This is a genomic window from Oceaniradius stylonematis, from assembly GCF_965223445.1.
GTDB lineage: Bacteria > Pseudomonadota > Alphaproteobacteria > Rhizobiales > Rhizobiaceae > Roseitalea > Roseitalea stylonematis.
The window spans coordinates 2231966-2457081 of sequence record NZ_OZ244994.1 but is presented as its reverse complement, the minus strand read 5'-3'; the positions used below and the strand labels follow the sequence as shown (position 1 = coordinate 2457081).

Here is a 225116-nt window from a genome sequence, read left to right as displayed (position 1 = left end):
GGTGATGTAGACCTCGGCTTCCGGCAGGAAGCGTTCGACCGTGCCGCGCAGCAGCGTCGCATAGTGCCCCGACATGGGCGCGACCAGCAGAACGCGCGGGTCGGACGGGCGCGGCTTGGCGAGATCGCGCTGGAAATGCACCAGATTGCAGAACGGCTTGGACCAGACGGTGTTTTCCACCACCGGCACCTGCTTGGCGTCGATCACGGTCTCGTCGAGATCGAAGGCCGGCTTGCCGTAGCGGCGCGTGGTGCGCTCGAAAACCTCGGCCCAGGCGGCGACGGTGCGGCCGTAGCGCGTGCGGGAAACCGGGTTGAGCGGGTTCTGGTAGAACAGCCGGGTCGCGTCGGCGGCGGCGCGCCATGGCTGCATCACGGCATGATTCAGTTCATACAAATGATAGAACACCTGTCGTCCTCTCCTCATGGGCCGTGCGGCGGCTTCTCATAGGGTCTTTATGCAGGCCGCTTCTTGTGCATGGCAACATTAAATCGATTGCACGCTAGCACTGGCTTCGCGGTTGCGAAATCGTGCTAACGTCTAGGTAGTGCCCAATCCCCTGCATTTCACGCACCATCGGGCCATTAGGCGGCGCATGTGTTAATGCGGCGTTAACTTCGGTTAACGAAAGGTGGCGGCGGGCCGCCGGCGCGGGCGCCATCAGGCGTCGTGGCCCTCGACGACGATGACTTCGCCCTCGGAAATCTCCTGCCGGATGGCCCGCGCCCCGGCGTAGGTGTCCGAATTGTAGCAGGCGAGCGCCGCCTCATAGGTGGGGAATTCGATGACGACGTTGCGTTGCCGGCTGGCGCCTTCGGACGCCCCAATCGCGCCGCCGCGCACCAAGAATTTCGCGCCATGCTCCTGATAGGCGGGCGTGGCCGCCGACACATAGTCCTTGTAGCGTTCGGGGTCGTGCACGGTGATCCGCGCGACCCAATATCCCTTCGGCATGGTTTGTCTCCCCTGATGACGCCACTGTTGCGCAACGGCCAGCAAATTCGGTCAAGCGGCCAAAAGCAAGCCCGCTCTGGATCTGTTCAGACCACCTAGCCTTCCGCGGCCGCGGCCATCTCGTCGAGGATCGCGGCGGCCGCCCCGGCGGGGTCGGGCGCGGCGATGATCGGCCGGGCCACGACCAGATGGGTCGCGCCGGCGGCCATCGCTTGGGCCGGTGTGACGACGCGCTTCTGGTCGCCTGCCGCGCTGCCGGCGGGCCGGATGCCGGGCGTGACGATCGCCATGCCCGGTCCGACCACATCGCGCACCGGTTCCGCCTCAGCCGCCGAACAGACGATGCCGCCCATGCCCGCGTCGCGCGCCTGGCGCGCCCGCTTCAGGACGAGACCGGCGGCATTGTCATGATAGCCGGCATCGGACAGGTCGTGATCGTCCATCGAGGTCAGGACGGTAACGGCGAGCAGCGTCAGATGGCTGCCCTGCGCCGCTGCGGCGGCGGCGGCCATCGCCTTGGGGTAGGCATGGACGGTCAGCATGTCGACGCCCATCGCCGCCACGCTCTGGACGCCCTGCGCGACCGTGTTGTCGATGTCGAGCAGCTTCATGTCGAGGAACACGGACTTGCCCGCCGCCTTCAGGCGGCGTGCCAGATCGAGCCCGCCCGCAAAGACGAGCCGGTAGCCGATCTTGTAGAAGGAGACGGTGTCCCCGAGCGTGTCGACCATGGCCTCGGCATCGGCAACGGCCGGCAGATCGAGCCCGACGATCAGGCGATCACGCACCGCCGCGATCATGACCGTGCCCTGCCCTCGGTCAGGTTTTCCAGAAGCGACCGGCAGGTGTTTTGCAGCATTTTGAGCTGGCGCTCGTCGGCCGGCAGCCCGTCCTCGCCAAAGGCGGTTGCGGCGCGGCTGATACCGGCCTGTTCGGTGACGATCTGCGCGCCGACATTCATCAGCACCGAGCGGAGGTGATAAAGCCCGCGAATGCCGCCGAGCGCACCGTTGGATGCGGCGCCCAGCGCCACGGTCAGGCCCGCATAGGCCTTGATGTCCTTCGGCGCGAGACTGACCCAGTCGATCGCGTTCTTCAAAAGGGGCGGGATCGAGGAATTGTATTCGGGCGAGGCGATGAACAGTCCGTCATGGGCCGCAAACAGGCGTGCCAGCCGGACGGCGTTTTCCGGCACGCCCTTTTCGCTCTTCAGATCCTCATAAACCAGCGGCAACGGATAATCGCCCAGCGAGATCATCGTCGTCTCGGCGCCCATCTCGGCCAGCACCTTGTTGGCGGCCTGGGCGAGCGACACGTTGAACGAGCCGGATCGCACCGATCCGGCAAGCAGGAGGACTTTGGCGGGCATGGCGATCCTTCGAGGCGGTGAAAGACGGTGGGACGGTGCAGTGCAATAGACCGCAATCGGGGCCGGCGATCAATCCGGGCGCGAATAAAGCCAAACACTGGCCGGCGGCAGGTTCCTGACGACCCTGGCGCTGCGGTGCATGCGCACGCGCGGATCGCTCGGCTGCAGCGGCGCCTTGGCCGAATAGGTGATCTGCACCATCGGGCGGCCGGGCGGCACGCGTCCGATCGCGCTCATCAGCAGCGCGTCGCTGCGCTCCGGGCCGAAGCTGAGCAGGGGAATGCCGGAAATCACGCAATCGAACAGCGACACGCCCGTAGCGGCGAGCGTCGTGTCGAGATCGAAGGCATCGCCGTGGATGACATTGACGCCCGGAAAGGCCTTCTCCAGATGCCGGCACAAGTCGGCCGATTGCTCGATCGCGTAAAGATCGCCAGGGGCGACGCCACGATCCAGTATCGCGCGCGTGACGGGTCCGGTGCCCGGACCGAGCTCGAGGACCGGAAGGCCGGATCGGCAATCGATGGGGCGGGCCATTTCGACCGCGGTCTGGCGCGATGTCGGCGTCACCGACGAAACCCGGCGCGGCGACCGGAACATGGCGGCGAGAAATTTCAGCCGGTCAGACAGTTCGCTGCGCTTGCGCCGGGACCGATCGGCGGCGTCGACGTCATCGTCGCCATCGCGGCGGGATGCGAAGTGGGGATCAGTCTCCAAGGTCGAAAAAGTCCTTCATGCGGGTGAAGAAGCCGCTCGACTGGGGGCTGTTCTCCTTGGCCGAAATGTCCTCGAACTCGGTGAGCAGTTCGCGCTGGCGCTTTGAAAGGTTCTGCGGCGTCTCGACGGCGATCTGGATGTAGAGATCGCCCATCTGGGCCTGCCGCATCACCGGCATGCCCTTGCCCTTCAACCGGAACTGGCGGCCCGACTGGGTGCCCTCGGGCACCTTCACGCGGGTTTGCGAGCCATCGAGCGTGCCCACTTCAAACTGGCCGCCGAGCGCGGCCGTGGTCATCGAAATGGGCACCTTGCAGTAAAGGTCGGCACCGTCGCGCTGGAAGAATTCGTGCGGCCGCACCGAGATGAAGATGTAGAGGTCGCCGGCAGGGCCGCCGCGGAAGCCGGCTTCGCCTTCGCCGGCGAGGCGAATGCGCGTGCCGTCCTCGATGCCGGCGGGAATGTTGACCGAAAGCGAGCGTTCCTGGGTGACGCGCCCGTGGCCCGAGCAGGTCTCGCACGGATCGGTGATGATTTCGCCGCGGCCATTGCAGGCCGGACATGTGCGCTCGACCGAAAAGAACCCTTGCGCGGCGCGGACCCGGCCGGCGCCGTTGCAGGTCGTGCACGTCGCCGGACTGGTGCCCGGCTTGGCGCCCGATCCCGAACAGGTCTCGCAGGTGGCCGAAGTCGGCACGCGGATCTGCGCGGTCTTGCCGGCAAAGGCCTCCTCCAGCGTGATTTCGAGATTGTAGCGCAGATCGGCGCCGCGCTCGCGGCCGCCCGGACCGCGCCGGGCGCGCCCGCCGCCCATCATCTCCCCGAAAATGTCCTCGAATATGTCGGCAAAGCCGCCGGCGCCGGCACCGCCGAAGCCGCCTGCGCCGCCCATTCCGCCGTTTTCGAACGCGGCATGGCCGAACCGGTCATAGGCGGCGCGCTTCTGCGGGTCCTTGAGCGTCTCGTAGGCTTCGTTGGCTTCCTTGAATTTTACCTCGGCTGCGCTGTCGCCGGGATTGCGGTCGGGATGATATTTCATCGCCAGCTTCCGGTAGGCGCTTTTGAGCGCCTTTTCGTCGGCATCGCGCGATACGCCCAATGTCTCGTAGAAATCGGCCTTCATCTTGGTCCAGTTCACATCTGCGCGCGGCTGTGCAGGCGTCCGCATGGCGGACGCGCCCTCTCGTGCACAGCAGATAGTCGGTGCCGCGGGAAAATTCCAGCCGTTGCCGCAATTCCGTTTCAGGCGCGGGCCGGCTGCACTGCTTTCCGCTGCCTGTCGCCCAGCGCCATGATCGCGCGGGCGGCCGGCGTTTCGAAAAAGCGCAGCGACAGGGCGGCCACGACGAAGGTGGCGACGACCGGGACGGCTGCGAACAGGTAGAACAAACTCGTCTCGGGAGCGCCGAACGCCAGCTTCCACACGCCCGAGAAGAACAGCGTCTCCATGACCGGATGCCACATGTAGATGCCGTAGGAGAGAATGGTGACCGGCGCGAGCCCCGTCAGGAGGGAGCTGGCGCTGTCCGGCTGGCGCTCGACCAGCGCAACGCAGACGATGGCGCACCCGATCAGCGCCAGCGCCACATAGGTGCCCATGCCGGCGAACATGGTGACGATAGACAGGCCGAGAAACATCCAGCCGGCCGGACGCGAACCCAACCGGGCCGGGAGGCGTCCGACGATGCGGAACAGGATCGCGCCGAAGGTGAAATCGGCGAAGATGCGCCCGGCGCCCCAGCTTTTGGCATCATACCAGGTCTGGGAATAGTCGGTGGCGTCGCGGCTTGCCCATTCGAGCCCGGCGAGCGTGAGGGCGAGCACGGCGACCAGACCGGCAATGCCCATGCGCAGACCCGCAAATGCCAGCACCGGCAGCATCAGATAGGCGAACCATTCGCCCGACAGCGACCAGGACACATAGTTGAAGGTCAGCGTGTCGTGCACGCCCCATGCCTGCAGCAGGAACAGGTTGGTCAAAAGCTGGCTCATGTCGTAGCGGCTGTCGATGCCGCCCGCCTCGATCAGCCCGGCATGGGCGGCCATGCCGACGGCGACGAAGAAGCCCAGCGTTGCCAGATGCAGCGGGTAGAGCCGCGAAAGGCGCCGCAGGACGAAGCGGCCGTAGGCGCCGCGAGTCAAAACGCGATCATGATAGCGCTCATAGATCAGGAAGCCGGACAGGACGAAGAACATGTCGAGCAGCGGGTTCATGTGCTCGAACCAGGTGGTCAGCGCATCGTCATGGGGCGCCGAGAACGAGAAGTGATAGCCCATCACCAGCATGGCGGCCAAAAGCCGCCATACCGCGAATGTGCCGTAGTCGGGATATCGTCGCGCCGCACTTGCCGTCATCGGCCGTCCTGTAGCGCAAACGGACGCCGAAATCGCCGGGAACCGCGCGCTACGGTTAACCGGGCGCGGCCCGTTTTCCGTCACGAAGCAACGGCATAGGCGATGGCGCGGCGCAGATCGTCCAGACCCAGCGCCTTGTCGGACGACGTCGCGATCACGCCCGGGAACGCGGCCGGCCGGCGCCGGATGCGCTGTTCGGTCTCGGCGGTCAGACGGGCGACCGCGGGCGGCTTGATCTTGTCGATCTTGGTCAGCACGAGCTGGTAGGAAATGGCGGCCCGGTCGAACAGGTCGAACACCTCTTCATCGTTTGTCTTGATGCCGTGACGCGCGTCGATCAGCACGAAGACGCGCTTGAGCGTGGTCCGCCCGCGCAGATAGTCGAACACCAGATCGGTCCAGCGGTCGACGGTTTCCTTCGGCGCCTTGGCGTAGCCGTAGCCGGGCATGTCGACGATGGCGAGCGGCGGCAGATCGTCGAGCGTGCCGGAAAAACCCTCAGGGACGAAAAAGTTCAGCTCCTGCGTGCGGCCGGGCGTGTTGGAGGTGCGCGCGAGCCCGTTCTTGCCGGTCAGCGCGTTGATCAGAGAAGATTTGCCCACATTGGACCGTCCGGCGAAGGCGATCTCGGGCGGGCCTTCGGGCGGCAAATGCTCCATGGCGGGCACGCCGCGCACGAACGTCCATGCGCCCCTCGCCTTGAGCGCCGCCCAGACGGGCGAGGACGTGTCGATGGTGAGGTCGGCCGCGTCGGTCATGGCCGCTTATCCTCGATCGCTTCGAGCGCGGCAAGATCGTTGCCGCGAATGGCGTCCAGATGCGCGGTGATCGTCTCCGCCGGCCAGTTCCACCAGGCGATGTCCAACAGCCGCGCGATGGTCCGGTCGTCGAACCGCATCCTGACGATGCGCGCCGGATTGCCGGCCACGACCGCATAGGCGGGCACGTGGGAGGCGACGACCGAGCGCGCCGCGACGATGGCGCCGTCGCCGATGGTGACGCCGGGCATGACGAGCGCCCCATTGCCGATCCAGACATCGTTGCCGACGATCGTGTCGCCGCGGCTCGCATCGACCCACGTCTGCGGGTCGAAACCCTCCTCCCAGCCATTGCCGAATATGTTGAACGGATAGGTGGAAAAGCCGTCCATGGCGTGGTTGCCGCCGTTCATGAAGAAGGTCGTGCCAGCAGCCAGCGCGCAGAAGCGGCCGATCACCAGCCGGTCGCCCAGAAATTCGTAATGATGGACGACGTTGCGCTCCTCGAAGCGCTCGGCGCCGCTCGCATCGTCATAGTAGGTATAGTCGCCCACTTCGATGTTTGGGCGGGTGATGAAATTGTTGAGAAAGACCGCATGCGCGTACCCGGCAAGCGGATAGGCGGTGGTCGGATGAGGCCCGTGCATGGCTGAGCTCCGAAAGTGAGTGGTCGGGATGGTGTCGTCGATCCATCCGTTGCAAACGGCGGATCGGTGCTCAGCTGGTCATCGGACCCTTCTCCCCTTGCGGTTCGCGCAATCGCCTATTCGGCGGGCTTGTTGGCCTTGCCGCCGCCGAACATGCTCTTGAGATTGTCCCACAATTCGATCTTGGCGCCGTTGCGCTTCATGATCACGCCCTGCTGGATGATCGACAGGAAGTTGTTCCACGCCCAGTAGATCACCAGACCCGCCGGAAACGTCGCCAGCATGAAGGTGAACAGGATCGGCATCCATTTGAACACCATCGCCGTGGTCGGATCGGGCGGCGGCGGGTTCATCTGCATCTGCATGAACATGGTGATGCCCATCAGCAGCGGCCAGACGCCGAGCATCAGGAACGGGCCGAACAGCGGCACGGTGGACGGGTCGAACGGCAGAAGGCCGAACAGGTTGAAGATCGAGGTCGGATCGGGCGCCGACAGGTCCTGCACCCAGCCGAAGAAGGGCGCATGGCGCATCTCGATGGTGACGTACAGCACCTTATAGAGCGCAAAGAAGACCGGGATCTGGATCAGGACGGGCCAGCAGCCGGCGATCGGATTGATCTTCTCCTTCTTGTAGAGCTCCATCATCGCCTTCTGCATCTTCTCGCGGTCGTCGCCGTAGCGTTCCTTGATCTCCGCCATCTTGGGCTGGACCACTTTCATGCGGGCCATGGAGGCATAGGACTTGTTGGCAAGCGGGAAGAAGAAGGCCTTGATGATGACCGTCGTGACAAGGATGGCGAGGCCGAAATTTCCGATCGCGCTGTTGAGCCAGTAGAGCAGGTGGAACAGCGGCTTGGTGATGAAATGGAACCAGCCCCAGTCGATCATCAGCTCGAACTGACGGATTTCCCGTTCCGCCTCGTAGGCATCGATGATCTTGGTCTTCTTGGCGCCGGCGAACAGCATGTTGGTGACGGTCGCCGACTGGCCGGCGTTGATCGTGACCGCGTCACCCAGGAAGTCGGCCTGATAGCGCGGCGTGCCGTCGGTGAAATAGGAGTAGCGCGGCTGGAAGCTGCTGCCCTGCTCGGGGATCAGCGCCGTCGCCCAGTATTTGTCGGTGATGCCGAGCCAGCCGTCGGTCGACTTGCCGGGTGCAACCTGGCCCTCGTCCTCGATCTCGTTGAAGGTGTGCTCGGTCAGCCCTTCCTCGCCAGTGACGCCGATCATGCCCTCATGCAGGATGAAGATCGGCGGCAGGGCCGGTTTGGTGTAGCGGGTGGTGCGGCCATAATTCTGCACAGCGACTGCACCGGCGCCGCCGTTGGCGATTTCGTCGGTGATCGTGAACATGTAGCTGTCGTCGACCGCGATCTGGCGGCTGAAGGTCAGTCCGTTTTCGGCCGAATAGGTCAGCGTGACGGGGGTAGACGGGGTCAGGACGGCATTGCCCTCGACCTGCCAGACGGCGTCAGGACCCGGCGCACCCTCGACGCCGGTATAGCCGAACTCGGCGAAATAGGCGTCGGGCCCGGTGACCGGCGACAGGAGATCGACGATCGGCGAGGTTTCGTCGACCGTGACATGGTAATTCTTCAGCGACAGATCGTCGAAACGTGCGCCGGTCAGATTGATCGAGCCGGACAGGGTCGGCGTGTCGACGGGAATGCGATCGGTGGTCGACAGCGCCGAGGCGCGATCGCCGGCCGCGCCGGCCGCTTCGCCCGCCATCCCGGGTGCGCTGCCCGACACCGTCGCCTGCGGGATCTCGCCCGATGCGGTCGCGCCCTGCGTTTGCGGCGTGCCCGCGCCGGCTGACTCGGTGCCGGGCTGGACCTGCTGTTCGACCGCCTGCTGTTCGAGCTGCGCCTGACGCTCGGCCTCGATCTGCGGGTTGACGTAGAATATCTGCCACAGGGTCAGGATCAGGACCGACAGGCCGATGGTCAGGAACAGGTTGCGGTTGTTGGTGTCCATGGCTCCGTGTCCGGCCTTTTCGGCCCCGTGCGTTCCGTCAGTTGCCGTTTGCGGCGTCGCCGATGCGCTTGTGTCCGCGCGCAAGCGTCCGGCGCAAATCCTCGCATAATGTGCTGAACCGCGCAGTCAACACATCGGGCTTGGAAATGATCACATAGTCATGTCGCGGCCGCATGTCACGGGCGGCAACCAGCCGCACTGCCTCGCGCAGGCGCCTTTTTGCCCGATTGCGGGTAACGGCGTTGCCGATGCGCTTGGTCACGGTGAAGCCGACGCGCGGACCGTCGCCGTTTTCTGCCGGCCCGCGCCGCCGCATTTCCAGCCGGACGGTGTCGCCCGCCAGCCGCACGCCCTGCCGGGCAGCGAGGAAGTCGGCGCGCTTGCGCATGATCTCATAGGGTCCGGTCGTTCCGCTCGCCGGCATCGGGGCCCGATGGCGCGTCGCGTTGCGGCGCGCCGTCCCGCGATCAGGCCGACAGCTTCTTGCGGCCCTTGGCGCGCCGGCGCGCCAGAACCTTGCGGCCGCCGGCCGTCGCCATGCGGGCACGGAATCCGTGGCGACGTTTGCGAACCAGGCGGGAGGGCTGATAGGTGCGTTTGGTCATGGGATCACACGCCGCGTGTCGCGGCCTTCTCATTCATCTCTTCAAGGGCCCTTTGGGCAGGGGCGCGGCAACACAAACGCGTCGCCGGGCACCGATGCCCGAACGTTGACGGGCTTATGTGCGAACGGCCATCCAAAGTCAATCGGATTGGGCACGGCGGGCCATCTTGGTTGCGACGCCACACACGGACCGGTCACGGCACCGTGAAGTGCCGCACCGGGCGGATCACGGATTGTCGTGTCACCCCGTTGTGAGTTGTTGTTGAGCGGGCCGATGGGCATTTCGGGATCAACCGCGCCGCCCGGCCGCCCTCAAACCCGTTGGACACGCTCACAATGACTGATACATCGCAAGCCAGCATGGCCAAGAACGCCGACACGCCCGCACGCGGCTCGCTCTGGCCGACCGCAAAGCGCTTTTTGCCGCTGGCCATTGTCGTGGCCGGGCTGGGCTTTGCCTACCTGATGGGTTGGCAGCGCTTCTTCACCCTCGATTTCCTCGCCGAAAGCCGCGAGAGCCTGACAAGCTTCGTTGCGTCCAACTACTGGCTGTCGACGATCGGCTTCACCGCGCTCTACGCAATCGCCGTCGCCTTTTCGTTTCCCGCCGCATCGATCCTGACGATCTTTTCGGGCTTCCTGTTCGGATGGCTGACCGGGTCGGTGATCGTCGCGATCGGAGCGACGACCGGCGCGAGCGCGATCTTCCTCGCCGCCAGATCGGCGTTCGGCGACGGACTGCGAAGCAGGGTCGGCGGGCGGGTCAAAAACCTCGCCGACGGATTCGAAAAGGATGCGTTCAGCTATCTTCTGGTGCTGCGGATCGCGCCGGTCTTTCCGTTCTTCATCATGAATATCGCACCGGCGCTCTTCAACGTGCCGCTGCGCACCTATGTGATCGCCACCTTCCTGGGCATCCTGCCCGGTGTCGTCGCCTACAGCTATCTGGGCCAGGGCATCGGCTCGGTCCTGGACGCGGCGGAAGCGGCAGGAACGAGCGCCTCGGTTGGCGATCTGATCACCACCGAAATCACGCTGGCCTTTGCGGCGCTCGCCATCGTTGCGGCCATTCCGGTCGTCATCAAGAAATGGCGAAGCCGCAAGACGCCGTCCGGCGCATAAGGACGCCACCTTCACTGCCACAGGCCGCCAAGCCGGCCGCACCATATGATCAGGGGACACCATTTTCATGAGCGACGTTCTGACACCGGACATCTGCGTCATCGGCGCCGGCTCGGGCGGACTGACGGTTGCGGCAGCGGCAGCGGCCTTCGGCGTTTCGGTCGTCCTGATCGAGGGCGGCAAGATGGGCGGCGACTGCCTGAACTATGGCTGTGTGCCCTCCAAGGCGATGATCGCGGCGGCCAAGACCGCCCACTCCATGCGCCACGCCGAAAAGTTCGGCATCAAGGCCGTGGAGCCCGAGGTCAATTTCCGGCGCGTGCACGATCATGTCCATGACGTGATCGGCGCGATCGCGCCCAACGATTCCGTCGAGCGGTTCACCGCGCTCGGCGTTCGGGTGATCGAAGCCCACGGCACGTTCACCGATGCGCGCACCGTGGAAGCCGGCGGCCACACAATCAAGGCGCGGCGCTTCGTCGTCGCCACCGGCAGCCGCGCCTTCGTGCCGCCGATTCCCGGCCTCGACCAGGTCGACTATCTGACCAACGAGACGCTGTTCGAGCAGACCCGCAAGCCCGGTCACCTGATCGTTGTCGGCGGCGGGCCGATCGGCATGGAGATGGCGCAGGCGCACCGGCGTCTGGGCTCGGAGGTCACGGTGATCGAGGCGTTCAAGGCCATGGGCAAAGACGATCCGGAACTGGTGTCCATCGTGCTCGACCGCATCCGTGACGACGGCGTCGAGATGATGGAAGAGACCAAGGTCGTCTCGGTGGAAAAGCGCGGCAAGAACGGCGTGCGCGTCACCGTCGAGCATGACGGCGAACAATCGCATGTCGACGGCACGCACATTCTGGTCGCCACCGGCCGGGCTCCGAACACGGAAAATCTCGGTCTCGATGCTGCCGGCATCGCCCATGACCGCCGCGGCATCACCGTGACCGATGCGCTGCGCACGACCAACAAGCGCGTCTACGCGATCGGCGACGTCGCCGGCGGGCTGCAATTCACCCATGTGGCCGGCTATCATGCCGGCCTTGTCGTCCAGTCGATCCTGTTCCGCGTGCCGGGCAAGCCGAACAATGACATCATCCCATGGGCGACCTACACCGACCCGGAACTGGCCCATGTGGGGCTGACCGAGGAGCAGGCACGCGAGAAGGTGCGCGACATCACAATTCTGCGCTGGCCCTATGCCGAAAACGACCGCGCCCAGGCCGAGCGCAAGACCGACGGGCTGGTCAAGATGATCACCGACAAGAAGGGCCGCATTCTTGGCGCGTCGATCGCCGGCGCCAATGCCGGCGAGATGATCAACATCTTCGCGCTGGCACTGTCGAAGAAGATGAAGGCGGGCGATCTGCGCGGTTTCATCGCGCCCTATCCGACAATGACCGAGATTACCAAGCGCGCGGCGACCAGCTTCGCCGCGCCGATGACCCGCAAGCCGATGGTGCGCCGGATCATCGGCTTTCTGAGGCGTTTTGGGTGAGCGGCCTAACCATAAGAGCGCCAATCGTTGGCGAAGCGCCGAACAGCGCTCTATCTTGGGTGCCATGAGCGAGAGCGGCGAGAACACGGAAAACACCCCCCGGCCCGGCGCGCGTCCGCGCCGACGGCTGTCGGCCAAGCTGTTGTGGCTGACCATCCTGTTCGTGCTGATCGCCGAAGTTCTGATCTTCGTGCCCTCGGTCGCCAATTTCCGGATCACCTGGCTCGAGCAGCGGCTGAACACGGCGGCCGCCGCCAGCGTGCTGATCACCGCCGACACGGCGGCCGAACTGCCGCAACAGGTGCAGGACGACGTGCTGATGGCGATCGGCGCGCAGACGATCGCGCTCAGGATGGACGACCAGTCCCGGCTGCTCGTCGTCTCCGACATGCCCGAGGCGATCGACCAGCATGTCGACGTCATCGCGTTCACGCCGGCTGATGCTATCCGCGATGCGTTTGCGACGCTGTTCTTCGGCGGCGACCAGACGCTGCGCGTCACCGGGCCGGTCGGCCAAAGCGGCGGGCGGATCGAAATGGTCATGCCGGACGATTATCTGCGCGCGGCGATGCTGACCTATGCGCGCAATGTGGCCATCCTGTCGCTGCTGATCTCGCTGATCACCGCAACGCTGGTCTTTCTGGCCATCAACCGGATCATGATCCGGCCAATCGAGAAGATGACCGCCTCGATGCTGCGCTTTGCCGCCGATCCGTCCGATCCGGGCGCGGTGATCGAACCGGAAAACCGCTCGGACGAACTGGGCCTGGCCGAACGGGAACTGGCCGGCATGCAGAGCCAGCTTCAATCGACGCTGCGCAGCCAGAAGCGGCTGGCGGATCTTGGCTTGGCGGTCTCCAAGATCAATCACGACATGCGCAACATCCTCGCCTCGGCGCAGCTGATCGGCGACCGGCTCGCCGAAACCAAGGACCCGACGGTGCAACGGTTTGCGCCGAAACTCGTGCGCGCGATCGACCGGGCGGCGGCCTATACCTCCGATGTGGTCTCATACGGCAAGGCGCAGGAGAAAGACCCGGTGCGGCGGCGCGTGCGCCTGTCGCGCGTGATCGGCGATGTCGAGGAGTTGCTTGGCCTGGAACCGGGCGATCAGGTCCAGTTTTCGGCCAACATTCCCGACGATCTGGAAATCGACGCCGACCCCGAGCAGCTGTTTCGCGTCACCATGAACCTTTGCCGCAATGCGGTGCAGGCGATGCGCGGCGACGACGATCCGGCCACCGTCAAGCGGGTCTCGGTGTCGGCGGTCCGCATGGGCACGACGACCATCATTTCGATCGAGGACACCGGCCCGGGGCTTCCGGCCAAGGCGCGCGAGCATCTGTTTTCGCCGTTTTCCGGCGCAGCGCGGCAGGGCGGCACCGGGCTCGGTCTTGCCATCGCCCACGAACTGGTCACGGCGCACGGCGGCACGCTGGAGTTGCGCGACGACCGGGCCGTCGGCACTCATTTCGAGATCCGGCTGCCCGACGCGCCGGTCAATATTTCACAGCGGGGCCGCACCATGGCGGCCGAGACGCGCGCCGCTGCGCGCGACCGCGCCTGACCGCCGGCCGCCAGGGGGTTGCAGCGCCGTGCGGGGAACGCCAATTCAGGCCTGCGGCGGCCCCCAAAAATCGGGCGGCGGGCGCTTGCATTTTGATGCGCATCGGACTACCAAGCCGCCTTGCCGGGGCCGATGGCCCGCCGCGCAATGCACCCGTAGCTCAGCTGGATAGAGCACCAGACTACGAATCTGGGGGTCGGGAGTTCGAATCTTCCCGGGTGCGCCATCATTTGAACCCTTCGCAGCGTTTTGCCGGGCATGTCGGCCGCGGCAGCATCCGGTCGATGCAATGCACTGGCGGGCTCGTGTCGGCTCGCGTGTTTTTTCGCCGCCCGGGATCCGCCTTCGGGACCGGCGGCGTGCGTCTGCGTCCCTGTCCGGCAGCCCGCGGGACATTCCCGCCCCGGAAAAGGCCTTGACACCTTCGTGCCCCGACGACCGGTGCGGGGTGGATGCGGCCGCCGGCGGCGATGCCGGCGCGCGGCGCCACAACCGACCGCTTGAATTTGGAAAAGGCCTGTCAAGGCAATATTAGAACAATAAATGGAAATAAAAATACAACTTGTGATAGCGTATACAAATCGAAATGCTTATAGTCGCTCCATCACCAAAGGAGCCGGCCATGGGCATACACCCTTTTGACAACGGATTTCATGTTACGCCGGAGCAGATCGACCAGTTCCGGCGGGATGGATTTGTCAAACTCGACGGTTTCCTCAATGCGGACGCGGTGGCGACGCTGCTCGACCGCGTCGACGTCGAGATGAGCCGGGCGCCGGACAATTTCAAAAGCGAGTTCAGCCGGCTCAAATATGATTTCGAAAGCGAGAAGACCGATGTCTACGAGCTCCTCGAACGCCCCTACTTCCAACAGGCACTGACATCACTGGTCGATCGCGATCTGTTCCTGACTTTCGAATTGTGTTTCGAACTGGAAAAGAACGTCAGCAAGGGTTTTCCCTGGCATGTCGGCGTGCAGAGCTTCGGCTATCAGGTCGCCGAGGAATTCGGGTGCACCATCTGGGCGCCGCTCCATCCGATCGACACGAAAGGCCAGCGCGGCGGCATGGCCTATGTGCCCGAACATGTCGTCTCCGGCCGTTTCATTTACGACCAGATCGAGCCGGCGATCATCTCGACCCTGGAAGCCAAGGAACGGGCCGGCATCAAGACGAGCATGGACGACTATTTCGCCATGCGGTCGGGCATCCTGAATTCACCGACCATGATGGACATTCTGGCCTTCCATCAGGTGGAGGACGATTTCGCGCCGGGCGACGTTCTGTTGTTCAACAAATATGTCGTCCATCGCAGCGTCATGCTCGGCCAAGGCGCGTTGCCGCGGCGCGCCGCCTTCGTCATGCGGTTCGTCGACATCGACTCCCATTACGACCTGCAGCGGGCCATGAACCTGGAATATCCGGCCGAGAAATACGGCTACAAGGCCTTCACCCGCTCGCATATCGAGATCGGCGCGCCCGACGGCGCCCGCCTTGCCGATTGCTCCTATTTCGCCGACCGCGACCGCCGGATGATCCGGCGCGCGCCCACCCCGCCAACCCAGTTGAGGGCCGCCCATGGAAACCCGTAACGTCGTCTTCATCGCCCTGTTTGCGGCCATCGTGGCGGCCCTGGCGGTCTTTCCGCCGATCACGCTTCCCCTGGTCGGCGTTCCGATCACCGCGCAGTCGCTCGGCGTGATGCTGGCCGGCGGCGTTCTCGGCGCCGTCCGCGGCGGGCTGGCGGTCGTCCTGTTTCTCGTTCTGGTTGCGATAGGCCTGCCGCTTCTGGCGGGCGGCCGGGGCGGCTTCGGCGTGTTTCTGGGGCCGAGCGGCGGTTTCCTTGTCGGCTGGATCGTCGCGGCCTATGCGATCGGATACATGACGGAACGGCTTTGGCATCGCCTCAACTACCTGGTTGCGGCGGGCATATGCTTCGCGGGCGGCGTGGTGCTGCTCTATGCGATCGGTGTTCCGTGGAGCGCGTTCGTTGCCGAAATCCCGATCGGAACGGCCCTTGCAGGCTCGCTGCCCTTCATCCCCGGGGATATCATCAAATGTCTGATCGCAGCCGGCGTCATGGTCATCGTCAAGCGCTCCTACCCGATCATCACGCCGAAGTCGCCGGCCATGCCCCAGACGGGAATGTAACGCCCGCCCGTTCCGTCGTGATCGAGTTTGCCGACGTCTCGGTGGAAAAGAACGGCGTCCCCATTCTGAAAGACATCACCGTTCGTCTTTCGGAACGGCGCATCGGCGTCATCGGCCGGAACGGCTCGGGCAAGAGCACGTTTGCGCGGCTGTTCAACGGCATCGAAGCGCCCAGCGCGGGGACGGTGACGCTCAACGGCGTCACCGAACGCAAGGCGCTCAGGCGGCATGTGGGTTTCGTGTTCCAGAACCCGGACAACCAGATCGTCTACCCGATCGTGTCAGAGGATCTGGCATTCGGGCTCAAGAACCTCAAACTGCCGCGGGACGAAACGCAGGCCAGGATCGACGAGGTGCTGGCCCGGTTCGATCTCGCCCATCTGCGCGACCGCTTCACGCACCAGCTCAGCGGCGGCGAAAAGCAGATGGTCGCGCTGGCCGGCGTTCTGGTAATGCGGCCGACGATGATCGTTCTGGACGAGCCGACCACGCTGCTCGACCTGTGGAACAAGCGGAAATTCATGGCGGCCATCGACGCGTTGGACGAGCCCGTCGTCGTCGTGTCGCACGATCTCGATCTGCTCAGGCATTTCGACCGTGTCCTTCACATCGAAGACGGTTCGATCGCGGGCGACGGCAGGCCCGGACCCGTGCTGGCCCGCTATGTGGCAGGCTCGCAATGCTGACCGACCTTTACGTGTTCGGCGACAGCCCGCTCCACCGGACCCGGCCGGTCGTCAAGATCACAGCGCTCGTGGTGTTCTGCAGCACGCTCTTCATCGTCGAGGGCTGGGCCTCCGTGCTGGTGGCGGGCGGGCTGGTTGTGACGGGCTTCGCGGTCGCCGGGCTGAAGCCCCGACATGCCTTCGTGTCCGTTCGCCCCGCCTTGTGGATTCTGGCCGCGATCTTCGCCGTTCAGGCCTATCTGACCGATGTCGTCTTTGCCGGGTTCGTCGTTGCGCGCTTCGTCGTCCTCATTCTGGCGGCGGCTCTGGTCACCCTGACGACGCGGACCAGCGAGTTCGTCGACGGCATTTTGTCGGCACTGACCTACGCGCCGGCCTGGGTCCCCAAGGAACAGATCGCGCTGGCGATCTCGCTGTGCCTGCGGTTCATTCCGCTGGTGCGTGCGGTGCTCGAAGATGTGCGGCAGGCACAGAGCGCACGCGGGCTCGACCGAAACCTGACCGCCCTTCTGGTGCCGCTGGTGGTCCGCACGCTGAAGACCGCGGACGAAGTCTCCCAGGCCGTCTATTCCCGGTCGTTCGACTGAACGCAGACGCCAATCAGCGCACGAAGATCGCGCGGAAATCGTTGACGTTGGTGCCGGTCGGCCCGGGCACGAACAGATCGCCGATCCGGTCGAAGGCGGACCAGGCGTCGTTGTTTGTCAGAAAGGCTTGCGGATCGCCGCCGGCGGCGCGCAAGCGAGCGATGCTGGTGCCGTCCGCGAACGCACCGGCATTGTCCTCGGACCCGTCGATCCCGTCCGTATCGGCGGCCAAAGCGGTCACCCCGTCGACGCCGTCGATCGTCTGGGCCAGCCCCAAGAGGAACTCGGTGTTGCGGCCGCCCTTGCCCTTGCCGCGGACCGTCACCGTCGTCTCGCCGCCGGACAGGACCACAACCGGCCTGGCGAACGGCCGGTCGCGCAGCGCCACCTCGCGGGCGATCGCGCCGTGCATCCCCCCGATGTCGCGCGCCTCGCCCTCGATGGCGTCGGACAGGATCACGGCCTCAATCCCCGCGTCGCGCGCGGCCCGGGCCGCCGCCTCCAGCGACACGCCGGCCGAAGCGATGATGCGCACTTGGTTGCGCGCAAGGCGCGGATCGTCCGGTGTGACGCCCGATTCGGCGGCGCCGCTTATGTGCCCGACGATCGCCGGCGGCAGCTCAAGACCATGCGCATCGATCATCGCAAGCGCGTCGGCGCGCGAGACCGTGTCCGGCACGGTCGGGCCGGAGGCGACCTGCGCCGGATCGTCGCCGGGAATGTCCGAGACGATCAGGCTGACGACACGGGCCGGGTGCGCCGCAAGGGCCAGCCGCCCGCCCTTGATGCGCGAGAACTGCTTGCGCACCGCGTTCATCACCGTAATCGGCGCGCCCGAGGCCAGAAGCACCTCGTTGAGAGCGATCTCGTTTGCCAGCGTGAATCCTTCGGGCGGCGCCGGCAGAAGCGCGGAACCCCCGCCGGAGATCAGCGCCACGACCAGATCGTCCTCGCCAAGATCGGAAACGGTGTCGATCAGGCGCTGCGCGGCGGCAAGGCCCGCCTCGTCCGGCACGGGATGGCTGGCTTCGAGAACCTCGATGCGCTCGCAGGACACCGCATAGCCATAGCGGGTAACGATGACGCCGCCGAGAGCACCCGGCCAGTGCCGCTCGAAGGCGCGCGCGAGTTGCGCCGCGCCCTTTCCGGCGCCGACCACAACCGTGCGCCCCTTGGGCGGGGCGGGCAGGTTGGCGGCAATGCAGATCTCCGGGTCGGCGGCGGCGATGGCCGCATCGAACAGGCCGGTGAGGAAAGCGCGCGGATCGTCGATCATCAAACCTCCATATCGACGACGGTGATGCCGTCAAGGCCATCGACGGTTAGCCCGGCCAGCCGTTCCCCAATGTCCCGGTGCCGGTCATCCGCCAGATAGGCATCGCGCGCCGCCGCATCGGTGAAGTCGACCCAGAATGCGTCGCGATTGCCGCGAATGAGGTCCGTTTCCACACTGACATTGGGGCCGGCGTGGAAACCGGTCATGCCCGGCAGATGATCCCCGAGCGCGGCCAGTTCGGCGTAGAGCGCGGCCTTGGTCGCGGCGCCCACATCGTCGCGAAAGCGCAGCATCACGAAGTGGCGGATCATGCGGTGTCCCTTTCCGGCACGGCCAAGGCTCACTGACATCATCCGCACATCGCCCGTCATGGCAAGGCACGGACATTGGTACGTGCCGTCCCCGGCCCTATATTGAGCCAGCCATGACCATCGATTTCGACAATTCCTATGCGCGCCTGCCCGAAAAATTCTTCACCCGGCAGGCGGCCGCGCCGGTGCCCGAGCCGCAACTGGTGCGGCTGAACGTGCCGCTCGCCGCCGAACTGGGGCTCGATGCGGGCTGGCTGGCTTCGCCCGCCGGCGTCGCCATGCTGGCCGGCAACGCCTTTCCGGACAATGCAGCACCGCTGTCGATGGCCTATGCGGGCCACCAGTTCGGCAATTGGGTGCCGCAGCTTGGCGACGGGCGGGCGCTTCTGATCGGCGAAGTGGTCGATGTGAACGGCCGGCGCCGCGACATCCAGCTCAAAGGGTCCGGGCCGACCCCCTGGTCGCGGCGCGGCGACGGGCGCGCGGCGCTCGGGCCGGTTCTGCGCGAATATATCGTGTCCGAGGCGATGGCCGCGCTCGGCGTGCCGACGACGCGCGCGCTGGCGGCGGTGACGACGGGCGATTATGTGATCCGCGAGGACCGGCTGCCCGGCGGGGTTCTGACCCGCGTCGCCGCCAGCCACATCCGGGTCGGCACGTTCCAGTACTTCTATGCGCGGCAAGACCATGAGGCGGTAAGGGCGCTGGCCGATCATGTGATCGACCGGCACGATGCGGACGCGCGCAAGGCGGACAATCCTGTCGCCGCAATGCTCGAAGGCGCCGTTGCGCGTCAGGCGCGGCTGATCGCCCGCTGGCTGTCGCTCGGCTTCATCCATGGCGTCATGAACACCGACAACATGACCCTTTCGGGCGAGACGATCGACTATGGCCCGTGCGCCTTTCTCGACGAATACGATCCGCAGAAAGTGTTCAGTTCGATCGACCAGTTCGGCCGCTATGCCTATGGCAACCAGCCATCCATCGGCCACTGGAATCTGGCCAATCTGGCGCAATCGCTGGTGCCGCTGCTCGACGAGAATGCCGACAGATCGGTCGAGATCGCGCGGGAACTGCTCGAAGGCTACGGCACGGCATTCGCCGACGCCTATGCAGCGGAAATGACCGCGAAGATCGGCCTTGCCGAACCGCGTGACGGCGACATGAGGCTGGTTCAGGACCTGTTGAATCTGATGGCCGAAGATGGCGCGGATTTCACCAACACGTTCCGCGTGCTGTCCGCGCTCGGCCGGGAAGCGGGCGATACCGACGACGGCTTTGTCGGACAGTTTGTCCAACGGGACGCTGCCCGCGGCTGGCTCCCAGCCTGGCGGACCCGGCTTTCCCAGGAAGCGCGGGACGACGCGGCGCGGATTGCCGCCATGAAGGCCACCAATCCGGCGATCATCCCCCGCAATCACCGGGTCGAGGCGGCGATCGCCGCCGGCTATGCGGGCGATTTGTCGGTCTTCAGCGCGCTCACCGAGACGCTGGCCGACCCGTTCGCCGACCGCATGGCGGACGATCCGCTGACCCTGCCGCCGGCGCTGGAGGAGGTGGTGCAACAGACCTTCTGCGGGACTTGAACGACCGGCGGAAACCGGCAAGAGTCCGATGCGGGAGGAATGGCCATGGATGCAGCGATCACCGGCTGGGCGCATACACGTTTCGGCCGTCTGGACGATGAGACAGCCGAAACGCTGATCGGTCGGGTGGCCGAAGAGGCGCTCGACCATGCAGGCCTCGATGCCACCGAGGTCGATGCGGTCTTTGTCGGAACCTTCAATGAGGGCTTTTCGCCGCAGGGGTTTCCCTCGACCCTCGCCTCTCTGCGGGTCGGTGCGCTGCGCCATGCGCCCGCCGTGCGCCTCGAAAATGCCTGCGCGACGGGCAGCGCGGCGATCCATGCGGCGCTCGACGCGCTCGCCGCAAAGCGTATCCGCACCGCGCTCGTCATCGGCGTCGAGAAGATGACGGCGGTGCCGGGCGACGAGGTGGGCGACATTCTGCTGAAGGCCTCCTATGTGCCGGAGGAAGCGGACATTGAGGGCGGTTTCGCCGGCATGTTCGGCAGGATCGCCGATCTCTACTTCCAGGCCCATGGCGACCAGCGCGACGCGCTCGCCCTGATCGCGGCAAAGAACCACGCCAACGGCGCGCAGAACCCGCTCGCCCATATCCAGAAGGATCTCGGCTTCGAGTTCTGCGCGACCGTCTCCGACAAAAACCCGATCGTGGCCGGCCCCCTGCGGCGCACCGACTGTTCGCTGGTGTCGGACGGCGCGGCCGCACTCGTCATCACCAATCTGGACGAGGCGTGGCACGCGCCGCGCGCGGTGGGCTTCCGCGCGACCGCCCATGTCAGCGACTACATACCGATCTCCCGGCGCGACGTGATCGCGTTCGACGGCGCCCGCAAGGCCTGGGCGCAGGCCATGGAGACGTCGAAACTGTCGCTCGACGATCTGAGTTTCGTCGAGACCCATGACTGCTTCACCATTGCCGAACTGATCGAATATGAAGCGATGGGCCTCGCCGAACCGGGCCAAGGGGCAAGGGTGATCGCCGAGGGCGAAACGACGATCGACGGCTGGCTGCCGGTGAACCCGTCGGGCGGGCTGAAGGCCAAGGGCCACCCCGTCGGGGCCACCGGCGTTTCGATGCATGTGATGGCGGCCAAACAACTGTGCGGCGAGCCCGCCGGCGCAACGGTGGCCGACGCCAAGACAGCGGGCATCTTCAACATGGGCGGGACGGCGGTCGCCAACTATGTGTCGATCGTCGAGCGGCTCAGGTAGCCGAGATGGGCTCCGGTTTTCCGCGCCGCTCCGACCGGGTGATGAATCTGGGGCATTTCCTGACCCAGGCCGCCGCACGGCGCGGCGATCATCCGGCGATGATCTGCGGCAACATCGTCCGCAGCTATGGCGAGATGAACGCCCGCGCCAATGCGATCGCCCATGCCCTCGCACGGATGGGCATTGGCAAGGGCGACCGGGTGCTGATGCATTCGGCGAACGAACTCGACTATCCAGAAGCCATGTATGCGGTCTGGAAGGCGGGCGGCGTGATCGTGCCGACCAATTTCCGGCTCGGGCCCGGGGAAATCGCGCGCATGGGCGTCGCCGCCGGCGCGAAGGCGTTTGTCGGCAATGCGCGCTTTGCCGATCACGTCACCGCCGTGCGCGACGCGGGATTTGCCGGCGACCGCGAGATCATCATCGGCGGCAATTATGACGATCTGGTCGCCGCCCACAAGGCAGACGGCCCTTTCCGGGAAGCCGAAGTCGATTACAGCGACCCGGCCTGGTTCTTCTTCACCTCGGGCACGACCGGCAATCCGAAGATGGCAGTCCTGACCCACGGCCAGCTTGCGTTCGTCTTCAACAATCATGCCGCCGACCTGATGCCGGGCCTGTCGCACGCGGACGCGTCGCTCGTCATCGCGCCGCTGTCGCATGGCGCCGGGCTGCACCTGTTCATCCAGATCACGCGCTGCGCCACGAACGTCCTGATGTCCGGCGACGGTTTCGACCCCGCCGAAGCTTGGGCGCTGATCGAAAAGCATCGCATCTCCAACATGTTCACCGTGCCGACCATCGTCAAACGGCTGGTCGAGCATGAGGCGGTGCACCGGCATGATACGTCGAGCCTGCGGCACCTGATCTATGCCGGCGCTCCGATGTACCGCGCCGACCAGAAACGGGCGCTGGAAGTGCTCGGGCCGGTGCTCGTACAATATTTCGGCATGGGCGAAGTGACCGGCGCCATCGCGTGGCTGCCGGCGGACGAGCATTCGCTCGACGACGGGGCGATGCGGGTCGGGTCGTGCGGCTTTGCGCGCATGGGGATGGAACTGGCGATCCTTGACGAAGCGGGCGAGCCGAAGCCCGCCGGCGAAACAGGCGTGATCGCGACGCGCGGCCCCGCGGTCTGCGCGGGCTATTACAACAATGACGCGGCGAACGACGAAGCCTTCGTCAATGGCTGGTTCGTCACCGGCGATGTCGGTCACTTGGACGAGGGCGGCTATCTCTACATCACCGGCCGGCAGTCCGACATGTACATCTCCGGCGGCTCGAACATCTATCCGCGCGAAGTCGAGGAAAAGCTGCTCGAGCACGACGGGATCGCCGAAGTGGCGATCGTCGGCGTGCCCGATGCCGAATGGGGCGAGGTGGGCGCCGCAGCCGTCGTCGTCGAAGCGGGCACCGCGCTCGATGTGGCAGCGCTGCGCGCCTGGATCGCCGAACACGTGCCGCGCTACAAACAGCCCAAACACATCGCCTTCTGGGACGAGTTGCCCAAGTCCGGCTATGGCAAGATCGAAAAGAAGACGGTGAAAGCGCGGCTGATCGAAACCGGCGCCGTGCCGGCGGTCGCGGCGGCGCAATGATCCGGGCGCCCGACATCGAACCCTTTTACATGGTCCATCCCGGCCCGGTTGCGGCGCGGCGCATCGAATGGGCCGGATCGCGCCTGGTCGAAGCGACCGGGCACATCGATGGCGCCGGGCGCAGCCTGCTCGACGTGATCGCTGCCTTCGCCGTCGCCCATGGTGTCGAAAGCGGCACCGGGCGAATATCCGATTGCGCCCTGACCGCCACCCGCTTCACCACCGGCGGGCCGGCGCGCGACGGCAAGGCGGCCAACTACACCTACATCCGCGATCTCGGCGCCGGGCATCTGCCCTGGGGCACGTTCAGCTACGGCCGCACGCCCGACGGCGCGCCGTTCGTTCATTGCCACGCCAGGGTCGAAGCGCAGGGAATCGCGCAGCCAGCGGGCGGGCATCTTTTTCCCGCCGACTGCATGGTCGAAGGCGAGCCGAAAATCGATCTGTGCGGATTGCCGGACATCGATCTGGTCCAGATGCCGGACGCCGAGACGCTGCATTCGGTTTTTGAGGTCGAAGAAGGATCACGGGACCGCAACACCGAGGCCCTGTTTGTGCGCGTTCGGCCCAACGAGGACGTCACCCATGCCGTGGAAGCCGCGTGCCGGGCAGCCGGTATCACCGACGCCGACATCGCGCCATCGCTCGGCAGCCTGAATGCCCCGGCGCTGACCGGCGCAGGCCGCGATCGCCGCGCGCTCGCCCATGTCGGCATGGAGGCCCTTGCCTTCACCGGAACGGTGCGCGGCGGCCGCGCCGCGCTCGATGTCATTGCGGTCGACGAGGCCGGCAACCCGCACGAGGGTCGGCTGGCGCGCGGCCTGGGCCCGGTTTGCGTGACGGCGGAAATCGCCCTCGTCCGGCGCTGAACACCGTCAGCCGGTGGCGATCTCGTACAGCTTGGCCGAGCGGGCGCCCGAGCGGCAATAGGCCAGGACCGGACCCGGCATTTCGGACAGCGCCGCCTTCATGTCGGTGACGTTCTCGGGCGTCAGTCCCACCTGGTTGGAGACCGGAATGTAGCGCGCTTCGAGCCCGGCGGCGGCGGCGGCGGCGCTGATCGCGTCAAACTGCGGTTCGGCGGGCGCTTCGCCGTCTGGGCGGTTGCAGATGACGGCCTTGAAGCCTGCCTCGGCGATCGCCGGCATCTGCTCGGGATCCAATTGCCCGGCAACGGCAAAATCGTCATTGATGGTCTTGTAGAGCGCATTTTCGTCTGGCGTCGGCATGGTCGGATGTCCCCGTTTGGCATGATGTGGCGGCCGGTCAAGCCGAGCCGCCATCGGTATATTTGCAACATCTAATATAACGGGGCACCGATTGCGAGAGCATCGGCGTTTTTTCCGGGCCAACGCCGCCGGCGGGCAAAAACGGGATTTCCCCGCCGGCCGTTTGTCGGTTTGTTTACCCTGCGACAGGCTTTCGGCCCCGCTTAAGCATTTGGTTCTTTCCTTGCGTCACCATCGCGACCCGACATGCACCTTGATGGGGTGAGGACGACGTGCGCACAAACGACCAGTTTTGCGACAAGGCCACGGAGCGGATGATCCGCCGCGTCCGGCTCGGCTATTGGACCGCGCTTCTGGTGATCGCCCTGATGGCGATGGGCACGTTTCTACTGGTCGACAGCGCCATTTCGACGCAACGCTCGGTCAACAAGCTCGTCCACATCGCCGGCGAACAGCAGATGCTGTCGCAGCGCATCGTGCTGCTGACCAACACGGCGACCGTCGAACGGGGCCGCTTCCGCCGCGCATCCTCGCTGAGCCATCTGCGCGATGCGGTGAACGATTTCGAGCGCAATTTCCGGACGCTGGAGATCAAGCTCGATCGCGACAAGGCGAGCGACGCGGTGCGTGCGATCATGACCGAGGCGCCGCACGATGTGAACTTTTTCAGCCGGGACCTGCTGGTCAAGGCGCGCGCCTTCCTCGCCGAGGCGGGCGCCAACCCCCAAAGCGACGTCCGCCCGCTGCCGCAATTGTCGGCAACGGCGGTGCTGGCGGGCTATGCGATGCTCAGCGATCACGTCGCCATGGAGGCGCAGCGCGGCATCGACAGGACATCCTCCCTGCACCGCATGGTCTTCATGATGATGATGCTGGTCCTCGCGCTGGAGGCGCTTTTGATCTTCCGGCCCCTCGTCGGCGACATCGTGCTGAAAACCGGCGATCTGATCCGCACCCGCAACGACATGGCCTTCATGGCGCAGCATGACCAGTTGACCGGCCTTTTGAACCGCAAGTCGATCGAGGATCACGTGCACCGGATGACCAGTGACGGTGCCGCCGAGCGCCCGTTCGCGCTGATGCATGTCGACATGGACGACTTCAAATCGATCAACGACACCTACGGCCATGCGGTGGGCGATGCCTTCCTGATCGAGATCGCCAAGCGGATCAGCAAGGGGCTTCGCGAAAAGGATGCGGTGGCACGCTTTGGCGGCGACGAGTTCGTCGTCGTGCTGGACGGCGTCAGGACCCATCAGAACGCCCGCGCCGTCGCCGAGCATGTCGCAACGCTGATCGGCAAGCCGGTGCATTTCGGCGACATCACGATCGATCCGAAGGCCAGTATCGGCACCGCGCTGTGCCCGGAGGACGCGGACGGCTTCGACGAACTGATGTTCGCCGCCGATCTGGCCATGTATCACGCCAAGAGCGGCGGGCGCGGCCGGTTCAGTGCCTTCGACCCCCAGATGCGCGCCGACTATGAAAGCCGCCTGAAGGCCGGCTCCGCACCGGTCGGCGACGTGCCGCTCAAGCGCACGGCCTGATCGCCCTTCGCCGCAGCAGCCTGTTCATAAGGCGGACATGAGCGTGTGCGCCGGTTCTCCGGCGACCGCGCCTTGCCTATATTGCGGCGATGAGCATTCGCCGCCTCGATGAAACCATCGTCAACCGGATCGCCGCCGGCGAGGTCGTCGAACGACCCGCCTCGGTGATCAAGGAGCTGGTCGAAAACGCCATCGATGCCGGCGCGTCCCGGATCGAGATCGCGACCGCCGGCGGCGGCAAGACGCTGATGCGCGTCATCGATGACGGCCACGGCATGGCACCGGCGGAACTGGCGCTGGCGGTGTCGCGCCACTGCACGTCCAAGCTCGACGACGGGCTCGACGCGATCGCCACGCTCGGATTTCGGGGCGAGGCGCTGCCCTCGATCGGGTCGGTCGCGCGGATGCGCATCCGTGCGAGGCGGCACGGTTCCGACACCGGCGCGGAAATCGCCGTCGATGGCGGGCATGTCGATGGCCCGCGCCCCGCCCCGGCCAATCGCGGCACGCTTGTCGAGGTGCGCGACCTGTTCTTTGCAACACCGGCGCGGTTGAAGTTCCTCAAAGGCGAGCGCGCGGAGAACTCGGCCGTGTCCGATGTCGTCAAGCGCATCGCCATGGCGTTTCCGGCGATCCATTTCACGCTGAGTGGACCCGACCGGTCGATGCTGGACTATTCGGCCGCCGGGCAGCCCGAAGACGGTCTGCTCAGGCGGATCGGCCAGGTTCTCGGTCGCGATTTCATCGACAATGCCGTGCCGGTCGAAGCCGAAAAGGAGGGCATCCGGCTGCGCGGCCTGGTCGGGCTGCCTTCATTCCATCGGGCATCGGCAAACCAGCAGTTCGCCTATGTCAATGGCCGGCCGGTGCGCGACAAGCAGATATTGGGTGCGCTGCGCGGCGCCTATTCGGACATGCTCGAACGCGGCCGGCATGCGGCGGCGGTGCTGTTCATCGAAATCGATCCGGCCGATGTGGACGTCAACGTCCATCCGGCCAAGGCCGATGTGCGTTTCCGCGATCCGGGCCTGGTGCGGGCGCTGATCGTCGGCGGGGTGCGGCGCGCGCTGCACGAGGCCGGCATCCGCGCCTCGACGCGCGACGCCGACCGGCTGGCTGCGGCCTTTCTGGCACCGTCCGAACCGGTGCGGAACGGCTCGCCGTCAGCGGGTGGAACATCGGCGACGCATGGCTGGCAGGCACCGCTTTCGGCGATGGCCAACGAGACCGGATTTTCGGAAGCTACGCAAGCCCGGTTCGAGACCGCACCCGGCGCCCCGCCCGCTTCGGCCGACACCGCCGCCGGGACGGATATGGATCACCCGCTCGGTGCGGCGCGGGCGCAACTGCACGACACCTACATCCTGGCGCAGACCGGCGACAGCGTGGTCCTGGTCGACCAGCATGCGGCCCATGAGAGGCTGGTCTTCGAAGGGTTGAAGACGGCGATGCACAGCCGCCCCCTGCCCGCGCAGATGCTTCTGGTGCCCGAGATCGTCGATCTCGACCCGGAGCGGGCGGCCGAACTCTGCGCAATGGCCGAGACGCTTGCCCGCTTCGGCCTTGAGATCGAACCGTTCGGTCCCGGCGCGGTCGCGGTACGCGCAACGCCGGCCATGCTCGGCGAGACCGATGTCGCCGGCCTGATCGCCGACCTGTCGGACACACTGCACGCCGACGCGGCGAACGGCGGTGACGACGCGGCCGACCGCCTGCGCGACCGGCTGGAAGCGGTCGCCTCGACCATGGCCTGTCACGGATCGGTCCGCGCGGGCCGCCGCATGCGGCCGGCGGAGATGGACGCGCTGCTCCGGCAGATGGAACGGACGCCGGGCTCCGGCACATGCAACCACGGCCGGCCGACCTTCATCGAACTCAAACTGTCGGATATCGAGCGGCTGTTCGGACGGCGCTGAATACGGCACCGGCCGGCGCGGCGCCATGACGCCGACGACCGGTTTTCCTTGACGCAAGCGCCGATTTGTGGCCTTTCGCCCGGGTCGGAGAGCGCAATGAACATCCACGACATTCCAAGTTCCAACGAGGCGAAGGTCCGCTATCTGGACGCCGATTTCCGGGTCATCACACCGGGCACCTTCGTGCGCTGCGCGATCACCGGCACGCCGATCCCGATCGATGAGCTGAAATACTGGAGCGTGGCGCGCCAGGAAGCCTATGTCGACGTCAAGGCATCGCTTCAGGCCGAACGGGAAGCCGGCGCGCTGCCGACGCAATCGCGCTAACGTTCAAGTCTCCGCTGCTGGTAGCGCCGCTCTGTGGCGGTGATGATCGCGTCCATGTCGGCGGCGGTCTCAAATGTCAGGGCGACGGGCAGCACATGGGTGCGTGCGCGCAGTTCAGCCAACGGCCCTTCCCGATGCGACAGGCGCACCGCGTCCTTTTCGGTCGTCACCAGTTCCAGCCCCTCGGCATCGGCCTTGCCGATCAGCGCGCGCGCATCGGCGTCGGTGAACATGTGATGATCGCCGAAGGAGCGTGTGGCCGCCAGCATGCAGCCATAATGGTGCAGCGTCTCGTAGAACTTGCCCGGATCGCCGATGCCGCAATAGGCCAGCACCTGGCGGCCCGAGATCGCCCGCACATTGGCCGGCCGCAGATGGGCCTGCATGACCGGCTTTCCGGCGCGGGCGGCGGCACGGATGACCCGGTCGCCGCGATCGCCGTCGCCGATGCGCAAAACGGCATCCGCCAGCCGCATCTGGTCGCGCAGCGGCGCGCGCAGGGGACCTGCGGGAATGACGCGGCCATTGCCGATGCCGCGCCGCGCATCGAGCGTGATCAGCGCATAGTCCATGTGCAGCGACCGGCTCTGGAACCCGTCATCCATGATGATGAAGTCCGCGCCGTCATCGATCAGCGCCTGGGCGCTGTGGGCCCGGTTGGCGCCGATCACCGTGGGCGCGGCGCGCGCCAGAAGCAGCGCCTCATCGCCGACCGAACGCGCCGTGTCGAGCTCCGGATCGACGCGATGCGGCCGCACATGCCCGCCGCCATAGCCGCGCGAGACGATGCCCGGCCGGTAGCGGTGTTTTTCGGCGGCCTTGGCGATGGTGATGGCGGTCGGTGTCTTGCCGGTGCCGCCGACCGTCAGATTGCCGATGCACAGGACCGGCGCATTGACCCGTGCGGCGACATCGCGATCCATCCGGCGCCGCGCGACCGCGCCATAGACGAGAGCCGCCGGCGCCAGCAGCCGGGCGTTGAAACCGGGCTTTTCGTACCAGAAGGGCGGCGCCTCGTTACCAGCCAAACCGGGCCCCGCCATTGGCCACAGGCATACGATCGGCGTCGCCTTCCTCACCGGTCCGACCGGACGGCGACAGGCTGGCCTTGACGACCAGCGGCTGAATGTAGGGGTTCAGCGTCTGCCAGGTGCGTTCCAGCGCACCCTCCATGTCGGCGACCACGCCCTGGCCGGCGGCGGCCATGGCATCGCACATCGCCTCGTTCGCCAAAAGGAAATTGACCGCCTTGGCCAGCATCAATTCGTCATCGACCACACGCGCGGCACGGGCTTCCTGGAAGCGCCCGTAGACCTCCTCGAAGTTGGAAAGGTTGGGGCCGGCGAGCACCGCGCATCCCAGCATGGCGGGTTCGAGCGGGTTCTGCCCCCCCTCGGCAGTCAGCGAGCGGCCGACGAAGGCGATCTTGCCCATGCGCAGGTAGAGCCCCATCTCGCCGATCGTGTCGCCCAGAAAGATGTCGGCCGCATCGGTGGGAAACTTGTCGTGTGTCCGCCGGACGACGGTCAGGCCCATCTCGCCGATTGCCGCCGCCAGTTCGTCGGCGCGCGTCGGATGGCGCGGCACGATGACGGTCAGAAGCCCGGGCCAGCGCTTTTTGAGCATGACATGCACGCGGGCGGCGGCCAGTTCCTCGCCGTCGTGGGTGGAAACGGCAAGCCAGACCGGCCGGTTCTGGATACGGGCGCGCATCTGCGCGAAAACGCCGGGATCGACGGGCGGCACCGGAACATCTGCCTTCAGATTGCCCGAGACGGTGACCGGCCGGGCGCCCAGCGCACGGAACCGCTCGCCATCCCGCTCGGTCTGGGCGGCAACGTGCGAGAGGTTCTCGAACAGGGATTCGGCGAGCGCGAGCCGGCTCTTCCAGCGCCTGAACGAGCGGTCGGACATGCGGCCATTGATCAACACCTGCGGAATGCGCCGCGCACCCAGTTCGAGGATGGTCATCGGCCAGATCTCGGATTCGGCGAAGACCGCCAGATCGGGGCGCCAATAGTTGAGAAAGCGGCTGACGGCGGGCTTGAGGTCGAGCGGCACATATTGATGGATGACCTCGTCGCCGAACCGTTCGCGGGCCAGCGCCGCCGAGGTGACGGTTCCGGTCGTCAGCACCACCGGAACGCCGCGCTCGCGAAGCCGCCCGATCAGGCCGGAAACCGCGCCCGTTTCGCCGACGGAGACCGCATGCACCCAGACCAGCGGCCCGTCGGGACGCTTTTCCGACGGCCGGCCGTAGCGCTCGCCGCGCCGGTCGTGCTGCTCCTTGCCGCGCGTGGCGCGCATGCCGACATAGACGCCCATGAACGGATAGGCGGCCATGCCGGCCCAGCGATAGGTCTGAAGCGCCAGTCGCGCCCAGCGTTCGCTCATCGTCTCATACCCGCGTCCGCGCCCTTGTGCCCTTGTTCCTCATGCGCCCCTGTCGTCCCGATACGTCAGGCCGCCGGACAATGCGGCGACCGAGCCTGATGGCCGACCATGGCGACATTCGGACCGGCGCACCGAACTCCTGCCGCCGCATCCGCTCCGCTATTGCTTGTCCGGCTCCAGCAGCCGGTGCAGATGCACGACGAAATAGCGCATATGCGCATTGTCGACGGTCATCTGCGCCTTGGCCTTCCACGCGACGACCGCGCTGGCATAGTCGGGAAAAATGCCGACCACGTCCAGCGCTTCCAGATCGCGGAAGCGGATGCCGTCGGGCGATTCCAGTTCGCCGCCGAACACAAGGTGCAAAAGCTGTTTGTCCTGAGTGCTTTCGGACATGGGGTGTCTGCCTTTCGCTGTGCGAACCGGGCCGGAAACTGGCGCCTGATTATCCGAAGCCGAGATCGCCGACAACTCCCAACATCGCCGCCTTCAGGTCGGGATGAGAGGCGACCAGCGTGCCCTTGAGCGGATCGGCGCCATTGAGCGTCACATCGGCGCCCTTGCCGTCGGTGAAGACCCCGCCCGCCTCGGTCAGGATGAGCGCGGCGGCGGCGATATCCCAGTCGGAGGCGAACGGCTTGACGAAACTTCCGTCCATCGCGCCGCTTGCGACCATCGCCAGCCGGTATGCCAGCGAGGGAACGTGGCTGTGCCGGCGCGCACGGGCCGCGCCCGAAGCGTTCAGCCGGTCGACAAGGGCGCGAGGCCCGCCGATCAGCAATTCCGCGCCCGGACGGGCGACGCGGATCGACCGGCCGTTCCGGTGTGCGCCGCCGCCGGCGGTGGCGCTGATCGTCTCGCCGAGGGCGGGGCATTCGAGCACACCGGCAACGGACTTGCCCGCCTCCACAAGGCCGACCGAGATGCACCAGACGGCGTGGCCGGCAATGAAGGCCCGGGTGCCGTCGATCGGATCGGCGATGAAAGTGCGCGGCGCGGCCATCCGGCCCGGCACGTCGCTGTCGGCCGTTTCCTCGGACAACCAGCCATAGCCCGGCCGGGCCGCCAGAAGAGTCTCGCGCAGATAGCGGTCGACCGCATAGTCGGCCTTGGTCACCGGAGACTCGCCGTCCTTAAGCCGAACGTCGAGATCGCTGCCGCCGAAATACTGCATCGCCATGGCCCCGGCCTTGCGGGCCGTCCCGGCGATGAGCGCGAGTTCGTCGGCCAGGGCGGGAAGCGGTTCGGATGCGTTTGCGGGGGCTGCCACGGCCGGTCAGGTCCCGGCCAGTGTCATGGAGGGAACAGCCAAAGTCGGCGCGGCGGTCGAAAAGGCGCGGTCGAGATCGTTCGCCGGCACCATGGTCAGGAACATGTCGGCGAGATTGCCGGCGATCGTCACCTCGGAGACGGCGAAGGTCGGCTCGCCGTTCTCGATCCAGAAGCCGGACGCGCCGCGGCTGTATTCGCCGGTGATCAGATTGACGCCCTGGCCGAACACCTCGGTGACGTAAAAGCCCGTGCCGGCATCACGGATCATCTGATCGGGCGAAACGGTACCCGGCTCGATGGAGAGGTTGGTCGAGCCCGCATTGACGGTGGTGCCGCCGCGCACGCCGCGGCCGTTTGTCTCAAGCCCGAGTTCGCGGCCGATGGCGGTCGACAGGAACCAGTGCTTGAGCACGCCGTTTTCGACCATGGTCAGCGGGCTGGCGGCAACGCCCTCACCGTCGAACAGGCGCGAACCGGCGCCGCGCGGCCGGTGCGGGTCGTCGACCACCGTGATGGCGGGATTGGCGATCGCTTCGCCCATCTTGTCGCGCAAAAACGTCGATTTGCGGGCCACCGACGCGCCGTTGATGGCGCCCGACAGGTGTCCGAGGATCGACCGCGCGACGCGCGGGTCGAAGATCGCGGTGACTTTGCCGGTCGGCATCTTGCGCGGATTGAGCCGCCGGACGGCGCGCTCGCCGGCCTTGCGGCCGATTTCCGCAGCCGGATCGAGATCGGAAAAGTGCGTGCGGCTCGAGAACTCGTAATCGCGCTCCATCGCCGTGCCTTCGCCGGCGATCACGGACACCGACCGGCCGAACCGCGAGCCGCGATAGGCGCCCGAAAACCCGTCGGACGTAACCAGGACGAAGCCGGCCTCGCCCGCCGAGGCAGAACCGCCGGACGAATTGGTCACGCCCTTGACCGCAAGCGCCGCCGCTTCGGTCTCCAGCGCATCGTCGGTCAGGCGCTCGGGCGATATTTCGGTTGCGTCGAACAGGTCGAGGTCGGGCATCTGCCGCGCCAGACGATCCGGATCGGCCAGACCGTTATAGGGGTCGTCGGGCGACACTTTCGCCATCGCCACCGCGCGCTCGGCAAGCTGGTTGGCGTCGGCCGTCGCCGCCGCCGAGACGCTTGCCACCCGCCGGCCGACGAAGACACGCAATGAAAGGTCGTCGCTCTCGGACGAATCGGTGCCCTCGACCTTGCCGTTGCGCACGGTCACGGCCCGCGACCGCGAACGCACCGAAACGGCGTCGGCCGCATCGGCACCGGCACGCTTGGCGGCGTCGACGAGCGCCGATGCGCGGTCGAGCAGTGTCTGGCTGTGATCATCCATCGGTCTGTTCCGGGATTGCGCACGGCGGCGGGCGTACCGCCCTCGACGTGCCGCAACGGCGTTGTTTTCATTTGTCGGCGCTTCATCTATTGCTGATGCGAACGTTCATCAAGGCCGGCTGCGGTCTTGACGCCCCCGATTGACGGAACAGGACATGGCCGGCGGCGCAACACCGGGTTTTTACAGCGAGGCGATCATCCTTCTGGGCGGTGCCGTCGTCGCCGCGCCGCTGTTCAAGCGGCTCGGTCTCGGCACGGTTCTGGGCTATCTGGCCGCCGGCGTCGTGATCGGTCCCCTGCTGGGGCTTTTCGCCGATGCCGAAGCGGTCTTCCAGGTCGCCGAATTCGGCGTCGTCCTGCTGCTGTTCGTCATAGGGCTAGAACTCAAACCATCGCGGCTGTGGTCGATGCGGCGGTCGATCTTCGGCCTGGGCGCCGCGCAGGTCGTGCTCACCGGCCTTGTTCTGTGTGCGCTCGCCATGGTGCTGACCCCGTTCAGCCTGTCGGCGAGCCTCGTCATCGGTTTCGGCCTCGCCCTGTCGTCGACCGCCTTCGCATTGCAGATCCTCGAAGAACGCGGAGAGATGAGCCGCCGCCACGGGCAGAAATCGTTCGCGATCCTGCTGTTCCAGGACCTTGCGATCGTTCCCTTGCTGGCCATCATTCCGCTTTTGGCGCCCGGCGGCGCCGATGCGGGCAATATGAACGCGCTGAATTTCGCCCTCGCCATCGGTGCCGTAGCGGTGCTGATCGCCGCCGGGCGCTACCTGCTCAACCCGCTGTTCCGGATCATCGGCAACACCGGTGCGCGCGAAGCGATGATCGCCACAGCGCTGTTCGTCGTCCTCGCCTCGGCCATGCTGATGCAGGTGGCCGGCCTGTCGATGGCCATGGGCGCGTTCATCGCCGGCGTGATGCTCGCCGAGTCCTCCTACCGGCACGAGTTGGAAGCCGACATCGAGCCGTTCCGCGGCCTGCTGCTGGGCTTGTTCTTCATGGCGATCGGCATGAGCCTCGATCTGGGTGTGCTGCTGCGCGAATGGCTGGTCATCCTGATCGCGGTGCCGCTTGTGATGGCGATCAAGGCGGCGATCATCTACGGTCTGTGCCGGGCATTCGCCACTCCGCACGACGTCTCCGTGCGCACCGCGCTTGTGCTGCCGCAGGGCGGCGAGTTCGGGTTCGTGATGTTCTCGTCGGCCGTCGCCTTCGGCATTTTCGACGGCCAGACATCGTCCATCCTGATCGCCATCGTGACGCTGTCGATGGCGCTGACGCCGATCAGCGTCGCGCTGGGGCCGCTGCTCTATGACGACGACAAGCCCGAGCAGATGGACGAGGATTTCGCCGGCGCCGACCGCGGCGCCGACGTGCTGATGGTCGGTTTTTCGCGATTCGGGCAGGTCGCCTCGCAAATCCTTCTGTCGGGCGGCTCCGACGTTACCATCATCGATCATTCCGCCGACCGTGTGCGAGCCGCACAACGCTTCGGCTTTCGCATCTATTTCGGCGACGGCACCCGCAAGGACGTCCTGGAAGCGGCCGGCATCAAGCGGGCCAAGATCGTTGCCGTCTGCACGCAGAAAAAGGACGTCACCGACCAGATCGTCGCCCTGATCCAGCGCGAATATCCCGAGGCACGCCTGTTCGTGCGCGCCTATGACAGGGCGCACACGCTGGAGCTGCGCGCCGGCAATGTCGAATATGAGCTGCGCGAGACGTTCGAATCGGGCCTCGTCTTCGGCGCCCGCACGCTGCAGGCGCTGGGCGTTTCCGAAGATGCCGCCTCGGAAATCCGCGACGATGTGCGCAAGCGCGACGAGGAACGGCTGCGCATCCAGGCGGTCGAGGGCATCTATGCGGGCGGCCACATGCTGCACACCGAGCCGGTGACGCCCGAGCCCCTGACCAAGCCGACGCGCGAGGCCAAAGTCATCTACACCGACCAGAGCGACACGCCCGACCGCGAGGAGACCACCGAACCATCATGACCGCGCCCCTGACACCTTTCCACCTGGCCTTTCCGGTCACCGACCTTGAAAAGACACGCGCCTTCTATCGCGATGTGCTCGGCTGCACCGAGGGCCGCTCGTCGGATCACTGGATCGACTTTTCACTGTTCGGCCACCAGATCGTCGCGCATCAGCGCGATGCGCCCGCCGGCGAAAGCAAGACCCATGTCGACACGATCGACGTGCCGGTGCCGCATTTCGGCGTCGTGCTGCCGATCGACGACTGGCGCGCATTGGCCGGCCGGCTGGAGGCGCGCGGCGATATCGACTGGATCGAGAAGCCGCTGACGCGCTTTGCCGGCCAGCCGGGCGAGCAGGCCACCCTGTTCATCCGTGACCCGTCGGGCAATGCGCTCGAATTCAAGGGCTTTGCCTCGATGGAGTCCCTGTTCGCGACATGAGCGAGGCGCGGGCCGGCGAGGCGAAGTTCCTGACCGGTCCGACCATGGGTCATGTTGTGACGATGACCGCCACCGGCTCGATCGGGCTGGTGGCGATCTTCATCGTCGATGCGCTCAACCTGTTCTACATTTCGCTTCTGGGACAGGAGGAACTGGCCGCCGCCATCGGCTATGCCGGCACGCTGATGTTCTTTGCAATCTCGGTGGCGATCGGCATGACGATCGGAGCCAGCGCGCTTGTCGCGCGGGCGCTCGGCGCCGGCGACCGCGAGCGCGCGGCGCGCAATGGCGGCGCGGCGCTGTTGTTCATCGGCCTTTCGATGACCGCGATCGCCGCGCTGATCTGGCCCAATCTCCATTTTCTGACCGGGCTTCTGGGCGCGCGCGGCGAAACCCAGGCGATTGCCGTCGGCTTCCTGCAAATCGTCGTTCCGTCGACGCCGGCGGTGGCCATCGGCATGGGCGCGGCTGGCATATTGCGCGCCGTCGGCGACGCAAGGCGGGCCATGTATGTGACGCTGATCGGCGGCGCGATCTCGGCGGCGCTCGACCCGGTGTTCATCTTCGGGCTCGATCTGGGCGTGACCGGCGCCGCGATCGCCACCGTGATCTCCCGCTGCGCCATTCTGGCGATCGGACTTCACGGCGCGATCGTGGTGCATAATCTGGTCCGCCTGCCGGACCCGGCGACCCTGACGGGCATCGCCCGGCCGTTCCTTCTGATCGCCGGCCCGGCGGTGATGACACAGCTCGCAACGCCGGTCGGCAACGCCTACGTGACCGCGCAGATCGCGCAATTCGGCGACGATGCGGTGGCCGGATGGGCGGTCATCGGTCGGCTGATCCCGGTGGCGTTCGGCGCGGTCTTCGCGCTTTCGGGCGCGGTCGGGCCGATCCTGGCGCAGAACCTCGGCGCCCGGAAATATGACCGGCTGCGCTCGGCGATGCGCGACGCGCTAATCTTCACCATCATCTATGTCCTGTCCGTCTGCGCCGCGCTGGCGATCTTCGCCGAGCCTATTGCGGATCTCTTCGGCGCGACCGGACAGGCGCGCGAACTGATCGTCTTCTTCTGCCTGTTTGCGGCGATCAGCTTTCTGTTCAATGGCGGGCTGTTTGTCGCCAATGCCGCCTTCAACAATCTGGGCTACGCGCTCTATTCGACCATGTTCAACTGGGGCCGCTCGACGCTCGGCGTGATCCCGTTCGTCTGGGCCGGCGCAAAGCTCTACGGCGCGACCGGCGCGATCGCCGGCTGGGCGCTGGGCGCGGTGGTCTTCGGCATCGCCTCGGTGATCGTCTGTTTCAGGGTGATCGCCACGATCGAGCATCGCGACGATGCCGAACCGCCGACGGGGCCAGTGCCGCCGACCGCACAGTCGCCGTTCACCAGCGCCAAGGGCGCGACATTGGGGTAGAGCGACGCGCTATCCGTGCCGGACGCCGGCGGGGTCCATCTCCCAGGCGGCGATCGCCGCTTCCAGCTTCTGGCGGAACTCGTCGCGCACGGTCGCCGTCGCATCGAGGATCTGCTGCGCCTTGAGAAAGTCCAGAACGCGGAAGCGCGAGACAGGCGGACGGATGAAGACATCGGGCGGGCCGACCATCAGCTTGAGCTGAAGGATCGACTGCATCATCAGCTGCGAGACGCCGTAAAGACTGTCGATGGTCGTCGGCGGCTTGGACGGGTCCCCCTGCGGGGCGCCGACCACATCGATGCCGATCACGATGTCCGCCTTGCCCATCAGATGGTCGTAGGGCACCGGATTGAACAGGCCGCCATCGACATAGATGCGCCCGTCGCGGCGAACCGGCTTGAAGATGGCAGGGATCGCCGCGGACGCTGCGATCGCCGAATAGAGATCGCCGCTCTCGAAAAAGGTCTGGCGATGGCCGTAATAGTCGGTGGCGACGATCGACAGAGGGATCTCCAGCGCATCGAAATCCTCGGCGATCTCGGGCGGCAGGAACGTCCTGACGATCCGCTCGACATTGAACTGACCGAACCGGAAGCCGCCATCGACGAGTTCGCTGAGCCGCGCCGGCCGCGTCTGCCAGAACTTGCCCATCACTTCGGTGCGGTTGCCGGCCAGCTTGAGCGTGTAGTCGCGAATGTCGCGGCCGGACATGCCCGAGGCCATGCCCGCGCCCATGATCGCACCGATCGAGGCGCCGCTGATCGCCACCGGACGGATGCCCATCTCCTCGAGCACCTCGATGATGTGGATATGCGCATAACCGCGTGCGCCGCCGCCGCCGAAGGCGATCGCGACGGTCGGGCCGCTTTGCGCCGACGGCACCTGCCCGGGTCGCACCTCGTCGATGGTCGCGCTCATGATGGCTCTCCAGCCGCGATGAAGTTCAGGGCGGTGTCGCCCGTGCGCCGGCGGTCGAGCATCGTCAGGCCGTCCGGCAGCGCGATGGCGGCCGCCGCCGTCTCTTCTAGCACGATCAGCGCGCCGGGGGACAACCAACCGCCGTGCAACATCGCCGCAAGCGCCTTGTCGCCCAACCCCTTGCCATAGGGCGGGTCGGCGAAGACCAGATCGAACGGCGCCATAGTACCGATCGGTCCCAAGCGCGTCGCATCGCGCTTGAAAAGCTTCGCGGCGCCCTGAAGGCCGAGATCATGCATTGTCTTGCGGATCAGCCCGCGCCCCTCGACGGACGGTTCGACGAACAGGGCGAAGGCCGCGCCGCGTGACAGGGCCTCGAACCCCAGCGCGCCGGTACCGGCAAACAGATCGAGGACGCGGGCGCCTTCCAGCCTGTCGGCATGATTGTGCGCGATGATGTTGAACAGCGCCTCGCGCGCCCGATCGGTCGTCGGCCGGATCGCCATGGCGCCGGATTTCGGCGCGGCGATGGCGCGGCCGCGCAACCGTCCGCCGACGATCCGCACCGGTCAGCCCTTGTCCGGTTTGCCGGGCTTGCGCGGGCCGGCGGGTTTCGGGCCGCCCTTTGACGGTTTGCGCTTGCTCTCCGGCCGGGCGCCGGGCGCCATCCACACGTTCGACGAGCGGTTGGCACGGTGCTTCGGCTTGCCGCCTTCGTCCTTGTCCGTACCGGGCGCCTTGGTCGACCAGCGGTCCCGCACCCGTTCGCGGCGGTCGCCGGCCTTCTCGAAGCGCTTGCCGCCCGATGCGGCCCCACCCTTGTCCGGCTTGTTGGCGTCGCGCGTGCCCGACACCCAGTCGCCATCCTTGCGGACCGTCATCGTACGCGTCTCGCCCTCTCCATCGCCGGCCCTGACGGGGCGGTTGGGAAACGAGCGCAGCACGGGCGCATCGAAATCGGCGCCGGACTCCTCGATAAGCCGCGCGCCGAGCTGGTCGCGCAGCGTCTTGCCCTTGACCTCGAGCACCGCGCCTTCTTCGAGCGCGCCCAGCTGGAACGGACCGTATGAGATGCGGATCAACCGGTTCACCTCGAGCCCTAGCGCGCCGAGCACATTCTTGACCTCCCGGTTCTTGCCCTCGCGCAGGCCCATCTCGATCCAGACATTGGAGCCCTGCTCGCGCTCCAGCGTCGCCTCGATCGCGCCATAGAAGACGCCATCGACGGCCATGCCCTCCTTGAGATCGTCGAGCCGTTTCTGGGTGATCCGGCCATGGGCGCGCACGCGGTAGCGGCGCAGCCAACCGGTCTGGGGCAGTTCGAGCGTACGGGCCAGGCCGCCATCATTGGTCAGAAGCAGCAGCCCCTCGGTGTTGATGTCGAGGCGGCCAATGCTGACCACGCGCGGCAGATCGCCGGGAAGGCGCTCGAACACGGTCGGACGGCCCTCGGGATCGCGGTTGGACGTCACGAGGCCGGCCGGCTTATGATAGAGCCACAGCCGCGTCCGCTCGACCTGGGGGATCGGCTTGCCGTCGATCTCGATCCTGTCCTCGGCGGTGACATTGACGGCAGGACTTGTCAGCACCTTTCCGTTGACCGAAATGCGGCCGTCGGCGATCAGCCCTTCGGCCTGGCGGCGGGAGGCCACACCGGCGCGCGCCAGACGCTTGGCGATCCGCTCTTCGGGGCGCGCCGTCTCCGGAATTTCGGCGGGCGCGGGATCGGGCCTCGGCTCGACACGCGGCGGGCGGTCCCGTTCCTTGCGCGGACCGCCGGGTTTGCCGCCCGCAGGCACGGTGCTGCGCGGCGCGGATTTGTAGCCGCGGCTGTCGCGGGACGGCGCATCGCCGCCGGCGTCGTTTCGCGGGCGCTTGGGGCCGCCGCCGGGCCGGTCCTTGAAGCCGCGGCTCTTCATGGGCTTGCCGCCCGCCGGGCGTTTGCCGCCGGATCTCTTGTCGTCAGCACTCATTTGGTGTTTTTGCCTTGTGTCGGCGCGTGATTACCAGCTTGGCGCGCCACGCGCGAGAGAAAGTTGCCGCCTGTGCCCGCCAGACCGTCACCACACATGCAGGCCGCCCTGGACGAGGCGCGCGCCGCCGCGGAGCGCGGTGAGGTGCCGGTCGGCGCGGTGATCGTCAAGGACGGCGAGATCATCGCCCGCGCCGGCAACCGGCCACGCGAGACGAACGACCCGAGCGCCCATGCCGAGATGCTGGCGATCCGCGGGGCCTGTTCGGCGCTCGGGCAGGAGCGGCTGACCGGCTGCGACCTCTATGTCACGCTGGAGCCGTGCACGATGTGCGCGGCGGCGATCTCTTTTGCGCGCATCCGGCGGCTTTATTTCGGCGCGACCGATCCCAAGGGCGGCGCGGTGATCTCCGGCGTGCGCTTCTTCGAACAAGCCACCTGCCATCACGCCCCGGAGACCTATCCGGGGATCGGCGAACGCGAGGCTGCCGAACTGCTCAAGCGGTTCTTCGCCGAACGGCGCGCCTAGCGGACCGTTCTAGAACGGCAGGAAACGGCGCCAGCCGGTCTTTTCACCCTGGGCACGCTTGGCCGCGCGCTCCTTTTCCGATTCCGTCGGTCCAAGATCGCCATAGGCGGCGGTTTCGGCGGGCTGGCGGTATTCAACCGGCGGATCGGTCAGATAGACCCGTCGCACGGCGCTCGCCTGCACGCGATCCGGCCCTTCGGAAGCGCCAATCGCCTCGGCGTCGCGCCGGTTGGCGATGAAATTGGGATCGCGCAGCCCCTCATCGGCTTCGCGGCGCACCCGCGCGCGCTGCTCTTCGGGGCTTTCGGGCCACTGACCGGAGGCGGTGGCAATGCTCTCCTGCGGTGGCGGCAGATTGTTCGGATCGGCCGGACGGACGATGTCCGGGCGCGGCGTATAGTTGATCCGCGGGGGCGGCGTGCGATCGCCCAACGAGATCGCATTGTTCAGATCGTCGAACAGCTGGTCGGTCGCGGTGACACCGGTGCCGTAGGTCGGGCCAAAACAGCCGGCCAAGGCTAGGCCGCCGGCGCAAACGAGCGCCATCGACCCGGTCGAACGAAGAACTTTGTTTGACATCACTGACCCTATCGGTTTGGCGCCGCCTGATCGGGCGGACACCGGCCGAACCCTCGCCCCGAGCGCGCCATGCACGCCAAATCCGGCGATTTCGTGAAGCGCGTCTATCACATCGGCACGGACCTGGTAAATCGCCACGGTTAACGATGGTTAACCATGGCGATCGTACCGTCAAAGCCGCCCGAGATCGCGCAATTCGTGCAGGGCACGGGCATCGCGGGCGGACACGTCCGGAAACTCCGGATCAGAACCGACATCGCGCGTCACCCGCCAGGAGCGGGCGCATTTGGTGCCTTCCGCCATGGCCGGGACCACCGCGACGCCGGTAACCTCATCGAGGGTAAAGGCATCCGCCGGCGGCGCATCGCTGCTGACGACGATGTCCGAGGTGATGGCGATTTCGGCCATGTCGAGCCCGTCGATCGCGTCCATCAGCCCTTTGTCGGTGACATGGACGACGGGCGCGGCCTCCAGCGACGAACCGATCCGCTTGTCGCGGCGCTCGATCTCCAGAGCGCCGGTGATCACACGGCGCACCTTGCGGATTTTGGCCCATTTTTCGGCGAGGGCATCGTCACGCCACTGGTCCGGGCATTTGCGGAACTGTTCCAGATGCACCGATTCGGCGTCCGGATAGCGGCTCAGCCAGGCTTCCTCCATGGTGAAGGGCAGCATCGGTGCCAGCCAGGTGACCAGCCGGTTGAACAGATGATGGACGACCTGAAGCGCCGCCCGGCGGCGTTGCGACGAGGGCGGATCGCAATAGAGCGCATCCTTGCGCACGTCGAAATAAAAGGCCGACAGCTCCAGAACCATGAAATCGAGCAGCGCGCGGGTGATGCGCTTGAAGTCGAACGCGTCATAGCCCTTGTCGACCAGCTTATCGAGTTCCCACAACCGGTGCAGGACCAGCCGTTCGAGCTCGGGCATGTCCTCATATTCGACGCTCTCGCCCTCATCATGGGCGAGCGTGCCGAGCATCCAGCGCACCGTGTTGCGCATCTTGCGATAGGCATCGATGTTGGTCTGGATAACCGATTTGCCCAGGCGCTGGTCTTCCCAATAGTCGGTCGTCATCACCCAGAGGCGCAGAATGTCGGCGCCCGACTGGTTCATCACGTCCTGCGGGAAGACCTGGTTGCCGAGCGACTTCGACATCTTCCGACCGTCCTCGGCCATGGTGAAACCATGGGTGATGACGGTGTCGTAGGGTGCACGGCCGCGCGTGCCGCAGCTTTCCAGAAGCGAGGAATGGAACCAGCCGCGATGCTGGTCCGAGCCTTCCAGATAGACATCGGCGGGCCATTTCAGGTCGGGCCGGTCTTCCAGCGTGAAGGCATGGGTCGAGCCGGAATCGAACCAGACATCGAGAATGTCCATCACCTGATGCCATTTGGACGGGTCGTGCTCATTGCCGAGAAACCGTTCCTTGGCACCGTCGGCGAACCAGGCGTCGGCGCCCTCTTGTTCGAAGGCTTCGAGAATGCGCTTGTTGACGCCCTCGTCCTGCAGAACGTTGCCGTCATCGTCGGCGAAGAGGCAGATCGGCACGCCCCATGCCCTTTGCCTGGAGAGCACCCAATCGGGCCGGTCGGCGATCATGCCGCGAAGCCGCGTCTGGCCCGAGGCCGGCACGAAGCGCGTCTCGTCGATCGCTTTCAGGGCGCGGTCACGCAGCGTGGTGCCGTCGCCAAGGTCCATGTCCATATGGACGAACCATTGCGGCGTGTTGCGGAAGATGACCGGCTTTTTCGAGCGCCAGGAGTGCGGATAGGTGTGCTTGAGCCGGCCGCGCGCAAACAGCATGTCCTTGGCGATCAGTGCTTCGATCACCGCCTTGTTGGCGTCGCCCTTCTTGCCCTTGTCGTCGATGACGCGGGCCGGGCCGCCCTCGCGGTCGGGGCCGAAGCCGGGCGCATCCTCGGTGAAATAGCCGGCATCGTCGACGGTGAAAGGGATGGCGGCGGAGATGCCGCGCGCTTCCAGAGCGCGGGCATTGTCCATCCAGGCGTCGAAATCCTCGCGGCCATGGCCGGGCGCGGTGTGCACGAAACCCGTGCCGGCATCGTCTGTGACATGCTCGCCAGCGATCAGAGGCACCTCGAACTCATAGCCGCCGGCAAAGCCCTTCAGAGGATGCGCGCAGGTGATGGCGGCCAATTCGTCGGCAGTCACATCGCGCAGGCGTTTGTATTCGAGCTTGGCCTTGGCAAAGCTTTCCTCGGCGAGCGCATCGGCAAAGACCAGCTTCTCGCCGGGCCGGGGTCCGAAGGTGTTCTCGGCGGCGGAGACTTCGTAGAGGCCATAGTTGATCTTGGTGGAATAGCTGATCGCCCGGTTGCCGGGGATGGTCCATGGCGTCGTCGTCCAGATAACGATGAAGGCATCATAAAGATCGGACCGAAGATCATCCTTCCGTTTGAGGCTGTTCGCGTCATCAGGATCGGACAGCAAGAGATTCGATATGACGGGAAACTTCACCCAGACCGTGTCGGACTCGTAATCCTGATATTCGACCTCGGCCTCGGCCAGCGCGGTGCGCTCGACCACCGACCACATGACCGGTTTGGAGCCGCGATAAAGCTGACCGCTCCGGGCGAACTTCAGGAGTTCGCCGGCGATGCGTGCCTCGGCGTGGTAGTTCATCGTCGTATAGGGCTTGTCGAAATCACCCTCGATGCCCAGCCGCTTGAACTCGGCGGTCTGCACCTTGATCCAGTGGGCGGCGAAGTCGCGGCATTCCTTGCGGAACTCGTTGACCGGCACCTCGTCCTTGTCGCGGCCCTTGGCACGATACTGCTCCTCGATCTTCCATTCGATCGGCAGGCCGTGACAGTCCCAGCCGGGCACATAGTTGGAATCATAGCCGCGCATCTGGAACGAGCGGGTGATGACGTCCTTGAGGATCTTGTTGAGCGCGTGGCCGATATGGATGTTGCCGTTGGCATAGGGCGGGCCGTCATGCAGGACGAACTTCTCGCGGCCGGCGGCGTCTTCGCGCAGGCGCCTGTAGAGGCCCATCTCCTGCCAGCGGGCGACCAGTTCGGGCTCCTTCTTCGGCAGCCCGGCACGCATGGGGAAATTGGTCTGCGGCAGATAGAGCGTCTTTGAGTAATCGAGCGCCTCGACATTGTCGTTGGCGCTGCCTTTTTCGGTGGTCTGGGTCATCGTTTCATCGCGTCGTTTGGCGTCAAGCGCGGTGCGCGGCGCCGGTGAGGATCAGGTGAAGGCGGGCAGCCCCGCAAACGCATTCCCGGCCCCGCTACGCTGGGTCAGCGGCGGGCCGGGCCGGTAATTCGGAAAATGGCGCAAACGCGTGTCGACATGGCCGTGCTTCTATCAATGGTGCGGTGCGAATGGAAGGCGCAATTCAGAAGACGCTTCTGTCCAGCCTGTCGTAGATGATGCGCTTCATGGCGCCGGTCACCGGACCCGGCGCGAGGCGGCCGGCAAAGGCAAACAGCGTTGCGCCGGCGCCCGGCGTGATCATCGCCTTGCCGCGTTGCGCCGCCGCGAGAATTCGCTTTGCCGCTTCGTCGGGCGGCATGCGCTTTTTGGCGTCGGCACCCTGGGGCGCGTGGCGCGCGGCATGATCGGTGCGCAGGGGACCGGGACAGGCGACCGATACCGATACGCCGAAGGCCTTCTTGAACGGCGCGCGGACCGACTTGGCATAGACGGCCAGCGCATCCTTGGACGCGCCATAGCTGGCCGCGCCCGGATAGCCGGTGAAGTGGCTGAGCGAGGAGACGAAGACGAGCCGCCCGCCCGGCGCCAGCGCGCCCGCCGCCGCAAGGCCTGCACACAGCACCATCGGCGCTTCCGTGTTGACCGCGAGTAGCCGTGCATAAGCCTCGGGCGGGATCGCCTCGAACGGGCCGGTGGCCGAAATGCCGGCATTGAGGACGATCCAACCGAACGGCCCGCGCCCCGCGAGGTCGCCAACAAGCGTATCGACGGCGCCGGGATCGGCAAGGTCACAGCGCAGATGGTCGAACGGCGCATCGGCGCCTGGCGCATCCCGGTCGATGCCCGTAACGGCGAACCTGTCTGCGGCGAGCCGCTCGGCAAAGGCGCGGCCGAGACCGGCGCTCGCGCCGGTCACGAGTGCTTTGCGTGGTGCGCTCACAGCTTTCCGCTCCACGCGGCGCGGCCGGTCCAGTATCGCCCGAAGGACAGGGTGACGGGCGAACGGCGCGCGACGATGGCGCCTTCGAGCATCGCCGCCATGCTGCCGGCAGGAATGAAGATGGTGCGCAAACGGCCGGGATCGTGGCCGGCCTTGGCGTGCATCTCCGTGCGGGTCGGGCCGGGATGGACGATCTGCACGGCAACGCGCCCGGACCACTCGGCTCGGAGCGCGCGCGCCAGCCCGTGCAATCCCGCCTTGGAGGCCGCATAGGCGGGAAACAGCCCCTGCCCTGTGTGCGCGACCGAGCCGACCAGCGTCAGCGTGCCGCCGGCCTTTTCCAGCCACGGGAACAGTGCACGCGCCAGAAGCACTGACGCCGTGAGATTGACGGCGAGCGTCTCGCGGATTTGCGCGGCGGACTCGATGCCGCCCTCGACCGCAAACCCGGTACCGGCGTTCAGGACGAGATTGTCGAGTTTCACCCAGCCGGCTTTCAACATCGCTTCCGCGATCGCTTGCGTTGCGGCCTCGGGATCGGTCAGCGGCGCATGGACGTAGCGCACGCCTTCGGGCAGCACGGGCAGCGCATCGGTATCGGCGCGACGGCCGGCCACGAGAATGTCGTGGCGGTCCGCCAGCCGCCTGACCAGTTCGAGGCCGATGCCGCTTGTGCCGCCGGTGACGACGATCTTGCGGCGCGCCTCCGCCATCTCAACCGCCGCCGAAGGTGAGCGTGGCATCGAGCGGCGACAGCGGCTCCACCGTGGCCAAGGTTTGGCGCGCGGACGCTTCGTCACGCTTCATCTGCGCGACGAGGGTGTCGAGATCGTCGTACTTTTCCTCGCCGCGCTGGAAGGCGACGAGGCACACCGTGCAGGTCTCGCCGTAAAGATCGCCATGGAAATCGAACAGGAAAGTTTCGAGCAGCGGCGCGCCGTTCTCGGTGACCGTCGGGCGGCGCCCGAAGCTGGCGACGCCGTCATGGATGGTGCCATCGGCGCGGATGAACCGCACCGCATAGATGCCGTGGGCCAGCGGCGTCGTTTCCGGAAGCGCCATGTTGGCGGTCGGATAGCCGAGCGTCCGCCCCAATTGCTCGCCCTTGGCCACCTCGGCCCGCACCCGGTAGCGGTAGCCGAGCAGCCGGTTGGCGTCGTCCAACCGGCCGGTCTGCAACTCGTCGCGAATGCGGCTCGACGAAATGACGTGAATATCGGTGTCGCGTTCGGCATCGACCAGGATCACGTCGAAGCCGCGGTTCCTGCCGGCCTCCATCAGGAAGGCCGGTCCGCCCTGGCGCTTGGCGCCGAAATGAAAGTCGAAGCCGGTGACCACATGGCGCACGCCAAAACCGGAAACCAGAACATCGTCGATGAACTGGTCGGCGGTGAGCGCGGCGAAATCGAGCGTGAACGGCATTTCGACCACGGCATCGAAGCCGAGCGCCTCGAGGATTTCGGCCTTCATCGGCGCCGGCGTGATCCGCGCTGGCGCCCTGTCGGGCTTGAACACTGCGCGCGGATGCGGTTCGAAGGTCAGCACCGTCAGAGGCGTCGCATCGCGCTCAGCGGCCGCGCCCGCCGCTTCCAGCACCGCCTGGTGGCCGCGGTGTACGCCGTCGAAATTGCCGATGGCAACCGTTGCGCCGCGCAGACGGGCAGGCAGGCCGGCAAGGGACGAATGGCGCGCGATCATCGATTCGGCCTTTTTGGCGCGCGGGCGCCACGACATTTCAGGGCCGCCGGGCGCATGCGATTGACGGCCCCGACGGAGCCGCGAAAGTGCACACTTTGTGGACCGTTTCAAGCCTGCGCCGGGACCGCGAGACACGTTGCGGGGCGCCGTTCCGACAATTTGCTTCGCGCCGGTGGTTGCGGCACAGGCCCCACCGCGCAACGATGGTGTCGGGAGGAGTTGACCATGGCAACGCCGTTTCTTGCGCATCTCGAGGAAAGCCTTGCCGCAATGGAGGCCGACGGCCTCTTGAAGCGCGAGCGCGAGATCACCTCGCCGCAGGGCGGCCATATCGCCGTCGGCGACCGGGATGTCATCAATCTGTGCGCCAACAATTATCTCGGCCTTGCCGATCATCCGGCGCTGATCGATGCCGCCAAGACGGCGATGGACGATCACGGTTACGGCATGGCGAGCGTGCGCTTCATCTGCGGCACGCAGGATCTGCACCGGGCGCTGGAGCGGCGTCTCGCGGCGTTCCTCGGCAAGGACGATGCGATCCTGTTTGCCGCCTGTTTCGATGCCAATGGCGGGCTGTTCGAGCCGCTGCTCGGGCCTGAGGACGCGATCGTCTCGGACGCGCTCAACCATGCCTCGATCATCGATGGCATTCGCCTGTGCAAGGCGAGGCGCTACCGCTACGCCAATTCGGACATGGACGATCTGGAAGCGCAATTGAAAGCGGCACGGGCCGACGGCGCGCGCTTCGTCATGATCGCCACCGACGGCGTCTTTTCCATGGACGGCTATCTGGCCCGGCTGCCTGAAATCGTGGCGCTCGCCGAACGCCACGATGCGCTGGTGATGGTCGACGATTGCCACGCCACCGGTTTCATGGGGCCGCAGGGGCGCGGCACGCACGCCCATTTCAACGTCGCCAATAAGGTCGATATCCTGACCGGCACGCTCGGCAAGGCGTTGGGCGGGGCGATCGGCGGCTACATTGCCGGCCCGCAGGCGGTGATCGGCATGCTGCGCCAGCGCGCCCGGCCCTACCTGTTCTCCAACTCGCTGCCGCCGGCGGTCGTCGCGGCGGGCATCGCCGCCATCGATCTGGTCGAAAAGGCCGACGATTTGCGCACGCAACTGTTCGGCAACACCGCCCATTGGCGCGCCGGGCTGACCGATCTGGGATTTGAGCTTTTGCCCGGCGAACATCCGATCGTGCCGGTGATGCTCGGCGAAGCCCGTCTGGCGCAGGACATGGCGGCTGCCCTGTTCGAGCAAGGCGTCTATGTTTCGGGTTTCTTCTTCCCGGTCGTGCCCAAGGGCAAGGCGCGCATTCGCACGCAGATGAACGCGGCGCTGTCGCGCGACGATCTGGACAGCGCGCTCGGCGCGTTCGAGCGGGCCGGCAAGGCGACGGGCGTGCTGTCATGACGGAGCGGCCCAACATGATGAGGGCGCTGGTCAAGGCCCATGCGGGTCCCGGCCTTGAGATGCAGCGCCTGCCGGTGCCGGAGATCGGGCCGGACGATGTCCTGATCCGCATCAACAAGACCGGCATTTGCGGCACCGACATCCATATCTGGAACTGGGATGCGTGGGCAGAGAAGACGGTGCCCGTGCCGCTCGTCACCGGCCACGAGTTCGCGGGCGAAATCGTCGAGCTGGGCGCAAACGTGGACGATCTGGAAATCGGCCAGCGCGTGTCGGGCGAAGGCCATCTGGTCGGCAAGCACAGCCGGGCGAGCCGCGCCGGCCGGTTCCACCTCGATCCTGAAACCCGAGGCATCGGCGTCAACGAACAAGGCGCCTTCGCCGACTATCTGCGGCTGCCGGCCTTCAATGTCGTGCCTCTGCCCGATGCGGTGTCCGACGATATCGGGGCGATCCTCGATCCGCTCGGCAATGCTGTGCACACGGCGCTGTCCTTCGATCTGGTGGGCGAAGATGTGCTGATCACCGGCGCCGGGCCGATCGGCATCATGGCCGGCGCGGTGGCCCGGCATATCGGCGCGCGCCATGTGGTGATCACCGATATCAATGAGGACCGGCTGGCGCTCGCAGGCCGGGTCGCCGACGTGGTGCCGGTGAACGTGGCCGAGACCGATCTCCAATCGGTCGCCGATGGTCTGGGCATGAAGGAAGGCTTCGATGTCGGGCTCGAAATGAGCGGATCGCAAGCCGCGCTCGACCAGATGGTCGAAGCCCTTGTGATGGGCGGCCACATCGCCATGCTCGGCATTCCGCCGGGCAAGTCGCCGGTCGATTGGTCCCGCATCGTCTTCAAGGCGATTACCATCAAGGGCGTATACGGCCGGGAGATCTTCGAGACCTGGTACAAGATGATCGCCATGCTGGAGAACGGGCTCGACGTGTCGCAAGTCATCACGCACCGCTTTTCCGCCGAGGATTTCAAGGACGGGTTCGCAATCATGCGTTCGGGCCAAAGCGGCAAGGTGGTGCTCGACTGGGGGTGAGGTTGCACGCTGTGCTATCAATCATGCATGGCGGCGCGAATCAGGGAAACCGAGCTCTACGCTCCCATCAAGCGGCTGCTTGAAGGCCAGGGCTATGAGGTCAAGGGCGAAGTCGGCGCGGCCGATATCGTCGCCGTGCGCGGCGACGAAGACCCGGTCATTGTCGAACTGAAAACCGCGTTCTCGCTGTCGCTTTTCCATCAGGCGATCGAGCGGCAGGCGATGACCGACCATGTCTATGTCGCCGTGCCGCGCGGCGAAGGCCGGCCGTTCCTGAAGGCGCTCAAGCAGAACCGCAAACTGTGCCGGCGGCTGGGCCTTGGCCTGATCACCGTGCGGCTGGCCGATGGGCTGGCCGAGATTCACGAAGACCCTGCCCCCTACCGGCCCCGGCCCTCAAGGCCGAAGAAGGCGCGGCTTCTCAAAGAGTTTGCGCGACGGGTCGGCGACCCCAACGAGGGCGGCATGACGCGGCGTACGCTGATGACGGCCTACCGGCAGGATGCACTGCGCTGCGCCCGGTGCCTTGGCGAGAACGGGCCGACCAAGGCCGCCGAGGTGGCGCGGCTGACCGGCGTGCGGCGCGCCCGCCCGATCATGTATGACGACCATTATGGCTGGTTCGAACGCGCCGGTACCGGCGTCTATACGCTCAGTCCGAAAGGCTTGGCGGCGCTCGATGCGCACGCGCCGGACATCGCAATTCTCATCGAAACCGTCGACGCCGCCGCGTCAATGCCCGCCGCCCAGTGACCCGATCCTGACGCCATAGTTGACCGCGACGCCGTAATCGGGATCGTCGTCGGAATCGACCATGAGCTGGCCGGCGCGGTTCAAAAGCTGATGACAGTCGCGCGACAGGTGCCGCAATTGCAGCGTCTTGCCGGCGGCCTCATACCGCGCGGCAATCTGCTCGATCGCCTGCAGGGCCGACTGGTCGGCGACCCGGCTGTTCATGAAATCGGCGGTGACGAGTACCGGATCGTTTTCCGGATCGAACAGTTCGACAAAGCCGTCGGCGGAGCCGAAGAACAGCGGACCCTCGATCTGGTAGGTCTTGGCGCCTTCGGGCGTGACGTGGGTCGTCGCGCGGATGCGCGTGGCGTTGCTCCAGGCATAGGCAAGCGCCGAGACGATGACGCCGACGATCACCGCGATGGCCAGGTCGGTCAGGACGGTGACGATGGTGACCAGAAAGATGACGAACGCGTCGGTCGCCGGGATGCGGCGCAAAATGGTCAGGCTCTGCCAGGCAAACGTGCCGATGACGACCATGAACATGACGCCGACGAGCGCGGCCAGCGGGATCTGCTCGATCAGCGACGAGCCGACGAGGATGAAGGCAAGCAGGAACAGCGCCGCCGAAATGCCCGACAGACGCGTCCGTCCGCCCGATTTCACATTGATCATCGACTGGCCGATCATCGCGCAGCCGCCCATGCCGCCGAAAAAGCCGGTCACGGTGTTGGCCGTGCCCTGGGCGACGCATTCCTTGGATGCGCCGCCGCGCTGGCCGGTGATCTCGCCGACGAGGTTCAGCGTCAGAAGGCTCTCGATCAGTCCGATGGCGGCGAGGATCAGCGCATAGGGCAGGACGATCCGCAGCGTTTCGAGCGTCAGCGGCACGGCCGGCAGGTGAAACTGCGGCAGCCCGCCCTCGATCGAGGCGAGATCGCCGACGCGCGGCACATCGATGCCGAAGACGATGACCAGCGTGGCGACGACCGCGATGCCCGCGAGCGGCGCCGGCACCGCCTTTGTCAGTTTCGGCACGATCCAGATGAGCGCCATCGTCAGCGCGACGAGGCCCAGCATCAGGGCGAGCGGCCAGCCGGTCATCCAGACCTGGCCGCCGCCGGGCCCAGGCACCTTGAACTGGGTCAATTGCGCCATGAAGATGACGATCGCCAGCCCGTTGACGAAACCGAGCATGACCGGATGCGGCACCAGGCGAATGAACTTGCCGAGATGAAAAAGGCCGGCGAGGATTTGAATGATGCCCATGAGCACAACGGCGGCGAACAGATATTCGACGCCATGCTGGGCGACCAGCGACACCATCACCACGGCGAGCGCGCCCGTGGCGCCGGAGATCATGCCCGGCCGGCCGCCCATCACCGCGGTGATCAGGCCGACGATGAACGCCGCATAGAGCCCGACCAGCGGATGAACGCCAGCCACAAAGGCAAAGGCGACCGCTTCGGGAACGAGCGCGAGCGCCACGGTCAGGCCGGACAGAAGCTCGGTCTTGATGCGCGACGGCGTCAGCGCGGGCGGTGTGTGCGGGACAGTGTCGGCAAACGACATGCGCCCGGCCAGGGCTGCCAGGGTGGCTTTCATGAAACAAGCAATCCGGGGAAGGCGATCAGGGGATGTGCCCTCCTACAGCATCCTGTGTGCAATGCAACACAGGCTGGCGTCCGGCTGCCATGCAGATCTGCATGGCCAAGACGAGAAAGGCGGGGATCGCTCCCCGCCTTCAAAAGCTGATGCTGCAAGCCGGGTGGCTTACATCATGCCCATGCCGCCATTCGGGCCCGCTTGCCGGGCCCGAACGCTTTTCAGTCGCGGGCGGCCATTTCGGGCATAATTACATCATGCCCATGCCGCCCATGTCGGGCATGCCGCCGCCGGCCGGAGCCCCCGATTCCTTCTTGGGCGCATCGGCGATCATCGCCTCGGTGGTGATCAGCAGGCCCGCAACCGAACCGGCGTCTTCGAGCGCGGTGCGCACGACCTTGACCGGATCGACGATGCCCATGGCGACCATGTCGCCGAACTCGCCGGTCTGCGCGTTGTAGCCGAACTTGTCGTCATCGCTTTCGAGGATCTTGCCGGCGATGATCGAAGCTTCGGCGCCCGCATTGGTGGCAATCTGGCGAGCCGGTGCCTGCAGGGCGCGGCGGATGATGTTGATGCCCGCTTCCTGGTCGGCATTCTCGCCCTTGGCGCTGATCGTCTTGGAGGCGCGCAGCAGCGCGGTGCCGCCACCGGGCACGATGCCCTCTTCGACGGCGGCGCGGGTTGCGTTCAGCGCGTCGTCGACGCGGTCCTTGCGCTCCTTGACTTCCACTTCGGTCGAACCGCCGACGCGGATGACGGCAACGCCGCCAGCCAGCTTGGCCAGACGCTCCTGCAGCTTCTCGCGGTCATAGTCAGACGAGGTTTCCTCGATCTGCTGCTTGATCTGGGCGACACGGCCTTCGATGTCGGCCTTCTCGCCGGCACCGTCGACGATGGTCGTCTCTTCCTTGGAGATGTTGACCTTCTTGGCGGTGCCCAGCATGTCGAGCGAGACGTTTTCGAGCTTGATGCCGAGGTCCTCGGAGATCACCTGGCCGCCGGTCAGGATGGCGATGTCCTCGAGCATGGCCTTGCGGCGGTCACCGAAGCCCGGTGCCTTGACGGCGGCGATCTTGAGGCCGCCACGCAGCTTGTTGACGACGAGCGTGGCCAGCGCCTCGCCTTCGACGTCCTCGGCGATGATCAGCAGCGGACGCGACGACTGCACGACCGATTCGAGGATCGGCAGCATGGCCTGCAGGTTGGACAGCTTCTTCTCGTGGATCAGGATGTAGGGATCCTCGAGATCGGCGACCATCTTTTCAGGGTTGGTGACGAAGTAGGGCGACAGGTAGCCGCGGTCGAACTGCATGCCTTCGACGACTTCCAGTTCGGTCTCGGCGGTCTTGGCTTCCTCGACGGTGATGACGCCTTCATTGCCGACCTTCTGCATGGCCTCGGCGATCATCGTGCCGATTTCCTTTTCGCCATTGGCGGAAATCGTGCCGACCTGGGCGACTTCGTCGGAGGTGGCGATCTTGGTGGCGCTCGACAGCAGCTTTTCGACCACTTCGTTGACGGCCAGATCGATGCCGCGCTTGAGGTCCATCGGGTTCATGCCGGCGGCAACCGCCTTGTGGCCTTCCTGGACGATCGACTGGGCCAGAACGGTGGCGGTGGTGGTGCCGTCGCCGGCAATGTCGTTGGTCTTGGAGGCGACTTCGCGCACCATCTGGGCGCCCATGTTCTCGAACTTGTCTTCCAGTTCGATTTCCTTGGCAACGGTGACGCCGTCCTTGGTGATGCGCGGCGCGCCGAACGACTTGTCGAGCACGACGTTGCGGCCTTTCGGACCGAGGGTGACTTTCACGGCGTCGGCGAGAATGTTGACGCCATCGAGCATGCGCTCGCGGGCCGTGCGGCCGAATTTGACTTCCTTAGCGGACATGATCTTCTACTCCCGGGCAATGTGCCCAATGCAATTTGCGTTTGATGATCGACGGGACGCGGCTCAGCCCAGAACGCCCATAATGTCGCTTTCCTTCATGATCAGCAGGTCCTCGCCGTTCAGCTTGACCTCGGTGCCGGACCATTTGCCGAACAGGACACGATCGCCGGCCTTGACGTCCATGGCGATCAGATCGCCGTCATCGTCACGGCCGCCCGGACCGACGGCGACCACTTCGCCTTCCTGCGGCTTTTCCTTGGCGGTGTCGGGGATGATGATGCCGCCGGCCGTCTTCTCCTCGGACTCGACGCGGCGAACGACCACGCGGTCGTGCAGCGGACGAAAGTTCATCTCTGCCATTTTCGTTACCCTTGATTGCGTTGAATGACATCTTCTTGCAAAGACAGGAACGCGGATGCGTTCGCTAGCACTCACATCGAGAGAGTGCTAGCGCCGGTCAGATAAGGATGGGAAAATCCGGAGTCAAGGGCCACGGAACGAAAACGGGCGCCCGAAGGCGCCCGTTCCGAACGGATGGTTTTTGTGGACCCGACGATCAGTCCTCGGGCGGGGTGTAGTGGCTCAGCCGCAACTTGCCGATATCGTCGCCGATCTTGCGGAAGGCATCTTCGAGTTCCTGAGAGTCCGCCGCGGCGATCGCCGTTTCGGACGAGGTCGCGCAATGGTTCATGATTTGCGTCGCGGCCGAGCTCGGGTTGCCAAAATAAACGAAGTAGATCTTGACGCCAAGGTTCTTGATTGATGTGCAGAACTCCTTGGATGCGTCGTCAAAGACGCCGTTGGCCTGCCACTGGCTCGGGCTGTTCGGCAAGTTCTTGTCCAGCAGGTCATCTCTCGGATACTGGAGACTGGAGTAGCTGGTTGCATAGTGGCCAGGATTCCGCGGCCAGTTGTCACCGTCGGTCATGAAGACGAGGATCTTTTCCGCTTCGCCAAAGTCGGCTGCATTATCGAACGGTTCCCAGGGCGTCAGAGTGTGCATCGCCCAAGAAAGACCGGTCGTGAGATCCGTGTTGCCGTTGGCCTGCATGTCATCGATCGCGTCTTCGAGATCGTCACGATCGTCCGTCAGAGGAATCATCGGCGCCGTATTGCACTTGCCATTGGGACCCAGTCCCCAGGCATTGCTGGGCGCGCCGGCATATTTCGGCGTATTCATCACCCGCGAATGCTCGTTGTTGACCTTATTGCCGCCCACGTTCGAGTCGCCGCCGGTATCCGAAATATAGTTGTTTCGGCCACCCCATCCGTCACGCTCGTCCGGCGCCATGTGCGGAACGAAGAGCGAGTCCCCATCATCTAGCGTTGGGGCGTCAAATCCGAACCTGTAATCGCCATGGCGATGCTCGAAACAGCCGGCCCATTCCACGTTGGAGAAGCGATTGAAGACGTCGCGGCGTGTTATGATGTTGATGCCGGGAAGGGCGCGCAGGGCATCGAGGTCTACACCGTCGCCGTCGCCCTCAAGCGGCAGATAGTCAACCAGACGGCTCGGGTCATGGTGTTGCCACCGGTCCCCACTGTTTCCAGGGCCCATTTCAAAATACATGCCGCCGTCATTGTTGTAGGGCGCAAGATAGTTGAAATGACCGGTCGAGCGGCCTTCCCAGTCGATCCACCAGGCATCGTTGCCCGAGGAGTCGGTGCGATATGCTTCAGGCACCCGCACATTGGTGTGCCAGGGAACAAGCGAAAACCGCAGGTCCGCATTGTCGAAATCGTCCATCGCGTCCGATGCGGCGTCCATCAGGACAATGGTCGCATCCTTGGCCGCATCGATCATGCGCTTTCCGCCTGACCAGTTGCCCATCGAACCGGAATTGTCGATCGCGATTGCGACTTCGACATCACGCCGGCCGAACTGCGCCTGTTTGCGGCCGACGACGGTCAACTCGTCCTGACCGAACAGGTGCATCAGGTACGTGTCGATGCTGGTCTTGGCGACGATACGCACCAATCCGCTGGACGGATCGACCTGAAAGACGTCGTAGGAAAGGGTGCGGCCCTTGACCATCTCGGCCATCAGGCCCTTGCCTTCGGCGATCAGGTCTTCGGCCGGAATGTTCGGGTTCAGCGTGGTCCGCTTGGCCAGATGCAGCGCCACCGACTGGGCCGCCGTCTCGATCTGGGTTTCGGTGCGCACCGCGTTCGTATAGTCGACCGCAAGGCCGGTCATGCCGAACAGCGGAACGACGGCGAACGCCGCCATGATGTAGGCCGTGCCTTTTTCGTCGGCGGCAAAACGCTTGAACAGGTTTTTCATCTTCTTCGCCTCGTTCCTTGCGGCATCGGTGCGCGGCGATCCCGCCCGCACCATGCGCCACAGCTTTGGCGGGTAATCTAAGGCAAACACCTAAATACCCGTTTAACGAGCCGTTCGAACTTGAACGGTCGGCGAAAACGGAAATGAAACCCTTTGCGGGTAGCCTGTCCGGCAAATCGGGAAGCAGGGGCCATGCTCAGCCACATCAGATCGTTCATCGTCAGGGAAAAGGACGGGGTTGCCGCAATCGAGTTCGGATTGCTGGCGCCGGCCTTCTTTGGGCTGCTGATCGCGATCTTCGAGATCTGCTATTTCGTCTACGCGTCCACATCGACGCAGCGCGCGGTTGAAAAGGCGGTGTTCGACCTGCGCACCAACCATGCCGCCACCGTCGTTCAGCAACGCAATCTGACGATCGAGGAATGGTATCGAGAAACGATCTGCGGGCGAGTCAGCCTTTCGACCTGCGAAAGCACCTTGCAGATCACCATCGAACGCTACGATCAGGACATGAACCAGGTCTGGTCGACGTCCGATCCCGACCAGCTGACACTGGCGCCGCGCGAGACGATCATGCGTGTCGAAGCACAGGTGGACATGCCGTCGATCATGTTCACCGACCTGCTGTTCGGCGATCAGGCAGCCAGGCTGAGCAGCGGCATCACATTCATGACGGAGCCGTGATCATGGGTTCGATTGTCTCCACTACATATCAAGCGATCCGGCGCAGGCGCGCGCTGGCCCGACTGTTCGCACGCAATGGCCGCGGTTCGGTTTCCGTGGAAATGGCGTTCGTGCTGCCGATCTTCGCGGCGATGGCGTTTCTGACCTGGGACGCCGGCACGATCTATACGCAGTACAACCGTGCGGTCAGCAATCTCTATTCGGTCGGCGACATCATCACCACCCGCACCGAGGACCTGACCTGCAACCAGCTCGATGCGATCTCCGAACTCGTCTACGACTCCTATGCTCACGGCAACTGGGCCAGGCGGCAACGGAGCGGCGACGACTTCCCGGCCAATGGCGCGCTCGATTTCCGGTTCCTGGCGACGATGATCCGCGTTGAAACGCGCCCCAACGGGCGTATTCGCGGCCGAATCGAATGGGAATACCGGCGGCACCAAACCCGCGCCCGCAATCCCGGACGCCTGGTCAACATCCCGAACGAACTCCAGATCGACGGCATGCGCTATCTGCATCTGGATGGCTTTTTCCATCTGGCGCCCTCCTTCAATTATCTGGGCATCTTCGACATGCACCCGGCCGCAAACAGGGACGACGGCCTGTTCCGGGTAAACCAGTATTTCCCGCTTCGCTACGTCCCCAATATCGATCTGGTGGAAGAGCCCGGCGACCAGTTCGACTACAAGTGCAGGGGCTGAAATCGCCCCCAGCGCCGCAAAGTCCGTGACTTGAAAGACCCGCCGGGTTAAGCGCCCGGCGGGTTTGTTGTCGGGCAGGACGGAGAGCGGCATGGCCATGGCCAACATCGATACGCTGGATGCTTTGCACGATCGCTATGACGCGATCCTGTGCGACGTATGGGGCGTGCTGCACAATGGCGTGGTTTCGTGGCCGGCCGCCTGCGAAGCCCTGCAACGGGCGCGCAAGGCGGGCAAGACCGTCATCCTGATCACCAATTCGCCGCGGCCGACCGCGCAGGTGCTGGCGCAGCTGGCGCGATTGGGCGTGCCGGCGGACTGCCATGACGGCATCGTGACATCGGGCGACGTCACCCGCACGCTGATCGCCGAGGGCCCGCGCCGCATCTTCCATATCGGCACCGAGGAAGACCTGCCGATCTTCGACGGCATCGATGTCGAGCTTGTCGAGGATTTCGAGGCGTCGGCGATCGTGGTGACCGGGCCGCGCGACGATGAGCGCGAAACGCCGGACGACTATGCCGACCTTCTGGCACGGCTGCGGGCGCGCGACCTGCCGCTGATCTGCGCCAATCCGGACATCGTCGTCGAGCGCGGCGACCGGCTTGTCTATTGCGCAGGCGCGATCGCCCGCGCGTACGGGCTTCTGGGCGGGCGCACGCTGATCGCCGGCAAGCCACACGCGCCGATCTATGAGGCGGCGCTGGCGCAGATCGGCGCGACGGCCGACAGGAGCCGGGTGCTTGCCATCGGCGACGGGATGACCACCGACGTCAAGGGCGCGATGGACAACGGGTTCGACCTGTTGTTCGTCTCCGACGGCATCCATGCGCGCGAATATGGCGAACCGGGCGCGCCGGACCCGGCGCGGCTGGCCGCCTTTCTGCACGATTTCGGAGCGAACCCGGTGGCCACCATGGTCAATCTGCGCTGACCGGCATCCCGGGGCGGCACGGCCGACCTGATCGAGATCAATGCAAGCGCCGCGCGCTGCCGGCAGGCTCGGACGAAAACGCGGAGCGCTCCCATGTTCAAGACCATCATCGCCGCCTATGACGGCTCGGACCATGCGCAGGAGGCACTCAAGGCCGCCTGCGATCTCACCTCGAAATACGGTGCGAGGCTGCACATCGTCCACACGCCGCAAGTGGCCAGCGAAACGATGATGGTCGGTTATTCGGCCGTGCCGCTGCCGCCAAGCGCCGAGGAACTTGAAAAGGCCGGCGCCGATGCCATCGAGAAGGCCACGGCCATCGTCGGCGAGCAAGGCATCGACAATGCCGTTACACACGTTCAGCCCGGCGATCCAGGCCGGGTGATCGTCGAATATGCGAAGGCCGAGAACGCCGACCTGATCGTGATGGGTCGCCGCGGTCTGGGCGACTTCGGGTCGCTGCTCGTCGGCAGCATCACCCACAAGGTCTCGCAACTGGCCGAATGCGCGGTGCTGACGGTCAAGTAACCGGCACCGACGCGATCACTCGACCGGCGGCTGGACGAGTCCGCGCCCGGAGGCCGGGCGCGCGATGCAGCGGTCGAGCCACGCCATGACGTTTGGCCGCGCGGCCATCTCGAACGGCTCTTCGGCCTTGTAGAATATCTTGGCGCCGCGCACCCAGGGGAAGATCGCGATGTCGGCGATCGTGTACTCGTCGCCCATGATCCAGTCGCGGCCATCGGCAAGCCGACCTTCGAGCACACCCAGGAGCCGCCGCGCCTCGTTCACGTAACGCTCGCGGGGCCGCGGATCCTCGATTTCCTTGCCGGCGAAGACGCCGAAGAAGCCATACTGGCCGAACATCGGCCCGACGCCGCCCATCTGGAACATCAGCCATTGCAGCGTTTCGGCGCGCCGCGCCGCGTCCGATGGCAGAAGTCCACCATGCTTTTCAGCCAGATAGATGAGGATGGCGCCCGACTCCCAGAGGCCGAACGGTTCGCCATCGGGTCCGTCGGGATCGATGATCGCCGGTATCTTGTTGTTGGGGTTCAGCGACAGGAAGGCCGGTGTCGTCGTCTCGCCCAGCGGCACGGTGTGCGCGTCATAGGGCACGCCCAGTTCCTCGAGTGCGATCGACACCTTCACCCCGTTGGGCGTGGGGTAGGAGTAGAGCTGCAGCAGTTCGGGATTGCGCGGCTTCCAATGCCGCGTGATCGGGAAATCGTCGAGTGTCCTGGCCATGGTGTCCCCTCTGCCTTTTCGGCTTGTTGCGTCCGATCACTTAAGCGCAGGGCGCAGCGATGCAAGCGCATCACGCATGACGCTGCGTTCACAAAAAAGTTCGACCGTCGGTTGGACGGGAAGCCCGCGCACCCATATCCGATCGAAGGAGATCGCGATGAGCCAGGCCGACACACGCACCGAAACCGACACGATGGGCGCCGTCGAGGTGCCCGCCGACCGCTATTGGGGCGCCCAGACGCAGCGCTCCATCGGCAATTTCCCGATCGGCGACGAGCGGATGCCGGTGCCGCTGATCCGCGCGCTGGGGCTGATCAAGAAGGCGGCGGCGGAGACCAATGCGGCGCTCGGCGTGCTCGATGCCGATATCGCTCGCGCCATTGCCGATGCGGCCGCCGAAGTCGCCGACGGCACGCTGGACGATCATTTCCCGCTTGTCGTCTGGCAGACCGGCTCAGGCACCCAGACCAACATGAACGCCAATGAGGTGATCGCCAACCGGGCCATCGAAATGCTTGGCGGCGCGATGGGCTCGAAGGTGCCGGTGCACCCGAACGATCATGTCAATGCCAGCCAGTCTTCGAACGACACGTTTCCGACGGCGATGCATATCGCCACGGCGCTGGAGACCCATGACCGGCTGCTGCCGGCGCTCGACCGGATGATTGCGGCCCTCAACGAAAAGGCGCGAGAGTTCGACGATATCGTCAAGATCGGCCGCACCCATACCCAGGACGCGACGCCGCTGACCCTGGGGCAGGAGTTTTCCGGCTATGCGGCGGCACTGGACCTGTCGCGCACGCGCATCGACCACGACCTTGTCAACGTTTATGCGCTGGCCCAGGGCGGCACGGCGGTCGGCACCGGGCTGAACGCGCCGAAGGGTTTTGCGACCGGCTTTGCCGCGCGCATTGCCGAGGCGACCGGCCTGCCCTTCAAGACCGCGCCCAACAAGTTTGCCGCGCTCGCCTCGCACGCCGCGCTGACCGATTTCCACGGCAGCCTGAACGCGCTGGCTGCCGACCTGTTCAAGATCGCCAACGACATCCGCTTTCTGGGCTCGGGGCCGCGCTCGGGCTTGGGCGAACTGATCCTGCCGGCCAACGAGCCCGGTTCTTCGATCATGCCCGGCAAGGTCAACCCGACCCAGGCCGAGGCGCTGTCCATGGTGGCAACGCAGATCATGGGCAACCACACGACGATCACCATGGCCGCCGCGCAGGGCCATTTCGAACTGAACGTCTTCAAGCCGGTGATCGCGCTCAACGTGCTGCAGTCAATCCGGCTCGCCGCAGACGCGATGGCATCGTTCACCGAGCGCTGCCTTGAAGGCATCGAACCGGACAGGGAGCGGATCGCGGAACTGGTCGAACGCTCGCTGATGCTGGTGACGGCGCTCGCGCCCCATGTCGGCTATGACACGGCGGCGGCGATCGCCAAGGCGGCGCACGCCAACGGCACGACCCTGCGCGAGGAAGCGGTTGGCGGCGGCCATGTCTCCGGCGAGGATTTCGACCGGATCGTTCGTCCGGAGTTGATGGTCGGGCGCAGGACATGAGAGGGCACAGACGGTGACCGGGCCGGCCAAGCGCGTGATCGAGAACGTCGAAGACTATCCGCGCCCGCCGGCGCTGGAGCGGGTCGACGACACCATCCGGATCGTCTTTGCCGGACAGACCGTCGCGGAGACAGACGAGGCTTACCGCGTGCTCGAGACGTTTCACGCGCCGACCTACTATCTGCCGCCGGACGGGTTCGCCGAGGGCGTCCTGCAGCCGGGCAAAGGTACGTCCGTTTGCGAATGGAAGGGCCAAGCGAGCTATTTCGACATCGTCGCCGGCGGGCAGCGCGCCCAACGGGCGGCCTGGTGCTACCTTCGGCCGGCACCGGTCTTCGCGCCGATCAGGGGCTTTTTCGCCGTCTATGCCGAACCGATGGATGCCTGTTTCGTTGGCGGAGAGCGCGTCGAACCACAGCCCGGCAATTTCTACGGCGGCTGGGTGACAAGCCGGATCACCGGGCCGGTCAAGGGCGCGCCGGGCACCACCGATTGGTAGGCGGACAAACGCCCGGCAAAAAAGTTAACGAAATGTGATCCGGGCATGATCGGTGGCGTAAACCGATCATGCCGGTCCGATGGTTCCCCCGATCAACCGCAATCCGGCAGCTTTGACGGGCTCCCCGATCGCCCGGACAAGTCATGTGCCGCGCCACTTCGCTCAACGCGATGGCGCGGCTTTTTTATTGGCCGTTTGCAGAGAGCCGGGCCGCGATTGCGGCGATGTGCGGCGGCACGCCTTGTTTGGCGGTGAACAGGCAGGCTTGCGACCGCAGGATCACGCCGTCCGACAGCACCTTCAGCCGGTTGGCGCGCAGTGTGGAGCCGGTCGACGTAATGTCGACGATGATGTCGGCCTGGCCGGCGGCCGGCGCGCCTTCCGTGGCGCCCAGGCTCTCGATGATCCGGTAAAGCTGGATGCCGTGCTCTTGGCTGAAATGGCGCTGGGTCAGCCGCCAGTATTTCGTCGCGATCCGCAGCCGGCGGCCATGGCGGGCGCGAAAGCCCGCCGCCACCTCGCCCAGATCGGCCATGGTCTCGACATCGAACCAGGCTTCGGGAACGGCAACGACCACGTCGGCATGGCCGAACCCGAGGCGGGCGGCGCAATCGAGCCGATCCTCGCTGTCGGCCAACCCCTCGCGCACCAAGTCTTCGCCGGTGATGCCGGCATCGATGCGGCCCGCGCCCAGTTCGCGGGCGATCTCCGAGGCCGACAGGAACGCCACCTCAATATCGTCACGGCCCTTGACCGTGGCGCGGTAGGAGCGCGCATCGGCGGGCGGATCGACGTCCCAGCCGGCCTCCGCCAGCCGCTCCAGCGCGGTTTCGCGCAAGCGCCCCTTGGAGGGCACGGCCAGCGTGGCGATGCTCATGACACCCCTCCCGCAGCCCGGGCCACCCGGTCGAGCCAGACCGAAAAGCCGACGCCGGGCGTTGGCGCCTCAGCGCCCAGCAGCGGCAGCAGCCGGTCGTACCGCCCGCCGCCCGCCAGCACCGTGCCGTCACGGGCGCGCACCTCGAACACCAGCCCCGTATAATAGTCGAGCCGGCGGCCGAAGCTTGACCGGTAGGTGATCGCCTGCGGATCACGCCCGCGCGCGGCAAGCGCGTCGGTGCGGGCGGACAGCGCGGCAACGGCGTCTGAAATGTCGACGCCGGCATCGGACTGCCATTGCGCCAATGCATCGGGCGCCGCAGCGAGCGGTGCGGAGATGGCCAGAAAGGCACGCAACGCGTCCAGCCTTGCGGGGTCTGGCAGATGTTGAGCCGCTTCGACCTTTGCCAGCAGCCGGCCGGCTATGTCCGTAGCGGCACGGCCGCCGGCGTCGGGCAGGCTCGCCGCGCGCATCTCGCCGGCGATCGCCGCTTCGAGCGCCGCCCGGTCGCCGGCGCGGGCCGGATCGGCGATCGCGGCGGGCATCTCGGGCATCGGCGCGGGGCGCGACAGCCGGTCGAGCGTCGCCGCAAGGGCCGCATCGCTGCCAAAGGCATGGGCCAGCGCCAGGCGCCAGCCGGCCGGCAGGCCGAGCGCTGCCAGCACCGCATCGAACACCGTCTGGTCGCCGAGCACGGTTTCAACCGCGCCTTCAGGCACACCCAGCCGGCCGATCATCGTCGCCGCATCGGCCACCGAGCGCGCATCGGCATCCAGCGTGTCGGCGGCGCCGATATCCTCGATGCCGGCCTGCAGGAATTCGCTCGACCCGGCGCGGCGCTGGCGGAAGACAGTGCCGACATAGCCGTGCCGCGCCGGCCCGCTCTGCGCGGCGAGATGAGCCATGCAGACGGGAATGGTGAATTCGGGGCGCAGGCACAGCGCTTCGCCCGTCTCGCTCTGGGTGACGAAGATGCGCCGGCGCAGTTCCTCGCCGGCCATGTCGAGGAACGGGTCGGCCGGCTGCAGCACCGGCACGTCGATGCGCGCCGCGCCGAGCCCGGCGAGGATGGTCTCGATGTCCGCCCGCGCGGTAAAGGAGCGATGGGCGTTCATCGGGTAATTCCCGTGGTGGGCATCACCGTCTCGCAATACCCCCACCCTTCATCCCTCCCCTCAAGGGGGAGGGAAGACAAAGACACCTCGCGCAATTGATCAACGGCGGCGCCTGGCTCGACCTTCGGCAGATCTGGGTGCAATGCCAAGGTCTTCCCTCCCCCTTGAGGGGAGGGATGAAGGGTGGGGGTACGGCGCGGTGTCATGTCACGCCCAGTTCCCGCAAAAGGGTCTCAATGCAGCCATCGAGGTTTTCGTCCAGTTCGCCGGTGTTGATCCGGTGCACGCGATAGCCCAATTCGGCGAGCTTTGCATCCCGCCGCGCATCGCGCGCCATGCCATCGGCGGTGACATGGTGCTCACCATCGAGTTCGATGACGAGGCGGTGTGACTGGATGACGAAATCGACAATGTATGGACCGATCGGTGCCTGTCGGCGGACGTGGACGCTGTAGTTGCCACGGAACTGTTTCAGCTCAGACCATAGGCGACTTTCACCCTCGGTCATGTCGCGGCGCAGCGAACGGGCGCGCTTGATCGCAGAACGTTCTACGCGCGTCGGAGACATCGCTACCCCCACCCTTCATCCCTCCCCTCAAGGGGGAGGGAGGACCAAGGCATCTCGCCCGATTCATCAAGGGCTGTGCCTGGCTCGACCTTCATAATATTGGAGCGCAATGCCGAGGTCTTCCCTCCCCCTTGAGGGGAGGGATGAAGGGTGGGGGTAACTGCGCCGTGGCACATTCACCCACCCGCCTGCGCCGCCAGCAGTTTCGTCACCTCGGCCACCAGATCGCCTTCGGCCACCTCGAACTGGCCGGGGCGGGCGGCGCGATATGCCTCATTGCTCTCGATGGCGGCGGCTTCCTTGCGGCCCTCGATCATGTCCTTGATCTGTACGATGCCGCGCTCGCGCTCGTCGGAGCCCTGGATGATGGCGACCGGGCAGCCGCGCCGGTCGGCATAGCGGAGCTGGTTGCCGAACTTCTTCCAGTTGCCCTGATACATTTCGGCGCGGATGCCGGCTTCACGAAGGTCCTGCGTCATCTTCTGGTAGCGGCCGAGCGCCTCGGTGTCGCCGTCCATGACGGTCACCAGCACCGGCGCGACCATCTCGTCCGTGCCGAGCTTGCCAAGGTTCTTGAGCGCCGTCATCAGGCGCGAGACGCCGATGGAAAAGCCGGTCGCGGGCACATCCTGTCCGGTGAAGCGCTTGACGAGGCCGTCATAGCGCCCGCCGCCGCCGACCGAGCCGAACTGCACCGTCTCGCCCTTCTCGTTGACGACATCGAACAGCAGTTCGGCCTCGTAGACGGGGCCGGTGTAATATTCGAGGCCACGGACGACGGAGGGATCAAAGATGATCCTTTTGCTACCATACCCGCTTTCCTCGATGATTTCGAACGCATCCCGCAAACTGGAAAAGGCAGAGAATAGCCCATCGTTCGCGATAGGCGAGGACGCTAGACTGTCGATGAGTAAGATATTGTCGTAGAAGCGCGAACCGGTCTTGTTGACCGCTTTCATATCGGTCATTGGACGAATGTCAGCGCTGTAGTTCTCGAAAAGACTCTCGCCCATTATGCCCGCGCTGAACATGGTGTTAATTAGGACCTCTGACTGCGCCACAGCCAACCCCGCGCCCGGCGTGAAATCGCCGCTCTCGTCTTTCCGACCCTCGCCCAGCAACTGCCGAACGCCCTCGATCCCCAAGCGATCCAACTTGTCGATAGCGCGGAGGACGGTCAGCCGCCGCCCGGCATTTTCCTCGCCGCCAAGGCCGATCGCTTCCATGACGCCATCCAGCACCTTCCTATTGTTGACGCGGATCACATAGTCGCCGCGCGCGATCCCCAGCGCTTCCATCGTGTCGGCCATCATCATCGCCATTTCGGCGTCGGCCTGCACGCCCGGCGCGCCGACCGTGTCGGCATCGAACTGCATGAACTGGCGGAAGCGGCCCGGCCCCGGCTTTTCGTTGCGAAACACCCAGCCCTGCCGATAGGTGCGGTAGGGCAGCGCGATCTCGTTGATGTTCTGCGCCACGTGCCGGGCGAGCGGCGCGGTCAGGTCGTAGCGCAGGCTCATCCACTGCTCGTCATCGTCCTGAAGCGAGAAGACGCCCTCGTTCGGCCGGTCCTGATCGGGCAGGAACTTGCCGAGCGCGTCGGTATATTCGAACGCCGGCGTCTCGACCGGATCGAAGCCATAACGCTCGAACACGGCGCGGATCTTCGCCACCATCTCATCGGTCGCACGGATGTCGCTGGCCGTACGGTCCGTGAAACCGCGCGGCAGGCGCGCCTTCAGCTTTTGCGGCTTCTTGCTCTTCTTGTCGGACATGGGGACAGCGCCGTTTCATCGGGTGTGTGGGTCGCGCGTCTCCTAGACGACACGCAAACGCGCCGCAAGGCGAGGCGGCGTTCACGCGCCGGTGCCGGCAAAATGACGGGCGCGGCGCGCCATCTGTGCTAACGGAACCCGATGCGCCTTTTTCTTCTCACCGCCCTGACCATGACCGCCTTTGCCGCCAACTCGGTCTTCGCGCGGCTGGCGCTGGGCGATGGCGCGATGGACCCGGCCAGCTACACGCTGATCCGCATCCTCGCCGGCGCGCTGATGCTGGTTGTGCTGGTCGGCCTTGGCGCGCGCGGGCGCGGCCGCATGCGGTCAGCCGGCTCCGTCGCGTCGGCACTGGCGCTGTTCGGCTATGCGGCCGGCTTTTCCTACGCCTATGTCGCGCTTGAAACCGGCATCGGCGCGCTGATCCTTTTTGCCTGCGTGCAGGCGACGATGATCGGTTGGGCGGTGGCGCGGGGCGACAGGCCCTTGCCGCTCGAATGGCTCGGCCTGATCGCCGCCTTTGCCGCTTTCGTCTGGCTGGTCTCGCCGGGGCTGGCCGCGCCCGATCCGCTCGGCGCGGCGCTGATGGCCGGTGCGGGCATTGCCTGGGGCATCTATTCGCTGCGCGGACGCGGTGTCGGCGATCCGCTGGCCGGCACGGCGGGGGCCTTCGTGCTCGCGGCGCCGCTCGGCGTCGGGCTCGCCCTCATTGGACTGGCCGGCCTTGCGGCAAGCCCGTTCGGCGTCCTCATGGCGGTGGCGTCAGGGGCGCTCGCGTCCGGTCTCGGCTATGCGCTGTGGTATCGCGTGCTCGGATCGCTGACCGCGACGCAGGCCGGCATCGTGCAGCTCACCGTGCCGGTGATCGCCGCGCTCGGCGGCATCGCGTTCCTAGGCGAACCACTGACGCTGCGCTTCGCCCTCGCCTCGACCGTCATTCTGGGCGGCGTTGCCGTCGCCATCGTCGCGCGCGGCAAGCGCGCGCCGGCACCGTCCGCCGTCATCCGGTCGGATCAGTAATAGGGCGACACGCAGGGCCGGCGCGGCCCGTGATAGGGCTGGAACGTGTTGTCGCGCAGCCTGTAGGACCGGTAGCGATGCTCGCACCATTGCTTGTGCGCGTGGCTCAGCCGGATGATGCGCGGATGCACGGCACGCGGCGGATGATAGGGCTGCACCGGAATGTAGCGGTAGCGCGGCACGACGACCACGAAGGCGCGGTGCGGGAACCAGTAGCCATGATGGCGGCGATAGCCGTGCCGCTGGCGGTGATAGCCGCGATAGCCGTTGTAGTAGACGTGGCCGCCGCTCCAGCGGATGCCGACGCTGACGTGGCCGCGCCCGCCGACATGGACGATGCCGGACGATCCGGCCGCCAGCGCGTCGGCGGTCAGCTTCGGCGCCGGCATGGCGTCGGCCGAGGGCGTCAGGGCCAGCCCCGCGGCCACGGCCATGGCCGCCGCGATTGCGATTTGCCTGAGTTTCATCGGAACACTCCCGTGATGGTTTGCGGTCCCTACGCGGTTAATAAAACATGAATCCCCTGACAGCACAAAGAAACAAGGTGCGGCATGATTGTGTGGTTAATGCTGCCCAATCCGCCGGGCGGCGCGTTTGCGCCGGTGCCAGGTCAGCGCCAGCGCGATGCAGTGCCGGATCGCGGCCTCGTCGACCGGTTCGCCGGCGGGCAGCACGATGGCGCGATTGCCCTCGAAGGCGAGCGTGTCGCCGTAAAGGTCGCGGAATTCATCGACCAGCCCGGTATGGCAGATGAACATCAGCGCCTCGTCGCCGTTCGGCCGCTCCTGGATGCGCACCGAACTGCCGATGCGCGGCCTTGCCGGCGTGAAGCTTGCCTCACCCCATTTGACGCTCTCGGCCAACTCGCCGACGGCGTCGGTCTCGGCTGCGGCCTGAAGGATCAGCGTTCGCGCCCGCCCGCTCATGGCCGGACGAACGCGGCGCGGGCCGCCTCGACCGCCGGGCGGCAATGGCAGCCTTCCAAATGATCGTTGACCAGCCCCATCGCCTGCATGAAGGCGTAGACGGTCGTCGGCCCGACAAAGGACCAACCGCGCTTTTTCAGTTCCTTGGATATCGCGGTCGATGTCGGCGTCTTGGCCATGGCGGTGAGCGCGGCATAATCGGCAATGGCAGGCCGCTCGTCCGCGCCGGGCTCTCGCGCCCAGAAAAAGGCGGCGAGCGAGCCGAACTCGTCGCGCATTTCGCGCGCACGTTTCGCATTGTTGATGGTCGAGACGATCTTGCCCCGATGGCGAACGATCCCCGCATCGGCCAGAAGGCGCTCGATGTCCGCGTCGCCGAACCCGGCCACTGTGTCGAAATCGAAACCGGCAAACCCGGCGCGGAAATTGTCGCGCTTTCTGAGGATCGTCAGCCAGGAAAGGCCCGACTGGAAGCCTTCCAGACAGATCTTTTCGAAAAGGCGGAGATCGTCGCCGACGGGCATGCCCCATTCGGTGTCGTGATAGGCCATGTAGTCGGGCTTACCGCCATGCCACCAACAGCGGACCTTGCCGTCCTCGCCGCGCACAAGCCCCTCGGGCAATGGATCGTCCGTCATTAACCGTGTCCCTTAAGCCGCCATTCACCACCGCCGACAACGCGCCGCTAACCTTGCCAATCGGTTTCCGGCGAACGGCGCATTTTATGAAGCCCGATTCATATTTTGATTGGCGCGCGGAGTCATGGTCCGGGGCGAAGGTTCCTGACAGCGATGTCCGGAACCATCGGCCAAACAGTAGTGAGTACGACCGATGACAAACCTCAGACACGGCGCGGCGGCACTGGCCGCGGCGTTCGCCCTTTTCATCGCCGGACCGGCCCAGGCCAACGACCGCTATGCGACGCCGCCGCCGATCGTGCTCAGCCCGGATCTGAGCCAGCCATGGGTGATGCAGTTGCAGAACCCCCGCGCGCAGGGCGTTCGCGCGTCGGCGCCGCGCGTCGTCACCCGCCGCCAGGCCGGCGAGCGCCGCGTCTATCAGCCGCGCCGCCAGCAGCAGCAGGCCGCATTGGCGCAGCCGCCGCAGCCGCAGGTGCGCGGCATCGATCCGATCTACCTGCCGCAGACGGTGGCCTATCATGGCAGCGAGCCGGCCGGCACGATCATCATCGAGACGACCGACCGGTTCCTCTATCTGGTCAATGGCGACGGCACCGCCAAGCGCTATGGCGTCGGCGTCGGCAAACAGGGGTTCGAATGGCGCGGTTCGGAGCGCATCACCCGCAAGGCCGAATGGCCGAGCTGGCGCCCGCCCGCAGAGATGATCGCCCGCGAGGCGCGCAAGGGCCGGCACCTTCCCACCTTCATGGAAGGCGGACCGCAGAACCCGCTTGGCGCGCGGGCGCTCTATCTCGGTTCGACGCTCTACCGCATTCACGGCACCAACCAGCCCTGGACAATCGGACAGGCGGTGTCTTCGGGCTGCATCCGCATGCGCAACGAGGACGTCAAGGACCTTTATGCGCGCGTCAGCGTCGGTGCCAATGTGATCGTGCGGTGACGCTCTTCAAGTGCCCCGGCGCAGGCGCATCGGGGAACTTGATGTCACACCGGGTCGGAATTTGATTGGCTCGACGCCCCGCATCCAGTATTGGATGGTCACGGATTGAAGAGACCATCATGATACGCACATCCCTGATCGCCGCCGCAGTCCTTGCGTCGTCCACCGCCGTCGCATCCGCCGAGTTCCAGTTTTCGGCCTATGGCGGCTGGCAGACCGCGCCACACAGCCTTGTGACCGTCACCGGCATCGGCGCGGAAAGTTTCACGGCGGGCTGGGACGGCCGGTCCTTCGAGATGCCGCCCTATTGGGGCCTGCGCGGCACGTACTGGCTTGAGCGGCTCGACATGCCGAAATGGGGCGTGTCGGTCGACTTCACCCATGCCAAGGTCTATGCGGACGCGGCGACCTTCCCCAAGACCGACAACTGGACACGGTTCGAGTTCTCCGACGGGATCAACATCCTGACGGTCAGCGCGATGCGGCGCTTCGACCGCTGGAACGGGTTCGAGCCCTATGTCGGTGTCGGTGCCGGCCTTTCCATCCCGCATGTGGAAGTGACGCGCCCTGAGGGCACCACCTTCAACTACCAGGTCGGCGGCGCCGCGCTGCAGGCGCAGGTGGGCGCCAACTATTACATCAATGACTGGCTGTCGGTGTTCGGCGAATATCAGTTCAACTATGCGATGAACAATGTGACGCTGACCGAAGGCGCGAAGCTGGAAACCAACATCATCCTGAACGCCTTTGTCGCCGGGGTTTCCGTCCATTTCTGACCGCGCGGTCGCCGGCTTTCATGCCACCAACGCCTGCGATCGGCGTGCCAATCGTCCCGTGGCGGCGCATGGCTGCACGCCAAGGTTGACGACTTAACGCCGAATTAACCCCGCTCGTTAACCATGCGCGCATCCGGAAGGCGGCGCGTATGGTCGTGTCCGCCGGCTCCGCTCGTTCAGGACCAGATCCATGCGTACCCTTCTGCTTTCGTTCGGCATGAGCGCCGTATTGGTTGCCCCGCTGGCCCAGGCGGCCGATCTCGACATTGTCGAGGCGCCGATGGCCGGCGACTTCAGCGGCGCCTATGTCGCCGCGCGCATCGCCGGCGCCTTCACGCCGGATACCAATTTCAATCTGACCGTCGTCCCGACCAACATCGTCAACGATTATGACCGCTTGGGCTTTGGCGGCGCGCTCGCCGTCGGTTACGAATTCGACTGGGGCAGCAATGTCGCCCTGCGCGGCGAAATCGAGGGTGGCCTGATCTCGGCGGAGATCAAGAGCCACACCCTGGTCGCCATCGCGACGACGCTCGATGGCGGTGCCGCGTTCGGCACGACAGAAATCGTCTACGGCATGGTCAACGCGGCGGTCGACTATGATTTCGGCAACGGGTTCAAGCCGTTCATCTCAGGCGGCATCGGCCTTGCAGAGGTCAACTTCAAGAACCATGGCGTCGGCCTCGCAGCGCCGGTGGGCCCCTTGGGTCCGGGCAATGTCACAGCGATGAACGACAAGGATTCCGGTCTTGCATGGCAGATCGGCGGCGGCGTGGGCTATGAGGTCGACGAGCGGGTCACGCTGGAAGCGGGCTACCGTTACTTCCAGGTCAACGACATCAGCCTGACGGCGGTCGATGGCACGGTGACCAACGTCCCGGTCAAGCAGCACCAGGTCATGCTGGGTGTACGCTACGGGTTCTGAGCCCCAACCGACATGGCGCAGTGAGGGCGGCCTGAGGGCCGCCTTTTTCATTCGGCCGCCTCGACCAGCGCTTCAAGACTGGTGCGCTTGCCGGCACGCGCTTCCGGCACGCCCGCCGGCCTGTCGCCGCCATAGGCCCAGTTCAAAAGCGCAACCGTGTGGACGATCGGGATGTCGGTGCCCGACGCGATCTGCGTGATGCAGCCGATATTGCCGGTGGCGATCACGTCCGGCCGGGTGGATTCGATGTTGCGGACCTTGCGTTCCTTCAACTGCGTGGCGATTTCCGGCTGCATGATGTTGTAGGTGCCCGCCGAGCCGCAGCACAAATGCCCCTCGGGCGGGTCCTTGACCGTGAAACCGGCTGCGGTCAGCAGCGTCTTGGGCAGCGTGGTGATCCTCTGGCCATGCTGCATCGAGCAGGCGGAATGGTATGCCACCGTCAAACCGGGTTCGACCGACGGGGCGGGCAGGTCGATGCCCGCCAGATACTCGATGATGTCTTTCGCCAGCGCGCTGACCCGGGCCGCCTTTTCGGCATAGGCCGGATCGAGCCGCAGCATGTGGCCGTAATCCTTGATCGTCGTGCCGCAGCCCGAGGCGGTGATGATGATCGCGTCGAGCCCGCCATTGTCGACCTCACGCATCCAGGCATCGACGTTGCGCCTGGCGTCGGCGAGCGCTTTGTCCTCGCGGCCCATATGATGGACCAGCGCGCCGCAGCAGCCCTCGCCCTTGGGGACCACGACTTCCACGCCGATGCGCGTCAGAAGCTTGATCGTCGCCTCATTGATGCCCGGATCGAGAACGGGCTGGGCGCAACCGGTCAGGATCGCCACGCGGCCGCGCGTTTCGCTGGCCGGCGCGTGGGCGCCGGGTCGGGCATAGGGCGACGGTCTGGCGATCTTCTTCGGCGCCAGATCGAGCATGGCACCGAAGCGCCTGAGCGGACCGATCGATTTGAGCAGAGGCGCGAACGGGCGACCGAGCCGAGCCGCGTAGAGCGACGCCTTGAACCGCCCCGGATAGGGCAGGACCTGCGCCAGAATGGTGCGGATCAGACGATCCATGAAGGGCCGCTCATAGGTCTTTTCGATATGCGCGCGGGCGTGATCGACCAGATGCATGTAGTTCACGCCCGACGGGCAGGTGGTCATGCAGGCGAGGCACGACAGGCACCGGTCGATGTGCAGAACCGTCTTCGCGTCGGCCGGCCGGTCGTTCTCGAGCATCTCCTTGATCAGATAGATGCGCCCGCGCGGCGAATCGAGCTCGTTGCCGAGCGTGACATAGGTCGGACAGGTCGCCGTGCAGAAGCCGCAATGCACGCACGAGCGCAGGATCGTCTCCGAATGGGCGACGTGCGGATCGTCAAGCTGCTCGGGCGTGAAACTGGTCTGCATGGCGAGGTGTCCGTTGCTGTGGCTCGAATCTTCAGATCCACCAGGTGAGCGGATCGGAGATCGGCTCACCCCGGCCCAGCGCCTGGATGCCCTTGACCAGGCGGATGATCACCCAGACGGCGACCGCGATCATCAAGAGGAAACCGATGCCGACAAAGGCGAGGATGAAGCTGATCAGCGAGAAGAGGATGCCGATCCAGAAGGTGCGGATCAGCCAGGTGTAGTGGGTTTCCACATAGCCGCCGGCCTTGCCGCGATTGAGATAGGCCATCACCACGCCGACCAGTGCGGTCAGGCCGGTGATGATGCTGGCGAAATAAAGGATGTAGATCAGTTGTGCGTTGCGCGGACCGGCGTCGAACCAGCCTTCGGTGGAGATCGGCTGATTGCTGCCCGGTTCGGGCGGATTGGACGGATTGCTCATGATGGAACTTCCCTTGAACGATGGCGTCAGGCCGCATCGCGTCCGGAATTGAACGCGCGGCGGCCAGAGTTGAACACGCCATCGGGATCAATTGAAGCGCGAATCCGCTCGCTCAGCGCGGCAACCGGCGCCGGTTCGGGGTGGAAAACCGGCGTCCGGGCACGGACGCCTTCGGCGGCACGGACCAGAAGCGCATGGCCGCCGGCGTGGGTGGCGACGGCACCGCGTACCAGGTCCGCCCGGGCATCTCCGCCGTCGAACCGCAGCCAGACAAGCCCGCCCTGCCAGTCGAAAAAGGCCTGGCCGGCGGCGGCGCCGAGAATTTGGCCGGCGACGGTGTGGCCGACCATCGGCGGCACCGAGATGCGCCAGACGGGGGTGTCGCTTCCATCGGCGAACGGGTGCACATCGCGGATCGCGATCCAGGCCTTGCGGGAGGCGCCGCCATCCAGTTCCGCAATGGTTTGGCGCGTGTCCAGTTGCGGCTTGAGGCGGTCGATGCGTTCGGCGACCGAATCGGCGAACCCTTCAAGGCGGAGTAGCGTCGATGCGCGGTTTTCATGGCCGGCGCCGAGGACTGCACCGCTCAACGCGGCCGGCAGGTGCGCCGCACCGGAGACCTCGGCGCTGGTGCCCATGGCGGCGGCCATCAGGCGCGCGGCCTCGGCGCCGTCGGCACCGTCGATCACCAGCGTCGTCTCGGTCTCGGCGCGCGGCAGCACCTTGAAGGCGGTTTCGGTGATCAGGCCCAGCGTGCCCCAGGAGCCGGCCATCAGCTTGACCAGATCGAGCCCGGTGACGTTCTTCATCACCCGGCCGCCATTCTTGATCGCTTCGCCCCTGCCGTTGACAAAGCGCACGCCCAGCAGCGAGTCGCGCGCGGCGCCGGCGGTGATGCGCCGGGGGCCGGACATGTTGGTCGCCGCAATGCCGCCGATCGTCTGGCCCGCATCGGAGCCCAGAAGCCGGCTCCAGTCGGAGGGTTCGAACATCAGGGCCTGATGGTTGGCCGCCAGGGCCGTCTCGATCTCGGCGACCGGGGTGCCGGCCCGCGCGACGATCACAAGCTCTTCGGGATTGTATTCGACGACGCCCGACAGGCTGGTCGTCACGATGGCGGCATCGGCGGTGACCGGCCGGCCGATGGCGTTCTTGGAACCGGCACCGGAAATGGCGAGCGTCCGGCCGGCAGCTCTTGCCTCGGCCACCATGGCGCAGGCTTCGGCCTCGCTGGCCGGCGTCAACGTTTCTGGCGCGGCCATCGTCATGATGCCTTGCGCATGTCGAGATCGAGCGGGAAGACCTTGGAGGGGTTGAGCCTCCAATCCGGATCGAAGGCGGCCCGGACCGCCATCTGCTGGTTCAGGTCCGTCTCGGTGAACTGGTGCAGCATCAGGTCGCGCTTTTCGACGCCGACGCCGTGTTCGCCAGTCAGGCAGCCGCCCGCATCGACGCACAGTTTCAAGATGTCGGCGCCGGCCGCCTCGGCCTTTTGCGCCTCGTCCGGATCGTTGACATTGTAGAGGATCAGCGGGTGCATGTTGCCGTCGCCGGCGTGGAACACATTGGCGACGCGCAGGCCGTAGCGCTCGATGATGGTGTAGGTCTCGCGCAGCACGTGGGAGAGCTGTCCGAGCGGAACGGTACCATCCATGCAGATATAGTCGGCGATGCGGCCGGTCGCGCCGAAGGCGGATTTGCGGCCCTTCCAGATCTGCGCGGCCTGGGTTGCCGACTGGCTTTCCTTGACCGACTTGACGCCGTGCTTCTTGGCGATGGCGATGATCCGCGCCAGCATCGCGTCCATCTCGGCGTCCGATCCCTCCACTTCGATGATCAGCAGCGCCTCGACGTCGAGAGGATAGCCGGCCTTGGCGAAGGCCTCGCAGATCTCGATGGCCGGCTTGTCCATGAATTCGATGGCGACCGGTATGATGCCCGAGCCGATGATTTCCGAAACGCAGGCGCCGGCGACTTCCGAGGAATCGAACCCGAACAGGACCGGGCGCGCGCCTTCGGGTCTGGCCAGAAGCCGGACTGTCGCCTCCGTGATGATGCCGATCTGGCCCTCCGAACCGCACAGGAGGCCAAGCAGATCGAGCCCGGGCGCGTCTAGCGCCTTGCCGCCCAGTTCGATGATCGTTCCGTCCATCAGGACAAGCCTGGCGCCGAGCAGATTGTTGGTCGTCACGCCATATTTGAGGCAATGGGCGCCGCCGGAATTCATCGCGATGTTGCCGGCGATCGTGCATGCAAGCTGCGAGGACGGATCGGGGGCATAGAAGAAGCCGTCCGCCGCCACGCGGTCGGAGATCGACAGGTTCGTCGCTCCCGCCTGCACCGTGGCGGTGCGGTTGTCATAATCGACCTCGAGAATGCGGCTCATCCGGCTGACGCCGATGACGACGGCATCCTCCTGCGGGATCGCGCCGCCGGCGAGCGAGGTTCCGGCGCCGCGGGGCACCACCGGCACGCCCTGTTCGGCGCAATATCTCAGCACCGCAGCCACCTCCCCGGTGGTCGCGGGCAGAACGACCGCGAGCGGCACGCGCCTGTAGGCGGTAAAGGCATCGGTCTCGAACGGCACCAGTTCGCGCGGATCGGTGACGAGGCCTTCGCCCGATACGAGCGCGGCAAGGCCGGCGGCGATCTCCTCGCGGCGGGCCATGATGGCCGGATCGGGCTCCAGAAACGCGATTTCCTGCACGGTGTTCTCCTCCCGCCGACAAGGGCGATGCCATCTTATGGGTCGTGGCCGACAATGGCCACAGCACGGCGGCTCCGCTCCTCGGCTTTCACTGGTAAAGATTATTTACCACTTATCCCGTGACGTTGCAATGCGCGAATCTGCAACCGCGATTTCTACTTTTGCTGGACTTTCGCCGGAGGCGCCCCATTTCCCCGACTTGGACGACCTCAACCGACGGCCGGCGGCGGCTTGTCTCGCGCCGCGGCCGGCAACAATGGCATCCGAGTGGGCATGAGCAATTTTGGAGATTTGGAGATTTTCGCCCGGGTCGTGGCGGCCGGCAGCATGTCCGCCGCCGGGCGGGAACTGGGCCTGTCGCCGGCCGTCGTTTCAAAACGCCTGCGCCGGCTCGAAGACCGTCTGGGCACGCGGCTGTTGCAGCGCACGACGCGGCAGATCGCGCTGACCGAGGCCGGACAGGGTTTTTACGAACGGGTTGTCGCCATACTTGCCGGGGTCGAAGAGGCCGAGGCGTTCGTCTCGCGGCGGTCGGCCCATGCGCGGGGCACGTTGAAAGTCAGCGCGCCGACCTCGTTCGGCCGCATGCATATCGCGCCGCATCTTGCCCCCTTCATGAAAGCCAATGCGGACCTGTCGGTGAACATGCTCCTGTCCGACGATCTGGTGGATATCGTCGGCGAAGGGTTCGACGTGGCCATCCGCATCGCCGAGCTGGCCGATTCGAGTCTTGTGGCGCGCAAACTGGCGCCGGTGCGCCGGGTTCTGTGCGCGACGCCGGACTATCTGGCCGAGCATGGACGTCCCGAGACCCTGGCCGACCTGGCCGACCATAATTGCCTGACACACCAGGCATCGGACATCTGGCGGTTCGAGGGTCCGGACGGCGATGCGAGCTTCAGGCCGCAGGGCAATCTGCAAACCAACTCGTCCGAAGTGATCCGCGAGGCGGTGCTGGCAGGCCTCGGAGTGGCGCTGCGCTCGACCTGGGATGTCGGCGACGAGCTGGCCGCCGGCCGGCTGGTGCAATTGCTGCCGGACCATGAGAGCGCAACCAATGTGGGCATCTATGCGATCTATCCGTCGCGCCAGTTCCTGCCGGTCAAGGTCCGCCTTTTCATCGATCATTTCGCCGATCTGTTTGGCTCGGTGCCCTATTGGGAACGCGGCGCCCAAGCCGGACATGGCCGCGACAACAGGGCCGCGCCGGACGATGCGCCGCAGCGGCCCGGCAACCCGAAGGGTCCGCCGAGCGGCTATCGGGGCAATGGCGCCAACGGGCACGGGGACGGTGCTCCGGCAGGCGAATAATCGCCTCGTCCGCGGTCAGTCCGCCGTCTTGTCGCGTCCCAGATGACGCTGGCGTATGCGCCGCACGATCCACCAGATGGAAAGGATCGTCACCGGCACGAACAGCGCGGTCAGCGCGTCGGTGCTCAAGCCGGGCAACCGGCCCGGGACGCCTTTGATCGCATAGGCGAACAGGCCCACGATGTAATAGGAGACGGCCGCGACCGACAGACCCTCGACCGTCTGTTGCAGGCGCAGTTGCAGCTTGGCGCGCCGGTCCATCGATTCCAGAAGATCGCGGTTCTGCTTCTCGACCTCCACATCGATGCGGGTGCGCAACAGGTTCGCCGCGCGCGCCAGCTTGCGCGACAGGTTGGCCTGGCGCTCCTCGACGGCGCGGCACGTGCGCATGGCCGGCGCCAGCCGTCGTTCGAGGAACGAACGCCACGTGTCGTAGCCGGGGACCGAATCCTCGTCAAGCGCCGACAGCCGGTCGCTGACAATCTCGTCATAGGCACGGCTGGCGCCGAACCGGTAAAGGCTGGAGGCGGCGTCCGCCTCGAGCTGGCCCGCCAGCCCTATGATCTCGTCGAGCAGCACCTCGGCGCCGCCCGGCTCGATCTCGCGCATGCGGTGGGTCAGTTCGGCGAGCCGGTCCTCGGCCTTGCGCATGCGCGGAGACAGACTCTGGGCGACGGGCAGGCCGAGCATGGCCATCGTTCGGTAGATCTCGATGTCGAACAGCCGCTGCGCCAGCGATCCGGTGCGCTGCGGGGTCATGCCCTTGTCGAGGATCAGGATCCGGGTCAGCCCGTCCTGATCCTGCCGGAAATCGGTCGCCACGATGGCGCGGCCGCCCTCGGTCTGGGACAGGCACAGGGTCTGCCGGTCGAACGCCTGGAGCCACTTCTCATACCCGTCGCCATGCGGGCGGATGTCGATACGCACGCCGGCGATCAGCGAACCCGGCGCGGGAAACGCATCGCCGAACGGATGACCGGTCAACGTTTCGCCGGCGGCTTCGGGCAGCGGGCCCTCCCACAGATAGGTCGATGCCTCGGTGTGGCGTTCCCACCACAGGCTCCCCGGCCCGGTGCGAATGCGGTGATGGCGCGCGGTTTCCGCCGGCGGCGCGACGCCGTGCTGGCGCGACAGTTCGGCCAGCACGGCCTGATCGACCGATGCGCCGCCATCGGTGATGAAGCACAGTTTCAGGAGCGCGCGGGGCGCGGTGATCGACGGAGCCGGGCGCGCGTGCACCTCACCGGTGGCCGCCGAACGCTGGGGATGGACGGGAAATCCGAACGCGCCGGCGCGCTGCGCGTGTCCGGGCCGCGCCGGCAGCCGGTCGGCGTCCGTCTTTCCGGCATCCGTGCCCTTGTTTGGCTTGCCTGCCGGCGGGGAGACCTTTTCGCTGTCGGTGGTCGTCACTGATCTCTCCTCGTCGCGCGCCGCGTACCGTTGACGGCCCGGCATGGCTTGCCGGGCCGCGTTCGCCGCTTCACCATCATCTATAGGGCTCGATCGGGCGCAAGGAAAGCAATCGGGACGCCCTTGGGTGCCGGCAAATGGCCGGAATTGGACAATCAAATTGACCAGTCGCGGCACGGCTGGCTAGATTGCGGTCGGAGGAGCATCGGCGATCATGAGTGCAGCGCTTTTTTCGCGGGTCAATCATGCGCGAACCGCCGACGAGGTGGGTGCGCAGATCGAGGCGCTCGTCCTGGAAGGGGTGCTGCGGGTCGGCGACAAGCTGCCGGGCGAACGCGATCTGGCCCAGCAGTTCAACATTTCGCGCCCGATCGTGCGCGAGGCGCTCAAGCAGCTCGAGGAGCGCGGCCTTTTGTGCACGCGGCACGGCGGCGGCACCTTCATCGCCGACGTGATCGGCGATGTCTTTTCCAAGACCATGCTGGAACTGATCGCCGACCATCCCAAGGCGACCGACGACTATCTGGAATATCGCCGCGAGGTGGAGGGTATCGCCGCCGATTTCGCCGCGCGCCGCGCCACGGACGACGACAAGGCGCTCCTGACATCGATCATCGAGCGCATGAAGGCTGCCCACCAGAAAGAGGATGTGGCCGAGGAAGCCGCGCTCGACGTCGAGTTCCATCAGGCGGTCAGCGAAGCGGCGCACAATGTCATTTTGATGCACACGCTGCGCTCGTGCTACCGGCTCCTGTCTAACGGTTCGTTCTTCTCGCGCAGCCTCGTCTACGGCTATCCGGGCGCGCGGGACCGGCTTCTGGATCAGCATCTGGCGGTCTACAAGGCGATCATGGACGACGATCCCGCCGGCGCACGGGCGGCCGCCGAAGCGCATATGGACTTCGTGCAGCAGTGCAAGAAGGACGCCGAAAAGGCCAAGGCCTGGCAGACCGTTTCACGGCTGAGGCGCCAACAGCGCAAGGCTGGCTGAACGCGCCGTCGGTCCGGAGCCGGTTTCCGGCCTTCATTCCGGCCTACATGTTGTGCGGCCAGGGACGGGACGGCTGCAGCAGATTGTGCCGGCCGACGCGGTTGATGTCCGTCTCGCCTGCCAGCCCCATCGTCACATCCAGCTCCTTGTGGATGATCTCCAGCGCCTTGGTGACACCCGCCTCGCCGAGCGCGCCGAGCCCGTAAATGTAGGCGCGGCCGATGTAGGTCGATTTGGCACCCAGCGCGATCGCCTTGAAGACGTCCTGTCCCGAGCGGATGCCGCTGTCCATGTGGATCTCGATCCGGTCGCCCACCGCATCGACGATCGGCGCGAGCACGTCGATCGAGGCCGCGGCGCCATCAAGCTGCCGGCCGCCATGGTTGGAGACGATCAGCGCGTCGGCACCGACCTTGGCGGCGATCTCCGCGTCTTCGACATCGTTGATGCCCTTGAGGATGAGCTTGCCGTCCCATTTCGACTTGATCCACTCGATGGCGTCCCAGTCGAGCGTCGGGTCGAACTGGGCATGGGTCCATTCGGACAGCGAGTTCATGTTGGTCACGCCGGGGGCATGGCCGACAATGTTGCCGAAGGTGCGGTTCTTGGTGCCCAGCATGCCCAGGCACCATTGCGGGCGCAGCGCCAGGTCGGCGATCGATTTCAGCGTCGGCTTGGGCGGCGCCGACAGGCCGTTCTTGATGTCCTTGTGGCGCTGGCCGAGCACCTGCAGGTCGAGTGTCAGCACAAGCGCCTCGCAACCGGCCGCCTTGGCGCGGGCGATCAGGTCTTCGATGAAGCCGCGGTCGCGCATCACATAGAGCTGGAACCAGAAGGGCGCGGTTGTCGCCTCGGCCACGGCTTCGATGGAACAGATGCTCATCGTCGACAGGGTGAACGGAATGCCGAACTTTTCGGCAGCGCGGGCCGCGGCGATCTCGCCGTCGGGGTGCTGCATGCCGGTCAGGCCGACGGGCGCCAGCGCCACCGGCATCGCCACGTCGCGTCCGATCATCTGCGTCTTCACGGAGCGCTCGTCTATATTGCGGGCGACGCGCTGGCGGATCTTGATGCGGCCGAACGCGTCCTCATTGTCGCGATATGTGGATTCGGTCCAGGCGCCGGAATCGGCATAATCATAGAACATCTTCGGCACGCGGAACCTGGCGCGCCGTTGCAGGTCCTTGATTTCGGTGACAGGTCCGAACATGCATTCACTCCGCTTGAGGTCGCAGAGTGTTAGCCTGTCGGCGGCACGGTGAAAAGATGGCGGAAAGTCTCGGCAGCGGCCATGCCCAGCCGGGGCGTTAGCGGGTCTGGCCGGCGATGGCCGAAACGCCGTAACCGTCGGCGGCGGCGCCTCCTGCCAGCGAGGTTTCGGAGTAGACGGCCATGCCCCACAGCGTAATGCCGAACAATGTGGCAAGCGACAAAAACGTAGCGCGCACGGTCATGATCTCCCCATCATCGGTGCAGCCGGTATTGCCTGAACGCTTATCGTTGTCAGGGGTTCCGAGCCGCCATTGTCCGCGCGACCACAATGGACCAGAATTGCCTTCGGCAGAGTGACGATCGTCACATTCGCCGGGCCGCGCGGATGCGGGCTAGCCTGCCCGGCCGCCAAGTGCCAGCCCAAATGTTAGGCAGTGCAGCAATTGTGACACTTCAAAACCGTGTGACGCCGTTCGGTGTCATAATTGCAACAAAGGCGCGCGGAGCCTTCATGGGAAATCGCGGCATTATCCACAATGCCGACACCAAAACGCTGCATCCGGTGCGCCGCTGGACGCTCAAGGCCTGGCTGATATGCCTTTGCGATTTCAAAGGGCGGCGGCGGCCGGTGATGGGCAAGGGCAGCTACACCGAATTGTTCTTTCTCGACGAGGCGACGGCGCTGGCAGCCGGGCACCGGCCCTGCTTCGAATGCCGGCGCGCCGATGCCGAGGCGTTCCGCGCGGCTTTCGCGCACGGCGCCGGCATGAGAGCTCCGAAAGCTGTGGAGATGGACCGCATCCTGCATGCCGAGCGGCTTGACGGGGGCGCCAAGCGGCTTCATCCGATGCCGGCCGCTGCCGACCGGCTGCCTGACGGCGCGATGCTGGCGAGCGGCACCGATGCGCTGCTGGTAGCGGCCAGGCGCCCATGGCGCTGGTCTCCGGAGGGGTACCGTCGGATGGATCAATGGCCCGAAAACCTGACCATGCTGACACCGCCGTCCACAATGGCCGCGCTCGCCGCAGGATACCGCCCGCAGATCGATGCGAGCGCGGGCGCTTGACGCGTGGCCCGGCACGGTGCAACGCAGCGCCATGCGTGCCAACTACAAATTGCAGCGGCTTTTCATCGATGCCCCGCTTTCCGCCGGCGCGACCATCGAGACAGACCGGGGGCAGGCCAACTATCTTCTGAACGTGCTGCGGATGAAGGACGGCGCGGAACTGCTCGTCTTCAACGGACGCGACGGCGAATGGCGGGCGGCGCTCGAACCGAAAGGCAAGCGCGCCGCAACGCTCCGGGCAACGGCATTGGAGCGGCCGCAGCCGGCCACGCCCGATCTCGTCTACGCGTTCGCGCCGCTGAAGACCGGCCGGCTCGACTATATGGTCCAGAAGGCGGTGGAGATGGGGGCGGGCGTGTTGCAGCCGGTGATCACCCAGCACACGCAGCAGCCGCGCCTGAACATGGCCAAGGTGCGGTCCAATGCGCTGGAAGCGGCGGAGCAGTGCGGCGTTCTGGCGCTGCCGGACTGCCGCGAGCCGATCCGGTTCGACGCGTTCGTCGACGGCTGGGACCAGGCCCGGTCGCTGGTCTTCTGCGACGAGGATCACGAGACCGACAATCCGCTCGAAAGGCTTGCGCCGCTGCGCGGGCGGCCGCTCGGCCTTCTGATCGGGCCGGAAGGCGGGTTTTCGGATGCCGAGCGGGCGCGGTTGCGGGCGCTGGCCTTCGTGGCGGCCATACCGCTCGGGCCGCGCATATTGCGCGCCGACACGGCGGCGGTTGCGGCGCTTGCCGTGCTTCAGGCCGCCGCCGGCGACTGGTGACAGTGACGGCCTACTCTTCGAGCACGTTGAGCTTGAAGTCGGCCAGAACGAGTTGCCACCAGTCGATCGTATCTTCGAGATTGCGCGTGGAAACGCCGCCGAACAGGTTCACATCCATCTCGACGACCGGATCCTTGACGTCGTCCAGATAGGCCTTGCCGAACCGCTTGTCGGCGTTCCAGCTGCCGATCTTGCCCAGCGAGACATTGCCCGACGTTTCCCATGCGGCGCGGAACTGGATCGACTTGCAGTCGGCCCCGTCCTGGCAGCCATAGAACAGGACCAGAAAGCGGGTTCCGTCGATCCGCGCGACGATCATCGGATCGCCGGCATCGTCCTCTTCCAGCACAGCGCTGCCGAAGCCCCGCATGAGATTGATGATCGCTTCGGGATCGGTGGCATCGACCAGTTTCTGGGCCGACGCGGCGGTAACCGGCAGCAACAGGCCGGCGAGCACGCAAAGAGCAAATCTTTTCATGTCATCCTCAATCTTGAAAATACAAAAACAGGGCGCAAAACGGGATGCAGCCATCGCGGCCTTTCCCCCAAGGCAACAATGGCAAGACAAGGGCCTTGCCGCAACCGCCGGCATGCGTCATTCAGGCAAGCCAACGTGATCGGAACGGAAGACATGGCGCGCGACACGACCGACGAAAGACCGATCGAGACCGTCGAGGAGCTGGCGGCCGATCTGGAGGCGGGATGCAAGCCGGCCGAAGACTGGCGGATCGGAACCGAGCACGAAAAGTTCCCTTTCTATGCGGCCAACAATGCGCCGGTGCCCTATGGCGGCGAGCGTGGCATCGCCAAACTGCTCGAAGGCATGCAGGACAAGCTCGGCTGGCAGCCGATCATCGATGACGGCAACATTATCGGCCTTTACGAGCCGACCGGCACGGGCGGCGCGATCTCGCTGGAGCCCGGCGGCCAGTTCGAACTGTCGGGCGCGCCGCTGGAAACGATCCACCAGACGTGCCGCGAATCGAACGCCCATCTCGCCCAGTTGCGGCTGATCGCCGATCCGCTCGGCATCAAGTTCCTCGGCCTTGGCGCGAGCCCGAAATGGTCGCTGGACGACACGCCGAAAATGCCAAAGTCGCGCTACGACATCATGCGGGCCTACATGCCGAAGAAGGGCGATCAAGGCCTCGACATGATGCACCGGACATCGACCATCCAGGTCAATCTGGACTTCTGCTGCGAAGCCGACATGCGCAAGAAGATGCAGGTCGCCTACCGGCTGCAGCCGATCGCCACGGCGCTGTTCGCCAATTCGCCCTTTACCGAGGGCCGGCCGAACGGCATGGTCTCCTGGCGCGCCGACATCTGGCGCGACGTCGATCCGGACCGCAGCGGCGTTCTGCCCTTCGTCTTCGCCGACGATTTCGGCTTCATGGATTATGTGCAGTGGGCGCTCGACGTGCCGATGTATTTCGTGCTGCGCGAGGGCCGCTACATCGACTGCACCCACGTCACCTTCCGGCAGTTCATGGATGGCGCGCTTGAAGGCGAGATTCCCGATCCGCGTCCCAACAAGGGCGACTGGACCAACCATCTGTCGACGGTCTTTCCCGAGGTGCGCCTGAAGCGTTTCATCGAGATGCGCGGCGCCGATGGCGGGCCGTGGCGGCGCATCTGCGCCCTGCCGGCTTTGTGGGTCGGTCTTCTTTATGACGAGACGGCGCTGGACGCCGCCGACACGCTTACGCAGTCATGGAGCCACGACGATGTGGTGGCGCTGCGCGATGCGGTCCCGGTGGAAGGCCTGCACGCCCGCATCCACAACCAGTCGGTCCGCGAGATCGCCTATGAGGTGCTTGAGATCGCCCGGGCCGGGCTGAAATCGCGCGCCAAGTTCAATCAGGACGGGTTCGACGAAGCGCATTTTCTGGCGCCGCTCGAAGAAATCGCCGCGCGCGGCACGACCGCGGCGGAGCAGATGGTGACCAAATATCACTCGGTCTGGGGCGGATCGGTGGAGCCGGCTTTTCTGGAGTATGCCTACTGAACCGATGAGCCCTAAAGCCGGTCCAGCATCGCGTACCAGGTCAGGGCCAGAGTCAGCAGCGGCTTGCGGAAACGCCGACCGCCCGGAAAAGGCGGCACATTCAGCTCCCTGAACAGGCTCAACCGGTCGCGGTTGCCGGCAACGGCCTCGGCCCACATCTTGCCGGTGAAATTGGACAGCATGACGCCGTGGCCGGAATAGCCGCCCATGGCGGTGACGCCGGGCATGACCTCGCGCACGAACGGCTGACGCGGCAGGGTGATGCCGACCGAACCGCCCCAGGCGTGGGTGATCTCGATGTCTTTGAGAGCCGGATAGACCTCGACCATCTGCCGACGCACGCCCGCTTCGATATCGGCCGGCGTCTCGCCGCCATAGGCTTCGCGCCCGCCGAACAGAAGCCGGCCATCCCCGAGCCGCCGGAAATAGCGCACGACGAACCGGCTGTCGTCGACGCTCTCGCGACCGGGCAGGATGGTCTCGGCGACCCCGCCTTCGAGCGGCACCGTCGCGCCGATGAAGGAACTGATCGGCATGACATGGCTCGCCATCGTCCGTTCAAGCCTTGAATCGCCATGGGCATTGACCGCGAGCAGCACGCGGTCTGCGGTGACCGTTCCCTCGCCGGTGATCACACGCACCTTGCCCGACGCCGATGCCAGCCCGATGACCTTTGTGTTTTCATGCAGGCGCGCACCGCGCGCGGCGGCCACCCGAGCGGTGCCCACCACCAGCTTGAGCGGATGGATGTGGCCGGTGCCGCCGTCATAGACGCCGCCGAAATAGCGCTCCGATCCGACGATCTCCGCCGTCTCCTCACGGTCGAGGAACCGCAGATGCGGATAGCCGAAACGCTCGGCCATCGTGTCGGCATAGGCGCGATAATCGTCCACATAGCGCGGCTTGTGGGCGACCGAGACATGGCCCTGCGTGTAGTCGATGTCGATGCCGTTTTCTTCGGCGAAAGCGAGCATGTGCCGCTTGGCTTCCTCGGCGATGTCGAAAAGCGCCTTGGCGCGCTCGAAACCGAGTTCTTTCTCCTGCTCGTCCGCCGACGAACGCTGGCCGGTGTTCAACTGCCCGCCATTGCGGCCCGAAGCGCCGTCGCCGCACCGCGCCGCGTCGAGCAGCACCACCGATGCGCCCAGGCGGGCGGCTTCGGCCGCCGCGGACAGGCCGGTGAAGCCGCCGCCGACGATGCAGATGTCCGCCGTAACGTCGCCGTCGAGCGCCGGATAGTCCGGCCGGTCGCCGACCGTGGCCTCGTACCAGGACAGGCCCGGAGAGATCGGGCTGCGATAATCGATTGCGTCAGTCACAGCTTACACATTCAGCAGCAGGTATTCACGCTCCCACGGGCTGATCACCTGCATGAAGGTCTCGAACTCGCCTCGTTTGACGCCGGCATAATTGGCCATGAACTCGCGGCCCAGAACCCCGTCGAAAGCGTGCTCCTCCTCGAACAGCGAGACCGCTTCGAGCAGACCGCGCGGCAGGTCGATCTCGCCCTCATTGGCCGTCTCGGCGGTCGGGTCGGTCGGCACCAGGCCATAGACCATGCCCAGATAGCCGCAGGCCAGCGAGGCGGCGAGCGCCAGATAGGGGTTGGCGTCGGACGAGGGCAGCCGGTTTTCGACGCGACGCGCCTCGGCGTCGGAGGCGGGAATGCGGAACGCCGTCGTCCGGTTGTCATAGCCCCATGCCGTGTTGACCGGAGCGGCGATCGACTGGGTCAGCCGCCGGTAGGAGTTCACGTAGGGCGCGATCATCACCAGCGCCTTGGGCATATAGTGCTGCATGCCGCCGACAAAGGACCGGAACAGGGGCGACTCGCTGCCGTCTTCGGCGGTGAAGATGTTCTTGCCGGTCTTGGCGTCGATCACCGACTGGTGGATGTGCATCGCATTGCCCGGCGCGCCCTGAATCGGCTTGGCCATAAAGGTGGCATACATGTCCGCCTTGAGCGCGGCTTCGCGGATCGTGCGCTTGAACAGGAACACCTGGTCGGCGAGCGCGAGCGGATCGCCATGGCGCAGATTGATCTCGAGCTGGCTCGGGCCTTCCTCGTGGATCAGCGTGTCGATCTCCAGCCCCTGCGCCTCGCAGAAATGATAGATGTCGTCGATCAGTTCGTCGAACTCGTTGATGCCGGCAATCGAATAGCTCTGCCCGCCGGCGATCGGCCGGCCGGAGCGGCCCGTCGGCGGCTGCAGCGGATAGTCCGGGTCGGTGTTCTTGGCGACCAGATAGAATTCGATCTCCGGCGCCACGACCGGCTTCCAGCCCTTTTCGGCATAGGCATCGACGACGCGCTTGAGCACCTGACGCGGTGTGATCCAGGAGGGTTCGCCGGTGCGCTGATCGACCAGATCACAGACCACCTGCGCGGTCGGATCGCTTTCCCAAGGCACGACGGAAAGGGTGGCGAGGTCCGGCATCAGCTTCAGATCGCCGTCACGCGGATCATAGCGGAACTCGCCGGTCTCCTCGGGATATTCGCCCGAGATCGTCTGCCGGAACAGGGCCGAGGGCAGCGCCAGCGCCGTGTTCGAGGTGAATTTGGACGAGGGCATCATCTTGCCGCGCGGCACGCCGGCAAGGTCGGGCGTGATGCACTCGATGTCCTCGATCGAGCGGGCGGCGAGCCAGGGCCCGGCCTCCGACCAGTCCGCAACGCCGCGCAGATTGTCGATGTAGGCCGGCGGGGGCGGCGTGATGGGCTTTTTTCGGTTTCTTGCAGGGCGCTCGGCGCGGGTGTCTTTCGACATCAATCACCTGGGTTGTTGTTTTCCTCCCTATAATCGCCGGAACGGGCCGCGTGAAGCGGTTTGTCGCCGCGCCGACATCGGCTGTCGGGCTGGAGACTTGCCGGACCCGGCTTGTACGGCCGACACTGGCGTCATGACATCGTCCGCTTCCGACGACAGCGCCGGCACCGCCCTGCCCTTCGACCGCGCCGAGTATGGCGCGCGGCTGGCGCGGACCCGCTCGGCGATGGAGGCGGCGGGGCTGGACACGCTTCTGGTCAGCGACCCGTCCAACATGGCGTGGCTGACAGGGTATGATGGCTGGTCCTTCTACACCCATCAGGCCGTGATCGTGCCCGGCGATGGCGATCCCGTCTGGTGGGGCCGGGCGATGGACGCACGCGGCGCGCGCCGGACGGTGTGGATGGATGACGACGCCATTGTCGGATACGAGGATCATTACGTCCAAAACCCGGATCATCATCCGATGGAAGCGCTGTGCGGCCTACTTGCGGAGCGCGGTCTGGCGCGCGGGCGCATCGGCGTCGAAATGGACAATTACTACTATTCCGCCAAGGCCCATCAGACGCTTGCCGGACGGCTCGACGGCTGCGATCTCGTCGATGCCGAAGGGCTGGTCAACTGGCGGCGGGCGGTCAAGAGCCCGGCGGAACTCGCCTTCATGCGCCGTGCCGCGCGCATCGTTCAGACAATGCACGGGATGATCGCCGAGATCGCCGAGCCGGGCCTTGCCAAGCATCTGCTGGTCGCCGAGATCATGAAGGCCGGCACGCTGGGCGCGGACGGGCATTGGGGTGACTATCCGGCGATCATGCCGCTGACGCCGTCGGGCATGGACGCGACCGCGCCGCATCTGACATGGGACGACCGGCCGATGCGTGCCGGGGAAGCCACCTTCTTCGAAATCGCCGGCGTCTATCGGCGCTATCATTGTCCGCAGTCGCGGACGCTGTTTCTGGGCACGCCGCCGCAGCGCTACCGCGACGCGGAGCGGGCGGTGCTTCTGGCGGTCGATGCCGGGATCGCGGCGGCCGAACCCGGCCGGACCTGCGGCGACATGGCGGACGCGTTCTTCGACACGCTGGAGGCGCAGGGCTTTTCCAAGGAGTCGCGTGCCGGCTATTCGATCGGCCTGTCCTACCCGCCCGATTGGGGCGAGCGGACGATGAGCATCAGGCGCGGCGACCCGACCGTTCTGCAACCGGGCATGACGCTGCATTTCATGCCGGCGCTCTGGCTCGACGATGGCGGACTGGAAATCACCGAGCCGATCGTCATCACCGAAACGGGCGCGCAATGCCTGACGCAAACGCCGCGCGGGCTCGTCGTCAAATGAGCGCTGCCAGCCCGATCACGGCATCGATCGTTCTTGACGCGGACGGCATCCGGCACGGCCATCTGCGCCTGCCGCACAGCCATGACGGCAGCGCATGGGGCCATGTGATGATCCCGATCACCGTGGCCCGGAACGGCGACGGCCCGACGGCACTTCTGACCGGCGGCAGCCACGGCGACGAATACGAAGGGCCGCTGGCGCTGATGGATCTGGCGAACACGCTCCGGCCCGAGGCCATGGCGGGCCGCGTGATCATCCTGCCGGCGATGAACCATCCGGCTTTTGCCGCCGCACGGCGCACATCGCCGATCGACGGCGGCAATCTGAACCGCGTCTTCCCCGGCGCGCCCGACGGCACGGTGACCGAGAAGATCGCGCACTATGTGGCAAGCGAAATCCTGCCGCGCGCCGACATCGTCCTCGACATCCATTCGGGCGGCAAGACGCTCGACTTCATTCCGTTCGCAGCGATCCACGAGACCGGCGACCCGTCTCAGACCGAGGCGGCGCGCGCGGCCATGGAGGCGTTCGGCGCGCCCCATGCGATGATCATGCGCGAACTGGACCCGGCCGGCATGTTCGACACGGTGGCCGAGCAGGCCGGCAAAGTGTTCGTGACGACCGAGCTTGGCGGCGGCGGCACGGCAACGGCGGCGAGTGTCGGCATTGCCCGGCGCGGCGTGCGCAACCTTTTGATCCATGCCGGCATCGTCGATGGCTCAATCGAGCCTGCGCCGAGCCGGCTTTTGTCGATGGACCATGAGGGCTGCTTCCACTTGTCGCCGGGCGCGGGCATCCTGGAACCGTGCCGGGATCTGGGCGTCATGGTTCAAGAGGGCGAACTCATCGCCCGCATCTGGCCTGCCGACCGCACCGGCGTCGCACCGGCCGAGATCGCTGCCCTTTCGTCCGGACTGCTGGCCGGCCGGCATTTCCCCGGATTGATCGCGATGGGCGATTGCCTGGCCGTGATCGCCCGGCCCGTCGGCTGAGCGGACGCCGCACACGGCACCATCGTCGTGATGGCGCCCGCCGACGCCTGTGCTAGGTTTGCGCCGATCACGGCGATGGAGGCGCACGCATGATGACCCTTTTCGACACGCTGACGCAGGCCCAGAACGGCGAGGCGATGCGGGCCATGGCAGCCCGGTTCGGACTGAGCGAAGAGCAGACACAGTCAGCCATCGAGGCGCTGATGCCGGCCTTTTCGGCGGGACTGAAGCGCAACGCGGCCGACCCGATGGGCGTGGCGAATTTCATGCAGGCGCTGTCGACAGGCCAGCACGCGCAATATTTCGAGGATATGGGGCGGGCGTTTCAGCCGCAGGGCGTGGCCGAAGGCAACGGCATTCTGGGCCATCTGTTCGGCTCCAAGGAGGTCAGCCGGGCCGTCGCCGCGCAGGCCGAGCAAGCGACCGGCATCGGCCAGGAGATCTTCAAGCAAATGCTGCCGGTGATCGCCTCGACGCTGATGGGCGGAATGTTCAAGCAGTCGACCGGACAGGTCAGCCAGGCGTCGGCGCCCGGCGGCAACTTCATGGCCGAGATGATGGAGCAGTTGATGCAGGCCGGCCGCCAACCGACCCGGCCGGCGCAGAACCCGATGGACAATCCGTTCGGGCAGGCGCTCAACCAGATGTTCGGCGGCGGATCGGACGGCGGCGGAAAGCCGGCCGCCAATCCGATGGCCGACAATCCCTGGGGCAAGCTCTTCACCGAGATGATGGGTGGCGGGCAATCCGAACCGGAGCCGGAGCCGAAACCGCGCGGCAACGCCTATGAGGAATTGTTCGGACAGATGTTCGAGACCGGCCGGCAGACGCAGGATACCTATCAGAAGGGCATCGACGACATTTTCGACCAGTATCTGCGCGGCATGATCAAGCACCGCTGACGCATCAGCGCCCGCGCATCACCAGCACATTGCCGGCGATCACCAGCGCCAGGCCCGCTATGGCGGTCAGCGTCCACTGATAACCTTCGAGCGCGGTGGAAATGAGCAGCGCGAAGATCGGGAAGACGACCGTCGCATAGCCGGCGCGCCCCGAGCCGATGCGGCCGACCAGCGTCAGATAGGCGGCAAAGGCGACGACCGTCGAGACGACGGCCAGGAAGATGAGCGACCACAGATAGTCGAACCGCGGGTCCCAGTTGAACGGCTTGCCCAGAACCAGCGCCAGAAACGCGCACCACAGCGCGCCATAGACCATGCCCCACGCATTGGCCGAAACCATCGGGATTTCGGCGCGGCGCCGGGACAGTTGCGCCGAGATCAGCGATCCGGCGGAAAAGCACAGCGTGCCGGCGATGCAAAGAGCCAATCCGGTTGCGACCTGATCGTCAAAGCCGCCTTCGGTGATCTTTGGCCAGAACATCAGCGCGATGCCGGCAAAGCCGATGGCGCCGGCAAGCACCGTGCGGCGGCTCGGCAGGTCGCGCCAGACGAGCGCCGCGAGGAACACATTGGTCAGCGAGGCGAGCGAAAAGACGACCGACAGGAGCCCGCTGACCAGATAGGCCGAGCCGTAATAGAAGAGCAGGAAGTTGGTCGAGAAGATGCACACCCCCATGGCGGCGAAGCGCGCATGTTCGACCAGCGAAAAACGCATGCGCCGGCCGCTGAGCACGGCCCAGGCGATCATGATCGCGCTGGCGATGACGAACCGGTAGACGAGCGACACTTCATTGGCGACCACGCCCGGCTGCAGCGACAGCGCGTACCAGGAGAACGACCAGGCCATCACCGTGAGCGCATAAAGACCGTAATCGGCCGGCGCGAAGGCGCCTTGCGCGGGCGGAGCGGACGCCCCTTGCGGTGCGGGAGGTTGGACGGACATGACGGTTTCCTCGACCGGCCCCTACGCCGCGCCGGCGCGGTTGGCAAGCCGACACTTGACCGTCCGCCGGGCGGCTGAATTTCTCGACCTACGTTGAAGATCTTTTGTTTTGATTTTCCAGATCAATGAATTGCCGTTCAACATCCACAGATGGTTTACCTTTCCTGGGTATTTAGATAATAATTGCTCCGATCTGGGAGCTGAAAGATGAAGTATGTTCTTCTTGTCGCATTGATTTTGTTGACGGGTTGCACATCGACACCGGAGTCGAACGGGACGCAACTTTCAGCGTCCGAAGTGCAGTCGGTTTTCATCGACCGTCCTTGGCGGAGTCCTTCCGGTCGTTTCCTGTTCAAGTCCGACGGCACTTACACGTTCGTTGGCAATAATGGGCAGGTGAACCCTTCACCGTGGAACTACACGCTTCGTCCGGACGGGGTTATCGAAGGCGCCACGACAAATTATACGTTTTTCCGCAAAGCGGATGGCTCATATGTCTATCATCACAGCCGCTCGAACCGTCGCTATCGCGTTCTGCTTTGAACGTCGGCATGCGTGCGACCGTCAATCATAAATTCATGAATCCGGTCCGCGCGAGCGCTCCGTCGTACGCCGAAAAAATTGTCCGTATCATCGCAGTGGCGATTGTCTTTGTCTCCTTTGCACTTTCGGCAGCGCTTGCAACCGACAGAGCCAGCACAGAGTTGGCGAGGCATTTTTTGTCCGACACACCGGCTTGTGTCCAGCCAGCGCCAAGCCCGGTGCTGCTGGTGGCGGACCTGACGCTCAACGGCGAGATAGACGACAGTGTCTCGTTGCACATCTACTCAATCCTGGAAGAACTCGGGTGCATTGATGTTATTGGAGTGGTTTCGATATTCGGCAACGGCGGGTCAACAACCGCCGAGGTCCACCGAAATCTCGATGTCCGCCTTGCCAAACTCGGTGGAGGAACGTGGCGGCTTCTGCGTGGGCCTGATGAAAGCTATCGCAAGGTACGCAACAAACGAGCCACACGACCTCCGGCAGGGCAAAATGGCACACTGGCGGACCAAGAACGCCTTGTCCGGATCGCAGAAATAGTAAATGGGGCCAACGGGCAAGTCGTTATCGTCGAACTCGGGCCAATGACCGTTTCAGCGAGGCTTTTGTCCAGCGGTCTGATCCAGGAATCGAAGATCAGGAAAATACTGGCGGTCGGGGGCCGCAAAGGCGGCGAGAGGTTTGGTCGGCCGGCCGGCCTTGTCGGGCGGCTTGGATCGTTCACCGACTTCAATGTCCGAAAAGACACGAAAGCCGTGGACTCCTTGATTCGCAATTGGCCGGAAAAAATGTTTCTCGTAACCTACCGATCCGGCGTGGGCCAACGGATGATCACGGCCGATATGATCGCCAACGCGATACCGGCCATCTCGGAACACGCAACCGAGCGGCAACAATGGCTCCGGCGTATGCTTGGCTATGAGGGCATACCCTCCTGGGACACATGGACTGCTGTCTACTTCGTGCGTGACGGAAAAATCCGGCTCGATTGCGGGCTCCAGTATGGCCATGTGCGGATGGAAGACGGCGCCAGATGGCCGCGGCTTCTGATCGGAAACCAGCCGGACGATGGATGGCCGATCGAAATGTGTCGCTGACCTGCGTCTTACAAAGCCGATACTTGACCGTCCGCCGGGCGGCTGAAACAAACCGGCATGGCCAGTGATCAGCCCCTTGCCGATTCCCCCACTTCGAACGTCGCCGAATATTCCGTCGGCGAGATCAGCCAGGCGGTCAAGCGCACCGTCGAGGATGCATTCGGGCGGGTGCGCGTGCGCGGCGAGGTGTCGGGCTATCGCGGGCCGCATTCGTCGGGCCACGCCTACTTTCGCCTGAAGGACGACCGCGCGACGCTGGAAGCGGTGATCTGGCGCGGCACGTTTTCCAAGCTGGCCTTCAAGCCCGAAGAGGGTCTGGAGATCATCGCGACCGGCAAGCTGACCACCTATCCCGGCTCGTCGAAATACCAGATCGTGATCGATGCGATCGAGCCGGCGGGCGCCGGCGCGCTGATGGCGCTTCTGGAAGAACGGCGCAAGACGCTGGCAGCCGAAGGCCTGTTCGATGCCGCGCGCAAGCGCCCGCTACCCTTCATGCCGCGCGTCATCGGCGTCGTCACGTCGCCGACCGGCGCCGTCATTCGCGACATTCTTCACCGCATCGCCGACCGGTTCCCGTGCCATGTGCTGGTCTGGCCGGTGCGGGTTCAGGGCGAAACATCGGCGCGCGAGGTGGCGGCGGCCATTGACGGCTTCAACGCGCTGGCTCCCGGCGGGCCGGTGCCGCGGCCGGATGTTCTGATCGTCGCGCGCGGCGGCGGCAGCCTCGAGGATCTATGGGGCTTCAACGAGGAGAGCGTGGTGCGTGCCGCGGCCGGCTCGGCCATCCCGCTGATTTCGGCGGTCGGCCACGAGACCGATACGACTCTGATCGACCATGCCAGCGACAGGCGCGCACCGACGCCGACGGGCGCCGCCGAGATCGCGGTGCCGGTCCGGGCAGACCTTGAAGCCCATCTGGCGCAACTGGGCGCGCGTCTTGCCGGCACCGTCTCGCGGCTGGCCGACGACCGGCGGTCGCGCGTGCGGGCACTGGCACGCGGTCTGCCGCAGCCCGACCAGATCCTTGCCCTGCCCCGGCAGCGGCTCGACGGGCTCGACGGTCGGCTGCGATCCAGCCTCGATGCGCGGCTTGCCGAACGGCGCGGGCGGCTGGCGGCGCTGGGCGCCATGCTGGCGCCGGCCCGGCTTTCCGAAAAGGTCGCGCGCGACCGGCAGAGCCTTGGCCGCTTGGCACGGGACCTGCCGCTCGGCCTGTCGCGCGGGCTCGATCTGCGCCGGCGTGAGCTGGCGCATCGCGCGGCGCGCCTGACCACGCGCACCAGCCAAAGGCTGCATGGCGACGGCGCACGGCGACTGTCGCAAGCGCTGGCACGGCTCGACCGCGCCGCGCACGACAAGGCCGGCGATGCGACCAGCCGCTTGGCAGAAGCGGCGCGGCTGCTCAAATCGCTGTCCTACCAAAGCGTTCTGGAGCGCGGCTATGCGCTGGTGCGCGATGCGGACGGCACGCCGGTGCGCGGATCGGCCGGCATTGCATCGGGCGACCGGCTGGCCATCCAGTTTGCCGGCGATGACCGGCTCGATGTGGTCGCCGACGGCAAGGCGCCAAAAAATCCCGGACGGCAAAAACCTGCGCGTCCGGCATCAAAAGGCGGCGGCCAGGGCAGCCTGTTCTAGGGTCAAAAAGCCGGAATTCTTCGGAACGTGGCGATGACGATGGGGCCACCCGGCAAGGGGTGGTACGAGCGGGTGGATTTGAACCACCGACCTCTGGAGCCACAATCCAGCGCTCTAACCAACTGAGCTACGCCCGCAAACCGTTGTTCGCGACGCTTCGCATAGTCCGCTGGCGGCGCTTTTGCAAGACTTGCCTTTGCCGTTCACGAGGTCCGCCAGCGCAAAGAAAAAGGCCGGGCGAACCCGGCCTTCGGACCCGTACTCGGTGATCGGGCCCGGGCCGGAGCGCCGCCGGGAGGAGGATGCGGCGATCCGGCAATTGTGAGGACGGTCAGTCCTGCTTGAGCGCGCCCATGGCCTTTTCGGCGACGGCCTTTGCAGGGGCAGTCATGTCCTCGCCGGCCTTCTGGTAAAGGCCCTGCATGGTCTTGGCGGTATCGACGGCCTTTTCGGCCTGTTCGCGCACGAAAGCGGTCTGCAGTTCGATCATCTCGGCGACCGACTTTACGCCGACCATCTTCTCGAGATGGCTGAACGTGCTCTCGGTGTTGGCGCGCATCGTGTCGATGGCGGCAAGCGAGATCTTCGAAGTGTTTTCCTGTGCCGAATGGATGCCGGCCTCGGCTTCCTTCTGCACATCGTCAAAGGCGGCTTTGGCCTTTTCCATGGCAGCTTTCGACTTGGCGAGGTTTTCCTCGGCCAGCGTACGGAACTGTTCCAGCATGTCGGCCGGATCGGGCATCTGGCCCATGGCGAATGCGTCCTGTGCGGCTTTGGCTGTCGGAGCTTCGGTTTTGGGAGCGGCGGCTTTGGCCATGTCATTGTCCTCCAAGGGTTGAATGAGACTGACCGCTATATAGCGTATCGAATTGTGCATTGCAACAATTTTGTGCGACGCACAATCACCGTTAACCAGAGATTCACTCCGTGACCGGGCCGCGCGGTTGAAAACTGGACGGGTGCCGCTCAATAAGACAATTAAGGTTTTGTTAAGAGCACGATGGCCGACGCGGCGAGCATGGCGGACGACATGACCAACTCACGAAACTGGGACGGGACATCCTTCATCGATATCGCGGTGCAGGACGGCGTCCGGGAGGCGATGCTGTCGGGCCAGGCCGCGCTGATCATCGACCGCAAGAGCGGCGCCCTGCGCTGGGCCAACGGCGCGGCGGCCGGGCTGTTCGGGCTGTCGGCGATCGGCAGCCGCGCGGGCGAAACGGCGCTTTCGCCGGCGGCGGAAACCGGCATGCGCCAGGTGCGCGCCGTGCTTGGCGCGCTGAAGGACGAGCCGCGCACGGCGCTGGTCCGCCTCCGCTCGGGCCTGACAAGCCGGCTGGTCAAGGCCCATGTGCGCCGCATCGATCTGTCCGGTGTTCGCGGCAAGCATGCGCTCGTGACGGCGCCGGCGCGCGATACCCAAATGAACGAGGCCGAATGTCTGGCGGTCGCCCTGACCGGCCTCGAGGACGAGGGCGCGGGGGCCGCCATCATCGACGGCGGCGGCCGGGTGCTCAGCGCCGGCTCTTCTTATGAGGCGCTTGGCGTGCCGGCGGACATCGCCCGCGATCTAGCAGCCCGGACACGCGGAGAAGCCGACCGCCTCGTCAAGCAGATCGTCGATCTGCCGGACACCGGATCGGCCGTTGCCGCCGGCGTCGGGCGTTTGGCCGACCTGCCCGAACGCTATCTGATCGTCGCACTGGCGCTTGCAGACCGACCTGCGGAACCGGCCTCGATCGCCGCCGCTGCGGCTGTGGACCTGATGCCCGGCGACTTCGCGACGGCGGCCGAAATGGATGTGGCGCCGGCCGCATCCCGGAACCCGGACGAGGACATATCCCCGGTCGCCACGGAAAGCGACGCGAGCGGTGTCGGCGCCGACGCCAACCGCAACACGCAAACCGCGGAAGAACCCGAAAGGGAGCCGGCGGAGATCGCCACCGTGCCCGCGCCGGCGCCCTTCACCGGACCGGACCTCGGATCGGGGCCGATACGTTTTGTCTGGAAGACCGATCGCGACGGCGTCTTCGTCGACGTGTCGCCCGAATTTTCCCGCGCCGTCGGACCCAATGCCGCAGAGCTTGCGGGACACGGGTTTGCCGATATCGTCGACCGGCTGGCGCTCGATCCGGCGGGCGAGATTGTCGCCGCCCTGTCGCGTCGCGACACCTGGTCGGGCAAGAGCGTGCTCTGGCCGGTCCAGGGCACCGACCAGCAGGTGCCGGTCGATCTGGCGGCCCTGCCCTATTACAGCCGCGAACGGGAATTCGAGGGCTATCGCGGTTTCGGCATTGCCCGCATGGCCGACATCGCCACCGATCCGGACGCGCGGGGACTGGCGCTGACCACTCCGCTCGGCGCTCCGGCCGAGACCGGTGCCGATTCGGCCGACGAGTACGTCGTGGACGATCAGGGTCCGGCCGCCGAAGCCGATGACGGCGCGGCGGAGACCGGCGAGGCTGCCGGCTCGGATGCGCCCGACCTGTCGCACGAACCGCCCGTGCTTGCAGTGGCGCCGGCCCACCCGATGCGCCGCAGGAGCGACACGATCGTGCCGTTCCCGGACGCCGCCGCCGAAGACGATCCCGACCATATCGCGCCCGGACCGCATCTGAGCGATGAGGAAGCCGAAGCCTTCCGCAAGATCGGACAAGCGCTCGGCCGGCGCGACGATGGCGTCGAGACCGGTACGTTCGATGGCCAGTCAAGTCCCGCGTCGGCCGGAGACGATACGACATTGGCGGACGAACCGGGCGAAGAAACCGTTGAGGCCGAACATCACCCGGCTCTCGAGCCGGCCATCGAAAAGGCTGCCGCCGAAGACCGCAAGGCCGAAGGCCATGATGACGAAGACGATCGCCACGACATCCCCGACGATGTCCTGGCGGTGGAAGCCGACGGCTCCACGCTTGAGGACGTGCCGCCTGGCGAGCCCTGGGCCGAAACCCCGGTCGACGGTGAGGCGCCCGTGCCAGCCACGGACGGGCTGGCGCCGGAGACGCTGGACGAATTGCCGTTGCCGCTCCTGATCGTGCGCAACGAGCAGGCGCTCTATACCAATGCCGCGTTCGCCGCCATGGCCGGCGATGCCGACACCGGGGCGTTGAACCAACGCGGCCTCGACATGCTGTTCGGCGGCAGCGCGCCGGACACCGAAGACGATGCCGGCGACCGCGCGATCACGCTGGTCGGCGCCGACGGGCAGCCGATCGCGGCCCGCGCGCATCTGCAGATCGTGCCCTGGATGGGCGCGCGGGCGCTGATGTTCGCGTTCGAACCGCGGCCGCTGGCCGACGACACGACGAGCGCGTCCGCCGCGTTGCCGGGCGAAACCGCAACAGGCGGCGCGCCCGAGCCGTCCGACGTCGCCTCGCGGCCCGACCCCCATGCCGTCAGCGCGGCCGAAGCCGCCGAACTGCGCGCGATCCTCGACACGGCCACCGACGGGGTGATCCTGATCGGCGCCGACAGCACGATCCGCTCGCTGAACGGGTCGGCATCGGCGCTGTTCGGCTATCCGAACGAGGAAATCGAGGGCAAGAGCTTTTCCTTCCTGTTCGCCCATGAAAGCCAGCGCGCGGCCATGGATTATCTGCACGGCCTGTCCAACAACGGCGTGGCAAGCGTTCTCAACGAGGGACGGGAAGTGCTCGGCCGCGAACGCAATGGCGGCTTTCTGCCGCTGTTCATGACGATCGGCCGGATGCCGGCGAGCAACGGCTTCTGCGCCGTGATCCGCGACATCACACCCTGGAAGCAGACCGAGCAGGCGCTTCAGGACGCAAAGCGTCAGGCCGAGCAGGCGTCGAACACCAAGTCCGAGTTTCTGGCCAAGATCAGCCACGAGATCCGCACGCCGCTCAACGCAATCATCGGCTTTTCCGAACTGATGGCCGAGGAGCGGTTCGGGCCAATCGGCAATGAACGCTACCGGGACTATCTGGCCGACATCAACAAGTCCGGCCGGCACGTTCTGGACCTGGTCAACGATCTTCTCGACATCTCCAAGATCGAGGCAGGCAAGCAGGAGCTCGAATTCGAGAGCGTCGCGCTGAACGAGGCGATCGGCGAAGCCATCGCAATGGTTCAGCCGCAGGCCAACCGCAACCAGATCATCGTTCGCTCCAGCCTCGAGAGCACGGTGCCGCCGGTCGTCGCCGACCTGCGCTCGGTCAAGCAGATCGTCCTCAACCTTCTGTCGAACGCAATCCGCTTCACCCATGCGGGCGGACAGGTGATCGTTTCGACGAGCTACACCGGCAATGGCGCGGTGCTGCTGCGCATCCGCGACAGCGGCATCGGCATGTCGGAGAAGGAACTGGAAAGCGCGCTCAAGCCGTTCCAGCAGGTCACCGCGGTCGGCCAGCGGCGCGGCGACGGCACGGGGCTCGGCCTGCCGCTGACCAAGGCGCTGGTCGAGGCCAACCGCGCCGAATTCGGCATCAGTTCAGAACCGGGTCAGGGCACGCGGGTCGATATCATCTTCCCGCCCGCGCGCGTTCTGGCGAGCTGACACGGCGCAAGGTTCGCACACGTCCCCGCCAAAGAAAATGCCGGCCCCCTGCGGGAGCCGGCAGAATAAAGATCGCTGTGAGTGGAGGCGGCGCCAATGAGACCCGGTTTCCGACGGGCCAGTTGAAAGTGTTAACGCCAGCTTAAGCGCGAGGCCTTAACGGTTCCTTGCCGGGCATGGTTAACGAAGCGGCGCGCTGTTCCGTAGCGACACCGTGGTTAACGTGGCGGCACCTGGCACAAGGTCACGGCAGCAATTCGGCCCGGTCGGCGAAATGCGCCAGCGCTTCGGGATTGGCGAGCGCTTCCTGGTTCTTGACCGGCCGGCCATGGACCACCTCGCGCACGGCCAGTTCGACGATCTTGCCCGATTTGGTGCGCGGAATGTCATCGACCGGCAGGACCACAGCCGGAACGTGGCGCGGCGAAGCGCCGGTGCGCACCTTGGCCTTGATCGCCTTGACTAGCTCGTCGGTGAAGGCTGCGCCTTCGGCAAGGCGCACAAACAGCACCACGCGCACATCATTGTCCCACTCCTGGCCGATGCAGATCGCCTCGAGCACTTCGGGCATCTGCTCGACCTGGTTGTAGATTTCGGCCGTACCGATCCGGACGCCGCCGGGATTGAGCGTCGCATCCGACCGGCCATGGATGATCAGGCCGCCATGACCGGTGATCTCGGCGAAATCGCCATGGCACCAGACATTGTCGAAGCGCTCGAAATAGGCGGCACGGTACTTTTCGCCGTCCGGGTCGTTCCAGAAGCCGACCGGCATTGAGGGGAACGGTTTGGTGCAGACCAGTTCGCCCTTTTCGCATTGGACCGGCTTGCCGTCATCGTCCCAGACCTCGACGGCCATGCCGAGCCCCGGCCCCTGGATTTCGCCGACATGAACCGGCTCGCCCGGAACGCCGAGCACGAAGCAGGAGACGATGTCGGTGCCGCCGGAAATCGAGGCGAGATGGACGTCCGACTTGATGCCGTCATAGACGAACTGGAAGCATTCCGGCGACAGCGGCGAGCCGGTGGACGAGATCACCCGCACCGTAGACAGATCGTGCGTGTCGATCGGCCGGAGGCCGGCCTTGCGCACCGCGTCGATATATTTCGCCGACGTTCCGAAGTAGGTCATCTTCTCGCGGTCGGCAAAATCGAACAGCACGTTGCCGTCGGGCGCAAAGGGCGAGCCGTCGAACAGCAGCAGCGTCGCCCGCGAGGCGAGCGCAGTCACCAGCCAATTCCACATCATCCAGCCGCAGGTGGTGAAATAGAAGACGCGGTCGCCGGCCTTGATGCCGGCATGGTAGCGGTGCTCCTTGAGATGCTGCAGCAGCGTGCCGCCGGCGGAATGGACGATGCATTTGGGAATGCCGGTCGTGCCGGACGAATAGAGAATGTAGAGCGGATGGGAAAAGGGAAGCCGCTCGAACGCCAACGGCCGCGCATCGAACGGTGCAATCGCCGCTTCCAGCGAGCAGGCTTTCGGCGTCGCCTGGGCGGTCCGCTCCGCCGCGCCCAGATAATCGACGATGAGCACGTTCCTGACCGAGGGCAGGTGTGGCACGATCTCGGCCAGCTTGCCGCCAATGTCGTTGGGCCTGCCATTGTACCAATAGCCGTCGCAGGCGATGAACATGACCGGCTCGATCTGCGAAAATCGGTCGAGCACGCCCTTGGGCCCGAAATCGGGCGAGCAGGACGACCAGATCGCGCCGATCGAACTGGCCGCCAGCATGCCCGCGACCGCTTCGGGCATGTTCGGGATCATCGCCGCCACCCGGTCACCGGCCTTGACGCCGTTTGCGACCATCGCCTGTTGCAGCCGCGAGACCAGCGCATGCAGATCGTCCCAGCTCAGCCGCCTTGTAACCTTGTCTTCGCCCTGGAAAACGATGGCTTCGCCCGGACCCGTTTGCCGCAGCAGGTTCTCCGCAAAATTCAGCTTCGCATCGGGGAAGAAATCCGCGCCCGGCATGGCGTTGCCGTTTTCCAGCACGCGTTCACCCTTGTCGCCGATAACGCCGGCATCGTCCCAGACCGCCGACCAGAACCCCTCGCGATCCTCGACCGACCAGCGGTGCAACTCGGCATAGCCGCCGAACGAGCGGCCCGCGCGCTGCGACGCAAAATCCATGAACGCCCGCACCGCCGATGTCTCGACGGCTTTCGGCGATGGTGTCCAAAGGGGTGACGTCATGATGGACCAGCCTCCTCATCTGCCCGATGAACGGTCTGGTACGCGCTGATCCGATCCATCGCAAGCCGGGGCGCCGACGGGCGCGACCAAAGGCGTGAGGATATCGGACAAATCGGCCAAAACCGTTTGTCGGGCCAACGGGTTTTTTGGTAGAGCTTGCGCATGGGTAAGTCTGCGTTGCGTGCTGCCGCGATCCTTGCGGTTCTGGTGGTTGCCATGGCCGGCGCCGTCGCGCTGACCCTGCCTTGGCTGGTATCGACCGACATCGTGCGCTCGTCTATCGAGCGGGAACTGGGCAACTTTTTCGGCACCGACGCCGAACTGGGCGGCCAGACCCAGGTGAGGATTTTCCCGCGACCGCGCACCACACTCAGAGACGTGACGATCGCCGGGCCGGGCGGGCGGGCGGCGCCAATCCTGACCATCGAGAGCATGGAAGCCGATATCGGGCTGGTGGGGCTCGTTATGGGCCGTCCTGAATTCTCCAACTTCCGGCTGGTGCGGCCGCATCTGAGACTGCTGGTCGGGCAGGACGGCTCCATCGACTGGGCGGCACAGAGCGGACGTGCCGGCCGGCTGTTCCGCCGGGCTGCCGACGCCGAGGGGGAGATGTCCGGCGACGCACTGGGTTCGGTGGTGACTGCCCAGGGCCGCATCACGTTCGAAAGGGGCGACGGCACGGTGATCGAGGACATCACGGCCGTCGATGGACAGCTGAACTGGCCGCAGCTCGACGCGCCGCTGTCGCTGTCGGCGGAGGCGATCTGGCGCGGCACCGCCGGCAGTCTGGCCTTCAACACACAATCGCCGCGGGCCTTCTTCCTCAACACGCCGTCCGAGACCGGCCTGACCGTCCAATCCGACGCGGTGGCGCTCGATTTCGACGGCATGGCGAACGCCGGCGGCCCGCTTTTCGCCGACGGCGCGATGAGCTTCTCGACCCCTTCCCTGCAGACGCTGATGACGATCCTCGGCACGGATCTGACGCCCGGAAGGGCGCTCGGCGAAGTCGCCCTGTCCGGGCCCGTGCGGCTGGCGCAGCGCCGGATGCGATTCGAGGGGCTGGACATCACGGTGGATGGCAACAGCGGGTCGGGCGTGCTCGAAATCGGCATCAGCGCGCAACGCGCCGAGCCGGCCGTGACCGGCACGCTCGACTTCGCAACGCTCGACATCGCGGCATTCCTGTCGGCGTTCATCGATCTGCCGCAACTGGTTGGCGACGGCCCGCCCTCGATGGCCGATGTGGCGACCCAGATCAGCACCGATCTGCGCGTGTCGGCGGCCGCCGCCACGTTCGGGGACCTGTCGCTCGAAAACCTCGCCGCAACGGCCCAGGTCTCGGACGAGGTCGCGATCTTCGACATCGGCGATGCGCTGGCCTATGGCGGTCATGTGCAGGCACGTCTGGCATTGTCGTTTGCCGAGGGCGGACGGGCCGAGGTGATCCTGTCGGGGCAGGACGTCGATACGGCAGCCATTGGCGAAGCGTTCGCATTGCCCCGCGCGCTGCCGCGCGGGCGCGGCAATTTCTCGGTCACCATGCATGCGCCAACCACAGGTCCCATGCGGTCGGGCCGAACGCTTGACGGCATGGTGTCAGTCGAGGTCCGCAACGGCGTCATGCCCGGCTTCGGGTTCGGCCAGCTTTCCGGGCAGCGCGATATCGTCCGCTATTTTTCGCTCGATATGGAGGCCGGTGGCGAGACCTTTTCAAGTGCCCGGATCTATGGCGACATCGCCGAAGGGCTTTTGACGCTCAAGGACACACGCATCATATATCCCGACGGCGAGGTGCGGCTCGAAGGCATCGTCACGCTGAGCACCGGCAGCCTGGCGCTGACGGCGACCGCCGGGCCGGCAATCGCCGACGCCACAGCGGACAATGCCGGCGGGGAGCCTGCGGCGCCAGCGGAGGACCTTGCCCGCTTCTTCGTCGGCGGTTCGTGGAACCGGCCGTTTGCGGCGCCGGTGCTGCTGCCAATGCCGGGCCGCGATGGTTAGCAACCGGTTAATCCGGCCGGCAAAGTTTTAGCCGATTTTTACCTTCCTGGCGGACAATCACCGCATCGATCGGGCAGTCCGGGGTTTGGCGTGTTCCAGTTTCTCGCCATCACATTGAAGATCAGCGTCGCGTCCATGCTGTTGGGCGCGGGACTTTCGGCGTTCGACATCACGGCAGCCGAGCTTCTGGCGCAGGCTGGCCTGACCCCCGAGCGGCTCAGCGAAATGCTGCAACAGGCCTGGGCCTGGGCGCTGCCGAACATGGTGCTGGGCTCGATCGTCATCGTGCCGCTGTGGTGCGTGAGCTATCTGCTGCGGCCGCCGCGCGGCTGACCTGCCCTCAGGCCGGGTCGGCCTGCCGCGCCCGCGCGTCGGCGACGGCACGCTGCTTGGTCACAAGCGTCGCGGTGATGACGCCGATCGCAACCAGCCCGATCAGGATGGTGCAGACGGCATTGATCTCAGGCGTGACGCCAAGGCGCACCTGCGAGTAGATTTTCATCGGCAGCGTCGTCGCGCCGGGTCCCGACGTGAACGACGCGATCACCAGATCGTCCAGCGACAGGGTGAAGGCCAGCATCCATCCGGACAGAACGGCCGGGAAGATCACCGGCAGCGTCACCTTCCAGAACGCCTCGAACGGCGTGCAGCCAAGGTCCTGCGCGGCCTCTTCCAGCGACATGTCGAAGCTGACGAGCCGCGACTGGACGACAACGGCGACGAAGCACAGCGAGAAGGTGATATGCGCCAGCGTCACCGTCCAAAAGCCGCGATCCATGTTGATCGAGACGAACAGCAGGAGCAGCGACAGGCCGGTGATCACCTCGGGCATGACGAGCGGCGCGTAAACCATGCCGGTGAACAGCGTCCGGCCGGTGAACCGCGTGTAGCGCACCAGCGCCAGCGCCGCCAGCGTGCCCAGAACGGTGGCGACGGTCGCCGAAACCAGTGCGACACGGATCGTCACCCAGGCCGCGTCCATCAGCCCCTGATTGTTGAACATCTCGACATACCAGCGGGTCGAGAAGCCGGCCCAGACGGTGACGAGACGGGATTCGTTGAAGGAATAGATCACCAGAAGGATGATCGGGATATAGAGGAACGCAAACCCCAGAACGACCGAGGAGACGTTGAACCATGTCCAGCGGCCGCTCATGAACCCGATTCCTGCGCACGGGCCTGGGCGTTCTGGAACAGCACGATCGGCACCACCAGCAGGATCAGAAGGATGATCGCCACCGCCGAGGCGACCGGCCAGTCGCGATTGTTGAAGAACTCCGTCCACAGCGTCTTGCCGATCATCAGCGTGTCCGACCCGCCAAGAAGATCGGGGATGACGAATTCGCCCACCGCCGGGATGAAGACCAGGAGGCAGCCCGCCAGAACGCCCGGCAGGGCGAGGCGTGCGGTGACCTTCCAGAACGCGCCGAGCGCGGTGCAGCCGAGGTCCTGCGCCGCCTCGATCAGCGAATAGTCCATCTTTTCCAGCGTCGCGTAGATCGGCAGCACCATGAAGGGCAGGTAGGAATACACGATCCCGATATAGACCGCCGTGTCGGTGTTCAGGATCGTCAGCGGCTCGCCGATCAGGCCAAAGCTCATCAGGAACTGGTTGAGCAGGCCCTCGGGTTTCAAAATGCCGATCCACGCATAGACGCGGATCAGGAAGGAGGTCCAGAACGGCAGGATGACCAGCATCAAGAGGATGGGCCGCAGTCCCTCCGACGCGCGCGCCATGCCATAGGCCAGCGGAAAGCCGATCAGCAGCGTGAGGAAAGTGGAGACCAGCGCGATGCGCAGGCTCGAGAAATAGGCGTTGCGGTAGAGCGCGTCCTCGGTCAGCCAGACATAGTTGGCGAACGACAGCTGCGACAGTGACTCGCGAAGAGCAGCCCAGCCCTCGCCAATGTCGAACTGCGGCGCATAGGGCGGCATTGCCAGAACCGGCTCGGACAGTGAGATGCGAAAGACGATCAGGAAGGGCAGCAGGAACAGCGCCAGCAGCCACAGATAGGGGACCAGGATCGTCAGGCGGCGGAAGAGGTTCATGGATTGCGCCCCGCGATGGCCATGTCAGCGCTCCAGCAGAATGCCGCAGTCGGGGTCGAACGAGAGCCAGACCCGTTCCTCATAGCCGATCGGGTCTTCGACGGCGCGTTCGGAATTGAGCACGGTCGCCTTGATGACGGTGCCGGAATCGAGCCGCACGTTGAAGACGGTCAGTCCGCCCAGATAGGCGATGTCCCAGACCTCGCCTTCGACGGCGTTGTGGTCCTGCTCGGGTTTGGTCCGGGTCACATCGACCTTTTCGGGGCGGATGGCGAACCAGGCATGCTTGCCCGCATCCACGCCCGGCTGAGCCACGGCGCAGATGCCGAACCCGTCGCTGGCTTCCATCTCGGCCAGCCCGTTCTCGACGGCCGTGATCCGGCCCTCGAACATGTTCACATTGCCGATGAAGTCGGCGACATAGCGCGTGTTGGGCGCCTCGTAGATCTCGCCGGGCGTGCCGGTCTGCACGACGGTGCCCGCATCCATGACGGCGATGCGGTCGGACATGGTCATCGCCTCCTCCTGATCGTGGGTGACGATCATGAAGGTCAGGCCGAGCTGTTCCTGCAAGTCCATCAGCTCGAACTGGGTTTCCTCGCGCAGCTTCTTGTCGAGCGCGCCGAGCGGTTCGTCGAGCAGCAGAAGCTTGGGCCGCTTGGCGACCGAGCGGGCGAGCGCGACGCGCTGGCGCTGGCCGCCTGACAGTTGATGGGGCTTGCGCCGGGCGAACTGTTCGAGCTTGACCAGCTTGAGCATCTGGTCGACGCGCTCGGCGACGGCGCCCTTCTCCATGCCTTCCTGCCTCAGGCCGAAAGCGATGTTGTCGGCGACATTGAGGTGCGGGAACAGCGCGTAGGACTGGAACATCATGTTGACCGCGCGCTTGTGCGGCGGCACGCCCTTGAGCGGCTGGCCGTCGAGGAAGATATCGCCCGATGTCGGCTCCTCGAAGCCGGCGAGCATGCGCAGCAGCGTGGTCTTGCCGCATCCTGAAGGGCCGAGCAGCGAGAAGAACTCGCGCTCATAGACGTGCATGGTCAGGTTGTCGACCGCGGTGAAATCGCCGAACCGTTTGGTGACGTTCTCAAAAGCGATATAGGGCTTGGCCGAGCCGTCGGCCCATGGCGTGAACGATCGCCGCACATTGCCCAGTGACTTCATGAGACCCCCGAACGTCCCCGAAAACAAGAAACGCCCCGGGCCGTGCGGTCCGGGGCGGTGCGTTTACTGGCCGGTGGTGATCCGCGTCCAGGTCCGCGTCACGCTGCGCTGTTCGCGCTGCGTGTAGGGGGTGACGGTGTAGAGCCGTCCGATCGTCTCCTCATCGGGATAGATCGCCGGATCGCCGATCACGTCCTCGTTGAGGAACTCCTTGGAGGCGGCGTTGCCGTTGGCGAAATAGACATAGTTTGAGGCCTTCGCCATCACCTCCGGCCGCATCATGTAGTCGAGGAAGATGTGCGCCTGTTCGACATTTTCCGCGTCGGCCGGGATCGCCATGTTGTCGAACCACATCAGCGCGCCTTCCTTGGGAATGATGTAGTCGACGGTGACGCCCGCGTCGGCCTCTGCGGCCCGGTCTCGGGCCTGCAGCACGTCGCCCGACCAGCCGACCGCCAGGCAGATGTCGCCATTGGCGAGCGCGTTGATGTACTCAGACGAGTGGAACTTGCGCACGAACGGGCGGATCGGCGCATAGACTTCCTCGGCCTTGGCGAGGCTGTCCGCATCCCGGCCATCGGGGTCCATGCCGGCATAGTTGAGCGCGGCCGGGATCATCTCGGCCGGCGCGTTCAGGTGGAAGATGCCGCAATCCTCCAGCTTGGCGGCCGTCTCCGGATTGAACACCAGATCCCAACTGCCAAGATCCGCATCCTCTCCGAGGCGCTCCTTGACCATGTCGACATTGATGCCGATGCCGGTCGTTCCCCACATATAGTTGACCGCATATTCGTTGCCCGGATCGTAGAGCTCCAGCCGCTCGGCGATCGCCGGGTCCATGTTGGCCAGGTTCGGCAGCGCATCCTTGTTCAACGGCTGGAACACGCCGGCCTTGATCTGGTTGGCCAGAAACGTGCCGGTCGGCACGACGATGTCGTAGCCGGTGGAACCAGCCAGCAGACGCGTCTCCAGGATCTCGTTGGAATCGAACACGTCGTATACCACCTCGATGCCGGTCTCGGCGGTGAACTCCTCAAGGATCGATTCATCGATGTAATCGGACCAGTTGAAGACCTTCACCACGCCCTCGGCATGGGCCGCTCCGGCGGCCAGAACCGCTGCGGTCGTCGTGAACAGAAGGGTTTTGAAACGCATGTCAGAAGCTCTCCCGGTTTTTGTTGTGAGCGCCTTGGGGCGGCCCCGCCGCCCGCAATTGCGGGAAAGCCTATTTGTGTTTTCGGCGGCGCACAAGCGGTTTCGCGCAGCGCGCCGCCCGGCGGCCTACAGATAGGTCGAGCGCTCGAGCGGCGTGATTTCCGACCAGAAAGCAAGGATTTCCGCGCGCTTGAGATCGCGGTAGATGCGCGCCAGTTCCGGCCCCAGCGCGCGCTCGCAAAAGGCGCCCGCAGAGGTCAGCTGCAGCGCTTCATCCATGTCGTCGGGAAGCTGTTCGCCGACGGTCGTGTCGTAGGCGTTGCCCTCGATCGGCGGCGGCGGCGTCTCCATCTTTTCGAGACCGTCCATCATCGCCTGCAAGACGGCGCACAGAAGAATGTAGGGGTTGGCGTCGGCGCCGGCGATGCGGTGCTCGACGCGGCGGTTCTCTTCACCCGATGCTGGAATACGCAGCGCCACCGAACGGTTGTTGTGGGCCCATACGGCGCGGGTCGGCGCATAGGAGCCGGGCTGGATGCGGCGGAAGCCGTTCCAGGAGTTGATGAACAGCAAGAGTGCCTGCGGCATGGTGCGGATCAGTTCGGCGACCACGCCGCCCAGCCGCGCTTCGCCGTCGCCGCCGGCAAAGATGTTGTTGCCGGCCTCGTCGACGATGGACGCGTGCACATGCATGCCGTTGCCCGCATATTCGATGAAGGGCTTGGCCATGAAGGTCGCCTGCAGAGCGTGCCGTCGCGCGCAGCCGGTGATGATCCGCCGCAGCATGATGACATCGTCGGCGGCGCGCAGCGGGTCGCGGCGGTGTTTGAGATTGACCTCGAACTGGCCGGGCGCGGCCTCCTTGACAATCGTATCGATCGGCACCGACTGGGTGTGCGCGGCGGCGCGTATGTCCTCGAACAAGGGGCCATATTCGGCCAGATCGTCGAGCCCGTACATGCGCTGCCTGTCGGGGCCGACCGCTGTGCCGACGGGCTGGGGCGTCCGTTCGCCGGAAGCACCATCGGCCTCCAGCAGATAGAATTCCAGTTCGAAGGCAACGACCGGATGCAGCCCGCGCTTGGCGAGCGCCTTGGTGATGCGGCCGAGCGCGTTGCGGCAGTCAAAGCGCAGCGGCGTCCCGTCCGGCGCATGGCCGCGCAGCAGCACCTGCGCCGTCTTGCGCTTGGCCCAGGGCACGATGGTCAGCGAGCCGGGCACCGCGCGGAAGAAACCGTCCAGATCGCCGCTTTCGATGTGAAGCCCGGTCTCGACGACCTCGCGCCCCCAGACATCGAGTCCATGGATCGACATGGGAAAGTTGACGCCGTCGCCGAAAGCCTTTTTGAGCGCGTCGGCCGGCGCCCATTTGCCGCGCAGCACGCCGTTCGGATCGACGATCAGGAATTCGACCGCCTGAAGGTCCGGGTGCGCGGCCATGAAGGCGTCATACTCGGCCATATCCGGGTCGCCGGTCGCCCCCGGCTCCACCTCGGCATCCTTCAACGGCACGGTCATGCTTGCTCGATCCTTGTGTTCGACGCGCGAACTTGAAGGCCGGCACGGCGCACTTGTCAATCGCCCCGGCAGGGGTATTGCCGGACCGAAGAGCGGGACCGGCTTTGCCGGGCCGTCCGCCCCAAAGGCGGGCGACGGGTACCAGCAGCGCACGAAGGCGATAGCCGAATGCGTTGCCATGGACCTCGTAGAAACGCTGTTCGGCGTCGCGGGATCGGGCCGGCGGGCGCGGTTTCTGAAAGATGGGCGGCGGCATGATGCCGGACATGAGAACACCTCTTGTTTTTCATGCCTCGAACCTAATACCATCTCCTTCGGCCGAAAATTCCATGAAACCGCAAAGCATTTTGCAAAAATGAAAAACCTGAACTGGGACGATGTGCGCATCTTCCTGCGCGTGGCGCAATCGGGCGGCCTGTCGGCTGCCTCGGCCTCCACAGGACTGAGTCCGGCAACGATCGGCCGCCGTGTGACGGCGCTCGAACAATGCGTCGGCCGCGTCCTGTTCGAACGGTCGCAGACCGGCTACCGGCTGACAGCCGACGGGCGCACGCTGATGGACAAGGCGCTCGCCATGGACGCCACCATGCAGCCGATCACGGACTGGTCGCGCACGAGCGGGCAAAAGCCCGGCGTTCGGATTTCCGCCGGCACATGGACCGCCGAACTGCTTGCCGCCGAATTCGCCGCGCTGTGGACGCCCGGCGATGCATTCCACGTCTGCTTCAAGACGACAGAGGCGCGGCTCGACATCGCCCATCGAGAAGCCGAGATCGCGCTGCGCAGCCAGTCGCCCGATGGCGGCAATCTGGCAGTGCGCAAGATCGCCGATGTGGCGTTCGCGCCCTACCGCGCGGCATCGCCCGCCGCCGACGCGACGCCCGGATGGGTGGCGATCGGCCGCGACGAGGCGCTGACCGCATCGGCGCACTGGCTGCTCGACCAGGAACGCGCCGAGATCGTTGCATGGGCCAACACGCCGCACACGCTGCGCGCGCTGATCCGCGCCGGCGCCGGACAGGGCGTGATGCCCTGCTTTGCCGGCGATCGCGATCCGCAGCTTGTGCGCGCCGGGCCGGTGATCGGCGACCTGGCGCAAGTGCAATATATGGTCACCCATGCCGACGACCGGCATCGCCCCGAGGTGCGCACGCTGATCCGCCGCATCACCGCGCTCGCCGAGGCGAACGCCGCGCTGTTTCGCGGCGAACGGCCCCGATAGCGCGCGTCAGACGAAGTCGAACACGCTGAAGCCGGTCGTCATGTCGTCGAGCCCGAGCGGCCTTGTGATGGGCGGCTCGGCCCGGGCGAGACAGCCGGCGCGCTCGCAGACCCGGCAGGCCGGGCCGACCGGCAGCGTCTGCACCCGGCCCGGCGCATCGGGCACGCCGCGCAGCACGGCGCCATAGACGATGTCGTTGCGGTGGGCGATCTCGCAGCCCAGAAGGATCGCCGTGCGGCGCGGCCGTTCGTGAAAGGCGCCCTGCGGCCCCTCCAGCGTGCGGGCGATGATCAGGAACTCGACGCCATCGGGCATCTGCACGGCTTCCACCAATATGTGGCCGGGCGTGTTGAACGCCTCGTGCACAGGCAGTTTGGGACACGAGCCGCCGAACCGCGCCTGCGGATAGCCGCGCGCGCCGGCGCGGCGGAAGCGGTTTCCGGCCTGGTCGATCTCGGCCATGAAGAAGGGCACGCCCGCCGCGCCGCGCCGCTGCAGCATGGTCAGCCGGTTGGCCGCCTGCTCGAACGACACGCCAAAGCGCGATTTAAGCACGTCGAGATCGTATTTCTCGCGCACCGCGACCTGCAGGAACCGCTCATAGGGCATCATCAGCGCATGGGCGGCATAGCGCGCCATCTCGAAACGGGCGATGCGCCGCGCTTCGTTCGATGACAGTTTGAGATCCTCGATCTCGGCGGTGATCGCCACCTGCATGCGGATCAGCGCCGCCTCCATCGCCACTTCGCGTTTCTGGTCGAACGGCGACAGGCGCTCGGAGATGAACAGCCGGTTGGAATGGCGGTCATAGCGGCGCTTCCAGTCGGGCATCGCCTCGACCGGCAGCACCTTGACCGAAATGCCGTGGTCGGCGCGCAGCCAGCCCGTCAGCGCGCCCATCAGATCGTCGCCCGGCGAAAGAAGTTTCGTGAAGCTTTCGGCCTCCTCCTCGAGCCGCGCGAAATGGTTGGGCCGCTTTTCGAGCGTGTCGCGCACCTCGTCGGCAGGCAGGCGCGCCGAGGCGATGCGCGTCTCGCGCCCCTCGCGGGCGAGCATGTCGGACAGATCGCTCAGCCGCTCCTGGCTTTCGCGATAGGCGCGGTAGAGCTTGACGAGCGCTGCGGACACGTTGGGCGCGCCTTCCGAAATCTCGATCAGTTCCTGGTCGCCGGGCAGTTCGCCGGCGAGCAGCGGGTCGGCGAACATCTCCTTGAGCTGCGGCAGCACCTGTTCGCCGCCGCCCTGCAATTCGTTGACATCGACCTTGTAGACCGAGGCGAGCTTCAACAGGAGCTGGACCGTCAGCGGGCGCTGGTTGCGTTCGATCAGGTTCAGATAGCTCGGCGAGATGCCAAGGTCTGCGGCCATAGCCGTCTGGGTCAGTTCGCGCTGGGTGCGGATGCGCCGGATGCGCGGTCCGGCGAAGATCTTCTGGTCGGCCATGGCAAGGCTCCTGCGGTTGGCCGATCCATGCCCGATTGTGACAGTTTTGACAAGTTGACGAAAGCAGGCCGTCAAAGCCGCTACCGGCCCACGCCAAAAACACGGCAGTGCGGCAGATGCCTGTTGTCTTTGCGTTTTTGCGTGGCATTGTCGGCATCGGGCGCCACCGGCCTCGCCTTGTCACACGCCGGACCATGATGATCGGTCAATCGCTTTGACCGGTTTTTACCAGGTCCGGCGGATGGCAGGACGGGTGCGGGCTGCGTCCGGACCTGAACCAAAAGGGGCAGTGGACTTTTGTGCGCCGCCCCGCCAATAAGGGCCAAAGGCCACCACGCCACGGAGCATGACATGTCGAGCCACGAACGCCCCAAGACCCACGTCAAGGAACGCGCCGAGGAACAGTCGTCCACCATGGGCGCCGACCAGCAGGCGGCGATCCGCATGCTGGCCAACGATCTGCACCGGCTCAACCAGTCCGTGATGAAGGCGGTGGAGGCGGGCGTGTCGGTGGAGCTGGTGCGCTCGGCCCGCCACCATGGCGGCGACGGGAACTGGGGCGACCTCTTGATCCCGGTCATCGTCACCCAGGGCAAGTAACGGGCACCGTGGCGGCGACGGCCCTCCGCTAGGGCTCCGGGCGTTCGTTGCTGAAATCGACAAATCGTTGTCGATTTCCCGCCTTCGGCGGCCGCGCCTCACTGGGGCGACCTCTTGATCCCGGTCATCGTCACCCAGGGCAAGACGCCGGCGGGCCCTCCTCGTCTCCCCTCACAGGGCACGCGAACTGCCGCTACCGGCGCCGTCGTGCCTTGTCAGCGGGACTGGCGCGGCCGCAGCGAATGGAACGCCGGAAGCTCTGCGCCGAGTCGGGCGCCGGTGCGCCTGGCCGCCGTAACCGTCAGTGCTAGGCCGCCCGCCGCCAGCTTTCCTGGCGTATGAATTCGATCAGTTGGGCCGAGCGCATCGGCCGTGCCAGCGCGAACCCCTGCAGCGCATCGCAGCCAAGGCTCTTGAGCAGAGCGGCGTGCTCCAGCGTTTCAACGCCCTCGGCGACCGCTTCGATGCCGAGCGAGTGCCCGATCTCGATGATGGCGGCCACCAGTTGGCGCTCGCGATCGGACGCCACCATCGGCATGACGAGCCCGCGATCGATCTTGAGCCGCGCCGGCTGCAGGTGGATCAGGCTGCTGATCGATGCGTAGCCGGTGCCGAAATCGTCTATCTCGATATCCACGCCCAGCGAACGAAGATGCTCCGCATTGCGCACGATGCTGTCGTCGCTCTCGTCCAGGAAGATGGATTCCAGCAACTCGAAAGAAACGCTGCCGGGCTGGATCGGAAGACCGGACAGGCTCTCGGCAAGATCGGAATCGCGAAGCCGCGACGCCGAGACATTGACGGATAGCTTCGGGATTTCGATGCCGGCCGCCAGCCAGCGGGTGCGCTGGAAGAGCGCCTGCTCGAGGATGGTGCGGTCGATCAGCTTGGCAACGTTCAGCTCCTCGGCGATCGACAGGAAAGCTGCCGGCGCCAGCAGGCCGTCGGTGGGGTGCTCCCATCTGGCGAGGGCCTCGACACCCACCAGATCCAGCGTCTTGGCATCGAACTGGGGTTGGAAAAACGGCAGGAATTCACCGTTTTCCAGCCCGCTCAGCACGGCGTCAGACAAGCGCTTGGTGCGAACGATGTCCGCGCGCAATTCATCGGAAAAGAATTCGAAGCGATCGCGGCCGTTTCTCTTTGCCCGATAGAGCGCGATGTCGGCATCGACCAGCAGACGCCTGGCGACCTCCTCGTCCCAGGTGCCCTTGTCGGCAATTGCGATGCCGATGCTGACACCGCACCGGCAGTGGGTTTCCTCGAACGGCAACGGCCGCCGCATCTGTTCGATGATCCGGCCGGCAAGGTCCGCCAAGCGATTTTCGTCGGTCGGTCCCAGCACCGCAACGACGAACTCGTCGCCGCCGATGCGCGCCACGAAGTCTCCCGGCTTCGCGTTTTCCTGCAGGACCGAGGCCGCATGCCGGAGAACCTCGTCGCCGGCGGCGTGGCCCAGCGTGTCGTTGATCTGCTTGAAACGGTCCAGATCGATGTGGAAGAGGGCCAGTTCACAGCCGGCGCCGCGGCCCGAAAGCCATTCGTCCATGTAGCGCCGGTTCGGCAGCCCGGTCAGGCTGTCATGCAACGCATTGTGCTCCATCTTCGAGCGCGCGTCTTCCAGCAGGACGGTTCTCTGTTCGGCGCTTTCCTTGGCCGCCAGCAGGTGTTTCCGAAGCTCGACATCGCTGGAGAAATCCCAGTTGACGCCCATGATGTAGCGATGGCTGTCGATGTTTGTGTGGACCGCGCCGATCGCCCGGATCCAGCGTGTGGTGCCGTCCTTGAGGACCACGCGGAACTCCGACCTGTAGGCGCCGTTGCTGGCGATCGCACTGTCGAACTCCGCTTCTGCCTTGGCCCGGTCATCGGGGTGCAGGGCGGTCGACCAGACCTCGTAGGATGCCGCATCTTCGTCCGCAGCGATGCCGTAAAGCTCCTTCATCCGGTCGTCCCAGGTCAGGGCACCATTGTCCAGATTGAGCTCCCAGACGCCGATCTTCGACGTATCGAGCGCAAGTTCGAGCCGATGCGACAGGCGCTGCAGCTGCTCCTTTCGCCGCCGCAGTTCCGCGACATGCGAGCGGCGCTCGTCGTAAAGGCGCCCGGCCAGGAACATCGGCACGACCAGAAGCAGGCCGGCGAGCACCACGGCCATCCGCACCTGCCAGGTGTTGGACGGGCCGGCGGGCCATCCGCCGAGGGGCACGGCCGCGACCTGCCAGGTCACCGACGGCAAGGCAATCGTCGCGACCACGGGCGCGTCGGCGAAGGTGGCGGCCGAACCCATGAAGACCGAACTGCCGCGGCCTAACGGATCGACGCTGGCGATGGCGATATCGATGGGCAGGTCGCCGGCAAGAACGCCGCTGTCCTCGAACAGTTCATCGACGTCGATGACCGCCGAGAGCAGCCCCCAGACGGTCCGGCCTTCCCCCTCCGGTCCGGTGAAAACCGGAAAACGCCCGATGAAGGCGCGGCCACCCTGCACCAGGTCCACAGGACCGGCGAGGACGATCTCGCCCGTCCGCACCGCCCGCAAGACGTCGCCGCGCTGCTCGCGGTGTTCTCGGTAGTCGAGACCGATCGCCCGCTCGTTGCCCTCCACCGGGTACATCAGTTCGACGACCAGATCGGGGGCGGCGGCCAGGTTGCGAATCTGGGAATGGCTGCCGACCATCTGGCGCGCGATGGCCGCGAACTGCGCCTGGTCGATGTCGGGCCGCGCCGAAATCACCGCGACGAGTCCGCGGGCCAGCTGCAGGTTGGCGTTGATATTGCCTTCCAGCCGTGCCCGGACGAGGCCAAGCTGTTCGTTTACCTCGGCCCGGACGCTCTGCTGGTGCAGTTTCCGGTTTTGCTGTTCGGCGAAGATGCCCGCCGTCAGCGTGACGGCCAGCGCCATGGCCGCGGCGAGATGGCCGATCTGGAAACCGGAACGAAGGCGCGACAGGCCGGACCTGTCCCTGGGATCGGTGTGCGAACGCTTGTTCACGCGTTGGAACCACGTGCGGGTTGGTCAAAGGTCGCCCAAAATTAGACCGAAATCCGAAAGAAAACCCTAACGCACCACAAAGCGGGCCGGGGTGTGGAGGCGCATGTCCGCCACCGCGCTTCCCTGCAAAGACGCGGACCCGCCTGCCTCATCCCAAGGTGCGGGCGCCAATCCCCGCCCTTAAGCGTCGCGCCGCCGCGCTCGCTGGCGGGGACCCCGTCTCGCCGACTTTTGGGCGGCCATGCGGAGGCGGAACAAGCGCCTCGGGTCAGGCGCAAGGCGCAGGATTGCGGGCAGACTCGGGCGTTAGCCCGCGCAAGACCTTGCGCCAGCTTAGAGAGTCAGAACAACGGGCGGTGTGGCAGCCGCGATCCGAAGTTTTTCTATGTGCGGTCGCCAAACCGCCCGTTCGGCGGGCTTGCGGTGATCGCCATTTTGGCGGGCTTCGAAAACCTGTCCGCTTCGCTGGTCGCTCAGCGGGGTTCGAAGCCGGTTGCGGGGAACGCCCGCAGACCCGAGGCCAAAACCTTCATTCCGCCCTGCCGTGAGGATTCAGCATCCAGCGCCGCACCTCTGCGCCGCCCGGCAGGCCGCCGTCCCTTTCCCCGGATGGTCGGTTCTAGACCCGAGGTTCCGCGAAAGGGATGGCGGGGAGTGTAGGGGCGGTTGGGATAAGGGGGATAAGTTTTTTTGTGGGGTTTCGAGGCACGCCGAACGTTCGCAAGCTCGCCTCCGGTCACGCCTCACTTGTGTGGTTGCCGGACCTCGCCCAACAAGCGATTGCATCATGCAGCATCCAAGGCGACGGCGCGCTGCAGGTCACGTCAGTCGTACCACTTGCGGTGAAATGGCACCACTCTTCATCGTCGGAGTGCCATTCGCCAATGACCTCGCCATCGACAAACAGTACATTCCCGCCAAAAGCACCGTTGTGGTAGCCAAGCATCAAGATGCCTTCGCGGACTATTGCCCCTTCTGAGTCAATCATTCGACAGATACTGCGAAAATGCGCGAGGACAGATTTCTCGTCAGGGCCTGAGATCATACCGGCTTCGAAAGCCTTGTATCTCAATATCCCTACGCAGTGATCTTTCGACCTGACGACTTTGACCTCACATGACATGTCGCCGTGGGTCTTAACCGTGTTGAGCATGATGGTACGAATCACTCGTCTTTTCTTCGCATTAAGGAATGGTTCGTTGCTGGATGCAATTCGTTCGGGCGATGTTGCTCAGCAGAAAAGGACATTGTTCCTAGTCTGCAAACGCGAGCAAAGACGGCCGCTCCAATTCGGTCAGGGGTATTTTTTGGCGTAGCAGGTAGGCCTCCCATCGCTAGGAGATAAGGAGGCGAATTTCTGCGAGTGCTGCTTGATAGCCGCTCTGGGTGAGCCGATAACCCACCTTACTGTCGCCGTGGATCAGCTTGGCAATACGCATCTCACCTAGCCGGTTGCGGACTGAACCCGAGCTCCTAGCGCTCATTGCAGAAAGAATGGCGCTCTGCGATGCCCGCTCAGGAAAGTGGCTGTGTAAGAGGATAAGGATTTCGCCCTTGACGGACGTGTCGGCATGCACAATCCGTCTGCCATCGATTTCCTCGACTAGCGTGCCCACTGGGGCTTGAATCAATTCAATGAGCGCCCCAGCCTCGTGCATTGAAATCGCGCTGGCGTTTCGCAGGAGTTCGGCCATTATCCAGGATGCCCCCTGATGGGCTAGAGCGAGATCAAAGCGGTTGGGGTCAATCGCATTCTTATGAGCAATGCTCCGCTTGTTGCGCAGCGCGTATATCGCCCGCGCTAAACGAGCGCCACAGATACGCAGCCCCTCCGGCACACTTCCTTCGTGGTCAGCTTTCTTGCTTAGGTAGTCATCAACATTGGGCTTATCTTCGTATTGCCCGTGCCCAAGGAACTGGAGCACCTGAACAAATACCTCAACGAACTTGCCCGGCGAGGCACGCTCGAGCGTACCGGTGGCGCAATCCTGCCTCAGCTTTACGAAATCGCTGACAAGCTCTTCCGCAAGCTGAGGTGAGATCATGTCTGCAAGCGCAGCCTTGAGACGGACCTCATCCACCGATCATGGCCTCAACCGCCTTGATGCCCGCAACGGTCAACTTGTAAGTCTTGCGGGCTTGGCGCGATTTCCCAGCCTTTTTGAGCTGGAGGCAGAGGGCCGGTTTCTGTGTTTTAAGCGCATCGAGGGCAGACGTAATATTCGCCATCCCCTCGCCAAGGTTCTTCAACTCCTTATTGACTGAGAAGCTGTCGAAGCTGTCAGCAGCATCGCACACCTGCAGCCAGTACCCCCCGACGAGCGCCTTCTCCGGTTGGCTCTTGGGCTGAGTAGCGTCGTAAAGCTCCGCAAAGCTGCCAAAAGATGACGAGGAGCCCGGCTCGGGTGCCTCGACCTCCTCCTCCCTTTTGTCGTGGCCATCCTGCGTAAAGGTCGGACGCGCCTTTTGAGCACCGACCACTCCCAAACGGCTAGAAACGTAGTCCAACACCCGAGCGCGGGCCTCTTCGTTGAGGCCCTCCAATGCCGTGTAAACCGACTGCATCGCGGCGAACTCGCTGTCGGCCTCCTTCTGATCTTCCATGACGAATCACCTCAGAGTTAGGTTGAGCGTTCATATGTATATCACTGACCTCTTGACTGCAAGATATTTGATTTTATCAAAACTCCTTCATACGCATAACTTTTTGTCTAAGCCCCTTAAATCCGGCCACATTCGCCATACTTGAGGATAGAACATAAAGTTCTGTATTTTTTTTGCGTATATGGCAGTCAGATTTTGTTCCACTAACATATTGTTTTTACAGACTATTTTTTTGTAATTTGAATTGATGGTGATATAGACTATTGTCATGCTCGTGATATGTGTACGAAAGATATGAGTCAGGCCGGGGTGGGGGCTCGTCTGACTCGCTCGATGGGCGCAGAGGCCCGCACAGTCGATGGTACGAGCCATCGCTCCAGACGGGCTTGCGGAGCCGAGGCCGGGTTTCGGTCGGCATGGGCTCACCGTGCACGTCCCGGCGTTTGGGCTCCATGTATGTCAGGCCCTCGTTGTTAACTCTTTTGAGATGCGGCGAAAGTCCGGTTGCCGCCCAATGCCGACCTTGATCAGCTAGGCCACCCCTTCCCCTCCATCCCTTCCTGTGCCACCAACCTCGCATGAGCGCGGGGATGACCAACGACCAGATTTTCCTCTTCGGCCTGTTCGGCCTTTTGTTCGCCATGCTGGTCTGGGGGCGGGTGCGCTATGATCTGGTGGCGTTCACGGCGCTCTTGATCGCCGTCTTCGCCGGCCATGTGGACCCCGACGCCGCCTTTGCCGGGTTCGGCCATCCCGCCGTCGTCATCATCGCTTTGGTGCTCATCGTCTCGCGCGGCCTCGTCAATTCCGGCGCGGTCGAACTGATCGCGCGCTTCGTCGTCGCGCCCGACCGGCCGCTGCCGGTCCATATCTCGGTGATGGCGGTGGCCGGCGCGGCGCTGTCGGCGGTGATCAACAATGTCGCCGCGCTGGCGCTTCTGATGACGCTCGACATGGATGTGGCGAAGAAGGCCAGGCGCGCCGTGTCGCTCACCCTGATGCCGCTGTCGTTCGCGACCATCCTTGGCGGCATGATCACGCTGATCGGCACGCCGCCCAACATCGTCATCGCGCAATACCGGCAGGACGCGCTCGGCGCGCCGTTTTCCATGTTCGATTTCACGCCGGTCGGGCTGATCGTCTCGGTGGTGGGCATCGCGTTCGTCGCGCTGGCCGGCTGGCGACTGATCCCGGCGCGCGACGGCAGCCAGCCGCTCGACGAGGATGCCGGGCTCTATGTCGCCGAGGCGCGGGCGCGCGAGGGGTCCAAGGCGATCGGCCGGATGGTGCGCGACCTTTACCCGGACGCCGCCGACAAGGACGTGCAGATCATCGGCCTGGTGCGGCGGGGCAAAAGGCTGCCCGGCTTTGCGCGCACCGAGGAAATCCGCAAGGGCGATTTCCTGGTGCTGGAGGGCGATCCCAAATCGATCGAGGCGTTCATGGGCACGGCGGAGCTCGATTTCGCCGGCTCGGAGAAGCATGGCGGCCTGCGCGGCGCCAATCTGACGCTGATCGAGGCGATCGTGCCGGACACGGCGCGCATCGTGAACCGGTCGGCGCTGGACGTGCGGCTGCTCTACCGCCACGGCGTGACGCTGCTGGGCGTTTCGCGCGGCGGCAAGCGCTTCCGGGACCGGGTGCGCAAGCTGGCGATCCGGCCCGGCGACGTGCTGCTGCTGCTCGGCCCGGACGACCGGATGGACCAGACCGCCCAGTGGCTCGGCGTCTATCCGCTGGCCGACCGCAAGACCGCGCTGATCCAGCGGCGCAAGGCGGCCGCGGCGATCGGCGCGTTCGGCATCGCCATCGCGCTGGCGGTGACGGGCATCACCACGCTGGCCATCGGGCTCAGCGCCTGCGTTGTCGCCTATATCGCGATGGGGCTTCTGGGCGGCGAGGATTTCTACGCGATGATCGAGTGGAAGGTGATCGTGCTGCTCGCTTCGCTCATTCCATTGTCGGCGGCGCTGGAAGCCTCGGGCGGCACGGAGCTGATCGCCAACGCCATTGTCGGCGGCACCAATGGCTGGCCGGCCTGGGCGATCCTCCTCGTCCTGATGGTCGTCACCATGACGATGAGCGACTTTCTGAACAATGTGGCGACCGCGCTGATCGCCGCGCCGATCGGCGTGTCGGTGGCGGGCTCGCTGGGCGCCAATCCCGACCCGTTCCTGATGGGCGTTGCGGTGGCGGCCTCCTGCGCCTTCCTGACGCCGATCGGCCACAAGAACAACACCATCATCATGGGGCCGGGCGGCTACCAGTTCGGCGACTATTGGCGCATGGGGCTGGCGCTGGAGGTGATCGTCATCGCGGTGGCGGTGCCGGCGATTTTGTGGGTGTGGCCGTTGTAGGGAACGCCCCGTTTACGGTAGGTGCACATCAAACAGGCACAATCGGCGATAACAGACAGAAGGGCCGATCATCATGAGCACCGTCGCCATCACGGGAACCGGCGTCTTCACGCCGGAACTGGTCGTCACAAACGACGAACTGGTGGAAACCTTCAACGCCTGGGCCGACCGGCAGAACGAAGCCAATGCCGACGCCATCGCGGCCGGCGAAACGGAGCCGGTGCCGCATTCATCGTCGGAATTCATCGTCAAGGCGTCGGGCATCGAAAACCGGCATGTGCTGAACAAGTCCGGCATTCTCGATCCGGAGATCATGCACCCCGTCCTGCCCGAACGCTCCGAGGACGAGCTCGGCGTGATGGCCGAAATGGCGCTCGACGCGGCGAAAAAGGCGCTGGCGCAGGCCGGCCGCACGCCCGCCGACATCGACGCGGTGATCTGCGCGGCGTCGAACCATGAGCGCGCCTATCCCGCGATCGCCATCGAAATTCAGGAGGCGCTCGGCATCGAGGGCTTTGCGTTCGACATGAATGTCGCCTGCTCGTCGGCGACCTTCGGCATGCAGGCCGCGCACGACATGATCGCCAACGGCTCGGCGCGGGCGATCCTCGTCGTCAATCCGGAGATCTGCTCGGCGCATCTGGAATGGCGCGACCGCGACTGCCACTTCATCTTCGGCGATGTGTGCACTGCCGCCGTCCTCGAACGCGCCGACGCCTCGGACGCGGCGGGCCGGTTCGAGATCGTCTCGACCCGCTGCAAGACGGTGTTTTCGAACAACATCCGCAACGACAATGGCTTTCTGCGGCGCACCCGGCCCGGCCACATGGAAGACCGGCGCGACATGCTGTTCCGGCAGGAGGGCCGCAAGGTGTTCAAGCAGGTGGTGCCGATGGTGGCCGAACTGATCACGCAGCATCTGGCCGACAACAATATCGCGCCCGACCGGATCGCGCGGCTCTGGCTGCACCAGGCGAACAAGGCGATGAACGATCTGATCGGCGCGAAGGTTCTGGGCCGGACGCCGGAGCCGGGCGAACAGCCCAACATCTTGCAGGAATACGCCAACACTTCGTCGGCGGGCTCGATCATCGCCTTTTCGCAGTTCAATGACGATCTCAAGCCCGGCGATCTGGGCGTCATCTGCTCGTTCGGCGCCGGCTATTCGGCGGGCAGCGTGATCGTGCGGAAAGTGGGTTAGGGCGATTTGCGGCTTAAACAAGGGAAGGCCGGCCGCGAGATGTTCGGGCCGGCCTTTCTTCGTCGCTGCGTTCTCCGTCAGTCCCTGGGCTCGTCCATCAGGCCTTTGACGATGGCAAAGCAGGCCAGAAGCAGGACGATGGTGAACGGAAAGCCGGTCGAGACCGCCATCGCCTGAAGCGCGCCCAAGCCCCCGCCGAGCAGCAGCGCGATCGCCACCAGCCCCTCGAAGGTGCACCAGAACACGCGCTGCGGCAGCGGCGCATCGACCTTGCCGCCGGCGGTGATCGTGTCGATCACCAGCGAGCCGGAGTCCGACGAGGTGACGAAGAAGACGATCACCAGGACGATCGCGACGAACGAGGTGATCGCGGCCAGCGGATATTGCGACAGCATGACGAACAGCTTGAAGTCCTGCCCCGCATCGGCAACGCCGGTGAACCCGTCATTGACGATCTGGTGGATGGCGGTGCCGCCGAACGCGGTCATCCAGAGCACGCAGACGGCGGACGGGATCAGCAGCACGCAGATGATGAATTCGCGCACCGTGCGGCCGCGCGAGACGCGGGCGATGAACATGCCGACGAAAGGCGACCAGGAAATCCACCAGGCCCAGTAGAACGCCGTCCAGCCCTGGCTGAAATTGGCGTCCTCGCGGCCGAACGGCATCGACAGGGCCGGCAGGTCGGCCAGATAGACGCCCAGATTGGTGAAGAAGCCGGTGATGATCGCCAGCGTCGGGCCGACGATGATGACGAACGCCAGCAGCAGCATGGCCAGCACCATGTTGATCTCCGACAGGCGCTTGACGCCCGCATCTAGCCCGGCGACGACCGACATCAGGGCGATGGCGGTGATCGCCAGGATCAGGATCACCTGAAACGTGTCGGTGTTGGGAACGCCGTAAAGGTATTCGAGACCGGCGCTTGCCTGCGAGGCGCCGAAGCCGAGCGAGGTGGCAAGGCCGAACAGGGTGGCAAAGACGGCCAGCGTGTCGATGATGTGGCCGGTCCAGCCCCATACCCGGTCGCCGAAGATCGGGTAGAAGACCGAGCGGATCGTCAGCGGCAGGCCCTTGTTGTAGGAGAACAGCGCCAGCGACAGGGCGACGATCGCATAGATCGCCCAGGGGTGCAGGCCCCAATGGAAGATGGTGGCGGCCATGCCCAGATTGGCGGCCGCCTGTTCGTCGCCGGCCGCGCCGCCCAGCGGCGCCCAGTCGGTGCGAACGCCATTGTCCATCGCGGTTCCGCCGAGCGACGAGGTGAAGTGCGAGATCGGTTCGGAGACGCCGAAATACATCAGGCCGATGCCCATGCCGGCGGCGAACAGCATGGCGAACCAGCCCATATAGGTGTAGTCGGGCGTCGCGTCGCGGCCGCCAAGGCGCACCTTGCCGAGCGGGGTGACGATCAACACCAGACACAGCAGCACGAAGACATTGGCTGCGGCCAGGAAGAACCAGTCCAGCGTCGAGGTCAGCCAGCCGCGCAGGCCGTTGAACAGCGGATCGACCTGGTTCTGGAAGGCCAGCGTCAGCACGACGAAGGCGACCACAGACAGGCCCGAAATCATGAAGACCGGATTGTGGATGTCGAGCCCGAACGGGCCGATCGAGGTCTCGATATTGTCCTGACCGACCTCATAGTCGGTCTCGATCAGATTGGCCGGCCCTTCGGGCTGCGGCAATCCGGTGGAGATTGTCTCGTCGCTCATGGCGCTGTGCTCCCGTTTGTTGTGTCGTTGTCGCTTCGGCCCGGCGCGTCAGCGCACCAGGAACACCGAAGCCTTGGCCTGTTTGGCCATGGCGCCGCCATGGGACGGCCAGAGGTGCCAGAAATGGTCGGCGATGCCGGGCGCGTGCGTGGCCATGACGACCAGATCGGCGCCGATGTCCTCGACGGCCTTTAGCAGGCTCCGGTCGAGATCCGCCGCCGGGTCGTGGCTGACAACGGCATGGGTTGCGACACCGATCCCCTGCGCCTTGGCCTGCTCGGCGGCGAAGGCGTCGAGGTGGGCCCGGTATTCGTCGGGGTTGTGGCCGCCCGGTCCCGGCGTGGCTGCCGTTACGCCGATATAGGTCACCTGTGCGTCATGAAGCCTTGCCAGATCGGCGGCGACCCCGATGGCCTTTTGAAGTTTGTCACTGTGTGCCAGGTCCACCGGCACGGCGATTTTCTTGTACACGATGCCCTCCCATTGTTGTGCGCCCGGCGCGCTCCCGGCACGCGGACATGTTGCTTTGATTGTGACCGTCTGCCGCAGGCAAGATCATTCCTGCTGCGCAATGGCGGGGCGCATTTGGGACAAATTCGGTCGGTTTTTGCGCGTGGCCCCGTTGGCGCGCGTCTGCCGCGCGCCGGCCGTCCGGACACGGCAACGGGTCACGGACGGTGCCCAAGGGCTAACGCGTTCATGGTTGGCGCGCAACCGCGCGCTGCCGAAAAATTGGGCAACGTTCCGGCTTGCGCAGAAATTCCAATGGCCTAAGCTGGCTCAATGTCGGAGGGCGCAGCGAAACATTTCGACGAGATGACCGGCCGGGGCGATGGCGTCCGTTCACCCTATTTCGCCTACCGGAGCTGGTTCGAGGCGGAAGACCCCGCCCGCCTCAAGCACAAGGCGGCCGAGGCCGAGACCTTCTTCCGGCGCATGGGGATCACCTTCAATGTCTATGGCGAGGCGGACGCGACCGAAAGGCTGATCCCGTTCGACGTGGTGCCGCGCATCATTTCGGGCCGCGAATGGGCGCGGCTGTCCCGCGGCATCGAACAGCGCGTCACCGCCATCAACGCCTTTCTGCACGACATTTATCACCGTCAGGAGATCCTGCGCGCCGGCCGCATCCCGGTGGAACTGATCGCCGGCAATGACGCCTTCCTGCCGCAGATGATCGGCGTCAAGCCGCCCGGCGGCGTCTACACCCATATCGTCGGCACGGATCTGGTGCGCACGGGCGAGAACGATTTCTACGTGCTGGAGGACAATGCGCGCACGCCGTCGGGCGTTTCCTACATGCTGGAAAACCGCGAGACGATGCTGCACATGTTCCCCGAACTGTTCTCGTCGGTGGCGGTGCAGCCGGTCAGCACCTATCCGCGCAACCTGCGGCGTTCGCTCGCCGCCTGCGCGCCCGCCAACCGCGCCAACGGCACGCCGACGATCGCGGTGCTGACGCCGGGCATCCACAATTCGGCCTATTACGAGCATGCCTTTCTCGCCGACCAGATGGGCGCCGAGCTTGTCGAAGGGCACGATCTGCGCGTCGTGGACGGGCGCGTGGCGATGCGTACGACGCGCGGCTACCAGCCGTTGGACGTGATCTACCGGCGCGTGGACGACGATTTCCTCGATCCTCTGAACTTCAACCCGTCCTCCATGCTCGGCGTTCCGGGCATTCTGGATGTCTACCGGGCCGGCAACATCACGATCGCCAATGCGCCGGGCACGGGCATAGCCGACGACAAGGCGATCTATTCCTACATGCCCGAGATCGTCGAATTCTATACCGGCGAGAAGGCGATCCTGAAGAACGTGCCGACCTGGCGCTGTTCGGAAAAGGATGCGCTGGCCCATGTGCTCGACAATCTGGACAAGCTCGTCGTCAAGGAAGTGCACGGCTCGGGGGGCTACGGCATGCTGGTCGGGCCGGCGGCCTCGAAAAAGGAAATCGCCGCCTTCCGGAAGAAGCTGAAAGCGCGGCCCGGCAGCTATATCGCGCAGCCCACACTGTCGCTGTCGACCGTGCCGATCCTGACCAAGTCGGGACTGGCGCCGCGCCATGTCGATCTGCGGCCGTTCGTCCTGGTGTCGCCCAACGGCATCAAGATCACGCCCGGCGGACTGACGCGCGTTGCGCTCAAGAAGGGCTCGCTGGTGGTCAATTCGTCCCAGGGCGGCGGCACCAAGGACACATGGGTGCTCGATGAGTAGGGCGAGCGAGCGGGGTTTGCGGTACAAATGTGCGACGCAGCCTCGCCCTTCGGGGCTGCGGGCGCGCGATCACACTCCGTCAGGCGCAACCGGCCCTGAACCGGGCAAGCTCGCCGGAGGGCAGCGCTGATGCTCGGAAAGACGGCAGGCGGCATATTCTGGATGTTCCGCTATCTGGAGCGGTCCGAAAACACCGCGCGGCTGGTCGATGCCGGTTTCCGCATTGCGCTGACCCGGTCGGCGACGGCCGAAAAGGAATGGGAATCGGTGGTCGCAACGGCGGGCGTGCGCGATGCCTACATCGAGCGGCACGGCCAGTTCGAGGCCTCCGCCGTCATCGATTTCCTGCTCCGCGACCGCACCAACTCCTCAAGCGTCCTTTCCGTCATCGCCGAGGCGCGCGACAATGGCCGGATGGTGCGCACGGCGCTCACCCGCGAGGTCTGGGAAGCGGTCAACGAATGCTGGATGACGCTCAACGAGACGTTGTCGCGGCCGGTGCGCGACCGCGACCTGCCGTCCGTGCTCGCCGCCATCCGCCAGCAGAGCGCGCTGGTGCGCGGCGCGCTGCACGGCACGATGCTGCGCAACGAGATTTTCGACTTCGCGCGGCTGGGCACCTTTCTCGAGCGGGCCGACAACACCGCCCGCATCCTCGACGTCAAATATTACGTGCTGCTGCCGTCCCTGTCGCTGGTCGGATCGACCATCGACAATGTGCAGTGGGAGACGATCCTGCGCTCGGTTTCGGCCTACCAGTCCTACCGGTGGGTGACGCGCGGCGATCCCAATCCGCGCGACATCGCCCACTTCCTCATTCTCGACCGGCGGCTGCCGCGAAGCCTCGCCTTCTGCTATGCCAAGATCAACGACAATCTGGGCTATCTGGAAACCGACCATGGCCATCGTCCGCATTCGCACACGATGGCCGACTCCTGCTTCCATCGCTTCCGGAACCGCTCGATCGACGAAGTCCTCGATGAGGGCCTGCATGAGTTCCTCAGCGGGTTCATCGCCGACAATCAGGCGCTCGGCGCGCAGATCGAACGCGATTACCGGTTTCATGAGTAAGCCATGCTGCTGACAATCTCACACACCACCCGCTACCAGTATGACCGGCCCGCCCGGCATGCCCTGCAGCAGGTTCGGCTGACGCCGAAGTCGCGCGCCGGCCAGTCGGTTCAGCAGTGGCAGACCGACATCACCGGCGGCAGCAAGCAGCTGTCCTATGACGACCAGCACAACAACCATGTCGAACTGATCAGTTTCGATCCGGACGCGACCGAAGTGGTGATCCATTCGCACGGCACCGTGGAATCGACCAACGGCACGGGCATTGTCGGACCGCAGGGCGGGTTTGCGCCGCTGTGGTACTTCCGGCGGCAGACGGCGCTGACCAGGCCGGGCCCGGGCCTGCGCAAATTGATGCGCGATCTGGCGCAAGCGGGCGCGAGCGACGACGTGGCGAACATGCATGCGCTGATGAACGCCATCGAGGCGGCGGTGCGCTACGAGACCGGCGCCACGCATGCCGAAACCACCGCCGAAGAGGCGCTCGAAGCCGGCCATGGCGTGTGCCAGGATCATGCCCACATCTTCATCACGCTGGCGCGGATGCTCGGCTATCCGGCGCGCTATGTCTCGGGCTATCTGATGATGAACGACCGCGTCGAACAGGACGCGACCCACGCCTGGGCCGAGGCGCATATTGCCGGCCTTGGCTGGGTCGGCTTCGACGTCTCCAATGCGATTTCGCCGGACGAGCGCTACGTGCGGGTGGCGACGGGGCTCGACTATCGCGAGGCGGCGCCGATTTCGGGACTTCTTGTGGGCGCGGGAACCGAAGAGATGGCTGTCACGTTGCAGGTGCAGCAATGATCGCTGCGGCGGCAAGCGATTCGGAGAACCCCACATGACCTACTGCGTTGGCTTGACCCTGAACAAGGGGCTGGTCTTCATGTCCGACACGCGCACCAATGCGGGCGTCGACAACATCTCCGTCTTCAAGAAGATGTTCAACTGGCAGACGAAGGGCGACCGCGCCATCGTGATGATGACCGCCGGCAATCTCGCCACCACCCAAGCTGTCGTCAGCCTGCTGGACGAACGCTCCAAGGCGCCCGGCGACCGGCAGCCCACCATCCTTGAAGCGCCGTCCATGTTCCAGGTGGCGCGGATGGTCGCCGATACCTTGCGCGAAGTGGTGCAGAGCCATGCGCCTGCCGGCCAGAGCGCCGATGCGGCCTTCAACGCGACCATCATACTGGGCGGCCAGATCAAGGGATCCGACCCTCGCCTGTTCCTGATCTATCCGGAAGGCAATTTCGTCGAGGCGAGCGGCGACACGCCCTTCTTCCAGATCGGCGAGACCAAGTACGGCAAGCCGATCCTGGTGCGCGCCTACGATCCGGACATGAGCTTCGAGGATGCGGTCAAGCTGCTGCTGGTCTCGTTCGATTCCACCATCAAGGCGAACCTGTCGGTCGGCCTGCCGCTCGACTTCCAGATCTATGAGCGCGACGGTTTCGAACTGGGCGCCTGGGGGCGCATCGAACAGGGCGATGCCTATTACGCGACGATCTCCGAGGGCTGGAGCGAGGCGCTGCGCAGCGCCTTCCATTCGTTGCCGAACTTTTCGTTCGACGGTCGCTGAACTGGTCGCCAACCGGCGAAACCCGTTCACCATTCGGTAACGGTTTGGCTTGTCTTGCGTCCGCCGTTGCGATTAACTCCGCCCACGTGGCCCGGCCCCCCGGATTGATGGGCGCCGCCGGGCGGACGGAGTTCAACAGGGAGTTTACTCAGTCATGAAAAAAACGCTTCTCGCCGCAGCCAGCGTGCTGGCCCTGACGGCGGCCGCACAGGCCGAAGACGTCAAGATGGGCATCATTCTTGGCTTTACCGGTCCGATCGAATCGCTGACGCCCGACATGGCCGCCGGCGCGGAAATGGCCATCAGCGAGGCCAACGAATCCGGCCAGTTCCTGGGCGGCATGACGATCGAGCCCGTGCGCGCCGATTCCACCTGCGTGGACGCCGCCGCCGCCACCGCCGCGGCCGAGCGTCTGATCACCTCCGACGGCGTCGTCTCGATCATGGGTGCCGACTGCTCGGGCGTGACCACCGCTGTCGCCAACAATGCGGCCATCCCCAACGGTGTGGTGATGATCTCGCCGTCGGCCACCTCGCCGGCGCTGACAACCATCGAGGACAACGGCCTGTTCTTCCGCACCGCGCCGTCCGATGCGCGCCAGGGCGAAGTGCTCGCCGAAGTCGTGATGGGCAATGGCGTCGAATCGATCGCCATCACCTACACCAACAACGACTATGGCAAGGGTCTTGCGGATTCCTTCCAGTCGGCGTTCGAGGCGATGGGCGGAACGGTGACCATCACCGCGGCCCATGAAGACGGGCGCGGCGACTATTCGGCCGAAGTGGGCGCGCTGGCATCCGCCGGCGGCGACGCGCTTGCCGTGCTCGGCTATGTCGACCAGGGCGGCCGCGGCATCATGGAAGGCGCCATCGACACCGGCGCGTTCGAGACCTTCTATCTGGGCGACGGCATGATCGGCGATTCGCTGCTCGACCTGCCGGGGCTTGGCGACGTCACCACGATCGGCACCGCGCCGGGCGCCGAGGGCGATTTCGTCGACACGTTCAACGCCATGTTCGCCGAAGCCGTCGGCGACGGCTCGGGCCCGTACCGCGGCGAGAGCTATGACGCGGCCGCGCTGATGATCCTCGCCATGCAGAAGGCGGGCGAAGCCGACCGCGGCGCGATCGCCGGCAACATCATGGATCTGGCCAACGCGCCGGGCGAACCGATCGGCCCGGGCGAACTGGGCAAGGCGCTCGAGATGGTCGCCGCGGGCACCGACATCGACTATGTCGGGGCCACCAATGTCGAGTTCACCGATGTGGGCGAAGCCGCAGGCACCTACCGTGTGCTGCAGGTGACCGACGGCGCCTGGGAGACCCTCGAGGTCAAGTGACGCCAAGCGCCAGCGCCAACGGGCGCATCGAACGGAAAACCCCGGCCGGCGGCCGGGGTTTTTCTTTGCCTTCGGATGCTCCGCGGCCCGTCAGGACGGCTCACGGCGGATGAAGCTGTTGTAGACATATCCCTGCTGGCCCTCAAAGACCGCCGCGCACCAGTGCTCGCAGCCCTCTTCGGCGGCAAAGGCCGCATTGCCGGGAATGATCGCAAGGATGGCCGCGTCATTGTCGGGGCCCGCGCGCAGATTGACATGTTCACGCGCCCAGGCCGGCGGCAGATCAGCCGATGGAACCGGCTGGGCGGCGGCGGTTTCGGCCCGAGGCTGTGAAGCGCCCGCCGCCGGCTCGATCGCTTCCGTTCCGGTTTCCGGCGGCAGAACGAAGTTGGGGTCGCCTTGTGCGGCCAGCCGCTCTTCGATGGCGAGCACCTCGGCTTCGGTCGCCGCCACTTCGACGGGGCCGGACGGGGTCCCGGCGGGCAACGGCGCGCGGACGGGCGCCGCGCCGCCGGCAAAGGCGGCAAGGCCCGGATCGGGCCGGCCGGCGTCCGATGCGGGCGCGGCAATGCGCGGTGCGGTCTGCAATGTGCCGGCTGTGCCGCCGAACCGTGCGGCCAGCGGCGCATCGACGGCGGGCGCCGACGGCGTTTCAACCGAAGCGGTGCCCGTTTCGGCGATGCGGTCATCGGTCTGGATCGCCGTCTCGGTTGCGGCCGGTCGGGCAGGACGTTCGGCGGGGGCCGGCAAGGCCTCGGCAACGGGGACGGTCGCGGCATGCATGGTGCCGAGGTCGGGCTGGCGCGCAAGGCCCGCCGCGATGAGCATGGCGCCGGCGGCAAGACCGAGCCCGGCCAAACCGGTATAGAGCGCCGGCGGCGGCGGTGCCCAACTCTCGGTCACGACTGCGGCGCGGGCGCGATTTACGCGTGGCGGGTGGCCGCTCCAGTGGATCTTCGTTTGACGCATAATCTTACTCCCATAGCCCGGCGAGCGGATGCTGGCGGCCAAATCGCGCGAAAGTTCGGCGCCGGGAGCATGCGCCGATCACGTTTCGTGTCAGTCAGACGGCAATGGGCAGCCGCGCCGGTCGTGCGGCGCAGCCGGAATGCGCGGGGCGGCGAGACCGCGCCTGTCTATTTCGACCAGCGGGCAAGCGAAACGCAGACCGCGACCGTGGTTCTGCACGACGGACGCCGTGCAGCGGTCACGTTCGATGATCCGGCCAAGGCCGCGATGGTCGCCGATCGGCGCCAGTCGGTCGAATAGCGGCCGCGGCGCGATCCCCCATAGGCGGCCGAAGACGACCTCCCCCGGCTCCCTTTCGAGGCAAGCGCGACGCGGACCATGCCGGCCGAACGAACCGCCGCCCGCTGAACGGAAAAGATTCCATCGGGCAATCAAACGCTCTATCAGGCGGGCATGAAGCCGTTTCTCGTTTTGCAGCTGCGCCCGGAAACCGACGCCTCGGACGGCGAGTATGAGGCGCTGCTCGACAAGGGCGGCCTGGAGGCGGGCGCCACGCGCCGCATCCGCCTCGACCGCGATCCGATTCCGGCCGATCTCAGTCTGGACGATTATGCCGGCGTCATCGTCGGCGGCGGGCCGGGCTGCGTCAGCGATCCCGAGGACACCAAGTCCGACATGGACAAGCGGATCGAGGACGCGATCTTCGGGCTGATGCCGGAGATCACCGACCGGGACATACCCTATATGGGCTGCTGCTATGGCATCGGCATCCTCGCCGCGCATCTGGGCGCGCCCGTCGGCAAGGACCGCTATTCCGAGCCGATCAGCGCCGTTGAGTGCCATGTCACCGATGCAGGGCGAACCGACCCGCTGCTCGCCGGGTTGCCGGACGATTTCCTCGCCTTTGTCGGCCACAAGGAGGCGGTGCAGGCGCTGCCCGAGGGCTGCGCCCATCTTCTGGAGTCGAACAGCTGTCCGTTCCAGATGATCCGCCACAAGGACAATGTCTATGCGACGCAATTCCACCCCGAGGCCGATGGCGCGGTCTTCGAGCAGCGCATCCGCATCTACAAGGATCACGGCTATTTCGACCCGGCCGATGCCGCCCGGCTGATCGCGGACTGCCACGCACAGAGCGTCACGATGCCCGAACGGATCCTCAGGCGGTTCGTGGAACGCTACCGCTGACGGAGCTCAGGCGGGCACGGGGCGTTTGCGGGCGTCGGCGAGGATCAGCCCGTAAATGCTCACCGCGACAATGACGAAGGCGGCGACCTGGTAGATGGCGACCGGCTCGCCCAGAAAGACGATGGCGAGCACCATGGTCAGCACCGGCCACGGTACGGTGATCGAGCTGGCGAGCGACACGTCGATCGTCCGCACGGCGTGGAACCAGAGGATCAGTTCGACATAGTAGACAAGGCCCATCGCCAGCGCGAAGGCCTGGAACGGCAAATTGGCCAGATCGTCCAGCACGGTTCGCATGTCTGTCGTGGCCAGCACCACGATGCCGAGAAACACGCTGGAGACCAGAACGCGGATGAAGGTGATCTGCGCCGGCGTGATCGGCGTGCGTCCCAGCATCTCCTTGATGATCACATGGGCGACGCTCCACAGAAAAGGCACGGAGAGCGCGAACAGGAACCAGACCGAAAAGCCGTCGATCCGCCAGGTTCCGCCGGTTGCCAGATAGAACAGCGCGATGACGAGAAGACCGGTCAGGCCAAGCTCGAACACCGACTTGCGGCGGCCGAGGAACAGCGTCTCCCACAGGATCGCGAACAGCGGATAGGAGACGATGGCGATGGCCGCGCTGACCGCGCCGGCCTTTTCGACGGCCAGAACATAGGCATAGGTGGACAGGCCGAAAATGATGCCGGTCGAGACGAGGACCGTCAGGGTTCGCCGCCTTGTCGCCGGATCGACCGCGGCGTCGAAAATGCCCCTGTCCGGGGAAGCGATCCCGCGCAGCAGCAGCGGCAGCGAAAAGACCAGCTGCCAGACCGACAGGAAGAAGGCGAAGGACAGCGCGCTGAAACCGCCGGGCCGGCTGTTGGCGATGATCGGCATGACGCCTAGGATCACAAGGCAGATGCCGGCCAGCATGACGCCGGTTTTCGAACTGTTCGGTTGCGCGCGCACACCAGACCCCCAAAGCGTGACGAAGGATCCGACATCGCATCGGCGAGGCGCCGGCCTCAAGGCGAAACTTGTCTCCGTGACAATCGGGGCCTCAGGCGGCGAAATGGGCCTTCATCAGCTGTGCCGAACCTTTTCGGGCAGGATTCCCTTGGGCGAAAAGCGCAGGAAGAGGAGCAGCACGAAGCCCATCACGAAAAGCCGGAACGGCGCGGCAATGTCCTGCAGATGCTGGTAGAGCGGCGTCGAGGGGTCCATGTCGCGGGTGATCTGTTCGATGATGAAGGCGCCGGCCGGTTCGGCCTGCACCCATGTGAACCAGATGACGAAGCCGCCCAGCACCGCGCCCAGATTGTTGCCCGAGCCGCCGACGATCACCATCACCCAGATCAGGAAGGTGAAGCGCAGCGGATTGTAGGTGCCCGGCGTAAACTGGCCGTCGAGCGTCGTCATCATCGCACCGGCGATGCCGATGATCGCCGAACCCAGAATGAAGACCTGCAGGTGACGCCTGGTGATGTCCTTGCCCATCGCGGCGGCCGCTTCCTCATTGTCGCGGATGGCGCGCATCATGCGGCCCCAGGGCGAATTGAGCGCGCGCACGCACAGCGCCAGAAGGATCAGCAGCACGACGGTAAAGAGCCCGGCATAGGCGATCTTCACGAAGTGGCCCGAGCCCTCGACGATGAATTGCCGCAGCGCATCCTCGCGCGCCGCCGCGTCGGTGATCGCGGCCAGCTGGCCGGCATGGACCCGTTCAACCAGATCGGCGAACCAGGGCTGCTGCTGCAATTCGATCTCGTAGGGCACCGGACGCGGCAGGCCGGTGACGTTCTTGACGCCGCGCACCAGCCAGTCCTCGTTCTTGAGAACCGAGACAACGATTTCGGAGATGCCGAGCGTGGCGATGGCCAGATAGTCGGTCCTGAGGCCCAGCGCGACCTTGCCGATGATCCAGGCAACGCCCGCGGCGACCACCCCGCCGGCGACCCAGGACAGGGTGATCGGCAGGCCGAGCCCGCCGATGAAGCCGGTGCGGGCGGGGTCGACCGCCTCCACCGCGCCGACCGCGGCGCCGAAGACGGGGCGCAGGGCGATATAGCCGGCGACGACCGTCACGAAGATCAGGAAGGACCGGAAACGCCCGCGCGTCGCCGAGGCGATGAAGGTGACCGTGGCGATGATCGCAACGACGATCAGGAACGACAGGGCCAGCCCGCGTCCTCCGGCGCCGAGCGCCTCCATGACGGGCGGGTGGGAGATGACGACGGCGGTGGCGCCGCCCAGCGCGGTAAAGCCCATCACGCCGGCATTGAACAGGCCGGCATAGCCCCATTGCAGGTTCAGCCCCATCGCCATGATCGCCGAGACCAGGCTCATGTTGAGGATGGTCAGCGCGACGGCGGGCGACTGGAACACGCCGGTGGCGATGAGGGCCAGACCCATGGCGGCAAAGGTCAGCGGCGCGCGCCAGGGCGACGCCTTGCGCTCGACGATCGCGTGGACCGGCTTGTCGGTATCGGCGGATGCGGCCTGTTCGGCGGTATCGACGGTCGTGTCGGTCATTTGATCACCGCCCCCCTGAAGATGCCGGTCGGCCGGATCAGCAAGACGACCACCAGAATGATGAACGAGACGGCGAATTTGTAGTCCGTGCCCAGAAACTGCAGCAGCCCCTCCGGCGCCCAGTTTTCAGGCACCAGATAGGTGACGAAGCGCTTGTAGGCATAGGTCATCATCACCTCGGAAAAGGCGACGATATAGCCGCCCACGACCGCGCCGATCGGCTGGCCGATGCCGCCCAGGATTGCCGCGGCGAAGATCGGCAGCAGGAGCTGGAAATAGGTGAACGGCTTGAAGCTCTTGTCCAGCCCGTAGAGCGCGCCGGCGATGGTGGCGAGCGCGGCGGCGATGATCCAGGTGATCAGCACGACGCGGTCGGGATTGATGCCCGACAGGAGCGCCAGATCCTCATTGTCCGAATAGGCGCGCATCGCCTTGCCGGTGCGCGAACGGCGCAAAAAGATGAACAGGGCCGTCACGGTGACGATGGCGACGATGACGGTCAGCGCCTGGGTCGTCTGGATCGCCAGCCCCTCGTCGAGGCCGGTCATCTCGCGGAACTCGCGCGCCCGGATGATGAAGCGCTCGCCGTCGGTGAAGCGGCGATCATCGGTTCCCATGATGAAGCGGACGATGGCCGACAGCATGAACATGACGCCGACCGAGGCGATGACGAGGACCACCGGCGCGGCGCGGCGCTTGCGGTAAAAGCCGAAAACCGAGCGGTCGATCAGGATCGCGGCGACGGCGGTGACGAGGATCGCCGGCACCAGCGCGATCAGGGCGGTCGGGACCGGTCCGGCGGTGATGCCCTGCGCCTGCAGCCCCCACGTTATCAGGATGACGATGGTCGTGCCGAACGCCATCAGGTCGCCATGGGCGAAGTTGGCAAAGCGCAGAATGCCGAAGACCAGCGTCACGCCGAGCGCGCCGAGCGCGAGCTGGCTGCCATAGGCGAGCGCCGGCACGAACACGAAGTTGGTCATCAGGACCAGGGCATTGAGAATGTCGGTCGCGTCCGGCATGTCAGCCCCCCAGGAAGGATTTGCGCACTTCGGGATCGGCGAGCAGTTCCTCGCCCGTGCCTTCGCGCCAGTTGACGCCGCCGACCAGAACATAGCCGCGGTCTGCGATCTCCAGCGCCTGGCGTGCGTTCTGCTCCACCATCAGCACCGCAAGGCCGGTGTCGCGCACCTCGATGATCCGGTCGAACAGTTCGCCCATGACGATCGGCGAGACGCCGGCGGTCGGCTCGTCCAGCATCAGGACCGAGGGCCGCGTCATCAGCGCGCGCCCGACGGCGACCTGCTGGCGCTGGCCGCCCGACAGTTCGCCCGCGTTCTGGCGCCGCTTTTCCTTCAGGATCGGGAACAGGTCATAGACCTGGGCCATGGTCTGCCGGATGTCGTCGCGGCGCAGATAGGCGCCCATTTCGAGGTTTTCCTCGACGCTCATGCCGGTGAAGACATTGCTGGTCTGCGGCACGAAGGCGATGCCCTCGCCGACCCGTGCCTGCGGCGTCAGCGCGGTGATGTCCTTGTCGCCCAGCCGCACATGGCCCTTGCGGATCGTCAGCATGCCGAGCATCGCCTTCATGGCGGTCGACTTACCGGCGCCATTGGGTCCGACGATCACGGCGATCTCTCCCTTGTCTACACCGATCGTGCAGTCCTTGATGATGTCGGCGCCGCCATAGCCGCCCGTCATGCCCTGTCCGGTCAGATACATCAGGCGCCTTCCCCGGCCTGTTCGGCGTGTTTCCTGCGCGGCGCGTTCTTCAGGCCGCGACCGAGATAGGCCTCGATCACCTGTTCGTTGTTGCGCACCTCGTCTGCGGTTCCGCGCGCCAGAACCGAACCCTCGGCCATCACGATCACCGGGTCGCAGAGCCGGCCGATGAAATCCATGTCATGCTCGATCATGCAGAACGTGTAGCCGCGCTCGCGGTTGAGCCGGACGATGGCATCGCCGATCTCGTTCAAAAGCGTGCGGTTGACGCCGGCGCCGACCTCGTCGAGCAGCACGACCTTGGCATCGACCATCATGGTACGGCCCAGTTCGACCAGCTTTTTCTGGCCGCCCGAGAGATTGCCCGCCAGTTCCTGTGTCAGATGGGTCAGGTTGAGGAAGTCGATCACCTCCATCGCCCGCTCGCGGATCGCCTTTTCCTGCTGGCGCACCTCGCCATAGGAGAACCAGGCGCTCAGCAGGCTTTCGCCGGCCTGGTCGCCGGGCACCATCATCAGGTTCTCGAGCACGGTGAGCGTCGAGAATTCATGGGCGATCTGGAAGGTGCGAAGCAGACCCTTGGCGAACAGTTCGTGCGGCGGCAGGCCGGTCACATCCTCGCCGTCGAGCCGGATCGTGCCGCTTGTGGGCGCAATGTTGCCGGCGATGATGTTGAAGAGCGTCGTCTTGCCGGCGCCGTTCGGACCGATCAGCCCGGTGATCGACCCCTTGGCGATGTTCAGCGAGGCATCCTGCACCGCGTGCACGCCGCCGAACTGCTTGGAAACGGATTCAACTGTGATCATGCGGCGCTGCGCCAAGCCCTATTGTGCCAATTGTCCTCATTTGCGGACAATTCGCGCGCTTGTGCAATGGCTGAATGGGTGCGTCAAGCGGTTCCGGACACCGCTATCGTCAGCTTTCCGGACCGGTCCGGGCCGCCAGCGCCTCTTCGGCGGCGATCGCGCGCGCGTAGGCGGGCCGCGCCAGAACGCGCTCGAAATAGGCGGCGACCGGTTCGCTGCCGATCGGAAACTTGGCATACATCGCCCAGCGTCCGCAGTGGCCCAGGATCACGTCGACACAGGTGAAGCGGTCGCCCATCGCATAGTCGTTGTCGCCGAGGCGCCGGTGCAAGGTCTTGAGTTCACGCGCAAATTCCGCCGCGAGCCATGGGCCGACATCGAGCCTCATCTCCTTTGGAAGAAGCACGCGATGCTTGATCTTGGTCCACATCACGGCCTCGAACTCGGCCAGCGCGAAGAACAGCCAGCTTTCCATCTGCGCCCGTTCGCGCGCGTCGCGCGGCCCGAAACCGGCATCGCCATGCTTGTCGGCGAGATAGAGGCAGATCGCGGCGCTGTCGGTCAGGACGAAACCGTCGTCCACAAGCACAGGGCCCTTGTTGGACGGCGACAGGCCGACAAGGTCGCGCGTGCCGAGCCGGGCATGGACCAGTTCATAGGGCGCGCCGAGCTCTTCGAGCATCCAGGTCACCCGTGTCATGCGCGAGATCGGCGAACCGTGGACGCGGTAGCTCATCGGCCGAGCTCCACGGCGCGATCGCGCGCGGCTGTGACCGCCTCCCCGATCAGCGCGGCCAGCCCGCCCGGACGCATCAGAACGTCGAGCGCGGCCGCCGTGGTGCCGTTGGGACTGGTGACCTGTTCGCGCAGCGTGCCCGGATCGTCGGCGCTTTCGCGCGCATAGGCGGCGGCGCCGAAGACCGTCTGCATCGCCAGCCGGCCGGCGATCTCGTCCGGCAGCCCGACGGCGCGGCCGGCCTCGCTGAGCGCCTCGATCAGGTGAAACACATAGGCCGGGCCCGACCCCGAAACGGCGGTGACCGCATCCATCAGCGCCTCGTCAGCGATCTCGGTCACCTCGCCGCTCGCCGCCATCAATTGCCGCACGGCCGCCAGTTGCCGGTCGGTGACGGACGGGTTGGCGCACATCACCATCGCGCCGTGGCCGACCGCGGCGGGCGTGTTGGGCATGACGCGCACGACCGGCGCGCCGGGGGCGAGCGCATGTTCGAGCCGGTCGATCCGCACGCCGGCGGCGACCGAGACGAAAATGGTGTCGCGGCCGGGCTGGGCGTAGCGGCCGTAATCGGCAAGCACGTCGCCGATCACCTGCGGCTTGACCGCGACGATGACGATGGCCGGCGCAAGCGCGGCGGGCAGCGAGGCGGCGGTGGAATGCACATTGACGCCCTGGTCCTCGGCGCGCAGCCGCAGCGTGTCGAGCGGTTCCACCACATGGACATTGCCCGGCGGCAGCGTTCCGGTCCCGATCCAGCCGCGCAGCATGGCAAAGCCCATATTGCCGCATCCGACCAGAACGACGCTCATGTCCCTTGCAAGCACCCGGCATTCTCCCCTGTCGGTTCCGGCGCGCAAACCTGCAATGGCCCGCCGCCCATGGCAAGCCTTCAGAGCGGGATCGGGGCCCGATCAGGCGCGCAGCGGCAGCCGGGCGCTCAGGCGCAGGCCGGCCAGCGCGATCACCATGGTCAGCCAGATCGGATCGGCGCGGCGGAAGAAGAAGCTTTCGAGCGCGGAGACCAGAACGGCGAATACGATGATCATGAAGAACAGGTCGGCCAGCGCACCGTCGCGCGACTGTGCTCCGGCGCGCACATAGTCCGCCGCCGGTGCCAGAACGGTGAGCCAGACGGTGAGGAGCAGACCCGGCACACCGAGAAACAGCAGGATGTCGATGAAACCGTTGTGGCCGTGGACGATGCCGCGCGGGTCCCATGACCGGTCGAAGGGCTGTTCCGTCGATCGCAGAAAATCGTTGCCCCAGAAGCCGTCCAGGCCGAACCCGGTCCAGGGACGTGCGAAAAGATAGTCGCCGGCGAAATCCCATATCGCGGTGCGGCCGGTGAAGGTCGTCGTCTCGTGAAAGGTGCGCAGGACCGCGTCGAAAGCCGGAACGAACACCGAGCCCACGGTCAGCGCATGAGCGGCAGCGATCGCCGCGATCGCCGCGATGGCGCCGATCAAGCGCAGGCCGAAGAGCCCGGGCAACAGGACCAGCGCCATGGTGACCGGCGCCAGCGCCAGCGCGGTCTTGGAGCCGGCATTGTAGGCGAAGAAGAAGGCGAGCACCGCGATCAGGCCGCCCGACAGCCATTGCCGGCGGCGCATCAGGAAGATGCCGCCGAAGCCGACCATGACCATGACCGGACCGGCGATGTTCTTGTGGGTGAAGACGCCGCGCCAGAGCCCGGCATGCTGGGCCTCGAGGTCGGCCGCCTGATGCATGGCGGCGCCCGGATCGAGCACGAGACCGGCGTAGCAAAGGGCAAGAAGCGCGAGCGAGACGGTCTTGAGCACGGTTTCGAAATCGCCGCGCGTTGCCGGCAGCAGCGGCAGGGCCGAGGCCATGCCGAGCGCGATCAGCGTAAAGGCGACCGAGCGCCATGCGCCCGCCACGTCCGTGGTGAAGGCGGATGCAGCGACGATGGCGGCCATGATCAGCCAGGGCACCGAGACAAAGCGCGCCAGAACGCGCCGGTCGACGAATGACAGGATGGCCGCCAGCGTCAGCGCGGCCATCGCCGAATAGCCGAGCTGGTTGATCAGCCGTCCCTGGTCGAAAAGGCTCGCTTCGTTGCGTCCGAACAGTCTGCCGGCGGCGAACGGGTCGAGCGAGATCCAGATCAGCGCGAGGACGGCCGTCGCCAGGACAAGCCGCAGCGCGCCCGCGGTGACGCGGACGGGGCCGTGAAGGCCGTCAGTCCGTGGGGTTGCGATACTGCTCATTGGCATGGCCGAACTCGGATTGTATCCGGCCCAGCGCGATGTGCACCGGATAGAGCGCGTTGAGCACCGACCGGTTGCGCGCATAGCTCAGCGCGGCGCGCAGCGGCGACGCGCCGGCCAGCGCCAGGCTGTGGGCGATCGTCTTCGACCAGCCCAGCGGCTTGGACGCGTTCCGGCGATGGGCGATGCGTGCAGACAGCTGGCCGTTGCGCAGCGATCGCTTCTGGATCCAGTCCCATGTGACGCGGCTTTCGGGGATGGTCTCGTAGACCGGCGCTTCCTGGCACCAGCCGGTCTGGAAACCGGCGTCGCGCGCGCGGCGCAGAAAGTCCGCGTCGCCGCCGCCGGTGAAGTTGAACTGCAGGTCCATGAAGGGCTGGGGCTGGGTCCGCAGCACGTCGTTGCGGATCAGGAGATTGCCCGAGGAGAAGATGATCTTGACCGGACCGGTCTCGCCATAGTGCGGCGTGAAAACCGGATGGGTCTTCCACTTCTCCTCCGGATTGCCCTCGAAGACCGGCCATTGCGGGCCGCCGACCAGCGCGCAATCATACCGTTCGGATGTGGCGCACAGATTTTCGATCCAGTGCGGATCGGCGATCTCGTCATCGTCGATCACGCAGACATATTTGAGGTTGGGAAACTGTGTGAAGGCGGTGAACCAGCCGGCATTGTAGGCATGGCAATTGCCGCGGTCGTGGGCGACGATCAAGAGCCCCTGATAGGTGCCGTCCTCGAATTTCGGCGCCGCGACCGTCGCGCCCTCGCGCTTTTCGGCCTCGTTTTCCATGACGACGACCGCAAAGCGCCGTCCGGTCTCCTGCGCGGCGATGCTGTCGAGCGTGCGGATCAGATGTTCGGGGCGCCGGAAGGTCGGTATGGTGACCGCCACTTCGACGGCGTCCATGTCGAGGCCGGGGGAACGGGCGACATGCGAGATGTTGTTGGTAAGACTCTGGTTCATCGACCCGTCTGCTCCTTTGACCGACCCGCCCGCTTTGCCCTGCATAGATCACGAAAGGCGTTAAGGATGGGTTTCATGGATGCTGCCGTTAAGGCCGCTTTCAGACCTGCGGACGCATAAGGGCCGTGTTTGCAACCGGGCCGGATTTCGATGCACTTGGTATTCGCCTCTTCCCTTGTCCCGTGCGGCGCGCCCGAAAGCGGGTTCGAAATCGCCAACGCAGCCATCGTCGACGGCCTCGAGCGTGCCGGGGCGACGGTCAGCCACATCGGATTTCAATGGCCGGGCAGCAGTCTCAATGCGCCGGAACGGACCAGGAGCCTTGGCGAACTCGACGTCAAGACCGACAATGCCTCGACCCGCCAGAAACTGGCCTGGCTCGCCAGGGCGATGGCCGGCGGGCTGCCGTTCGCCTCGGCCAAGCTGCGCGTGCTTGGCGATGCGGCGTTTCGCGCCGCGCTGGACGAGATCGGGCCCTTTGACGCCGTCGTCATCAACGGCGTCGGCCTTGCCGGCGCTTTCGAAAAAGCGCTCACGGACCAGCCCTATCTTTATGTCGCGCACAATGTCGAACACCAAAGCGCGGCCGAAGCCGCCCGGCAGGCCAGCAGCCCGGTCGAACGGTTCATGTATCGCCGCGAGGCACGTCATCTGCGTGCGCTGGAAGAACGGCTCGTCGCCGGCGCGCGCCATGTCTGGACGCTGACGCAGGAGGACCGCGCAACCTTCGGGCTCGAAGGGTCGGAGCGCGCTTCGGTGCTGCCACTCGTCACGCCCCTTTCGGCGACGGCCATCCCCGCCGGCCAGCGGGTCCCCGCCTTCGATGCCGGCATGATCGGCACCTGGACATGGACGCCCAACCGGATCGGGCTTGAATGGTTCCTGCAGGAAGTGGTTCCGCATCTGCCCGAGCAGGTGACGATCGCCATCGCCGGGGCGCTGCCGGCCGGGTTCCCGCAACGCGACAAGCGCGTGACATTCCTTGGCCGGGTGGTCGATGCCAAGCAGTTCATACGCCAATGCCGGATCGTGACGCTGACCGCCCGCGCGGGCACCGGCGTCCAGCTCAAGACGATCGAAGCGTTCGAGATGGGGCTGCCGGCCGTCGCGACGCCTTCCTCGCTGCGCGGCATCGCCGACGTGCCGGCGAATGTGCGCATCGCCGACACGGGGCGTGAATTCGGCAAGCTTCTGGCCGAGCAGATCGTCGGTCACCGCACCGGATCGGTGACCGATCTGGATGCGACCGCGTTCCGCGCCTCGCAGATCGCCGGCATGGACGCAGCAATCGCACAGGCTCTGAGCGCATTTCGGGCGGGCCATTAACGCAAACACAAGGCCGGAACGCTAGGATTGCCGCATTGCCGATGATCAGACCACAGCAGACTAGCCATGACCGACATTGCCGCGACCCATTTTGACGAGCCTGCCGGCCAGCGTGACATTCTGGGCGTTGCGGTGGCCGATCTCACCGAAAAAGACGCGCTGGACATGGTCCATGCCGCCATCGATCGCAAGACCTATCGCCCGATCGCCTTCCTGAACGCCAACAACGCCAATATCGGGGTCGATGACGCGGCGTTTCGCGCCGTCCTCTCGCGGTTCACCGTGCTGTCGGACGGCGTCGGCGTCGATGTCGCCGCCAAGATGCTTTATGGCACGGCGTTCCGCGCCAATCTCAACGGCACCGATTTCGTGCCTGCCCTGTTCCGTTCGGCCAGGCGGCCGATGAAGGTCGGGCTTTTCGGCGCACGCCCCGGCGTCGCCGAACTGGCGGCCGGCCATTTCGGCACGGTCGATCCGCGGCACGACTACCGCGCGCTGGCCGATGGCTTCGTCGATGCGGCCGGCGAGGCCGCGCTTCTCGACACGCTGACGCGATGGAAGCCCGACATCCTTCTGGTCGCGCTCGGTGTGCCCCGGCAGGAAAAATGGATCGTCGAGCGGCTGACGCCGGATCATTGTACCGTTCCGATCGCCGTCGGCGCGCTGTTCGACCTGAGCACCGGCGAGGTGCCGCGTGCGCCGCTCTTGCTGCGGCGGGCGCGCAGCGAATGGGTCTATCGGCTGTGGCGGGAACCGCGCCGCCTCTGGCGCCGCTACATCGTCGGAAACCCGGTCTTTCTGGCCCGGGTTCTGCGCCAGCGGCTGACGGGGAGCCACCAGCCATGACCGCCAAGACGAACGCCATCGTCACGCCGTCCCATGCGCCTGACTTCGAGCGCTGCGCGATCCTGTGCGAGAGCATCGACCGTTATGTCACCGGCTATTCGATGCATTATCTTCTGGTCGACACGATCGACGCGCCGCTGTTCCGCAGGCTCGAAGGCCCGCGCCGGCGCATCATCACCGAGACCGAATTGCTGCCCTGGTGGCTCCGGCGCGTTCCAAGTCCCTTGTCGCCGGGCGGCCGGCGCGTCTGGATCGGCCCGCGCACGCTGCCGCTTGTCGGCTGGCACGTCCAGCAGATCAAGCGCATCGCGATCGCCGGCCTGATCGACGATGACGGCCTGCTCTATTGCGATTCCGACACCGCCTTCGTGCGCCCCTACGATCTCGCCGACATGTGGGTCGGCGACGCGATGCGCTTTTACCGTCACGACCATGGCGCGCGGGAGGTCCGCGCGGGCGACCATATGGACTGGGTCGCCCATGCCGCCGACGCGCTCGGCATCGAGAAGTCTCTCCGTCAGGACCATGACTATGTCGGCCAGTTCACCGCCTGGAAGCGCAGCACAATTCTGGGCATGTGCGCGCGGATGGAGCAGGTGCACGGCCGTCACTGGGTCGCGGTGATCGGCCGCAAGCGCAAATTCTCCGAATGCATGCTCTACGGCGCCTATGTCGATGGCGTTCTGGGCGGTGCGGGCCACCACGCGGTCGACCGGCTGACATGCGAAGTGCGCTGGTTCGACCCGGCACCGAGCGATGCCGAACTCGACGCCATGATCGCCGGCCTCAAGCCGGGCCAGGTCGGCATCGGCGTCCAGTCGTTCGTGGACATGGCGCCCGAGCGCTTCCGCGCCGCGGTGCTGGGCCGGCGGGCAGCAGCGGCCTGACCGGCTTCAGACGCGGATGGCGGGCTGCGCCAGGGCGCGGTAGGTCACGGCGAACGACACCGCGTAGAGCGCGGCGAAAACCCCGTTGAGCCAGACCAGCCATTGGCCGCCGGCCCAATCGTGCGACAGAAGCAGCACCATCAGGGCCGCCTTGAGCGTGCCGACCAGCGCATAGAGCACAAGGCGTGTCACCGTCTGGCCGCGCCCGTACAGAAGCTCGGCCTGATATTCGATCAGGTTGCGCAGCGCCGGTACGAACAGGACAGCGATGACGAGCGGCGCGGCCTGGGCGACATTGTCGCCCAATATGTCCGGCTTTACGGCGAAGACGGCGGCGATCGCCAGAAGGCCCAAGGTCGAGAGCAAGAAGATACCCGCTTCGAAAAGGGCACGCATGGGCACGCTTTCGAGCAGTTGCGGGCGGCGCATCAGGCGCTGGGTGAGCAGCGTGGAAAAGGTGCGCACCGGCATCGCCGTCAGATCGACCAGCCGCATCACGATCGCATAGAGCCCGGCGAGGGCCGGCCCGCCCAGGGCGAGGACGATCAGCTTGTCGAGTTCGTTCTGGAGATAGAACAGGATTTCCGCGCCGCTGACCGAAAGCGCGTCGCGGATGCGCCGCCCGAACAGGCGCAGCGGCAGGCGCAAACGCAGCCGGGGATAGAAGACGGCCACGGCAACCAGCGCCATCAGCGCCTGGGTGACGATGTAGATCTGCGCCCAGACCATCAGATCGGGCGCGGGCGACAGCGCCAGGGCAAGGGCTGCGGCGGCCTTGGCCGAAAAGCCGAACACGATGACGATCGACGCGCGGCCGAACCGTTCCAGCCCCTTGTTGACGATGATCACCACTTCCAGCGTCCGCCAGAACAGCACTTCCGTGCCGACGATCATCGCAAAGGCGGCCAGCGGCATCGCCCCGGCAAAAAGCGCCCCATGGACGCCGAGCCCGATCGCCGCGACCAGCGGCAATGACAGCAGCAACGCGGCGATGTAGCCGCCCGTATAGGCGCCGATCAGATGCGGCTTGACGGTCGCCACCCGGTAAAGCGGCGACACGAAGCCGAAGCCCGCCAGCCGCGACAGCACGATGCCGACCGACGAGGCGGTTGCGAACAGGCCGAACTCGGCGATCGTCAGCGTGTTGGCGACGAGATAGAAATAGAAAAGCTGGATGAAGACCCGCGCGCCGTCGCCGGAGAAGGCGCGCGCATATTTGCCCGCAAGCTGGGCTGCGGTCTCCGGTCCCCCATGCGCCATGACCGGGGGCGCGCTTTGTGCGATGGCCTGTTTCACGGGCACCAGCCTTGCAGAAAACCTTTAAGATCGGGTTGTGTGGCGGGATCGGAACCCGACCGAACTGCCGTTGCGGAAAGCGGGCGCCGACCACGAAAATTAACCTTTTGTTTCCCATGGCTCTTTAGCCTGCGTTTACCAATTCGGCCGGAATGGGCTGGCCGAGTTTTTCGTCATGCGGGCACCATGTTCGATCCTCCCTCCACCGGCGCAAGGCGATCGCTCTTGATGCGCGCCCGCGCGGACGCGGCCGAACCGGCCGAACGCGCACCGGAACGGGACAACGCCCGGACATTCCGTACGGCCCGCGCCCGCCGTGCCGCGCAAAGGCCGAACCCGCTGCTTTCGGCGCTGGCGGGCGAGCCGGAAAAGACGTCCACGGACGCCGAGCCCGCCACAGAACATGGCGGCCGGCCGATTTCCGCCGACGACCGGCGAACGCGTCCGGCGAGGGCGACGGCCGCGACAGACGATCCGCGGCGCGAACCCGCCATGCCGACGCCGCAGACCGGCCAACCCATGGATGGCGCCTTGATCGACCCGATCGCGATGATCGCGACGATCTGGCGCTGGCGCTTCATCATCGCCGGCCTGACGCTTGCCGGCGCGGTGCTGGGCGTTCTGGTCGCCCTTGGCACACCGCAGCGCTACACCGCCTATTCGGAAGTGCTGATCGATCCGCGCGAGGTGCAGCTTGTCGGCCGCGACCTGGAGCGCGAGTTTCTGGCCAATGAAGCCGCCTTGGCCATCGTCGACAGCCGGCTGTCGCTGGTCTGGTCGCGCCCGGTGCTCGAGCGGGTGATCGAGACCACCAACCTCGATCAGGACCCTGAGTTCAATGGCGAAGCCGGCGGCGGTGTCGGATTGCGGGACGGCATCGGGGTGATCCTGTCGCTGTTCGGCGGCGAGACGCCGGTGGAGACCAGCAACCGCGAAACGCTGGAGAATCTGCGCGACGCGATCAGCATCAACCGTTCGACGCGGACCTTCGTCATCAATATCGGTGTGGAGGCCCGGTCGGCGCAAAAGGCCGCGATGCTGGCCAACGAGGTCACGCTTGCCTTCGTCGAGGAACAGGGTTCGATCAGCTCGGACAAGGCGCGCGACGCCAACGAGGCACTGACCGGCCGGCTGGACGAATTGCAGTCCAAGGTCGAGGCAGCCGAACGGCGCATTGAGCAGTACCGGCTCGAAAACGGGCTGATGACGACCCAGGGCCGGCTTCTGAGCGAGGACGAACTGGCGACCGCCAGCGCGCAACTCGCCGAAGCCCGCGCGCTGACGATCCGTGCGCGCACCAAGGCCGAACAGGCCAGCGAGATCAGCGTCGATGCAGCCATTTCCGGATCGGTGCCGGCGGACCTGATCACCTCGTCGCTGGAGACATTCCGCGCGCAGCATGCCGCGCTGCGCCAGAGCGCGGCGCAGTTGCAGAACCAGCTCGGCCCGCGCCATCCGCGCCTTGAAGCGGCCAATGCGGCGATCGAAGCAGCGCGCCAGGACATAGCCGGCGAACTGCAGCGCATCGTGCAAGGCGCGCAATCGGAACTGCGCCGCACCGTGCAGACAGAGCAGGAACTGGCCGCCCAGGTCGCCCGCGCCAAGGCGCAAGTGAGCGAGCAGACCGATGCGCTGGTGACGCTGCGCGATCTGCAGGCCGAGGCCGAAGCGGCGCGCGCGATCTACAATGGCGCGCTGCTGCGCGCCCGCGAGACCGGCGAGATCGGCGCGCTCGGCACCGTCAACGCCGCCGTGCTCGCCGAAGCCGAACCGCCGCGCAGCGCCTCGTCCATGTCGCGCAAGACGATCGCCGTCGCCTTTACCGTCGGTCTTTTCCTCCTCGGCCTCGGCCTTGCCGCCGCAGCGGGCCTGCGCAAGGCGCTGCGCCTCGACGCGTTGACCGTTGCCGATGGCAGCGCCCCCGACCCCGGTCCCGACGCCCCCGCCCCCACTCGCAACCGCACCAAGGACACGAGCACCATGTATCCCGGCTATCCCCATGCGGCCTATGCGCCGCAGCCCGCCGCTGCCCAGCCCCAACCGGCCGCACAGGCCGGCGCTCCCAGCTGGCCGCAGCAGCCGCCCGTGCCGCAAGCCTATCCGCCGGCCGCCTGGCCGCCTGCACCGCAGCCTTGGCCGACGCACGACCCTTATGCGCAGCAGCCGGGGGCATGGCAGCATCCGGCCATGCCACCGATGCCGGCACCGCAGCCACCGCATCCCGCCGTCTGGTGGCAGGCGGGATATCCCGCACCCGCGGCACCTCAGCCGGCCGCCGCACCGGCTCAGCCCGCACCTCCACAGACCGCGCCCTCGCGCGATGCCGAGGAAATGGCCGAACTGCGCAGATCGATCGGCGAAATCCGCGATGTCGTCGAGGAACTGGCCGCGCGGCGCGGCAATGTGCGCCGTTTCGGCTAGAGCCTGCTCGCCGCCTTTCCAAAAACGCCACCTTAGGGCGTGAAAATGGTGTCGCTCGCGGCACCGTTTTTGCTTTATGCCGGTCGAACAGCACGGGGGTTGGACATGGCACAGATCATCGACGGCAAGGCGGTCGCGGCGGAAGTCACCGAAGGGGTCAAGACGGCAGCCGAGATGCTGAAGGCGCAGACAGGCATGCAGCCGGGTCTGGCCGTCGTCATCGTCGGCGACGACCCGGCCTCCAAGGTCTATGTCGCAAACAAGGGCCGCACCGCGCGGGCCTGCGGCTTCCTGTCGGTCGAGCACGCGCTGCCGGACGACACCGGCCAGGAAGCGCTGATGGGGCTGATCGACGAACTGAACGGCGATCCGGCCATCCACGGCGTCCTGGTGCAATTGCCGCTGCCCGGCCATATCGACGAGGGTGCGGTCATCCAGGCGATCGCGCCGGACAAGGATGTCGATGGCTTCCATTTCACCAATGTGGGCAAGCTGGGCACGGGCGTGACCGACAGCGCCTTCGTGCCGTGCACGCCGGCGGGCTCGATGCTGCTGATCGAAAGTGTGCTCGGCAAGGATCTGTCGGGCAAGAACGCGGTCGTCGTCGGCCGCTCCAACATTGTCGGCAAGCCGATGTTCAACCTGCTTCTGGCCGCCAACGCCACGGTGACCGTTGCCCATTCGCGCACAAAGGACCTGCCCGGCCTGTGCCGCACCGCCGACATACTGGTCGCCGCCGTCGGCCGGCCGCAGATGATCAAGGGCAACTGGGTCAAGCCGGGGGCGACGGTGATCGATGTCGGCATCAACCGCATCCCCGCGCCCGAAAAGGGCGAGGGCAAGACGCGGCTCGTCGGCGATGTCGATTTCGATGACGCCGCCGAAGCCGCAGGCGCCATCACGCCGGTTCCCGGCGGTGTCGGGCCGATGACGATCGCCATGCTGATGGTCAACACGATCGTTGCGGCATACCGGTCGGCGGGACGCACGCCGCCCGTTTTCTGACGCGCCGGCCGGGCACCGTTCGGGGCTTGCGCGGCCCCGGCTTTGGCGTCAGTGTCCCGGGCCGTCCAACATATGTGACAGCAAGACCAGTCATGACGTCCGACGTTCCATCGCGGCATTTCGCCTTCATTCTCGCCGAGGAATTCTCCATGTTCTGCGTGTCGGCGGTGATCGACGTGCTGCGCACGGCCAACCTGGTGTCGGGCACCGGCTATTATCGCTGGTCGACGGTGTCGCACGATGGCGAGCCGGTGCGCGCGTCGAACGGGCTGACGCTGAAACCGGCCCATTCGGTCGACACGCTCGAGCCTGCCGACCTGACATTCGTCGTCGCTTCGATGACCCTCGATTTTCCGGGCAGGCAGAAGGTCGTCAACGCGCTGCGCACGCTGGGACGGCGCGGGGCAAGCCTCGGAGCCCTTTCGGTGGGCAGCCATATTCTCGCCCAGGCCGGGCAGCTCGAGGGCCATCGCTGTACGATCCACTGGGAGAACCGCGCCGGCTTCCGCGAGGCGTTCCCGCACATCGAATGCACATCGAACGTCTACGAGATCGACCGGAAGCGGTACACGGCGGCGGGCGGCACGACCGGCATCGACCTGATGCTGGAGATCGTGCGCGCCGATTTCGGTGCCGAGATCACCAACAAGGTGGCCAACAACTTCCAGTATGAGCGCATCCGCAGCCATGAGGACCGCCAGCGTGTCGGCCGCGAGCCTGACCTGACGGGCAAGTCGGAAAAGCTGCGGCGGCTGACCGAACTGATGGCCGACAATCTGGAGGAGCCGCTGTCGGCTGGGGTTCTGGCGCAATCGGTGGAGCTTTCGGTGCGGCAGGTGGAACGGCTGTTCCTCAAGCATCTCGAATCGACGCCCGGGCGCTACTACATGACGCTGCGCCTTGAACGCGCCCGGCAGCTGCTGCGCCAGACCAACATCCCGATTCTGGAAGTGGCGCTGTCGACGGGCTTTACGTCGCACTCCTATTTCGCGCAGAGTTACCGCATGCAGTTCGGCCGGGCGCCGAGCGATGAAAGGCGCAAGAGTTTTTGACCACCATGGACCACAAGCCCAAGGCGGGCGTGGCGCGGCACGATCTGATCGCGCACGGGTTTCAGATCATCGGCTGGCGGGAAAAGCTGGCGCTGCCCGATCTGGGCGTCGATCGCATCCGTGCCAAGATCGATACCGGTGCGCTGACATCGGCGCTGCATGTCGACAATCTGGAGTTCTTCGCGCGCAATGACCGAAGCTGGGTGCGCTTTCATCCACCCGGCGCCAACGGTGCGCCGACGCCGGAGCCGGCCGAGGCGCGGATGCGCGAGTTCCGGGAGGTCAAGTCGAGCAGCGGCCAGGTGGAGCGGCGGTGCGTGATCGCCACGCGCTTCGTCATCGGCGCGGAGACGTTTCGCGCCGAGGTGACGCTGACCGACCGCACCGACATGGTCTACAACATGCTGGTGGGGCGCAGCGCCATGCGGATCGGCCGCCTGATCGTCGATCCGACCCGGTCCTGGATGGCCGGCAATCCCGCCTGGCCCGATCCGCCGACCGACAGGGAAACGCCATGAAAATCGTCATGCTCGCGCGCAATCCGGACCTTTACTCGCACCAGCGGATCAAGACGGTCGCCGAGGCGCGGGGGCACACGCTCGACATCGTCAACACGCTGCACTGCTACATGAACATCACCTCGCGGCGGCCTTCGGTCTACTACAATGGCGAGAAGATGACGGGCTACGACGCGGTCATTCCGCGCATCGGCGCCTCGATCACCTTCTACGGCATGGCGGTGCTGCGCCAGTTCGAGATGATGGGCGTCTATCCGCTGAACGAATCGGTCGCCATCGGCCGCTCACGCGACAAGCTGCGCTCGATGCAGTTGCTGGCTCGGGACGGTGTCGGCCTGCCGGTGACGGCCTTTGCCTACGATCCCAAACGTGCCGAGGATATCGTGCGCATGACGAGCGGACCGCCGACTGTGGTCAAGCTTCTCGAAGGAACGCAGGGAATCGGCGTCGTGCTCGCCGAGACCATGCAGTCGGCCAAGTCGGTCATCGAAGCGTTCCGCGGCGCCAAGGTGCACATCATGGCCCAGGAGTTCATCAAGGAAGCCGGCGGCACCGACATCCGCGCCTTCGTCGTCGGCGGCAAGGTGGTGGCGACGATGAAACGGACCGGCAAGGCGGGCGAATTTCGCTCGAACCTGCACCGCGGCGGCATGGCCGAGGCGATCCGGATCACGCCGATCGAGCGGGCGACGGCCGTTCAGGCCGCCAAGACCATGGGCCTGGATGTGTGCGGTGTCGACATGCTACGCTCGAGCCACGGGCCGGTAGTGATGGAGGTCAATTCGTCGCCCGGTCTGGAAGGCGTGGAAAAGGCGACCGGAAAGGATGTCGCCGGCAAGATCATCGATCTGCTGGAAGCCAATGTGGAACGCGCGCAGGCGACGCGGCGCGGCAAGACCAAGACGCGCGGCCGCGGCTGAACGCGGGCGCGGTGCGGTGTGCTGCCGCAGCGACGGCCGGGCGCTTGCGCACGCGCAGGTTTCGCGTCAAACAATGCCCATGAACCGCTTGGCTCCCGGCAGACACGACGGTGCCCGCGCCGTCCTCGTGCGGCTGGCGCTGATCGCCGCGCTGGCGATGGCTGCGTTCGCGCATCGGCCTGCCGCCGCGACACCGACAGGCATGAGCGCTCTGGAGATGGCGCACTATGTGCTCCCGGACGGCTCGATGCCGGTCCGGTGCCTGCCTGAAGACGACGGCGGCATCTCGGGCAGCCTGTGCGAATTCTGCCTGATCGCGGGCGGAGCGGCGGTGCCGGGACCCGGCAACTGCCTTCCGGCCATGCGGCTGCGGGCGGAGACCGGCTCGCCTCTTGTCACCCGCACCGGACCGCCGATCGCAGCGGCGCATCTGGAAACGGCGCCGGTGCGCGGCCCGCCGCCCGCCGGCTGACACGCGACATCTGCCAAATCCCGATCCCTTTGCCGGTGCCGCCCCACGGTGGCCTGCACACAATCCATGAGACATCCCATGAACAAGTTCATTCTGACCGCCGCCGCCACCGTCCTGGCGGGCGCATCCGCCTTTGCCCATGAAGAACACAAGGCCGGCGATCTCGTCATCGACCATCCGGTGGCACGCGCCACGCCCGCCAACGCGCCCGTTTCGGGCGGCTACATGACCATCCGCAACACTGGCGAGGAGGCCGACCGGCTGATGGCCGGCGCCGCCGACTTCGCCGGCAAGGTGGAAATCCACGAAATGGTGATGGATGGCGACGTGATGAAGATGCGCGAGATCGAGGGCGGCGTTGAAATTCCCGCCGGCGGCGAAGTGGTGCTCAAGCCCGGCGGACTGCACGTGATGTTCATGCAGCTAGACCAGCAGCTCGAAGAAGGCGCCAAACTGCCGGCGACGCTGACCTTCGAAAAGGCCGGCGACGTGACCGTCACATTCAATGTCGAGAGCCTGGAACAGATCCGCGAACATCTGGGCGGCGGCATGGAGCACGGCTCCATGGACCAGTAGGGCCGTCCCAACCGACCGGACGGTGCGCGGCGGGGCCTATTCCGCCGCCGCCGCCATGGCCTGACGCTTTTCGTCCATCGCCTGGCGGATGATCTGGAAGGCCGAAGTCAGGAACAGGCCCGCCATGATCGCCGCGACGATCAGGTCCGGCCAGCCGGTCGCCGTGCCCCAGACGCCGAGCGCGGCGATCATCACCGCGACATTGCCGATCGCATCGTTGCGCGAACACAGCCAGACCGAGCGGACATTGGCATCGCCATCCTTGTAAGCGACGAGCAAGAGCACGCTGGTCACGTTGGCGGCAAGCGCCAGAAAGCCGATCACGCCCATGACCGGCGCCGAAGGCACGCCGGCGACGAACACCGCATAAAGCGTCGAGCCGAAAACCCAGACGCCCATCGCCAGAAGGCTGACGCCCTTCAAGAGCGCCGCATTGGCGCGCACCGACAGCGACGAGCCGATCACCGCCAGCGAAATGCCGTAGGTCAGCGCATCGCCGAAGAAATCCAGCGCATCGGCCTTGAGCGCCTGCGAACCGGCCCAGTGGCCAGCGGCCATTTCGACGGCGAACATCGTCGCGTTGATGGCGATGACAGCCCACAAGCGGCGCTTGTAGTCCGCGGACATGCCGTCAAATGTCGTTTCGTGATGGCCGCAACCCGCACCCATGACCGTCTCCTTGATGTATGGACATCATCAACCTAATCTCTCTAGCGGCTATAGGTTCAAGAGGGTATTTCGATGTTCTCGATCGGCGATCTGTCGCGGCGCACCGGCGTCAAGGTGCCGACGATCCGCTATTACGAGCAGATGGGGCTGATCGCGCCGGCGGGGCGGACCGAGGGCAACCAGCGGCGCTACGACCGGGACGGGCTCGAACGATTGTCATTCATCCGGCACGCGCGCGATCTGGGCCTGTCCATCGAAGCCATCCGCGAGCTTGCCGAGCTTTCGGCCCATCCCGAAGAACCCTGCGCGGACGCGCATCGGATCGCCCGCGAGCACCGGGCGGAAATTCACGCCAGGATCGAGCGTTTGAGACGCCTTGAGGCGGAGCTCGGCCGCATCGAACAGATGTGCGATGCGGACCGGGTCGGCGAATGCCGGATCATCGAGGCGCTGGCCGATCACGGCCTGTGTTCCGGAGAACACTAACGGTCCGCCAGGACCGCCGAGGTCTCGGGTCTCTTCGGGAGGCGTGCCTTATGCGGCGCGGCTGGCCATGATCGACTTGGGCAGGCCGGCGACCCGCTCCATGGCGATATCCGCATCGGGGAACAGATTCGCCATGTCATGGCGCGTCAGGAGCTTGACCTCTTCGACGATCGACCGTGCCTTGCGATAGTCGGGCTCGCGGTCGTAAAAGCCGAGCCTGCGCATCTGCAAAAGATGCGTGCGCCAGCGGGCCGGCAGCCACTGATAGCCCGGCACCCGGAAATGCGGCTCGAGCGGAAACCAGAAATTGGGCGTCTGGACGAAATAGCGCGGCGCCAGGCGGCGCACATTGTCGGCAAACTGGCCGATCCGGTCCCATCCGCCGACATGTTCGATGACCGAGTTGGAGTGAACCAGATCGAAGGCGTTTGCCTTGTAGCTGTGCGTGTCGCAGGCGTCGCCGGCATGGGCCTCGAACAGGCCCGTATCCCTGACCGGCACCAGGTCGCTCTCGAGATTGACCAGGTGAATCCTGACGCGCCCGCGATGGCGCGCCAGAAACTCGGCGCCGACGGTCCAGTAGATCTCGCGCCCGCCCAGATCGATGATGTCGATCGTCTTGCGGTTGTCGAGCGCCTGCTCGATCAGCGCCTCGACCCGGGCAAAACGGGCGCGGCGGAAACGGCTTTCGATGGATTCCGGATTGGAATAGGGGTCGGCGATGGTCTCGGCGGCAAGGGTCTGGCTGGTCATCGGTTATCACTTCTCGAAAATGCGTGCGTGCCGAGCCGGCCAGCCCGACGCCAATGGCCGCCTGTATGCACGCGGAGAAACCGATTGTGAAACAAGACCTTCAGTTTGGGTTAACAATCCTGTCCCGCAAAGGCGCACCGGTCGCAACGATCACGATCGATTGCCCTTGGGTGAGCCTGCGCTAACTCCTCTTCTTCTAAGTGGAGGAAATCGACATGCACAAGACGTTGGCCGCAACGGCGGCGCTTTTCACATTGCTTTCAACCGCCGCGCTGGCGCAGGGGACGCCGTCGGCGGACGGAGCGGAGGTTTACATCGTCAATCTGGACGACGGCGCCGCCGTGCAGAGCCCGGTCAGGATCGTGTTCGGCATGCGCGGCATGGGCGTCGCGCCGGCGGGCATCGAGATGGAGGGCACCGGCCATCACCACCTGTTCGTCAACCGGGCGCCGTTTGGCGACGCGGATGCCGCCGGCAACATTCCGGCCGATGACCATCACATCCATTTCGGCGGCGGTCAGACCGAAGTGACGCTTGAGCTGCCCGCGGGCGAGCACACGCTGCAGCTCGTCACCGGCGATCACAATCACATTCCGCACGACCGGCCGGTTGTTTCGGAGACGATCACGATCACCGTTGAGTAAGCCAAGACTTACCGAAAGGCATCGTCCGCCAGCGGCACGCTGACCGGCCGGGCGGAAGACGGCGCGGCGCCGCCGGCCGGCGCGGGCGGCGGCATGAACACGCTGGCGCCCTGATCGGCGCGGGTGGCCACCCGGCGGAACGTCTCGAACAGTTCCCGGCCGATACCGTGCGTGTTGGCGGTCAGATCGACCTTTGCCGGCTCGCGGCTTTCGAATTCTGTCGCGTCGACCAGCACTTCGAGCGTTCCGTTGATCGCGTCGATGCGCACCATGTCGCCGTCGCGGACCTTGGCGATCGGCCCGCCATCGAGCGCCTCGGGCGTCACATGGATCGCCGCCGGCACCTTGCCGGACGCACCCGACATCCGGCCGTCGGTAACCAGCGCCACCTGATGGCCGCGATCCTGCAGGATCCCAAGGCACGGTGTCAGCTTGTGCAGTTCGGGCATGCCGTTTGCCTTCGGGCCCTGGAAGCGGATGACCGCCACCATGTCGCGATCGCATTCGCCGGCCTTGAAGGCGGCTTGCAGATCGTTCTGGTCGTGGAAGACGCGCGCCGGCGCCTCGATCACGTGCCGGTCCGGCTTGACCGCCGAGATCTTGATGACGCCGCGGCCCAGATTGCCGGTCAGCATCTTCAGCCCGCCATTGGGCTGGAACGCCTTTGCCACCGGCGCCAGCACCTTCTCGTTGCCGGACTTTTTGGGCGCCGGGCGCCGCTCGACCGTGCCGTCCTCGCGCCCAAGCGCCGGCTCGATCATGTAGGGGTCCAGCCCGTGACCCCAGACGGTGCGCACGTCGCGGTGCAGAAGGCCATGGTCGGCCAGTTCACGGATCATGAAACCGAGCCCGCCGGCGGCATGGAAATGGTTCACGTCGGCAAGGCCGTTGGGATAGACGCGCGCCAGAAGCGGCACCGCGTCGGACAGGTCGGATATATCCTCCCATGTCAGCGTGATGCCGGCGGCGGCGGCCATCGCGATCAGGTGGATGGTGTGATTGGTCGACCCTCCGGTCGCGTGCAGGCCGATCACGCCATTGACGACCGACCGCTCATCGATCATCTCGCCGACCGGGGTGAACTCGTTGCCGAGCGCGGTGATCGCCATCGCCCGCCGGGTCGCCTCGCGGGTCAGCGCGTCGCGCAGCGGCGTGTTCGGATTGACGAAGCTTGCACCGGGAATGTGCAGGCCCATGATCTCCATCAGCATCTGGTTGGAGTTGGCCGTGCCGTAAAAGGTGCATGTGCCGGGGCCGTGATAGGACGCGCTTTCGGCCTCCAAGAGCTCGTCGCGGCCGATCTTGCCTTCCGCATAGAGCTGGCGCGTTTTCGCCTTTTCGTCATTGGGCAGGCCGGAGGTCATCGGACCGGCGGGAATGAACACCGCCGGCAGATGGCCGAAGGTAAGCGCGGCGATCAGAAGGCCGGGCACGATCTTGTCGCAGACGCCCAGATAGACCGCCGCGTCGAACATGTCGTGCGACAGGCCGACGGCGGTCGAGAGCGCGATCACGTCGCGCGAGAACAGAGACAGCTCCATGCCCGCCTGACCCTGGGTGACGCCGTCGCACATGGCCGGCACGCCGCCGGCGACCTGGGCGACGCCGCCCGCATCGCGCGCGGCCTGCTTGATGAGCGCTGGAAACGTCTCGAAGGGCTGATGCGCCGACAGCATGTCGTTGTAGGCGGTGATGATGCCAAGATTGGCGACGGTATCGCCCTTCAGGTCCGCCTTGTCGGCCGGCCCGCACGCAGCAAAGCCATGGGCGAGGTTGCCGCAGGACAGTTTCGAGCGCTTCGGCCCCTGGCTCGCGCGGTCGGCCAGTCGCTCCAGATAGAGTTCGCGGCCGGCTCTCGAGCGCTCGCGCATCCGTTCGGTGACGGCGGAAATGGTGGCGTTGACATCATAGGCGGTCATGGCGTTGATCTCCGGATCGGGCGTTCGGGTCCAGTGCGGGCGCCGCTCATGGCGCCCAGAAGACATGGACCGGCGTTGCGGTCTGGTGCAGCACCGCGCGAACGGGCATGGCATCGACATCGGTGCCGCCGAGCGCGGTTTCAAGCGTCGTGCGCTTCTCGGCACCCTCGATGTGCAGGGCGACGAAACGGGCATCGAGGATCGGGGGAAGCGTCAGCGTCAGACGCGGCTCGCCCGCGCCTTCGGCAAAGATGGGCAGCACCTTGTCGTCACCCTCCGGGTCGAGCGCCTCGGCAAGACGGTCGCCGCCGGGAAAGAAGGACGCGGTGTGGCCGTCCGTGCCCATGCCGAGGATGCACGCGTCGAGCCGGTGGCCGTCCTGCTCGAAGGCGGCCTGCGACAGGCGCGCGCATTCGGCGGGCGTGTGGCCATCGACGACATAGGGCACGAAGCGCGCCTCAGCGGCGCGGTTCTGCATCAGATGACGCCGCACCAGCCCGGCATTGGCCCGCTCATGGTCCGGCGGCACCAGCCGCTCGTCGACCAGCAGCACCATGACCGAAGACCAGTCGAGCCCGGCCTTGGACAGAACCTCGAAGAAGCGCTTGGGCGTCGAGCCGCCCGAGACGGCCAGCGAGGCGTGTCCGCGCGTCGCGATCCCGCCGGCAAGCTTGGCCGAGACACCGGCGGCCAGCGCCTCGGCGAGCTGGTCGCGCGTGGCATAGTCGTGCCGGTGAAGCCCGGCCGGCGCGTCAGTCGCTCTCATGCCAGGTCCGTCCGTCGCGCTCGATCAGCGCGATCGAGGCCGACGGTCCCCATGTTCCGGCCGTATAGCGCTGGCATTGCTGGCCGGTCTCTTCCCATGCCGACAGGATCGGATCGATCCAGCGCCAGGCGGCCTCGACCTCGTCGCGGCGCATGAACAGGGTCTGGTTGCCGCGGATCACGTCCATGATCAGCCGTTCATAGGCGTCGGGATTGCGCACGTTGAAGGCGGACGCGAAACTCATGTCGAGCGGCACATGGCGCAGCCGCATGCCGCCGGGGCCCGGATCCTTGATCATGATCCACTGCTTGACGCCCTCGTCCGGCTGCAGGCGGATGACCAGATTGTTGGCCGACATGCGCCCCGCGCCCTGGTCGAAGATCGAATGGGGCACCGGCTTGAAGGCGATGACGATCTCCGACACGCGCGTCGTCATGCGCTTGCCCGTGCGCAGGTAGAAGGGCACGCCGGCCCAGCGCCAACTGCCGATCTCGGCCTTCAATGCCACGAAGGTTTCGGTGTTGCTTTCGCCGCCTTCAAGCTCTTCCAGATAGCCCTTGACCGGACCGCCGGCCGAAGCGCCCGCCCCGTACTGGCCGCGCACGGTGAGCTTTTCGACATTGTGCTCGCCGACCGGCTCGAGCGCGCGCAGAACCTTGAGCTTTTCGTCGCGGACGGCATTGGCATCCATCGAGGAGGGCGGTTCCATGGCGACGAGACACAGAAGCTGCAGAAGATGGTTCTGCACCATGTCGCGCAGCGCGCCGGCCTTGTCGTAATAGCCGGCGCGGCCCTCGAGGCCGACCGATTCTGCCACCGTGATCTGGACATGGTCGATATGGGCCGAGTTCCACAAAGGCTCGTAGAGCGCGTTGGCAAAGCGCAGCGCCATAAGGTTCTGCACCGTCTCCTTGCCCAGATAATGGTCGATGCGGAAGATCTGGTATTCGTCGAACACCTCGCCCAGCGTGTCGTTGAGCGCGGTGGCCGATTTGAGATCCCGACCGATCGGCTTTTCGACGATGATGCGGGTTTCGGGCGTGATCAGCCCGCTGTCGCGCAGACGCGTGGCGATGTCGCCGAACAGGGACGGACCGACGGCGAGATAGCAGGCGCGCTTCTTGCCCGTATCGGTCCCGAGCGTCTTGGCCAGCGCGTCCCAGCCGCGCTCGGACTTCACATCGACCGAGACGTAATCGAGCTTGGCGAGAAACTTCTCGACCTCGTCGTCGTCGAGTTCATCCTTGACGTGGGTCTTGAGCGCGGTCAGCGCGAAGTCCCGGTATTCATTGGGCGACAGGTCCGATCGCGAGGCGCCGACAATGCGCGTCGGCTCGGTCATCTGACCGTCCTTCTGGCGATGATAGAGCGCCGGCAGGAGCTTGCGTTCGGCGAGGTCGCCGGTGCCGCCGAAGATGATGCAGTCAAACGGATCGACGGGAATGATCTGGCTCGACATCGGGAGTATCCGGTGATTGGGCGTGATGCCGCCACCATAATCTAATCGATTTAAGAATGCCAGCGCCCAGATTGACGCAACCGGAAAAATCATCGAACGTTCATGTGCCGCGGCGGCCAAGGGAGGTGGACATGCTGACAAAACCGGATTCCGATCTCGCGCGCCGCGCCGGCGAAGGCGCCCCTGGGCACAATGTCATAGGCGGCGCATTGGCAGCGGCCCGGTCCGGTGCCGTGCTGGAGGTCACGTCTCCCTCGGGTGGCATCGGCTTTGCCAAGATCGCACGGTCTGACGCCGCCGATGTGGATGCGGCGGTGGCCGCCGCGCGCGCCGCCTTCGAGGCCGGTCCCTGGGCGAAGATGGCCGCTGCCGAGCGGGGACGGCTTCTGACGCGGCTCGGCGACCGGATCGCCGATCATGCCGGCGAACTGGCGGCGCTTGAAAGCCGCGACACGGGCAAGCCGCTGCGGCAGGGCATTGCCGATGTGACCGCCACGCTGCGCTATTTCGAATATTATGGCGGCGCGGCGGACAAGGTGCATGGCGAGCAGATCCCGTTTCTGGACGGCTACACGGCGCTGACCCTGCGCGAGCCGCATGGCGTCGTCGCCGGGATCATCCCGTGGAACTATCCGCTGCAGATTCTGGCGCGCGTCGCCGGCGCGGCGCTGGCAATGGGCAACACGCTGGTGATCAAGCCGGCCGAGGATGCCTCGCTGACGGCCATCCGCGTCGCTGAACTGGCGCTGGAGGCCGGATTTCCCGATGGGGTCTTCAACGTGGTCACCGGACTTGGCTCGGAAGCCGGTGCGGCGCTGTCGGCGCATGCCGACGTCGATTATGTCACCTTCACCGGCTCCCCGGCGACCGGAACGGCGATCCAGACGGCCGCCGCCGAAAACAATCGCGGCGTGACGATGGAGCTTGGCGGCAAGTCGCCGCAGATCGTCTTTGCCGATGCGGACATCGAGGCGGCGCTGCCGGTGCTCGTCAATGCGATCATCCAGAATGGCGGGCAGACCTGCTCGGCCGGCAGCCGCATCCTGATCGAGCGCCCGGTCTATGACACGGTGGCGTCGGAACTTGCCGCGCGCTTTGCGGCCCTGACCGCCGAGCCGCACTGGGCCGATGGCGATCTGGGCCCGCTGATCAATGCCAAGCAGGCCGAACGGGTCGCCCGGTTCGTCGCCAACGCCAAGGCGGCGGGGACCGATGTTCTGGCCGAGGGATCGATTGCCGCCGACGCGCCGAAGGGCGGTCACTATCAGGCGCCGGTCCTGTTCGGCGCGGTCGAGCCCGACAGCGCGCTTGCCCGGGAGGAAGTGTTCGGGCCGGTCCTGTCGCTGTTCGTCTTCGACGGCGAGGAGGAGGCGGTGCGTCTGGCCAACGGGACGGATTATGGCCTTGTCGCCGGCGTCTGGACGAAAGACGGCGGGCGCCAGCACCGGATGGCCAAGCGTGTCCGGGCCGGCCAGGTCTTCGTCAACGGCTATGGCGCCGGCGGCGGCATCGAATTGCCGTTCGGCGGCTTCAAGAGATCCGGCCATGGCCGCGAAAAGGGTTTCGAGGCGCTGCGCGACATGAGCGCCACCAAGACCGTCATCTTCAATCACGGATAGGATCATCATGGGCAGACTGGACGGCAAGGCCGCCATCATCACCGGCGGGGCCGGCGGATTCGGCGAAGGCATGACGCGGCGCTTCATCGAAGAGGGCGCGCGCGTCCTGATCGCCGACATGAATGCCAAGCGCGCCGAAACGCTCGCCGCCGAACTGGGCGAGGCGGCGGTGCCTCAGACGGTCGATGTGTCGCTGGGCAGCGACATAGAGCGGATGGTGCGAACGGCGCACGATGCGTTCGGCCGCATCGACATCATGATCAACAATGCCGGCTACAGCCACCGCAACGGCGACCTTCTGGACGTTGACGAGCACGATTTTGACCTGATCTTCGCTGTCAACATGAAGGCGATCTATCATGCGACGCGCGCGGTCGTGCCGATCATGGAGGGCCAGGGCGGCGGTGTCATCATCACGACCGCGTCGACAGCGGGCCTCAGGCCGCGGCCGGGCCTGACATGGTACAACGCATCCAAGGGCTGGGCGATCACGGCGACCAAATCCATGGCCGTGGAACTGGCGCCGAAGAACATCCGCGTCAATTGCCTGGCGCCGGTGGCCGGCGAGACCGGCATGCTGGCGACCTTCATGGGCACCGACACGCCGGAGATGCGCGACAAGTTCAAGTCGGTCATCCCGCTCGGGCGGTTTTCGACGCCCGCCGACATCGCCAATGCGGCGCTCTATCTGGCCTCCGACGAAGCCGCCTTCATCACCGGCGTCGCGCTGGAGGTCGATGGCGGGCGCTGCGTATGACGGTCAATGCTCGATTCAGATCCGGCCTCAACAAGCAATCCGCGACGCGGTTTGGAATGAGTAGCGAATCGTTGTATGTTCATTCTATGTTCTAACAGATGAGCCTTAGAAATGAGCAAAGATCGAGATCGCATGGTCTATCGTCGGCAAGACGGAAGTTGGGCCAACAAACGGAATGATGCTGACCGAGCTTCTAGCGTCCACAGAACACAACGTGATGCGGAAAGCGCTGCGCGCGAGATGCTGCATAACCAAGGTGGCGGCGAGTTGACCACCAAGGGTGTCGATGGGCGGATCAGGAGTAAGGACACCATCGCGCCAGGCAATGATCCAATACCCCCGCGCGATACTGAACATTAAGTCAGATCACGTTTTGAGTTTGGCGCAGGCGCTGCGTATGACCAAACAGTAATCCGCCTGCCGCCTTGTTGCCCGATTTGCGCCGCGCCCGCGCCATCTGACCGAGCTACCGCTTCTGGCGCAATGCATGGAGCGAGGTCGGGTGATGAAGGAACTGGTGGTGGTGCTGACGCTGATGGGCTGCGACGATGCGGGCGCCCATTGCGACTACATCGATACGCCCGACGGGCGCTGGTCGACGATTGCCGCGTGCCAGCAGGCCGGCGAGGCGCTGCTGACCCGCATCGAGGCCGACTATCCGTCGACGGCGGCGCAATGCGAGGCGCTCGAGGCGGGCACGATCGCGGTTGCAAGCGACATGGTTCCCGCCGAGCGCCCGCTCAGCGACATCATCGATGAGGCGACGGTGACCGTCTCGCCGCCCACGCGGCGCGGCATGGTGCGCCGCTGGGTCACGGTGCGGGTTCAGACCGTCGCCGACAAGCCCGCGCGCATCGCCGGGTTTGTCGGCGACACAGCCGACCGCGTCACGGCGCTGCTGCCGGCCTGGTAGGCGTCACGCCTCGCCGCGCTTGCCGCCGACGACGGCCTGCACGGTGTAGGCGAGAAAGGTCAGACCGACCGCGCCGGCAAGGCCGATCATGATCAGCGCGATCACGTCGATCGGCCCGCCGACATCGCCCAGCCCCGAACGGGTGATGACGAAGACGAACCAGATCGCGGCGATGGCCCCGATCGGCGCCAGCAGTTCGGCGCGCAGGAACCAGCGGCTGCGCAGCGAACGGTCGCGCACGATGACATAGACAAAGGCGGCGGTGACCAGGGCGGCGATGACGACGAGCCCCCAGAAGAGGCCCCGGCCGAACATTTCTTCGAGCACGGCGATCAGCGTTCCAAACGTCAGTTCTTCCATGATTCTTCCTCCTCAAGCCCGGCCGCGCAACATGGCGTTGTAAGTCGCCTTCAGCGCGATTTCCTTCATCAGCCACGAGACCCACAATTCCTCGAGCGGCGCGATCACGCCGGGGAAGGACGGCACCAGATTGTTCTTGTAGTCGAACTCGATCAGCATCGCCCGGCCGACGCGGGTGATCAGCGGACAGGACGTATAGCCATTGTAGGTCTCGGTGCCCTCCTGACCGGCGATCTGCGCGACGAGCTGGTCCTCGACAACGGGTACCTGCCATTTGGCCGATGCCGCCGTCTTGCCCTTGGGCACGCCGGCCACGTCGCCGGCGGCGAACACCTCCGGGTAGCGATTGTGACGCAGCGTGTACTGGTCCACCTCGACATAGCCCTGGCCGACCCACTTGTCGGCCCATGGCAGCGGCGAGTTGCGGATCACGTCCGGCGCGCTCATTGGCGGGATGACGTTGGTGAAATCGAACGGGATTTCCCGGTCGCCTTCCGGCGTTGCGAAGGTGGCCACCTTGCGGCCCGGATCGATCGCCTTCATCACATGCTCATAGCGTGTGTCGAAGCCGCGCTCGCCATAGAGCATGCGCACCTTCTCGTTGACGATCGGCACGCCGAACAGCGATTTTGAGTGTGCGGCGTAGATGATCTCGGTCTTGCCGCGGTTGCCTTTCCGCCGTGCGTAGTCGTCGGTCAGGAAGGTGTATTTGAGCGGCGCGCCGGCGCATTTCATCTCGGTGGCCGGACGGCTGAACAGGCCCACGCCGCCCTCGTCGGTGAACCGGTCCATCTCGCGCCATGTGGCTTCGGCCGCTTCGGGGCTCGCATAGACCGAGCCGATGCCGTCCTTGCCGATCAGACCGACATCCATGCCCTCGATCTGGTCGTAGTTGAGCTTCAGCCCCGCCGCGACGACGAGATAGTCATAGCTGACCTGCGTGCCGCTGTCGGTCGTCACCGTCTTCGCCTCGGGATCGATCTCGGCGGCGCCCTCCTCGATCCAGTTGACCGCGCGCGGCAGCCAGTCGCTGGTGCTGCTGACCGAATAGCCGGCCGGTTTCAGCCCCGATGCGATCAGCGTGAAGCCGGGCTGGTAGAGGTGGCGCTTGCGCGCGTCGATGATGGTGATTTCGGCGCCGTCGAGCCGAGCGGCCAGCCGGTTGGCGAGCGATGAGCCGGCCGCACCGGCGCCGATGATGACGATCTTGGCCGACGTCGCCACGCGTTGCGCATGCGCCGGACGCGCAGAGCCCAGCGCCGTCGCGCCGAGCGCTGCCGCCAGAAAGGCGCGCCTGTCGAGCTCAAATGACATGTGGAACCTCCCGATGGTCAATGCTTCTCGGGTGGACCTTAGAGCCGACCGGCGGCCGGCGGCATGATCTATATCAATTTTTTCTTATATAAGAGGCGGCGCCTATGCGACCCGGATTATTTTGCGCCGCCAACGATGTTGCGCCAGTTGCGCATCGAGATCAGGTGGCAGTAGATCAGCGCCAGCGCGCCGTTCTTGCGCAGCGACAGGAAGGTCTCATCGTCCAGTTGCGCCAGCTTCTCCTCGTCCACCACCTGAAAGCCGGTGATCCGCCGTTTGGTCTCGTCGGGCAGCGTCACATCGGCATTGCGGTCGACCAGAAGGCCGGTCCCGGCGATGGCGGCCAGGAGCTTGTCGGTCTCCAGAAGCTGGTTGTGATACGTCTGGCAGAAACTCATCGCGTTCTGCGCCGCTTCGCTCGGCTTTCCGTCCTCGAACAGCCGGTCGCCCTTTTTCGAATCGAACCAACGGCTCTTGAGATCGGCGGCAAGCGTCAGCCTGTCCTGCGCCTTGTCCTCGACAAGGATGAACGGATAGCGCCTGACATAGGCCGGGATGTAGCTGCCCGAACGCCATTTGCCGCTCTTTTCGACAAACCGGTTCTCGCCGGCCGAGTGGCCGGTGATCACATGCGCGGCGCGGCGCCCGTCCTGTTCGCTGAAGACGAGCGGATAGTGCAGCGCCGCTTCCGGAAACTCGGCGGCCGCGACAATGATGGCGTTCATCTGAGATGCGCCATTGAAGCGGTTGGCCGGGGTGAAGCGCAAATCGCCGTGCAGCCCGGCCGACAGGACCGCCACGGTCTCGTACATGGCCAGAAGGCCGCCGCTTTCGGCTCCGTTCGCATCCTTGCCGGCAGCGGTTCTTTCCTCGGTTTTCGTCTCGGTCATCACGTCCCCGTTCAGTGCGGATTACTGGCTGCGCGCGGCCAGCGTTGCGAGCGCTTCGGTGAGCCCGTCGGTCGACACACCGATCGCGAGCGTCTGGCCGCTGGCAACGGGATAGCGGATCGCCGGGGTTTCGGCGCCGATAAGAAGCTGCGCAATGTCCTCGCCGCTCTCGAACTGGACAAAGCAGAAACCGCTCGTGCAGCGCGTTATGCGGCCCGACAGCAATGCCGTGTCGCCATCGGCCAGTTCCGGTGCGCTGCCGAACGACACGTCGGCGATGACGCGCATGGCAACGACCGTCGCTCCGTCCTCGGGATTGCGGCCGAAGGCGAGACGCGCGATTTCGGCGCGGTTGTTGGTGCTCGAATAGACCTGCACGGCCTCGCACACGCGGCGCGGTGCATCCTGCGGGCCGTCATCGTCGGCGGGCGTCACGGCAAGCGTGCAATCGACACTCCAGTCGCCAAACGATTCGGACGAGCGGCTTGGCGTCGGTGAAGCGTCCTGGGCCGTCGCCGGCGCTGTGGCTGCCATCATCCCCGCAACGCAAACCGCGGCGCCCAAAGCCGTCAGATTTCGAACAAGCATTTCTTTCCCCTTGTCTTTCCGGCCGGCGCGACTGCCTTGCCGGCCAGTATGTTTCATGCCCTGACTATCCGATGGACAAGGGGTTGGCCAGTGATCAGCGCCGGTTCATCTTCCCCGCATCATGCAAAAAGGCCGGACGCATGCATCGCGCCCGGCCATTCCTTGGCCCATTACCGCAATTGGGGTATGCCGACGCCCGTCAGCCGGCGGCCGCCACGGCGCGCTTGGCCATCACCTTGATCAGGTGGGCGCGATAGTCGGCCGAGGCGTGGATGTCGCTCATCAGCCCGTCGGCGGACACCGCCACCGCGTCCACGGCATCGGGCGACCAGTTCGTGCCGAGCGCCTGTTCGAGACCGTCATGACGGAAGACGCCGTCCTCGCCCGCCCCGGTGACGGCGACGCGCGCGCCATCGCCGGTCTTGGCGACAAAAACACCGACCATGGCGTAGCGCGAGGCCGGGTTTCGGAACTTGGCGTAAGCCGCCTTGCCGGGTGCACTGACGTTGATCGCGGTGATGATCTCGCCATCCTCAAGCGCTGTCGTGAACATGCCGGTGAAGAATTCGTCGGCTGCGATCTCGCGATTGTTGGTGACGATGGTCGCGCCCAGAGCCAGAAGGCCCGCCGGATAATCGGCGGCGGGATCGTTGTTGGCGATCGATCCGCCGATGGTGCCCATGTGGCGCACCGCCGGATCGCCGATCCCTGCGGCGAGCGCCGCCAGAGCCGGGCACACCGAACCCACCTCGTTGCTGCCGGCCACGGCCGCATGGGTGGCCGCCGCGCCGATGGTGACGGTGTCGCCGCGCACGGCGATCTCGGTCATCCCGCCAATGCCGCGAATGTCGATGACATCGGACGGTGCGGCCAGGTGCTGCTTCATGGTCGGCAGAAGCGTCTGGCCGCCGGCGAGGATCTTGGCCTCATCGGCGCCGCCAATGGCGGCAACCGCGTCCTCGATGCTGGCCGGCTTGTGATAGTTGACTGCGTACATCGATCGATCCTCCCTATTCGGCCGCCTGCGGCAGGCCGACTTCCTGAATGGCGGCCCACACCTTTTGCGGGGTGGCCGGCATCGTCAGATTGTTGTTGCCGATCGCGTCGGTGATCGCGTTGATGACGGCCGGCGGCGAGCCGATCGCTCCGGCTTCGCCGCAGCCCTTGACACCGAGCGGGTTGGACGGGGCGACCGTCGTCGAATGTTCGAGCACATAGGAGGGCACATCGTCGGCGCGCGGCATGCAATAATCCATGTAGGAGCCAGTGATGAGCTGGCCGTCCTCGTCATAGACAACGTTTTCCAGAAGCGCCTGGCCGATGCCCTGGGTGACGCCGCCATGCACTTGGCCCTCGACGATCATCGGGTTGATGACCGTGCCGAAATCGTCGGCCGCGGTGAAGCGGACGATCTCGACGACACCGGTCTCGGGATCCACTTCCACCTCGCAGATGTAGGTGCCCGACGGGAAGGTGAAGTTGGTCGGATCGTAGAAGGCGCCTTCCTTGAGGCCCGGCTCCATGCCGTCGGGCAGGTTGTGCGCGGTATAGGCGGCGAGACCCACCTCGTGCCATGCCATCTTCTTGTCGGTGCCGGCGACCTTGACCTCGCCATCCTCGATGACGATGTCGTCCTCGCTGGCCTCCAGCGTGTGCGCGGCGATCTTCTTGACCTTGGCCTCGACCTTGTCCATCGCCTTGACGATGGCGTTCATGCCGACCGCGCCCGAGCGCGAGCCGTAGGTGCCCATGCCCATCTGCACCTTGTCGGTGTCGCCATGGACGATGGTGATGTTGTCCATCGGCAGTCCGAACCGGTCCGACACCACTTGCGCGAAAGTCGTCTCATGGCCCTGGCCGTGGGCATGGGAGCCGGTCAGGATTTCGATCGTGCCGACCGGATTGACGCGCACCTCGGCCGATTCCCAAAGGCCGACGCCGGCGCCGAGCGAGCCGACCGCCTTGGACGGCGCGATGCCGCAGGCTTCGATGTAGCATGAATAGCCGATGCCGCGCAGCTTGCCGCGCGAGGCGGCCTCGGCCTTGCGCGCCGCAAAGCCGGCCACATCGGCTGCCGCCTGGCCCTTTTCGAGCAGCGCGTGGAAGTCGCCGGAATCGTAGGTCATGATCACCGGCGTCTGGTGCGGGAACTCGGTGATGAAGTTGCGGCGGCGCAGTTCGGCCGGGTCCATGCCCATCTCGCGCGCGGCGGTCTCCATCAGCCGTTCCATCACAAAGGTCGCCTCCGGGCGACCGGCGCCGCGATAGGCATCGACCGGAACGGTGTTGGTGTGCACCGCTTTGACGTCGCAATAGACGTTGGTGATGTCGTACTGGCCGGACAGAAGCGTGCCGTACAGATAGGTCGGCGTGGCGGTCGCAAACAGCGACGCGTAGGCGCCGATATTGGCCACCGTGTTGACCTTCAGCCCGACGATCTTGCCGTCGGCGTCAAAACCCATGCGGGCCTTGGTGACGTGATCGCGCGCATGGGCGTCGGTCATGAAGGCTTCGGAACGGTCCGACGTCCACTTGACCGAACGGCCGGTCTTCATCGACGCCCACAGGCAGGTGATCTCCTCGGGATAGATGTAGATTTTCGAGCCGAAGCCGCCGCCGACATCGGGCGCGATGACACGCAGCTTGTGCTCGGGCGCGACATTGTAGAAGGCCGACAGGACCAGCCGCGCCACATGCGGGTTCTGGCTGGTGGTGTAGAGCGTGTAGTGATCGTCGATGTCGTTGTAGACGGCGATCGCCGAGCGGGGCTCGATGGCGTTCGGCGCCAGCCGGTTGTTGACGATGTCGAGCTCGGTGATGTGCGCGGCGCCGGCGAGGCCCGCATCGGCGGCCGCCTCGTCGCCGATCTCCCAGTCGAAGATCAGATTGCCGGGGACGTTGTCGTGCAGGAGCGGTGCGCCCTCTTCCAGCGCCCTGGTGGCAGCGGCGACGGCGGGCAGTTCCTCATAATCGACCTCGACCGCCTCGGCGGCAAGGCGCGCCAGCGCCTGGCTTTCGGCGATGACGATGGCGACGGGTTCGCCGACATGGCGCACGCGGGCTGTCGCCATCGGGTTCCACGCACCGACATTCATCGGGTTGCCGTCCTTGGAATGGATCGCCCAGCCGGTGATGATATCGCCGATGCCGTCTTCCTTGAGTTCCGGCCCGGTGTGCACGGCGATCACGCCATCCATGGCAAGCGCGGCGGTCGCATCGATGCCCTTGACCTCGGCATGGGCGTGCGGGCTGCGCACGAACGCGCCATAGGCCTGGTTTTCCATGCGGATATCGTCGGTGTATTTGCCCCGGCCCGTGATGAACCGCTTGTCCTCCTTGCGCTTGACCGCAGCGCCGATGCCTTCGCTCATATGCTCGTTCCTCCCAAATGCCTCATGATGCCGCCCGGATGATCCTCCGCATGCTCACATGCTGGCGGCCGCGTCTTTGATCGACCGGACGATGTTGTGATAGCCGGTGCAGCGGCAGATATTACCCTCCAGCTCGTGCCGGATCGCGTCGTCGGTCAGCTCCTTGCCCTCGGCCTTGTAGCGGTTGATCATGTCGATGCCGCTCATGATCATGCCCGGCGTGCAGAAGCCGCATTGCAGCCCGTGATTTTCATTGAAGGCCACCTGCATGGGGTGCAGTTCGCCATTGGCGAGCCCCTCGACCGTGGTCACCTCGGCACCGTCCAGCGAGGCGGCCAGCACGGTGCACGACTTGACCGCCTTGCCGTCCACATGGACGACGCACGCGCCGCACTGGCTGGTGTCGCAGCCGACATGGGTGCCGGTCAGCCGCAAATGCTCGCGCAGGAAATCGCTCAGCAGCGTCTCGCCCGGCACATCGCCGCTGGCGGCCTTGCCGTTCACGGTCATCGTCACACTGGTCATCCATTCCTCCTCTTTTCCGGTGTCGCGCCCGTCCGGGCCACCGGCATGGTGATGCACGCGGGTCCGGTCAGGCCTTTTCGGCCGTCTCTGCGTCCCCGGCGACTTCGTCCCGGGCGTCCTTGCCGCCCAAATGATCGTGGAAGTTCTCGAAGAACTTGTCGGCCAGCTTCTTGGCGGTCGAATTGATCAGCCGGCTGCCGAGGCGGGCCAGCTTGCCGCCAACGGTTGCCTGCGCCTCATAGGTCAGCAGCGTGTGACCGTCGCCATCGGTCAGCCGCACGTCGGCGCCGCCCTTGGCAAAGCCCGCAACGCCGCCCTTGCCTTCGCCCTGAATGGTGTAGCTTTCCTCGACGATGATGTTGACCAGTTCGACCTCGCCGGCGAACTTCGCCTTCACGGGGCCGATCTTCTGGACGACCTTGGCGGTCATGGTCGTGTCGGAGGTCATCTCCAGCTCTTCACAGCCGGGAATGCATGCGCGCAGCACGTCGGGATCGTTCAGTGCCTGCCAGACAGCCGCCCGCGGGGCGGCAATCTGGTATTCACCCGTCATGTCCATGACGCTCCTCCGGTGAATGCTTGTCGTTGTTGTCCTTCGATGATGGCGCGGCCCAATTTGGAATGCAACTCATTCTAATGTCGCGGATTGCGCTTTTTCGATGCGGTCTCACGCGGCGCGCATGTCCTGCCGGCCTTCGGTCAGTGCGCGCGTCAGATCGGCCAGGCTGTCGAGCGAATGGCAGGCATGGAACCGGTCGACATGGGGCATCATCGCGCGGATGCCGCCGGCGAGCGGCGCGAACCCGGCATAGCGCAGGAGCGGGTTCAGCCAGATGAGCTGGCGGCACGACAGGTGCAGCCGCTCCATCTGGGCCGAGAGCAGGTCGGCGTCGCCGCGCTCCAGCCCGTCGGTGATCAAAAGAACCACGGCGCCCTGGCCGAGCACGCGGCGCGACCAGTCCCGGTTGAAGCTCTCGATCGCCGCGCCGATGCGCGTGCCGCCCTCCCAGTCCGTCGCATCGTGACCGACCGCCGCCAGCGCCCGGTCGGGGTCCTTGAGGTGCAGCGCGCGGGTGATGTTGGTCAGATGCGTGCCGAAGGTGAAGGCGTGGACATGGCGCCAGTCGCGCACCCGCGCCCAGGTCAGCGCGTGCAGGAAATGCATCATCATGCGCGAATAGGTGCTCATCGATCCGGAAATGTCGCACAGGGCGACAAGATCCGGCGGCCGCTCGCGCGGCACGATGGTAACGACCCGCTCGATCTCGCCGGCGCGGCGCAGCGACCCGCGCATGGTGGCGCGGAAATCGGGCCGGGTTCCGACCGGCGAACGGCGCGCGCGCCGCGTGCGAACCGGGCGGACGGGCAGCCGCATCGCCTCGATGGCGCGCGCCGCGCGCGCCAGCTCAGTGGCGCTCATCTGCTCGAAATCCATCGCCCGCAGCGTCTCGGTTTCCGACCAGGACAGTTGCGCGTCGATCTCGACCTCGGTGCGCACCGGCGCGTCGGCAGATGCCTTGGGCGCATCGCCCAACGCCTCGGAGGCGCGCCGTTCGGCGGCCTTTTTCTTCTTCTCCTCGGTCTCGCCCCGGATCATCGGCGACAGAAGGCGGATCATCTTTTCGAGATATTCGGGATCGCGCCAGAACATGGTGAACACCTGGTGGAAGACGTCCAGATGCTCGGCGCGGGTGATCAGCGTCGCGCGCAGCAAATGGTAGAAATCGTCGCGCCGGGAGAAGCCGGCGACCGCCGCCGCGCGCACCGCATCGCGGACCTGGCTGGTGCCGACCGGCACGCCGGCCTTACGCAGGGCGCGGGCGAAATGAACGATATTGTCGGCCAGACGGCCCTTGGCGGGCTTTTCGGCGGCGGGCGCCCCGGCCATCAGCTGCCGGTGTCGGCGAGCTTCGCCCGCGCCTCGTCGAGAATGCGCGTGACCTCGTAGCCGGCCATGCGGGCAATGTCGTCCTGATATTTGAGGATCGCCCCGAGCGTGTCGGAAATCACCTCGGGCGACAGAGCGACCGTGTCGAGCGCGACAAGGCACTTGGCCCAGTCGATGGTCTCGGCGACGCCGGGGTTCTTGAACAGGTCCGCCCCGCGCAGACCCTGGACGAAGGCGACGATCTCCGCCGAAAGGGTTTCGGTCGCTTCGGGCACGCGGGCGCGCAGGATGTCCATCTCGCGGTCGAAGTCCGGATAATCGACCCAGTGATAAAGGCAGCGGCGCTTGAGCGCATCATGGACCTCGCGCGTCCGGTTGGAGGTCAGGATCACCAGCGGCGGCTCGTCCGCGCGGATCGTGCCGAGTTCCGGGATCGTCACCTGATAGTCCGACAGGGCTTCGAGCAGGAACGCCTCGAACGGTTCGTCCGTGCGGTCGACCTCGTCGATCAGCAGGACGGGCGGGCCCTCGGCGTGCGGCTCCATCGCTTCCAGAAGCGGCCGGCGGATCAGGAAGTCGCCGGTGAACAGCTCCTGCTGCAACAGGTCGCGGTCGGCGTTGCCGGCGGCCTCGGCGGTTCGGATGGCGACCATCTGGGCCGTGAAGTTCCACTCATAGATTGCCGACGCGGCATCGAGACCCTCATAGCATTGCAGGCGGATCAGCCGTCGGCCGAGGCCGGAGGCGAGCGCCTTGGCGATCTCGGTCTTGCCGACGCCGGCCTCGCCTTCAAGAAAGAGCGGCTTGTCGAGCGTCATCGACAGGAAGGCGACGGTGGCAAGGCCGCGCCCGCAGACATAGTTCTCGCCGGCAAGAAGGGCGATCGTCTCGTCGATCGAGACCGGCGCGGGCGTGGCGGTCGTGTTGGCGGCATCCATCATGACCACAAGAGTTAGCGGGCATGCCGGCGGCTGTCCATTGCGCCAAGGGCGCAAACGCCTTGCCGCCCGATGGCAAAGCGATACAATCGCCAGCATCATGCTGACACGCGCACAAACCGTCCCGCCGCTCGATTTCGGGCCCAACCGCGCGCCGCTGGCCGCACTGGCGACGGCGCAAGAGGACGGCGTTCTGGCGGTCATCACCCGCACCGAAGGCCCCTCCTACCGCCCGGTCGGCGCGGTGATGGCGTTCCTGGCGGACGACATGCGTATCGGCACGCTGTCGTCGGGCTGCATCGAATCCGATCTGGCGCTCCATGCCGCCGAAACGCTCGACACCGGGACGCCCAAGACCGTGCTCTACGGACGCGGTTCGCCCTATATCGACATCCAGCTTCCCTGCGGCGGCGGGCTTGAAATCCTGCTGGTGCCGCGGCCCGACAAGGAGGCGCTCGCGAGAATGATCGAAACGCTCGACGCGCGCCGGCCCGCAACGCTCGTCATCGACCGCCAGACCGGGCAGATCGAAGAGCAAGAGGATGCGATTGCGTCCGAAAAGGGCCGGTTCGCGATCACGTTCGAGCCCGAACTGCAGTTCTTCATCTTCGGCAAGGGGCCCGAAGCCAGCACATTCGCCGGACTGGTCCAGTCCGCAGGCTATCCCAACCTTTTGCTGTCGCCCGACGAGGAAACGCTCGAAGCGGGCCGCGCGGCGGGGTGCGCCACGCATCATCTGGTCTCCAAGAGCATGCCATCGGGGGTTTCGCCGGACGGCTGGTCGTCGGTGGTCCTGTTCTTTCACGATCACGACTGGGAACCGCCGATCCTTGAGAGCGCGCTCGAAACCGATGCGTTCTATATCGGCGCGCAGGGCAGCAAGCGGGCGCGCGATGCGCGCCTGGCCGAACTCGAGGCGATGGGCGTTGCGGCGGAGGCACGCGAGCGCCTGCACGGGCCGATCGGGCTGGTGCCTTCGGCGCGCGATGCGCGCACGCTCGCCGTCTCGGTTCTCGCCGAGGTGCTGGCCGTCGCCAAAGCCGCCGTATGAGCCGATGCGGCCTTGTCCTGGCGGCCGGGCGGTCGGCGCGGTTCGGCACCGAAAACAAGCTCCTGGCATCGTTCCGGGGCAGGCCGCTGGGCGCCCATGCGGCGGAAACCATGGCTGCCGTTCCGCTCGATCACCGGCTGGTCGTGGTCGCCGACCCTGCGGTCGCCGCGCTGTTCGAGGATTTCGACGTGCTGACGATCCAAGAGCCCGACGCACCGCAATCGGCGAGCCTGGCGCTCGGCGCCCGGCACGCCATGCAACTGGGCGCGACACGGCTGCTCGTCGTGCTGGCGGACATGCCGCTGGTGAACGCCGCACTGATGGGCGCGGTGCTGAACCGCTGCACCGATGACAGCCCATCGGCGGCGACCGACGGCACGCGCGCAATGCCGCCCGCCTGTTTCGGCGGCACACGGATCGACGCGCTCACGAAACTGTCGGGCGATCGCGGCGCGGCCTTGCTGCTTGCGGACCTGCCGCCCGACCGTCTTGTCGCGGCTCCGCCGGGCATGCTGGCCGATGTCGATACCGTCGCCGACCTTGACCGGATGCGTGCCGGGACGGATTGAAGCGCCGGACTGCGCGGCATCAGTGGGCGGCGAACAGGGCCTCGGCGTCCACCTTGCCGCCCCTTGGGCGGGTGTCGAGGCCGCGGAGGGCGGCCCCGTGGCGGCGGGCGACCGCATCGGCGGCGATCCGAACATCCTCGATCGCTTCGGCGAGCCGGCCGTGGAACCGCGGATCGGATGCGCCTATGGGCGCGATGTCGGAAAAGCGCAGGCGCCGGGGCAATGCGATACCGGCGGCTTGAAGGGCCGCGATCAGTCCATCGGCCAGAGCCGCGCGGCTTTGCGCGCCGCGCTGGAAATCGGTGACGTGAACATCGCCGCCCAGCGGCCGCTTGACCCGGACCCAGAACATCGGATCGCGCGCGCAGGCAACCTTGATGGCAAACTCGTCCACCGAGACCGCGTGCGAGAGGGTCGCTGCGCGGTCCTGCCGCGCCCGATCCAGGCTGATGATGTTCCCCGCCATGCGAACCGTCCCGATGCCCACTGCCGGTCATACAGTGCCGGCTCTGGCGACGGCGCTCAAGCTTATGGTTGACAAATGGTTAACGCGCCGGCGGCAAGCACGGCACGATCGCGGCCCGTTACGGACTTCGGGACGGTTCCTGACTGGTGAAGAAATGGTGCCCGGGGGCGGATTTGAACCACCGACACGCGGATTTTCAATCCGCTGCTCTACCCCTGAGCTACCCGGGCACGGGCGTTCGCGATCACAGGATCGGCCGGGCCGGAGGCCCGCTCAGAACGCGCGGGTTATAGCACCAAATACGATGCTGTCCAGACGAGCCCAACCGCTTTTTTGCGGGCCGACGGCGTTGGGGAATTGTTGATCGGTTTGCCGCACACTGGCGCCACGATAGGCCAATCAGGCGGGCGGATCATGGCGGGACAGACCGACGACACCAAACGGGAAGGCTTTGGCTGGGGCATCTGGGCGACCGGCACCATTGCGGCGCAGTTCGCCGCCGATCTCGACCATGTGCCGGGCGCGCGCCGCGCAGCGGTGTGCTCGCGGTCGATGGAGACCGCGCAGGCCTTTTCAGCCAAGCACGGGTTCGCATCGGCGCATGCCGACCTGGACGCGTTTCTCGCCGATCCCGCCGTCGATGCGGTCTATATCGCCTCGCCCCATACCGAACATTGCGCGCAGGCGCTTCGGGCCATCGCGGCGGGCAAGCCGGTGCTGATCGAAAAGCCGGTGGCGATGACTTCGGACAAGGCGCGCACCATCGAGGACGCCGCGCAGAAGGCCGGCGTGTTCGCCATGGAGGCGCTTTGGACGCGGTTCCTGCCGGCCGTGCAGCGCGCCAAGGCGCTGATCGACGATGGGGCGATCGGCACCGTGCGCCGTGCCGAAGCCAGCCTCTTGTTCCACCGCCCGTTCGATCCGGAGCACCGCCTGTTCGATCCGGCGCGCGGCGGCGGGGTGCTGCACGATCTGGGCGTCTATCCGCTGTCGCTTGCAACGTTCCTGTTCGGGGCGCCCGCGTTTGAGCGAGGACGCTGGCAGGCCGCGCCGACCGGCGTCGACCGGGCGGCGGAGGTGGCGCTGACCTGCGGCAGCGTGCCGTTCACCGCCAAGGTCGGTTTCGTGGAGGACCCGGCCGCGGAGGGGCGCAACGATTTCATCGTTTATGGCGAGACGGGCACGCTGCGGATCGACCGGCATTTTCTGTCGGGGCCGTCGCTGACGCTGTGGGACAGGCCGCTCGAGACCACGCCGGACCCGCGCGGATGGGGCGAGAAGCTGGCGCGGCGTTTGCCCATGCCCGGCCGTACGGTCATGGATTTCGCCCGTCCCTCGCGCGGGCTGAACTTCCAGGCCGCCGCCGTGCAGGCGGCCATCGCCCGCGGTGAGACCGCCCATCCGGCGATGCCGCTGTCCGACAGCGCGGCAGTGCTTGCAATCATCGAACAGGTGCTGGCCGCCCCGCCGGAGAACTGATCGCGTCAGGTCCGGTCGGGTGCGCCCTCGAATTCCTCCACGATGCCCATGAAGCGGCGCATGAACTCTTCCATATAGCCAAGACCGCGCTCGAACTCCTCGGGATCGGGCAGGCCGTCGCGCTCGATCGCCGATCCGGCGCCGGAATTGAGCCGCCGCTCAAGTACCGCGACCCGCGCTTCGAGAGCGTCCAGCGCATCGAAGAAGGCGGCGCGCTCGTCGGCGCCCAGCCGGCAGACGACTTCGTCGCCTTCCAGCGCGCAGACCGACATCTCGCCGGTCTCGGTGTCCATGCGCACGAAACCGTCCTCTGTCGGTTCCATCACATAGCGGCCCGCGTCGGCGGCCACCGGGCCCGCCATGACGGTCAGGGCGGCAAGGCTGCCGCCGATGATCATTGCTCTCATCTGTTCCTCCTTGGCCGGTGCGCGGCCGGCATGTCCCTTTGCCGCTTTGTTTCCCACGACATTGCGCGGAATTTGTGATGGCCGGTGGACAAGGCGCGGCGGAACGCAAGCCGGTCTTCCGCCGGCACGGCGACCGGTCTAAAGGGTCGGCATGGGCACGCTCATCTACAAGATCGCGACGCGGGCGCAATGGGCCAAAGCCGAGGCCGATGGTGTCTTTGCCGGCGCGCCGATCGATCTGGCGGACGGCTACATTCATTTCTCGACCGCCGACCAGGCGCGGGAGACCGCCGCCAAGCACTTTGCCGGGCAAAACGATCTCCTTCTGGTCGCGGTGCGCGCCGAAGCGCTGGGCGCGGCTCTCAGACATGACGTCTCGCGCGGCGGGGCGCTGTTTCCGCATCTTTACGCGCCGCTCGACCTGACCCATGTCGCCTGGGTGCGACCGCTGCCGCTGGGCGATGACGGCGCGCACATCTTCCCGCCAATGGACGCGTGATGCGCGATCGCCTGACCGACCGGCTCGGCCGCTGGCTGATGTTCCGCTTCGACCCGGAGACGGCGCACGGGCTGGCGATCAAGGGGCTGAAGTCGGGATCGCTGCCCGCACGCCCCGCCGATGCCGATCCGCGTTTGGCCGTTGCGATGGCGGGCGTCGCCTTTCCCAATCCGCTCGGCGTCGCCGCCGGGTTCGACAAGAATGCCGAGGTGCCCGACGCGCTTCTCAGGCTCGGTTTCGGCTTTACCGAGATCGGCACGGTGACGCCGCGCGCCCAGCCGGGCAACTCCAAACCGCGCATCTTCCGGCTGACCGGGGACCGCGCAGTCATCAACCGGCTGGGCTTCAACAATGACGGTCACGAGGCCGCCTGGCACCGGCTCGATGCGCGGCACGATACGGGGATCGTCGGCGTCAATATCGGCGCCAACAAGGATACCGACGACAAGGCCGCCGACTATGTGGCCGGGCTCGAGCGGTTCTACACGCTCGCCGCCTATTTCACGGTCAACATCTCCTCGCCCAACACGCCGGGACTGCGCGATCTGCAGACGCGCGGCGCGCTAGCCGATCTTCTGGCGCGCGTCGGCGAAGCGCGCATGAGGCAGATCGAGGAGACGGGCCGGCGCGTGCCGGTCCTTTTGAAGATCGCACCGGACATCACCGAGGCCGATCTCGACGACATCGTCGCCGAGGTGCTCGACAAGGCGATCGACGGGATGATCGTCTCCAACACGACCCTGTCGCGGGCCGGGATTTCCGACGATCCGGGCGAGGCGGGCGGGTTGTCCGGCGCGCCCCTGTTCGAGCGCTCGACCATCGTGCTGGCCAAAGCGCGCCAGCGCGCCGGGCCGGATCTCGCCCTGATCGGCGTGGGCGGTGTCGACAGCGCGGAAACGGCGCTCGCCAAGATCGAGGCGGGCGCCGATCTGGTGCAGCTCTATACGGGCATGATCTATCGCGGTCCGACGATCGCCGGGCGCATCTGCGCAGGCCTTTCGGACGCACTCGACGCGCGCGGCGCCGACCGGATCGGCGATCTGCGCGATCTCAAGGTCGAGGACTGGGCGTCGAAACCGATCCCGCCGCAATAGGTTCAGCCGAAGACGCGCCGCGCGCGCGACGGCAGGATCGCCAGCAGCGTCAACCCGCGCAGGCCCAGAAACAGGTTGAGCGCGAACCACAGACCGTGATTGCCGAAGACCGGCGTCAGCCCGTAGCCGGCGGCGATGAAGACGGCCAGCGACAGCAGCATCATGTTGCGCATGTCGACCGACCATGTCGCGCCGATATAGACGCCGTCCATCTGGAAGGCGAGGACGCCGGCGATGGCGGTAAAGGCCGCCCAGACAAGGAAGATGCGCGCCTCGGCCCGCACCTCTTGGGCCGTGGTCATGATCTCGATGAACCAGTTGCCGGCCACCAGCACGACCAGCGTCGTGAAGCCGGCCAGCACGAACCCCCAAAACGCCGTCAGCCGGACAGCGCGCCAGAACGGCTTCGGATGGCGGCCGCCGACGGCGCGCCCGACCAGCTGTTCGGCGGCAACGGCGAAACCGTCCAGATAGTAACCGGCGATGAAGAAGAAATTCATCAGGATTGCGTTGGCCGCCAGCGTGACCGCGCCGAACTGCGCGCCGATGCGCGTGAACAGCGCGAAACTGGCGACCAGGGCGAAGGAGCGGATCATGATGTCGCGGTTGAGGACGATCAGCGCGAGGAAGGACGGCCGGTCGAGGATACGCGCCCGGGACGGGGCATGGCGCCTGTCGAAGCCGCGCCACAGCCAGACGAGGGCGCCGATGGCGACGATGCTCTCGCCGATCACGGTCGCCCAGGCGACGCCGGCAACGTTCCATTCCAGCCAGAGGCCGAGCGCGATCGACAGAACGATGTTGATGCCGTTGATCAGCGACTGAACGATCAGCGCCGCGACGGCCCGCGCCTGTCCCAGCAGCAGGCCAAGGACCGCATAGTTGACCAAAGTGAACGGCGCGGCGAGGAAGCGGATCGTCACATAGGTGCGCGTTGCCTCGGCCACTGCATCGCCCGGCGCCATGAACCACAGGCCGACGTCGCGGATGACCGGCGCGAGCGGCAGCAGAAGCAGCCCGCCGACGATTGCGATCAGCACCGCGCGCCAGAAGACGGCCTGCTGCTCGGTTGCGTCGCCGCGCCCGACCGCCTGGGCGACGAGACCGGTCGTGCCCATGCGCAGAAAATTGAACATGATGAAGACGACATCGAACAGGATGGCGCCGATCGCCAGGCCGCCGATGAGCGCTGCGTCGCCGAACTGGCCGACCACCGCCGTGTCGACAATGCCGAGCAGTGGCGTCGTCAGATAGGCGAGCGTCATCGGCACGGCGATGGCGAACACCATGCGATTTGTGACCTCGAATTCCGAGGCGTCTTTGCTCCGGGCCGGATCAAGTGCGGACATTGCCATGCCCTGCCCGATGGGATGCTGCCGGACAAGCCGACAATTGTATCGGTGACAAGGCTGCCGACAGTTTGACTTCGGCCATGCGATGCTTACCTGCGGGACAATGCCGCTGCCGATCCTGCACAATCCCGCCTATGACGCGCTGTTCGATCCCGAGCACCGGTTTCCGATGGGCAAATATGCGCGGCTGGCCGAAGTGCTCATCGAGGACGGGCTGGCCGCGCCCGGCACCTTCATCGTGCCCGCGCCGGCGCCGCGCGACTGGGTCAAGCTGGCCCATGACGACACTTACGTGGATCAGGTCTATGCGTTCGACGTGCCGCGCGCGATCGAACGCGAGATCGGTTTCGAGGTGACGAAACGCACCTCGCTGCGCGCGCAATGCGCAACGACCGGCACGGTACTGGCCGCGCGGTTGGCGCTGGAACACGGCATTGCCTGCAACACGGCGGGCGGCAGCCATCATGCCCGCCATGCCCAGGGCGCCGGCTTCTGCACGTTCAACGATGTCGCGGTTGCCGCGCGGCTGCTGCTTGCCGACGGCGAGATTTCCAGCGCGCTGGTGCTCGATCTCGACGTTCACCAGGGCGACGGCACGGCGGAGATCTTCGCCGCCGACGCACGCGTCTTCACCGCATCGATCCATGCCGAGAAAAACTATCCGGTGCGCAAGAAGGCCTCCGACTTCGACCTCGGCCTGCCGGACGGAGTCGGCGATTCAGCCTATCTCAAAACGCTGGCGCTGGTGCTCGAGGAACTGCGGGTCCGTGCTCCGTCACCCGATATCGTCTTCTACAATGCCGGCGTCGACGTGCATGGCGAGGACCGGCTGGGCCGGCTGGCGCTGACGAACCATGGCATCGAGCGGCGCGAACGGATGGTGATCAGCCATTTCCGCATGCGCGGCATTCCCGTATGTGGCGTGATCGGCGGCGGCTATTCGCGCGATGTCGACGCGCTGGCACGCCGGCATGCGCTGCTGCACCATGTCGCCGACGAGTTTTCGTTCAGCGTTCCGACCGGTAGCTCAAAAGCCGCGCGAGGATAAAGAGCGGAATGACGATGCTGGCGCCGAGGATCAGCCAGTCGCCGAAACGGCCGAGCGCCGCCCAGCCGCTTTGCCACAGATTGACGGCGAAGTCGCGCAGGCCCCACCAGATGTCGAGCGGCGCGAGGCCGAAGACATTCATCACCGCGCCGACGAGCAGCGACACCACCACCAGCTTGATGACGGTGCGACCGACCGTGTCGCCGAGAAGCTGACGTGTGTTCATGCGCCCGTGCTCCGTTGTTCGAGAGCGGACCTAAGCGGCAAATGCGGCAACCGCAAGGGCGTCAGTCGAGCATCGCTTTAAGCGTTTCGAGCCGGTCGGCCTCGAAGGGCGGCTTGTCCCATCTGAGGCGCGAGATGCGCGGAAAACGCATGGCGACGCCGGATTTGTGGCGTGTCGAGCGGTTCAACCCCTCGAATGCGACTTCCAGCACCAGCCCGTGATCGGGCTCGGCGCGCACCGACCGCACCGGGCCGAAACGCTCAACCGTGTTGTCGCGCACGAACTTGTCGATCTGTTTGAGTTCCTCGTCGGTGAAGCCGAAATAGGCCTTGCCGACCGGCACGAGCGCGGGGTCGTCGGCTTCGCCGGTCCAGACGCCGAACGTATAGTCGGAATAAAAGCTCGACCGCTTGCCGTGGCCGCGCTGCGCATACATCAGCACCGCATCGATCAGGAACGGATCGCGCTTGAACTTGAACCATGGCCCCTTCGGCCGGCCGGGGACGTAGGTGCTGTCCCGGCGCTTGAGCATCAATCCCTCGATGATCGGGGCCGGCGGCGCGTTGCGCTTTGCCGCGACCTCCTCCCAGGTCTTGAACGGCACGAGCGGCGACAGGTCGAACCGGTCGGCCGGCAACGTCGCGACAAAGGCTTCAAGCCGGGCGCGGCGGGTCTCGAACGGCAGCGGCCGCAAATCGTCCCCGCCCTCCTGCAGAAGATCGTAAGCGCGCACGAAGGCCGGGAATTTCGCCTGCTGTTTGGCCGAGACGGTCTTTCGGTTGAGGCGCTGCTGGAGATCGCCGAACGTGCCGGCGCGGATCGCACCATCCTCGAAATGACCGACCAGCAGTTCGCCGTCGATTGAGCCTTCGAAATCCATCGCGGCAAGAAGATCGGGAAAAGAGCGGGAAATGTCGTCGCCGGTGCGCGAATAGATGCGCGCGACGCCCTTTTCGGCGGTCACCTGCACGCGGATGCCGTCCCATTTCCATTCGGCGCAATAGTCGGCCGGATCGTAGCGGGCGAGGTCTTCGGTATCGGCCGGGTTGGCCAACATGACGGGCCGGAACGGCGCGGCGGCGGCGCTTTCGGGCTTGGGCGCTTTCCCTTCGAGCCATGCGAACAGGTTCGTATAGGGGATGGCGAGCCCGTGCCAGAGTTCCTCGATCTCGGTGACGTCCTTGCCGCCGAAATCGGCCAGCGCCTGCTTGACCAGCCTCGACGAAACGCCGATGCGCATGCCGCCGGTGATCAGCTTCAGCAGCGCGTAACGGCCGGGCGGATCGAGCGCGTCGAGCCAGCGCTCGACCAGCCGCGGCCCGTCCGAGCGGGAGGAGATTTGGAGGGTTTCGACGATGGTGGCGAGGGGGAGGTCCGCATTCTTCACCTCCCCCTTGAGGGGAGGTCGGTGAGGATCGCGCAAGTGAGCCGAACCGGGTGGGGGTTCTTCACCATCGCTTACCCCCACCCCGACGCTGCGCGTCGACCCTCCCCTCAAGGGGGAGGGTGACGGGCGCTCTTCCTCAGCCGGCCAGATCAGGGACACCGTCTCGGCCAGGTCGCCGACGAAATCGTAGGAATAGCCGAACAGGACCGGATCGACCCGCGCCTCGACCAGCGCGCGGATCATCGCCGGCTTGACCGAGGGAATGTCGAGATCGCGGGTGATGGCGGCGATCGCATAGCCGCGATCGGGATCGGGGGTCGCGGCTATGTAATCGACGATCAGCCGGAGCTTGGCGTTGCGCGATGGCGTGAGAACAAGGGCGTCGAGGAGGGCGGCGAAGGGTTTCATGGCAATAACCCCCACCCTTCATCCCTCCCCACAAGGGGGAGGGAAGACTTCGACATACCGCCACATTGGCTCACAATTCGAGCCTGGACCGAATATCGGTCCGACCGATGCGGTGCTCCTGTCTTCCCTCCCCCTTGTGGGGAGGGATGAAGGGTGGGGGAAAGCCGAACCATCACTCCGCCTCGTCCTCATAGCCGACCAGATTGAGCGGTTTGGCCCTGATCTGCGACAGTTCGCACCAGCGTACCAGCGCCTCCTCGCGGCCATGGGTCACCCAGACCTCGGAGGCGCCGGTATCCCGGATGGTCTGGGTCAGTTCGTCCCAGTCCGAATGATCCGACAGGATCAGCGGCAGTTCGACGCCGCGCTGCTTGGCCCGCTGGCGCACGCGCATCCAGCCCGAGGCGAAGCAGGCCACCGGGTCGGGAAAGCGCCGCGCCCATTTGTCGGCGAAGGCCGAGGGCGGCCCGACAATGATCTTGCCGGCAAACTGGTCCCTGGCGCCCTTGTCGATGGTCGCCGGCGCCAACGGACCGAGATCGATTCCCTGCCTCCGATAGTAGGTGCAGAGCTTTTCCATCGCGCCGTGAATGAAGATGGTCTCGGCGTATCCGGCCTTGCGGATCAGCGCGATGACCCGCTGCGCCTTGCCGAGCGCGTAGGCGCCGACCAGATGCGCCCGCTCAGGGAAGCGCGCGACGCTGTCGAGCAGCCGCGCGATCTCGCCGCCATCGTCGGGATGGATGAAGACCGGCAGCCCGAAGGTCGCTTCGGTGATGAAGACATCGCAGGGCACCACTTCGAAGCCCGCGCAAGTGGGATCGGCGCGGCGCTTGTAGTCGCCCGAGGCGACGATGCGGGTGCCACCGGCCTCGACGGCGATCTGCGCCGAACCGAGCACATGACCGGCCGGGTGGAACGAGACGGTGACGCCGTTGATGGTGACCGCTTTGCCGAGCGTCGCCTCCTGCGTGGCGCCGGCGAAATTCTCCCCGTAGCGGATGCCCATAATGTCGAGTGTTTCACGTGTGGCCATCACGTGGGCGTGGCCGGCGCGGGCATGGTCGGCATGGCCATGGGTGATCAGCGCACGATCGACCGGCTTGACCGGGTCGATGAAAAAGTCGCCCGGCGGGCAATAGAGCCCCTTGTCGGTCGGGTGCAGCAGCTTGTCGGGTTTCATGCTCCGCAAGATAGATGCCGACCTTTTTCACGCAAGGCGCATTGCAGAACTTTTCGGGAACGCTAATCTCCCCGCCAATGAGCGTCATCGACACATCGCGGCCGGCGCAGGCCGACATGTTTGCCCTGCCCAGACCGTTCGTCGACTGGTTCGCGACCAAGGGCTGGCAGCCGCGCGCGCATCAATTGGAGCTTCTGGCCAAGGCCGAGGCGGGGCTGTCGACGCTTTTGATCGCGCCGACCGGCGCCGGCAAGACGCTGGCCGGGTTCCTGCCCGCGCTGACCGATCTGGCGCGGCGCGGCAAGCCGAAGCCGGGCTCGATCAGACCGGGCGTCCACACGCTCTATATCTCGCCGCTGAAGGCGCTCGCCGTCGATATCGAACGCAATCTCGGCGTGCCCGTGGGCGAGATGGACCTGCCGGTCACCATCGAAACCCGCACCGGCGACACGCCCGCCTCCAAGCGCCAGCGCCAGAAGCTGGCGCCGCCCGACATCTTGCTGACAACGCCCGAACAGGTGGCGCTGCTGTTGTCGCACAAGGATGCCGACCGGTTCTTTGCCGATCTGCGCTATGTGATCTTCGACGAGTTGCATTCGCTGGTTACCTCCAAGCGCGGGCAGTTGCTTTCGCTCGGTCTGGCGCGATTACGGATGCTGCAACCGGAACTCCAGACGATCGGCCTTTCGGCGACCGTGGCCGAACCGGACGAGTTGCGGCGGTGGCTGGTGCGGCAGGCCTCCGGCGCGGACGCCCTGTCCGAACTGATCACCGTCGATGGCGGGGCGACGCCCGAGATCACCATTTTGAAGTCCGACGACCGCATTCCCTGGTCCGGCCATTCGGCGCGCTATGCGCTGCCGGACGTCTATGAGGCGATCAAGGCGCACGGCACGACGCTGATCTTCGTCAATACGCGCAGCCAGGCCGAGCTGATCTTCCAGGCGTTGTGGACGCTGAACGAGGACAGCCTGCCGATCGCCTTGCATCACGGTTCCCTCGATGTCGGGCAAAGGCGGCGCGTCGAAGCGGCGATGGGCCAGAGCGCGCTGCGCGCGGTCGTCGCCACCTCGACGCTCGATCTGGGCATCGACTGGGGCGATGTCGATCTGGTCGTCCATGTCGGTTCGCCCAAGGGCGCCAGCCGGCTGGCGCAGCGGATCGGCCGCGCCAACCACCGGATGGACGAACCGTCCAAGGCAATCCTCGTGCCGGCCAACCGGTTCGAGGTGATGGAATGCCAGGCCGCGCTCGATGCCAACTATCTGGGCGCGCAGGACACGCCGCCGATCGAGCCGGGCGCGCTCGACGTTCTGTGCCAGCATATTCTGGGCATGGCATGTTCGGCGCCGTTCGATGCCGACGCTCTTTATGCCGAAGTGACGGGCGCTGCGCCTTATGCGGACCTCGACCGTCGGACCTTCGACCGTTGCGTCCATTTCGTCGCCCATGGCGGCTATGCGCTGCAATCCTATGAGCGCTATGCCAAGATCAAGCAGACGAAAGACGGCACTTGGCGCATCGCGCACCCGGCCGTCGCCCAGCAATACCGGCTGAACGCCGGCACCATCGTCGCCGCGCCGGAGCTGACCGTGCGGCTGGTGCGGCCGGGTGCCGGCGGCAAGGGGCGCGGCGGGCGCGTGCTCGGTAAGATCGAGGAGATCTTTCTCGAACAGCTTGTCTATGGCGACACGTTCCTGTTTGCCGGCAAAGTACTGCGCTTCGAGGGCATCCGCGAGAGCGAGGCGTTTGCCTCCAACGCGCCGACCCTTGAAGCAAAAGTGCCCGCCTATATGGGCGGCAAATTCCCGACCACGACCTATCTGTCGGCCCAGGTGCGCAAGATGCTGGCCGACCCGGCGCAATGGCATCGGCTGCCCCCGCAGGTCTCCGAATGGCTCGGCTACCAGAAGCAGAATTCGGTGGTGCCCGGCGCCGACGACATGCTGGTCGAGACCTTTCCCCGCGGCGAGCGCTTCTACATGGTCGCCTACCCGTTCGAGGGGCGGCTTGCGCACCAGACGCTGTGCATGCTGCTGACGCGGCGGCTGGAACGCGCCAAGGCGCGGCCGATCGGCTTCGTCGCCTCCGACTATGCCGTGGCGATCTGGGGCCTGAAAGACATGGGTGCGATGATAGGCGGGGGCGATCTGTCGCTGACCGAATTGTTCGCGCAGGACATGCTGGGCGACGATCTGGAGGCCTGGCTCGACGAGAGTTTCGTCTTCAAGCGCTCGTTCCGCTATTGCGCGCTGATCGCCGGGCTGATCGACAAGCGCCATCCGGGCAAGGAGAAGACCGGCCGGCAGGTCACCGTCTCGACCGACCTGATCTACGACGTGCTGCGCACGCACGAGCCGGACCACATCCTGCTGCAGGCAACCCGCAACGATGCGCGGGCCGGCTATCTCGATGTCGGCCGGGTGAACGCGCTGCTGGCTCGCATCAAGGGGCGAATCGTGCATAAGGGGCTGGACCGGATTTCGCCGCTGGCGGTGCCGGTGATGCTGGAGATCGGCAAGGAGCCGGTGATCAGTTCGGAGACCGGCGACGCGCTGATGGCCGAAAAGGCGATGGAAACCGAAGCACTGGTGCGCGAGGCGATGGGCGAGGACATGCTGGACTGATGCGACCGGCCCTGAAAACACCGCAGATGATGCAGGCCGGCGAGGCGCTGACGATCGATTTCGGCGGCGAGCGCGTGCTGCTCGATCCGGCCGGCATCGCCTTTTTTCCGGACACGCGGATGCTGGTGGTGTCCGATCTGCATCTGGAAAAGGGATCGTCGTTCGCGCGGCGCCGCATCTTCCTGCCGCCCTACGACACGCCGGCGACGCTGGCCCGGCTTGCGGCGCTGGTCGCCAAATACGAGCCGGCCATCATCGTCAGCCTGGGCGACAGCTTTCACGACGACGAAGCCAGCGAACGCCTGTCTGCCGACACGGCGAACGCGATCGAGGCGCTGGCCTGCGGGCGCACCATGATCTGGGTGACCGGCAATCACGACCCGTCGCCGCCGGCGAACATGCCGGGCGACAGCGTCGACAGCCTGGCCGCCGGCGCGATCACCTTCCGCCACATCGCGCAACACAGCCATCCCGGCTGCGAAGTGTCGGGCCATTACCATCCGGCGGCGATCCTGCGCGGGCGCGGCAAGACGGTGCGCCGGTCCTGTTTCGCGTCGGACGGCGCGCGGCTGATCATGCCGGCCTTCGGCGTCTATACGGGCGGGCTGAACGTGCGCGACAGGGCGCTTGCCGGCCTTTTCGATCTCGGCGCCTTCCGCGCCTACATGCAGGGCACAGACCGCATCTATCCGATCGGATGGCGCGACCTGATCGGCTGACCGGTTTCAGATGATCCGCGACAGCGCCGCCAGCAGCATCGTCGGCGCGACGAGCAGCGTCAGCGTCACCCGCAACAGGCCGAACCAGGCCGGCGCTTCGCCGCGCGCGACCAGCGCACGATCCCACCAGCCCATGGCCGCAAAGCCGATCGCATACATGACGAAGCCCCATGGGCCGGGCGCGAAAAACGCCGCCCAGGCCCAGAGCGATGGAACGACCGACAGAAGGAAGACGGGAATGACGGCCCGCTGATCGGGCGCATTGACCACCATGCCCCAGCGAATGCCGCCCAGAAACGACAATATGATCGCCGCATAGACGTTGAGCGCGGTCAGGCCGAGCGTATGGGCCAGGGTCGCGCTTGGCACGAACTGCGCGCCGGTCAGGACGGCGAACGGCACAAAACCCAGAAGCGCCAGCATGAACGGGGCGCGGCTGGCGATCTGTTCGGCATCCTCGTCCTCGACCATGGTCAGTCCTTCCTGAAGACGATGCGGCCCAGCCAGCCGACGAACAGGGCCAGCAGCACCGAGGTCAGACCATAATAGAGCGACTGGGTTCGGGCAAAGTCGGACACGGCATACTCGAAACCGGCCTTGGCGATGCGCAGCGGCGCCTCGGTCTGGCCCACCAGCTCGCCGTTGCGGAACAGATAGGCGCGGGCGCGGTGCTGGCCGAGCGGAACGTTGGCCGGCAGGGCCAACTCGGCGCGGAACAGCGATTGCGAGATGAACCGCACGCCGCCGGGAAACTCTTGATAAAGACCGTCACCGCGTTTGAGGCGCCTCAAGGCAGAGGTGAACTGCTCGACTTCGCGGGCCTGTTTCTTGTCGGGGTGCGGCTGGACGCGGATCTGTCCGACGCCGAGCGAAAGACGTGCCAGCGTGTCCAGGCTCGTGATGTCGCGCGCCAGCCGGGTCGACGCGATCAGATAGGATTGCGGCGTGTTGTCGAAGGACTGGCTTTCGACATTCATCCAGATGCCGAACACGCGGTCCTTGCGGCGCGCGACCAGCTCCGATCGCGGTCCTTCCAGGATAACGAAGATGTCGTAGCGGCCCTGCCGGTGGACGAGCGGATCGACATTGTCGATCGCGCCGAAGATCGTCAGGGCCTGACCGGTGAAATCGGAGGTGATGGCGACGGTTTCGGTCGACAGGCCGATCTCGATGCGCTCGGGCACCCGCGCCTGCTCGGCGGCGTTGGCCGCGGCCGCCGCATCGGTGTCGCCGACCGGCGCCGCTTCCTGCGCCGCTGCCGGAGTGCCGGTCAGCCCTGCTGCGAGGGCGACGAGGATGACGGCGCGGCGCAGGCCCATCTCAAAGCACCCCGCCGACGGTCAGCGTGAACAGTTCGTCGGGGACGATGAAGAGCGTATAGGCCAGACGCAGCGCCACCAAGAGAACCAGAATGGCGAGCATGGCGCGCAGCTGCTCGCCGCGCAGGCGCTGGCCGGCACGGGCGCCATATTGCGCGCCGGCGACGCCGCCGATCATCAGCAGCAGCGCCAGCATCACGTCGACGGTCTGGTTGGTCACCGCCTGGACGACGGTCGTATAGGCGGCCACGAAGATGATCTGGAACAGCGAGGTGCCGATGACGACATTGGTCGGCACCTTGAGCAGGTAGATCATGGCCGGCACCATGATGAAGCCGCCGCCGACGCCCATGATGGCCGCCAGCATGCCGATCACCGCGCCAAGACCGAGTACCGGGATGACGCTGACATAGAGCCGCGATGTCTTGAACCGCATCTTGAATGGCAGTTTGTGCACCCAGGTGTGCTGGCCCGGCCGGCGCAGCGACACCACCTCGCCCGAGCGCGCGCGGCGCAGCGCCCTGACGCTCTCGAACAGCATCAGGCCACCGACCGTGCCCAGGAAGACGACGTAGAGGATGGAGACGATCAGATCGAGCTGGCCGATGCCGCGCAGCAAGGAGTAGACGTAGACGCCCATCGTCGATCCGATCAGGCCGCCGGCGAGAAGCACCGCGCCCAGCTTGAAGTCGACGCCGCCGCGCTTGAGATGCGACAGGACGCCGGAGACCGAGGAGGCGACGATCTGGTTGGCGCCGGTGGCGACCGCCACGGCAGGAGGGATATTGTAGAAGATAAGGAGCGGCGTGATCAGAAAGCCGCCGCCGACGCCGAACATGCCCGACAGGAAGCCGACCGCCGCACCCATGCCCAAAAGAACAAGAATGTTCACGGACATTTCGGCGATCGGCAGATACAGCGCCACGGTTCACTCCAGAGCGGACGGGTTGGCCGCACCGCGCGACAAGGCGGGGGCTCGCTCCGTCATGCGCCGGGCATGGTGGCGAGTCAATCGGAAGGCCGGGTCATGGTAAGCGCCGGCGCGCTGACGGGCGGTCAGCTTTCGGTCTGCGCCAGCGCCAGGAGGTTCTCGACCAGGCTCTGGTCGACGTTTCCGGTGGCCGGAAGGCCGTTGTCGCGCTGGAAGGCGATGATCGCATCACGCGTCTTCCGGCCCATCAGCCCGTCAACCGGGCCCGCATCATAGCCATTGTCGTTGAGGATCGCCTGGATGTTGGCCACGGCGCGGCGCATGTCCTCGTCGGAGATGGGGGCGGCGGCGGCCGTCACGGTGTCGCCGGTCTGCCAGGCCTCCGGCACATCGACCCTGTTGGCCCTTTCGTCGATGGGCTTTGCGCGCCAAAGGGCGGTTGCGCCGCGTGCGGTTTCAAGCTGGTCGGGACGCAGCACGTTGGCGATGTCGTCGCGTTTGGCCGCGGCGTCCTCGTCGCCGCTCTGCGCGGCCAGCGCGAACCATTTGTAGGATTCGCCGAGATCCTGCGGCATGCCCTGGCCCTTGGCCGCCAGGATGCCGAGATTGAACTGGCTGTCGCGGACGCCCAGTTCGGCGGCACGCAGGAACCAGCGCGCGGCGGAATCGAAGTCCGGCGGGCCGTCGGCGCCGCTGGCGAACAGGACGGCCAGATTGTGCATGGCGCTTGCGTTGCCCTGTTCGGCGGCAAGCTGGTACCAGGTCTTGGCCGTGGAGAAATCGCGCTCGGCGCCAAAGCCCTTCTCGTAGAAATTGCCGGTCCGGTATTGGGCGGGCGCAAAACCGAGTTCGGCGGCGCGTTCATACCATTTGAGCGCCTCCGAAAGGTCGCCGTCGCCGCCGCGCGCGGCATCGGCCAGCCGCTCGCCGACGACATAGAGCGCCATCGCATCGCCCTCGGCTACGGCTTCGCGCAGCGCCACGGACCCCACATTGCCCGGCAGATCGTCGAACGACGTGACCGTAGCCGTCTCGACATCTTCGACATCGGGGGTTTCGACCGGATCGGGCGCGGCGGCCGCAAGTTCGGGCGCCGCCATGCCGGCCGCGTCCGGTTCGGCGGCGGCATCGGCCTCGGCGAGCACGTCGCGCGAGGGCGTCGTTTCCGATGCGGCGATTTCGGACGCTTCGGCGGAGCCGTCTTCGTCCGGAAGGGTCTCGACGATGGCGGGCGGCTCAGGCGCCTGCGCGACGACCGCCTCGTTTCCCGGTGCGATGAAGCCGCGCACAAGCGGCACGGCCAGAATGGCCAACAGGATCGCGCCGGCCGCCATCAGGATCGGCTTGCGCCGTCGGGAAATCGCGCCGACGATCGATCCCGATCCGTCTTCGCCCGGCGCGGGAGACCCGCTCGTCATCGCGCCGGCATCGGCCGCGGCGGCTTGCGCGGCGCGGCGGGCGGCCGCGATGAAATCCGATTTGCCCGTGTCGGCGCCCGTCCCAGACACCTCGCCGGGCAATGCAGGCGCCGATCCGGCGCCCTTCCGCTCGGCCCTGACGCGGGCCATGATGTCGGCCAGCGCCAACTGATCCCCGCCCGGCTCGATCGGCTGGTCATCGACAACCGGCGGAAGCGCGTCGCCCTCGTCGGAAAAGGATTCGGCCATGTTCGCCGGTGTCTGCTCCTTGCGTCCGCGACCAAGCGGCAGGCGACCGGCAACGGATTTGAGGAAGGATGGGCGGTCGGCCGCCGGCACCGGCTCCGGACGTTCGCCGAGCGCAAACAGGGCCGCATCGGCGGCGGCGCGGGCTTGTTGCGCGTGGCAGAACGGGCGATCGTCAATCGGCACAATCGGACATCAATTTTGACGTTTACGGAAACGTCAAAATTTGCTAGGCGTGACCGAACGCTGGCCGTGCCCTGCCGGTCGGCCGATCATATTTGCGATGCGGAGGAAATCCATGCCGAGCTACCGCGCCCCGGTCGAAGACACGCTGTTCGTTCTCAACGACGTTCTGAAATATGAGCGCTACAACAATCTGCCCGGCTTCGCCGACGCATCGCCCGACATCGTCGAGGCGGTTCTGCGCGAAGGGGCCCGGTTCGCCGAGGAAGTGTTCTTCCCGCTCAACCAGGTCGGCGACAGCCAAGGCTGCGTGCGTCACGAGGATGGCTCGGTCACCACGCCGGAAGGCTTCAAGGCCGCCTACGAGCAGTTCAAGGAAGGCGGCTGGATGGGCCTTGCCTTCGACGAGGAGTATGGCGGCCAGGGCCTGCCCTACACGCTGCACACCGCGGTCGGCGAATATTTCTCCTCGGCCAACATGGCGCTGATGATGTATCCCGGCCTGACCCAGGGTGCGATGGCCGCAATTCTGGTGCACGGATCGGACGAGCAGAAGCAGACCTATCTGCCCAAGATGGTCGAGGGCGTCTGGACAGGCACGATGAACCTGACCGAGCCCCATTGCGGCACCGATCTGGGTCTCCTGCGCACCAAGGCCGTGCCCCAGGACGATGGCAGCTACAAGATCTCGGGCCAGAAGATCTTCATCTCGGCCGGCGATCACGACATGAGCGAGAACATCATCCACCTGGTGCTCGCCCGCATCGAGGGCGCGCCGGAGGGCGTCAAAGGCATCTCGCTGTTCATCGTTCCCAAATACAAGGTCGGTGAAGACGGCTCGGTGGGCGATGCCAACGGCGTCACCTGCGGCTCGATCGAGGAAAAGATGGGCATTCACGGCAATGCCACCTGCGTGATGAACTATGACGATGCCACGGGCTATCTGGTCGGCGAGGCGCACAAGGGCCTCAAGGCGATGTTCGTGATGATGAACGAAGCGCGGCTCGGCGTCGGCCTGCAGGGTCTGGCCATCTCCGAGATCGCCTACCAGAACGCGGTCGACTACGCCAAGGAGCGCGTGCAGGGCCGGGCGCTGTCGGGCGCCAAATATCCCGACAAGAAGGCCGATCCGATCATCGTGCACCCGGACGTGCGGCGCAACCTGATGACGATCCGCGCCTTCAACGAGGCCGGTCGCGCGTTCATCTTGTGGGCGGCGCTCAAGTCCGATGTGGCGCACCGGTCCGAGGACGATGCGGACCGCGAACTGAACGAGGAGATGATGGGGCTGCTGACGCCGGTCATCAAGGGCGTTCTGACCGACAAGGGGTTCGATCACGCCGTGATGGCTCAGCAAATGTATGGCGGCCACGGCTATGTCGAGGAATGGGGCATGAGCCAGTATGTGCGCGATGCGCGCATCGCCATGATCTATGAGGGCGCCAACGGCATCCAGGCGCTCGATCTTGTCGGCCGCAAGCTGCCGCAAAATGGCGGCCGCGCCGTGCAGGCCTTCTTCAAGGAAGTCGGCGATTTCTGCGAGGAAAATCGCGACGACGAGCAGATGGCCTTCTTCACCAAGCATTTGAAGAAGGGCCTGAACGATCTGCAGCAGGCGACCATGTGGTTCGTCCAGAACGCGATGGCCAAACCGGACAATGCCGGTGCCGGGTCGCACGACTACATGCACCTGTTCGGGCTGGTGGCGCTGGGCTACATTTGGGGCCTGCAGGCCAAGGCGGCGCAGGAGAAGATCGCCGCCGGCGCCAATGGCGATGCGCGCTACCTCGAAAACAAGCTTGTCACGGCACGCTATTTCTTCGAGCGCATCATGCCGGAATCGTCGGCTCACCTGGCCCGCATCTCGGCCGGTGCCGACTCGATGATGGCGATCCCGGAAGAAGCGTTTTGATCGAAATCCGTACGGTGGCGCTTCAATAGAGGCGCCGCCGACACCACATGGATTGCAGACGGTCTGGGGAGGTGCGCGGTGGCTGACTTCACATTGTACGGCTTCTGGGAAAGCGGCAACGCCTACAAGGTGGCGCTGATGCTGGAACTCAACGATGCCGACTGGCGCTGCCAGCACGTCGCCTTCATGACCGGAGAAACGCGCCGCCCGGAATTCCGCGCCATGAACGTGATGGGCGAGGTACCGGTGCTGGTCCATCACCGCGACGGCGGCGATTTCAAGGTGACTCAATCGGGCGCCTGCCTGACCTATCTGGCAAGGCATTTCGGCACCTACGGGCCGCAAACCGAAGCCGAAGACTATGACGTTTTGCGCTGGCTTCTGTTCGACAGCCAGAAACTGTCGGGTCAGGCCGGTCCGCTGCGATTCCTGCGCTACATGGCGGGGCGCGAGGAAGGGCCCGAGACGCAGTTCATGCATGGCAGGGCGATGAGCGCTCTCAAGGTGCTCAACGCCGCGCTTGACGGCAGGGACTGGCTGGTCGGCGACCGGCCGACCATCGCCGACATTGCCTGCCAGGGCTATCTGCACTGGCCCGGCCAGATCGGCGTGACCTATGACGAACTGACCAACATCGGACCGTGGCTGGCACGCATCCGCGCGCTGCCCGGCTTCAAACATTCCGAGGACCTGATGCCCTCGGGCCGCGAGCCCGAAACGGCAACGGCCTGACACAAGACAAGACGGGAGAAACCTGATGGCAGACGCCTATGTTTACGATGCGGTGCGCACGCCGCGCGGCCGCGGCAAGAAGGACGGCTCGCTGCACGAAGTGCCGACGCCGCGCCTTGGCGCCAAGGTGCTCGAAGCGCTGCGCGACCGCAACGAACTGGACACGACGAAGGTCGACGATGTGATCTTCGGCTGCGTCGATCCGGTCTATGAGGCCGGCGGCGACATCGCGCGCGCGTCCGTCTTCGAGGCAGGCTATGCGACCGAGGCGCCGGGCATGCAGATCAACCGCTTCTGCGCCTCGGGCCTGGACGCCATCAATTTCGGCGCGGCGAAGATCGCGCAGGGCGCCGACGACATCGTCATCGCCGGCGGCGTCGAATCGATGAGCCGCGTCGGCATGGGCGCGTCGGGCGGCGCCTGGTACATGGACCCGTCCGTGAACATCCCGGCCTACTTCATGCCGCAGGGCGTGTCGGCCGACCTGATCGCGACCAAATACGGCTTCTCCCGCGACGATGTGGATGCCTATGCCGTCGAGAGCCAGAAGCGTTCCGGCGAAAGCTGGGAGAAGGGCCATTTCAAGAAGTCGGTGATCCCGGTGAAAGACCAGAACGGGCTGACCATTCTCGATCATGACGAGCACATGCGTCCGGGCACGGACATGCAGTCGCTCGGCCAGCTCAACCCGTCCTTCGTCATGCCCGGCCAGATGGGGGGCTTCGAGGCGGTCGGCATTGCCGGCCATCCGGAGGTCGAAGCCATCAACTATGTTCACCATGCCGGCAATTCGTCCGGCATTGTCGACGGCGCGGCGGGTATTCTGCTCGGCTCGAAGAAGGGCGGCAAGATGATGGGCCTTGAGCCGCGCGCCAGGATCAAGGCGTTCGCCAATATCGGCTCTGACCCGACGCTGATGCTGACCGGCCCGGTCGACGTTACCGAAAAGCTTCTCAAAAAGGCCAGGATGACGCTCGACGACATCGACCTGTTCGAGCTGAACGAAGCCTTCGCCGCCGTCGTGCTGCGCTACATGCAGGCGTTCGACATCGACCATGGCAAGATGAACGTCGCCGGCGGCGCGATCGCCATGGGCCATCCGCTCGGAGCCACCGGCGCGATGATCTTCGGCACCGTGCTCGACGAACTGGAACGCCGCGATCTGAACACCGCGCTCGTGACGCTGTGCATCGGCGCCGGCATGGGCACGGCAACCATCATCGAGCGGGTTTGAACCCTGGCTTCACCCTCGCCCTTCGAGGCCGCCTTCGGCGGTACCTCAGGATGAGGGTGAAGCGAAATCGACGCTGCGGCCGCGAAGAACCGTTCCCTCATCCTGAGGTGCGAGCGCAGCGAGCCTCGAAGGGCGAGGGAACGGTCTGAAGGAGCGAGACATGACCTACACCAATTTCACCATCGAAACCGACGCCGACGGCATCGCCCTTGTCACCTGGGACATGCCGGACAAGTCGATGAATGTCTTCACCGTCGAGGTGCTGCAAGAGCTCGACGCCATTTGCGATGCCACAACCGCCGACGAAGCGGTCAAGGGCGTGGTGTTCACCTCAGGCAAGAAGGACGCGTTTTCGGGCGGTGCGGACATCACCATGCTCAAGGCGATGTTCGACGCCTACGAGGCTGAGAAAGCCAGCAACCCGGAAGCGGCGACGCAGCTCCTGTTCGACAATGCCGGCAAGATGAGCCAGATCTTCCGCAAGATCGAGACCTGCGGCAAGCCCTGGGTGTCGGCGATCAACGGCGTTTGCATGGGCGGCGCGTTCGAACTGTCGCTCGCCTGCCACGGCCGGGTCGCTGCCGACAGCGACGCGGTGAAGATCGCCCTGCCGGAGGTCAAGATCGGCATCTTCCCGGGCGCCGGCGGCACCCAGCGCGTGCCACGCCTGACCAACCAGCAGGACGCGCTGCAGATGATGACGACGGGCCAGAATTTGAAACCCGCGCGCGCCAAGGCGATGGGTCTGATCGACCAGGTCGCGCCGCCCAAAAAGCTGGTGGATGCGGCCAAGACGATGATCAAGGACGGTCTCAAGCCAGTCCAGCCCTGGGACGAGAAGGGCTTCAAGCTGCCCGGCGGCAAGGTTTACTCACCCGCCGGCGCCAATGTCTGGCCGGCGGCGTCAGCCATCCTGCGGCGCGAGACGCACATGAACTATCCGGGCGCCGCGGCGATCCTCAAATGCGTCTATGAAGGGCTTCTGGTGCCGTTCGACGTGGGCCTGACGATCGAGCAGCGCTATTTCACCCAGGTGCTGCAGTCGCGGGAAGCGGGCGCGATGCTGCGCTCGATCTTCGTGTCGCTGCAGGAACTCAACAAGGGCGCGCGGCGTCCCGATGACGTCAAGCCGACGAAGTTCAAGAAGATCGGCGTTCTGGGCGCCGGTTTCATGGGCGCGGGCATCGCCTATGTCACGGCCAGGGCCGGCATTCCGGTCGTGCTGCTCGACCGCGACATGGAAGCGGCCGCAAAGGGCAAGGCCCATTCGGAAGGGCTGCTCAAGAAGGCCATGCAAAAGGGCCGGACGACGCAGGCCGATGCGGACAAGCTGCTGTCGCTGATCACGCCGACGGCCGATTATGCGGACTTCGACGGCTGCGACCTGATCATCGAGGCGGTGTTCGAGGATTCCGGCGTCAAGAAGGCCGCGACCGAGCAGGCGGAGGCGGTGATCAAGCGCACGGCCGTGTTCGCCTCCAATACCTCGACCATTCCGATCACCGATCTGGCGAAGAATTCGGTGCGGCCGAAGAACTTCATCGGCATCCACTTCTTCTCGCCGGTCGACAAGATGATGCTGGTCGAGATCATCATGGGCAAGCGGACATCCGGCAAGGCGCTGGCGGTGGCGATGGACTATGTCCGGGCCATCAAGAAGACGCCGATCGTCGTCAACGACACGCGCGGCTTCTATGTGAACCGCTGCGTGCTGCGCTACATGTCCGAAGCCTACAACATGCTGATCGAGGGCGTGCCGCCGGCGATGATCGAGAATGCGGCGAAGATGGCCGGCATGCCGGTCGGCCCGCTGTCGCTCAATGACGAGACGGCGATCGACCTTTCGCAGAAGATCCTTAAGCAGACCGTGCGCGATCTGGGCGACAAGGCGGTCGATCCGCGCCATATCGAGCTGGTCGACACGATGATCGAAACTCATGGCCGCCTCGGGCGCAAGAACGGCAAGGGCTTTTACGACTACCCCGAAAAGCCCGCCAAAAAGCATCTGTGGCCCGAGCTCAAGGACATGTATCCGCAACAGGACGCCGATGCGATCGATTTCGAGGAGCTGAAAGAGCGGTTCCTCTACACGATCGCGCTCGAGGCGGCCCGCGTGATGGGCGAAGGCATCGTCACCGACCCGCGCGAGGCCGATGTCGGTTCGATCCTGGCGATCGGCTTTGCGCCCTATACGGGCGGCACGCTGAGCTACATTGACGGGATCGGGGCCGAGGCTTTCGTCGCCCGCGCCAAGCAGCTTCAGAAGAAGTACGGGGCCCAGTTCAAGCCGCCGCGCGTTCTGACCGACATGGCCAAGACCGGCGAGACCTTCTACCAGCGGTTCAATCCCTATCCGGAACTGGACAAGGCCGACGCCGCCTGACGCAGACGTCCCTGATCAATCAACAAAGCCCGGCGCTAGCGCCGGGCTTTTCGTTTGGCGACGGGCCCGGTTCACATTGCCGTGGCGGCGCGGCGTGTCCTCTTGCCACCGCGGAACGGTTTGCCGGGCTTGCCGCGCATCGGGCCGCGGCCAGCGGGCTTGCCGCCATCGCCCTGTCCGCGCGCATGGGCCCCGGGCTTGCCCCGGGCGCCGTTGCGGCGCGGGCCGCGCTGTCCCTGACGCGCGCCGGCGTCCTTCTTGGCTTGTCGCGCTTCGCTGGCGTTGGCCCGCTCGCCACTGACAACCGGGATCGGACGGCCGATCAGCCGTTCAATATCGGCGAACAGATGGGTTTCGTGCGGTCCGCAAAAGGCGACCGCCTCACCCTCGGCGCCGGCGCGGGCCGTGCGGCCGATGCGGTGCACATAGTTCTCGGCCACCTCGGGCAGATCGAAATTGAAGACGTGGGTGACGCCGGAGATGTCGATACCGCGCGCCGCCACATCGGTCGCGACCAGGACGCGGATCTCGCCGTTGCGGAACGCCTTGATGGCGCGCTCGCGCTGGCCCTGGCTCTTGTTGCCGTGGATGGATCCAGCCTCGAACCCGGCGGCGACAAGCTGCTTCTTGAGCTTTTCGGCACCGTGCTTGGTGCGGGCGAAGACCAGCGACAGCGAACCCGGTTCGGCAGCCAAAAGATCGCTCAGAAGCGCGACCTTGCCGGCCTGGGCGACATGGTGGACGCTCTGGCGCACCTTGTCGGCGGGCTTGCCGGGCGGCGACACCTCGACGCGCACCGGATCGCTCAGGTAGGTCGCGGCGAGCGTATTCATCTGCTTGGGCATGGTCGCCGAAAACAGAAGCGTCTGCCGCTTGGGCGAGACCAGCTTGGCGATCTGCTGAAGCGGCTTGATGAAGCCCAGATCGAGCATCTGGTCGGCTTCGTCGAGGACCAGATACTGGACCTGATCGAGTCGGACGGCCTTGCGCGCGACCAGATCGAGAAGACGGCCGGGCGTGGCGATCAGAATGTCGGTGCCGCGCGAGAGCTTGTGGGCCTGGGCGCGGATGGACGCGCCGCCGACCACCGTCTCGACACGCAGGTGCGTGTCGCGCAGGAAGCCGCGCACATTGGTGCCGATCTGGTTGGCCAGTTCGCGCGTCGGCGCCAGCACCAGGGCGCGCGCGGTGCGCGGCTCGGGGCGCGAGCCGACCGGGATCAGACGGTGGATGAGCGGCAGGCTGAACGCCGCCGTCTTGCCGGTGCCGGTCTGGGCGAGGCCCATCAGGTCGCGGCCTTCCAGAAGATGCGGAATGGCCTGCGCCTGGATCGGCGTCGGTATCGTCAGCTCGAGCTTTTCGAGCGTCTTGCAGATGACGGGCGCAAGGCCCAGCTTAGAAAATTGCGTCAAGAATTTTGCCTTTCGTGGCAGCGGCCCGCACGGGGCCGCCATGAAGATATGCATGAAGGGTCGGCCAGCCGGAATGGCAGGCGTCGCCGCGGATCGGTTGCAGCCAAGGCTCGCTTCCGGCCGAATGCCGTCAAAGCCGCCTGACCGGCAGTACCCCCGCGTGAATTGGGAAACCTGGTGGACAATGCGCCGCTTTGTTCAACGTGCCATCATGGCGCGCGGCGTATCACGGAAGTTGCGGCTGAAAGCCCCGGAGGCGATCCATGTCGCCTGCGGCTGCTCACGCGGCAGCCAACTCCGATACCGCGCATATCGGCGTGCAGCGCAACAAAGTCAAGCGCGATCGACCGCTCGGCGATGCGGGCAGGACGCGATTCGTCTTGAAACCGCAACAAAGCTGTGTTCATGATTTGGTTCTATCGAGAGTTTCGGCCGATCGGAAACAGCCTAACCGCCGCGCAAAAAGAAGCGACACGCCTAGTCCTTTCCCCAGACATCGATGACCAACGGCGGGCTTGCCCGCCACCCCTATGCAGACCGTCTTGAAAGGACATGACGATGGCGAGCGGAACGGTAAAATGGTTCAACACCACCAAGGGCTATGGCTTCATCGCGCCCGATGAGGGCGGCAACGATGTGTTCGTGCACATCTCCGCCGTGCAGCGTTCGGGCATGGAGACGCTGTCGGAGGGCCAGAAGGTCTCCTACGAACTGGTCACCGACCAGCGGACCGGCAAGACGGCCGCCGGCAACCTCGTCGCGCAGTAGGCGCAACCCTTCACGTGAAACACTGGCCGACCTGCCCCAAAGGGCGGGCGGCTTCGTTCAAAGATGCCTCAGCGGCGGCGGCGTTCCTGTTCGCGCCGGTCGGCGTCGTCGCGGAAGGCCGGCAGTGCGCTGAAGTCCGGCTTTTCCCGACTCGATCGCACGCGCACCGGCCGGTGCATTGCGCGATTGTGCAGGTGACGCGTGATCAGCGCCAGAAAGGTTGCAACGCTGAACGCTACCATCCAGTGCGCGCCACCGAGATACCCCAGAACGTTGAACAAGGTGAAGTCGACAAAGAAGTTCGTGCTGCTCATGGCTTTCTCCATCTGATGCGAGCAACCCTCGGCTCGTTGCGCCCGTCCCGATGATCTGCCGAACCGTGTCTCCGGCCCTTATACCAAAGTAGTATGCCATAGATGGGGCGCCTTGCGGATCGCCCGGGCCTGCAGAAATGCTGAAATTTTCATCAAATCCGCATATTTGAGCTGCGTCATGCCTACTTTCTCGGCGTAATCACACGCCAGACAGGCCATATGTGCGTCGTCCGACAGGGATCGCACCGATCGGTCCCTTGAGGGATTCGCTGACAGGAGCCTTTTGCTCTTCGGTCATCCGGCCCGATCGGACGATGCGAGTCACGGCTTGCGGGACCGCCTCGATGAAGGTATTTATTCCTTTGAACCCACCGGCCGAAGCATCATGTCGCCACTTTCCCACGAGCAGGTCTGGGCCGCCATCGACCGGCTGGCGGAGCGCCACGACCTGTCACCGTCGGGCCTTGCCAAACGGGCAGGGCTCGATTCGACGACGTTCAACAAGTCCAAGCGCTTTGCCGCCGACGGCCGGGCACGCTGGCCGTCGACCGAATCACTGGCCAAGGTGATGGAAGCCACCGGCGCGTCGATGGACGAACTGGTCGCGCTGATGGTGCCGGGCCGCTACGAAACCGGCTTTTCCGAGCCCGGCGCGGCGGATTATGCCCCGCCGTCCCGCCGGATACCGCTGCTGGGCATGGCGCAGGCCGGCGCCGGCGGTTTTTTCGACGCGGACGGGTTTCCCGCCGGCGAAGGGTGGGACGATGCCGCGTTCCCCGATGCAGGGCTGGGCGCCGACGTCTATGCGCTGGAGATCGCCGGCGATTCCATGCTGCCGCTTTATCGCGACGGCGACACGATCATCGTCTCGCCGGCGGCCTCTGTGCGGCGCGGCGACCGTGTCGTCGTCAAGACGCATGGCGGCGAAGTGATGGCCAAGATCCTCAAGCGCCAGACCGCCAACACGGTGGAACTGGCGTCGGCCAATCCCGACCATGCCGACCGGACCTTCAACCGCAATGACGTTGCGTGGATTGCCCGCATCCTTTGGGCCAGCCAGTAGCGGTCAGGCGGCTGCGTCGCCGGCCAGTTCTCCGTCCAGCGCCTTTTTGATCAGGGCGCGCGTTTCGTCGATCCCGTAGAGCGCGATGAACGAGCCCAGCCGCGGCCCGCGCTCCTGGCCCAGCAGCACGCGGTAGAGCGCATTGAACCAGTCACCCGTCACGGCGGGCTTGCCTTCCGGGCTTTTCTTGGCCGGGTCCTGATAGCGCTCGAACGCCCGGCCGACATCGAGAAGCGCATCCTGGATCGCCGCTCCGTCCGTCGCCTTGTCGGCCGGCAGGGCAGCCAGCGCGTCCGACAGATCGGCGAGCGCCTGTCTTTCGATATCGTCGGGCGCATGAAAGCGCTTGGACGGGCGCACGAAATCCTCGAAATAGCGGATGGCGTGGCCGGCCAGCGCGTCGAGCTGCGGATGGGTCTCGGCGTTCACGCCCGGCGCATAACGCGAGATGAAGCCCCAGAGCACGTCGCGGTTCTCGGCATTCGAAGCGCTGACCAGATTGAGCAGCATCGCGAACGGAACCGGCATGTCCGCTTCGGGCGGATTGCCGGCATGGATGTGCCAGACCGGATTGGACAGGCGCGCGGCGGCATCCTGGCGGCCATAGGCAGACAGAAAACTGAAATATTCGTCGACCGCCTTGGGGATCACGTCGAAATAGAGCCGCTTGGCCGTGCGCGGCTTCTGGAACATGAAGAGCGCCAGGCTCTCGGCCGGCGCATAGGTCAGCCACTCGTCGATGGTCAGCCCGTTGCCTTTGGACTTGGAGATTTTCTCGCCCTTGTCATCGAGAAACAGCTCATAGACGAAATGCTCCGGCGGGCGCCCGCCCAGGATCGCGCAGATGCGGTCATAGATGACCGCATTGGTCTGGTGATCCTTGCCGAACATCTCGAAATCGACGCCGAGCGCGGCCCAGCGCATGCCAAAATCGGGCTTCCACTGCATCTTCACGCCGCCGCCGGTGACCGGCAGCGTCGTCTCGGTGCCGTCCTCGTCGTCGAAGGTGATCGTGCCGGCCTTGGCATCGACATGCTTCATCGGGACATAGAGGACGCGGCCTGTCTTGGGCGAGATCGGCAGGAAGGGGCTGTAGGTTGCCTGCCGCTCCTCCCCGAGCGTCGGCAGCATCACCGCCATGATCTCGTCGAACCGCTCACAGGCGGTCAGCAGAACCGGGTCGAACCGGCCGGAGGTATAATAGTCGGTCGCGCTGGCGAACTCATAGTCGAAGCCGAACGTGTCGAGGAACCGTCGCAGCATGGCATTGTTGTGGTGGCCGAAGCTCTCATAATCGCCGCCGAACGGGTTTGGCACGGCGGTCAGCGGCTTATGCAGATGCGGCTCGAGCGCCGCGCGGTCGGGCACGTTGTCTGGGATCTTGCGCATGCCGTCCATGTCGTCGGAAAAGCACAGGAGCCGCGTCGGCACGGTGTCGCCGGTCAGGACCCGAAACGCGTGGCGCACCATGGTTGTGCGCGCCACTTCGCCGAACGTGCCGATATGCGGCAGGCCGGACGGACCGTAGCCGGTCTCGAACAGGACCGTCTCCGGATAACCGGTCTTCTCATAGCGCTTGATGATCTTGCGCGCTTCCTCGAAGGGCCACGCCCTGGACTTGGCGGCGGCTTCGGCGATGGCCGGATCGAGATCGGCGGGCGGCAGCGGGGCGGCGCTCATGGCGGTTCCTCGGCGGACAATGGCGGCGGAAAGCCGGTTCAATAGGTCATGAAGACGGCAATGGGAAGTGGGCCGCCGGCGCTCAATGCGACAAAGGGCGGGCCTCTTGCCGCTTGCGCTGCCGGAGCGGCAAACATACAGACGGAGCGACACGAAACAGGAAATCGAACGATGGCGAAGATCGATGAGGCCCGGGCGCTGATCTACATCATGGTCACGGTGGCGGCGGCGGATGCGCGGCTGTCGGATCGCGAACTGAACCGGATCGGCGTGATCACCGACACGCTGCCGATCTTCGAAGGCATCGACCGCGATGTCCTGGTCGAACAGGCCAACAATTGCACCGCCATACTCGAGGAGGAAACCGGCCTCGAGACGATCCTGACCATGGTTCACGACACGATCCCGCAAAGACTGTACGAGACCGCCTATGCGGTGGCCGTCGAGATCGCCGCCGCCGACCTGCATGTGGAGCAGGAAGAACTACGGTTCCTGCAGATGCTGCGCGATGCGCTCGATCTCGATGCGCTGGTCATCGCCGCCATCGAACATTCGGCGCGGGTGCGCTTCCGGCTGCCCTCACAATCGTAAGCGGCGGAGCGAAACGCTCACGCCATTGTGCCCGATGGCCGCGTTGACCGGCGCGCGGCGACGCGCCATCTGTTGGCTAGTGATGGAAAACGAACCGCAAATACGTCTGGCCGCCTTCATCGCGATCTTCGCCGCCATGGCCGCGTTCGAATTGTGGGCGCCGCGGCTGGAACGGCCGGAAATGGCCGGCGCGCTGAAATCGCGCCGCTGGTTCGTCAACCTGTCGATGGTCGTCATCTCGTCGGTCTGTCTGCGGATCATCTTTCCGGCAGCGGCCGTCGGCACAGCGCTTTTTGCAGAACAACAGGGGTGGGGCCTGTTCAACGCCACCGGCGTTCCGGTCGTCCTCGCCGGGCTGATCGCCTTCATCGTGCTCGATTTCGCGGTGTGGCTCGAACATCTGGTCAGCCACAAATGGCCGCTGCTCTGGCGCATCCACCGAATGCACCATTCGGACCAGGGGTTCGACCTGACGACGGCGCTGCGCTTTCATCCGCTGGAGATCGTCATCTCGATGCTCTGGAAGGCGGCTGTCATCATCGCGCTTGGGGCGCCCGCGGTCGCGGTGCTGGTTTTCGAGATCGTGCTCAACGGCATGGCGATGTTCAACCACGCCAATGCGCGCCTGCCGCTGAAGCTTGACCGGGTCGTCCGGGCCTTGTTCGTGACGCCCGACATGCACCGGGTCCATCATTCGGTCGTACCGCGCGAAACCGACAGCAATTACGGCTTCAACCTGTCGGTCTGGGACCGGCTGCTCGGCACCTACACCGATCAGCCGGCCGCCGGCCATGACGGCATGCGGATCGGCCTGACCGATTTCGACGGGCCGCAAACCTCCAATCTGGGTTGGGCGCTGCTTCTGCCGTTTCGGTACGGCGGCACGCGGTCCGGTCAGGACCCGAACGGGTCGATCGGGAAGTAGCGGGCGAAAATCTCGGCATAGACGCCGTTCTGCTCGACCGCCCTGAGCGCCGCGTTGACCGCGTCGAGCAGCGGCTGGTCCTGGGCACGGGTGACCGCCACCATGCCATGGCCGAGATGGGTGCTGGACATGTAGAGGCCGGACACGAACCGGCAGCACTGTTCGGAGGCCGGCGCGGCCAGCCAGAAAGACAAGGTGACGCCATCGCCGAAAACCAGATCGGCCTCGCCGCTCCCGAGCGCCGCATAGGCGGCCGGCATGTCGGCAACGGGCACCGGTTCGGTCGCCGGGAAATGCGTTTCGAGCATGGCGGCGTGGGCGGATCGCGCCACGACGGCCACCTTGCGGCCCTCCAGCGCCCGGGCAAAATCGCCGCCGGGCTGAAAAGCGCGGTTGGCGACGAACCGCGCCGGAAACCTGAAATAGGGTTCGGACAGGCCGAACCGAAGCCGCTTTTCGGCGCTCGGGGCAGTTCCGGCGAGAATGACCTCGCCACGGCGGCCATCGAGCGCGGGTTCGAGCTCGTCCCAGGGTATCGCCTGGATTTCACACCGGTCCGTCAGCCCGAGTTCGGCACAGATGGCGCGCGCCAGATCCACATTGAAACCGGTCGGCTTGCGGTTGGCGTCGGCGAAATTGAACGGCGGAAAATCGAGACTGGTCAGAAAGCGCAGGCGCGGAATGCCGGCCAAGTCGGGACTGACGATCCGGTAGCCGGGGTCCCAGATGCGCGGCGGTTCGGCGTGAACGGGTGCGCCCGCGAGCATGGCGAGCCCTGCGGCGGCCAAAGCGGTTCGCGACATCGAAGCAACCCGTTCAGGCGCCCACGACACCCCTGGGGTTCCGGCGCGTAAATTGAAAATATCCCGAAGCATTGCTCTCAAACACATCGTCGATATAGTGCCGTTTATTCTTTTTGCTTGTGTATTAAAGGCGGCGTGCGATGGAAGGTGTTCTGGTTCAATCCGTCGAACGCCGTGGAGACCCGCGCAGCCACGGCCCTGCTCCCGCGGCACAGCCCCCTCCCCCGGATCAAACGGCCGAAACCGACGGCGATGTCTTGTGCCCGTCCTGCGCGTTTCTTGCGCCGATCGGGTTTCCAGTCAAGCGGATGCGCCAGGCGATGATGCTGGCGGCCAAGAACGGAACGGTCGCGGGCACCGAGCTTCTGGCGCATGGCGCCATCACACAGGAGGCCTACTACCGGACGCTGGCAAATCATCTGCAGGTGAGCTTCGTCGAGCCCGGCGATATCGCGATGATCATGAACGGGCGAGACGGCTCGCTCGAGGGCGTCAATGTCCGGGCCAATCTCATCTGGTGCCAGTTGCGCGACGGCCGCACGCTGCCGGTGACCGCGCCCGATCCGCGTTCCGTCGAAACCCTCAGCGTGAGCCTGGCATCAAACGGTCTCCGGCGGTCGTTTGCTCTGACGAAGCCCGAGACGTTGCGTACTCTTCTGACGCGGAAATACTGGCCGCTGCTGCTGGAAACGGCGACCCGCAAGCTGGCCTATGACGAACCTGCCATGTCGGCCCATGCCGGCGCCCGCTTCTGGCAGGGCGTCGTCTCCGCGCTGCTCGTTTTGGGCGTTGCAGCCGCCTTCGCCACACGGCCGGGCATTGCCAGCACCGCACTGCATGTGGCGATGTCGACGTTCTTCTTCAGTTGCGTGCTGCTGCGGCTTCTGGCCGTCCTGACCTTCCGGGCGCCGGCGACAGCACCTCTCAAACGCATGGACCCGCGTACCCGGCCCGACTATTCGGTCCTGGTCTGCCTCTACAAAGAGAGTGCGGTCGTTCCCGATCTCATCGCCAGCCTCAAAACGATCGAATGGCCACGCTCCCGGCTGCAAATCCTGCTGGTGTGCGAAGACGACGATGTCGACACGATCGATGCGCTGGCGCGGCAGGAGCTGCCACCGTGCTTCGAGATCGTTCGCGTTCCGCCGGCACAGCCGCGCACCAAGCCCAAGGCGCTCAACTACGCGATGATGTTCGCACGCGGCCAGTTCATCACCCTATACGATGCGGAGGACCGCCCGCATCCCCGGCAGCTTGAGGAAGCCTGGCAGACCTTCCTTCAAAGCGACGAGTCGGTCGGCTGCCTGCAGGCACCGCTGGTCAAGGCAAACACAAGCCGCAATGCGCTGACCGCGCTTTTTCATCTCGAGTATGCGGGCCTGTTCGGCGGGCTGATGCCGTGGCTCGCGCGCGTCGGCAGTCCGATCATGCTGGGCGGCACGTCAAACCATTTCCGCGGCCTTATGTAGCAAGCGCACCAACACCAGACTACGGCCAGAGCGCTGATTCCCCTACAATTCACCTAGAGGTGCATCATGACCCGTCATTCAGGGAATCCGTCAGATTTTGTTTCCATTGGGCGTCAGCCTCTTTCTGCCGGCGCTCCGTATCGGCCATCGCCTCGCGAACTAGCTCTTGTGCGGACTTACCGTCGCACACTTAAAGAGCGTGGCGTAGCTCGGCTACCGCTGCCGAAAGGCCGGCTTCCCGCAATTCTTGAATGGTTGCGCCTTCATGAAGATTGACGCGCACCCTGATGTCGATGTTGTGAGAAACGTCCGTCCCGTCATTGAGAGTATCGTCGCGGGAAAAGCGCATCTTGACCCAAGCCATACGCTCGTCGTTGGAGACAAACATTTCGTCAAAGCTGAAATAGTCTATTCCGAGCGGCATATCTTCCTCCCTGCTAGTCCAACGACAGGCTAGCACAATGAGACCTGCCCGCACTGACACCTTCGACCACACCATATCGGGCTTGCTGACCAAGCGCGCCGATCTGTGGAACGAGGCGCAATCCATCCGCGACCGCCTAGCCGAGATCAAGAACGATATCGACGCACTGGACCGCACGCTAGGCGTGCTCGGCTATGACGGCGATCTGGACGCCGCCATGCCCCGCCAGAAGCGCCATGTCGTGTTTGGCAGGGGTGAACTGTTCCGGGCCTGCATGGACGTGCTGCGCCAAGCTGACGGCCCGATGACCTCACGCCAGATCGCGCAGGAGATCGTCTCACAGAGCGGTCAGGACGCCAGAGACAGGCGATACGTGTCCGATCTGACCAAACGGGTAGGAAAGTGCCTGCGTGCGTCCGATGCCGCGCGCAAGGCTACGGACGGCAAGGGGAATGTGGTGTGGAGCGTCTAGTTTTTTGCGCGAATTGACGCTCTCGGTTCGATTGTATCCCAAAGCCGGGCAATGTGATCACAGGCGGCACGGACAGCGCGGACGCGGGCGGCATGATCGCTGGTCGAAAAATCGATGCGTTCGCCGGTCCTAATGTCCGCAACGAAAGAAGTTGCTCGATCAAAATCGGTTGGCTGTTTTTCCCAGCTCATTTCAGCCATGGCGAGCATGTACCTAGCCATCTCACGACGATGCTCGCCTCTGGCGCGGCGGGTTTCTTCCATCTGGCACGCCGCTGGGTCGGGTGCCTTTTGTGGCCGGAAGAAGATCACACCAACAGCGCCCGACTGTCCGCCGGTGCGCACAATCAGGTCAGGCTGGACGGTCACCAGAACACCGTTTACATCCAGAGGCGAAAACCGCTGTGATTCTTCCAGCTTGAGAGACTTGAGGCCGAAGGCATTCTCAGCACGCTCGAAAAGCTCAATGGTTTCAATGCAGCGAAGGGATTCCTCCCGGCCCTTCGGTGTGATAGAAGTATCTCGCGAGCGCTGCGTTAACGCTTCCTTTGCCGCTTCGAGCACATTCTTGTTTCGGTACGGGTCAGCGTTGTAAGCCCGGATGGGGCGCAATGCACCGGAATGCGGCGTCACCACTGGCGGGGTCGAGTAGCGCGAATTGTGGAGGACTGTATCTTGCTGATCAGCTTTCATGATCAGGTACTCGGCAAGCGCGGCGGCAGATATCTTCGGCGCAACACGCTCGCGGACCTTTGGGTGCAGCTTGTAGACCTTCGCCATGGATATTGACCTTTCGGTTCAGATTGATGGTTCGCGTACACTCTGGCTGACAGAAGTATCGCGAGAAACATTCTTCGGGCAGGGCCTCGAATCACTGGAGAATGACAGCGGCCTTTTTGTCGTGCTGGAAGATACCACAACAGGCGCATTTGACATACTTGCCAAAGCCGCTTCGCCGGCGAGCGGTGTGGATTTGCTCAACCTTTTCGCCCGAATGATTGGGCCGCGCTCCGTTCCGACCTAAGAGGCTGCCCGCTGCCAATACCCCTTCCAAGCCCGGCTGACCGGCGATGTCAGCGCGTTTTCCAGTAGCCCGGCGGCATTCGCACCGTTGCTGTTACGACGGTTGTCCTCGCACCACGCGGCATGGTTGGCGTACTGATAGAGGTACTGCGGCGACACATGGTGATGCTGGCCGCTGACCATGCGACGCAGGCGGGAAAAGAAGCTCTCGACCCAATTCGTGTGCTTGCCGTGATCGCTGTAGGCTTCGCTGTGGTTGACGCGCTCGACCTGCCAGCCCGCATGCAGCATGTCCCAGTGCGAGGCTTCATCGGCTGACACGATGGCCATACGGTCAATGTGCTGCTTTGCCAGTTCGACGCCACGGGCTTCCGACAGTTCGACAAAGGGCAGTGTGCGGCCACGGCGCTCACGCATGGCGACGACGACGCGGCGCTTGCCGGTCTGGTGCTTGGCAAGGCGACGGTCCTTGCGGTCCTTTTTGGCGTTGGCCGGACGGATTTTGCCGCCAAAGTATGCGCCGTCCATCTCGACTTCGCCTTGCAGGATTTCGCCTGTGTGCACGTCCTTGGCCATGGCCTCGCGCAGCTTGTGCGCCATCACCCATGCGGTCTTGTACTGGACGTCCAGATCGCGAGCCAGTTGCAGGGCCGACACGCCTTTGACCGCGTTCACGAAGATGGCGATAGCGCCGAGAATGTCGGTGAAGTCCAGCTTGCGGCTGGCGAAGATCGTGCCGGACGTGACGCTGAATTGGTGATGGCACGCCTTGCACTTGAATTTGCGGCGGGTGCTGATCGAATACGTCTCGGTGCATCCGCAACGGGGGCACACGGCCTTGCCGCCGGTGTCCTGCCAGCGCAGCTTGCAGAACGTCTCATAGGCCGCTTGCTCGCCAGCCTTGTAGATCGCCTTGAGCGAGAGGGTGCGGGCTTGAGCCGAGAGAAGGAAGTGCTGTGCCATTCGTACTATCTCCGATACCTTTCGTATCGTACATAGTACGTTGACGTACTGCCTGCAATACCCTAAGTCTCACAAATGATACCTTTTTGCGTATAGGTGAGACCATGCCGGAGCGAACGGACTGGGAAGCGAAAGCATCCAACCTTTTGAAAGCCGAATTGAAACGGAAGGGAGTGACCTACGCCCAGCTTGTCGAGAAGCTGTCTGAGATCGGCGTTGACGAGAAAGAAGCGAACATCAAGAACAAGCTGTCACGGGGCAAATTCACGGCAGCTTTTATGTTGCAGTGTTTGGCGGCGATAGGAGAGCGCGAAGTTCGGATTTAGTCATCGTCGGGCAGGTCAACGACTTGGTGAACATGCGTGACGGCGTAGGCCACAACTCGCGTTCCAGACTTCCGGACATTTGCATCTACGACAAAGCCCTTTTTGTAGACGTTATCGGGCGCATCCCTGATCTCGGTTTTGATGATCTGTTCTGCGCCCGCAGAGGCGTAAACGAGCGCTTTCGGTTTATCCGATATCTCAGGAATAACCACCAGTTCTCCCGTTGATTTGCCGACATCCGCGCCTGATTTGCGGGACCGCTCGAAAACCATGAGAACGCGGGAAAAGTCCACATGTTCAATTGCGTCCAACGCCTTCTTTTGCTCGTTTAGCGTTTCGACGGCCTTCCGCCCTTCACTCGCATCGAAAACAATCTCTAGCTTGGTGTTCTTTTCGTTCTTGTCATAGGTGACGCTCTCAATCGTCATCTTGCCGCCGTTGTCGTTAGAGACAGCACGGATGGTTTCGCCAATTTCTTTGATATCGGATTTGCTGCCATCTTCGATGAACTGGCCGGAAATCAGTTTGCGGATACGCTTGCTGAACAGCGCTCCAAAGCCCATGACAATTAGTGCGCCATCCATGATGCCAATTAGATCGGGGATGTTCGGAAACAGGTCGGCAACGACCGACCCATGACGCACTTCCCTGACATAAAGGCGGGCGTTTCCCTTTAGGTCGGGATGATGGCGCTTCAGGTATGCTTCAAACTGGGCGCCAACCCCCGCAAACATTGCCGCGAAGTCATTGATCTCAATCGGATCACGCAAATCAAGCGTAATCGTGATGTAAGCTTGCCCCTCATTCATTCGCTGAGAATAGCTAGTCATGTTCTGTTGTCACCATTTCTTTGGGCTTACGAGCTAGCGCTTGGTGCGCTTGCTACATAAGACCGCATTTCCGCCGGCATGCGCTGGATCAGGTGGGCCGCTGGGACCCGTTCAACGTCACCGAAGACGCCGACCTGGGCATGCGGCTGTGGCGCGGCGGCTACCGCACGGCGATGATCAGCCGACCGACGCTGGAAGATGCGCCGCACACATTGGGCGCCTGGCTGCCGCAGCGTACGCGCTGGTTCAAGGGCTGGATGCAGACATGGATCGTGCACACGCGAGAGCCGGCGCGGCTCTACCGCAACATGCATCTGCGCGCGTTCGTGATCACACAGCTGCTTCTGACGGGCACCTTCGTCTCGGCCCTGCTGCACCCGCTGGTGCTGGTCAATGCGGTGGGGCTGAGCATCTGGCTGACCGTCCAGTCGCCCGATCCGGCCTATATGAGCCTGATCGCCTGGATCGACTGGCTGATGATCGCCGCAAGCTATCTGGCGTTCGGAGCGCTGTGCTGGCTGGCGACCGCGCCGGAGGAGCGAAGCAAGATCGGTTGGCGCATTGTGCTGATCCCGGTTTACTGGATGGCGCAGTCCGTCGCCGCATGGCGCGCGCTCGTCCATCTGTTCAGCCGACCGTTCGAATGGGAAAAGACACCGCATACGGCACACCAGAGACAGGATTGACGCCGGTAGCGCCCGGACCCGTTTCAAACCGCCGCGTGCAACCGTATATAGGCGTCACCTTCATTCCGATTCCGGCCGGTGTCTTCCATGCAGTCCCTGAAATCGTTCGTTGAAAGCCAGCGCTTTGAGCGCGCGATCATCATCCTGATCATCATCAATGCGATCACGCTGGGCATGGAAACATCGCCCGCCCTGATGGATGCGATCGGGCCGGTTCTTCTGACGATCGACCGGCTCATCCTGGCGGTGTTCGTCGTCGAACTGATGATCAAGTTCGCCGTCTACCGGCTCGACTTCTTCAAAAGCCCGTGGCGCATCTTCGACCTGATCATCGTCTCGATCGCGCTGATCCCCGCCGCCGGTCCGTTCTCGGTGCTGCGGGCGCTGCGCATCCTGCGCGTGCTGCGCCTGATCAGCGCCGTGCCGTCCATGCGCCGCGTCGTCGGCGGGCTCCTGACCGCATTGCCGGGGCTCGGCTCGATCGTGCTGCTGCTGATGCTGGTCTTCTATGTCTTCTCGGTGATGGCGACCAAGCTGTTCGGCGGCGAGTTTCCGCAATGGTTCGGCTCGATCGCCGCTTCCGCCTATTCGCTTTTCCAGATCATGACGCTGGAGAGCTGGTCGATGGGCATCGTGCGGCCGGTGATGGACGCGTTCCCTTGGGCGTGGGCGTTCTTCATTCCGTTCATCGCCGCGACGACCTTTACGGTTCTGAACCTGTTCATCGGCGTGGTCGTCTCCGCCATGCAGGCCGAACACGACGCACAGGCGGCCGACGAGCGGTCGTCGCTGCATGACGAGCAGACGCTGATCCTGGAAGAGGTGCGGGCCTTGCGTGCCGAGGTGCGCGCCATGCGCGCGGCTGACGCTACGGCGCCCGGAAATGCTTCGAAAGCTTGAGGCCCTGCGCCTGGTAGTTTGACTTCAGATCGGCGCCGTAGAGCGCCGACGGCCGGCCGATCATGTGTTCATAGACGAGCCGGCCGACGATCTGGCCGTGTTCGAGAACGAACGGCACCTCATGGCTGCGCACTTCCAGAACGGCGCGGCTGCCTGTGCCGCCCGCCGCCGAATGGCCGAAACCGGGATCGAAAAAGCCGGCATAGTGGACGCGAAATTCGCCGACCAGCGGATCGAACGGCGTCATCTCGGCGGCATGAAGCGGCGGCACATGCACCGCCTCGCGGCTGACGAGAATGTAGAACTGGTCCGGATCGAGGATCAGTTCCTTGCGGTCGCGCACATGCACCGGTTCCCAGAAATCGAGCACGTCATGGGCGGCGGGCTTGTCGACATCGACAAGGCCGGTGTGCCGCTTGCCGCGATAGCCGGCGAGGCCCGATGCGTCGCCTGAAAGGTCGACGGACAGGGCGATGCCGGTCTGCGAAATGTTGGGCGTGTCGCCGGCAACCAGCGTTTCGGCATCGTGCAGGTCGGCGAGCGCGGCGGCGCCAAGCACGGCGTGGCCGATGCGGAAGCGGATCTGTGTCAGGCGCGAGCCGGTGCGTGCGATGATCGGAAATGTGCGCGGGCTGACCTCCAGAAACAGAGGGCCCTCATAGCCGGCGGGGACCTTGTCGAACTCCACCGCATTGTCGGTGATCACGCGGGTGAAGATGTCGAGCCGGCCGGTCGAGCTTTTCGGGTTGGCGGCGGCGGCGATGTCCGCCGGCAATGCCAGGCTTTCCAGCAGCGGCACGATGTAGACGCAGCCGGTCTCCAGAACCGCGCCTTCGGTCAGGTCGATCCGGTGGAGCTCGTATTGGGCGAGCTTGCCGGCAACGGCGTGCGCCGCACCCGGCATGAAGCTGGCGCGCACCCGGTAGGCGGTGGTGCCCAGGCGCAGATCAAGGCTGGCGGGCTGGATCTGGTTGTCGTCGAGCGGCCGCGGCACGATGATCGCCCCGGTCTCCACCAAGCCTTCAATGTCGTGATCGGCGAGGATGCCGCTGTCGCGCCGCGTCATGAAACTGCCTGCCCTGCCCCAGTGCGGCGGCACGATGGCCAGCACCGCCAATTGACGCAAGGCACGCGGCCCTTTATGGACAGCTTATTGACGTGGTGATTTGGCCGGCCGGCTTGCAGCCACGGGAGCGCGCTCCCAAAACTCGCTAAAAGGCCGAGGATTTGCCGGATATTTGGACGGCAACGACCCGGCTCATGGCGGCATGAGGCCGGGATTTTTGTGTGGGGTGGCTGCCATGGCCGACGAGAGGCAAGATCTGAAGCCGGCGACACGCATGGTGCATGCCGGGACAACACGTTCGGCCTTCGGCGAGACATCCGAGGCGATGTTCCTGACGCAGGGCTTTGTCTATGACAGCGCCGAGGCGGCCGAGGCGCGCTTCAAGGGCGACGATCCGGGCTTTGTCTATTCGCGCTATGCCAACCCGACCGTCGAGATGTTCGAACAGCGCATGTGTGCGCTCGAGGGCGCCGAAGCGGCGCGCGCGACGGCCTCGGGCATGGCCGCGGTCGCGGCCTCCATCCTCTGCCAGGTTTCGGCCGGCGATCATGTGATTGCGGCACGGGCGCTGTTTGGCTCGTGCCGGTGGATCGTCGAGCAGTTGCTGCCGCGCTATGGTGTCGAGACGACGCTGGTCGACGGCACCGATCCCAAGGCCTGGGAACGCGCGGTCAAGCCGAACACCAAGCTGTTCTTCTTCGAAAGCCCGACCAATCCGACGCTGGAGATCGTCGATATCGCCCATGTGGTTGCGGTGGCGCGTGCCTGCGGCGCCAAAACGGTGATCGACAATGTGTTCGCCACGCCGCTCCTGCAGAACCCGATGGTGCTGGGCGTCGACATCGTCGTTTATTCGACCACCAAGCATATTGACGGGCAGGGGCGGTGCCTTGGTGGCGTCGTGCTCGGCCCACAGGACTGGGTCGACGAGCATCTGCACGACTTTTTCCGCCATACCGGCCCGTCGATGAGCCCGTTCAACGCCTGGGTGATGCTCAAGGGGCTGGAGACGCTGCCGCTGCGGGTCGCGCAACAGACGAAGAGCGCCGGCGCGGTGGCGGACTTTCTCGCCGACCACTCGGCAATCAGCCGCGTCGTCTATCCGGGGCGGCCGGACCATCCGCAGGCCAATATCGTGCCCAAGCAAATGAGCGGCGGATCGACGCTGGTGGCGTTCGACGTCAAGGGCGGCAAGCGATCGGCGTTCGCATTCGCCAACGCGCTCGAAATCGTCGGCATCTCCAACAATCTGGGCGATGCCAAGAGCCTGATCACCCATCCGGCGACGACGACGCACAAGAACCTGTCGGACGAAGACCGCGCCGAACTGTCGATCGGCGGCGGCACGATGCGCCTGTCGGTCGGCCTCGAAGACGCTCAGGACCTGATCGCCGATCTGGACCGGGCGCTGGCGGCGGCGGGGTAGCGTACGTTCAGCGCAGGGTCCGCGAGGCCAGAGCAATGCGCGAGACGGCCGTGTAAAGGCAGATCGCGGCGAAGACCCAGGCGATTGCCGCGAACCAGTGCGGCACGAGACACATCAGAACGAATACGGCGATGGTCTCGGTGGCTTCGGCAAGGCCGGTGGTGAAGAAGATCGACTTCTCGCCATGGCTTTCGCTCGAAAGCCCGTGCCGCTCGGCCATGATCGCATAGGCGAGGAAGCTGGCGCCGTTGACATAGAACGAAAAGACCAGAACGGCACCGGCCACCGCATTGGCGCCGGGATCGGCAAGGACGAAGCCGATCGGGATCACGCCGTAAAAGGCAAAATCCAGTACGATGTCGAGATAGCCGCCGAAATCGGTCTTGCCGGTGATGCGCGCGACGGCGCCGTCGAGACCGTCGCAAAGGCGGCTGATCAATATCAGCGCGAGGCCAAGCCAGAACCAGTGCAGCGCGATCGCGCCGGCTGCCGCGACGCCGAGCACCATCCCGGCGACGGTCACCTGGTCGGCGGTCGCGCCGGCGCGCGCCAGACGCGCGGCAAGCCGCTCAAGGGCGGGATCGAGCTTGGACCGGAGCGTGCTGTCGAACATGGCGCATGGATCGGTTGAAGCGAACGGTCCCGCCCATACGACACTTGTCCTCCAAGGTCACCATCATCACCGGGCAGCGATCATCACGCCGACTCACTTTCGCGTGCCCGCGCCCTTTTCCGGCCGAACGTGTTTGGCTAGAGTCGGCGCATGTATCGCGAGACGACAGACGGGATCGAAGTGACCGTGCGGCCCGACTTTTTGGACGAGGAGTCTGAGCCGGACGACGGCCGCTGGTTCTGGGCCTATACGGTGGTGATCGCCAACCATTCCGAAGAGACGGTGCAGCTCGAAAGCCGCTACTGGCGCATCACCAATGCGCTGGGCGCGGTGGAGGAGGTGAGCGGTCCCGGCGTCATCGGCGAGCAGCCCGTCCTGTCTCCCGGCGACAGCTTCCAATATACCTCGGGATGCCCGCTGAACACGCCGTCGGGCACGATGGTCGGTCACTATGTGATGCGGCGGCAAAGCGGCGAGCGGATGCGGGCGCGCGTTCCGGCCTTTTCTCTGGACGTGCCGAACGTCGTGCGGACGATCAACTGACGATCATTGACCGGCCACGGGCCGCGGCAGGCGCCGCCGGTCGCCGTAGAGCGCGACGAGCAGGTTGCGGATGTCCTCGCCGATGCCGATGAAGACCGGCACGAGGAACAGGACCAGCACCGTCGCCGTGGCCAGCCCGAACACCATGGTGATCGCCATCGGCATCAGGAACTGGGCCTGAAGCGAGGTCTCGAACAGGAGCGGGATCAGGCCGCCAATGGTGGTCAGCGACGTCAGAAGGACGGCGCGAAACCGGTCGCAACTCGCATTGATGCAGGCTTCGCGGATCGCTTCGCCGGTCTTCAGCCGCTCCTCGAGCCGCGAAACCAGAATGATGGAATCGTTGACCAGAATGCCCGACAGGCCGAGCAGGCCGATCATCGACAGCATGGTGAGCTGATAGCCCATCAGCCAGTGGCCGACCACGGCGCCGACGACGCCGAACGGGATGATCAGCATGACCGCGAACGGGCGGAAATAGCTGCCGAACACCCAGGCCAGGATGATGTAGATGACACTCAGCGCGATCAGCGTGCCGAAGCCCAGATCGGCGAAGGCGTCGCGCTGCTCCTGGCTGCGGCCGCCGAAATCATAGTCGATGCCATAGGTGCGGGCGATGGCGTCCAGAGCGCCTGACGAGACAAGCTGGTCGACGACACCGTCGGTGGTGTTGACCGCCGCATCGATTTCACCGGTCACCGAGATCGTCGTCTGTCCGTCCTGACGCTGGATCGCCGAGAAGCCCTGCTGCTCGCTCAGCGTGACGATTTCGGTCAGCGGTACCAGATCGCCCGATGGCGCGGTCAGCATCATGGCGCGCAGGGCCGCCGTCCCCTGGCCGTCCATGTCCTGGCTGACGCGGATTGCCACTTCGTCGTCGCCGCGCGCAAAGCGCCGCGGCACCATGCCCTCGACGGAATTGCGCACCTGCGTGCCCACCTCGTCGAGGGTGAAGCCCAAGGCCGCCGCGCGCGGCGTCAGCGTCATGATCAGTTCGGGCTTGCCATAGGGCAGATCGTCCTCGACGCCCGTGACGCCGGGGATGGCCGCAACGATTGCCGTCACCTCGACGGCGGCTTCCTTGAGGACGGCAATGGAGGAGCCTCTGAGCTCGACATCGATGTCGGCTCCGGGCGGACCGCCGCGCGACTGGCGCACCGCGAAGCGGCGGACGGACGGAAGCTCGGGCGCCTCGGCCCGCCAGGCGCGCACGATCTCCGGCGTACGAATGGTGCGCCGTTCCGAGATGGTGAGCTGCACCTTGATGCGGGCGAGATTGTCGCCCTGCGAACGGCCGGACGAGCCAAGCGTGACAAACACCGCCTCGATCAGCTCTTCGCCATTGTCGCCGGTCAGGTTCGCTTCGGCGCGGCGCAGCGCATTCTCGAACTCCCGCACGGCCATGATCGCCTCGCGTTCCGGCGTGCCCGGATGCAGGATGATCGAGCCGGATATGTTCTCGGACTCCGGCGAGGGGAAGAAGACGAAGCCGACATGTTCCCCGGCGCGCAGGCCCCAGGCAAAGACCATGACGAGACCGACCGCGATCGCCATGGACACATAGCGCCAATTGTAGGCCAGCCGCACCAGCCAGGCGAACGGGCCCTGCCGGATCCAGTTGAAGCCGGCGTCGAAATTGCGCCGGAACCAGCCATCTTCGGGCATTTCGTCGGCGTCGAAGGTGCGCCGGTTGCGGCCGAAGCCGACGCGCACCGCGTAAAGGACAAACTCGACAAGAACGGCTGCGATGAGTGCGACCGCTGCGGCGACCGTTCCGAACATGAACGGGGAAACGGTCTGCCGCCATGCGTCGAACGCGGCGATGAAGGGCAGCGATTGGGCGACGCCGCCCTCGCCGCCGGCACGCGTGAAGAAGGCTGCCATGAACAGGACGATGACGAGGCCGACGAAGAAGACCCGCCAATGCGACCAGCGCGGCGCCGAGCGGCCCTGCAGCGAATGGCTCAGATGGCCGGGCAGGATGAAGAAACACTCGACGATGGAGGCGATGGCGACGGCGATCACGACGACCGGCAGCACGCCAACGATCTGGCCGATCGTATCGCCGATCAAGAGCAGAGGCGCGAAGGTCGCGACGGTCGTCGTCAGCGCGGCGGTGACCGGCGTGAACATGGCACCGACGCCGTTTTCGGCGGCCGTCACCGGATCGTCTCCCATCGCAAGGCGCGTGTCGGTGTGTTCGCCGACGACGATCGCGTCGTCGACGATGACGCCGAGCATCATGATCAGCCCGAACAGGGACAGCATGTTGATGGTTTCGCCGAAGACATACATCAGCCCGACGGTGGCCAGCAGCGCGACGGGAATGCCGGCGGCGACCCAGACCGCGATGCGCACATGCAGGAAGGCGAACAGGACGATCAGGACGAGCAGCAGCCCGGTCGCACCGTTCTTGACCAGCAGCATGATCCGCTCGTTGAGCGAGTCCGCGCGCACCTCGTAGACCTGCAGTTCGAGACTGGCCGGCAGTTGCGGCCGGATCTCCGCGACATAATCCTGCAGGATCGCGTTGGTCGTCAGCGTGTCCGCGGTGGCGGTCGACTGGACGTCGATCTCGATCGCCGGAAACGTGTTGGAAAAGCCCTGGATCGCGCCATCCTCGAACCCTTCGCGAACCTCGGCAATGTCGCCAAGGCGCACCTTTTCGCCGGTCGGGAACGATTTGACCTCGATCCGGCCGAGCGCGCGCGCATCCTCGGCGTCGGACAGGGTGCGCAATTGCCGTTCCACCGCGCCGTCCAGATTGCCGGACGGCAGGTCGCGCGAGTTCGCGCCGATCGCCCTTGATATGTCGGAGATCGTCAGATCGAGCCGGCGCAGCTCCCGCTCGGGCACGGTCACCTGCAATTCGGGGTCGCGCATGCCGGTGAACGTCACCTTGTCGATGCCGCGCTCGACCAGATCGTCGCGGATGCGCTGGGCCCAGTCGCGAACCACCGCTTCGGACACGTCGCCTCCGATGGAGATCGAGGCGACGCGGTCGAACCATTGGCTGGTGGTCACCTTGGGGTCCTCGGACCCCTCGGGCAGGTTGGTCAGCGCCTTTGCGGCGGTGTCGACGTCGGCCACCGCCTTTTGCATGTCCGTGCCTTCCTCGAATTCGAGGCGGATCGATGCGGAGCCCTCGCGGGCGTAGGAGACGACCTGCTTGACGTTCTCGATGAAGCGCAGTTCGGGCTCGGCGACCGCAAGGATGTTCTGCTCGACATCCTCGGCGCTGGCACCCGACCAGGCGATGGAAACCGAAACCGTCGAGGTCTCGATGGTCGGAAAGAACTGGGTGTTGATCCGCGCCAGCGCGAAGACGCCGAACAGGATCATCAGCACCATCAGCAGATTGGCCGCATTGGGATGGCGCAGGAACGCGCCAACGAGGCGATGCCGCGATATGCCGGACGGGGCCATGTCAGCCGTCGCCGGCCGTGTCGGGCCGGTCGCGCAATTGCCGGAAATAGGCGCGGCGCTCGTCGCCCGACAGCGCGTCCCACTGCGCGTCCGTCAATCCGCTCAGGCGCTTGGCCGCGGTGATCATCTCTTCGCTCGGACGCGCCCCGGCAACCGGCGTCGACCCATCGTCGATGGCCGGCGTTTCGGCGCTGGGAACCGAGACCTTCAGCCCGTCCTCGACATTGGACAGGCGCGTCGTCATCACCTGTTCGCCGGCCGTCAGCCCGCCGGTGACGATCACGTCGGCGCCATCGAAGGCGGCAACCTCGACGGTCCGATGCTCGAGCCGGCCATCGGCGATCACATACATGGTTCCAGCGTCATAGAGCGCGGTCTCCGGCAGCCGCACGGCGTCTTCATAGAGCCGGTCGGGCACTGTCACGGCGACGAAGGCGCCGGGGCGGAGTTGCACCGGCGCGTCGGTCACATCGATGCGCGCGAAAACGTCCACGCCGCCGCGTGCCGAGGCGATGTCGGCGCCGATGCCGTTGACGGTGGCGGTGTAGGTGTAGTCGAGATTGCCGACGGTCCAGACCAGCGTCACGTCGCGGCCGATCAGGGGATCGGCGTCGGTGGCAATGCGGCCATATTGCGCGTCGGTCAGGGTGAAGCGGACATCGAGCGCGCTGTCATCGTACATGGCGACGGCCACGTCATTGGCTGCAACGATGCGCCCCGTTTCAACGGTGGACGAACGGACCACGCCGGAAAACGGTGCCCGCACCGCCGTGTCGCCGAGATTGCGCTCGGCGCGCCGCACGCCCAGTTCCAGCCGGGTGCGGATGGCACGCTGCTGATCGAGCCGCGCTTCCTCTATGGCGATGTTGTTGACCCTTTGGGAAACGGCCTGTTCACGCTGGGAAACGATCAGTTCGCGATCCTCGACCTGCTTGGCGGTCAGCGTGCCATTGCCGCGCAACTGCTCGGCGCGCGCCAGATCGCTGCGGGCGAGGTCCAGCTGATCGCGGGCGCCTTCGAGCTGTGCGCGCTCCGAGACGAGCCGCGCCTCGTTCTCGGCGATGGTCGCCTCGGTCTGGGCGAGATTGGCCCGCGCCTCGGCCAGCGCCACTTCGAGATCGAACGGATCGATCTCGAACAGGGTTGCGCCCGCCTCGATGCGCCGGCCCGCCGACAGGTCCGGGTGGATGGCGATGACTTCGCCCGACACGGGCGGGCGGATATCGACGGCACGCGCGGCGGCCACCTCGCCGTAAAGGCTGACATTGGGCCGCTCGTCACCGGCGGCGACAACCACCGCCTCGACCGGCACGGACACATCCGGCTGGGGCCGCGCGGTCCGTTCGGGCGCGGCGGCGATCAGCCGTTCCATCGCCAGATAGGAGCCGACAAGAACAGCCACCATCAGCGCTGCCTGGACGGTGGCGCGCAGGGCCGTCGCCACGCCGCCGCCCGGGCGGCGGGCAGGCGCAGTGTCGTCTCCGGCGATCTGCGGGTCTTCGACGGATTTCAGCATCGATGCGTCCTTTGGGCGGAAAATAAGGCACCAATGACGCCGAACAAGTTAAATCTTGGTCATGGGCCGCGCCGGATGCGTGGGGCGACCGGCGGCAGCGCATTCCGCCGCCGGCCGCAACTCACGTTTTCGCGTCACCGGGCGCGAACTCATAGACGGTCGAACAGAATTCGCAGGTGATCGTGATCTTGCCGTCACGGGTCGCCTCGGCAACGTCCTCGTCGGACAGCGACGCAAGAACGCCGGCCACCTTGTCGCGGGTGCAGGTGCATTTCTCGCGGATGTCCTGCGCATCGAAGACGCGGACGCCGCGCTCGTGGAAAAGCCGGAACAGCAGCGCGTGCACGCCGACGCCCTCGTCGATCAGTTCGTCATCGTCGACCGTGCCGACCAGCGCCTTGACCTCGGCCCAGGCATCGTCGTCATCGGGCATGTCGATCTCGACACCGTCGGGCGCCTCGCCCGGATGCAGGTCGGTCGCGCGCATGCGCTCGGGCGCATCGGGCAGGAACTGGGCGACGATGCCGCCCGCACGCCAGAACTGGCGCATGGACCCGTCATCGCCGCGCACGGAGAGCCGGCCCACGGCGAGGCGAAGCTCGGTGGGGATCTGTTCGGACTGGCGGAAGTAGTTGCGCGCGATCTCCTCGAGCGAAGCCCCGTCGAGTTGAACGATGCCCTGATAGCGGTTCATGTAGGCGCCCTGGTCGACGGTCAGCGCCAGCGTGCCCGTGCCCAGAAGGTCTTCGGGCCGGGCGTGGCCGGCCGCAACCGCGGCATCGACCGCACCCTCGTCGAACCTGGCATAGGCGCGCACCGTGCCCGGCGTGACGAAATCGACGACGAGCAGCGAGACCGGGCCGTCGGTCTGCGCCTGGACGATGAACTTGCCCTCGAACTTGAGCGAGGTGCCCAGAAGCACCGTCAGCACCGTCATCTCGCCCAGAAGGCGGGCGACCGGTTCGGGATAGTCATGGCGGGCAAGGATACCGTCGAGCGCATCGCCCAGCAGCACGGCGCGGCCGCGCGCGTCCAGCGCGTCGATCTGGAATGGAACGACGGCATCAAGGCCCACGGGAGCAGAGTTCACCGGCGGTATCGATCCCGCCGGCGTCGATCGGATGTCGGTCATCTTCGTGTCTTTCCGCTTTGCGCCCGGTCAGGCGAGGCTCTCGCCCAGACACCATGCGATAATGGCCTTCTGGACATGCATCCGGTTTTCGGCCTCGTCCAGCACCACCGATTGCGGACCGTCGATGACCGCGTCGGTGACCTCCTCGCCCCGATGGGCGGGCAGGCAATGCATGAACAGGGCGTCCGGCTTGGCATGGGCCATGAGCGCCTGGTTAACCTGATAGGGCATGAACACATTGTGGCCGCGGGCACGTTCCTCCTGGCCCATGGAGACCCAGGTATCGGTGACGACGGCGTCGGCGTCTTGCACCGCGGTTTCGGGGTCATGGGTCACGGAGACCTTCGCCCCTTGCCCGCGCGCCCAGTCCATATAGGCACGATCGGGCTCATTGCCACTGGGCACGGCGACGGCCAGCTCGAAGGCGAAGCGGGCGCTGGCCTCGATCATCGAATGCAGCACATTGTTGCCGTCACCCGACCAGGCGATCTTCCTGCCGGCGACCGGACCGCGATGCTCTTCGAAGGTCATCACATCGGCCATGATCTGGCAGGGATGGGTTGCGTCGGTCAGCCCGTTGATGACCGGGACGGTGGCGGCGTCGGCCAGTTCGGCGAGCCGGTCATGCTCATGGGTGCGGATCATGATGATGTCGACATAGCGCGACAGGACGCGCGCGGTGTCGGCGATCGTCTCGTCGCGGCCGAGCTGCATTTCGCCGCCGGTCAGCATGATCGTCTCGCCGCCAAGTTGACGCATGCCGACATCGAAAGAGACGCGCGTTCGCGTCGACGGCTTTTCGAAGATCATGGCCAGTGCCTTGCCTTCGAGCGGGCGCGCGGCGGTGCCGGCCTTGTGCGCGGCCTTGCCGGCCAGGGCGGAGTCGATGATGGTGCGCAGATCGGCCGCGGTCACGGCGGACAGATCGAGAAAATGGCGAGCACTCATGAATAAAACCCGTAACTGGACAGGGATCGGGCGCTTCAGGCGCCGGCGTGGGTCGAAAGGGCGCGAGCGGCGGCCTCGAGACGGGCAAGCCCTTCGCTGATTTCCTCGTCGGAGACGATCAGCGGCGGCAGGATGCGGATCACATTGTCGCCGGCCGGCACAACGAGCATGTGACCGTCGAAAAGCGCGCGGACGACATCGGTGTTCGGCACGACGCATTTGAGGCCGGTCATCAGCCCCTTGCCGCGCACCTCGCCGAAGATGTCCGGGAAACGGTCGACCAGCGAGACGAGACCCTGCTTCAGGCGCAGGGCCTTTTGCTCGACCGCCTCGAGAAAGCCGTCTTCGAGCATCACGTCAAGCACGGCATTGCCGACCGCCATGGCCAGCGGATTGCCGCCATAGGTGGTGCCATGGACGCCCGGAACCATGCCGCTGGCGGCCTCCTCGGTGGCAAGGCACGCGCCGACCGGGAAGCCGCCGCCGAGCGCCTTGGCGGTGGCCATGATGTCGGGCGCGATGCCGGCATGCTCATGGGCGAAGAGCCGTCCGGTGCGGCCCATGCCGCACTGGATCTCGTCGAAGATCAGCAACAGGCCGTGCGCGTCGCACAAGTCGCGCATTGCGCGGAGCGTTTCGTCGGGCACCGGCCGGAGGCCGCCCTCGCCCTGCACCGGCTCGATCAGGACCGCGGCGGTCTCGCCGGTGATCGCCGCCTCCAGCGCATCCATGTCGCCGAAGGGGACCTGGTCGAAACCGGGGGCCTTGGGACCGAAGCCTTCGAGATATTTGGCCTGGCCGCCGGCGGCGATGGTCGCCAGCGTACGGCCGTGGAAGGCACCCTGGAAGGTGATGATGCCGACCCGATCGGGCTCGCCTTTCGCATAAAAGTAACGGCGCGCCGTCTTGATCGCGCATTCGACCGCTTCGACACCCGAATTGGTGAAGAAGACGCGATCGGCAAATGTTGCCGCGCACAGGCGTTCGGCCAGCCGCTCCTGATCGGGAATGCGGTAGAGGTTGGATGTGTGCCAAAGCTTGCCGGCCTGCTCGGTGAGCGCGGAAATCAGATGCGGATGGGCATGGCCGAGCCCGTTGACCGCGATGCCGCTGCCGAAATCGAGAAAGGTGCGGCCGTCCGTGTCATGCAGCCAGCAGCCTTCGCCGCGCTCGACAGTGAGCGACGCACGGGCATAAGTGTCGAACAGGGCCGATTGGCTGGTCATCGAACGGCGTCCGGCGGCTTGCCCGGAGCGGTCGGCGCCGGGCTGAAAACACAAAAACCGCCCTTGCGAGCGGCCGTTATCTCCTTAGAGCCGCCGGCGGGTTTCGTCAATCGTGCCGCCTTCGCGCGGCGGACCCGGCATACTCGCCGTCGGGCCAAGTTGGGGAAAAAGCACAAAACGATTCCCATGCGACGAGCCGACTCTTGAACAGGAGTCAACCGATATTGTAGCTTGTCAGCCGGAGCAAACGCCCAAGCAGAATGACGTTCCCCGGTTTTGCGTATCGTCGCCGGCCCTTGTCCTCAAGGCCGAGCAACGGGTCCGGATTCTGCCTGTCGAAACGGAGATGATCGTGAGCTGGACCGACGAACGCGTTGAAATGCTGAAGAAGCTTTGGGCCGACGGGCTGAGCGCCAGCCAGATCGCGGCCAAGCTCGGCGGCGTGAGCCGCAACGCTGTGATCGGCAAGGTGCACCGGCTCAAGCTTTCGGGCCGCGCCAAAAGCACCAAGAGCGCGGCGCCGAAGATCAAGCGGCCGTCGGCACCACGCACCAATCTCGGCAACGGCGGCGGCGGCGGCGCGCGAACCAATGCCTATGGTTCGGCCATGCAGCGTGGCGGCGTCAGGCAAGGCATGGCGGCAACCGCGCTCAAGCAGGATGCCGACCCGCAAGCCCTGGTCGTACCCGACACGCGCCCGATCGAGGATGTCGTCGTGCCGATCGCCAAGCGGCTGATGCTGACCGAACTGAACGAAAACACCTGCAAATGGCCCTATGGCGACCCGCTGACGGACGAGTTCTACTTTTGCGGCCACGGGACCGACGACGGTTCGCCTTATTGCAAATATCACGGCAAGCTGGCCTTCCAGCAGAACGACCGTAAGCGCGCCCGCTAGAACGGTTCCAAGGCTTCTCCCCAAAAACATGGCGTAACAAATTGGCCGCGGCCCGGTGCCGCGGTCTTCTGTGTCGGGCGTTGTCGCGCTTGAACGTGTCTGCGCGGCTCAGGAGCCTTCGAGCGCGTAGCCGGCGCCGCGCACGGTGCGGATCGGATCGCGCAGGCGGCCGAAATTGATCGACTTGCGCAGGCGGCCGATATGCACGTCGACGGTCCGGTCGTCGACATAGATGTTCTCGCCCCAGACCCCGTCGAGAAGCTGACCGCGCGAAAAGACGCGGCCCGGAGCCTGAAGGAAGAATTCCAGAAGCCGGAACTCGGTCGGCCCGAGCTTGATCTCGCGCCCGTTGCGGTAGACCCGATGGGTCTCGCGATCGAGCTCGATGTCGCCGACCTTGAGCAGCGATGCCATGATCTCGGGCCGGGCACGGCGCAGCATCGCCTTGACCCGGGCCATCAGTTCGGGGGTCGAGAAAGGCTTGACCACATAGTCATCGGCGCCGGTCGACAGGCCGCGAATGCGCTCGGATTCCTCGCCGCGCGCGGTCAGCATGATGATCGGCAGGCGCTGCGTCTGGGTTCTGGCACGCAGGCGGCGGCACAGTTCGATACCGCTGAGGCCCGGCAGCATCCAGTCGAGAATGAGCAGATCGGGCGGCGTCTCACGCAGCGCGATCTCCGCCTCGTCGCCGCGCAGCACGGTTTCGACCGTGTAGCCTTCCGATTCCAGATTGTAGCGAAGAAGGACGCTCAGGGCTTCCTCGTCTTCAGCGACCATGATCCTTGGTGTCGCACCCATGTCCGTCGTCTTCCGTCAGTCGTGCAGCGTGTTGGCCTACTGCCCCTCTCCGGCCTCGACGCTGATCTTGTGGCTCTTGTCGTCCTTGGGCCGGTACGGCGGCATCCGGTCGCCCTCGACCATGTAATAGACGGCCTCGGCGATGTTGGTGGCGTGGTCGCCGATGCGCTCGATGTTCTTGGCGCAGAACAGGAGATGGGTGCAGGTGGTGATGTTGCGCGGGTCTTCCATCATATAGGTGAGAAGTTCGCGAAACAGCGATGTGTACATCGCGTCGATCTCGTCGTCGCGGTCGCGGATCATGGACAGCTTGTCGGTCGACAGCGTGCCGTAGGCGTCAAGCACTTCCTTGAGCTGCGCCAGCGTGAGCTCGCACAGATGCTCGATGCCACGCA

General features: G+C 65.5%; 212 protein-coding genes, 3 tRNA genes, 4 pseudogenes and 1 riboswitch (2 of these 220 running past the window's edge). Of the genes and pseudogenes, 99 read left to right on the top strand and 120 right to left on the bottom strand.

Annotated elements, in window-relative coordinates:
- From ACOQOU_RS12105 to rpmH, 12 genes are all read right to left on the bottom strand, one after another.
- On the bottom strand, positions 1-408 hold the beginning of the coding sequence (locus ACOQOU_RS12105; protein ID WP_109766721.1) for a polyhydroxyalkanoate depolymerase. Its footprint begins 855 nt before the window's first position; the window shows 408 of its 1263 coding nt (coding positions 1-408); the start codon lies at positions 406-408; its stop codon lies beyond the left edge, outside the window.
- A gap of 252 nt (positions 409-660) precedes the next feature.
- Positions 661-954, bottom strand: coding sequence for a DUF1330 domain-containing protein (locus ACOQOU_RS12100; protein WP_109766720.1), 294 nt, complete (start codon positions 952-954; stop codon positions 661-663).
- A gap of 95 nt (positions 955-1049) precedes the next feature.
- Positions 1050-1754 (bottom strand): orotidine-5'-phosphate decarboxylase, encoded by a 705-nt coding sequence (gene pyrF / locus ACOQOU_RS12095; protein ID WP_306026157.1) that lies wholly within the window; start codon positions 1752-1754, stop codon positions 1050-1052.
- A complete protein-coding gene (locus tag ACOQOU_RS12090) occupies positions 1751-2323 on the bottom strand; it encodes an NADPH-dependent FMN reductase (RefSeq protein ID WP_306026156.1) in 573 nt (190 codons plus the stop codon). Before ACOQOU_RS12090 ends, pyrF begins: the two co-directional genes overlap by 4 nt.
- 69 nt (positions 2324-2392) lie before the next feature.
- Complete coding sequence (locus ACOQOU_RS12085; protein WP_375566717.1) at positions 2393-3040, bottom strand: class I SAM-dependent methyltransferase; 648 nt, start codon at positions 3038-3040, stop codon at positions 2393-2395.
- Positions 3030-4163 carry a molecular chaperone DnaJ gene (gene dnaJ / locus ACOQOU_RS12080; RefSeq protein WP_109766845.1) on the bottom strand — a complete coding sequence of 378 codons (1134 nt, stop codon included), beginning with the start codon at positions 4161-4163 and terminating at the stop codon, positions 3030-3032. Before dnaJ ends, ACOQOU_RS12085 begins: the two co-directional genes overlap by 11 nt.
- Positions 4164-4282: 119 nt before the next feature.
- Positions 4283-5395 carry an acyltransferase family protein gene (locus ACOQOU_RS12075; protein ID WP_306026155.1) on the bottom strand — a complete coding sequence of 371 codons (1113 nt, stop codon included), beginning with the start codon at positions 5393-5395 and terminating at the stop codon, positions 4283-4285.
- An 80-nt stretch (positions 5396-5475) separates the two neighbouring features.
- A complete protein-coding gene (yihA, locus tag ACOQOU_RS12070) occupies positions 5476-6153 on the bottom strand; it encodes a ribosome biogenesis GTP-binding protein YihA/YsxC (RefSeq protein ID WP_109766716.1) in 678 nt (225 codons plus the stop codon).
- Positions 6150-6800, bottom strand: a complete 651-nt coding sequence (locus ACOQOU_RS12065) for a CatB-related O-acetyltransferase (protein WP_109766715.1) — start codon at positions 6798-6800, stop codon at positions 6150-6152. Before ACOQOU_RS12065 ends, yihA begins: the two co-directional genes overlap by 4 nt.
- 116 nt (positions 6801-6916) lie before the next feature.
- A complete protein-coding gene (gene yidC, locus ACOQOU_RS12060) occupies positions 6917-8779 on the bottom strand; it encodes a membrane protein insertase YidC (RefSeq protein WP_109766844.1) in 1863 nt (620 codons plus the stop codon).
- 37 nt (positions 8780-8816) lie between these two features.
- Complete coding sequence (gene rnpA / locus ACOQOU_RS12055) at positions 8817-9203, bottom strand: ribonuclease P protein component (protein WP_109766714.1); 387 nt, start codon at positions 9201-9203, stop codon at positions 8817-8819.
- 43 nt (positions 9204-9246) lie between these two features.
- On the bottom strand, positions 9247-9384 hold the full coding sequence (gene rpmH / locus ACOQOU_RS12050; RefSeq protein ID WP_109766713.1) for a 50S ribosomal protein L34: 138 nt from the start codon (positions 9382-9384) through the stop codon (positions 9247-9249).
- A 335-nt stretch (positions 9385-9719) separates the two neighbouring features.
- Between rpmH and ACOQOU_RS12045 the strand changes: the two genes are divergently transcribed.
- The 8 genes from ACOQOU_RS12045 (at position 9720) to ACOQOU_RS12010 (ending at position 16990) form a co-directional block, all read left to right on the top strand.
- Complete coding sequence (locus ACOQOU_RS12045; RefSeq protein WP_342633451.1) at positions 9720-10505, top strand: TVP38/TMEM64 family protein; 786 nt, start codon at positions 9720-9722, stop codon at positions 10503-10505.
- Positions 10506-10572: 67 nt separating this feature from the next.
- On the top strand, positions 10573-12000 hold the full coding sequence (locus ACOQOU_RS12040; protein WP_306026154.1) for a dihydrolipoyl dehydrogenase family protein: 1428 nt from the start codon (positions 10573-10575) through the stop codon (positions 11998-12000).
- A 64-nt stretch (positions 12001-12064) separates the two neighbouring features.
- Positions 12065-13567 carry a sensor histidine kinase gene (locus tag ACOQOU_RS12035; protein ID WP_306026153.1) on the top strand — a complete coding sequence of 501 codons (1503 nt, stop codon included), beginning with the start codon at positions 12065-12067 and terminating at the stop codon, positions 13565-13567.
- Between the two features lie 149 nt (positions 13568-13716).
- Positions 13717-13793 (top strand) — tRNA-Arg (locus ACOQOU_RS12030).
- A gap of 396 nt (positions 13794-14189) precedes the next feature.
- Positions 14190-15158: a hypothetical protein gene (locus ACOQOU_RS12025; protein WP_306026152.1), complete on the top strand. Its 969-nt coding sequence runs from the start codon at positions 14190-14192 to the stop codon at positions 15156-15158.
- Positions 15145-15717: a biotin transporter BioY gene (locus ACOQOU_RS12020; protein ID WP_109769327.1), complete on the top strand. Its 573-nt coding sequence runs from the start codon at positions 15145-15147 to the stop codon at positions 15715-15717. Before ACOQOU_RS12025 ends, ACOQOU_RS12020 begins: the two co-directional genes overlap by 14 nt.
- Before the next feature lie 17 nt (positions 15718-15734).
- Positions 15735-16403 carry an energy-coupling factor ABC transporter ATP-binding protein gene (locus ACOQOU_RS12015; protein ID WP_306026151.1) on the top strand — a complete coding sequence of 223 codons (669 nt, stop codon included), beginning with the start codon at positions 15735-15737 and terminating at the stop codon, positions 16401-16403.
- Positions 16397-16990: an energy-coupling factor transporter transmembrane component T family protein gene (locus tag ACOQOU_RS12010; protein ID WP_306026150.1), complete on the top strand. Its 594-nt coding sequence runs from the start codon at positions 16397-16399 to the stop codon at positions 16988-16990. Before ACOQOU_RS12015 ends, ACOQOU_RS12010 begins: the two co-directional genes overlap by 7 nt.
- A gap of 13 nt (positions 16991-17003) precedes the next feature.
- Here the strand turns inward: ACOQOU_RS12010 and ACOQOU_RS12005 are convergent, their stop codons facing one another.
- Positions 17004-18266: a glycerate kinase type-2 family protein gene (locus tag ACOQOU_RS12005; RefSeq protein ID WP_306026149.1), complete on the bottom strand. Its 1263-nt coding sequence runs from the start codon at positions 18264-18266 to the stop codon at positions 17004-17006.
- Positions 18266-18577: a Dabb family protein gene (locus ACOQOU_RS12000; RefSeq protein WP_109769339.1), complete on the bottom strand. Its 312-nt coding sequence runs from the start codon at positions 18575-18577 to the stop codon at positions 18266-18268. The genes ACOQOU_RS12005 and ACOQOU_RS12000 overlap by 1 nt, the downstream gene beginning before the upstream one ends.
- Positions 18578-18690: 113 nt before the next feature.
- Here ACOQOU_RS12000 and ACOQOU_RS11995 point away from each other — a divergent pair, with 113 nt between their 5' ends.
- The 4 genes from ACOQOU_RS11995 to ACOQOU_RS11980 are packed head-to-tail and all read left to right on the top strand — an operon-like array spanning position 18691 to position 23842.
- Complete coding sequence (locus tag ACOQOU_RS11995) at positions 18691-20163, top strand: protein adenylyltransferase SelO (protein ID WP_306026148.1); 1473 nt, start codon at positions 18691-18693, stop codon at positions 20161-20163.
- A gap of 45 nt (positions 20164-20208) precedes the next feature.
- The gene (locus ACOQOU_RS11990) at positions 20209-21375 is read left to right on the top strand and encodes an acetyl-CoA acetyltransferase (RefSeq protein ID WP_306026147.1); all 1167 of its coding nucleotides are present in this window, start codon (positions 20209-20211) and stop codon (positions 21373-21375) included.
- Positions 21376-21380: 5 nt separating this feature from the next.
- Entirely contained in the window at positions 21381-22973 is a 1593-nt protein-coding gene (locus tag ACOQOU_RS11985) for an AMP-binding protein (RefSeq protein ID WP_306026146.1), read from the top strand.
- Positions 22970-23842 carry a hypothetical protein gene (locus ACOQOU_RS11980; RefSeq protein WP_109769331.1) on the top strand — a complete coding sequence of 291 codons (873 nt, stop codon included), beginning with the start codon at positions 22970-22972 and terminating at the stop codon, positions 23840-23842. Before ACOQOU_RS11985 ends, ACOQOU_RS11980 begins: the two co-directional genes overlap by 4 nt.
- A 6-nt stretch (positions 23843-23848) precedes the next feature.
- Here the strand turns inward: ACOQOU_RS11980 and ACOQOU_RS11975 are convergent, their stop codons facing one another.
- Positions 23849-24202 (bottom strand): TIGR01244 family sulfur transferase, encoded by a 354-nt coding sequence (locus ACOQOU_RS11975; RefSeq protein ID WP_109769342.1) that lies wholly within the window; start codon positions 24200-24202, stop codon positions 23849-23851.
- Between the two features lie 272 nt (positions 24203-24474).
- Between ACOQOU_RS11975 and ACOQOU_RS11970 the strand changes: the two genes are divergently transcribed.
- The 3 genes from ACOQOU_RS11970 (at position 24475) to ACOQOU_RS11960 (ending at position 27992) form a co-directional block, all read left to right on the top strand.
- The gene (locus tag ACOQOU_RS11970; RefSeq protein WP_306026145.1) at positions 24475-25749 is read left to right on the top strand and encodes a diguanylate cyclase domain-containing protein; all 1275 of its coding nucleotides are present in this window, start codon (positions 24475-24477) and stop codon (positions 25747-25749) included.
- Positions 25750-25838: 89 nt separating this feature from the next.
- Positions 25839-27665: a DNA mismatch repair endonuclease MutL gene (gene mutL / locus ACOQOU_RS11965; RefSeq protein ID WP_109769333.1), complete on the top strand. Its 1827-nt coding sequence runs from the start codon at positions 25839-25841 to the stop codon at positions 27663-27665.
- A 96-nt stretch (positions 27666-27761) separates the two neighbouring features.
- Positions 27762-27992, top strand: a complete 231-nt coding sequence (locus tag ACOQOU_RS11960) for a DUF2093 domain-containing protein (RefSeq protein ID WP_109769334.1) — start codon at positions 27762-27764, stop codon at positions 27990-27992.
- Here ACOQOU_RS11960 and lpxK read toward each other — a convergent pair.
- The 5 genes from lpxK to ACOQOU_RS11935 all read right to left on the bottom strand — a co-directional run bounded on the left by lpxK (position 27989) and on the right by ACOQOU_RS11935 (position 33000).
- Positions 27989-29035 carry a tetraacyldisaccharide 4'-kinase gene (gene lpxK / locus ACOQOU_RS11955; RefSeq protein WP_420578722.1) on the bottom strand — a complete coding sequence of 349 codons (1047 nt, stop codon included), beginning with the start codon at positions 29033-29035 and terminating at the stop codon, positions 27989-27991. The two genes, ACOQOU_RS11960 and lpxK, sit on opposite strands and share 4 nt — an antisense overlap.
- The gene (gene waaA / locus ACOQOU_RS11950) at positions 29010-30386 is read right to left on the bottom strand and encodes a lipid IV(A) 3-deoxy-D-manno-octulosonic acid transferase (RefSeq protein ID WP_306026144.1); all 1377 of its coding nucleotides are present in this window, start codon (positions 30384-30386) and stop codon (positions 29010-29012) included. Before waaA ends, lpxK begins: the two co-directional genes overlap by 26 nt.
- Positions 30387-30545: 159 nt before the next feature.
- Entirely contained in the window at positions 30546-30782 is a 237-nt protein-coding gene (locus ACOQOU_RS11945; RefSeq protein WP_306026143.1) for a DUF4170 domain-containing protein, read from the bottom strand.
- A 49-nt stretch (positions 30783-30831) separates the two neighbouring features.
- Complete coding sequence (locus ACOQOU_RS11940; RefSeq protein ID WP_306026142.1) at positions 30832-31656, bottom strand: inositol monophosphatase family protein; 825 nt, start codon at positions 31654-31656, stop codon at positions 30832-30834.
- A 6-nt stretch (positions 31657-31662) separates the two neighbouring features.
- Positions 31663-33000: a TldD/PmbA family protein gene (locus tag ACOQOU_RS11935; protein WP_306026141.1), complete on the bottom strand. Its 1338-nt coding sequence runs from the start codon at positions 32998-33000 to the stop codon at positions 31663-31665.
- 154 nt (positions 33001-33154) lie between these two features.
- Between ACOQOU_RS11935 and ACOQOU_RS11930 the strand changes: the two genes are divergently transcribed.
- The 3 genes from ACOQOU_RS11930 to ACOQOU_RS11920 are packed head-to-tail and all read left to right on the top strand — an operon-like array spanning position 33155 to position 36830.
- Entirely contained in the window at positions 33155-34990 is a 1836-nt protein-coding gene (locus ACOQOU_RS11930; protein ID WP_109767871.1) for a monovalent cation:proton antiporter-2 (CPA2) family protein, read from the top strand.
- A gap of 8 nt (positions 34991-34998) precedes the next feature.
- Positions 34999-35412, top strand: coding sequence for a VOC family protein (locus tag ACOQOU_RS11925; RefSeq protein WP_196780310.1), 414 nt, complete (start codon positions 34999-35001; stop codon positions 35410-35412).
- On the top strand, positions 35409-36830 hold the full coding sequence (locus ACOQOU_RS11920; protein WP_245412753.1) for an MATE family efflux transporter: 1422 nt from the start codon (positions 35409-35411) through the stop codon (positions 36828-36830). Before ACOQOU_RS11925 ends, ACOQOU_RS11920 begins: the two co-directional genes overlap by 4 nt.
- A gap of 9 nt (positions 36831-36839) precedes the next feature.
- Here ACOQOU_RS11920 and ACOQOU_RS11915 read toward each other — a convergent pair whose 3' ends face one another.
- The 3 genes and pseudogenes from ACOQOU_RS11915 to ACOQOU_RS11905 form a co-directional block, all read right to left on the bottom strand.
- Positions 36840-37748, bottom strand: a complete 909-nt coding sequence (locus tag ACOQOU_RS11915; protein WP_109767836.1) for a patatin-like phospholipase family protein — start codon at positions 37746-37748, stop codon at positions 36840-36842.
- Positions 37745-38314, bottom strand: coding sequence for a 16S rRNA (guanine(966)-N(2))-methyltransferase RsmD (rsmD, locus tag ACOQOU_RS11910; RefSeq protein ID WP_306026140.1), 570 nt, complete (start codon positions 38312-38314; stop codon positions 37745-37747). Before rsmD ends, ACOQOU_RS11915 begins: the two co-directional genes overlap by 4 nt.
- 57 nt (positions 38315-38371) lie before the next feature.
- A pseudogene (locus tag ACOQOU_RS11905) lies at positions 38372-39721 on the bottom strand (pseudouridine synthase); the annotation flags it as partial.
- Positions 39722-39817: 96 nt separating this feature from the next.
- Between ACOQOU_RS11905 and ACOQOU_RS11900 the strand changes: the two are divergent.
- Positions 39818-40249: a nucleoside deaminase gene (locus ACOQOU_RS11900; protein WP_306026139.1), complete on the top strand. Its 432-nt coding sequence runs from the start codon at positions 39818-39820 to the stop codon at positions 40247-40249.
- Positions 40250-40258: 9 nt separating this feature from the next.
- Here ACOQOU_RS11900 and ACOQOU_RS11895 read toward each other — a convergent pair whose 3' ends face one another.
- From ACOQOU_RS11895 to ACOQOU_RS11875, 5 genes are all read right to left on the bottom strand, one after another.
- Positions 40259-40828 (bottom strand): hypothetical protein, encoded by a 570-nt coding sequence (locus ACOQOU_RS11895; RefSeq protein WP_245412754.1) that lies wholly within the window; start codon positions 40826-40828, stop codon positions 40259-40261.
- Between the two features lie 171 nt (positions 40829-40999).
- Positions 41000-43996, bottom strand: coding sequence for an isoleucine--tRNA ligase (gene ileS, locus ACOQOU_RS11890; protein WP_306026138.1), 2997 nt, complete (start codon positions 43994-43996; stop codon positions 41000-41002).
- Positions 43997-44198: 202 nt separating this feature from the next.
- The gene (locus ACOQOU_RS11885) at positions 44199-44957 is read right to left on the bottom strand and encodes an SDR family NAD(P)-dependent oxidoreductase (protein WP_306026137.1); all 759 of its coding nucleotides are present in this window, start codon (positions 44955-44957) and stop codon (positions 44199-44201) included.
- The gene (locus ACOQOU_RS11880) at positions 44954-45670 is read right to left on the bottom strand and encodes an SDR family NAD(P)-dependent oxidoreductase (protein WP_306026136.1); all 717 of its coding nucleotides are present in this window, start codon (positions 45668-45670) and stop codon (positions 44954-44956) included. The genes ACOQOU_RS11885 and ACOQOU_RS11880 overlap by 4 nt, the downstream gene beginning before the upstream one ends.
- Position 45671: 1 nt before the next feature.
- Positions 45672-46691: a bifunctional riboflavin kinase/FAD synthetase gene (locus tag ACOQOU_RS11875; RefSeq protein WP_420578721.1), complete on the bottom strand. Its 1020-nt coding sequence runs from the start codon at positions 46689-46691 to the stop codon at positions 45672-45674.
- 189 nt (positions 46692-46880) lie between these two features.
- On the opposite strand from ACOQOU_RS11875, the gene ACOQOU_RS11870 reads away from it, so the two are divergent.
- Genes ACOQOU_RS11870 through ACOQOU_RS11860 form a run of 3 tightly spaced genes read left to right on the top strand, consistent with a single transcriptional unit; the run spans position 46881 to position 49870 of the window.
- Positions 46881-48074 (top strand): glycine C-acetyltransferase, encoded by a 1194-nt coding sequence (locus ACOQOU_RS11870; protein ID WP_306026135.1) that lies wholly within the window; start codon positions 46881-46883, stop codon positions 48072-48074.
- Positions 48071-49117, top strand: a complete 1047-nt coding sequence (gene tdh / locus ACOQOU_RS11865; protein WP_306026134.1) for an L-threonine 3-dehydrogenase — start codon at positions 48071-48073, stop codon at positions 49115-49117. The genes ACOQOU_RS11870 and tdh overlap by 4 nt, the downstream gene beginning before the upstream one ends.
- Positions 49118-49144: 27 nt before the next feature.
- Positions 49145-49870 carry a DUF2161 domain-containing phosphodiesterase gene (locus tag ACOQOU_RS11860; RefSeq protein WP_293491885.1) on the top strand — a complete coding sequence of 242 codons (726 nt, stop codon included), beginning with the start codon at positions 49145-49147 and terminating at the stop codon, positions 49868-49870.
- Here the strand turns inward: ACOQOU_RS11860 and ACOQOU_RS11855 are convergent.
- The 4 genes from ACOQOU_RS11855 to ACOQOU_RS11840 form a co-directional block, all read right to left on the bottom strand.
- Positions 49850-51457 carry a SulP family inorganic anion transporter gene (locus tag ACOQOU_RS11855; protein WP_420578720.1) on the bottom strand — a complete coding sequence of 536 codons (1608 nt, stop codon included), beginning with the start codon at positions 51455-51457 and terminating at the stop codon, positions 49850-49852. The genes ACOQOU_RS11860 and ACOQOU_RS11855 overlap by 21 nt on opposite strands.
- Before the next feature lie 250 nt (positions 51458-51707).
- Positions 51708-53348, bottom strand: coding sequence for a chaperonin GroEL (gene groL, locus ACOQOU_RS11850; RefSeq protein ID WP_109767826.1), 1641 nt, complete (start codon positions 53346-53348; stop codon positions 51708-51710).
- A 63-nt stretch (positions 53349-53411) separates the two neighbouring features.
- Positions 53412-53708 (bottom strand): co-chaperone GroES, encoded by a 297-nt coding sequence (groES, locus tag ACOQOU_RS11845; RefSeq protein ID WP_109767825.1) that lies wholly within the window; start codon positions 53706-53708, stop codon positions 53412-53414.
- Positions 53709-53904: 196 nt separating this feature from the next.
- Entirely contained in the window at positions 53905-55632 is a 1728-nt protein-coding gene (locus ACOQOU_RS11840; RefSeq protein ID WP_306026133.1) for a pilus assembly protein TadG-related protein, read from the bottom strand.
- Between the two features lie 192 nt (positions 55633-55824).
- Here ACOQOU_RS11840 and ACOQOU_RS11835 point away from each other — a divergent pair, with 192 nt between their 5' ends.
- The 4 genes from ACOQOU_RS11835 to ACOQOU_RS11820 all read left to right on the top strand — a co-directional run bounded on the left by ACOQOU_RS11835 (position 55825) and on the right by ACOQOU_RS11820 (position 58479).
- The gene (locus ACOQOU_RS11835) at positions 55825-56316 is read left to right on the top strand and encodes a TadE/TadG family type IV pilus assembly protein (protein ID WP_109767823.1); all 492 of its coding nucleotides are present in this window, start codon (positions 55825-55827) and stop codon (positions 56314-56316) included.
- 2 nt (positions 56317-56318) lie between these two features.
- Positions 56319-57017: a TadE/TadG family type IV pilus assembly protein gene (locus tag ACOQOU_RS11830; protein ID WP_158585153.1), complete on the top strand. Its 699-nt coding sequence runs from the start codon at positions 56319-56321 to the stop codon at positions 57015-57017.
- 97 nt (positions 57018-57114) lie between these two features.
- Positions 57115-57951, top strand: coding sequence for a TIGR01459 family HAD-type hydrolase (locus ACOQOU_RS11825; RefSeq protein WP_109767866.1), 837 nt, complete (start codon positions 57115-57117; stop codon positions 57949-57951).
- Positions 57952-58044: 93 nt separating this feature from the next.
- On the top strand, positions 58045-58479 hold the full coding sequence (locus ACOQOU_RS11820) for a universal stress protein (protein ID WP_109767821.1): 435 nt from the start codon (positions 58045-58047) through the stop codon (positions 58477-58479).
- A gap of 15 nt (positions 58480-58494) precedes the next feature.
- Here ACOQOU_RS11820 and ACOQOU_RS11815 read toward each other — a convergent pair whose 3' ends face one another.
- Positions 58495-59199 carry a glutathione S-transferase family protein gene (locus ACOQOU_RS11815; RefSeq protein ID WP_306026132.1) on the bottom strand — a complete coding sequence of 235 codons (705 nt, stop codon included), beginning with the start codon at positions 59197-59199 and terminating at the stop codon, positions 58495-58497.
- A 157-nt stretch (positions 59200-59356) separates the two neighbouring features.
- Between ACOQOU_RS11815 and fumC the strand changes: the two genes are divergently transcribed.
- Positions 59357-60757: a class II fumarate hydratase gene (gene fumC / locus ACOQOU_RS11810; protein ID WP_109767864.1), complete on the top strand. Its 1401-nt coding sequence runs from the start codon at positions 59357-59359 to the stop codon at positions 60755-60757.
- A gap of 13 nt (positions 60758-60770) precedes the next feature.
- Positions 60771-61256 (top strand): DUF427 domain-containing protein, encoded by a 486-nt coding sequence (locus tag ACOQOU_RS11805; protein WP_306026131.1) that lies wholly within the window; start codon positions 60771-60773, stop codon positions 61254-61256.
- Between the two features lie 184 nt (positions 61257-61440).
- Here ACOQOU_RS11805 and hisG read toward each other — a convergent pair whose 3' ends face one another.
- The 4 genes from hisG to hisS form a co-directional block, all read right to left on the bottom strand.
- Complete coding sequence (gene hisG / locus ACOQOU_RS11800) at positions 61441-62133, bottom strand: ATP phosphoribosyltransferase (protein WP_306026130.1); 693 nt, start codon at positions 62131-62133, stop codon at positions 61441-61443.
- Entirely contained in the window at positions 62130-63251 is a 1122-nt protein-coding gene (locus ACOQOU_RS11795; protein WP_306026129.1) for an ATP phosphoribosyltransferase regulatory subunit, read from the bottom strand. Before ACOQOU_RS11795 ends, hisG begins: the two co-directional genes overlap by 4 nt.
- Before the next feature lie 202 nt (positions 63252-63453).
- A complete protein-coding gene (locus ACOQOU_RS11790) occupies positions 63454-63819 on the bottom strand; it encodes an endonuclease domain-containing protein (RefSeq protein ID WP_306026128.1) in 366 nt (121 codons plus the stop codon).
- Positions 63820-63995: 176 nt separating this feature from the next.
- Entirely contained in the window at positions 63996-65594 is a 1599-nt protein-coding gene (gene hisS, locus ACOQOU_RS11785) for a histidine--tRNA ligase (protein ID WP_306026127.1), read from the bottom strand.
- Positions 65595-65735: 141 nt separating this feature from the next.
- On the opposite strand from hisS, the gene ACOQOU_RS11780 reads away from it, so the two are divergent.
- Positions 65736-66614: a DMT family transporter gene (locus tag ACOQOU_RS11780; protein WP_306026126.1), complete on the top strand. Its 879-nt coding sequence runs from the start codon at positions 65736-65738 to the stop codon at positions 66612-66614.
- Here the strand turns inward: ACOQOU_RS11780 and ACOQOU_RS11775 are convergent.
- The 3 genes from ACOQOU_RS11775 to ACOQOU_RS11765 form a co-directional block, all read right to left on the bottom strand.
- Complete coding sequence (locus tag ACOQOU_RS11775) at positions 66608-67081, bottom strand: BA14K family protein (protein ID WP_306026125.1); 474 nt, start codon at positions 67079-67081, stop codon at positions 66608-66610. The genes ACOQOU_RS11780 and ACOQOU_RS11775 overlap by 7 nt on opposite strands.
- A gap of 96 nt (positions 67082-67177) precedes the next feature.
- Positions 67178-67540: a DUF1801 domain-containing protein gene (locus ACOQOU_RS11770; RefSeq protein ID WP_306026124.1), complete on the bottom strand. Its 363-nt coding sequence runs from the start codon at positions 67538-67540 to the stop codon at positions 67178-67180.
- A complete protein-coding gene (locus ACOQOU_RS11765; RefSeq protein ID WP_306026123.1) occupies positions 67537-68178 on the bottom strand; it encodes a DNA-3-methyladenine glycosylase I in 642 nt (213 codons plus the stop codon). Before ACOQOU_RS11765 ends, ACOQOU_RS11770 begins: the two co-directional genes overlap by 4 nt.
- 193 nt (positions 68179-68371) lie before the next feature.
- On the opposite strand from ACOQOU_RS11765, the gene ACOQOU_RS11760 reads away from it, so the two are divergent.
- The 3 genes from ACOQOU_RS11760 to ACOQOU_RS11750 all read left to right on the top strand — a co-directional run bounded on the left by ACOQOU_RS11760 (position 68372) and on the right by ACOQOU_RS11750 (position 70822).
- Entirely contained in the window at positions 68372-69121 is a 750-nt protein-coding gene (locus ACOQOU_RS11760) for a L,D-transpeptidase (RefSeq protein WP_306026122.1), read from the top strand.
- Positions 69122-69240: 119 nt separating this feature from the next.
- Positions 69241-69897, top strand: a complete 657-nt coding sequence (locus ACOQOU_RS11755) for an outer membrane protein (protein ID WP_306026121.1) — start codon at positions 69241-69243, stop codon at positions 69895-69897.
- Positions 69898-70087: 190 nt separating this feature from the next.
- The gene (locus ACOQOU_RS11750) at positions 70088-70822 is read left to right on the top strand and encodes an outer membrane protein (RefSeq protein WP_109767810.1); all 735 of its coding nucleotides are present in this window, start codon (positions 70088-70090) and stop codon (positions 70820-70822) included.
- Positions 70823-70869: 47 nt separating this feature from the next.
- Here the strand turns inward: ACOQOU_RS11750 and glcF are convergent, their stop codons facing one another.
- From glcF to ACOQOU_RS11730, 4 genes are read right to left on the bottom strand one after another with little or no spacing between them, the layout of a single operon-like run.
- Positions 70870-72225 (bottom strand): glycolate oxidase subunit GlcF, encoded by a 1356-nt coding sequence (gene glcF / locus ACOQOU_RS11745; protein ID WP_306026120.1) that lies wholly within the window; start codon positions 72223-72225, stop codon positions 70870-70872.
- A 31-nt stretch (positions 72226-72256) separates the two neighbouring features.
- The gene (locus ACOQOU_RS11740) at positions 72257-72649 is read right to left on the bottom strand and encodes a DUF4870 family protein (protein ID WP_306026119.1); all 393 of its coding nucleotides are present in this window, start codon (positions 72647-72649) and stop codon (positions 72257-72259) included.
- A gap of 26 nt (positions 72650-72675) precedes the next feature.
- Positions 72676-73911 carry an FAD-binding protein gene (locus ACOQOU_RS11735; RefSeq protein WP_306026118.1) on the bottom strand — a complete coding sequence of 412 codons (1236 nt, stop codon included), beginning with the start codon at positions 73909-73911 and terminating at the stop codon, positions 72676-72678.
- A gap of 2 nt (positions 73912-73913) precedes the next feature.
- On the bottom strand, positions 73914-75317 hold the full coding sequence (locus ACOQOU_RS11730) for an FAD-binding oxidoreductase (protein ID WP_306026166.1): 1404 nt from the start codon (positions 75315-75317) through the stop codon (positions 73914-73916).
- Between the two features lie 312 nt (positions 75318-75629).
- Between ACOQOU_RS11730 and ACOQOU_RS11725 the strand changes: the two genes are divergently transcribed.
- A complete protein-coding gene (locus tag ACOQOU_RS11725) occupies positions 75630-76667 on the top strand; it encodes a LysR family transcriptional regulator (RefSeq protein ID WP_109767859.1) in 1038 nt (345 codons plus the stop codon).
- A 15-nt stretch (positions 76668-76682) separates the two neighbouring features.
- Here ACOQOU_RS11725 and ACOQOU_RS11720 read toward each other — a convergent pair whose 3' ends face one another.
- Positions 76683-77990: a DUF3422 family protein gene (locus ACOQOU_RS11720; protein WP_245412819.1), complete on the bottom strand. Its 1308-nt coding sequence runs from the start codon at positions 77988-77990 to the stop codon at positions 76683-76685.
- 301 nt (positions 77991-78291) lie between these two features.
- On the opposite strand from ACOQOU_RS11720, the gene ACOQOU_RS11715 reads away from it, so the two are divergent.
- Positions 78292-79068 carry a FadR/GntR family transcriptional regulator gene (locus ACOQOU_RS11715; protein ID WP_109767806.1) on the top strand — a complete coding sequence of 259 codons (777 nt, stop codon included), beginning with the start codon at positions 78292-78294 and terminating at the stop codon, positions 79066-79068.
- A gap of 43 nt (positions 79069-79111) precedes the next feature.
- Here ACOQOU_RS11715 and ACOQOU_RS11710 read toward each other — a convergent pair whose 3' ends face one another.
- A complete protein-coding gene (locus ACOQOU_RS11710) occupies positions 79112-80278 on the bottom strand; it encodes an alpha-hydroxy acid oxidase (RefSeq protein WP_306026117.1) in 1167 nt (388 codons plus the stop codon).
- A gap of 97 nt (positions 80279-80375) precedes the next feature.
- Complete coding sequence (locus tag ACOQOU_RS11705; protein WP_306026116.1) at positions 80376-80522, bottom strand: hypothetical protein; 147 nt, start codon at positions 80520-80522, stop codon at positions 80376-80378.
- Between the two features lie 269 nt (positions 80523-80791).
- On the opposite strand from ACOQOU_RS11705, the gene ACOQOU_RS11700 reads away from it, so the two are divergent.
- A complete protein-coding gene (locus ACOQOU_RS11700) occupies positions 80792-81346 on the top strand; it encodes a hypothetical protein (protein WP_346433277.1) in 555 nt (184 codons plus the stop codon).
- Between the two features lie 31 nt (positions 81347-81377).
- Positions 81378-82112 carry a 16S rRNA (uracil(1498)-N(3))-methyltransferase gene (locus tag ACOQOU_RS11695; RefSeq protein ID WP_306026114.1) on the top strand — a complete coding sequence of 245 codons (735 nt, stop codon included), beginning with the start codon at positions 81378-81380 and terminating at the stop codon, positions 82110-82112.
- Positions 82113-82122: 10 nt separating this feature from the next.
- Here the strand turns inward: ACOQOU_RS11695 and ACOQOU_RS11690 are convergent, their stop codons facing one another.
- The gene (locus ACOQOU_RS11690) at positions 82123-82590 is read right to left on the bottom strand and encodes a YbjN domain-containing protein (RefSeq protein ID WP_306026113.1); all 468 of its coding nucleotides are present in this window, start codon (positions 82588-82590) and stop codon (positions 82123-82125) included.
- A gap of 153 nt (positions 82591-82743) precedes the next feature.
- On the opposite strand from ACOQOU_RS11690, the gene ACOQOU_RS11685 reads away from it, so the two are divergent.
- A complete protein-coding gene (locus ACOQOU_RS11685) occupies positions 82744-84120 on the top strand; it encodes a glutamate--cysteine ligase (RefSeq protein WP_306026165.1) in 1377 nt (458 codons plus the stop codon).
- An 11-nt stretch (positions 84121-84131) separates the two neighbouring features.
- Here ACOQOU_RS11685 and ACOQOU_RS11680 read toward each other — a convergent pair whose 3' ends face one another.
- Both ACOQOU_RS11680 and ACOQOU_RS11675 read right to left on the bottom strand, forming a co-directional pair.
- On the bottom strand, positions 84132-85427 hold the full coding sequence (locus ACOQOU_RS11680) for an NAD(P)/FAD-dependent oxidoreductase (RefSeq protein ID WP_306026164.1): 1296 nt from the start codon (positions 85425-85427) through the stop codon (positions 84132-84134).
- 15 nt (positions 85428-85442) lie between these two features.
- Positions 85443-86888 carry a glutamine synthetase family protein gene (locus tag ACOQOU_RS11675; RefSeq protein WP_109767801.1) on the bottom strand — a complete coding sequence of 482 codons (1446 nt, stop codon included), beginning with the start codon at positions 86886-86888 and terminating at the stop codon, positions 85443-85445.
- A 133-nt stretch (positions 86889-87021) separates the two neighbouring features.
- On the opposite strand from ACOQOU_RS11675, the gene ACOQOU_RS11670 reads away from it, so the two are divergent.
- The 3 genes from ACOQOU_RS11670 (at position 87022) to ACOQOU_RS11660 (ending at position 90118) form a co-directional block, all read left to right on the top strand.
- Positions 87022-88224, top strand: coding sequence for a M24 family metallopeptidase (locus tag ACOQOU_RS11670; RefSeq protein WP_306026112.1), 1203 nt, complete (start codon positions 87022-87024; stop codon positions 88222-88224).
- The gene (gene doeB / locus ACOQOU_RS11665) at positions 88221-89216 is read left to right on the top strand and encodes a N(2)-acetyl-L-2,4-diaminobutanoate deacetylase DoeB (protein WP_306026111.1); all 996 of its coding nucleotides are present in this window, start codon (positions 88221-88223) and stop codon (positions 89214-89216) included. The genes ACOQOU_RS11670 and doeB overlap by 4 nt, the downstream gene beginning before the upstream one ends.
- Positions 89217-89305: 89 nt before the next feature.
- Positions 89306-90118: a DUF937 domain-containing protein gene (locus tag ACOQOU_RS11660; protein ID WP_109767798.1), complete on the top strand. Its 813-nt coding sequence runs from the start codon at positions 89306-89308 to the stop codon at positions 90116-90118.
- Between the two features lie 4 nt (positions 90119-90122).
- On the opposite strand, the gene ACOQOU_RS11655 is transcribed toward ACOQOU_RS11660, so the two are convergent.
- Positions 90123-91061 (bottom strand): DMT family transporter, encoded by a 939-nt coding sequence (locus ACOQOU_RS11655; RefSeq protein WP_306026110.1) that lies wholly within the window; start codon positions 91059-91061, stop codon positions 90123-90125.
- 207 nt (positions 91062-91268) lie between these two features.
- Between ACOQOU_RS11655 and ACOQOU_RS11650 the strand changes: the two genes are divergently transcribed.
- Genes ACOQOU_RS11650 through xseA form a run of 3 tightly spaced genes read left to right on the top strand, consistent with a single transcriptional unit; the run spans position 91269 to position 94342 of the window.
- Complete coding sequence (locus tag ACOQOU_RS11650) at positions 91269-91604, top strand: hypothetical protein (protein WP_147393267.1); 336 nt, start codon at positions 91269-91271, stop codon at positions 91602-91604.
- Between the two features lie 8 nt (positions 91605-91612).
- A complete protein-coding gene (locus tag ACOQOU_RS11645) occupies positions 91613-92701 on the top strand; it encodes a nucleoside hydrolase (protein WP_306026109.1) in 1089 nt (362 codons plus the stop codon).
- A 57-nt stretch (positions 92702-92758) separates the two neighbouring features.
- Complete coding sequence (gene xseA, locus ACOQOU_RS11640; protein ID WP_306026108.1) at positions 92759-94342, top strand: exodeoxyribonuclease VII large subunit; 1584 nt, start codon at positions 92759-92761, stop codon at positions 94340-94342.
- 60 nt (positions 94343-94402) lie between these two features.
- On the opposite strand, the gene ACOQOU_RS11635 is transcribed toward xseA, so the two are convergent.
- Together ACOQOU_RS11635 and ACOQOU_RS11630 are read right to left on the bottom strand one after the other, a co-directional pair.
- Positions 94403-94479: transfer RNA gene (locus ACOQOU_RS11635), tRNA-His, on the bottom strand.
- Positions 94480-94673: 194 nt separating this feature from the next.
- Positions 94674-95159 (bottom strand): phasin family protein, encoded by a 486-nt coding sequence (locus ACOQOU_RS11630; protein WP_158585156.1) that lies wholly within the window; start codon positions 95157-95159, stop codon positions 94674-94676.
- Positions 95160-95372: 213 nt separating this feature from the next.
- Here ACOQOU_RS11630 and ACOQOU_RS11625 point away from each other — a divergent pair, with 213 nt between their 5' ends.
- The gene (locus tag ACOQOU_RS11625) at positions 95373-98858 is read left to right on the top strand and encodes an ATP-binding protein (protein WP_306026107.1); all 3486 of its coding nucleotides are present in this window, start codon (positions 95373-95375) and stop codon (positions 98856-98858) included.
- A gap of 244 nt (positions 98859-99102) precedes the next feature.
- Here ACOQOU_RS11625 and ACOQOU_RS11620 read toward each other — a convergent pair whose 3' ends face one another.
- The gene (locus ACOQOU_RS11620) at positions 99103-101055 is read right to left on the bottom strand and encodes an acetoacetate--CoA ligase (RefSeq protein WP_306026106.1); all 1953 of its coding nucleotides are present in this window, start codon (positions 101053-101055) and stop codon (positions 99103-99105) included.
- Between the two features lie 162 nt (positions 101056-101217).
- Here ACOQOU_RS11620 and ACOQOU_RS11615 point away from each other — a divergent pair, with 162 nt between their 5' ends.
- Positions 101218-103059 carry an AsmA family protein gene (locus tag ACOQOU_RS11615; RefSeq protein WP_306026105.1) on the top strand — a complete coding sequence of 614 codons (1842 nt, stop codon included), beginning with the start codon at positions 101218-101220 and terminating at the stop codon, positions 103057-103059.
- Positions 103060-103149: 90 nt separating this feature from the next.
- A complete protein-coding gene (locus ACOQOU_RS11610) occupies positions 103150-103392 on the top strand; it encodes a DUF6460 domain-containing protein (protein WP_196780266.1) in 243 nt (80 codons plus the stop codon).
- 7 nt (positions 103393-103399) lie between these two features.
- On the opposite strand, the gene ACOQOU_RS11605 is transcribed toward ACOQOU_RS11610, so the two are convergent.
- The 5 genes from ACOQOU_RS11605 to ACOQOU_RS11585 form a co-directional block, all read right to left on the bottom strand.
- Positions 103400-104215, bottom strand: a complete 816-nt coding sequence (locus ACOQOU_RS11605) for an ABC transporter permease (protein ID WP_306026104.1) — start codon at positions 104213-104215, stop codon at positions 103400-103402.
- Positions 104212-105108: an ABC transporter permease subunit gene (locus ACOQOU_RS11600; protein WP_109767789.1), complete on the bottom strand. Its 897-nt coding sequence runs from the start codon at positions 105106-105108 to the stop codon at positions 104212-104214. The genes ACOQOU_RS11605 and ACOQOU_RS11600 overlap by 4 nt, the downstream gene beginning before the upstream one ends.
- 24 nt (positions 105109-105132) lie before the next feature.
- Complete coding sequence (locus ACOQOU_RS11595) at positions 105133-106272, bottom strand: ABC transporter ATP-binding protein (protein ID WP_306026103.1); 1140 nt, start codon at positions 106270-106272, stop codon at positions 105133-105135.
- A gap of 63 nt (positions 106273-106335) precedes the next feature.
- Positions 106336-107427: a polyamine ABC transporter substrate-binding protein gene (locus ACOQOU_RS11590; RefSeq protein ID WP_109767788.1), complete on the bottom strand. Its 1092-nt coding sequence runs from the start codon at positions 107425-107427 to the stop codon at positions 106336-106338.
- Between the two features lie 126 nt (positions 107428-107553).
- Entirely contained in the window at positions 107554-108945 is a 1392-nt protein-coding gene (locus ACOQOU_RS11585; protein ID WP_109767787.1) for a glutamine synthetase family protein, read from the bottom strand.
- Positions 108946-109300: 355 nt separating this feature from the next.
- Here ACOQOU_RS11585 and ACOQOU_RS11580 point away from each other — a divergent pair, with 355 nt between their 5' ends.
- Complete coding sequence (locus ACOQOU_RS11580; protein WP_306026102.1) at positions 109301-110167, top strand: LysR family transcriptional regulator; 867 nt, start codon at positions 109301-109303, stop codon at positions 110165-110167.
- 6 nt (positions 110168-110173) lie between these two features.
- Here the strand turns inward: ACOQOU_RS11580 and ACOQOU_RS11575 are convergent, their stop codons facing one another.
- Positions 110174-111610, bottom strand: a complete 1437-nt coding sequence (locus ACOQOU_RS11575) for a helix-turn-helix domain-containing protein (protein ID WP_109767786.1) — start codon at positions 111608-111610, stop codon at positions 110174-110176.
- A 351-nt stretch (positions 111611-111961) separates the two neighbouring features.
- On the opposite strand from ACOQOU_RS11575, the gene ACOQOU_RS11570 reads away from it, so the two are divergent.
- Entirely contained in the window at positions 111962-112210 is a 249-nt protein-coding gene (locus ACOQOU_RS11570) for a hypothetical protein (RefSeq protein ID WP_039722642.1), read from the top strand.
- 307 nt (positions 112211-112517) lie between these two features.
- On the opposite strand, the gene ACOQOU_RS11565 is transcribed toward ACOQOU_RS11570, so the two are convergent.
- The 4 genes from ACOQOU_RS11565 to ACOQOU_RS11550 form a co-directional block, all read right to left on the bottom strand.
- Entirely contained in the window at positions 112518-115115 is a 2598-nt protein-coding gene (locus tag ACOQOU_RS11565; RefSeq protein ID WP_306026163.1) for an EAL domain-containing protein, read from the bottom strand.
- An 826-nt stretch (positions 115116-115941) separates the two neighbouring features.
- On the bottom strand, positions 115942-116373 hold the full coding sequence (locus ACOQOU_RS11560; protein ID WP_306026101.1) for a hypothetical protein: 432 nt from the start codon (positions 116371-116373) through the stop codon (positions 115942-115944).
- 166 nt (positions 116374-116539) lie between these two features.
- Positions 116540-117286 (bottom strand): hypothetical protein, encoded by a 747-nt coding sequence (locus ACOQOU_RS11555; RefSeq protein WP_306026100.1) that lies wholly within the window; start codon positions 117284-117286, stop codon positions 116540-116542.
- Positions 117279-117809: a hypothetical protein gene (locus tag ACOQOU_RS11550; protein WP_306026099.1), complete on the bottom strand. Its 531-nt coding sequence runs from the start codon at positions 117807-117809 to the stop codon at positions 117279-117281. Before ACOQOU_RS11550 ends, ACOQOU_RS11555 begins: the two co-directional genes overlap by 8 nt.
- Positions 117810-118399: 590 nt before the next feature.
- Here ACOQOU_RS11550 and ACOQOU_RS11545 point away from each other — a divergent pair.
- Together ACOQOU_RS11545 and ACOQOU_RS11540 are read left to right on the top strand one after the other, a co-directional pair.
- On the top strand, positions 118400-120166 hold the full coding sequence (locus ACOQOU_RS11545) for an SLC13 family permease (protein ID WP_306026098.1): 1767 nt from the start codon (positions 118400-118402) through the stop codon (positions 120164-120166).
- A gap of 73 nt (positions 120167-120239) precedes the next feature.
- Positions 120240-121367, top strand: a complete 1128-nt coding sequence (locus ACOQOU_RS11540) for a beta-ketoacyl-ACP synthase III (protein ID WP_306026097.1) — start codon at positions 120240-120242, stop codon at positions 121365-121367.
- A gap of 77 nt (positions 121368-121444) precedes the next feature.
- Here ACOQOU_RS11540 and ACOQOU_RS11535 read toward each other — a convergent pair whose 3' ends face one another.
- Together ACOQOU_RS11535 and ACOQOU_RS11530 are read right to left on the bottom strand one after the other, a co-directional pair.
- Entirely contained in the window at positions 121445-123082 is a 1638-nt protein-coding gene (locus ACOQOU_RS11535; protein WP_109767777.1) for a BCCT family transporter, read from the bottom strand.
- A 48-nt stretch (positions 123083-123130) separates the two neighbouring features.
- The gene (locus tag ACOQOU_RS11530) at positions 123131-123553 is read right to left on the bottom strand and encodes a universal stress protein (RefSeq protein ID WP_109767776.1); all 423 of its coding nucleotides are present in this window, start codon (positions 123551-123553) and stop codon (positions 123131-123133) included.
- Positions 123554-123865: 312 nt separating this feature from the next.
- Between ACOQOU_RS11530 and ACOQOU_RS11525 the strand changes: the two genes are divergently transcribed.
- The 5 genes from ACOQOU_RS11525 to ACOQOU_RS11505 all read left to right on the top strand — a co-directional run bounded on the left by ACOQOU_RS11525 (position 123866) and on the right by ACOQOU_RS11505 (position 129291).
- A complete protein-coding gene (locus ACOQOU_RS11525) occupies positions 123866-125299 on the top strand; it encodes a circularly permuted type 2 ATP-grasp protein (RefSeq protein WP_109767775.1) in 1434 nt (477 codons plus the stop codon).
- Positions 125300-125428: 129 nt separating this feature from the next.
- On the top strand, positions 125429-126370 hold the full coding sequence (locus ACOQOU_RS11520) for an alpha-E domain-containing protein (RefSeq protein WP_109767774.1): 942 nt from the start codon (positions 125429-125431) through the stop codon (positions 126368-126370).
- 3 nt (positions 126371-126373) lie between these two features.
- Positions 126374-127177 (top strand): transglutaminase family protein, encoded by an 804-nt coding sequence (locus ACOQOU_RS11515; protein WP_109767773.1) that lies wholly within the window; start codon positions 126374-126376, stop codon positions 127175-127177.
- A 34-nt stretch (positions 127178-127211) separates the two neighbouring features.
- Positions 127212-127952 (top strand): proteasome-type protease, encoded by a 741-nt coding sequence (locus tag ACOQOU_RS11510; RefSeq protein WP_109767772.1) that lies wholly within the window; start codon positions 127212-127214, stop codon positions 127950-127952.
- Positions 127953-128106: 154 nt separating this feature from the next.
- Entirely contained in the window at positions 128107-129291 is a 1185-nt protein-coding gene (locus ACOQOU_RS11505; RefSeq protein WP_109767771.1) for an ABC transporter substrate-binding protein, read from the top strand.
- Positions 129292-129381: 90 nt separating this feature from the next.
- Here ACOQOU_RS11505 and ACOQOU_RS11500 read toward each other — a convergent pair whose 3' ends face one another.
- Positions 129382-130260, bottom strand: a complete 879-nt coding sequence (locus ACOQOU_RS11500; RefSeq protein ID WP_109767770.1) for a hypothetical protein — start codon at positions 130258-130260, stop codon at positions 129382-129384.
- A gap of 69 nt (positions 130261-130329) precedes the next feature.
- Here ACOQOU_RS11500 and ACOQOU_RS11495 point away from each other — a divergent pair, with 69 nt between their 5' ends.
- Positions 130330-130560: a hypothetical protein gene (locus ACOQOU_RS11495; protein ID WP_306026096.1), complete on the top strand. Its 231-nt coding sequence runs from the start codon at positions 130330-130332 to the stop codon at positions 130558-130560.
- 153 nt (positions 130561-130713) lie between these two features.
- The gene (locus ACOQOU_RS11490; protein ID WP_306026095.1) at positions 130714-131448 is read left to right on the top strand and encodes a glutamine amidotransferase; all 735 of its coding nucleotides are present in this window, start codon (positions 130714-130716) and stop codon (positions 131446-131448) included.
- Positions 131449-131454: 6 nt separating this feature from the next.
- Here ACOQOU_RS11490 and ACOQOU_RS11485 read toward each other — a convergent pair whose 3' ends face one another.
- The 9 genes from ACOQOU_RS11485 to ACOQOU_RS11445 form a co-directional block, all read right to left on the bottom strand.
- Complete coding sequence (locus ACOQOU_RS11485) at positions 131455-132402, bottom strand: DMT family transporter (RefSeq protein WP_306026094.1); 948 nt, start codon at positions 132400-132402, stop codon at positions 131455-131457.
- Between the two features lie 114 nt (positions 132403-132516).
- Entirely contained in the window at positions 132517-133965 is a 1449-nt protein-coding gene (locus tag ACOQOU_RS11480; protein WP_306026093.1) for a branched-chain amino acid ABC transporter permease, read from the bottom strand.
- A complete protein-coding gene (locus tag ACOQOU_RS11475) occupies positions 133962-134987 on the bottom strand; it encodes a branched-chain amino acid ABC transporter permease (protein WP_306026092.1) in 1026 nt (341 codons plus the stop codon). The genes ACOQOU_RS11480 and ACOQOU_RS11475 overlap by 4 nt, the downstream gene beginning before the upstream one ends.
- Position 134988: 1 nt before the next feature.
- Positions 134989-135690 carry an ABC transporter ATP-binding protein gene (locus tag ACOQOU_RS11470; protein ID WP_109767766.1) on the bottom strand — a complete coding sequence of 234 codons (702 nt, stop codon included), beginning with the start codon at positions 135688-135690 and terminating at the stop codon, positions 134989-134991.
- On the bottom strand, positions 135690-136496 hold the full coding sequence (locus tag ACOQOU_RS11465; RefSeq protein ID WP_109767848.1) for an ABC transporter ATP-binding protein: 807 nt from the start codon (positions 136494-136496) through the stop codon (positions 135690-135692). Before ACOQOU_RS11465 ends, ACOQOU_RS11470 begins: the two co-directional genes overlap by 1 nt.
- Before the next feature lie 109 nt (positions 136497-136605).
- Positions 136606-137232 carry a glutathione S-transferase family protein gene (locus ACOQOU_RS11460; protein ID WP_306026091.1) on the bottom strand — a complete coding sequence of 209 codons (627 nt, stop codon included), beginning with the start codon at positions 137230-137232 and terminating at the stop codon, positions 136606-136608.
- Complete coding sequence (proC, locus tag ACOQOU_RS11455) at positions 137229-138044, bottom strand: pyrroline-5-carboxylate reductase (protein WP_109767847.1); 816 nt, start codon at positions 138042-138044, stop codon at positions 137229-137231. The genes ACOQOU_RS11460 and proC overlap by 4 nt, the downstream gene beginning before the upstream one ends.
- Positions 138045-138146: 102 nt before the next feature.
- Positions 138147-139463 (bottom strand): O-antigen ligase family protein, encoded by a 1317-nt coding sequence (locus tag ACOQOU_RS11450; RefSeq protein ID WP_306026090.1) that lies wholly within the window; start codon positions 139461-139463, stop codon positions 138147-138149.
- Positions 139435-140427, bottom strand: a complete 993-nt coding sequence (locus tag ACOQOU_RS11445) for a glycosyltransferase family 2 protein (protein ID WP_109767846.1) — start codon at positions 140425-140427, stop codon at positions 139435-139437. Before ACOQOU_RS11445 ends, ACOQOU_RS11450 begins: the two co-directional genes overlap by 29 nt.
- Before the next feature lie 150 nt (positions 140428-140577).
- Between ACOQOU_RS11445 and ACOQOU_RS11440 the strand changes: the two genes are divergently transcribed.
- The 3 genes from ACOQOU_RS11440 (at position 140578) to ACOQOU_RS11430 (ending at position 143486) form a co-directional block, all read left to right on the top strand.
- Positions 140578-141753 (top strand): glycosyltransferase, encoded by a 1176-nt coding sequence (locus ACOQOU_RS11440; protein WP_306026089.1) that lies wholly within the window; start codon positions 140578-140580, stop codon positions 141751-141753.
- Between the two features lie 66 nt (positions 141754-141819).
- Positions 141820-142599, top strand: a complete 780-nt coding sequence (locus ACOQOU_RS11435; RefSeq protein WP_306026088.1) for a WecB/TagA/CpsF family glycosyltransferase — start codon at positions 141820-141822, stop codon at positions 142597-142599.
- Complete coding sequence (locus tag ACOQOU_RS11430; RefSeq protein ID WP_306026087.1) at positions 142596-143486, top strand: DUF6492 family protein; 891 nt, start codon at positions 142596-142598, stop codon at positions 143484-143486. Before ACOQOU_RS11435 ends, ACOQOU_RS11430 begins: the two co-directional genes overlap by 4 nt.
- 6 nt (positions 143487-143492) lie before the next feature.
- Here ACOQOU_RS11430 and ACOQOU_RS11425 read toward each other — a convergent pair whose 3' ends face one another.
- Entirely contained in the window at positions 143493-144782 is a 1290-nt protein-coding gene (locus ACOQOU_RS11425) for a lipopolysaccharide biosynthesis protein (protein ID WP_245412757.1), read from the bottom strand.
- A 186-nt stretch (positions 144783-144968) separates the two neighbouring features.
- On the opposite strand from ACOQOU_RS11425, the gene ACOQOU_RS11420 reads away from it, so the two are divergent.
- The 7 genes from ACOQOU_RS11420 (at position 144969) to ACOQOU_RS11390 (ending at position 151746) form a co-directional block, all read left to right on the top strand.
- Positions 144969-147203 carry a GumC family protein gene (locus tag ACOQOU_RS11420; RefSeq protein WP_420578719.1) on the top strand — a complete coding sequence of 745 codons (2235 nt, stop codon included), beginning with the start codon at positions 144969-144971 and terminating at the stop codon, positions 147201-147203.
- A gap of 105 nt (positions 147204-147308) precedes the next feature.
- A complete protein-coding gene (folD, locus tag ACOQOU_RS11415) occupies positions 147309-148208 on the top strand; it encodes a bifunctional methylenetetrahydrofolate dehydrogenase/methenyltetrahydrofolate cyclohydrolase FolD (RefSeq protein WP_306026482.1) in 900 nt (299 codons plus the stop codon).
- A 92-nt stretch (positions 148209-148300) separates the two neighbouring features.
- Positions 148301-149260 carry a GlxA family transcriptional regulator gene (locus tag ACOQOU_RS11410; RefSeq protein WP_306026481.1) on the top strand — a complete coding sequence of 320 codons (960 nt, stop codon included), beginning with the start codon at positions 148301-148303 and terminating at the stop codon, positions 149258-149260.
- 5 nt (positions 149261-149265) lie between these two features.
- Positions 149266-149778: an ATP-dependent zinc protease gene (locus tag ACOQOU_RS11405; protein WP_109767758.1), complete on the top strand. Its 513-nt coding sequence runs from the start codon at positions 149266-149268 to the stop codon at positions 149776-149778.
- Positions 149775-150698: a 30S ribosomal protein S6--L-glutamate ligase gene (gene rimK, locus ACOQOU_RS11400; RefSeq protein WP_109767757.1), complete on the top strand. Its 924-nt coding sequence runs from the start codon at positions 149775-149777 to the stop codon at positions 150696-150698. Before ACOQOU_RS11405 ends, rimK begins: the two co-directional genes overlap by 4 nt.
- Before the next feature lie 79 nt (positions 150699-150777).
- Entirely contained in the window at positions 150778-151170 is a 393-nt protein-coding gene (locus tag ACOQOU_RS11395; RefSeq protein ID WP_120222630.1) for a hypothetical protein, read from the top strand.
- A gap of 78 nt (positions 151171-151248) precedes the next feature.
- The gene (locus ACOQOU_RS11390; protein WP_109767755.1) at positions 151249-151746 is read left to right on the top strand and encodes a copper chaperone PCu(A)C; all 498 of its coding nucleotides are present in this window, start codon (positions 151249-151251) and stop codon (positions 151744-151746) included.
- A gap of 36 nt (positions 151747-151782) precedes the next feature.
- On the opposite strand, the gene ACOQOU_RS11385 is transcribed toward ACOQOU_RS11390, so the two are convergent.
- Entirely contained in the window at positions 151783-152415 is a 633-nt protein-coding gene (locus ACOQOU_RS11385) for a cation transporter (protein ID WP_306026480.1), read from the bottom strand.
- Between the two features lie 72 nt (positions 152416-152487).
- Between ACOQOU_RS11385 and ACOQOU_RS11380 the strand changes: the two genes are divergently transcribed.
- Positions 152488-152901 carry a MerR family transcriptional regulator gene (locus tag ACOQOU_RS11380; RefSeq protein WP_306026479.1) on the top strand — a complete coding sequence of 138 codons (414 nt, stop codon included), beginning with the start codon at positions 152488-152490 and terminating at the stop codon, positions 152899-152901.
- A 48-nt stretch (positions 152902-152949) separates the two neighbouring features.
- Here the strand turns inward: ACOQOU_RS11380 and ACOQOU_RS11375 are convergent, their stop codons facing one another.
- Positions 152950-153654 (bottom strand): class I SAM-dependent methyltransferase, encoded by a 705-nt coding sequence (locus ACOQOU_RS11375; RefSeq protein ID WP_306026478.1) that lies wholly within the window; start codon positions 153652-153654, stop codon positions 152950-152952.
- A gap of 215 nt (positions 153655-153869) precedes the next feature.
- On the opposite strand from ACOQOU_RS11375, the gene ACOQOU_RS11370 reads away from it, so the two are divergent.
- Entirely contained in the window at positions 153870-154298 is a 429-nt protein-coding gene (locus tag ACOQOU_RS11370; RefSeq protein ID WP_306026477.1) for a DUF4399 domain-containing protein, read from the top strand.
- A gap of 95 nt (positions 154299-154393) precedes the next feature.
- On the opposite strand, the pseudogene edd reads toward ACOQOU_RS11370, so the two are convergent.
- From edd to zwf, 3 genes and pseudogenes are all read right to left on the bottom strand, one after another.
- Positions 154394-156217: pseudogene (edd, locus tag ACOQOU_RS11365) on the bottom strand (phosphogluconate dehydratase); the annotation flags it as partial.
- Between the two features lie 46 nt (positions 156218-156263).
- On the bottom strand, positions 156264-156983 hold the full coding sequence (gene pgl, locus ACOQOU_RS11360; RefSeq protein WP_109767750.1) for a 6-phosphogluconolactonase: 720 nt from the start codon (positions 156981-156983) through the stop codon (positions 156264-156266).
- Positions 156970-158442, bottom strand: a complete 1473-nt coding sequence (zwf, locus tag ACOQOU_RS11355; RefSeq protein ID WP_306026476.1) for a glucose-6-phosphate dehydrogenase — start codon at positions 158440-158442, stop codon at positions 156970-156972. Before zwf ends, pgl begins: the two co-directional genes overlap by 14 nt.
- 131 nt (positions 158443-158573) lie before the next feature.
- Between zwf and ACOQOU_RS11350 the strand changes: the two genes are divergently transcribed.
- The 4 genes from ACOQOU_RS11350 to ACOQOU_RS11335 all read left to right on the top strand — a co-directional run bounded on the left by ACOQOU_RS11350 (position 158574) and on the right by ACOQOU_RS11335 (position 161731).
- Positions 158574-160061, top strand: a complete 1488-nt coding sequence (locus ACOQOU_RS11350) for an aldehyde dehydrogenase family protein (RefSeq protein WP_306026475.1) — start codon at positions 158574-158576, stop codon at positions 160059-160061.
- Positions 160062-160068: 7 nt separating this feature from the next.
- Positions 160069-160818, top strand: coding sequence for an SDR family oxidoreductase (locus ACOQOU_RS11345; protein ID WP_306026474.1), 750 nt, complete (start codon positions 160069-160071; stop codon positions 160816-160818).
- A gap of 111 nt (positions 160819-160929) precedes the next feature.
- Entirely contained in the window at positions 160930-161178 is a 249-nt protein-coding gene (locus ACOQOU_RS11340) for a DUF2188 domain-containing protein (protein ID WP_346433281.1), read from the top strand.
- 127 nt (positions 161179-161305) lie between these two features.
- Complete coding sequence (locus tag ACOQOU_RS11335) at positions 161306-161731, top strand: hypothetical protein (protein WP_306026472.1); 426 nt, start codon at positions 161306-161308, stop codon at positions 161729-161731.
- Positions 161732-161734: 3 nt separating this feature from the next.
- Here the strand turns inward: ACOQOU_RS11335 and ACOQOU_RS11330 are convergent, their stop codons facing one another.
- The 10 genes from ACOQOU_RS11330 to ACOQOU_RS11285 all read right to left on the bottom strand — a co-directional run bounded on the left by ACOQOU_RS11330 (position 161735) and on the right by ACOQOU_RS11285 (position 171608).
- The gene (locus ACOQOU_RS11330) at positions 161735-162091 is read right to left on the bottom strand and encodes a DUF5368 domain-containing protein (protein ID WP_109767746.1); all 357 of its coding nucleotides are present in this window, start codon (positions 162089-162091) and stop codon (positions 161735-161737) included.
- 12 nt (positions 162092-162103) lie between these two features.
- A complete protein-coding gene (locus tag ACOQOU_RS11325; RefSeq protein WP_306026471.1) occupies positions 162104-163405 on the bottom strand; it encodes an NAD(P)/FAD-dependent oxidoreductase in 1302 nt (433 codons plus the stop codon).
- A gap of 116 nt (positions 163406-163521) precedes the next feature.
- A complete protein-coding gene (locus tag ACOQOU_RS11320; RefSeq protein ID WP_306026470.1) occupies positions 163522-164295 on the bottom strand; it encodes a SapC family protein in 774 nt (257 codons plus the stop codon).
- 21 nt (positions 164296-164316) lie between these two features.
- Positions 164317-164832: an invasion associated locus B family protein gene (locus tag ACOQOU_RS11315; protein ID WP_420578718.1), complete on the bottom strand. Its 516-nt coding sequence runs from the start codon at positions 164830-164832 to the stop codon at positions 164317-164319.
- 250 nt (positions 164833-165082) lie between these two features.
- Positions 165083-165880: an FAD binding domain-containing protein gene (locus tag ACOQOU_RS11310; RefSeq protein WP_306026468.1), complete on the bottom strand. Its 798-nt coding sequence runs from the start codon at positions 165878-165880 to the stop codon at positions 165083-165085.
- 13 nt (positions 165881-165893) lie between these two features.
- Positions 165894-168254 (bottom strand): xanthine dehydrogenase family protein molybdopterin-binding subunit, encoded by a 2361-nt coding sequence (locus tag ACOQOU_RS11305; RefSeq protein ID WP_306026467.1) that lies wholly within the window; start codon positions 168252-168254, stop codon positions 165894-165896.
- Between the two features lie 54 nt (positions 168255-168308).
- Positions 168309-168779 (bottom strand): (2Fe-2S)-binding protein, encoded by a 471-nt coding sequence (locus tag ACOQOU_RS11300; protein ID WP_109767840.1) that lies wholly within the window; start codon positions 168777-168779, stop codon positions 168309-168311.
- 67 nt (positions 168780-168846) lie between these two features.
- Positions 168847-169338 (bottom strand): SRPBCC family protein, encoded by a 492-nt coding sequence (locus ACOQOU_RS11295; RefSeq protein ID WP_109767741.1) that lies wholly within the window; start codon positions 169336-169338, stop codon positions 168847-168849.
- Between the two features lie 108 nt (positions 169339-169446).
- Positions 169447-170667: a vWA domain-containing protein gene (locus tag ACOQOU_RS11290; protein ID WP_306026466.1), complete on the bottom strand. Its 1221-nt coding sequence runs from the start codon at positions 170665-170667 to the stop codon at positions 169447-169449.
- The gene (locus ACOQOU_RS11285) at positions 170667-171608 is read right to left on the bottom strand and encodes an AAA family ATPase (protein WP_420578717.1); all 942 of its coding nucleotides are present in this window, start codon (positions 171606-171608) and stop codon (positions 170667-170669) included. Before ACOQOU_RS11285 ends, ACOQOU_RS11290 begins: the two co-directional genes overlap by 1 nt.
- A 97-nt stretch (positions 171609-171705) precedes the next feature.
- On the opposite strand from ACOQOU_RS11285, the gene ACOQOU_RS11280 reads away from it, so the two are divergent.
- Both ACOQOU_RS11280 and ACOQOU_RS11275 read left to right on the top strand, forming a co-directional pair.
- On the top strand, positions 171706-172656 hold the full coding sequence (locus tag ACOQOU_RS11280) for an XdhC family protein (RefSeq protein ID WP_306026464.1): 951 nt from the start codon (positions 171706-171708) through the stop codon (positions 172654-172656).
- Positions 172653-173225, top strand: coding sequence for a nucleotidyltransferase family protein (locus ACOQOU_RS11275; RefSeq protein WP_306026463.1), 573 nt, complete (start codon positions 172653-172655; stop codon positions 173223-173225). Before ACOQOU_RS11280 ends, ACOQOU_RS11275 begins: the two co-directional genes overlap by 4 nt.
- A gap of 19 nt (positions 173226-173244) precedes the next feature.
- On the opposite strand, the gene ACOQOU_RS11270 is transcribed toward ACOQOU_RS11275, so the two are convergent.
- Together ACOQOU_RS11270 and ACOQOU_RS11265 are read right to left on the bottom strand one after the other, a co-directional pair.
- Entirely contained in the window at positions 173245-173712 is a 468-nt protein-coding gene (locus ACOQOU_RS11270; protein WP_306026462.1) for a hypothetical protein, read from the bottom strand.
- 134 nt (positions 173713-173846) lie between these two features.
- A tRNA-Phe gene (locus ACOQOU_RS11265) sits at positions 173847-173921 on the bottom strand.
- A 184-nt stretch (positions 173922-174105) separates the two neighbouring features.
- On the opposite strand from ACOQOU_RS11265, the gene ACOQOU_RS11260 reads away from it, so the two are divergent.
- A complete protein-coding gene (locus ACOQOU_RS11260) occupies positions 174106-175170 on the top strand; it encodes a Gfo/Idh/MocA family protein (RefSeq protein ID WP_306026461.1) in 1065 nt (354 codons plus the stop codon).
- Positions 175171-175175: 5 nt separating this feature from the next.
- On the opposite strand, the gene ACOQOU_RS11255 is transcribed toward ACOQOU_RS11260, so the two are convergent.
- Complete coding sequence (locus ACOQOU_RS11255; RefSeq protein ID WP_109767839.1) at positions 175176-175577, bottom strand: hypothetical protein; 402 nt, start codon at positions 175575-175577, stop codon at positions 175176-175178.
- A gap of 151 nt (positions 175578-175728) precedes the next feature.
- Here ACOQOU_RS11255 and ACOQOU_RS11250 point away from each other — a divergent pair, with 151 nt between their 5' ends.
- The gene (locus ACOQOU_RS11250; protein ID WP_306026460.1) at positions 175729-176076 is read left to right on the top strand and encodes a DUF952 domain-containing protein; all 348 of its coding nucleotides are present in this window, start codon (positions 175729-175731) and stop codon (positions 176074-176076) included.
- Positions 176076-177170 carry a quinone-dependent dihydroorotate dehydrogenase gene (locus ACOQOU_RS11245; protein WP_306026459.1) on the top strand — a complete coding sequence of 365 codons (1095 nt, stop codon included), beginning with the start codon at positions 176076-176078 and terminating at the stop codon, positions 177168-177170. The genes ACOQOU_RS11250 and ACOQOU_RS11245 overlap by 1 nt, the downstream gene beginning before the upstream one ends.
- Positions 177171-177172: 2 nt before the next feature.
- Here ACOQOU_RS11245 and ACOQOU_RS11240 read toward each other — a convergent pair whose 3' ends face one another.
- Entirely contained in the window at positions 177173-178519 is a 1347-nt protein-coding gene (locus ACOQOU_RS11240; RefSeq protein WP_306026458.1) for an MATE family efflux transporter, read from the bottom strand.
- Between the two features lie 106 nt (positions 178520-178625).
- Between ACOQOU_RS11240 and ACOQOU_RS11235 the strand changes: the two genes are divergently transcribed.
- Positions 178626-179570 (top strand): histone deacetylase, encoded by a 945-nt coding sequence (locus tag ACOQOU_RS11235; protein ID WP_109766882.1) that lies wholly within the window; start codon positions 178626-178628, stop codon positions 179568-179570.
- Here the strand turns inward: ACOQOU_RS11235 and ACOQOU_RS11230 are convergent.
- The 3 genes from ACOQOU_RS11230 to ACOQOU_RS11220 all read right to left on the bottom strand — a co-directional run bounded on the left by ACOQOU_RS11230 (position 179530) and on the right by ACOQOU_RS11220 (position 182774).
- Entirely contained in the window at positions 179530-179796 is a 267-nt protein-coding gene (locus tag ACOQOU_RS11230; protein ID WP_306026457.1) for a DUF6460 domain-containing protein, read from the bottom strand. The two genes, ACOQOU_RS11235 and ACOQOU_RS11230, sit on opposite strands and share 41 nt — an antisense overlap.
- 61 nt (positions 179797-179857) lie before the next feature.
- On the bottom strand, positions 179858-181591 hold the full coding sequence (locus ACOQOU_RS11225) for a cisplatin damage response ATP-dependent DNA ligase (RefSeq protein ID WP_306026456.1): 1734 nt from the start codon (positions 181589-181591) through the stop codon (positions 179858-179860).
- Positions 181592-181763: 172 nt separating this feature from the next.
- The gene (locus tag ACOQOU_RS11220) at positions 181764-182774 is read right to left on the bottom strand and encodes a ligase-associated DNA damage response exonuclease (protein WP_109766885.1); all 1011 of its coding nucleotides are present in this window, start codon (positions 182772-182774) and stop codon (positions 181764-181766) included.
- 77 nt (positions 182775-182851) lie between these two features.
- Here ACOQOU_RS11220 and ACOQOU_RS11215 point away from each other — a divergent pair, with 77 nt between their 5' ends.
- Together ACOQOU_RS11215 and pdeM are read left to right on the top strand one after the other, a co-directional pair.
- Positions 182852-185401, top strand: coding sequence for a ligase-associated DNA damage response DEXH box helicase (locus tag ACOQOU_RS11215; RefSeq protein WP_420578886.1), 2550 nt, complete (start codon positions 182852-182854; stop codon positions 185399-185401).
- Between the two features lie 11 nt (positions 185402-185412).
- Entirely contained in the window at positions 185413-186120 is a 708-nt protein-coding gene (gene pdeM, locus ACOQOU_RS11210) for a ligase-associated DNA damage response endonuclease PdeM (protein WP_420578885.1), read from the top strand.
- A 6-nt stretch (positions 186121-186126) separates the two neighbouring features.
- Here the strand turns inward: pdeM and ACOQOU_RS11205 are convergent, their stop codons facing one another.
- From ACOQOU_RS11205 to ACOQOU_RS11190, 4 genes are all read right to left on the bottom strand, one after another.
- Positions 186127-186591, bottom strand: coding sequence for a DUF3429 domain-containing protein (locus tag ACOQOU_RS11205; protein ID WP_306026454.1), 465 nt, complete (start codon positions 186589-186591; stop codon positions 186127-186129).
- A gap of 2 nt (positions 186592-186593) precedes the next feature.
- Positions 186594-187439, bottom strand: a complete 846-nt coding sequence (locus ACOQOU_RS11200; RefSeq protein ID WP_109766889.1) for a TIGR02186 family protein — start codon at positions 187437-187439, stop codon at positions 186594-186596.
- 1 nt (position 187440) lies between these two features.
- Positions 187441-188364: a sulfite exporter TauE/SafE family protein gene (locus tag ACOQOU_RS11195; protein ID WP_109766890.1), complete on the bottom strand. Its 924-nt coding sequence runs from the start codon at positions 188362-188364 to the stop codon at positions 187441-187443.
- 131 nt (positions 188365-188495) lie between these two features.
- Complete coding sequence (locus tag ACOQOU_RS11190; RefSeq protein WP_420578716.1) at positions 188496-190220, bottom strand: peptidoglycan-binding protein; 1725 nt, start codon at positions 190218-190220, stop codon at positions 188496-188498.
- Positions 190221-190332: 112 nt separating this feature from the next.
- Here ACOQOU_RS11190 and ACOQOU_RS11185 point away from each other — a divergent pair, with 112 nt between their 5' ends.
- The 4 genes from ACOQOU_RS11185 (at position 190333) to ACOQOU_RS11170 (ending at position 196478) form a co-directional block, all read left to right on the top strand.
- The gene (locus ACOQOU_RS11185) at positions 190333-192129 is read left to right on the top strand and encodes an acyl-CoA dehydrogenase C-terminal domain-containing protein (protein WP_109766893.1); all 1797 of its coding nucleotides are present in this window, start codon (positions 190333-190335) and stop codon (positions 192127-192129) included.
- A gap of 78 nt (positions 192130-192207) precedes the next feature.
- Complete coding sequence (locus ACOQOU_RS11180) at positions 192208-192861, top strand: glutathione S-transferase family protein (protein ID WP_306026452.1); 654 nt, start codon at positions 192208-192210, stop codon at positions 192859-192861.
- A 25-nt stretch (positions 192862-192886) separates the two neighbouring features.
- Positions 192887-194095 (top strand): acetyl-CoA C-acetyltransferase, encoded by a 1209-nt coding sequence (locus ACOQOU_RS11175; protein WP_109766895.1) that lies wholly within the window; start codon positions 192887-192889, stop codon positions 194093-194095.
- A gap of 160 nt (positions 194096-194255) precedes the next feature.
- A complete protein-coding gene (locus ACOQOU_RS11170) occupies positions 194256-196478 on the top strand; it encodes a 3-hydroxyacyl-CoA dehydrogenase NAD-binding domain-containing protein (RefSeq protein WP_306026451.1) in 2223 nt (740 codons plus the stop codon).
- 71 nt (positions 196479-196549) lie between these two features.
- Here the strand turns inward: ACOQOU_RS11170 and ACOQOU_RS11165 are convergent, their stop codons facing one another.
- Positions 196550-197890 (bottom strand): DEAD/DEAH box helicase, encoded by a 1341-nt coding sequence (locus tag ACOQOU_RS11165; protein ID WP_420578715.1) that lies wholly within the window; start codon positions 197888-197890, stop codon positions 196550-196552.
- Positions 197891-198448: 558 nt separating this feature from the next.
- Between ACOQOU_RS11165 and ACOQOU_RS11160 the strand changes: the two genes are divergently transcribed.
- Positions 198449-198658, top strand: a complete 210-nt coding sequence (locus tag ACOQOU_RS11160) for a cold-shock protein (protein ID WP_109767026.1) — start codon at positions 198449-198451, stop codon at positions 198656-198658.
- A 68-nt stretch (positions 198659-198726) separates the two neighbouring features.
- On the opposite strand, the gene ACOQOU_RS11155 is transcribed toward ACOQOU_RS11160, so the two are convergent.
- Positions 198727-198972 carry a hypothetical protein gene (locus ACOQOU_RS11155; RefSeq protein ID WP_306026450.1) on the bottom strand — a complete coding sequence of 82 codons (246 nt, stop codon included), beginning with the start codon at positions 198970-198972 and terminating at the stop codon, positions 198727-198729.
- A 385-nt stretch (positions 198973-199357) separates the two neighbouring features.
- Here ACOQOU_RS11155 and ACOQOU_RS11150 point away from each other — a divergent pair.
- Together ACOQOU_RS11150 and ACOQOU_RS11145 are read left to right on the top strand one after the other, a co-directional pair.
- Positions 199358-199571: pseudogene (locus ACOQOU_RS11150) on the top strand (helix-turn-helix transcriptional regulator); the annotation flags it as partial.
- Positions 199572-199651: 80 nt separating this feature from the next.
- Positions 199652-200035 (top strand): annotated as a pseudogene (locus tag ACOQOU_RS11145) (S24 family peptidase); the annotation flags it as partial.
- A gap of 3 nt (positions 200036-200038) precedes the next feature.
- Here ACOQOU_RS11145 and ACOQOU_RS11140 read toward each other — a convergent pair.
- Entirely contained in the window at positions 200039-201715 is a 1677-nt protein-coding gene (locus ACOQOU_RS11140; protein ID WP_306026448.1) for a lysine--tRNA ligase, read from the bottom strand.
- A 171-nt stretch (positions 201716-201886) separates the two neighbouring features.
- On the opposite strand from ACOQOU_RS11140, the gene ACOQOU_RS11135 reads away from it, so the two are divergent.
- Together ACOQOU_RS11135 and ACOQOU_RS11130 are read left to right on the top strand one after the other, a co-directional pair.
- Entirely contained in the window at positions 201887-202306 is a 420-nt protein-coding gene (locus tag ACOQOU_RS11135; RefSeq protein ID WP_245412758.1) for a tellurite resistance TerB family protein, read from the top strand.
- An 82-nt stretch (positions 202307-202388) separates the two neighbouring features.
- Positions 202389-203231, top strand: coding sequence for a sterol desaturase family protein (locus ACOQOU_RS11130; protein WP_109767029.1), 843 nt, complete (start codon positions 202389-202391; stop codon positions 203229-203231).
- On the opposite strand, the gene ACOQOU_RS11125 is transcribed toward ACOQOU_RS11130, so the two are convergent.
- Positions 203201-204034: a transporter substrate-binding domain-containing protein gene (locus ACOQOU_RS11125; protein WP_306026447.1), complete on the bottom strand. Its 834-nt coding sequence runs from the start codon at positions 204032-204034 to the stop codon at positions 203201-203203. The genes ACOQOU_RS11130 and ACOQOU_RS11125 overlap by 31 nt on opposite strands.
- A gap of 320 nt (positions 204035-204354) precedes the next feature.
- Between ACOQOU_RS11125 and ACOQOU_RS11120 the strand changes: the two genes are divergently transcribed.
- Positions 204355-205503 (top strand): glycosyltransferase, encoded by a 1149-nt coding sequence (locus tag ACOQOU_RS11120; RefSeq protein WP_420578714.1) that lies wholly within the window; start codon positions 204355-204357, stop codon positions 205501-205503.
- A 190-nt stretch (positions 205504-205693) separates the two neighbouring features.
- On the opposite strand, the gene ACOQOU_RS11115 is transcribed toward ACOQOU_RS11120, so the two are convergent.
- Entirely contained in the window at positions 205694-205927 is a 234-nt protein-coding gene (locus ACOQOU_RS11115) for a hypothetical protein (RefSeq protein ID WP_306026624.1), read from the bottom strand.
- 37 nt (positions 205928-205964) lie between these two features.
- Here ACOQOU_RS11115 and ACOQOU_RS11110 point away from each other — a divergent pair, with 37 nt between their 5' ends.
- Positions 205965-206399, top strand: a complete 435-nt coding sequence (locus ACOQOU_RS11110; RefSeq protein ID WP_306026625.1) for a hypothetical protein — start codon at positions 205965-205967, stop codon at positions 206397-206399.
- Here the strand turns inward: ACOQOU_RS11110 and ACOQOU_RS11105 are convergent.
- Positions 206396-207178 (bottom strand): hypothetical protein, encoded by a 783-nt coding sequence (locus ACOQOU_RS11105; RefSeq protein ID WP_306026626.1) that lies wholly within the window; start codon positions 207176-207178, stop codon positions 206396-206398. The two genes, ACOQOU_RS11110 and ACOQOU_RS11105, sit on opposite strands and share 4 nt — an antisense overlap.
- Here ACOQOU_RS11105 and ACOQOU_RS11100 point away from each other — a divergent pair.
- Positions 207177-207422: a hypothetical protein gene (locus tag ACOQOU_RS11100; protein WP_306026627.1), complete on the top strand. Its 246-nt coding sequence runs from the start codon at positions 207177-207179 to the stop codon at positions 207420-207422. The two genes, ACOQOU_RS11105 and ACOQOU_RS11100, sit on opposite strands and share 2 nt — an antisense overlap.
- On the opposite strand, the gene ACOQOU_RS11095 is transcribed toward ACOQOU_RS11100, so the two are convergent.
- A complete protein-coding gene (locus ACOQOU_RS11095) occupies positions 207419-208384 on the bottom strand; it encodes an IS1595 family transposase (RefSeq protein WP_306026628.1) in 966 nt (321 codons plus the stop codon). The genes ACOQOU_RS11100 and ACOQOU_RS11095 overlap by 4 nt on opposite strands.
- Positions 208385-208488: 104 nt before the next feature.
- On the opposite strand from ACOQOU_RS11095, the gene ACOQOU_RS11090 reads away from it, so the two are divergent.
- A complete protein-coding gene (locus ACOQOU_RS11090) occupies positions 208489-208710 on the top strand; it encodes a DUF6471 domain-containing protein (RefSeq protein ID WP_306026629.1) in 222 nt (73 codons plus the stop codon).
- Here the strand turns inward: ACOQOU_RS11090 and ACOQOU_RS11085 are convergent.
- Positions 208707-209540, bottom strand: coding sequence for a hypothetical protein (locus ACOQOU_RS11085; RefSeq protein ID WP_306026630.1), 834 nt, complete (start codon positions 209538-209540; stop codon positions 208707-208709). The two genes, ACOQOU_RS11090 and ACOQOU_RS11085, sit on opposite strands and share 4 nt — an antisense overlap.
- 20 nt (positions 209541-209560) lie before the next feature.
- Here ACOQOU_RS11085 and ACOQOU_RS11080 point away from each other — a divergent pair, with 20 nt between their 5' ends.
- Positions 209561-210226: a glycosyltransferase family 2 protein gene (locus ACOQOU_RS11080; RefSeq protein ID WP_306026484.1), complete on the top strand. Its 666-nt coding sequence runs from the start codon at positions 209561-209563 to the stop codon at positions 210224-210226.
- 87 nt (positions 210227-210313) lie between these two features.
- Positions 210314-211126 carry an ion transporter gene (locus ACOQOU_RS11075; RefSeq protein ID WP_109766901.1) on the top strand — a complete coding sequence of 271 codons (813 nt, stop codon included), beginning with the start codon at positions 210314-210316 and terminating at the stop codon, positions 211124-211126.
- Here ACOQOU_RS11075 and ACOQOU_RS11070 read toward each other — a convergent pair.
- Positions 211095-212192, bottom strand: coding sequence for a 2'-deoxycytidine 5'-triphosphate deaminase (locus ACOQOU_RS11070; protein WP_306026499.1), 1098 nt, complete (start codon positions 212190-212192; stop codon positions 211095-211097). The two genes, ACOQOU_RS11075 and ACOQOU_RS11070, sit on opposite strands and share 32 nt — an antisense overlap.
- 82 nt (positions 212193-212274) lie before the next feature.
- Positions 212275-212361: riboswitch (SAM riboswitch) on the top strand.
- Positions 212362-212427: 66 nt separating this feature from the next.
- Here ACOQOU_RS11070 and ACOQOU_RS11065 point away from each other — a divergent pair.
- The gene (locus tag ACOQOU_RS11065; protein WP_306026485.1) at positions 212428-213618 is read left to right on the top strand and encodes an O-succinylhomoserine sulfhydrylase; all 1191 of its coding nucleotides are present in this window, start codon (positions 212428-212430) and stop codon (positions 213616-213618) included.
- Positions 213619-213625: 7 nt separating this feature from the next.
- On the opposite strand, the gene ACOQOU_RS11060 is transcribed toward ACOQOU_RS11065, so the two are convergent.
- Positions 213626-214231 carry a CDP-alcohol phosphatidyltransferase family protein gene (locus tag ACOQOU_RS11060; RefSeq protein WP_306026486.1) on the bottom strand — a complete coding sequence of 202 codons (606 nt, stop codon included), beginning with the start codon at positions 214229-214231 and terminating at the stop codon, positions 213626-213628.
- Between the two features lie 150 nt (positions 214232-214381).
- On the opposite strand from ACOQOU_RS11060, the gene apaG reads away from it, so the two are divergent.
- The gene (gene apaG / locus ACOQOU_RS11055; protein WP_109766904.1) at positions 214382-214774 is read left to right on the top strand and encodes a Co2+/Mg2+ efflux protein ApaG; all 393 of its coding nucleotides are present in this window, start codon (positions 214382-214384) and stop codon (positions 214772-214774) included.
- 3 nt (positions 214775-214777) lie between these two features.
- Here apaG and ACOQOU_RS11050 read toward each other — a convergent pair whose 3' ends face one another.
- The 5 genes from ACOQOU_RS11050 to ACOQOU_RS11030 form a co-directional block, all read right to left on the bottom strand.
- Entirely contained in the window at positions 214778-218200 is a 3423-nt protein-coding gene (locus ACOQOU_RS11050; protein ID WP_306026487.1) for an efflux RND transporter permease subunit, read from the bottom strand.
- Position 218201: 1 nt separating this feature from the next.
- Positions 218202-219716, bottom strand: a complete 1515-nt coding sequence (locus ACOQOU_RS11045; RefSeq protein ID WP_109766906.1) for an efflux RND transporter periplasmic adaptor subunit — start codon at positions 219714-219716, stop codon at positions 218202-218204.
- Positions 219717-219837: 121 nt separating this feature from the next.
- Entirely contained in the window at positions 219838-220848 is a 1011-nt protein-coding gene (locus tag ACOQOU_RS11040) for an Hsp33 family molecular chaperone (protein WP_306026488.1), read from the bottom strand.
- 27 nt (positions 220849-220875) lie between these two features.
- On the bottom strand, positions 220876-221796 hold the full coding sequence (gene argF, locus ACOQOU_RS11035; protein WP_109766908.1) for an ornithine carbamoyltransferase: 921 nt from the start codon (positions 221794-221796) through the stop codon (positions 220876-220878).
- 35 nt (positions 221797-221831) lie between these two features.
- Entirely contained in the window at positions 221832-223022 is a 1191-nt protein-coding gene (locus ACOQOU_RS11030) for an aspartate aminotransferase family protein (RefSeq protein WP_306026489.1), read from the bottom strand.
- Between the two features lie 352 nt (positions 223023-223374).
- Here ACOQOU_RS11030 and ACOQOU_RS11025 point away from each other — a divergent pair, with 352 nt between their 5' ends.
- Positions 223375-223920, top strand: a complete 546-nt coding sequence (locus ACOQOU_RS11025) for a GcrA family cell cycle regulator (RefSeq protein ID WP_306026490.1) — start codon at positions 223375-223377, stop codon at positions 223918-223920.
- A gap of 108 nt (positions 223921-224028) precedes the next feature.
- On the opposite strand, the gene phoB is transcribed toward ACOQOU_RS11025, so the two are convergent.
- Entirely contained in the window at positions 224029-224721 is a 693-nt protein-coding gene (gene phoB, locus ACOQOU_RS11020) for a phosphate regulon transcriptional regulator PhoB (protein ID WP_109766909.1), read from the bottom strand.
- A gap of 36 nt (positions 224722-224757) precedes the next feature.
- A protein-coding gene (gene phoU / locus ACOQOU_RS11015; RefSeq protein ID WP_109766910.1) for a phosphate signaling complex protein PhoU crosses the window boundary here: on the bottom strand, positions 224758-225116 show its end. 361 nt of this gene lie beyond the right edge of the window; only the last 359 of its 720 coding nucleotides appear in the window; its start codon lies off the right edge, out of view; its stop codon occupies positions 224758-224760.

Coding starts and splice junctions, on each gene's coding strand:
- ACOQOU_RS12100 (WP_109766720.1), bottom strand. CDS start 954: ATGCCGAAGGGATATTGGGTCGCGCGGATCACCGTGCACGACCCCGAA.
- pyrF (WP_306026157.1), bottom strand. CDS start 1,754: ATGATCGCGGCGGTGCGTGATCGCCTGATCGTCGGGCTCGATCTGCCG.
- ACOQOU_RS12090 (WP_306026156.1), bottom strand. CDS start 2,323: ATGCCCGCCAAAGTCCTCCTGCTTGCCGGATCGGTGCGATCCGGCTCG.
- dnaJ (WP_109766845.1), bottom strand. CDS start 4,163: ATGAAGGCCGATTTCTACGAGACATTGGGCGTATCGCGCGATGCCGAC.
- ACOQOU_RS12075 (WP_306026155.1), bottom strand. CDS start 5,395: ATGACGGCAAGTGCGGCGCGACGATATCCCGACTACGGCACATTCGCG.
- yihA (WP_109766716.1), bottom strand. CDS start 6,153: ATGACCGACGCGGCCGACCTCACCATCGACACGTCCTCGCCCGTCTGG.
- ACOQOU_RS12065 (WP_109766715.1), bottom strand. CDS start 6,800: ATGCACGGGCCTCATCCGACCACCGCCTATCCGCTTGCCGGGTACGCG.
- yidC (WP_109766844.1), bottom strand. CDS start 8,779: ATGGACACCAACAACCGCAACCTGTTCCTGACCATCGGCCTGTCGGTC.
- rnpA (WP_109766714.1), bottom strand. CDS start 9,203: ATGCCGGCGAGCGGAACGACCGGACCCTATGAGATCATGCGCAAGCGC.
- rpmH (WP_109766713.1), bottom strand. CDS start 9,384: ATGACCAAACGCACCTATCAGCCCTCCCGCCTGGTTCGCAAACGTCGC.
- ACOQOU_RS12045 (WP_342633451.1), top strand. CDS start 9,720: ATGACTGATACATCGCAAGCCAGCATGGCCAAGAACGCCGACACGCCC.
- ACOQOU_RS12040 (WP_306026154.1), top strand. CDS start 10,573: ATGAGCGACGTTCTGACACCGGACATCTGCGTCATCGGCGCCGGCTCG.
- ACOQOU_RS12035 (WP_306026153.1), top strand. CDS start 12,065: ATGAGCGAGAGCGGCGAGAACACGGAAAACACCCCCCGGCCCGGCGCG.
- ACOQOU_RS12025 (WP_306026152.1), top strand. CDS start 14,190: ATGGGCATACACCCTTTTGACAACGGATTTCATGTTACGCCGGAGCAG.
- ACOQOU_RS12020 (WP_109769327.1), top strand. CDS start 15,145: ATGGAAACCCGTAACGTCGTCTTCATCGCCCTGTTTGCGGCCATCGTG.
- ACOQOU_RS12010 (WP_306026150.1), top strand. CDS start 16,397: ATGCTGACCGACCTTTACGTGTTCGGCGACAGCCCGCTCCACCGGACC.
- ACOQOU_RS12005 (WP_306026149.1), bottom strand. CDS start 18,266: ATGATCGACGATCCGCGCGCTTTCCTCACCGGCCTGTTCGATGCGGCC.
- ACOQOU_RS12000 (WP_109769339.1), bottom strand. CDS start 18,577: ATGATCCGCCACTTCGTGATGCTGCGCTTTCGCGACGATGTGGGCGCC.
- ACOQOU_RS11995 (WP_306026148.1), top strand. CDS start 18,691: ATGACCATCGATTTCGACAATTCCTATGCGCGCCTGCCCGAAAAATTC.
- ACOQOU_RS11990 (WP_306026147.1), top strand. CDS start 20,209: ATGGATGCAGCGATCACCGGCTGGGCGCATACACGTTTCGGCCGTCTG.
- ACOQOU_RS11985 (WP_306026146.1), top strand. CDS start 21,381: ATGGGCTCCGGTTTTCCGCGCCGCTCCGACCGGGTGATGAATCTGGGG.
- ACOQOU_RS11980 (WP_109769331.1), top strand. CDS start 22,970: ATGATCCGGGCGCCCGACATCGAACCCTTTTACATGGTCCATCCCGGC.
- ACOQOU_RS11975 (WP_109769342.1), bottom strand. CDS start 24,202: ATGCCGACGCCAGACGAAAATGCGCTCTACAAGACCATCAATGACGAT.
- mutL (WP_109769333.1), top strand. CDS start 25,839: ATGAGCATTCGCCGCCTCGATGAAACCATCGTCAACCGGATCGCCGCC.
- ACOQOU_RS11960 (WP_109769334.1), top strand. CDS start 27,762: ATGAACATCCACGACATTCCAAGTTCCAACGAGGCGAAGGTCCGCTAT.
- lpxK (WP_420578722.1), bottom strand. CDS start 29,035: ATGGCGGGGCCCGGTTTGGCTGGTAACGAGGCGCCGCCCTTCTGGTAC.
- waaA (WP_306026144.1), bottom strand. CDS start 30,386: ATGAGCGAACGCTGGGCGCGACTGGCGCTTCAGACCTATCGCTGGGCC.
- ACOQOU_RS11945 (WP_306026143.1), bottom strand. CDS start 30,782: ATGTCCGAAAGCACTCAGGACAAACAGCTTTTGCACCTTGTGTTCGGC.
- ACOQOU_RS11935 (WP_306026141.1), bottom strand. CDS start 33,000: ATGGATGATCACAGCCAGACACTGCTCGACCGCGCATCGGCGCTCGTC.
- ACOQOU_RS11930 (WP_109767871.1), top strand. CDS start 33,155: ATGGCCGGCGGCGCAACACCGGGTTTTTACAGCGAGGCGATCATCCTT.
- ACOQOU_RS11920 (WP_245412753.1), top strand. CDS start 35,409: ATGAGCGAGGCGCGGGCCGGCGAGGCGAAGTTCCTGACCGGTCCGACC.
- ACOQOU_RS11915 (WP_109767836.1), bottom strand. CDS start 37,748: ATGAGCGCGACCATCGACGAGGTGCGACCCGGGCAGGTGCCGTCGGCG.
- ACOQOU_RS11900 (WP_306026139.1), top strand. CDS start 39,818: ATGCAGGCCGCCCTGGACGAGGCGCGCGCCGCCGCGGAGCGCGGTGAG.
- ACOQOU_RS11895 (WP_245412754.1), bottom strand. CDS start 40,828: ATGTCAAACAAAGTTCTTCGTTCGACCGGGTCGATGGCGCTCGTTTGC.
- ileS (WP_306026138.1), bottom strand. CDS start 43,996: ATGACCCAGACCACCGAAAAAGGCAGCGCCAACGACAATGTCGAGGCG.
- ACOQOU_RS11880 (WP_306026136.1), bottom strand. CDS start 45,670: ATGGCGGAGGCGCGCCGCAAGATCGTCGTCACCGGCGGCACAAGCGGC.
- ACOQOU_RS11875 (WP_420578721.1), bottom strand. CDS start 46,691: ATGTCGTGGCGCCCGCGCGCCAAAAAGGCCGAATCGATGATCGCGCGC.
- ACOQOU_RS11870 (WP_306026135.1), top strand. CDS start 46,881: ATGGCAACGCCGTTTCTTGCGCATCTCGAGGAAAGCCTTGCCGCAATG.
- tdh (WP_306026134.1), top strand. CDS start 48,071: ATGACGGAGCGGCCCAACATGATGAGGGCGCTGGTCAAGGCCCATGCG.
- ACOQOU_RS11860 (WP_293491885.1), top strand. CDS start 49,145: ATGGCGGCGCGAATCAGGGAAACCGAGCTCTACGCTCCCATCAAGCGG.
- ACOQOU_RS11855 (WP_420578720.1), bottom strand. CDS start 51,457: ATGAAAGCCACCCTGGCAGCCCTGGCCGGGCGCATGTCGTTTGCCGAC.
- groL (WP_109767826.1), bottom strand. CDS start 53,348: ATGTCCGCTAAGGAAGTCAAATTCGGCCGCACGGCCCGCGAGCGCATG.
- groES (WP_109767825.1), bottom strand. CDS start 53,708: ATGGCAGAGATGAACTTTCGTCCGCTGCACGACCGCGTGGTCGTTCGC.
- ACOQOU_RS11840 (WP_306026133.1), bottom strand. CDS start 55,632: ATGAAAAACCTGTTCAAGCGTTTTGCCGCCGACGAAAAAGGCACGGCC.
- ACOQOU_RS11835 (WP_109767823.1), top strand. CDS start 55,825: ATGCTCAGCCACATCAGATCGTTCATCGTCAGGGAAAAGGACGGGGTT.
- ACOQOU_RS11830 (WP_158585153.1), top strand. CDS start 56,319: ATGGGTTCGATTGTCTCCACTACATATCAAGCGATCCGGCGCAGGCGC.
- ACOQOU_RS11825 (WP_109767866.1), top strand. CDS start 57,115: ATGGCCAACATCGATACGCTGGATGCTTTGCACGATCGCTATGACGCG.
- ACOQOU_RS11820 (WP_109767821.1), top strand. CDS start 58,045: ATGTTCAAGACCATCATCGCCGCCTATGACGGCTCGGACCATGCGCAG.
- ACOQOU_RS11815 (WP_306026132.1), bottom strand. CDS start 59,199: ATGGCCAGGACACTCGACGATTTCCCGATCACGCGGCATTGGAAGCCG.
- fumC (WP_109767864.1), top strand. CDS start 59,357: ATGAGCCAGGCCGACACACGCACCGAAACCGACACGATGGGCGCCGTC.
- hisG (WP_306026130.1), bottom strand. CDS start 62,133: ATGAGCATCGCCACGCTGGCCGTGCCCTCCAAGGGGCGCTTGCGCGAA.
- ACOQOU_RS11795 (WP_306026129.1), bottom strand. CDS start 63,251: ATGAACGCCCATCGCTCCTTTACCGCGCGGGCGGACATCGAGACCATC.
- ACOQOU_RS11790 (WP_306026128.1), bottom strand. CDS start 63,819: ATGTCTCCGACGCGCGTAGAACGTTCTGCGATCAAGCGCGCCCGTTCG.
- hisS (WP_306026127.1), bottom strand. CDS start 65,594: ATGTCCGACAAGAAGAGCAAGAAGCCGCAAAAGCTGAAGGCGCGCCTG.
- ACOQOU_RS11780 (WP_306026126.1), top strand. CDS start 65,736: ATGCGCCTTTTTCTTCTCACCGCCCTGACCATGACCGCCTTTGCCGCC.
- ACOQOU_RS11775 (WP_306026125.1), bottom strand. CDS start 67,081: ATGAAACTCAGGCAAATCGCAATCGCGGCGGCCATGGCCGTGGCCGCG.
- ACOQOU_RS11770 (WP_306026124.1), bottom strand. CDS start 67,540: ATGAGCGGGCGGGCGCGAACGCTGATCCTTCAGGCCGCAGCCGAGACC.
- ACOQOU_RS11765 (WP_306026123.1), bottom strand. CDS start 68,178: ATGACGGACGATCCATTGCCCGAGGGGCTTGTGCGCGGCGAGGACGGC.
- ACOQOU_RS11760 (WP_306026122.1), top strand. CDS start 68,372: ATGACAAACCTCAGACACGGCGCGGCGGCACTGGCCGCGGCGTTCGCC.
- ACOQOU_RS11755 (WP_306026121.1), top strand. CDS start 69,241: ATGATACGCACATCCCTGATCGCCGCCGCAGTCCTTGCGTCGTCCACC.
- ACOQOU_RS11750 (WP_109767810.1), top strand. CDS start 70,088: ATGCGTACCCTTCTGCTTTCGTTCGGCATGAGCGCCGTATTGGTTGCC.
- glcF (WP_306026120.1), bottom strand. CDS start 72,225: ATGCAGACCAGTTTCACGCCCGAGCAGCTTGACGATCCGCACGTCGCC.
- ACOQOU_RS11740 (WP_306026119.1), bottom strand. CDS start 72,649: ATGAGCAATCCGTCCAATCCGCCCGAACCGGGCAGCAATCAGCCGATC.
- ACOQOU_RS11735 (WP_306026118.1), bottom strand. CDS start 73,911: ATGGCCGCGCCAGAAACGTTGACGCCGGCCAGCGAGGCCGAAGCCTGC.
- ACOQOU_RS11730 (WP_306026166.1), bottom strand. CDS start 75,317: ATGGCCCGCCGCGAGGAGATCGCCGCCGGCCTTGCCGCGCTCGTATCG.
- ACOQOU_RS11725 (WP_109767859.1), top strand. CDS start 75,630: ATGAGCAATTTTGGAGATTTGGAGATTTTCGCCCGGGTCGTGGCGGCC.
- ACOQOU_RS11715 (WP_109767806.1), top strand. CDS start 78,292: ATGAGTGCAGCGCTTTTTTCGCGGGTCAATCATGCGCGAACCGCCGAC.
- ACOQOU_RS11710 (WP_306026117.1), bottom strand. CDS start 80,278: ATGTTCGGACCTGTCACCGAAATCAAGGACCTGCAACGGCGCGCCAGG.
- ACOQOU_RS11705 (WP_306026116.1), bottom strand. CDS start 80,522: ATGACCGTGCGCGCTACGTTTTTGTCGCTTGCCACATTGTTCGGCATT.
- ACOQOU_RS11700 (WP_346433277.1), top strand. CDS start 80,792: ATGGGAAATCGCGGCATTATCCACAATGCCGACACCAAAACGCTGCAT.
- ACOQOU_RS11695 (WP_306026114.1), top strand. CDS start 81,378: ATGCGTGCCAACTACAAATTGCAGCGGCTTTTCATCGATGCCCCGCTT.
- ACOQOU_RS11690 (WP_306026113.1), bottom strand. CDS start 82,590: ATGAAAAGATTTGCTCTTTGCGTGCTCGCCGGCCTGTTGCTGCCGGTT.
- ACOQOU_RS11685 (WP_306026165.1), top strand. CDS start 82,744: ATGGCGCGCGACACGACCGACGAAAGACCGATCGAGACCGTCGAGGAG.
- ACOQOU_RS11675 (WP_109767801.1), bottom strand. CDS start 86,888: ATGTCGAAAGACACCCGCGCCGAGCGCCCTGCAAGAAACCGAAAAAAG.
- ACOQOU_RS11670 (WP_306026112.1), top strand. CDS start 87,022: ATGACATCGTCCGCTTCCGACGACAGCGCCGGCACCGCCCTGCCCTTC.
- doeB (WP_306026111.1), top strand. CDS start 88,221: ATGAGCGCTGCCAGCCCGATCACGGCATCGATCGTTCTTGACGCGGAC.
- ACOQOU_RS11660 (WP_109767798.1), top strand. CDS start 89,306: ATGATGACCCTTTTCGACACGCTGACGCAGGCCCAGAACGGCGAGGCG.
- ACOQOU_RS11655 (WP_306026110.1), bottom strand. CDS start 91,061: ATGTCCGTCCAACCTCCCGCACCGCAAGGGGCGTCCGCTCCGCCCGCG.
- ACOQOU_RS11650 (WP_147393267.1), top strand. CDS start 91,269: ATGAAGTATGTTCTTCTTGTCGCATTGATTTTGTTGACGGGTTGCACA.
- ACOQOU_RS11645 (WP_306026109.1), top strand. CDS start 91,613: ATGCGTGCGACCGTCAATCATAAATTCATGAATCCGGTCCGCGCGAGC.
- xseA (WP_306026108.1), top strand. CDS start 92,759: ATGGCCAGTGATCAGCCCCTTGCCGATTCCCCCACTTCGAACGTCGCC.
- ACOQOU_RS11630 (WP_158585156.1), bottom strand. CDS start 95,159: ATGGCCAAAGCCGCCGCTCCCAAAACCGAAGCTCCGACAGCCAAAGCC.
- ACOQOU_RS11625 (WP_306026107.1), top strand. CDS start 95,373: ATGACCAACTCACGAAACTGGGACGGGACATCCTTCATCGATATCGCG.
- ACOQOU_RS11620 (WP_306026106.1), bottom strand. CDS start 101,055: ATGACGTCACCCCTTTGGACACCATCGCCGAAAGCCGTCGAGACATCG.
- ACOQOU_RS11615 (WP_306026105.1), top strand. CDS start 101,218: ATGGGTAAGTCTGCGTTGCGTGCTGCCGCGATCCTTGCGGTTCTGGTG.
- ACOQOU_RS11605 (WP_306026104.1), bottom strand. CDS start 104,215: ATGAGCGGCCGCTGGACATGGTTCAACGTCTCCTCGGTCGTTCTGGGG.
- ACOQOU_RS11600 (WP_109767789.1), bottom strand. CDS start 105,108: ATGAACCTCTTCCGCCGCCTGACGATCCTGGTCCCCTATCTGTGGCTG.
- ACOQOU_RS11595 (WP_306026103.1), bottom strand. CDS start 106,272: ATGAAGTCACTGGGCAATGTGCGGCGATCGTTCACGCCATGGGCCGAC.
- ACOQOU_RS11590 (WP_109767788.1), bottom strand. CDS start 107,427: ATGCGTTTCAAAACCCTTCTGTTCACGACGACCGCAGCGGTTCTGGCC.
- ACOQOU_RS11585 (WP_109767787.1), bottom strand. CDS start 108,945: ATGACCGTGCCGTTGAAGGATGCCGAGGTGGAGCCGGGGGCGACCGGC.
- ACOQOU_RS11580 (WP_306026102.1), top strand. CDS start 109,301: ATGAAAAACCTGAACTGGGACGATGTGCGCATCTTCCTGCGCGTGGCG.
- ACOQOU_RS11575 (WP_109767786.1), bottom strand. CDS start 111,610: ATGGCCGACCAGAAGATCTTCGCCGGACCGCGCATCCGGCGCATCCGC.
- ACOQOU_RS11570 (WP_039722642.1), top strand. CDS start 111,962: ATGTCGAGCCACGAACGCCCCAAGACCCACGTCAAGGAACGCGCCGAG.
- ACOQOU_RS11565 (WP_306026163.1), bottom strand. CDS start 115,115: ATGGCGCTGGCCGTCACGCTGACGGCGGGCATCTTCGCCGAACAGCAA.
- ACOQOU_RS11550 (WP_306026099.1), bottom strand. CDS start 117,809: ATGGAAGATCAGAAGGAGGCCGACAGCGAGTTCGCCGCGATGCAGTCG.
- ACOQOU_RS11545 (WP_306026098.1), top strand. CDS start 118,400: ATGACCAACGACCAGATTTTCCTCTTCGGCCTGTTCGGCCTTTTGTTC.
- ACOQOU_RS11540 (WP_306026097.1), top strand. CDS start 120,240: ATGAGCACCGTCGCCATCACGGGAACCGGCGTCTTCACGCCGGAACTG.
- ACOQOU_RS11535 (WP_109767777.1), bottom strand. CDS start 123,082: ATGAGCGACGAGACAATCTCCACCGGATTGCCGCAGCCCGAAGGGCCG.
- ACOQOU_RS11525 (WP_109767775.1), top strand. CDS start 123,866: ATGTCGGAGGGCGCAGCGAAACATTTCGACGAGATGACCGGCCGGGGC.
- ACOQOU_RS11520 (WP_109767774.1), top strand. CDS start 125,429: ATGCTCGGAAAGACGGCAGGCGGCATATTCTGGATGTTCCGCTATCTG.
- ACOQOU_RS11515 (WP_109767773.1), top strand. CDS start 126,374: ATGCTGCTGACAATCTCACACACCACCCGCTACCAGTATGACCGGCCC.
- ACOQOU_RS11510 (WP_109767772.1), top strand. CDS start 127,212: ATGACCTACTGCGTTGGCTTGACCCTGAACAAGGGGCTGGTCTTCATG.
- ACOQOU_RS11505 (WP_109767771.1), top strand. CDS start 128,107: ATGAAAAAAACGCTTCTCGCCGCAGCCAGCGTGCTGGCCCTGACGGCG.
- ACOQOU_RS11500 (WP_109767770.1), bottom strand. CDS start 130,260: ATGCGTCAAACGAAGATCCACTGGAGCGGCCACCCGCCACGCGTAAAT.
- ACOQOU_RS11495 (WP_306026096.1), top strand. CDS start 130,330: ATGCGCCGATCACGTTTCGTGTCAGTCAGACGGCAATGGGCAGCCGCG.
- ACOQOU_RS11490 (WP_306026095.1), top strand. CDS start 130,714: ATGAAGCCGTTTCTCGTTTTGCAGCTGCGCCCGGAAACCGACGCCTCG.
- ACOQOU_RS11480 (WP_306026093.1), bottom strand. CDS start 133,965: ATGACCGACACGACCGTCGATACCGCCGAACAGGCCGCATCCGCCGAT.
- ACOQOU_RS11475 (WP_306026092.1), bottom strand. CDS start 134,987: ATGCCGGACGCGACCGACATTCTCAATGCCCTGGTCCTGATGACCAAC.
- ACOQOU_RS11470 (WP_109767766.1), bottom strand. CDS start 135,690: ATGTATCTGACCGGACAGGGCATGACGGGCGGCTATGGCGGCGCCGAC.
- ACOQOU_RS11465 (WP_109767848.1), bottom strand. CDS start 136,496: ATGATCACAGTTGAATCCGTTTCCAAGCAGTTCGGCGGCGTGCACGCG.
- ACOQOU_RS11460 (WP_306026091.1), bottom strand. CDS start 137,232: ATGAGCTACCGCGTCCACGGTTCGCCGATCTCGCGCATGACACGGGTG.
- proC (WP_109767847.1), bottom strand. CDS start 138,044: ATGAGCGTCGTTCTGGTCGGATGCGGCAATATGGGCTTTGCCATGCTG.
- ACOQOU_RS11450 (WP_306026090.1), bottom strand. CDS start 139,463: ATGAGCAGTATCGCAACCCCACGGACTGACGGCCTTCACGGCCCCGTC.
- ACOQOU_RS11445 (WP_109767846.1), bottom strand. CDS start 140,427: ATGAACCAGAGTCTTACCAACAACATCTCGCATGTCGCCCGTTCCCCC.
- ACOQOU_RS11440 (WP_306026089.1), top strand. CDS start 140,578: ATGCACTTGGTATTCGCCTCTTCCCTTGTCCCGTGCGGCGCGCCCGAA.
- ACOQOU_RS11435 (WP_306026088.1), top strand. CDS start 141,820: ATGACCGACATTGCCGCGACCCATTTTGACGAGCCTGCCGGCCAGCGT.
- ACOQOU_RS11430 (WP_306026087.1), top strand. CDS start 142,596: ATGACCGCCAAGACGAACGCCATCGTCACGCCGTCCCATGCGCCTGAC.
- ACOQOU_RS11420 (WP_420578719.1), top strand. CDS start 144,969: ATGTTCGATCCTCCCTCCACCGGCGCAAGGCGATCGCTCTTGATGCGC.
- folD (WP_306026482.1), top strand. CDS start 147,309: ATGGCACAGATCATCGACGGCAAGGCGGTCGCGGCGGAAGTCACCGAA.
- ACOQOU_RS11410 (WP_306026481.1), top strand. CDS start 148,301: ATGACGTCCGACGTTCCATCGCGGCATTTCGCCTTCATTCTCGCCGAG.
- ACOQOU_RS11405 (WP_109767758.1), top strand. CDS start 149,266: ATGGACCACAAGCCCAAGGCGGGCGTGGCGCGGCACGATCTGATCGCG.
- rimK (WP_109767757.1), top strand. CDS start 149,775: ATGAAAATCGTCATGCTCGCGCGCAATCCGGACCTTTACTCGCACCAG.
- ACOQOU_RS11395 (WP_120222630.1), top strand. CDS start 150,778: ATGAACCGCTTGGCTCCCGGCAGACACGACGGTGCCCGCGCCGTCCTC.
- ACOQOU_RS11390 (WP_109767755.1), top strand. CDS start 151,249: ATGAACAAGTTCATTCTGACCGCCGCCGCCACCGTCCTGGCGGGCGCA.
- ACOQOU_RS11385 (WP_306026480.1), bottom strand. CDS start 152,415: ATGGGTGCGGGTTGCGGCCATCACGAAACGACATTTGACGGCATGTCC.
- ACOQOU_RS11380 (WP_306026479.1), top strand. CDS start 152,488: ATGTTCTCGATCGGCGATCTGTCGCGGCGCACCGGCGTCAAGGTGCCG.
- ACOQOU_RS11375 (WP_306026478.1), bottom strand. CDS start 153,654: ATGACCAGCCAGACCCTTGCCGCCGAGACCATCGCCGACCCCTATTCC.
- ACOQOU_RS11370 (WP_306026477.1), top strand. CDS start 153,870: ATGCACAAGACGTTGGCCGCAACGGCGGCGCTTTTCACATTGCTTTCA.
- pgl (WP_109767750.1), bottom strand. CDS start 156,983: ATGAGAGCGACTGACGCGCCGGCCGGGCTTCACCGGCACGACTATGCC.
- zwf (WP_306026476.1), bottom strand. CDS start 158,442: ATGTCGAGCCAGATCATTCCCGTCGATCCGTTTGACTGCATCATCTTC.
- ACOQOU_RS11350 (WP_306026475.1), top strand. CDS start 158,574: ATGCTGACAAAACCGGATTCCGATCTCGCGCGCCGCGCCGGCGAAGGC.
- ACOQOU_RS11345 (WP_306026474.1), top strand. CDS start 160,069: ATGGGCAGACTGGACGGCAAGGCCGCCATCATCACCGGCGGGGCCGGC.
- ACOQOU_RS11340 (WP_346433281.1), top strand. CDS start 160,930: ATGAGCAAAGATCGAGATCGCATGGTCTATCGTCGGCAAGACGGAAGT.
- ACOQOU_RS11335 (WP_306026472.1), top strand. CDS start 161,306: ATGGAGCGAGGTCGGGTGATGAAGGAACTGGTGGTGGTGCTGACGCTG.
- ACOQOU_RS11330 (WP_109767746.1), bottom strand. CDS start 162,091: ATGGAAGAACTGACGTTTGGAACGCTGATCGCCGTGCTCGAAGAAATG.
- ACOQOU_RS11325 (WP_306026471.1), bottom strand. CDS start 163,405: ATGTCATTTGAGCTCGACAGGCGCGCCTTTCTGGCGGCAGCGCTCGGC.
- ACOQOU_RS11320 (WP_306026470.1), bottom strand. CDS start 164,295: ATGACCGAGACGAAAACCGAGGAAAGAACCGCTGCCGGCAAGGATGCG.
- ACOQOU_RS11315 (WP_420578718.1), bottom strand. CDS start 164,832: ATGATGGCAGCCACAGCGCCGGCGACGGCCCAGGACGCTTCACCGACG.
- ACOQOU_RS11310 (WP_306026468.1), bottom strand. CDS start 165,880: ATGTACGCAGTCAACTATCACAAGCCGGCCAGCATCGAGGACGCGGTT.
- ACOQOU_RS11305 (WP_306026467.1), bottom strand. CDS start 168,254: ATGAGCGAAGGCATCGGCGCTGCGGTCAAGCGCAAGGAGGACAAGCGG.
- ACOQOU_RS11300 (WP_109767840.1), bottom strand. CDS start 168,779: ATGACCAGTGTGACGATGACCGTGAACGGCAAGGCCGCCAGCGGCGAT.
- ACOQOU_RS11295 (WP_109767741.1), bottom strand. CDS start 169,338: ATGGACATGACGGGTGAATACCAGATTGCCGCCCCGCGGGCGGCTGTC.
- ACOQOU_RS11290 (WP_306026466.1), bottom strand. CDS start 170,667: ATGGCCGGGGCGCCCGCCGCCGAAAAGCCCGCCAAGGGCCGTCTGGCC.
- ACOQOU_RS11285 (WP_420578717.1), bottom strand. CDS start 171,608: ATGATGGATGCCGCCAACACGACCGCCACGCCCGCGCCGGTCTCGATC.
- ACOQOU_RS11280 (WP_306026464.1), top strand. CDS start 171,706: ATGCTGACACGCGCACAAACCGTCCCGCCGCTCGATTTCGGGCCCAAC.
- ACOQOU_RS11275 (WP_306026463.1), top strand. CDS start 172,653: ATGAGCCGATGCGGCCTTGTCCTGGCGGCCGGGCGGTCGGCGCGGTTC.
- ACOQOU_RS11260 (WP_306026461.1), top strand. CDS start 174,106: ATGGCGGGACAGACCGACGACACCAAACGGGAAGGCTTTGGCTGGGGC.
- ACOQOU_RS11255 (WP_109767839.1), bottom strand. CDS start 175,577: ATGAGAGCAATGATCATCGGCGGCAGCCTTGCCGCCCTGACCGTCATG.
- ACOQOU_RS11250 (WP_306026460.1), top strand. CDS start 175,729: ATGGGCACGCTCATCTACAAGATCGCGACGCGGGCGCAATGGGCCAAA.
- ACOQOU_RS11245 (WP_306026459.1), top strand. CDS start 176,076: ATGCGCGATCGCCTGACCGACCGGCTCGGCCGCTGGCTGATGTTCCGC.
- ACOQOU_RS11240 (WP_306026458.1), bottom strand. CDS start 178,519: ATGTCCGCACTTGATCCGGCCCGGAGCAAAGACGCCTCGGAATTCGAG.
- ACOQOU_RS11235 (WP_109766882.1), top strand. CDS start 178,626: ATGCCGCTGCCGATCCTGCACAATCCCGCCTATGACGCGCTGTTCGAT.
- ACOQOU_RS11230 (WP_306026457.1), bottom strand. CDS start 179,796: ATGAACACACGTCAGCTTCTCGGCGACACGGTCGGTCGCACCGTCATC.
- ACOQOU_RS11225 (WP_306026456.1), bottom strand. CDS start 181,591: ATGAAACCCTTCGCCGCCCTCCTCGACGCCCTTGTTCTCACGCCATCG.
- ACOQOU_RS11220 (WP_109766885.1), bottom strand. CDS start 182,774: ATGAAACCCGACAAGCTGCTGCACCCGACCGACAAGGGGCTCTATTGC.
- ACOQOU_RS11215 (WP_420578886.1), top strand. CDS start 182,852: ATGAGCGTCATCGACACATCGCGGCCGGCGCAGGCCGACATGTTTGCC.
- ACOQOU_RS11205 (WP_306026454.1), bottom strand. CDS start 186,591: ATGGTCGAGGACGAGGATGCCGAACAGATCGCCAGCCGCGCCCCGTTC.
- ACOQOU_RS11200 (WP_109766889.1), bottom strand. CDS start 187,439: ATGGGCCTGCGCCGCGCCGTCATCCTCGTCGCCCTCGCAGCAGGGCTG.
- ACOQOU_RS11185 (WP_109766893.1), top strand. CDS start 190,333: ATGCCGAGCTACCGCGCCCCGGTCGAAGACACGCTGTTCGTTCTCAAC.
- ACOQOU_RS11175 (WP_109766895.1), top strand. CDS start 192,887: ATGGCAGACGCCTATGTTTACGATGCGGTGCGCACGCCGCGCGGCCGC.
- ACOQOU_RS11170 (WP_306026451.1), top strand. CDS start 194,256: ATGACCTACACCAATTTCACCATCGAAACCGACGCCGACGGCATCGCC.
- ACOQOU_RS11160 (WP_109767026.1), top strand. CDS start 198,449: ATGGCGAGCGGAACGGTAAAATGGTTCAACACCACCAAGGGCTATGGC.
- ACOQOU_RS11155 (WP_306026450.1), bottom strand. CDS start 198,972: ATGAGCAGCACGAACTTCTTTGTCGACTTCACCTTGTTCAACGTTCTG.
- ACOQOU_RS11140 (WP_306026448.1), bottom strand. CDS start 201,715: ATGAGCGCCGCCCCGCTGCCGCCCGCCGATCTCGATCCGGCCATCGCC.
- ACOQOU_RS11135 (WP_245412758.1), top strand. CDS start 201,887: ATGGCGAAGATCGATGAGGCCCGGGCGCTGATCTACATCATGGTCACG.
- ACOQOU_RS11130 (WP_109767029.1), top strand. CDS start 202,389: ATGGAAAACGAACCGCAAATACGTCTGGCCGCCTTCATCGCGATCTTC.
- ACOQOU_RS11125 (WP_306026447.1), bottom strand. CDS start 204,034: ATGTCGCGAACCGCTTTGGCCGCCGCAGGGCTCGCCATGCTCGCGGGC.
- ACOQOU_RS11120 (WP_420578714.1), top strand. CDS start 204,355: ATGATGCTGGCGGCCAAGAACGGAACGGTCGCGGGCACCGAGCTTCTG.
- ACOQOU_RS11115 (WP_306026624.1), bottom strand. CDS start 205,927: ATGCCGCTCGGAATAGACTATTTCAGCTTTGACGAAATGTTTGTCTCC.
- ACOQOU_RS11110 (WP_306026625.1), top strand. CDS start 205,965: ATGAGACCTGCCCGCACTGACACCTTCGACCACACCATATCGGGCTTG.
- ACOQOU_RS11100 (WP_306026627.1), top strand. CDS start 207,177: ATGGATATTGACCTTTCGGTTCAGATTGATGGTTCGCGTACACTCTGG.
- ACOQOU_RS11105 (WP_306026626.1), bottom strand. CDS start 207,178: ATGGCGAAGGTCTACAAGCTGCACCCAAAGGTCCGCGAGCGTGTTGCG.
- ACOQOU_RS11095 (WP_306026628.1), bottom strand. CDS start 208,384: ATGGCACAGCACTTCCTTCTCTCGGCTCAAGCCCGCACCCTCTCGCTC.
- ACOQOU_RS11090 (WP_306026629.1), top strand. CDS start 208,489: ATGCCGGAGCGAACGGACTGGGAAGCGAAAGCATCCAACCTTTTGAAA.
- ACOQOU_RS11085 (WP_306026630.1), bottom strand. CDS start 209,540: ATGACTAGCTATTCTCAGCGAATGAATGAGGGGCAAGCTTACATCACG.
- ACOQOU_RS11075 (WP_109766901.1), top strand. CDS start 210,314: ATGCAGTCCCTGAAATCGTTCGTTGAAAGCCAGCGCTTTGAGCGCGCG.
- ACOQOU_RS11070 (WP_306026499.1), bottom strand. CDS start 212,192: ATGACGCGGCGCGACAGCGGCATCCTCGCCGATCACGACATTGAAGGC.
- ACOQOU_RS11065 (WP_306026485.1), top strand. CDS start 212,428: ATGGCCGACGAGAGGCAAGATCTGAAGCCGGCGACACGCATGGTGCAT.
- ACOQOU_RS11060 (WP_306026486.1), bottom strand. CDS start 214,231: ATGTTCGACAGCACGCTCCGGTCCAAGCTCGATCCCGCCCTTGAGCGG.
- apaG (WP_109766904.1), top strand. CDS start 214,382: ATGTATCGCGAGACGACAGACGGGATCGAAGTGACCGTGCGGCCCGAC.
- ACOQOU_RS11050 (WP_306026487.1), bottom strand. CDS start 218,200: ATGGCCCCGTCCGGCATATCGCGGCATCGCCTCGTTGGCGCGTTCCTG.
- ACOQOU_RS11045 (WP_109766906.1), bottom strand. CDS start 219,716: ATGCTGAAATCCGTCGAAGACCCGCAGATCGCCGGAGACGACACTGCG.
- ACOQOU_RS11040 (WP_306026488.1), bottom strand. CDS start 220,848: ATGACCGACATCCGATCGACGCCGGCGGGATCGATACCGCCGGTGAAC.
- argF (WP_109766908.1), bottom strand. CDS start 221,796: ATGAGTGCTCGCCATTTTCTCGATCTGTCCGCCGTGACCGCGGCCGAT.
- ACOQOU_RS11030 (WP_306026489.1), bottom strand. CDS start 223,022: ATGACCAGCCAATCGGCCCTGTTCGACACTTATGCCCGTGCGTCGCTC.
- phoB (WP_109766909.1), bottom strand. CDS start 224,721: ATGGGTGCGACACCAAGGATCATGGTCGCTGAAGACGAGGAAGCCCTG.